General features: G+C 53.4%; 214 protein-coding genes, 7 tRNA genes, 1 other RNA gene and 6 pseudogenes (2 of these 228 only partly in view). 153 read left to right on the plus strand and 75 right to left on the minus strand.

Features of this window, described 5'->3' with window-relative positions; translation table 11 throughout:
• Positions 1–16, minus strand: partial view of an inositol-1-monophosphatase gene (gene suhB, locus F4V72_RS15305; protein ID WP_023245992.1) — the 5' portion only. It extends 788 nt beyond the left edge of the window; 16 of the gene's 804 nt are visible here — the first part of the coding sequence; the start codon lies at positions 14–16; the stop codon falls past the left edge of the window.
• A 118-nt stretch (positions 17–134) separates the two neighbouring features.
• On the opposite strand from suhB, the gene trmJ reads away from it, so the two are divergent.
• From trmJ to sseB, 11 genes are all read left to right on the plus strand, one after another.
• Positions 135–866, plus strand: coding sequence for a tRNA (cytosine(32)/uridine(32)-2'-O)-methyltransferase TrmJ (gene trmJ, locus F4V72_RS15310; protein WP_023245991.1), 732 nt, complete (start codon positions 135–137; stop codon positions 864–866).
• A 215-nt stretch (positions 867–1081) separates the two neighbouring features.
• Positions 1082–1576 carry a Fe-S cluster assembly transcriptional regulator IscR gene (gene iscR / locus F4V72_RS15315; RefSeq protein ID WP_023179651.1) on the plus strand — a complete coding sequence of 165 codons (495 nt, stop codon included), beginning with the start codon at positions 1082–1084 and terminating at the stop codon, positions 1574–1576.
• Between the two features lie 179 nt (positions 1577–1755).
• Positions 1756–2970, plus strand: a complete 1215-nt coding sequence (gene iscS, locus F4V72_RS15320; protein ID WP_000775269.1) for a cysteine desulfurase — start codon at positions 1756–1758, stop codon at positions 2968–2970.
• A 27-nt stretch (positions 2971–2997) separates the two neighbouring features.
• A complete protein-coding gene (iscU, locus tag F4V72_RS15325; RefSeq protein WP_000331704.1) occupies positions 2998–3384 on the plus strand; it encodes a Fe-S cluster assembly scaffold IscU in 387 nt (128 codons plus the stop codon).
• 28 nt (positions 3385–3412) lie between these two features.
• Entirely contained in the window at positions 3413–3736 is a 324-nt protein-coding gene (gene iscA, locus F4V72_RS15330) for an iron-sulfur cluster assembly protein IscA (protein WP_000028952.1), read from the plus strand.
• A gap of 197 nt (positions 3737–3933) precedes the next feature.
• Positions 3934–4449 carry a co-chaperone HscB gene (hscB, locus tag F4V72_RS15335; protein ID WP_111764046.1) on the plus strand — a complete coding sequence of 172 codons (516 nt, stop codon included), beginning with the start codon at positions 3934–3936 and terminating at the stop codon, positions 4447–4449.
• 12 nt (positions 4450–4461) lie between these two features.
• Positions 4462–6312, plus strand: coding sequence for a Fe-S protein assembly chaperone HscA (gene hscA, locus F4V72_RS15340; protein WP_023245989.1), 1851 nt, complete (start codon positions 4462–4464; stop codon positions 6310–6312).
• Between the two features lies 1 nt (position 6313).
• Positions 6314–6649 (plus strand): ISC system 2Fe-2S type ferredoxin, encoded by a 336-nt coding sequence (gene fdx, locus F4V72_RS15345; protein WP_001124466.1) that lies wholly within the window; start codon positions 6314–6316, stop codon positions 6647–6649.
• 11 nt (positions 6650–6660) lie between these two features.
• Positions 6661–6861, plus strand: coding sequence for a Fe-S cluster assembly protein IscX (gene iscX, locus F4V72_RS15350; protein WP_000523621.1), 201 nt, complete (start codon positions 6661–6663; stop codon positions 6859–6861).
• Between the two features lie 136 nt (positions 6862–6997).
• Positions 6998–8281, plus strand: a complete 1284-nt coding sequence (gene pepB, locus F4V72_RS15355) for an aminopeptidase PepB (RefSeq protein WP_023245988.1) — start codon at positions 6998–7000, stop codon at positions 8279–8281.
• A gap of 107 nt (positions 8282–8388) precedes the next feature.
• The gene (gene sseB, locus F4V72_RS15360) at positions 8389–9165 is read left to right on the plus strand and encodes an enhanced serine sensitivity protein SseB (RefSeq protein WP_053510751.1); all 777 of its coding nucleotides are present in this window, start codon (positions 8389–8391) and stop codon (positions 9163–9165) included.
• A gap of 36 nt (positions 9166–9201) precedes the next feature.
• On the opposite strand, the gene timP is transcribed toward sseB, so the two are convergent.
• Both timP and sseA read right to left on the minus strand, forming a co-directional pair.
• Positions 9202–9318: a small toxic inner membrane protein TimP gene (gene timP / locus F4V72_RS24460; RefSeq protein ID WP_246849015.1), complete on the minus strand. Its 117-nt coding sequence runs from the start codon at positions 9316–9318 to the stop codon at positions 9202–9204.
• A 415-nt stretch (positions 9319–9733) separates the two neighbouring features.
• Positions 9734–10576 (minus strand): 3-mercaptopyruvate sulfurtransferase, encoded by an 843-nt coding sequence (gene sseA, locus F4V72_RS15365; RefSeq protein WP_053510749.1) that lies wholly within the window; start codon positions 10574–10576, stop codon positions 9734–9736.
• 208 nt (positions 10577–10784) lie between these two features.
• Here sseA and F4V72_RS15370 point away from each other — a divergent pair, with 208 nt between their 5' ends.
• The 15 genes from F4V72_RS15370 to F4V72_RS15440 all read left to right on the plus strand — a co-directional run bounded on the left by F4V72_RS15370 (position 10785) and on the right by F4V72_RS15440 (position 32286).
• On the plus strand, positions 10785–15719 hold the full coding sequence (locus tag F4V72_RS15370; protein WP_121768225.1) for an alpha-2-macroglobulin family protein: 4935 nt from the start codon (positions 10785–10787) through the stop codon (positions 15717–15719).
• On the plus strand, positions 15720–18035 hold the full coding sequence (pbpC, locus tag F4V72_RS15375; RefSeq protein ID WP_080070294.1) for a peptidoglycan glycosyltransferase PbpC: 2316 nt from the start codon (positions 15720–15722) through the stop codon (positions 18033–18035).
• Positions 18036–18197: 162 nt separating this feature from the next.
• On the plus strand, positions 18198–20576 hold the full coding sequence (locus tag F4V72_RS15380; protein WP_136058137.1) for a DMSO/selenate family reductase complex A subunit: 2379 nt from the start codon (positions 18198–18200) through the stop codon (positions 20574–20576).
• Positions 20573–21202 carry a DMSO/selenate family reductase complex B subunit gene (locus F4V72_RS15385; protein WP_023245981.1) on the plus strand — a complete coding sequence of 210 codons (630 nt, stop codon included), beginning with the start codon at positions 20573–20575 and terminating at the stop codon, positions 21200–21202. The genes F4V72_RS15380 and F4V72_RS15385 overlap by 4 nt, the downstream gene beginning before the upstream one ends.
• Positions 21195–22004, plus strand: coding sequence for a dimethyl sulfoxide reductase anchor subunit family protein (locus tag F4V72_RS15390; protein ID WP_023245980.1), 810 nt, complete (start codon positions 21195–21197; stop codon positions 22002–22004). The genes F4V72_RS15385 and F4V72_RS15390 overlap by 8 nt, the downstream gene beginning before the upstream one ends.
• On the plus strand, positions 22004–22867 hold the full coding sequence (locus F4V72_RS15395) for a 4Fe-4S dicluster domain-containing protein (RefSeq protein WP_136058138.1): 864 nt from the start codon (positions 22004–22006) through the stop codon (positions 22865–22867). Before F4V72_RS15390 ends, F4V72_RS15395 begins: the two co-directional genes overlap by 1 nt.
• A 120-nt stretch (positions 22868–22987) precedes the next feature.
• The gene (gene ndk, locus F4V72_RS15400; protein ID WP_000963847.1) at positions 22988–23419 is read left to right on the plus strand and encodes a nucleoside-diphosphate kinase; all 432 of its coding nucleotides are present in this window, start codon (positions 22988–22990) and stop codon (positions 23417–23419) included.
• Between the two features lie 169 nt (positions 23420–23588).
• Positions 23589–24755 carry a bifunctional tRNA (adenosine(37)-C2)-methyltransferase TrmG/ribosomal RNA large subunit methyltransferase RlmN gene (locus F4V72_RS15405; protein ID WP_000003212.1) on the plus strand — a complete coding sequence of 389 codons (1167 nt, stop codon included), beginning with the start codon at positions 23589–23591 and terminating at the stop codon, positions 24753–24755.
• 292 nt (positions 24756–25047) lie between these two features.
• Positions 25048–26034 (plus strand): cytoskeleton protein RodZ, encoded by a 987-nt coding sequence (gene rodZ / locus F4V72_RS15410; RefSeq protein WP_023245978.1) that lies wholly within the window; start codon positions 25048–25050, stop codon positions 26032–26034.
• Positions 26035–26060: 26 nt separating this feature from the next.
• Positions 26061–27179, plus strand: coding sequence for a flavodoxin-dependent (E)-4-hydroxy-3-methylbut-2-enyl-diphosphate synthase (gene ispG, locus F4V72_RS15415; RefSeq protein ID WP_002954226.1), 1119 nt, complete (start codon positions 26061–26063; stop codon positions 27177–27179).
• A 110-nt stretch (positions 27180–27289) separates the two neighbouring features.
• Positions 27290–28564 (plus strand): histidine--tRNA ligase, encoded by a 1275-nt coding sequence (gene hisS, locus F4V72_RS15420; RefSeq protein ID WP_023245977.1) that lies wholly within the window; start codon positions 27290–27292, stop codon positions 28562–28564.
• 13 nt (positions 28565–28577) lie between these two features.
• Positions 28578–29198, plus strand: coding sequence for a YfgM family protein (locus F4V72_RS15425; protein ID WP_023245976.1), 621 nt, complete (start codon positions 28578–28580; stop codon positions 29196–29198).
• A 10-nt stretch (positions 29199–29208) separates the two neighbouring features.
• Complete coding sequence (gene bamB, locus F4V72_RS15430) at positions 29209–30387, plus strand: outer membrane protein assembly factor BamB (RefSeq protein WP_023245975.1); 1179 nt, start codon at positions 29209–29211, stop codon at positions 30385–30387.
• Between the two features lie 116 nt (positions 30388–30503).
• Positions 30504–31976 (plus strand): ribosome biogenesis GTPase Der, encoded by a 1473-nt coding sequence (gene der, locus F4V72_RS15435; RefSeq protein WP_023245974.1) that lies wholly within the window; start codon positions 30504–30506, stop codon positions 31974–31976.
• An 88-nt stretch (positions 31977–32064) separates the two neighbouring features.
• A complete protein-coding gene (locus tag F4V72_RS15440; RefSeq protein WP_136058139.1) occupies positions 32065–32286 on the plus strand; it encodes a zinc ribbon domain-containing protein in 222 nt (73 codons plus the stop codon).
• Between the two features lie 273 nt (positions 32287–32559).
• On the opposite strand, the gene F4V72_RS15445 is transcribed toward F4V72_RS15440, so the two are convergent.
• The 3 genes from F4V72_RS15445 to xseA form a co-directional block, all read right to left on the minus strand.
• A complete protein-coding gene (locus F4V72_RS15445) occupies positions 32560–32910 on the minus strand; it encodes a protealysin inhibitor emfourin (RefSeq protein ID WP_023245972.1) in 351 nt (116 codons plus the stop codon).
• Entirely contained in the window at positions 32911–33936 is a 1026-nt protein-coding gene (locus F4V72_RS15450) for a M4 family metallopeptidase (RefSeq protein ID WP_136058140.1), read from the minus strand.
• Positions 33937–34013: 77 nt separating this feature from the next.
• Complete coding sequence (xseA, locus tag F4V72_RS15455) at positions 34014–35378, minus strand: exodeoxyribonuclease VII large subunit (protein WP_080070297.1); 1365 nt, start codon at positions 35376–35378, stop codon at positions 34014–34016.
• Positions 35379–35538: 160 nt separating this feature from the next.
• Here xseA and guaB point away from each other — a divergent pair, with 160 nt between their 5' ends.
• The gene (gene guaB / locus F4V72_RS15460; RefSeq protein WP_000944174.1) at positions 35539–37005 is read left to right on the plus strand and encodes an IMP dehydrogenase; all 1467 of its coding nucleotides are present in this window, start codon (positions 35539–35541) and stop codon (positions 37003–37005) included.
• Between the two features lie 69 nt (positions 37006–37074).
• On the plus strand, positions 37075–38652 hold the full coding sequence (gene guaA, locus F4V72_RS15465; RefSeq protein ID WP_053510729.1) for a glutamine-hydrolyzing GMP synthase: 1578 nt from the start codon (positions 37075–37077) through the stop codon (positions 38650–38652).
• 95 nt (positions 38653–38747) lie between these two features.
• Here guaA and F4V72_RS24835 read toward each other — a convergent pair whose 3' ends face one another.
• From F4V72_RS24835 to F4V72_RS24475, 8 genes and pseudogenes are all read right to left on the minus strand, one after another.
• A complete protein-coding gene (locus F4V72_RS24835) occupies positions 38748–39185 on the minus strand; it encodes a hypothetical protein (RefSeq protein ID WP_151324290.1) in 438 nt (145 codons plus the stop codon).
• Positions 39118–39612: pseudogene (locus F4V72_RS24840) on the minus strand (DUF2345 domain-containing protein); the annotation flags it as partial. The pseudogene F4V72_RS24840 and the gene F4V72_RS24835, both read right to left, overlap by 68 nt.
• 266 nt (positions 39613–39878) lie before the next feature.
• On the minus strand, positions 39879–40202 hold the full coding sequence (locus tag F4V72_RS15480; protein WP_070797672.1) for a DUF6201 family protein: 324 nt from the start codon (positions 40200–40202) through the stop codon (positions 39879–39881).
• 139 nt (positions 40203–40341) lie between these two features.
• Positions 40342–40536 (minus strand): annotated as a pseudogene (locus F4V72_RS15485) (type VI secretion system baseplate subunit TssE); the annotation flags it as partial.
• Positions 40537–40808: 272 nt separating this feature from the next.
• Positions 40809–41093, minus strand: a complete 285-nt coding sequence (locus tag F4V72_RS15490; protein WP_077950804.1) for a hypothetical protein — start codon at positions 41091–41093, stop codon at positions 40809–40811.
• A 93-nt stretch (positions 41094–41186) separates the two neighbouring features.
• Complete coding sequence (locus F4V72_RS15495; RefSeq protein ID WP_023245962.1) at positions 41187–41483, minus strand: bacteriocin immunity protein; 297 nt, start codon at positions 41481–41483, stop codon at positions 41187–41189.
• Positions 41484–41494: 11 nt separating this feature from the next.
• On the minus strand, positions 41495–41845 hold the full coding sequence (locus F4V72_RS24470; RefSeq protein ID WP_023245961.1) for an HNH endonuclease signature motif containing protein: 351 nt from the start codon (positions 41843–41845) through the stop codon (positions 41495–41497).
• A gap of 12 nt (positions 41846–41857) precedes the next feature.
• On the minus strand, positions 41858–42211 hold the full coding sequence (locus F4V72_RS24475; protein WP_063390692.1) for an S-type pyocin domain-containing protein: 354 nt from the start codon (positions 42209–42211) through the stop codon (positions 41858–41860).
• Between F4V72_RS24475 and F4V72_RS24480 the strand changes: the two are divergent.
• Positions 42206–42313, plus strand: a pseudogene (locus F4V72_RS24480) (hypothetical protein); the annotation flags it as partial. The gene F4V72_RS24475 and the pseudogene F4V72_RS24480 overlap by 6 nt on opposite strands.
• Positions 42314–42757: 444 nt before the next feature.
• Positions 42758–43137 (plus strand): annotated as a pseudogene (locus F4V72_RS24685) (tetratricopeptide repeat protein); the annotation flags it as partial.
• Positions 43138–43477: 340 nt separating this feature from the next.
• On the opposite strand, the gene F4V72_RS15515 reads toward F4V72_RS24685, so the two are convergent.
• Positions 43478–43669 (minus strand): YfgG family protein, encoded by a 192-nt coding sequence (locus F4V72_RS15515; protein WP_000075925.1) that lies wholly within the window; start codon positions 43667–43669, stop codon positions 43478–43480.
• 178 nt (positions 43670–43847) lie between these two features.
• On the opposite strand from F4V72_RS15515, the gene F4V72_RS15520 reads away from it, so the two are divergent.
• Together F4V72_RS15520 and F4V72_RS15525 are read left to right on the plus strand one after the other, a co-directional pair.
• Positions 43848–43985 (plus strand): hypothetical protein, encoded by a 138-nt coding sequence (locus F4V72_RS15520; protein ID WP_053529987.1) that lies wholly within the window; start codon positions 43848–43850, stop codon positions 43983–43985.
• Positions 43986–44084: 99 nt separating this feature from the next.
• Complete coding sequence (locus F4V72_RS15525) at positions 44085–46298, plus strand: bifunctional diguanylate cyclase/phosphodiesterase (RefSeq protein WP_053529988.1); 2214 nt, start codon at positions 44085–44087, stop codon at positions 46296–46298.
• Between the two features lie 35 nt (positions 46299–46333).
• Here F4V72_RS15525 and ppx read toward each other — a convergent pair whose 3' ends face one another.
• The 4 genes from ppx to purM all read right to left on the minus strand — a co-directional run bounded on the left by ppx (position 46334) and on the right by purM (position 51810).
• A complete protein-coding gene (gene ppx / locus F4V72_RS15530) occupies positions 46334–47875 on the minus strand; it encodes an exopolyphosphatase (RefSeq protein ID WP_053529989.1) in 1542 nt (513 codons plus the stop codon).
• Between the two features lie 4 nt (positions 47876–47879).
• Positions 47880–49946, minus strand: a complete 2067-nt coding sequence (gene ppk1 / locus F4V72_RS15535; RefSeq protein WP_000529555.1) for a polyphosphate kinase 1 — start codon at positions 49944–49946, stop codon at positions 47880–47882.
• 188 nt (positions 49947–50134) lie between these two features.
• Positions 50135–50773: a phosphoribosylglycinamide formyltransferase gene (gene purN / locus F4V72_RS15540; RefSeq protein WP_136058142.1), complete on the minus strand. Its 639-nt coding sequence runs from the start codon at positions 50771–50773 to the stop codon at positions 50135–50137.
• Positions 50773–51810, minus strand: coding sequence for a phosphoribosylformylglycinamidine cyclo-ligase (purM, locus tag F4V72_RS15545; RefSeq protein ID WP_136058143.1), 1038 nt, complete (start codon positions 51808–51810; stop codon positions 50773–50775). Before purM ends, purN begins: the two co-directional genes overlap by 1 nt.
• A 404-nt stretch (positions 51811–52214) precedes the next feature.
• Here purM and upp point away from each other — a divergent pair, with 404 nt between their 5' ends.
• From upp to F4V72_RS15560, 3 genes are all read left to right on the plus strand, one after another.
• Positions 52215–52841 (plus strand): uracil phosphoribosyltransferase, encoded by a 627-nt coding sequence (upp, locus tag F4V72_RS15550; protein ID WP_000706208.1) that lies wholly within the window; start codon positions 52215–52217, stop codon positions 52839–52841.
• Between the two features lie 87 nt (positions 52842–52928).
• Positions 52929–54218 (plus strand): uracil permease, encoded by a 1290-nt coding sequence (uraA, locus tag F4V72_RS15555; protein ID WP_023245954.1) that lies wholly within the window; start codon positions 52929–52931, stop codon positions 54216–54218.
• Between the two features lie 94 nt (positions 54219–54312).
• Positions 54313–55014 (plus strand): DnaA inactivator Hda, encoded by a 702-nt coding sequence (locus tag F4V72_RS15560; protein WP_061835882.1) that lies wholly within the window; start codon positions 54313–54315, stop codon positions 55012–55014.
• Between the two features lie 26 nt (positions 55015–55040).
• Here F4V72_RS15560 and arsC read toward each other — a convergent pair whose 3' ends face one another.
• Entirely contained in the window at positions 55041–55400 is a 360-nt protein-coding gene (gene arsC / locus F4V72_RS15565; RefSeq protein ID WP_023245953.1) for an arsenate reductase (glutaredoxin), read from the minus strand.
• A 39-nt stretch (positions 55401–55439) separates the two neighbouring features.
• Positions 55440–56903 (minus strand): beta-barrel assembly-enhancing protease, encoded by a 1464-nt coding sequence (gene bepA / locus F4V72_RS15570; RefSeq protein ID WP_023245952.1) that lies wholly within the window; start codon positions 56901–56903, stop codon positions 55440–55442.
• 207 nt (positions 56904–57110) lie between these two features.
• Here bepA and F4V72_RS15575 point away from each other — a divergent pair, with 207 nt between their 5' ends.
• From F4V72_RS15575 to F4V72_RS15590, 4 genes are all read left to right on the plus strand, one after another.
• The gene (locus tag F4V72_RS15575; RefSeq protein WP_000892060.1) at positions 57111–58178 is read left to right on the plus strand and encodes an AI-2E family transporter; all 1068 of its coding nucleotides are present in this window, start codon (positions 57111–57113) and stop codon (positions 58176–58178) included.
• Between the two features lie 275 nt (positions 58179–58453).
• The gene (locus F4V72_RS15580; RefSeq protein WP_136058144.1) at positions 58454–59641 is read left to right on the plus strand and encodes a sugar diacid recognition domain-containing protein; all 1188 of its coding nucleotides are present in this window, start codon (positions 58454–58456) and stop codon (positions 59639–59641) included.
• A gap of 67 nt (positions 59642–59708) precedes the next feature.
• Positions 59709–60977 carry a GntP family permease gene (locus tag F4V72_RS15585; protein WP_136058145.1) on the plus strand — a complete coding sequence of 423 codons (1269 nt, stop codon included), beginning with the start codon at positions 59709–59711 and terminating at the stop codon, positions 60975–60977.
• Between the two features lie 5 nt (positions 60978–60982).
• Positions 60983–62122, plus strand: a complete 1140-nt coding sequence (locus F4V72_RS15590) for a glycerate kinase (protein ID WP_150342471.1) — start codon at positions 60983–60985, stop codon at positions 62120–62122.
• Positions 62123–62168: 46 nt separating this feature from the next.
• On the opposite strand, the gene bcp is transcribed toward F4V72_RS15590, so the two are convergent.
• A complete protein-coding gene (bcp, locus tag F4V72_RS15595) occupies positions 62169–62639 on the minus strand; it encodes a thioredoxin-dependent thiol peroxidase (protein WP_001068686.1) in 471 nt (156 codons plus the stop codon).
• Positions 62639–63211 (minus strand): glycine cleavage system transcriptional repressor, encoded by a 573-nt coding sequence (locus F4V72_RS15600; protein WP_000189059.1) that lies wholly within the window; start codon positions 63209–63211, stop codon positions 62639–62641. Before F4V72_RS15600 ends, bcp begins: the two co-directional genes overlap by 1 nt.
• Before the next feature lie 145 nt (positions 63212–63356).
• On the opposite strand from F4V72_RS15600, the gene dapA reads away from it, so the two are divergent.
• The 5 genes from dapA (at position 63357) to tmcA (ending at position 69202) form a co-directional block, all read left to right on the plus strand.
• Positions 63357–64235, plus strand: coding sequence for a 4-hydroxy-tetrahydrodipicolinate synthase (gene dapA / locus F4V72_RS15605; protein ID WP_000494016.1), 879 nt, complete (start codon positions 63357–63359; stop codon positions 64233–64235).
• Positions 64236–64251: 16 nt separating this feature from the next.
• Complete coding sequence (gene bamC, locus F4V72_RS15610) at positions 64252–65286, plus strand: outer membrane protein assembly factor BamC (protein ID WP_053507827.1); 1035 nt, start codon at positions 64252–64254, stop codon at positions 65284–65286.
• 174 nt (positions 65287–65460) lie between these two features.
• Positions 65461–66174: a phosphoribosylaminoimidazolesuccinocarboxamide synthase gene (gene purC, locus F4V72_RS15615; RefSeq protein ID WP_023179582.1), complete on the plus strand. Its 714-nt coding sequence runs from the start codon at positions 65461–65463 to the stop codon at positions 66172–66174.
• 130 nt (positions 66175–66304) lie between these two features.
• Positions 66305–67168: a KPN_02809 family neutral zinc metallopeptidase gene (ypfJ, locus tag F4V72_RS15620; protein WP_023245947.1), complete on the plus strand. Its 864-nt coding sequence runs from the start codon at positions 66305–66307 to the stop codon at positions 67166–67168.
• 15 nt (positions 67169–67183) lie between these two features.
• Positions 67184–69202: a tRNA cytosine(34) acetyltransferase TmcA gene (gene tmcA, locus F4V72_RS15625; RefSeq protein ID WP_121768229.1), complete on the plus strand. Its 2019-nt coding sequence runs from the start codon at positions 67184–67186 to the stop codon at positions 69200–69202.
• 26 nt (positions 69203–69228) lie between these two features.
• On the opposite strand, the gene F4V72_RS15630 is transcribed toward tmcA, so the two are convergent.
• The 3 genes from F4V72_RS15630 to F4V72_RS15640 are packed head-to-tail and all read right to left on the minus strand — an operon-like array spanning position 69229 to position 70944.
• The gene (locus tag F4V72_RS15630) at positions 69229–69429 is read right to left on the minus strand and encodes a YpfN family protein (protein WP_000383839.1); all 201 of its coding nucleotides are present in this window, start codon (positions 69427–69429) and stop codon (positions 69229–69231) included.
• A gap of 27 nt (positions 69430–69456) precedes the next feature.
• Entirely contained in the window at positions 69457–70584 is a 1128-nt protein-coding gene (gene dapE / locus F4V72_RS15635; RefSeq protein ID WP_136058146.1) for a succinyl-diaminopimelate desuccinylase, read from the minus strand.
• A 3-nt stretch (positions 70585–70587) separates the two neighbouring features.
• A complete protein-coding gene (locus F4V72_RS15640) occupies positions 70588–70944 on the minus strand; it encodes an ArsC family reductase (protein WP_053529993.1) in 357 nt (118 codons plus the stop codon).
• A gap of 412 nt (positions 70945–71356) precedes the next feature.
• On the opposite strand from F4V72_RS15640, the gene ypfM reads away from it, so the two are divergent.
• A complete protein-coding gene (gene ypfM / locus F4V72_RS15645) occupies positions 71357–71416 on the plus strand; it encodes a protein YpfM (protein WP_001386977.1) in 60 nt (19 codons plus the stop codon).
• 101 nt (positions 71417–71517) lie between these two features.
• On the opposite strand, the gene acrD is transcribed toward ypfM, so the two are convergent.
• Both acrD and narQ read right to left on the minus strand, forming a co-directional pair.
• Complete coding sequence (gene acrD / locus F4V72_RS15650) at positions 71518–74631, minus strand: multidrug efflux RND transporter permease AcrD (RefSeq protein WP_136058147.1); 3114 nt, start codon at positions 74629–74631, stop codon at positions 71518–71520.
• Positions 74632–74816: 185 nt separating this feature from the next.
• Positions 74817–76517 carry a nitrate/nitrite two-component system sensor histidine kinase NarQ gene (narQ, locus tag F4V72_RS15655; RefSeq protein WP_063390688.1) on the minus strand — a complete coding sequence of 567 codons (1701 nt, stop codon included), beginning with the start codon at positions 76515–76517 and terminating at the stop codon, positions 74817–74819.
• A gap of 185 nt (positions 76518–76702) precedes the next feature.
• On the opposite strand from narQ, the gene aegA reads away from it, so the two are divergent.
• Positions 76703–78664, plus strand: a complete 1962-nt coding sequence (aegA, locus tag F4V72_RS15660) for a formate-dependent uric acid utilization protein AegA (protein ID WP_136058148.1) — start codon at positions 76703–76705, stop codon at positions 78662–78664.
• Positions 78665–78806: 142 nt separating this feature from the next.
• On the opposite strand, the gene pbp4b is transcribed toward aegA, so the two are convergent.
• On the minus strand, positions 78807–80105 hold the full coding sequence (gene pbp4b / locus F4V72_RS15665; protein ID WP_053529998.1) for a penicillin binding protein PBP4B: 1299 nt from the start codon (positions 80103–80105) through the stop codon (positions 78807–78809).
• 209 nt (positions 80106–80314) lie between these two features.
• On the opposite strand from pbp4b, the gene nudK reads away from it, so the two are divergent.
• The 3 genes from nudK to F4V72_RS15680 all read left to right on the plus strand — a co-directional run bounded on the left by nudK (position 80315) and on the right by F4V72_RS15680 (position 82417).
• Positions 80315–80890 carry a GDP-mannose pyrophosphatase NudK gene (gene nudK / locus F4V72_RS15670; protein ID WP_053507823.1) on the plus strand — a complete coding sequence of 192 codons (576 nt, stop codon included), beginning with the start codon at positions 80315–80317 and terminating at the stop codon, positions 80888–80890.
• Positions 80891–81014: 124 nt separating this feature from the next.
• Positions 81015–82058 (plus strand): DUF1176 domain-containing protein, encoded by a 1044-nt coding sequence (locus F4V72_RS15675; RefSeq protein WP_053529999.1) that lies wholly within the window; start codon positions 81015–81017, stop codon positions 82056–82058.
• A gap of 128 nt (positions 82059–82186) precedes the next feature.
• Positions 82187–82417 carry a hypothetical protein gene (locus F4V72_RS15680; RefSeq protein WP_023245936.1) on the plus strand — a complete coding sequence of 77 codons (231 nt, stop codon included), beginning with the start codon at positions 82187–82189 and terminating at the stop codon, positions 82415–82417.
• Between the two features lie 63 nt (positions 82418–82480).
• On the opposite strand, the gene tkt is transcribed toward F4V72_RS15680, so the two are convergent.
• A complete protein-coding gene (gene tkt / locus F4V72_RS15685) occupies positions 82481–84481 on the minus strand; it encodes a transketolase (RefSeq protein WP_150342472.1) in 2001 nt (666 codons plus the stop codon).
• Between the two features lie 20 nt (positions 84482–84501).
• Positions 84502–85452: a transaldolase gene (gene tal / locus F4V72_RS15690; RefSeq protein WP_070803950.1), complete on the minus strand. Its 951-nt coding sequence runs from the start codon at positions 85450–85452 to the stop codon at positions 84502–84504.
• Between the two features lie 271 nt (positions 85453–85723).
• On the opposite strand from tal, the gene maeB reads away from it, so the two are divergent.
• Positions 85724–88003: an NADP-dependent oxaloacetate-decarboxylating malate dehydrogenase gene (maeB, locus tag F4V72_RS15695; protein ID WP_070802028.1), complete on the plus strand. Its 2280-nt coding sequence runs from the start codon at positions 85724–85726 to the stop codon at positions 88001–88003.
• 270 nt (positions 88004–88273) lie between these two features.
• Positions 88274–88512, plus strand: a pseudogene (locus tag F4V72_RS24485) (arylsulfatase); the annotation flags it as partial.
• A gap of 43 nt (positions 88513–88555) precedes the next feature.
• Here the strand turns inward: F4V72_RS24485 and F4V72_RS15705 are convergent.
• On the minus strand, positions 88556–89797 hold the full coding sequence (locus tag F4V72_RS15705; protein WP_121768232.1) for an anaerobic sulfatase maturase: 1242 nt from the start codon (positions 89795–89797) through the stop codon (positions 88556–88558).
• Positions 89798–90110: 313 nt separating this feature from the next.
• On the opposite strand from F4V72_RS15705, the gene eutS reads away from it, so the two are divergent.
• The 17 genes from eutS (at position 90111) to eutR (ending at position 104848) form a co-directional block, all read left to right on the plus strand.
• Positions 90111–90446 (plus strand): ethanolamine utilization microcompartment protein EutS, encoded by a 336-nt coding sequence (eutS, locus tag F4V72_RS15710; protein WP_001031445.1) that lies wholly within the window; start codon positions 90111–90113, stop codon positions 90444–90446.
• Positions 90447–90458: 12 nt separating this feature from the next.
• Positions 90459–90938, plus strand: coding sequence for an ethanolamine utilization acetate kinase EutP (gene eutP / locus F4V72_RS15715; protein WP_000820754.1), 480 nt, complete (start codon positions 90459–90461; stop codon positions 90936–90938).
• On the plus strand, positions 90916–91605 hold the full coding sequence (gene eutQ, locus F4V72_RS15720; RefSeq protein ID WP_000733861.1) for an ethanolamine utilization acetate kinase EutQ: 690 nt from the start codon (positions 90916–90918) through the stop codon (positions 91603–91605). Before eutP ends, eutQ begins: the two co-directional genes overlap by 23 nt.
• Positions 91602–92405, plus strand: a complete 804-nt coding sequence (eutT, locus tag F4V72_RS15725) for an ethanolamine utilization cob(I)yrinic acid a,c-diamide adenosyltransferase EutT (RefSeq protein WP_136058149.1) — start codon at positions 91602–91604, stop codon at positions 92403–92405. The genes eutQ and eutT overlap by 4 nt, the downstream gene beginning before the upstream one ends.
• Positions 92402–93418: a phosphate acetyltransferase gene (gene pta / locus F4V72_RS15730; RefSeq protein ID WP_136058150.1), complete on the plus strand. Its 1017-nt coding sequence runs from the start codon at positions 92402–92404 to the stop codon at positions 93416–93418. The genes eutT and pta (F4V72_RS15730) overlap by 4 nt, the downstream gene beginning before the upstream one ends.
• 40 nt (positions 93419–93458) lie before the next feature.
• The gene (gene eutM, locus F4V72_RS15735) at positions 93459–93749 is read left to right on the plus strand and encodes an ethanolamine utilization microcompartment protein EutM (RefSeq protein ID WP_000387720.1); all 291 of its coding nucleotides are present in this window, start codon (positions 93459–93461) and stop codon (positions 93747–93749) included.
• Positions 93750–93860: 111 nt separating this feature from the next.
• Positions 93861–94148 carry an ethanolamine utilization microcompartment protein EutN gene (gene eutN / locus F4V72_RS15740; protein WP_023248155.1) on the plus strand — a complete coding sequence of 96 codons (288 nt, stop codon included), beginning with the start codon at positions 93861–93863 and terminating at the stop codon, positions 94146–94148.
• A gap of 11 nt (positions 94149–94159) precedes the next feature.
• Positions 94160–95563, plus strand: coding sequence for an aldehyde dehydrogenase family protein (locus F4V72_RS15745; RefSeq protein ID WP_136058151.1), 1404 nt, complete (start codon positions 94160–94162; stop codon positions 95561–95563).
• A 10-nt stretch (positions 95564–95573) separates the two neighbouring features.
• A complete protein-coding gene (gene eutJ, locus F4V72_RS15750) occupies positions 95574–96413 on the plus strand; it encodes an ethanolamine utilization protein EutJ (RefSeq protein WP_079817383.1) in 840 nt (279 codons plus the stop codon).
• Positions 96403–97590, plus strand: coding sequence for an ethanolamine utilization ethanol dehydrogenase EutG (gene eutG / locus F4V72_RS15755; RefSeq protein ID WP_053530007.1), 1188 nt, complete (start codon positions 96403–96405; stop codon positions 97588–97590). Before eutJ ends, eutG begins: the two co-directional genes overlap by 11 nt.
• Positions 97591–97657: 67 nt before the next feature.
• A complete protein-coding gene (gene eutH, locus F4V72_RS15760) occupies positions 97658–98884 on the plus strand; it encodes an ethanolamine utilization protein EutH (protein WP_000512410.1) in 1227 nt (408 codons plus the stop codon).
• Complete coding sequence (gene eutA / locus F4V72_RS15765; RefSeq protein WP_136058152.1) at positions 98881–100284, plus strand: ethanolamine ammonia-lyase reactivating factor EutA; 1404 nt, start codon at positions 98881–98883, stop codon at positions 100282–100284. The genes eutH and eutA overlap by 4 nt, the downstream gene beginning before the upstream one ends.
• 11 nt (positions 100285–100295) lie before the next feature.
• Positions 100296–101657, plus strand: a complete 1362-nt coding sequence (gene eutB, locus F4V72_RS15770) for an ethanolamine ammonia-lyase subunit alpha (RefSeq protein WP_000769996.1) — start codon at positions 100296–100298, stop codon at positions 101655–101657.
• Positions 101658–101675: 18 nt separating this feature from the next.
• On the plus strand, positions 101676–102572 hold the full coding sequence (eutC, locus tag F4V72_RS15775; RefSeq protein WP_136058153.1) for an ethanolamine ammonia-lyase subunit EutC: 897 nt from the start codon (positions 101676–101678) through the stop codon (positions 102570–102572).
• Between the two features lie 9 nt (positions 102573–102581).
• Entirely contained in the window at positions 102582–103241 is a 660-nt protein-coding gene (eutL, locus tag F4V72_RS15780; RefSeq protein WP_079817387.1) for an ethanolamine utilization microcompartment protein EutL, read from the plus strand.
• A gap of 12 nt (positions 103242–103253) precedes the next feature.
• Entirely contained in the window at positions 103254–103748 is a 495-nt protein-coding gene (eutK, locus tag F4V72_RS15785) for an ethanolamine utilization microcompartment protein EutK (RefSeq protein ID WP_079817388.1), read from the plus strand.
• 47 nt (positions 103749–103795) lie between these two features.
• Positions 103796–104848 carry an HTH-type transcriptional regulator EutR gene (eutR, locus tag F4V72_RS15790; RefSeq protein WP_000753666.1) on the plus strand — a complete coding sequence of 351 codons (1053 nt, stop codon included), beginning with the start codon at positions 103796–103798 and terminating at the stop codon, positions 104846–104848.
• Between the two features lie 98 nt (positions 104849–104946).
• Here eutR and hemF read toward each other — a convergent pair whose 3' ends face one another.
• Both hemF and amiA read right to left on the minus strand, forming a co-directional pair.
• Positions 104947–105873 (minus strand): oxygen-dependent coproporphyrinogen oxidase, encoded by a 927-nt coding sequence (gene hemF, locus F4V72_RS15795; protein ID WP_080070318.1) that lies wholly within the window; start codon positions 105871–105873, stop codon positions 104947–104949.
• A 2-nt stretch (positions 105874–105875) separates the two neighbouring features.
• Positions 105876–106745: an N-acetylmuramoyl-L-alanine amidase AmiA gene (amiA, locus tag F4V72_RS15800; protein WP_136058154.1), complete on the minus strand. Its 870-nt coding sequence runs from the start codon at positions 106743–106745 to the stop codon at positions 105876–105878.
• Between the two features lie 212 nt (positions 106746–106957).
• Between amiA and F4V72_RS15805 the strand changes: the two genes are divergently transcribed.
• The 10 genes and pseudogenes from F4V72_RS15805 (at position 106958) to cysM (ending at position 115348) form a co-directional block, all read left to right on the plus strand.
• Positions 106958–107383, plus strand: coding sequence for a GNAT family acetyltransferase (locus F4V72_RS15805; protein ID WP_023248145.1), 426 nt, complete (start codon positions 106958–106960; stop codon positions 107381–107383).
• Positions 107370–107818: pseudogene (locus F4V72_RS15810) on the plus strand (DUF2919 domain-containing protein). The gene F4V72_RS15805 and the pseudogene F4V72_RS15810 overlap by 14 nt, the downstream one beginning before the upstream one ends.
• A gap of 61 nt (positions 107819–107879) precedes the next feature.
• Entirely contained in the window at positions 107880–108455 is a 576-nt protein-coding gene (locus F4V72_RS15815) for an RpoE-regulated lipoprotein (RefSeq protein WP_053507807.1), read from the plus strand.
• Between the two features lie 94 nt (positions 108456–108549).
• The gene (locus F4V72_RS15820; RefSeq protein ID WP_070802075.1) at positions 108550–109449 is read left to right on the plus strand and encodes a Dyp-type peroxidase; all 900 of its coding nucleotides are present in this window, start codon (positions 108550–108552) and stop codon (positions 109447–109449) included.
• 159 nt (positions 109450–109608) lie between these two features.
• Positions 109609–110400 carry an SDR family oxidoreductase UcpA gene (gene ucpA, locus F4V72_RS15825; RefSeq protein WP_150342473.1) on the plus strand — a complete coding sequence of 264 codons (792 nt, stop codon included), beginning with the start codon at positions 109609–109611 and terminating at the stop codon, positions 110398–110400.
• A gap of 157 nt (positions 110401–110557) precedes the next feature.
• Positions 110558–111574, plus strand: a complete 1017-nt coding sequence (cysP, locus tag F4V72_RS15830) for a thiosulfate/sulfate ABC transporter substrate-binding protein CysP (protein WP_023248140.1) — start codon at positions 110558–110560, stop codon at positions 111572–111574.
• Entirely contained in the window at positions 111574–112407 is an 834-nt protein-coding gene (cysT, locus tag F4V72_RS15835) for a sulfate/thiosulfate ABC transporter permease CysT (protein WP_000881745.1), read from the plus strand. The genes cysP and cysT overlap by 1 nt, the downstream gene beginning before the upstream one ends.
• A complete protein-coding gene (gene cysW / locus F4V72_RS15840) occupies positions 112407–113282 on the plus strand; it encodes a sulfate/thiosulfate ABC transporter permease CysW (protein WP_023248138.1) in 876 nt (291 codons plus the stop codon). The genes cysT and cysW overlap by 1 nt, the downstream gene beginning before the upstream one ends.
• Complete coding sequence (gene cysA / locus F4V72_RS15845; protein ID WP_023248137.1) at positions 113272–114369, plus strand: sulfate/thiosulfate ABC transporter ATP-binding protein CysA; 1098 nt, start codon at positions 113272–113274, stop codon at positions 114367–114369. The genes cysW and cysA overlap by 11 nt, the downstream gene beginning before the upstream one ends.
• Before the next feature lie 67 nt (positions 114370–114436).
• The gene (gene cysM, locus F4V72_RS15850; RefSeq protein ID WP_023248136.1) at positions 114437–115348 is read left to right on the plus strand and encodes a cysteine synthase CysM; all 912 of its coding nucleotides are present in this window, start codon (positions 114437–114439) and stop codon (positions 115346–115348) included.
• Between the two features lie 90 nt (positions 115349–115438).
• Here cysM and F4V72_RS15855 read toward each other — a convergent pair whose 3' ends face one another.
• Together F4V72_RS15855 and ptsJ are read right to left on the minus strand one after the other, a co-directional pair.
• Complete coding sequence (locus tag F4V72_RS15855; protein WP_023248135.1) at positions 115439–116155, minus strand: type 1 glutamine amidotransferase; 717 nt, start codon at positions 116153–116155, stop codon at positions 115439–115441.
• 14 nt (positions 116156–116169) lie between these two features.
• A complete protein-coding gene (ptsJ, locus tag F4V72_RS15860) occupies positions 116170–117462 on the minus strand; it encodes a transcriptional regulator PtsJ (protein ID WP_023248134.1) in 1293 nt (430 codons plus the stop codon).
• 82 nt (positions 117463–117544) lie between these two features.
• Here ptsJ and pdxK point away from each other — a divergent pair, with 82 nt between their 5' ends.
• Complete coding sequence (gene pdxK, locus F4V72_RS15865) at positions 117545–118411, plus strand: pyridoxine/pyridoxal/pyridoxamine kinase (protein WP_063390675.1); 867 nt, start codon at positions 117545–117547, stop codon at positions 118409–118411.
• The gene (locus F4V72_RS15870; protein WP_000844545.1) at positions 118408–118647 is read left to right on the plus strand and encodes a hypothetical protein; all 240 of its coding nucleotides are present in this window, start codon (positions 118408–118410) and stop codon (positions 118645–118647) included. Before pdxK ends, F4V72_RS15870 begins: the two co-directional genes overlap by 4 nt.
• A 95-nt stretch (positions 118648–118742) precedes the next feature.
• Here the strand turns inward: F4V72_RS15870 and crr are convergent, their stop codons facing one another.
• From crr to cysZ, 5 genes are all read right to left on the minus strand, one after another.
• Positions 118743–119252 (minus strand): PTS glucose transporter subunit IIA, encoded by a 510-nt coding sequence (gene crr, locus F4V72_RS15875; protein ID WP_000522253.1) that lies wholly within the window; start codon positions 119250–119252, stop codon positions 118743–118745.
• A 40-nt stretch (positions 119253–119292) separates the two neighbouring features.
• A complete protein-coding gene (gene ptsI, locus F4V72_RS15880; RefSeq protein ID WP_136058155.1) occupies positions 119293–121020 on the minus strand; it encodes a phosphoenolpyruvate-protein phosphotransferase PtsI in 1728 nt (575 codons plus the stop codon).
• A 47-nt stretch (positions 121021–121067) separates the two neighbouring features.
• Complete coding sequence (gene ptsH, locus F4V72_RS15885) at positions 121068–121325, minus strand: phosphocarrier protein Hpr (RefSeq protein WP_023248132.1); 258 nt, start codon at positions 121323–121325, stop codon at positions 121068–121070.
• 383 nt (positions 121326–121708) lie between these two features.
• Positions 121709–122680, minus strand: a complete 972-nt coding sequence (gene cysK, locus F4V72_RS15890; RefSeq protein WP_023248131.1) for a cysteine synthase A — start codon at positions 122678–122680, stop codon at positions 121709–121711.
• Between the two features lie 163 nt (positions 122681–122843).
• Positions 122844–123605 (minus strand): sulfate transporter CysZ, encoded by a 762-nt coding sequence (cysZ, locus tag F4V72_RS15895; protein WP_000255009.1) that lies wholly within the window; start codon positions 123603–123605, stop codon positions 122844–122846.
• Between the two features lie 229 nt (positions 123606–123834).
• Here cysZ and zipA point away from each other — a divergent pair, with 229 nt between their 5' ends.
• The 3 genes from zipA (at position 123835) to F4V72_RS15910 (ending at position 127116) form a co-directional block, all read left to right on the plus strand.
• Positions 123835–124809: a cell division protein ZipA gene (gene zipA / locus F4V72_RS15900; protein ID WP_023248130.1), complete on the plus strand. Its 975-nt coding sequence runs from the start codon at positions 123835–123837 to the stop codon at positions 124807–124809.
• Positions 124810–124880: 71 nt separating this feature from the next.
• Positions 124881–126896: an NAD-dependent DNA ligase LigA gene (ligA, locus tag F4V72_RS15905; protein ID WP_053507801.1), complete on the plus strand. Its 2016-nt coding sequence runs from the start codon at positions 124881–124883 to the stop codon at positions 126894–126896.
• A gap of 1 nt (position 126897) precedes the next feature.
• Positions 126898–127116 (plus strand): DUF3820 family protein, encoded by a 219-nt coding sequence (locus tag F4V72_RS15910; protein ID WP_063390672.1) that lies wholly within the window; start codon positions 126898–126900, stop codon positions 127114–127116.
• Here the strand turns inward: F4V72_RS15910 and F4V72_RS15915 are convergent.
• Positions 127113–128111, minus strand: a complete 999-nt coding sequence (locus F4V72_RS15915; protein ID WP_046094370.1) for a bile acid:sodium symporter family protein — start codon at positions 128109–128111, stop codon at positions 127113–127115. The genes F4V72_RS15910 and F4V72_RS15915 overlap by 4 nt on opposite strands.
• Positions 128112–128200: 89 nt before the next feature.
• On the opposite strand from F4V72_RS15915, the gene F4V72_RS15920 reads away from it, so the two are divergent.
• Positions 128201–129127: a LysR family transcriptional regulator gene (locus F4V72_RS15920; protein WP_136058156.1), complete on the plus strand. Its 927-nt coding sequence runs from the start codon at positions 128201–128203 to the stop codon at positions 129125–129127.
• 157 nt (positions 129128–129284) lie between these two features.
• Here F4V72_RS15920 and F4V72_RS15925 read toward each other — a convergent pair.
• From F4V72_RS15925 to F4V72_RS15950, 5 genes are all read right to left on the minus strand, one after another.
• Positions 129285–129410, minus strand: a non-coding RNA gene (locus tag F4V72_RS15925) — RtT sRNA.
• A 184-nt stretch (positions 129411–129594) separates the two neighbouring features.
• A tRNA-Lys gene (locus F4V72_RS15935) sits at positions 129595–129670 on the minus strand.
• 4 nt (positions 129671–129674) lie between these two features.
• Positions 129675–129750, minus strand: a tRNA-Val gene (locus tag F4V72_RS15940).
• A 41-nt stretch (positions 129751–129791) separates the two neighbouring features.
• Positions 129792–129867 (minus strand) — tRNA-Val (locus F4V72_RS15945).
• Between the two features lie 45 nt (positions 129868–129912).
• A tRNA-Val gene (locus F4V72_RS15950) sits at positions 129913–129988 on the minus strand.
• Between the two features lie 258 nt (positions 129989–130246).
• Here F4V72_RS15950 and gltX point away from each other — a divergent pair.
• The gene (gene gltX, locus F4V72_RS15955) at positions 130247–131662 is read left to right on the plus strand and encodes a glutamate--tRNA ligase (RefSeq protein WP_053507798.1); all 1416 of its coding nucleotides are present in this window, start codon (positions 130247–130249) and stop codon (positions 131660–131662) included.
• Between the two features lie 53 nt (positions 131663–131715).
• On the opposite strand, the gene F4V72_RS15960 is transcribed toward gltX, so the two are convergent.
• Both F4V72_RS15960 and F4V72_RS15965 read right to left on the minus strand, forming a co-directional pair.
• The gene (locus tag F4V72_RS15960) at positions 131716–132108 is read right to left on the minus strand and encodes a MerR family transcriptional regulator (protein ID WP_053507797.1); all 393 of its coding nucleotides are present in this window, start codon (positions 132106–132108) and stop codon (positions 131716–131718) included.
• A 1-nt stretch (position 132109) separates the two neighbouring features.
• The gene (locus F4V72_RS15965) at positions 132110–132472 is read right to left on the minus strand and encodes a MerR family transcriptional regulator (RefSeq protein WP_023183053.1); all 363 of its coding nucleotides are present in this window, start codon (positions 132470–132472) and stop codon (positions 132110–132112) included.
• A 221-nt stretch (positions 132473–132693) separates the two neighbouring features.
• Here F4V72_RS15965 and F4V72_RS15970 point away from each other — a divergent pair.
• From F4V72_RS15970 to F4V72_RS15980, 3 genes are all read left to right on the plus strand, one after another.
• A tRNA-Ala gene (locus F4V72_RS15970) sits at positions 132694–132769 on the plus strand.
• Positions 132770–132811: 42 nt separating this feature from the next.
• Positions 132812–132887: transfer RNA gene (locus F4V72_RS15975), tRNA-Ala, on the plus strand.
• Positions 132888–133077: 190 nt separating this feature from the next.
• Positions 133078–135267 carry an EAL domain-containing protein gene (locus F4V72_RS15980; protein ID WP_136058157.1) on the plus strand — a complete coding sequence of 730 codons (2190 nt, stop codon included), beginning with the start codon at positions 133078–133080 and terminating at the stop codon, positions 135265–135267.
• A gap of 55 nt (positions 135268–135322) precedes the next feature.
• On the opposite strand, the gene nupC is transcribed toward F4V72_RS15980, so the two are convergent.
• Positions 135323–136525 carry a nucleoside permease NupC gene (gene nupC / locus F4V72_RS15985; protein ID WP_136058158.1) on the minus strand — a complete coding sequence of 401 codons (1203 nt, stop codon included), beginning with the start codon at positions 136523–136525 and terminating at the stop codon, positions 135323–135325.
• Positions 136526–136830: 305 nt separating this feature from the next.
• On the opposite strand from nupC, the gene F4V72_RS24845 reads away from it, so the two are divergent.
• Together F4V72_RS24845 and F4V72_RS15990 are read left to right on the plus strand one after the other, a co-directional pair.
• Positions 136831–136875, plus strand: a complete 45-nt coding sequence (locus tag F4V72_RS24845) for a hypothetical protein (protein ID WP_418338175.1) — start codon at positions 136831–136833, stop codon at positions 136873–136875.
• The gene (locus tag F4V72_RS15990) at positions 136868–138109 is read left to right on the plus strand and encodes an Nramp family divalent metal transporter (RefSeq protein ID WP_063390669.1); all 1242 of its coding nucleotides are present in this window, start codon (positions 136868–136870) and stop codon (positions 138107–138109) included. The genes F4V72_RS24845 and F4V72_RS15990 overlap by 8 nt, the downstream gene beginning before the upstream one ends.
• Before the next feature lie 61 nt (positions 138110–138170).
• Here the strand turns inward: F4V72_RS15990 and ypeC are convergent, their stop codons facing one another.
• Both ypeC and mgrA read right to left on the minus strand, forming a co-directional pair.
• Positions 138171–138497 (minus strand): DUF2502 domain-containing protein YpeC, encoded by a 327-nt coding sequence (gene ypeC / locus F4V72_RS15995; protein ID WP_000490091.1) that lies wholly within the window; start codon positions 138495–138497, stop codon positions 138171–138173.
• Positions 138498–138610: 113 nt separating this feature from the next.
• The gene (gene mgrA, locus F4V72_RS16000; protein ID WP_023247443.1) at positions 138611–139609 is read right to left on the minus strand and encodes an L-glyceraldehyde 3-phosphate reductase; all 999 of its coding nucleotides are present in this window, start codon (positions 139607–139609) and stop codon (positions 138611–138613) included.
• Between the two features lie 179 nt (positions 139610–139788).
• Between mgrA and F4V72_RS16005 the strand changes: the two genes are divergently transcribed.
• On the plus strand, positions 139789–141441 hold the full coding sequence (locus F4V72_RS16005; RefSeq protein ID WP_150342474.1) for an alpha-keto acid decarboxylase family protein: 1653 nt from the start codon (positions 139789–139791) through the stop codon (positions 141439–141441).
• A gap of 19 nt (positions 141442–141460) precedes the next feature.
• On the opposite strand, the gene F4V72_RS16010 is transcribed toward F4V72_RS16005, so the two are convergent.
• Complete coding sequence (locus tag F4V72_RS16010; protein WP_080070327.1) at positions 141461–142696, minus strand: ion channel protein; 1236 nt, start codon at positions 142694–142696, stop codon at positions 141461–141463.
• A gap of 203 nt (positions 142697–142899) precedes the next feature.
• Between F4V72_RS16010 and glk the strand changes: the two genes are divergently transcribed.
• The 6 genes from glk to ptsP all read left to right on the plus strand — a co-directional run bounded on the left by glk (position 142900) and on the right by ptsP (position 150406).
• Positions 142900–143865, plus strand: coding sequence for a glucokinase (gene glk, locus F4V72_RS16015; protein ID WP_023247446.1), 966 nt, complete (start codon positions 142900–142902; stop codon positions 143863–143865).
• A 290-nt stretch (positions 143866–144155) separates the two neighbouring features.
• Positions 144156–144482, plus strand: a complete 327-nt coding sequence (locus F4V72_RS16020; protein ID WP_023247447.1) for a PTS fructose transporter subunit IIB — start codon at positions 144156–144158, stop codon at positions 144480–144482.
• A gap of 20 nt (positions 144483–144502) precedes the next feature.
• Positions 144503–145750, plus strand: a complete 1248-nt coding sequence (locus F4V72_RS16025; protein ID WP_053507791.1) for a PTS fructose transporter subunit IIC — start codon at positions 144503–144505, stop codon at positions 145748–145750.
• A 16-nt stretch (positions 145751–145766) separates the two neighbouring features.
• Entirely contained in the window at positions 145767–146849 is a 1083-nt protein-coding gene (gene ypdF, locus F4V72_RS16030) for an aminopeptidase (protein WP_023247449.1), read from the plus strand.
• On the plus strand, positions 146849–147889 hold the full coding sequence (ypdE, locus tag F4V72_RS16035) for an aminopeptidase (protein WP_023247450.1): 1041 nt from the start codon (positions 146849–146851) through the stop codon (positions 147887–147889). The genes ypdF and ypdE overlap by 1 nt, the downstream gene beginning before the upstream one ends.
• Positions 147890–147910: 21 nt before the next feature.
• Positions 147911–150406, plus strand: a complete 2496-nt coding sequence (ptsP, locus tag F4V72_RS16040) for a phosphoenolpyruvate--protein phosphotransferase (RefSeq protein ID WP_136058160.1) — start codon at positions 147911–147913, stop codon at positions 150404–150406.
• A 107-nt stretch (positions 150407–150513) separates the two neighbouring features.
• Here ptsP and F4V72_RS16045 read toward each other — a convergent pair whose 3' ends face one another.
• Positions 150514–151368: an AraC family transcriptional regulator gene (locus F4V72_RS16045; protein WP_023247452.1), complete on the minus strand. Its 855-nt coding sequence runs from the start codon at positions 151366–151368 to the stop codon at positions 150514–150516.
• Positions 151369–151954: 586 nt separating this feature from the next.
• Between F4V72_RS16045 and alaC the strand changes: the two genes are divergently transcribed.
• The gene (gene alaC / locus F4V72_RS16050; protein ID WP_023247454.1) at positions 151955–153193 is read left to right on the plus strand and encodes an alanine transaminase; all 1239 of its coding nucleotides are present in this window, start codon (positions 151955–151957) and stop codon (positions 153191–153193) included.
• A 49-nt stretch (positions 153194–153242) separates the two neighbouring features.
• On the opposite strand, the gene ypdK is transcribed toward alaC, so the two are convergent.
• Both ypdK and lpxP read right to left on the minus strand, forming a co-directional pair.
• A complete protein-coding gene (gene ypdK, locus F4V72_RS16055; protein ID WP_010723117.1) occupies positions 153243–153314 on the minus strand; it encodes a membrane protein YpdK in 72 nt (23 codons plus the stop codon).
• 402 nt (positions 153315–153716) lie between these two features.
• Positions 153717–154637, minus strand: coding sequence for a kdo(2)-lipid IV(A) palmitoleoyltransferase (gene lpxP, locus F4V72_RS16060; RefSeq protein WP_023247455.1), 921 nt, complete (start codon positions 154635–154637; stop codon positions 153717–153719).
• Between the two features lie 626 nt (positions 154638–155263).
• Here lpxP and F4V72_RS16065 point away from each other — a divergent pair.
• A complete protein-coding gene (locus F4V72_RS16065) occupies positions 155264–155506 on the plus strand; it encodes a YfdY family protein (protein WP_000639887.1) in 243 nt (80 codons plus the stop codon).
• Positions 155507–155575: 69 nt separating this feature from the next.
• On the opposite strand, the gene pgtP is transcribed toward F4V72_RS16065, so the two are convergent.
• On the minus strand, positions 155576–156967 hold the full coding sequence (gene pgtP, locus F4V72_RS16070) for a phosphoglycerate transporter PgtP (protein ID WP_023247457.1): 1392 nt from the start codon (positions 156965–156967) through the stop codon (positions 155576–155578).
• A gap of 436 nt (positions 156968–157403) precedes the next feature.
• On the opposite strand from pgtP, the gene pgtC reads away from it, so the two are divergent.
• The 4 genes from pgtC (at position 157404) to pgtE (ending at position 163043) form a co-directional block, all read left to right on the plus strand.
• Positions 157404–158597, plus strand: coding sequence for a phosphoglycerate transport regulator PgtC (pgtC, locus tag F4V72_RS16075; RefSeq protein ID WP_023247458.1), 1194 nt, complete (start codon positions 157404–157406; stop codon positions 158595–158597).
• Positions 158594–160600: a two-component system sensor histidine kinase PgtB gene (pgtB, locus tag F4V72_RS16080; RefSeq protein ID WP_023247459.1), complete on the plus strand. Its 2007-nt coding sequence runs from the start codon at positions 158594–158596 to the stop codon at positions 160598–160600. The genes pgtC and pgtB overlap by 4 nt, the downstream gene beginning before the upstream one ends.
• Positions 160590–161837, plus strand: a complete 1248-nt coding sequence (pgtA, locus tag F4V72_RS16085) for a two-component system response regulator PgtA (protein WP_053530024.1) — start codon at positions 160590–160592, stop codon at positions 161835–161837. Before pgtB ends, pgtA begins: the two co-directional genes overlap by 11 nt.
• A 267-nt stretch (positions 161838–162104) precedes the next feature.
• Positions 162105–163043 (plus strand): omptin family outer membrane protease PgtE, encoded by a 939-nt coding sequence (gene pgtE, locus F4V72_RS16090; protein ID WP_136058161.1) that lies wholly within the window; start codon positions 162105–162107, stop codon positions 163041–163043.
• Positions 163044–163198: 155 nt separating this feature from the next.
• Here pgtE and F4V72_RS16095 read toward each other — a convergent pair.
• Both F4V72_RS16095 and F4V72_RS16100 read right to left on the minus strand, forming a co-directional pair.
• A tRNA-Arg gene (locus tag F4V72_RS16095) sits at positions 163199–163273 on the minus strand.
• 81 nt (positions 163274–163354) lie between these two features.
• A complete protein-coding gene (locus tag F4V72_RS16100) occupies positions 163355–164290 on the minus strand; it encodes a formate/nitrite transporter family protein (protein ID WP_023247462.1) in 936 nt (311 codons plus the stop codon).
• A gap of 289 nt (positions 164291–164579) precedes the next feature.
• Here F4V72_RS16100 and mlaA point away from each other — a divergent pair, with 289 nt between their 5' ends.
• Positions 164580–165335 carry a phospholipid-binding lipoprotein MlaA gene (mlaA, locus tag F4V72_RS16105; RefSeq protein WP_023247463.1) on the plus strand — a complete coding sequence of 252 codons (756 nt, stop codon included), beginning with the start codon at positions 164580–164582 and terminating at the stop codon, positions 165333–165335.
• Between the two features lie 60 nt (positions 165336–165395).
• On the opposite strand, the gene fadL is transcribed toward mlaA, so the two are convergent.
• Positions 165396–166703: a long-chain fatty acid transporter FadL gene (gene fadL / locus F4V72_RS16110; protein WP_023247464.1), complete on the minus strand. Its 1308-nt coding sequence runs from the start codon at positions 166701–166703 to the stop codon at positions 165396–165398.
• Between the two features lie 370 nt (positions 166704–167073).
• Between fadL and F4V72_RS16115 the strand changes: the two genes are divergently transcribed.
• The 4 genes from F4V72_RS16115 to sixA all read left to right on the plus strand — a co-directional run bounded on the left by F4V72_RS16115 (position 167074) and on the right by sixA (position 171687).
• The gene (locus F4V72_RS16115; protein ID WP_000030903.1) at positions 167074–167358 is read left to right on the plus strand and encodes a YfcZ/YiiS family protein; all 285 of its coding nucleotides are present in this window, start codon (positions 167074–167076) and stop codon (positions 167356–167358) included.
• A gap of 177 nt (positions 167359–167535) precedes the next feature.
• Positions 167536–168846, plus strand: coding sequence for an acetyl-CoA C-acyltransferase FadI (fadI, locus tag F4V72_RS16120; RefSeq protein ID WP_053507781.1), 1311 nt, complete (start codon positions 167536–167538; stop codon positions 168844–168846).
• Positions 168846–170993 (plus strand): fatty acid oxidation complex subunit alpha FadJ, encoded by a 2148-nt coding sequence (gene fadJ, locus F4V72_RS16125; RefSeq protein WP_121768247.1) that lies wholly within the window; start codon positions 168846–168848, stop codon positions 170991–170993. The genes fadI and fadJ overlap by 1 nt, the downstream gene beginning before the upstream one ends.
• A gap of 208 nt (positions 170994–171201) precedes the next feature.
• Complete coding sequence (gene sixA, locus F4V72_RS16130; RefSeq protein ID WP_001195805.1) at positions 171202–171687, plus strand: phosphohistidine phosphatase SixA; 486 nt, start codon at positions 171202–171204, stop codon at positions 171685–171687.
• A 99-nt stretch (positions 171688–171786) separates the two neighbouring features.
• Here the strand turns inward: sixA and smrB are convergent, their stop codons facing one another.
• Entirely contained in the window at positions 171787–172338 is a 552-nt protein-coding gene (smrB, locus tag F4V72_RS16135) for an endonuclease SmrB (protein ID WP_053507779.1), read from the minus strand.
• A gap of 165 nt (positions 172339–172503) precedes the next feature.
• On the opposite strand from smrB, the gene prmB reads away from it, so the two are divergent.
• From prmB to F4V72_RS16165, 6 genes are read left to right on the plus strand one after another with little or no spacing between them, the layout of a single operon-like run.
• Positions 172504–173436: a 50S ribosomal protein L3 N(5)-glutamine methyltransferase gene (prmB, locus tag F4V72_RS16140; RefSeq protein ID WP_023247467.1), complete on the plus strand. Its 933-nt coding sequence runs from the start codon at positions 172504–172506 to the stop codon at positions 173434–173436.
• A 35-nt stretch (positions 173437–173471) separates the two neighbouring features.
• The gene (gene aroC, locus F4V72_RS16145; RefSeq protein WP_023247468.1) at positions 173472–174557 is read left to right on the plus strand and encodes a chorismate synthase; all 1086 of its coding nucleotides are present in this window, start codon (positions 173472–173474) and stop codon (positions 174555–174557) included.
• A gap of 3 nt (positions 174558–174560) precedes the next feature.
• Complete coding sequence (mepA, locus tag F4V72_RS16150) at positions 174561–175385, plus strand: penicillin-insensitive murein endopeptidase (protein ID WP_053530029.1); 825 nt, start codon at positions 174561–174563, stop codon at positions 175383–175385.
• The gene (locus tag F4V72_RS16155; RefSeq protein ID WP_023247470.1) at positions 175385–176194 is read left to right on the plus strand and encodes a sulfite exporter TauE/SafE family protein; all 810 of its coding nucleotides are present in this window, start codon (positions 175385–175387) and stop codon (positions 176192–176194) included. The genes mepA and F4V72_RS16155 overlap by 1 nt, the downstream gene beginning before the upstream one ends.
• Positions 176194–176742, plus strand: a complete 549-nt coding sequence (locus F4V72_RS16160) for an elongation factor P hydroxylase (RefSeq protein WP_023248529.1) — start codon at positions 176194–176196, stop codon at positions 176740–176742. Before F4V72_RS16155 ends, F4V72_RS16160 begins: the two co-directional genes overlap by 1 nt.
• Before the next feature lie 32 nt (positions 176743–176774).
• A complete protein-coding gene (locus F4V72_RS16165) occupies positions 176775–177050 on the plus strand; it encodes a YfcL family protein (RefSeq protein ID WP_000559749.1) in 276 nt (91 codons plus the stop codon).
• A gap of 47 nt (positions 177051–177097) precedes the next feature.
• On the opposite strand, the gene mnmC is transcribed toward F4V72_RS16165, so the two are convergent.
• Positions 177098–179098 (minus strand): bifunctional tRNA (5-methylaminomethyl-2-thiouridine)(34)-methyltransferase MnmD/FAD-dependent 5-carboxymethylaminomethyl-2-thiouridine(34) oxidoreductase MnmC, encoded by a 2001-nt coding sequence (gene mnmC, locus F4V72_RS16170; RefSeq protein ID WP_170245766.1) that lies wholly within the window; start codon positions 179096–179098, stop codon positions 177098–177100.
• Between the two features lie 159 nt (positions 179099–179257).
• Here mnmC and fabB point away from each other — a divergent pair, with 159 nt between their 5' ends.
• On the plus strand, positions 179258–180478 hold the full coding sequence (gene fabB / locus F4V72_RS16175; protein ID WP_023247473.1) for a beta-ketoacyl-ACP synthase I: 1221 nt from the start codon (positions 179258–179260) through the stop codon (positions 180476–180478).
• Positions 180479–180548: 70 nt separating this feature from the next.
• Here fabB and F4V72_RS16180 read toward each other — a convergent pair whose 3' ends face one another.
• The 3 genes from F4V72_RS16180 to F4V72_RS16190 all read right to left on the minus strand — a co-directional run bounded on the left by F4V72_RS16180 (position 180549) and on the right by F4V72_RS16190 (position 181852).
• Positions 180549–181067 carry a YbjP/YqhG family protein gene (locus tag F4V72_RS16180; protein WP_079836719.1) on the minus strand — a complete coding sequence of 173 codons (519 nt, stop codon included), beginning with the start codon at positions 181065–181067 and terminating at the stop codon, positions 180549–180551.
• Positions 181067–181435 (minus strand): NlpC/P60 family protein, encoded by a 369-nt coding sequence (locus F4V72_RS16185; RefSeq protein ID WP_136058163.1) that lies wholly within the window; start codon positions 181433–181435, stop codon positions 181067–181069. Before F4V72_RS16185 ends, F4V72_RS16180 begins: the two co-directional genes overlap by 1 nt.
• Positions 181436–181603: 168 nt before the next feature.
• Positions 181604–181852, minus strand: a complete 249-nt coding sequence (locus tag F4V72_RS16190) for a helix-turn-helix domain-containing protein (protein WP_023247476.1) — start codon at positions 181850–181852, stop codon at positions 181604–181606.
• Between the two features lie 172 nt (positions 181853–182024).
• Here F4V72_RS16190 and F4V72_RS16195 point away from each other — a divergent pair, with 172 nt between their 5' ends.
• A complete protein-coding gene (locus F4V72_RS16195) occupies positions 182025–182399 on the plus strand; it encodes a hypothetical protein (protein WP_053530031.1) in 375 nt (124 codons plus the stop codon).
• 178 nt (positions 182400–182577) lie between these two features.
• Positions 182578–183756: an MFS transporter gene (locus F4V72_RS16200; RefSeq protein WP_053530032.1), complete on the plus strand. Its 1179-nt coding sequence runs from the start codon at positions 182578–182580 to the stop codon at positions 183754–183756.
• Here the strand turns inward: F4V72_RS16200 and flk are convergent.
• Positions 183753–184754, minus strand: a complete 1002-nt coding sequence (gene flk, locus F4V72_RS16205) for a flagella biosynthesis regulator Flk (protein ID WP_023247479.1) — start codon at positions 184752–184754, stop codon at positions 183753–183755. The genes F4V72_RS16200 and flk overlap by 4 nt on opposite strands.
• A gap of 103 nt (positions 184755–184857) precedes the next feature.
• Between flk and pdxB the strand changes: the two genes are divergently transcribed.
• From pdxB to purF, 9 genes are all read left to right on the plus strand, one after another.
• Positions 184858–185994 carry a 4-phosphoerythronate dehydrogenase PdxB gene (gene pdxB / locus F4V72_RS16210; RefSeq protein WP_136058164.1) on the plus strand — a complete coding sequence of 379 codons (1137 nt, stop codon included), beginning with the start codon at positions 184858–184860 and terminating at the stop codon, positions 185992–185994.
• 60 nt (positions 185995–186054) lie between these two features.
• A complete protein-coding gene (locus F4V72_RS16215; protein ID WP_136058165.1) occupies positions 186055–187068 on the plus strand; it encodes an aspartate-semialdehyde dehydrogenase in 1014 nt (337 codons plus the stop codon).
• Complete coding sequence (gene truA, locus F4V72_RS16220) at positions 187068–187880, plus strand: tRNA pseudouridine(38-40) synthase TruA (protein WP_023247482.1); 813 nt, start codon at positions 187068–187070, stop codon at positions 187878–187880. Before F4V72_RS16215 ends, truA begins: the two co-directional genes overlap by 1 nt.
• A gap of 48 nt (positions 187881–187928) precedes the next feature.
• A complete protein-coding gene (locus tag F4V72_RS16225; RefSeq protein ID WP_000364312.1) occupies positions 187929–188588 on the plus strand; it encodes a DedA family protein in 660 nt (219 codons plus the stop codon).
• Between the two features lie 149 nt (positions 188589–188737).
• The gene (gene accD / locus F4V72_RS16230; protein ID WP_053530034.1) at positions 188738–189652 is read left to right on the plus strand and encodes an acetyl-CoA carboxylase, carboxyltransferase subunit beta; all 915 of its coding nucleotides are present in this window, start codon (positions 188738–188740) and stop codon (positions 189650–189652) included.
• Between the two features lie 67 nt (positions 189653–189719).
• On the plus strand, positions 189720–190988 hold the full coding sequence (gene folC / locus F4V72_RS16235; RefSeq protein WP_053507772.1) for a bifunctional tetrahydrofolate synthase/dihydrofolate synthase: 1269 nt from the start codon (positions 189720–189722) through the stop codon (positions 190986–190988).
• On the plus strand, positions 190978–191646 hold the full coding sequence (gene dedD, locus F4V72_RS16240; protein WP_053507771.1) for a cell division protein DedD: 669 nt from the start codon (positions 190978–190980) through the stop codon (positions 191644–191646). Before folC ends, dedD begins: the two co-directional genes overlap by 11 nt.
• A 313-nt stretch (positions 191647–191959) precedes the next feature.
• Positions 191960–192448 (plus strand): colicin V production protein, encoded by a 489-nt coding sequence (gene cvpA, locus F4V72_RS16245; protein ID WP_000262102.1) that lies wholly within the window; start codon positions 191960–191962, stop codon positions 192446–192448.
• 37 nt (positions 192449–192485) lie between these two features.
• The gene (purF, locus tag F4V72_RS16250; RefSeq protein WP_023178212.1) at positions 192486–194003 is read left to right on the plus strand and encodes an amidophosphoribosyltransferase; all 1518 of its coding nucleotides are present in this window, start codon (positions 192486–192488) and stop codon (positions 194001–194003) included.
• A gap of 34 nt (positions 194004–194037) precedes the next feature.
• Here purF and F4V72_RS16255 read toward each other — a convergent pair whose 3' ends face one another.
• Positions 194038–195465: a sigma-54 interaction domain-containing protein gene (locus F4V72_RS16255; RefSeq protein WP_023247486.1), complete on the minus strand. Its 1428-nt coding sequence runs from the start codon at positions 195463–195465 to the stop codon at positions 194038–194040.
• A gap of 210 nt (positions 195466–195675) precedes the next feature.
• Between F4V72_RS16255 and F4V72_RS16260 the strand changes: the two genes are divergently transcribed.
• The 10 genes from F4V72_RS16260 (at position 195676) to hisP (ending at position 206205) form a co-directional block, all read left to right on the plus strand.
• The gene (locus F4V72_RS16260) at positions 195676–197073 is read left to right on the plus strand and encodes a diaminopimelate decarboxylase family protein (RefSeq protein ID WP_000132306.1); all 1398 of its coding nucleotides are present in this window, start codon (positions 195676–195678) and stop codon (positions 197071–197073) included.
• Positions 197074–197163: 90 nt separating this feature from the next.
• The gene (locus tag F4V72_RS16265; RefSeq protein ID WP_023178218.1) at positions 197164–198585 is read left to right on the plus strand and encodes an APC family permease; all 1422 of its coding nucleotides are present in this window, start codon (positions 197164–197166) and stop codon (positions 198583–198585) included.
• A 1-nt stretch (position 198586) separates the two neighbouring features.
• Complete coding sequence (locus F4V72_RS16270; protein ID WP_079813208.1) at positions 198587–199690, plus strand: alanine/ornithine racemase family PLP-dependent enzyme; 1104 nt, start codon at positions 198587–198589, stop codon at positions 199688–199690.
• Between the two features lie 63 nt (positions 199691–199753).
• On the plus strand, positions 199754–201160 hold the full coding sequence (locus tag F4V72_RS16275) for an amino acid permease (protein ID WP_053507769.1): 1407 nt from the start codon (positions 199754–199756) through the stop codon (positions 201158–201160).
• 26 nt (positions 201161–201186) lie between these two features.
• Positions 201187–201756 (plus strand): UbiX family flavin prenyltransferase, encoded by a 570-nt coding sequence (locus F4V72_RS16280; protein ID WP_053530037.1) that lies wholly within the window; start codon positions 201187–201189, stop codon positions 201754–201756.
• Positions 201757–202044: 288 nt separating this feature from the next.
• Positions 202045–202827 carry a lysine/arginine/ornithine ABC transporter substrate-binding protein ArgT gene (argT, locus tag F4V72_RS16285; RefSeq protein ID WP_023248524.1) on the plus strand — a complete coding sequence of 261 codons (783 nt, stop codon included), beginning with the start codon at positions 202045–202047 and terminating at the stop codon, positions 202825–202827.
• Positions 202828–203063: 236 nt separating this feature from the next.
• Positions 203064–203846 (plus strand): histidine ABC transporter substrate-binding protein HisJ, encoded by a 783-nt coding sequence (gene hisJ / locus F4V72_RS16290; RefSeq protein ID WP_053507768.1) that lies wholly within the window; start codon positions 203064–203066, stop codon positions 203844–203846.
• A 181-nt stretch (positions 203847–204027) separates the two neighbouring features.
• Positions 204028–204714: a histidine ABC transporter permease HisQ gene (locus F4V72_RS16295; protein ID WP_023248522.1), complete on the plus strand. Its 687-nt coding sequence runs from the start codon at positions 204028–204030 to the stop codon at positions 204712–204714.
• Positions 204711–205418, plus strand: coding sequence for a histidine ABC transporter permease HisM (gene hisM / locus F4V72_RS16300; RefSeq protein ID WP_079817405.1), 708 nt, complete (start codon positions 204711–204713; stop codon positions 205416–205418). The genes F4V72_RS16295 and hisM overlap by 4 nt, the downstream gene beginning before the upstream one ends.
• 13 nt (positions 205419–205431) lie before the next feature.
• Positions 205432–206205 carry a histidine ABC transporter ATP-binding protein HisP gene (gene hisP / locus F4V72_RS16305; protein ID WP_002954133.1) on the plus strand — a complete coding sequence of 258 codons (774 nt, stop codon included), beginning with the start codon at positions 205432–205434 and terminating at the stop codon, positions 206203–206205.
• Positions 206206–206256: 51 nt separating this feature from the next.
• Here hisP and F4V72_RS16310 read toward each other — a convergent pair whose 3' ends face one another.
• Entirely contained in the window at positions 206257–207150 is an 894-nt protein-coding gene (locus tag F4V72_RS16310; protein ID WP_023248520.1) for a TIGR01777 family oxidoreductase, read from the minus strand.
• A 133-nt stretch (positions 207151–207283) separates the two neighbouring features.
• Positions 207284–207931, minus strand: a complete 648-nt coding sequence (yfcG, locus tag F4V72_RS16320; RefSeq protein ID WP_023248519.1) for a GSH-dependent disulfide bond oxidoreductase — start codon at positions 207929–207931, stop codon at positions 207284–207286.
• Between the two features lie 142 nt (positions 207932–208073).
• On the opposite strand from yfcG, the gene yfcF reads away from it, so the two are divergent.
• Genes yfcF through yfcD form a run of 3 tightly spaced genes read left to right on the plus strand, consistent with a single transcriptional unit; the run spans position 208074 to position 209936 of the window.
• Positions 208074–208718: a glutathione transferase gene (gene yfcF / locus F4V72_RS16325; RefSeq protein ID WP_023248518.1), complete on the plus strand. Its 645-nt coding sequence runs from the start codon at positions 208074–208076 to the stop codon at positions 208716–208718.
• Between the two features lie 55 nt (positions 208719–208773).
• A complete protein-coding gene (gene yfcE, locus F4V72_RS16330; RefSeq protein ID WP_023248517.1) occupies positions 208774–209325 on the plus strand; it encodes a phosphodiesterase in 552 nt (183 codons plus the stop codon).
• Positions 209326–209381: 56 nt separating this feature from the next.
• Entirely contained in the window at positions 209382–209936 is a 555-nt protein-coding gene (yfcD, locus tag F4V72_RS16335; protein ID WP_000230215.1) for an NUDIX hydrolase YfcD, read from the plus strand.
• A gap of 5 nt (positions 209937–209941) precedes the next feature.
• On the opposite strand, the gene F4V72_RS16340 is transcribed toward yfcD, so the two are convergent.
• A complete protein-coding gene (locus F4V72_RS16340) occupies positions 209942–210961 on the minus strand; it encodes a LacI family DNA-binding transcriptional regulator (protein ID WP_000026946.1) in 1020 nt (339 codons plus the stop codon).
• Between the two features lie 252 nt (positions 210962–211213).
• Here F4V72_RS16340 and F4V72_RS16345 point away from each other — a divergent pair, with 252 nt between their 5' ends.
• The 5 genes from F4V72_RS16345 (at position 211214) to F4V72_RS16365 (ending at position 215196) form a co-directional block, all read left to right on the plus strand.
• On the plus strand, positions 211214–211657 hold the full coding sequence (locus tag F4V72_RS16345; RefSeq protein ID WP_000901809.1) for a PTS sugar transporter subunit IIA: 444 nt from the start codon (positions 211214–211216) through the stop codon (positions 211655–211657).
• A gap of 81 nt (positions 211658–211738) precedes the next feature.
• Entirely contained in the window at positions 211739–212011 is a 273-nt protein-coding gene (locus F4V72_RS16350) for a PTS sugar transporter subunit IIB (RefSeq protein WP_000699818.1), read from the plus strand.
• A gap of 20 nt (positions 212012–212031) precedes the next feature.
• Positions 212032–213423, plus strand: coding sequence for a PTS ascorbate transporter subunit IIC (locus F4V72_RS16355; RefSeq protein WP_001804488.1), 1392 nt, complete (start codon positions 212032–212034; stop codon positions 213421–213423).
• On the plus strand, positions 213420–214250 hold the full coding sequence (locus tag F4V72_RS16360; protein WP_001103274.1) for a transketolase: 831 nt from the start codon (positions 213420–213422) through the stop codon (positions 214248–214250). The genes F4V72_RS16355 and F4V72_RS16360 overlap by 4 nt, the downstream gene beginning before the upstream one ends.
• Positions 214243–215196: a transketolase family protein gene (locus F4V72_RS16365; protein ID WP_053530040.1), complete on the plus strand. Its 954-nt coding sequence runs from the start codon at positions 214243–214245 to the stop codon at positions 215194–215196. Before F4V72_RS16360 ends, F4V72_RS16365 begins: the two co-directional genes overlap by 8 nt.
• Positions 215197–215244: 48 nt before the next feature.
• Here F4V72_RS16365 and yfcC read toward each other — a convergent pair whose 3' ends face one another.
• The 3 genes from yfcC to ackA all read right to left on the minus strand — a co-directional run bounded on the left by yfcC (position 215245) and on the right by ackA (position 220407).
• On the minus strand, positions 215245–216765 hold the full coding sequence (yfcC, locus tag F4V72_RS16370; RefSeq protein WP_023248514.1) for a putative basic amino acid antiporter YfcC: 1521 nt from the start codon (positions 216763–216765) through the stop codon (positions 215245–215247).
• Positions 216766–216983: 218 nt separating this feature from the next.
• Positions 216984–219128, minus strand: coding sequence for a phosphate acetyltransferase (gene pta / locus F4V72_RS16375; protein ID WP_000086695.1), 2145 nt, complete (start codon positions 219126–219128; stop codon positions 216984–216986).
• 76 nt (positions 219129–219204) lie between these two features.
• Positions 219205–220407: an acetate kinase gene (gene ackA, locus F4V72_RS16380; protein WP_023248513.1), complete on the minus strand. Its 1203-nt coding sequence runs from the start codon at positions 220405–220407 to the stop codon at positions 219205–219207.
• A gap of 339 nt (positions 220408–220746) precedes the next feature.
• On the opposite strand from ackA, the gene yfbV reads away from it, so the two are divergent.
• The 4 genes from yfbV (at position 220747) to F4V72_RS16400 (ending at position 224352) form a co-directional block, all read left to right on the plus strand.
• The gene (gene yfbV / locus F4V72_RS16385) at positions 220747–221202 is read left to right on the plus strand and encodes a terminus macrodomain insulation protein YfbV (RefSeq protein WP_000106617.1); all 456 of its coding nucleotides are present in this window, start codon (positions 220747–220749) and stop codon (positions 221200–221202) included.
• An 82-nt stretch (positions 221203–221284) separates the two neighbouring features.
• Positions 221285–221779, plus strand: coding sequence for a YfbU family protein (locus F4V72_RS16390; RefSeq protein ID WP_000426135.1), 495 nt, complete (start codon positions 221285–221287; stop codon positions 221777–221779).
• Complete coding sequence (locus tag F4V72_RS16395) at positions 221772–222449, plus strand: sugar phosphatase (RefSeq protein ID WP_077944395.1); 678 nt, start codon at positions 221772–221774, stop codon at positions 222447–222449. The genes F4V72_RS16390 and F4V72_RS16395 overlap by 8 nt, the downstream gene beginning before the upstream one ends.
• A 76-nt stretch (positions 222450–222525) precedes the next feature.
• Entirely contained in the window at positions 222526–224352 is a 1827-nt protein-coding gene (locus F4V72_RS16400; protein WP_136058167.1) for an SLC13 family permease, read from the plus strand.
• Positions 224353–224448: 96 nt separating this feature from the next.
• On the opposite strand, the gene yfbR is transcribed toward F4V72_RS16400, so the two are convergent.
• On the minus strand, positions 224449–225048 hold the full coding sequence (gene yfbR, locus F4V72_RS16405; RefSeq protein ID WP_053507762.1) for a 5'-deoxynucleotidase: 600 nt from the start codon (positions 225046–225048) through the stop codon (positions 224449–224451).
• A 93-nt stretch (positions 225049–225141) separates the two neighbouring features.
• The gene (gene alaA / locus F4V72_RS16410; RefSeq protein WP_000074543.1) at positions 225142–226356 is read right to left on the minus strand and encodes an alanine transaminase AlaA; all 1215 of its coding nucleotides are present in this window, start codon (positions 226354–226356) and stop codon (positions 225142–225144) included.
• Positions 226357–227288: 932 nt separating this feature from the next.
• Between alaA and lrhA the strand changes: the two genes are divergently transcribed.
• The 5 genes from lrhA to nuoC all read left to right on the plus strand — a co-directional run.
• Complete coding sequence (lrhA, locus tag F4V72_RS16415; protein ID WP_023248510.1) at positions 227289–228227, plus strand: transcriptional regulator LrhA; 939 nt, start codon at positions 227289–227291, stop codon at positions 228225–228227.
• Positions 228228–228312: 85 nt separating this feature from the next.
• Positions 228313–228471, plus strand: coding sequence for a hypothetical protein (locus tag F4V72_RS16420; protein ID WP_044136415.1), 159 nt, complete (start codon positions 228313–228315; stop codon positions 228469–228471).
• A 381-nt stretch (positions 228472–228852) separates the two neighbouring features.
• Positions 228853–229296, plus strand: coding sequence for an NADH-quinone oxidoreductase subunit NuoA (nuoA, locus tag F4V72_RS16425; RefSeq protein ID WP_023248509.1), 444 nt, complete (start codon positions 228853–228855; stop codon positions 229294–229296).
• A 15-nt stretch (positions 229297–229311) separates the two neighbouring features.
• Positions 229312–229974 (plus strand): NADH-quinone oxidoreductase subunit NuoB, encoded by a 663-nt coding sequence (nuoB, locus tag F4V72_RS16430; protein WP_000386728.1) that lies wholly within the window; start codon positions 229312–229314, stop codon positions 229972–229974.
• 86 nt (positions 229975–230060) lie between these two features.
• Positions 230061–230686, plus strand: partial view of an NADH-quinone oxidoreductase subunit C/D gene (gene nuoC, locus F4V72_RS16435; RefSeq protein ID WP_000247861.1) — the start only. The gene runs 1177 nt beyond the window's last position; 626 of the gene's 1803 nt are visible here — the first part of the coding sequence; its start codon is at positions 230061–230063; its stop codon lies off the right edge, out of view.

Genomic DNA, 230686 nt, shown 5'->3' on the forward strand with positions numbered 1-230686 from the left:
TCAGCATCGGATGCATCGGTCTCTCTCACTGGATGTTAAAGAACGGGAAAACGGCGCAGAGTATAGCAGTGAGATCGGAATCTGTCTTGGTTTTATGGTAAGATGGCGGAATAATCTTTAGCTGAAGAAAGACAATGCTGCAAAACATTCGAATTGTGCTGGTGGAAACCTCCCACACCGGCAATATGGGCTCTGTGGCTCGCGCTATGAAAACCATGGGCTTAACCAACCTGTGGCTGGTAAACCCGCTGGTAAAACCGGACTCCCAGGCCATCGCTTTGGCGGCAGGCGCCAGCGATGTGATCGGTAATGCGCAGATCGTCGATACGCTTGATGAAGCGCTGGCAGGTTGTAGTCTGGTGGTTGGAACCAGCGCTCGTTCCCGCACTCTGCCGTGGCCGATGCTTGATCCGCGCGAGTGTGGCTTAAAAAGCATTGCAGAAGCGGAAAACACGCCGGTTGCCTTAGTTTTCGGTCGTGAGCGTGTCGGGCTGACTAACGATGAGTTGCAAAAATGCCATTATCACGTTGCCATTGCCGCTAACCCGGAGTACAGCTCGTTGAATCTGGCGATGGCGGTACAGGTCATCGCGTATGAAGTCCGTATGGCCTGGCTGGCAACGCAGGAAGACGGCGACGCGGTAGAGCATGAAGAGACGCCGTATCCGCTGGTGGACGATCTTGAACGCTTCTACGGCCATCTGGAGCAAACGTTGCTCTCCACCGGCTTTATTCGCGAAAACCATCCGGGGCAGGTGATGAATAAGCTGCGCCGTTTGTTTACCCGCGCGCGCCCGGAAAGCCAGGAGTTGAATATTCTGCGTGGAATGCTGGCGTCGATTGAGCAGCAGAATAAAGGAAAGTAGGCAATTTGATGCCTGATGGCGCTAATCGTAGGCCGGATAAGCGAAGCGTCATTCGGTAAATCGAAAACAGCACTGAACGTCAAATACCTGACTAAAACAGTCAAGTAAATAGTTGACCAAATTACTCGGGAATGTCAGACTTATCCCTGCTATGCAATACCCCCATTTTACAATAAAAAACCCCGGGCAGGGGCGAGTTTGAGGTTAAGTAAGACATGAGACTGACATCTAAAGGGCGTTATGCCGTGACCGCAATGTTAGACGTTGCGCTCAACTCCGAAGCGGGCCCGGTACCGTTGGCTGATATTTCTGAACGTCAGGGTATTTCCCTTTCTTATCTGGAACAGCTATTTTCCCGCTTACGTAAAAACGGTCTGGTTTCCAGCGTACGCGGGCCAGGCGGCGGTTATCTGCTGGGGAAAGATGCCGGCAGTATCGCGGTCGGTGAAGTGATCAGCGCGGTTGATGAGTCCGTTGATGCAACCCGTTGCCAGGGGAAAGGCGGCTGTCAGGGCGGCGATAAATGCCTGACCCACGCGCTGTGGCGTGATTTAAGCGATCGCCTGACCGGTTTTCTCAACAATATTACGTTAGGCGAGCTGGTGAATAACCAGGAAGTTTTGGATGTGTCTGGTCGTCAGCACACGCATGACGCGCCGCGCGCCAATGGTCGTGCGCAGGACGCCATCGACGTTAAATTACGTGCTTAATTAAAATATTACGCCATCTCTTCTGGCGGCCTCAAGCGGTTAATGCCGCAGTCGCCTGAAGGACGAAGCGTAAAAAGAATTCAGAATCAGGCCGGGACGTGGACGTCCCGTCAACACGGTCGTACATCCAGCCGGTTGCCTGATTCCTTGCATTGAGTGATGTACGGAGTTTAAGAGCAATGAAATTACCGATTTATCTCGACTACTCCGCAACCACGCCGGTGGACCCGCGTGTTGCCGAGAAAATGATGCAGTTTCTGACCCTGGACGGAACCTTTGGGAACCCGGCGTCTCGTTCACACCGTTTTGGCTGGCAGGCAGAAGAAGCGGTCGATATCGCCCGTAACCAGATTGCTGAGCTGGTGGGTGCCGACCCGCGTGAAATCGTTTTTACGTCCGGCGCGACGGAGTCCGACAACCTGGCGATCAAAGGCGCAGCCAACTTTTATCAGAAAAAAGGCAAGCACATTATCACCAGCAAGACCGAGCACAAAGCGGTGCTGGACACCTGCCGTCAGCTAGAGCGCGAAGGGTTTGAAGTGACCTACCTCGCGCCGCAGAGCAACGGGATTATCGATCTTAAAGCACTCGAAGCAGCGATGCGTGACGACACCATTCTGGTTTCAATCATGCACGTGAACAACGAAATCGGCGTGGTGCAGGATATCGCGACCATCGGCGAAATGTGCCGCGCGCGCGGTATTATCTACCATGTTGACGCTACCCAGAGCGTGGGCAAACTGCCTATCGACCTGAGCCAACTGAAAGTGGACCTGATGTCCTTCTCCGGTCATAAAATTTATGGTCCGAAAGGCATTGGCGCGCTGTATGTGCGTCGTAAGCCGCGTATTCGTATTGAAGCGCAGATGCATGGCGGCGGTCACGAACGCGGTATGCGCTCTGGAACGCTGCCCGTCCACCAGATCGTCGGCATGGGCGAAGCTTACCGTATCGCGAAAGAAGAGATGGAGACCGAAATGGCACGTCTGCGCGGTCTGCGTAACCGTCTGTGGAACGGCATCAAAGATATTGAAGAAGTTTACCTGAACGGCGACCTTGAACAGGGCGCGCCAAACATTCTCAACGTGAGCTTTAACTACGTTGAAGGCGAGTCGCTGATCATGGCACTGAAAGACCTGGCGGTCTCTTCCGGTTCCGCCTGCACCTCCGCCAGTCTGGAACCGTCCTACGTGCTGCGCGCGTTGGGCATGAATGACGAGCTGGCGCATAGCTCTATCCGTTTCTCTTTAGGTCGTTTTACCACTGAAGAAGAGATCGACTACACCATTGATCTGGTCCGTAAATCCATTGGCCGTCTGCGTGACCTTTCTCCACTGTGGGAAATGTACAAGCAGGGCGTGGATCTAAATAGCATCGAATGGGCTCATCATTAATCGGTATCGGAATCAGGAGAATTTATAATGGCTTACAGCGAAAAAGTAATCGATCACTATGAGAACCCGCGTAACGTAGGGTCGTTTGACAACAACGACGATAACGTGGGAAGCGGCATGGTTGGCGCTCCGGCCTGCGGCGACGTTATGAAGTTGCAGATTAAAGTTAACGATGAAGGTATTATTGAAGACGCGCGCTTCAAGACTTACGGCTGCGGTTCCGCTATCGCCTCCAGTTCTCTGGTAACGGAGTGGGTGAAAGGGAAATCCCTGGACGAAGCGCAGGCGATTAAAAACACCGATATTGCAGACGAACTGGAGCTGCCGCCGGTGAAAATCCACTGCTCTATTCTGGCGGAAGACGCGATTAAAGCCGCTATTGCAGATTACAAAAGCAAACGCGAAGCGAAATAAAATAGAACGTTAACATTGAGGTTTTGTTATGTCGATTACACTTAGCGACAGTGCAGCAGCGCGAGTTAATACCTTCCTGGCCAACCGTGGTAAAGGGTTTGGCCTGCGTCTGGGCGTGAGAACCTCCGGCTGTTCAGGTATGGCTTATGTACTGGAATTTGTTGACGAACCGACGGCGGAAGACACCGTATTTGAAGACAAAGGCGTTAAGGTAGTGGTTGATGGCAAGAGCCTGCAATTTCTGGACGGTACACAGTTGGACTTCGTAAAAGAAGGCCTGAACGAAGGGTTTAAATTCTCCAACCCAAATGTGAAAGATGAGTGTGGTTGCGGCGAAAGCTTCCACGTGTAACTGTGTTCCGCTGTTATACCGAGTCATTCGTGTTGCAGAAAGGCGACAAGCGAGTGAATCCCCAGGTGCTTACTTGAATTAGTGACTGGGGTGAACCCGCGCAGACAATGCATCTGCGGCGCGAAGTAAGAAGGTATAACCCCACCGTAGTCGCCTGCGGGTGGGGTTTGTTCTGACAGGCTATCCCTGAGAATGTTATGGATTACTTCACCCTCTTTGGCTTACCAGCCCGTTATCAGATTGACACCCAGGCGCTGAGCCTTCGTTTTCAGGATCTGCAACGCCAGTATCACCCTGACAAATTTGCCAACGGCACCCAGGCGCAGCAGCTTGCCGCCGTCCAGCAATCCGCCACGATCAACCAGGCCTGGCAAACGCTGCGTCATCCTTTGACGCGCGCGGAGTATCTGCTTTCCTTACACGGGTTCGATCTGGCCAGCGAGCAGCACACCGTACGCGACACCGCGTTTCTGATGGAGCAACTGACGCTTCGTGAAGAGCTGGACGACATCGAACAGACAAAAGACGACGCGCGGCTGGAAAGCTTTATCAAGCGTGTACAAAAGATGTTTGATGCTCGCCTCCAGCAAATGGTGGAACAGATGGATAACGCGGCATGGGATGTGGCGGCGGATACGGTGCGCAAACTGCGGTTTCTCGATAAACTGCGAAGCAGCGCAGAACAACTCGAAGAAAAGCTGCTCGATTTTTAACTGGAATCTAACATGGCCTTATTACAAATTAGTGAGCCTGGTCTGAGCGCCGCGCCGCATCAGCGCCGTCTGGCGGCGGGTATCGACTTAGGCACTACCAACTCTCTGGTGGCGACGGTTCGCAGCGGCCAGGCGGAAACTCTGCCTGACCACGAAGGGCGCCACCTGTTGCCTTCAGTGGTTCACTATCAGCCGCAGGGCCACACGGTCGGTTACGCTGCGCGTGACAATGCCGCGCAGGATACGGCCAACACTATCAGCTCTGTGAAACGTATGATGGGACGCTCGCTGGCGGATATCCAGGCGCGCTATCCGCATCTGCCTTACCGGTTTAAGGCTAGCGTTAATGGGCTGCCGATGATTGAAACAGCGGCAGGGTTGCTAAACCCGGTACGCGTATCTGCTGATATTCTCAAAGCGCTGGCCGCGCGGGCTAGCGAATCGCTTTCCGGAGAGCTGGATGGCGTGGTGATTACCGTTCCCGCCTATTTCGATGATGCCCAGCGTCAGGGGACGAAAGACGCCGCGCGGCTGGCGGGCCTGCATGTGCTGCGCTTACTCAACGAACCGACGGCGGCGGCGATCGCCTACGGTCTGGACTCGGGCAAAGAAGGCGTTATCGCTGTTTACGATCTCGGCGGCGGCACCTTTGATATCTCTATTTTACGTCTGAGCCGCGGGGTGTTTGAAGTGCTGGCGACGGGCGGTGATTCTGCGCTCGGCGGCGACGACTTTGACCATCTGCTGGCGGACTATATTCGCGAGCAGGCGGGGATTGCCGATCGTAGTGACAATCGCGTTCAGCGCGAACTGCTGGATGCCGCTATTGCAGCGAAAATCGCCTTAAGTGATGCCGATGCCGTTCGCGTTAACGTTGCGGGCTGGCAGGGGGAGATCACTCGCGAGCAGTTTAACGATCTCATTTCTGCGCTGGTTAAGCGCACGCTATTGGCCTGCCGTCGCGCATTGAAAGATGCCGGTGTTGACTCCCGGCAGGTTCTGGAAGTGGTCATGGTCGGCGGTTCGACCCGTGTACCGCTGGTGCGTGAGCGGGTGGGCGAATTTTTTGGCCGCACGCCGTTAACCACTATCGACCCGGATAAAGTAGTCGCTATCGGCGCAGCGATTCAGGCTGATATTTTGGTCGGCAACAAGCCGGACAGCGAAATGCTACTGCTGGATGTGATTCCACTCTCTCTTGGACTGGAAACGATGGGGGGCCTGGTGGAAAAAGTTATTCCGCGCAACACCACCATCCCGGTGGCGCGCGCGCAGGATTTCACCACCTTCAAAGACGGTCAGACCGCGATGTCTATCCATGTGATGCAGGGCGAACGCGAACTGGTGCAGGACTGCCGTTCGCTGGCGCGCTTTGCGCTGCGCGGTATTCCGCCGTTGCCGGCTGGCGGGGCGCATATTCGCGTGACTTTCCAGGTAGATGCCGATGGCCTGTTGAGCGTTACCGCAATGGAAAAATCCACCGGCGTCGAGGCCTCCATTCAGGTCAAACCTTCCTACGGCCTGACCGATAGCGAAATTGCTTCAATGATCAAAGACTCCATGAGTTTTGCCGAGCAGGACGTGAAAGCGCGTATGCTGGCGGAGCAAAAAGTCGAAGCCGCGCGCGTGCTGGAAAGCTTGACCGGCGCGCTGACTGCCGACGCCGCGCTGTTAAGCGCCGCAGAACGTCAATGCATTGATGATGCCGCCGCACATTTGAGCGCGGTCGCACAAGGCGATGATGTTGACGCCATAGAACAAGCCATTAAAAACGTAGATAAACAAACCCAGGAATTTGCCGCTCGCCGTATGGACCAGTCGGTTCGTCGCGCGCTGAAAGGCCATTCCGTAGACGAGGTTTAACATGCCGAAGATTGTTATTCTGCCTCATCAGGATCTTTGTCCGGATGGCGCAGTTCTGGAAGCTGAGACCGGTGAAACCATTCTTGACGTTGCGCTGCGCAACGGCATCGAGATTGAACACGCCTGTGAGAAATCGTGCGCCTGCACCACCTGTCACTGTATTGTACGTGAAGGCTTCGACTCCTTGCCGGAAAGCTCGGAAGAAGAAGACGATATGCTGGATAAAGCGTGGGGGCTGGAGCCGGAAAGCCGACTGAGCTGCCAGGCCCGCGTTACCGACGACGATCTGGTTATCGAAATTCCACGTTACACAATCAACCATGCGCGTGAGCATTAACAGAGGGTAGTATGGGACTCAAGTGGACCGATAGCCGTGAGATCGGCGAAGCGTTATACGACGCATATCCTGATGTCGATCCTAAAACCGTTCGTTTCACCGATCTGCATCAGTGGATCTGCGAACTGGACGATTTTGACGACGACCCTAACGCATCCAATGAAAAAATTCTGGAGGCGATTCTGCTAGTCTGGTTGGATGAAGCAGAGTAATTTTTGCGTCATGATCCGCGCCGCAGGTGCGTTGGCTGCGTTCGCTCACTTGCCGCCTTCCTGCAACGCGAATCATTTAGCAAAAGATCTAACGGGCTGCCATACGGCGGCCCGTTTGCTAATAAGGAAAATAACAATGACAGAAGCCATGAAAATTACGCTTTCCACGCAGCCTGCCGATGCGCGTTGGGGCGACAAAGCCACTTACAGTATTAATAACGACGGTATTACCTTGCACCTTAACGGTAAAGACGATCTGGGGTTGATCCAGCGTGCGGCGCGTAAAATCGATGGCCTGGGAATAAAACAGGTCGCGCTGACAGGCGAAGGATGGGATATCGAGCGTTGTTGGGCATTCTGGGCGGGTTACAAAGGACCAAAAGGCGTCCGTACCGTGATGTGGCCGGATTTAGACGATGCCCAACGTCAGGAACTGGATAACCGCCTGACCATTATTGACTGGGTGCGCGACACCATTAATGCCCCGGCGGAAGAGCTTGGGCCGGAGCAACTGGCGCAGCGCGCGGTGGATCTGCTGTGCAGCGTCGCGTGCGATCGTGTCACTTACCGTATCACCAAAGGTGAAGATCTGCGCGAGCAGAACTATATGGGGCTGCATACCGTAGGTCGTGGTTCTGAGCGTTCGCCGGTACTGTTGGCGCTGGATTACAACCCGACGGGAGACAAAGACGCGCCAGTTTACGCCTGTCTGGTCGGTAAAGGCATTACCTTTGACTCCGGCGGCTACAGCATCAAACAAAGCGCCTTTATGGACTCAATGAAATCCGATATGGGCGGCGCGGCGACGGTAACGGGCGCGCTGGCGTTCGCCATTACTCGTGGGTTGAATAAACGCGTAAAATTGTTCCTGTGTTGCGCCGATAATCTGATCAGCGGCAATGCTTTTAAACTGGGCGATATTATTCGCTACCGTAATGGCAAGAATGTCGAAGTCATGAATACCGATGCGGAAGGGCGACTGGTGCTGGCAGATGGCCTGATTGATGCCAGTGCGCAACACCCGCAGTTGATCATTGATATGGCGACGTTAACCGGCGCGGCGAAAACGGCGCTGGGTAACGACTACCATGCGCTATTCAGTTTTGACGATACGCTGGCGGGGCGCTTGCTGACCAGCGCGGCGCAAGAAAATGAACCGTTCTGGCGTTTGCCGCTGGCGGAGTTCCACCGTAATCAACTGCCGTCTAACTTTGCGGAACTGAACAACACCGGCAGCGCGGCTTATCCCGCTGGGGCAAGCACCGCCGCGGGTTTTCTGTCGCACTTTGTTGAAAATTACCGCGAAGGCTGGCTGCACATTGACTGTTCCGCTACTTATCGCAAAGCGCCAGTTGAGCAGTGGGCTGCCGGGGCAACCGGTTTAGGCGTCCGCACCATTGCTAATCTGCTGACCGCCTGAATGGCGTTTTTTGTAGGCCGGGTAAGCGAAGCGCCACCCGGCATTTTGCCTGATGACACTGCGCTTATCAGGCCTACACGGTACACGTATATCAATTTGTGATTCCTATGTCCGAAACTAAAAATGAATTAGAAATCTTGCTGGAGAAAGCGGCGACTGAGCCCGCGCATCGTCCGGCATTTTTCCGTACCTTACTGGAGTCCACCGTCTGGGTGCCGGGCAGCGCTGCCGAAGGCGAGGCGATTGTGGAAGACAGCGCTCTGGATTTGCAGCACTGGGAAAAAGAAGACGGCACGACCGTCATTCCCTTCTTTACTTCTTTGGAGGCGCTGCAGCAGGCCGTGGCAGACGAACAGGCGTTTGTGGTGATGCCGGTGCGCACGCTGTTTGAAATGACGCTTGGCGAAACGTTATTCCTCAACGCTAAATTGCCGGTCGGTAAAGAGTTTATGCCGCGTGAAATCAGCCTGCTTCTCGGTGAGGAAGGTAGTCCGTTAAGTACCCAGGAAGTGCTGGAAGGCGGCGAGTCGCTTATTTTATCCGAAGTGGCCGAGCCGCCGTCGCAGATGATTGATTCCCTCACCACGCTGTTTAAAACCATCAAACCGGTGAAACGCGCGTTTCTCTGCGCTATTAAAGAACATGCGGACGCCCAACCCAATCTACTGATTGGCATTGAGGCTGACGGCGATATTGAAGAGATCATTCACGCTGCGGGCAATGTGGCGACTGACACATTACCGGGTGACGAACCGATCGATATTTGTCAGGTGAGGAAGGGTGAGCAGGGGATCAGCCATTTTATCACCGAGCATATCGCGCCGTTCTACGAGCGCCGCTGGGGCGGGTTTCTGCGCGATTTTAAACAGAACCGCATCATCTGAAGAAAAGAAAGCCGCCCAACAGGGCGGCCTCCTGGCTTACCTGCTCTGGACGTTGAGCGTTACGGGAACAGAATTACCTGGATAACTTCTGTCTGCGTGAAGACACAACGTGCCAGAAACAAGAAGCACGACACAAAAGCATCGTATCTTCATGTTGCGGTCCTTGCGAAGACCGCATCACGGCAGCACCGCTGGCGATAATGCCGTGATAGCAAGCACTGTGGTGTGCCTGCGCTTACGGCCATGGAACATCCTCTCCTGAAGCCAGCGCCCGTTTGCGAGACGGCGGAGGTGGCCGGGAAAGATAATACCTCAAATGTTGAATAGTTTCTTAGTTAATTAACTTGACTTCGCTCTCCTTAAAAGAGAGTATTTACCTACTGTGGTGTGCCTGCGTTGCTATGGCAACAAAGCCTGCTGGGAAGGCCGCGAACTGGACCAGCACAAAAAAACCGCTCAATTGAGCGGTTTTTTTGTGGCCTGCTTAAACAGAATTTATGTGGATTCGTTTTAAATCAGCCTGAATTGTAGGCCGGATAAGCGTGAGCGCCATCCGGCATGGCAGATATTAAGCGGGTTCAACCGGTAAATCAGTACGCGCGCCCCATTCGCTCCACGCGCCGTCGTAAAGTGTGACGTCAGGCACATCCAGCGTGGCGAGCGCCAGCACCACGACCGCGGCCGTCACGCCGGAACCGCAGCTGGCGATAATCGGTCTGTCGAAACTAACGCCGTGGCTGAAAAAAACCTCATTCAGTTCGTCAGTGGTCTTTAATTCGCCCTCATACACCAGTTCCGTCCACGGGACGTTTAGCGCGCCGGGAATGTGTCCGCGCCTCAGCCCCGGACGCGGTTCATCAGCCTGAGCGTTAAAACGCGCCGCCGGGCGCGCGTCGACGATTTGCGCGGTTTTTTCATGACTTGCCAGCAATACGTCGGTTAGCCGCACCACAGCTTGTGGCGCGAGTTTCGCTTCAAACTCGCCTTCTTCATGCGCTTCATCACCTTCGCGCAATAGCCATTCGTCGCGCTGCCAGCCTGCCAGTCCGCCCGCCAGAATGGAAATTTTCTCGGCGCCGAACGTGCGTAGCATCCACCATGCCCGGGGAGCGGAGAACAAATTGCCTTCATCGTATATGACCAGGTGTTTATCCTGGCGAACGCCCAGTTCACGCATGGCCACCGCAAAAGCTTCCGGGCGCGGCATCATATGCGGCAGCGGCGATGCGCGATCGGAAAGCGCTTCAATATCAAAAAACAGAGCGCCGGGAATATGTCCGGCGCGATATTCGCCCGCCATATCACGATGTTCCTGTCCTGGGGGCGCCATACGGGCGTCAAGAATTTGTATTTCCGGATCATCAATATGTTCGGCAAGCCAGTCGGCGGCGACAAAAAAGGCGGTGGTCATGGGCATCTCCATTGTTACCTGATTATGGTCAAATTGTCGGACGTTTCCCGGAAAGGGACAAGTAGAAGAGGCTGTTTTGGCTGGCGAAACCACATTTCTGCGTAAAAATCTCGTTTCATTGTTGTAATACGGACTTACACAATAAAATTTCTCGCGCATAATATCTCATCAACCGTTGCTGACAGGCCATTAAGGCCAGGGATGAAAAATGAAACATTTACGCGTGGTAGCTTGCATTATCATGCTGGCGCTGGCGGGATGCGATAACAACGATAAAACCGCCCCGACGACAAAAAACGAGGCGTCAGCCGCGGCGCAACCCTCGCCCGCGAAAGACCCGGCACAGTTACAAAAGCTGGCGCAGCAAAGCCAGGGGAAAACGCTCACGCTATTAGACGCCTCCGAAGCGCAGCTCGACGGCGCGGCGACGCTGGTGCTGACGTTTTCAATTCCTTTAGATCCCGAACAAGATTTCTCCCGTGTGGTTCACGTGGTTGATAAAAAAAGCGGCAGCGTTGACGGCGCATGGGAGCTGGCGCCAAATTTAAAAGAGCTTAGGTTACGTCATCTGGAACCTGAGCGCGTACTGGTGGTCACGGTTGATCCCGCCGTTAAGGCGCTGAATAACGCCACCTTCGGCAAGCCTTATGAAAAAACGATTACCACGCGTGATGTCCAGCCAAGCGTTGGCTTTGCCAGTCGGGGATCGCTGTTGCCGGGAAAAATAGCGGAAGGACTGCCGGTCATGGCGCTTAACGTCAACCATGTCGATGTGAACTTTTTCCGCGTTAAGCCTGAATCGCTGGCGTCATTTGTCAGCCAGTGGGAGTACCGTAGTTCGCTCTCTAACTGGGAGTCCGACAATCTGCTGAAAATGGCGGATCTGGTTTATACCGGCCGTTTTGATCTTAATCCGGCGCGCAATACGCGTGAGAAACTGCTGTTGCCATTAAGCGATATTAAGCCGCTGCAACAGGCGGGCGTATATGTAGCAGTAATGAATCAGGCTGGACACTACAACTATAGTAATGCCGCCACGTTGTTTACCCTTAGCGATATCGGCGTGTCTGCGCACCGTTACCATAATCGGCTGGATGTCTTTACGCAAAGCCTGGAAAACGGCGCGGCGCAGTCGGGAATTGAGATCGTTCTTCTGAATGATAAAGGTCAGACGCTGGCGCAGGCGACGAGCGATGCGCAGGGACATGTGCAGTTGGAGGCTGATAAAGCGGCAGCGCTATTACTGGCGCGTAAAGAGGGGCAGACCACGCTGCTCGATCTCAAACTTCCGGCGCTGGATCTGTCGGAATTTAATGTTGCTGGCGCGCCCGGCTACAGCAAGCAGTTCTTTATGTTTGGCCCGCGCGATCTCTACCGACCGGGCGAAACGGTTATCCTTAACGGATTACTGCGCGATAGCGACGGTAAAATGCTGCCCGATCAACCCGTTAAGCTGGAAGTGGTAAAACCAGACGGACAGGTGATGCGTACCGTCGTCAGCCAGCCGGAAAACGGACTATATCGTTTGAATTATCCACTGGATAGCAGCGCGCCGACCGGCTTGTGGCATGTCCGCGCCAATACTGGCGATAACGTGCTGCGGACGTGGGATTTCCACGTTGAAGACTTTATGCCGGAGCGGATGGCGCTCAACCTGACGGCGCAAAAAACGCCGCTGGCACCTGCGGATGAGGTGAAATTCTCCGTTGTCGGCTATTACCTGTATGGCGCTCCAGCTAGCGGCAATACCCTGCAAGGGCAGCTTTTCCTGCGTCCGCAGCGCGACGCCGTCGCGGCGTTGCCTGGCTTCCAGTTCGGCAATATTGCTGAAGAGAATCTTTCGCGCAGCCTGGACGAAGTTCAGGTTACGTTGGATAAAAGCGGACGCGGTGAAGTGAGCGCCGCAAGTCAATGGCAAGAAGCGCATTCGCCGTTGCAGGTGATTTTACAGGCCAGCTTGCTGGAATCTGGTGGTCGTCCGGTCACTCGTCGCGTAGAGCAGGCGATTTGGCCCGCCGATACGTTACCGGGGATTCGTCCACAGTTTGCCGCCAAAGCGGTATACGACTACCGTACGAATACCACCGTTAATCAACCGATTGTCGACGAAAATAGCAACGCCGCATTCGATATTGTTTACGCCAACGCGCAGGGTGAGAAAAAAGCCGTGTCCGGTTTGCAGGTGCGGCTCATCCGCGAGCGTCGCGACTATTACTGGAACTGGTCGGAAAGCGAAGGCTGGCAGTCGCAGTTTGATCAAAAAGATCTGCTGGAGGGCGAACAGACGCTGGATCTGAACGCGGATGAGACCGGAAAAGTAAGCTTTCCGGTGGAATGGGGCGCGTACCGTCTGGAGGTCAAAGCGCCGAATGAGACGGTCAGCAGCGTTCGTTTCTGGGCAGGCTATAGCTGGCAGGATAACAGCGACGGCAGCGGCGCGGCGCGTCCGGATCGCGTCACCCTCAAACTGGATAAAGCGAATTATCGTCCAGGCGATACCATGAAATTGCATATCGCCGCGCCGGTCGCCGGTAAAGGCTATGCGATGGTGGAGTCCAGCGACGGCCCGCTGTGGTGGCAGGCGATCGATGTGCCGGCGCAAGGGCTGGATCTCACGATTCCGGTGGATAAAACCTGGAATCGCCACGACCTCTATCTCAGTACGCTGGTGGTGCGTCCCGGCGATAAATCTCGCTCCGCGACGCCAAAACGTGCCGTGGGGTTACTACACCTACCGCTGGGGGATGAAAACCGTCGCCTTGATCTGGCGCTGGAAAGCCCGGCCAAAATGCGTCCAAATCAGCCGCTTACCGTCAGGGTGAAAGCCAGTGTTAAACACGGCGAAATGCCTAAACAGATTAACGTGCTAGTCTCCGCGGTCGATAGCGGCGTATTGAATATCACCGATTACGCGACGCCGGACCCCTGGCAGGCGTTCTTTGGTCAAAAACGCTACGGTGCGGATATCTACGATATTTACGGCCAGGTCATTGAAGGGCAGGGGCGGCTGGCGGCGCTGCGTTTTGGCGGCGATGGCGACGACCTTAAGCGTGGCGGAAAACCGCCGGTAAACCATGTCAATATCATCGCGCAGCAGGCGCAGCCGATCACGCTCAATGAGCAGGGCGAAGGCGTCGTAACGCTGCCGATTGGCGACTTTAACGGCGAACTGCGGGTTATGGCGCAGGCATGGACAGCAGGAGATTTTGGTCGCGGCGAAAGCAAAGTCGTTGTCGCCGCGCCAGTGATTGCCGAGCTGAATATGCCGCGTTTTCTGGCGGGGGGCGATGTTTCGCGACTGGTGCTGGACGTCACCAACCTGACCGACCGTCCGCAGACGCTTAATATTTCTCTCGCCGCCAATGGGCTACTGGAACTGCTTAGCCAGCAGCCGCAACCGGTCAACCTGGCGCCGGGCGTGCGCACCACCTTATTCGTTCCGGTACGCGCGCTGGACGGTTTTGGCGAAGGCGAAATCCAGGCGACCATTAGCGGTCTGAATCTGCCGGGAGAAACCCTCGGCGCGCAGCATAAACAGTGGAAAATAGGCGTGCGTCCGGCCTGGCCTGCCCAAACGGTAAATAGCGGTATTGCGCTGGCACCGGGAGAGAGTTGGCACGTGCCAGCGCAGCATCTGGCAAACGTTTCGCCAGCCACGTTACAGGGACAACTGCTGCTAAGCGGAAAACCGCCGCTCAATCTGGCGCGCTACATTCGTGAGCTGAAAGCGTATCCGTACGGGTGTCTGGAACAAACCGCCAGCGGGTTATTCCCGGCGCTGTATACCAATGCCGCTCAATTGCAGATGCTCGGTATTGTCGGCGATAGCGATGAAAAACGTCGCGCAGCAGTGGATATCGGCATCTCCCGGGTACTGCAGATGCAGCGTGATAACGGCGGTTTTGCGCTATGGGATAAAAATGGGGCGGAAGAGTACTGGCTAACGGCTTACGCGATGGATTTCCTCGTTCGCGCGGGCGAGCAGGGGTACAGCGTCCCGCCGGAAGCGATTAATCAGGGCAATGAGCGACTGCTGCGCTATCTGCAAGATCCTGGCATGATGCTGATTCGTTATAGCGATAATACACAGGCCAGTACTTTTGCCGCTCAGGCCTACGCCGCGCTGGTGCTGGCGCGCCAGCAGAAAGCGCCGCTCGGGGCGCTGCGCGAAATCTGGGAGCGCCGTAGTCAGGCGGCTTCAGGGCTGCCGCTGATGCAATTGGGCATCGCGTTAAAAACGATGGGCGATGCCAGACGCGGCGAAGAGGCCGTTACGCTGGCTCTGAATACGCCGCGTCAGGACGAACGTCAATGGATAGCGGATTACGGCAGTTCTCTGCGCGATAACGCTCTGATGTTGTCGCTACTGGAAGAGAACAACCTCAAACCGGACGCGCAAAACGCGCTATTAAGCTCGCTTTCTGAGCAGGCCTTCGGTCAGCGCTGGCTCTCTACCCAGGAGAACAATGCCTTGTTCCTCGCCGCGCATTCGCGACAGGCCAGCGCGGGCGCCTGGCAGGCGCAGACATCGCTTGAGGCGCAGCCACTGTCGGGCGACAAGGCGCTGACCCGTAATCTGGATGCTGACCAACTGTCCGCCCTTGAGGTGACGAACGCCGGCAGCCAGCCGCTATGGCTGCGTCTGGATAGCAGCGGTTATCCCTCATCTGCGCCTGAGCCTGCCAGCAACGTTTTGCAGATTGAACGACAAATACTGGGGACTGATGGTCAGCGCAAATCGCTTTCCACGTTGCGTAGTGGCGAACTGGTGCTGGTTTGGTTAACGGTGGTGGCCGATCGCAATGTGCCGGATGCGCTGGTGGTAGACCTGCTTCCGGCCGGGCTGGAGCTGGAAAACCAGAATCTGGCTGACAGCAGCGCCAGCCTGCCGGAGAGCGGTAGCGAGGTGCAAAATCTGCTTAATCAGATGCAACAGGCGGATATTCAGCATATGGAGTTCCGCGACGATCGGTTCGTGGCTGCCGTCGCCGTTAACGAAGGTCAACCCGTGACGCTGGTCTACCTGGCGCGCGCGGTAACGCCGGGGACGTACCAGCTTCCACAACCGCAGGTGGAATCGATGTATGTTCCTCAGTGGCGGGCGACCGGCGCGAGCGAGGGGCTGCTGATTGTGACGCCTTAAATGAGCGGTTGGCGTGGTAAACGTGGCCGCTGGCTGTGGCTGGCGGTCGCGCCCTTTTTCATTCTCCTGGCGTTATGGGCGGCGGATAACCTCTGGCCGTTGCCCCTCAATGAAGTCCATCCTGCGCGGGTTGTGGTAGCCCATGACGGTACGCCGCTGTGGCGTTTTGCCGACGCCGGGGGGATCTGGCGTTATCCGGTAACCATTGAAGAGGTCTCCCCCCGTTACCTGGAGGCCTTAATCAATTACGAAGATCGCTGGTTCTGGCAGCACCCTGGCGTTAACCCTTTCTCCGTCGCGCGCGCGGCATGGCAGGATCTTACCGCCGGACGCGTTATTTCCGGTGGTAGTACGCTGACCATGCAGGTGGCGAGACTGCTGGACCCGCATCCGCGCACGTTCGGCGGTAAAATCCGCCAACTTTGGCGCGCTCTCCAGCTTGAATGGCATCTTTCCAAGCGCGACATCCTGACGCTGTATCTGAACCGCGCGCCGTTCGGCGGTACGCTACAGGGTATTGGCGCCGCAAGCTGGGCCTACTTTGGCAAGTCGCCCGCGCGTCTGAGCTACGCTGACGCGGCGCTGCTGGCCGTGTTGCCGCAGGCGCCGAGCCGGTTACGCCCCGACCGCTGGCCAGCGAGAGCCGAAGCGGCGCGGAATAAAGTGCTGGATCGGATGGCGGCGCAGGGCGTCTGGCCTGCCGAAACGGTACGCGAGTCGCGTGAAGAGCCGGTCTGGCTGGCGCCGCGTCAAATGCCGCAACTGGCACCGCTTTTTGCCCGAATGATGTTGAGCAAAAGCCAGAACGACAAAATTGTGACCACGCTGGACGCCGGGTTGCAGCGGCAACTGGAAGATCTGGCGCGGGTATGGAAAGGGCGGCTGCCTGCACGCAGTTCGCTGGCGATGATCGTCGTCGATCATACCGATATGAGCGTGCGCGGCTGGGTAGGGTCGGTAGACCTGAATGACGACAGCCGTTTTGGCCATGTCGACATGGTAACGGCGATCCGATCGCCGGGATCGGTACTCAAACCCTTTGTGTATGGTCTGGCGCTGGATGACGCTTTGATCCATCCCGCGTCATTATTACAGGACGTTCCGCGCCGCACCGGAGATTACCGTCCGGGAAACTTCGACAGCGGATTTCACGGGCCGGTCAGCATGAGTGACGCGCTGGTACGTTCGCTGAATTTGCCTGCTGTTCAGGTGCTTGAAGCCTATGGGCCGAAACGATTTGCGGCAAAACTGCGTAACGTCGGCCTGCCGCTATATTTGCCTGCCGGCGCGGCGCCGAATCTTTCGCTGATTCTGGGCGGCGCGGGCGCGCGTCTTGACGAGATGGCGGCGGCGTACAGCGCGTTCGCCCGCCATGGGAAAGCGGCGAAACTACGGTTACAGCCGGACGATCCGTTGTGGGAAAGACCATTAATGTCGCCGGGAGCGGCTTGGATCATTCGACGGATTATGGCGGATGAAGCACAACCCTTGCCGGATAACGCGCTGCCGCGCATTGTGCCGTTGGCGTGGAAAACCGGCACCAGCTACGGTTATCGCGATGCGTGGGCTATTGGCGTTAACGCGCGCTATATCATCGGCATCTGGACAGGCAGACCCGACGGCACGCCTGTGGTGGGACAATTTGGTTTTGCCAGCGCGGTGCCATTGCTTAACCAGGTCAATAATCTGTTACTGGCGCATGCAGGACGCCTGCCGGAAGATCCGCGTCCGCAGACGGTAAGCCGCGGCGTCATTTGCTGGCCGGGCGGACAGTCTCTGCCTCCCGGAGACAGCAACTGTCGCCGCCGACTGGCGACCTGGCTGCTTGACGATAGCCAGCCGCCCACACTGCTGTTACCGGAACAGGAAGGCATAAACGGTATTCGTTTCCCGGTCTGGCTGGATGATACGGGACGGCGTGTCGCTGCCGACTGCCCGCAGGCGCGTGAGCACACTTTTATTGTCTGGCCGCGTCCACTGGAGCCGTGGCTGCCGTCGACGGAAAGACGTAGCGCCCGCTTGCCCGTGGCATCCGCCCTCTGCCCGCCGCTACAGGGCAGTAATGCTGCGCCGTTAATGCTGTCAGGGATAAGGGAAGGCGCAGTGATCAGGCAATTGCCCGGTCAGGAAAATGTCACGCTGCCCGTCTCGACTACCGGTGGTAAAGGGCATCGCTGGTGGTTTTTAAACGGCGAACCTGTTAATAGCGCAAACAATCGCCTTTCTTTATTATTAAATATCGCTGGACGTTATCAACTTGTCGTAATAGATGAGTCAGGTCAGGTTGCGGCGGTTAATTTTGAATTAATGCGTTAACAATTATTCTGAATACATTATGAATTTCTTTTATTTTAAGGTTAATGATAATTAATAATTATTAATTATTCCTTGATTACCCTTAAAGAGGGAGATTGATAAATATCAAAAGATCCAACGCGCAAAACCGCGAGAATACGTTTTTATTTAACGAGTTGAATCATGAAAGAAATAAAAAGCCAGGGAAATGGCGAACAGCCCGCTATTTCCCGACGCAATTTTATCCAGGCCAGCTCCGCGCTTATTGCGCTACCGTTTGTCTCTTCGACAGCTACGGCTCAGGAGCGCGTGGCAACGGTGACTGAAAATAGGCCTGCGGAAAAAGTCGTCCAGACATGCAGCACATTTGACTGCGGGGGCAAATGCGATATTCGGGCGCATGTCAGTGACGGTATCGTGACGCGAATTTCAACGCGGCCTGATAATGCTTTGGATGCGCAAATGCCGGTGATGCGTGCCTGCGTTCGTGGACGCGCATACCGTAAATTTGTTTATCATCCTGACAGACTTAAATATCCCATGAAGCGCGTAGGAAAACGCGGTGAAGGAAAATTCGAGCGAATTTCCTGGGATGAAGCGACAACCTTAATCGCCGATAATTTAAAATCGATTACCGAAAAATATGGCCCGGCTTCGCGCTATGTTCATGTTGGCACCGCTGTTTCCGGCGGTACCTTTTCCGGCGATAAAATGGCGCGTCGCCTGCTGAATCTGACCGGTGGTTATCTCGAAAGCTACCATTCTGTGAGTATGGGTAACACGGCGGCTGCGACGCCCTATACTTACGGCACTGCCGCCAGCGGCAGTTCGCTGGATACGCTTTTAGAGACCAAACTGGTGATTCTGTGGGGCCATAACCCGACGGAGACCATTTTTGGCCATACCAACTATTTCTTGCAGAAAATGAAGCAGAACGGTACGCGGTTTATCGTGGTCGATCCGCGCTATTCCGACACCGTTGCGTCTCTGGCCGATCAGTGGATTCCGCTGCTGCCTACTACCGACAATGCGTTGATGGACGCGATGATGTACGTCATCATCAGCGAGAATCTGCACGATCGCGCGTTTATTGAGCGCTACGCTATCGGTTTTGACGAAGCCTCAATGCCGGAAGGCGTACCGGCTAACGAATCGCTGGTGGCGTATCTAATCGGCGCCAAAGACGGTGTTGTTAAGTCACCCGAGTGGGCGGAAAAGATCACCCATGTGCCGGCGCAAACCATTCGCCAGTTGGCGCGTGATTACGCGAATACCAAATCCGCCGCGTTGATTCAGGGGTGGGGACCACAGCGCCACAACTGCGGCGAGCGCACCGCACGCGGCTCGACCCTGCTGGCGACCATTACCGGTAATGTGGGCATCAAAGGTGGTTGGGCAGCGGGCTACGGTGGCTGCGCTAACCGTAAATTCGCCGCGGGTCCGGAGATGCCGGATAACCCGGTAAAAGCCAAAATTTCGGTAATGAACTGGGTGCAGGCCGCAGACGATGCCAGCAAAGTGACGCCGGATGTTGGGCTGAAAGATGCCGATGAGCTGGATGGTAACATCCGTATTCTGTTCTCGCTGGCCGGGAATTATCTGGCGAATCAGAACCCCGACCTGCATCAGGCGGTACGCGTACTGGAGGATGAGTCAAAGATCCAGTTTATTATTGCCAGCGATCTGTTTATGACACCGAGCGCGAAATACGCCGATCTACTGCTGCCGGAAACCAGTTTCATGGAGCGCTGGAACATCGGGGAAACCTGGGGCACGGCAAGCTACCTGATTCTCTCTGAAAAACTGATCGAGCCTGAATTTGAGCGTCGCTCCGACTACGACTGGCTGCATGAGGTGGCAGCGAAATTAGGCATTGAGAACGAATTTAGCCAGGGACGCGATGAGAAAGCGTGGATTGAACACATCTGGGAACAGACGCGCCTGGCGATGCCGGACGAAAATCTGCCGGATTTTGCCACGCTGCAAAAGACCCGTCAGCATCTGTTCAAAAGCGCGCCGTTTGTCGCCTTTGAAGACAATATTCGCGATCCGGACAATCATCCGTTCCCGACGCCGTCAGGGAAAATAGAGATCTTCTCGAAGCGCCTGTACGACATGCAGCATCCGGAAATCCCGGCGTTGTCGCACTACGTTCCCGCGCATGAAGGCCCGGAGGATGCGCTGGCGAAAGATTTTCCGCTTCAGTTAATTACGTGGAAAGGGAAAAACCGCGCCAACTCAACGCAATACGCTAACCCGTGGCTGATTGAAGTTCAGCAGCAGAAATTGTGGATCAACCCGCAGGATGCGCAAAAGCGCGGCATTACGCATGGCGACATGGTACGCATTCATAATCCACGCGGGATTTGCGAAATTCCGGCGGAAGTGACGCCGCGCATTATTCCCGGCGTTGTTGCGATGCAGGCTGGTGCCTGGTGGCAGCCGGATAAGAACGGTATTGATAAAGGCGGCTGCGCGAACGTCCTCAGTTCGGCCCGTATTACCGCTCTGGCGAAGGGAAATTCACATCAAACCATGCTGGTGGAGGTGGTTAAAGCATGAGTCAGTTTACACATTTTCCGCCGGTGAGCGATAAACAGTTGGGATTTTTTATCGACTCCTCACGCTGCTCCGGCTGTAAAGCCTGCCAGGTGGCCTGCAAAGACAAACATAATCTGGAAGTAGGTCGTCGTTTCCGCCGCGTCTATGAAGTCAAGGGCGGGAGTTTCATCCCGACCGGGCAGGGCGGGGTCAGCAACAACGTATTTGCTTATACGCTTTCTATTTCCTGCAACCACTGCGCGGACCCGATCTGCACCAAAAATTGCCCGACCACCGCCATGCATAAACGTCCGGGCGACGGCATCGTGCGCGTTGATACCGACAAATGTGTCGGCTGTGGCTATTGCGCCTGGTCCTGCCCTTATGGCGCACCGCAACTTAACGAGCAGACTGGTCAAATGTCCAAGTGTGATATGTGCATTGATTTACAGGCGAAAGGTGAACAGCCCGTCTGTGTCGCGACCTGTCCGCTGGAGGCCATCAAGTTTGGCCCTATTGATGAACTGCGCGCGAAGTACGGCAGCGTATGTGACGTGAACGGGCTGCCAGATTCATCAATCACCAAACCTAATCTGGTTGTCAAAGCGCATCAGGGCGCAGAAAAAGAGGGTAAACGCCATGCATGAGTTACCGCTGCTGATTTTTACGCTCTGTTTGCAAGGGTCTGTGGGTGTGACTCTGTGGCTGGCGTTGGGCCGCCAGTACGCCGTAGATGGACGAGTGCCTGCACGCGGCGCGCTTCCCGCAATGGCGGGAGCGTTTGTACTGGCCTGCGTGGGGCTGCTCGCTTCAGCGCTGCACATGGGCTATCCCCTGAATGCGCTAAACGCGTTACGTCATGTCGCCAGTTCGTGGCTGAGTCGCGAAATCGTCTTTGCCAGCCTTTATCTGGCGGCGCTGGGACTGGGCGTTGTGCTGCTGTTTTTCCGTAAACCAGGCTGGCAACCGCTGCTGGCGCTGGCGGCAGCGCTCGGATTGGTGGATGTATTCTGCATGGCACAGATTTATATCCATGCCTCGGTGGCGACCTGGCAGCATAGCAACACGCTGGCGCTGTTCTTTGGTACGTCAGGCATTATCGGCTCGTTAGTCATTGCGCTGGCTTATCTGCGCAACGCTGGCGCCGCAATGCGCTGCGCCGTGGTGGTGGTCGCACTGATGGTGCTGATTCGCCTGATCATGCAGCCGCTATGGCTGGCGGATATCCATGCGGTGGATACGACGGTCGTAACTTTCCCGCATCGTCCGCTACAGGCGTTGGCGCAGTTGCGTGACGTCTATATTCTCGGTTGGTGTGTCTCAGCGGTGGGAATGCTCTGCTTTGCCGCTGGCGGTCTGCGAAATGCCAGAGGGACTCTGGTGGTGGGCAGCGTATTGTTGCTTATCGGCGAGATTGTGCTGCGCTACGTCTTCTTTAGTATTGGCTGATGGTTAATCTGACGATCGATCCGGCGGTAGACGTGACGCAGGCCTGCGTTCGGCGTCGTTTTCGTTTTTCTTCCTGCCGCGCTTGCACCGATGTTTGCCCGGCGCAGGTGTTTTCGCTGGCGCAGGGGCAGGTCAGCATAGATACGACGCGCTGCATAGCATGTGGCGACTGTCTGTTTGTCTGTCCTGTTGACGCCATTACCGGTGTCAAACCGGTTAAACGCTTTGTGCAGGGGAATACGTTGGTGGGGCCGTTTTCGTTACAGGCGTCAACGGTCGATGAGCTGCTTCTCTGGCACAGCCAGTATGGTATTCGCTTTATTGATATTATAGTAGAGCGGTCGGCGCAGTGGTTGATGGCGATGGCGGGGCTAAATTTAGCGCTACGCCGCTACGGTGAGCCATGTTGGTCTTTTAAACACGTTGTCGGCGCAGAGATTAACGCTTCGCGGCGCACGCTGTTTCATGTTCCGCGCGACACCATTACTCCATGCGCCGTCGAGCCGGGGAAACGGCGTCTCAGGCAGGCGTTTTCCGCCCTCAGCGAATGCGTGCCCGAAATCAGCCTGGAAGTATGCAGGATGTGCGGAGCCTGTTGGCGAAGCTGTCCGGAAAACGTTATCCAGTTTGCCGACGATACCCTAACGATAGCGGCGGCGCGCTGTACGGGATGCGGTGGCTGTGTGGCGGTATGTCCTCATAAGGCGCTGCGGCTGCGGTTTGACGTGGAACCCGCGCAAACGCGGCATGTTGCGGCGCATACGCTCACCTGCGAAAGCTGCGAACGGACTTTCCATGCTCTCACGCCTGAACACACGCGCTGCTTGCTGTGTCAGCACCATGAGTTTGCTATGCGTCTTTGACTTTTGTTGCTAATGCTCATTTTATTTTAAAAAAATGTTACCTGCATCCATAGGCAATTGATGGGATGCTCTTTATAATCCGCGCCTGACATAACAACAGAACATTTTTCAGAGGTAAACATGGCTATTGAACGGACTTTTTCCATCATTAAACCCAACGCGGTGGCAAAAAACGTTATTGGCAGCATCTTTGCGCGCTTTGAAGCAGCAGGGTTCAGGATTGTTGGTACCAAAATGTTGCACCTGACCGTTGAGCAGGCGCGCGGCTTCTATGCTGAGCACGACGGCAAGCCGTTCTTTGACGGTCTGGTGGAGTTCATGACCTCTGGTCCTATCGTGGTATCCGTGCTGGAAAGTGAAAATGCGGTACAGCGTCACCGCGATCTGCTTGGCGCCACCAATCCGGCGAACGCGCTGGCTGGTACGCTACGTGCCGACTACGCTGACAGCTTTACTGAAAACGGCACCCACGGTTCGGATTCGCTGGAATCCGCGCAGCGCGAAATCGCCTTTTTCTTCGGTGAAGGCGAAGTGTGCCCGCGCACCCGTTAATCGGGGCATCTTTACACATTATTTTCGCTAATGCCGCGTGCAGACGTGGCATCCTTGCGGCAAAATTTGTACAATGCAGCGCCCCCGGACGAGCAGCAAGTTCACCGGGGCGTTTCTTTTTTCAACCCTCCAGGGGCCATAACGTGTAATAACGAGGCCGGAATAGCATATGTCTGAACAAATTGTCACACCTGAAAGCAGCACCCCGGTAGTTCCCAACAACGAAGCAAAAATCAACCTGCTGGATCTAAACCGTCAGCAGATGCGCGAGTTTTTTAAAAACTTAGGTGAAAAACCTTTCCGCGCCGATCAGGTGATGAAATGGATGTATCACTATTGCTGCGATAATTTTGATGAGATGACCGACATCAATAAAGTGTTGCGCGGCAAATTAAAAGAGGTCGCGGAAATCCGCGCGCCGGAGGTGGTGGAAGAGCAGCGTTCCTCAGACGGTACCATTAAGTGGGCGATTGCTGTCGGCGATCAGCGCGTTGAAACGGTCTACATCCCGGAGGACGACCGCGCTACGCTGTGCGTCTCTTCACAGGTAGGATGCGCGCTGGAGTGCAAATTTTGTTCAACTGCGCAGCAGGGCTTTAACCGCAACCTGCGCGTATCGGAAATTATCGGTCAGGTCTGGCGTGCGGCGAAAATTGTCGGCGCGGCCAAAGTCACTGGCCAGCGTCCGATCACCAACGTGGTCATGATGGGGATGGGCGAGCCGTTGCTTAACCTGACCAACGTCGTACCGGCGATGGAAATTATGCTCGATGACTTTGGTTTCGGCCTGTCCAAACGCCGTGTAACGCTCTCAACGTCCGGCGTGGTGCCTGCGCTGGATAAACTGGGCGATATGATAGACGTTGCGCTGGCTATCTCCTTGCATGCGCCGAATGACGCCATTCGCGACGAAATCGTCCCGATCAACAAAAAATACAATATCGAAACGTTCCTGGGCGCGGTTCGCCGCTACCTGGAAAAATCCAACGCCAATCAGGGGCGCGTGACGATTGAATACGTGATGCTTGACCACGTCAACGACGGCACTGAACACGCGCATCAACTGGCGGAACTATTAAAAGAGACGCCTTGTAAGATTAATCTGATTCCGTGGAACCCGTTCCCTGGCGCGCCGTATGGCCGCAGCTCCAACAGCCGTATCGATCGCTTTTCTAAAGTTTTGATGAGTTATGGTTTCACGACCATCGTACGCAAGACGCGTGGCGATGACATTGATGCGGCGTGCGGACAGTTGGCAGGCGACGTGATTGACCGTACTAAACGTACCCTGCGTAAGCGTATGCAGGGAGAGGCGATTGATATCAAGGCTATTTGATAGCAGTTGCGCCACGGTGCATTCATTATACCGTGGTGCAATGTCAGTTGAATAATGCTTTACGTTGTACTTGTCTGGTCAATAATAACGGTGCGTTTTTGTCGACTTTAAGGCAGTATGTAACGGTACAACAAGAGTTTAGCCTTGTGTCTTAAGCGGTTTTGTCATCTGCGGCCTGACAGGCTTATACTGTCTGACTAAGGTTAACTCACCTGATGTTTCGCGGTGTGGGCGGGCATTACGGCTCGTCGGCACCTGAATCCTAATTTACACGTACCTGTAGCTGTAGCGAATGAATACTGAAGCCACGCACGACCAAAATGAAGCACAAACCACCGGCGTTCGTCTGCGCAATGCCCGTGAACAACTCGGACTCAGCCAGCAGGCTGTCGCTGAGCGACTTTGCCTGAAGGTTTCTACGGTACGCGATATTGAAGAAGATAAGGCGCCGTCCGATCTTGCTTCAACCTTTCTGCGCGGATATATCCGCTCATATGCGCGTCTGGTACATGTTCCAGAAGAGGAACTGCTGCCGGGGCTGGAAAAGCAGGCCCCGCTGCGCTCCGCCAAAGTCGCCCCAATGCAGAGTTTCTCATTAGGAAAGCGTCGTAAAAAACGCGACGGCTGGTTAATGTCTTTTACCTGGCTGGTACTGTTTGTGGTCGTGGGGCTGACCGGCGCCTGGTGGTGGCAGAACCATAAGGCGCAGCAGGAAGAGATCACGACGATGGCCGATCAAAGCACGGCTGAACTGAGCGCAGATAAAGACAGCGGCCAAAGCGTACCACTGGACACCCGTGCCGCGACAAGCCAGGATACGACGCCAGCGCAAACGGCTCCTGCGACGCCGGTTGATTCGACGGCGGCGACGCAAACGCCAGCGCCAATGCAAAATACGATAGTCGCGCCTTCGCAGGCGAATGTCGATACGGCTGCCACATCTGCCGCGCCAGCGGCAACGGAGACGCCGTCCGCGTTGCCGACCGATCAGGCTGGCGTAGCGGCGCCTGCTGCCGATCCGAACGCGCTGGTGATGAATTTTACCGCTGACTGCTGGCTCGAAGTAACTGACGCCACGGGTAAGAAACTGTTTAGCGGTATGCAGCGTAAAGATGGCAATTTAAACCTAACCGGTCAGGCGCCTTATAAGCTTAAAATTGGCGCGCCGGCCGCGGTGCAGATCCAGTATCAAGGAAAACCTGTCGATCTGAGCCGCTTTATCAGAACTAATCAGGTTGCGCGTCTGACCCTTAATGCCGAACCAACACCGGCGCAGTAACAGACGGGTAACGCGGGAGATTTCTCATGCATAACCAGGCTCCGATTCAACGTAGAAAATCGACACGTATTTACGTTGGGAATGTGCCGATTGGCGATGGCGCCCCCATTACCGTCCAGTCGATGACCAACACGCGCACCACGGATGTGGCGGCGACGGTGAGTCAAATTAAAGCGCTTGAGCGCGTGGGCGCGGATATTGTGCGTGTTTCCGTGCCAACCATGGACGCTGCCGAAGCGTTTAAGCTCATCAAACAGCAGGTTAGCGTCCCTCTGGTCGCCGATATTCACTTCGACTACCGCATTGCGCTGAAAGTAGCGGAATATGGCGTCGATTGCCTGCGCATCAATCCCGGCAATATCGGTAACGAAGAACGCATTCGTATGGTGGTGGACTGCGCACGCGACAAAAACATCCCTATCCGTATCGGCGTAAATGCCGGATCGCTGGAAAAAGATCTGCAGGAAAAGTACGGCGAGCCGACCCCGCAGGCATTGCTGGAATCGGCAATGCGCCATGTCGATCATCTCGATCGTCTCAACTTCGATCAGTTCAAAGTGAGCGTAAAAGCTTCCGATGTATTCCTTGCCGTTGAGTCTTATCGTCTGTTGGCTAAACAGATCGATCAGCCGCTGCATTTGGGGATCACCGAAGCGGGCGGCGCGCGTAGCGGGGCGGTCAAGTCGGCGATCGGTTTGGGTCTGTTGTTATCGGAAGGCATCGGCGACACGCTGCGCGTATCGTTGGCGGCCGACCCGGTGGAAGAGATTAAAGTAGGGTTTGATATACTGAAGTCGCTGCGCATTCGCGCGCGCGGCATCAATTTCATCGCCTGCCCGACCTGTTCTCGCCAGGAGTTTGACGTTATCGGCACGGTGAACGCGCTGGAGCAACGTCTGGAAGATATCATCACCCCGATGGATGTCTCGATCATCGGCTGCGTGGTGAATGGGCCGGGCGAAGCGCTGGTATCGACGCTGGGTGTGACGGGCGGCAATAAGAAAAGCGGCCTGTATGAAGACGGCGTGCGTAAAGATCGTCTCGATAACGACGATATGATCGCGCAGCTTGAATCCCGTATTCGCGCGAAAGCAAGTCAACTTGATGAAGCGCGTCGGATTGACGTGCTGCAGGTTGAAAAATAAGAACGTGATGGGAAGCGGCGTGCTTCCCGTGTATGATTGAACCCGCATGGCTCCCGGTTCGTTCGGGGAAGCGCTGAGGGTTCATTTTTATATTCAGAAAGAGAATAAACGTGGCAAAAAACATTCAAGCCATTCGCGGCATGAACGATTATCTGCCTGGCGAAACCGCCATCTGGCAGCGCATTGAAGGCACACTCAAAAACGTGCTCGGCAGCTACGGTTACAGTGAAATCCGCTTGCCGATTGTAGAGCAGACCCCGTTATTCAAACGCGCGATCGGTGAAGTTACTGACGTGGTTGAAAAAGAGATGTATACCTTTGAGGATCGCAACGGCGATAGCCTGACATTGCGCCCTGAAGGTACGGCGGGCTGTGTACGCGCCGGCATCGAACATGGTCTCCTGTACAATCAGGAACAGCGTTTGTGGTATATCGGGCCGATGTTCCGTCACGAGCGTCCGCAAAAAGGTCGCTACCGTCAGTTCCATCAGCTAGGCGCCGAAGTCTTTGGCTTACAAGGCCCGGATATCGACGCGGAGCTGATTATGCTGACCGCACGCTGGTGGCGCGCGCTGGGCATCGCTGAACACGTTAGTCTGGAGCTGAACTCTATTGGTTCGTTAGAAGCGCGTGCGAACTATCGCGATGCGCTGGTCGCGTTCCTCGAACAGCATCAAGAGACGCTGGACGAAGACTGCAAACGCCGTATGTATACCAATCCGCTACGTGTGCTGGATTCAAAAAACCCGGACGTGCAGGCGCTGCTCAACGACGCGCCTGCTTTGGGCGACTATCTCGATGACGATTCACGCGAGCACTTTGCCGGTCTGTGCAAATTGCTGGACGCGGCGGGGATTGCCTACACCGTCAACCAGCGTCTGGTGCGCGGTCTTGACTACTACAACCGCACTGTATTTGAATGGGTAACAAGCAGTCTGGGGTCACAAGGCACCGTCTGTGCAGGTGGTCGTTACGACGGTCTGGTAGAACAACTGGGCGGTCGCACTACCCCGGCAGTGGGCTTTGCGATGGGCCTGGAACGACTTGTTTTGTTAGTTCAGGCAGTTAATCCGGAATTTATTGCCTCTCCTGTTGTCGATATATACCTGGTGGCTGCCGGCGCGGAAACGCAGTCTGCGGCAATGACGCTGGCGGAGCGGCTGCGCGATGAAATGCCAGGCGTGAAGCTAATGACAAACCACGGCGGCGGCAACTTTAAGAAACAGTTTGCCCGCGCCGATAAGTGGGGCGCCCGTATTGCACTGGTTCTTGGCGAATCTGAAGTCGCCAATGGGACTGTTGTAGTGAAGGATTTGCGCTCCGGTGAGCAAACGGCAGTGGCGCAGGACAGCGTCGCCGCGCATTTGCGCACTTTATTGGGCTAAGGAGAAGGACAGCGTGGAAATTTACGAGAACGAACACGACCAGGTGGATGCGATTAAACGCTTCTTTGCCGAAAACGGCAAAGCGCTGGCTGTCGGAGTGATTTTAGGGGTTGGCGCGCTGGTTGGCTGGCGTTACTGGGGCAGCCATCAGACGGAGTCCGCGCGTGCTGCTTCTCTGGCGTATCAAAATGCGGTGACGGCAGTAAGCGCCGATAAGCCGGATAGCATTCCTGCCGCTGAAAAATTCGCGGCTGAGAATAAAAATACCTATGGTGCGCTGGCGTCTATGGAACTGGCGCAGCAGTTTGTGGATAAGAATGAACTTAAAAAAGCCGAAGCCCAGTTGCAGCAGGGGTTGGCGGCCACCAGCGATGAAAATCTCAAAGCGGTAATTAATCTGCGTCTCGCTCGCGTTCAGTTGCAGCTCAAGCAAGCTGACGCCGCGCTGAAAACTCTGGATGCCATTAAAGGCGAAGGATGGACAGCCATTGTCGCTGATTTGCGTGGCGAAGCGTTGCTGAGTAAGGGTGATAAAAAAGGCGCGCGCAGCGCATGGGAAGCGGGCGTCAATAGCGATGCTTCTCCGGCGTTGAGCGAAATGATGCAGATGAAAATCAATAATTTGTCCATCTGAGAGGGACCCGATGCAATTGCGTAAATTACTTCTGCCAGGGTTGCTTTCCGTTACCCTGCTCAGCGGCTGTTCACTGTTTAGCGGCGAAGAAGATGTCGTTAAGATGTCTCCATTACCGCAAGTTGAAAACCAGTTTACCCCGACCACTGCCTGGAGCACCTCTGTTGGGAACGGAATTGGCGACTTTTATTCTAACCTTCATCCGGTAATGGCAGATAACGTGGTCTATGCAGCCGATCGCGCGGGCGTGGTAAAAGCGCTCAATGCGGATGATGGCAAAGAGATCTGGTCTGTGAATCTGGGCGAGAAAGACGGCTGGTTCTCCCGTTCGTCCGCGCTATTGTCCGGCGGCGTCACGGTCGCGGGCGGTCACGTCTATATCGGCAGTGAAAAGGCCGAGGTTTATGCGCTGAATACCAGCGACGGCACCACGGCATGGCAGACGAAGGTCGCAGGCGAAGCGTTGTCTCGTCCGGTTGTCAGTGATGGAATCGTCCTTATCCATACCAGCAACGGTCAGTTGCAGGCGCTAAATCAGGCGGATGGCGCAATTAAATGGACGGTGAACCTGGATATGCCTTCGCTGTCGCTGCGCGGCGAATCTGCGCCGGCAACCGCGTTCGGCGCGGCTATCGTCGGTGGTGATAATGGCCGCGTCAGCGCCGTGTTGATGCAACAAGGGCAGATGATTTGGCAACAGCGTATCTCCCAGGCCACCGGCCCAACGGAAATTGACCGTCTGAGCGATGTCGATACCACGCCGGTTGTGGTAAACGGCGTCGTTTACGCGTTGGCATATAATGGTAACTTAACGGCGCTGGATCTGCGCAGTGGTCAGATTATGTGGAAACGCGAGCTGGGCTCGGTCAATGACTTTATCGTCGACGGCGACCGTATCTACCTGGTCGATCAGAACGATCGCGTGCTGGCGCTGACCACTGACGGTGGCGTAACGCTGTGGACGCAAAGCGATCTGCTGCACCGTTTGCTGACCTCCCCGGTGCTGTATAATGGTGATTTAGTCGTCGGCGATAGCGAAGGTTATCTGCACTGGATTAATGTTGATGATGGGCGTTTTGTGGCCCAACAGAAAGTAGACAGCTCCGGTTTCCTGACCGAACCGACGGTGGCGGAGGGTAAACTGCTCATCCAGGCTAAAGACGGTACGGTCTACGCGATTACGCGTTAATCGTCACGGTTGTGCGTTTTAAAAAACGGCTCCTGGTGTAGGGGCCGTTTTCCTGTTTTTAACAACGGCGCAAAATGTGCGCGTTGTCTGATGATTTTTTAAATGAGGCTTTAAACATGGTACCTGTGGTCGCGCTTGTCGGGCGCCCTAACGTCGGAAAATCCACGCTATTTAACCGTCTGACCCGCACCCGAGATGCGCTGGTTGCGGATTTCCCGGGTCTGACTCGTGACCGTAAGTACGGTCGTGCGGAGGTTGAAGGCCGCGAGTTTATCTGTATCGACACCGGCGGTATTGACGGCACCGAAGACGGTGTCGAAACGCGGATGGCGGAACAGTCGCTGCTGGCGATTGAAGAAGCGGATGTGGTGTTATTCATGGTAGATGCGCGCGCTGGCCTGATGCCGGCGGATGAAGCGATTGCCAAACATCTACGTTCCCGTGAAAAACCGACCTTCCTGGTGGCGAATAAAACTGATGGTCTCGATCCCGATCAGGCGGTTGTCGATTTTTACTCGCTGGGATTAGGCGAAATATACCCTATCGCCGCATCGCATGGTCGCGGCGTATTGAGCCTGCTGGAACATGTGCTTTTGCCGTGGATGGATGATGTCGCGCCGCAGGAAGAGGTGGATGAAGACGCAGAATACTGGGCGCAATTCGAGGCGGAAGAAAATGGCGAAGAAGCGCCGGAAGATGACTTTAATCCGCAGGATCTGCCGATTAAGTTAGCGATTGTGGGTCGCCCGAACGTAGGTAAGTCCACGCTCACTAACCGTATTCTCGGCGAAGAGCGCGTGGTGGTATACGACATGCCGGGCACTACTCGCGACAGCATTTATATCCCGATGGAACGCGACGAACGGGAATATGTGCTGATTGACACGGCGGGGGTGCGTAAGCGCGGGAAAATCACCGATGCGGTAGAAAAGTTCTCGGTGATTAAAACGTTGCAGGCGATTGAAGACGCTAACGTCGTACTGTTGGTTATCGATGCGCGCGAGGGGATCTCTGACCAGGATTTGTCTCTGCTGGGCTTTATCCTCAATAGTGGGCGCTCACTCGTTATCGTAGTCAACAAATGGGATGGCCTGAGCCAGGAAGTCAAAGAGCAGGTGAAAGAGACGCTGGATTTCCGTCTGGGCTTTATTGATTTTGCCCGCGTTCATTTTATCTCTGCGTTGCACGGTAGCGGCGTCGGTAACCTGTTTGAGTCCGTACGTGAGGCTTACGACAGTTCCACTCGCCGGGTGAGCACTGCGATGCTGACCCGTATCATGACGATGGCGGTTGAAGATCATCAGCCACCGCTGGTACGCGGTCGCCGCGTGAAGCTGAAATATGCCCACGCTGGCGGCTATAACCCGCCGATTGTGGTTATTCACGGCAACCAGGTAAAAGATCTGCCGGATTCCTATAAGCGCTATCTGATGAACTACTTCCGCAAGTCGTTGGAAGTGATGGGAACGCCCATTCGCATTCAGTTTAAAGAAGGGGAGAACCCGTATGCGAACAAGCGTAACACGCTGACGCCAACGCAAATGCGCAAACGTAAGCGTTTGATGAAGCATATCAAGAAAAGCAAGTAACGCTTTTTCAGTAATGTTCCAGGCCTGACAAGCGTAGCGCTATCAGGCCTTTCGAGTAAAAGTGAATTACGCGCCTGAGGAGAATGTTATGGAAATAACCTGCCCCGTTTGTCATCACGCGCTGGAGCGCGATGGCGATACTGCGCATTGCGCGACATGCGCTAAAGATTTTGCGTTGCAGGCGATTTGCCCCGACTGCCGCCAGCCGTTACAGGTTTTGAAAGCCTGCGGCGCGATGGACTATTTTTGCCAGAACGGTCATGGTTTAATTTCAAAAAAACGGGTTAATTTCGTCATTCTCGATCAATAAAACCGCTGGCGACGTTACGCCGCAGAAGGGCCAACGTCTTATTCGGCTAAGGGCAAAATAGCTATTCAATATCCCCGTAACATTAGCAGAGTCATCCTGCCCGGCGGCTATTTTATCCTTTTATTTACCCACTTATTTATAGTAAATATTATTCCTCGGAATTTATATTAAATTTACCGTAATCTTCGCGGCGGACGAATTAGCCATAAAACAGGTATATAAAAAGGCGCGGCTAACACGCTAAACACGTGTCGAATTTGTGCGATTTCCATATTAATCACAAATGCACGCTTCACCTTTTTGCCACAGTTCGACCAGAGAGGCTGGCGCATCGTTTTCGGGAACCAGAATAACGATGTCTGTATATTGCGCCTGTTGGTGCTGCGTCCAGATTATCTGGATTCGGAAATAGCGCTGGTCACCTTTGCCGGGTGAGTTCACCTGGCCCGGCGGCGAACCCACGGGTAACGTCTGCTTCAGAATATCGGTGATCCGCTGGCGTTGGGGAGCCGTCAACGTTGCTAACGCAATCTTGCGCTGCTTATTTAGCTTAGGGATAAATGCCACCCCGCCTTCACGCGCCAGTTCCACAATGGCGTCATCGGTAAGCTCAGGGATATCCATCTATAGCACTCCTACGGTTTTCCATGCCTGCTCAATGGCGGAAGCCGTTGTTTGCCCGGAACGTTTTTCTCCGTGGGCAATGGTGAGTCTGGCAAAGTCCGCAAAACTGGCATTTTGGGCGAGATTGCGATCGCACAGCGTATCATACCAGGCATAACCGGCTTTTTCCCAGGCATAACCGCCGATTTGGCGGGCGGCCAGGTAAAATGCCCGGTTCGGGATGCCGGAATTAAGATGCACACCGCCATTGTCTTCACGGGTTTTAATAAAATCCTGCATATGAGCAGGCTGAGGGTCTTTTCCAAGTAGCGGATCGTCATACGCGGTGCCCGGCGAGGCCATAGAGCGTAACCCTTTGCCATTAATACCTTTAGCCAGTAGCCCTTCGCCAATAATCCAGTCAGCCTGCCCGGCAGTTTGCTGGAGATGAAACTGTTTTACCAGTGAACCAAAAACGTCGGAAAGCGATTCATTCAGCGCGCCAGCTTGCTCAAAATAAATTAACCCGGCTTCTGTTTCTGTAACGCCGTGAGTCAACTCATGCGCGACGATATCAATCGCAATCGTAAAACGGTTAAATATTTCTCCATCGCCGTCGCCAAATACCATCTGCTGCCCATTCCAGAACGCGTTCTGGTAGTCGCGACCGTAGTGTACTGTACCGATCAGCGCCAGACCTTTATTATCCAGCGAGTCGCGATGATACTTTTGCCAGAAAAATTCGTGGGTAATGCCGAGATAATCATAAGCTTCATCAACGGCGATATCGCCGTTGGACGGTTGTCCCTCATGGCGAACCTGTAATCCAGGTAATTCCTGAGCTTGTCTGGCGTCGTAGATATCGCGTTCAAGCTGGCCTGGATGGGCGGGATGGGACACAGGTGATTTGACAGGATTATGCGCCATCAGAGTTTGCACATGCGTTAACGTCAGACGAGCGCATCGCTGTTGGGGCGCCGAGCCGTTCGCGATAATACGGCGCAAAATATAAGGTGGGATCACAGTGTGGCAAGAAACAGTATTCATACCGATCTCCTTATGGCGGACAATGCCGAAAAGAACATCAGTAGTATAGATTGTGAGCATCAAAGCATTATATGCTTTTATCCTAAACGGATCTTTTTTACAGGTTTGATGGCGGTCACTTCACTGGTCACCCAACCGTCTTTCAGGCGCGTGGTCATTATATCGCCCACGTTAAGCTGTTTCACTTTTTTCAGCACGTGACCGTCGGTTGCGGTTGAGACACTGTAGCCTCGCGCCATCGTCGCCAGCGGGCTAACGGCTTCCAGGTGCGTTACCGCATTACCGAAACGCTCGCGCTGTTCGCTTAACCGTGCGCGGAGGTTTTCCGCCAGACGATATTCCAGTTGCTGAACGCGCGACTGCGCACGGTGAATACGCGGTTGCGGGTTTTGTTGATTCAGACGCTGCGTTAGGCGCTGCTGCTGCTGGGCTGCGCGTTTTAGTTGGGCTTCAAGCGCGATGCTAATGCGTTGGCGTAGCCGTTCCAGAGCAGTCTGTTGACGCGCCAGTCGCAGTTGCGGATGCTGTTGTTGCAGACGGTGGTACAGTTGGGTAAACCGCCGCTGGCGGTTAGCCAGATAATAATCCATCGCCATTTCCAGCCGCTGGCGCGCGGTCTGTATCTGGCGCAGCAGCTCCTGCTGGTTACGGCTGACGATTTCCGCCGCTGCGGACGGCGTGGGCGCGCGCAGGTCGGCGACAAAATCGGCTATCGTGACGTCCGTTTCGTGGCCGACGGCGCTCACCACCGGAATGGTGCTGGCAAAAATTGCTCGTGCGACGCGCTCGTCGTTAAAGCTCCATAAATCTTCCAGCGACCCGCCGCCGCGCCCGACGATCAGCACGTCGCACTCTTTGCGGATGTTAGCAAGCTCAATGGCACGCACGATCTGCCCTGGCGCGTCGTCGCCCTGAACTGCTGTTGGGTAGATAATGACCGGCAACGACGGATCGCGGCGTTTCAGCACGTGAAGAATATCGTGCAGCGCCGCGCCGGTTTTCGAGGTGATAACCCCTACGCAGTGGGCTGGGGAGGGCAACGGTTGTTTATGTTGCTGATCGAACAACCCTTCGGCCTGCAATTTGGCTTTTAGCTGCTCATACTTCTGCTGCAAAAGCCCTTCGCCCGCGGGCTGCATACTTTCGGCGATAATCTGATAGTCGCCGCGCGGCTCGTACAGCGTAATATTGGCGCGTACCAGTACTTGCTGCCCGTGCTGCGGGCGGAACGTGACCCGACGATTGCTGTTACGGAACATCGCACAGCGTACCTGAGCGGTATCGTCTTTGAGCGTAAAGTACCAGTGACCCGAAGCAGGCTGCGTGAAATTAGAAATCTCGCCGCTGATCCATACTTGTCCCATCTCCTGTTCTAACAGCAGACGAACCGTCTGGTTGAGGCGGCTTACGGTAAAAATTGAGGAAGTCTGAGAGGATAACATGTGAGCGGGATCAAATTCTAAATCAGCAGGTTATTCAATCGATAGTAACCTGCTCACAGGGGATCGCAAGCACTATTTGCAAAAAAGTGTAGATGCAACCGATTACGTTCTGTATAATGCCGCGGCAATATTTATTAACCTCCCAGGTGAGATATTGCCCATGCTACGTATCGCTAAAGAAGCCCTGACGTTTGACGACGTCCTCCTTGTTCCCGCTCACTCTACCGTTCTGCCGAATACTGCCGATCTCAGCACGCAGTTGACGAAAACCATTCGTCTGAATATTCCTATGCTTTCTGCGGCGATGGACACCGTGACTGAAGCGCGCCTGGCAATTGCCCTGGCACAGGAAGGCGGCATTGGTTTTATCCACAAAAACATGTCTATTGAGCGCCAGGCGGAAGAAGTTCGCCGCGTGAAGAAACACGAGTCCGGCGTAGTGACCGACCCGCAGACCGTCCTGCCAACCACCACGTTGCATGAAGTGAAAGCCCTGACCGAGCGTAACGGCTTCGCGGGCTATCCGGTGGTGACTGAAGACAACGAGCTGGTAGGTATTATCACCGGTCGTGACGTGCGTTTCGTCACCGATCTGAACCAGCCGGTCAGCGTTTATATGACGCCGAAAGAGCGTCTGGTGACCGTTCGCGAAGGCGAAGCCCGTGAAGTCGTACTGGCAAAAATGCACGAAAAACGCGTAGAAAAAGCGCTGGTCGTTGATGATAACTTCCATCTGCTTGGCATGATTACCGTAAAAGATTTCCAGAAAGCGGAACGTAAACCAAACTCCTGTAAAGATGAGCAGGGCCGTTTACGTGTCGGCGCCGCGGTCGGCGCAGGCGCGGGCAACGAAGAGCGCGTTGACGCGCTGGTGGCGGCAGGCGTTGACGTACTGCTGATCGACTCTTCTCACGGTCATTCAGAAGGTGTGTTGCAACGTATTCGTGAGACGCGCGCTAAATATCCGGATCTGCAAATCATCGGCGGCAACGTCGCGACGGGCGCAGGCGCTCGCGCGCTGGCGGAAGCGGGTTGCAGCGCGGTGAAAGTGGGTATCGGTCCGGGCTCTATCTGTACCACCCGTATCGTTACTGGTGTGGGCGTGCCGCAAATTACCGCGGTGTCCGACGCGGTGGAAGCGCTGGAAGGCACCGGGATTCCGGTTATCGCTGACGGCGGTATTCGCTTCTCCGGCGACATCGCTAAAGCCATCGCCGCTGGCGCGAGCGCCGTCATGGTCGGCTCTATGCTGGCCGGTACGGAAGAGTCTCCGGGCGAAATCGAACTCTACCAGGGCCGTTCTTACAAATCTTACCGCGGCATGGGCTCGCTGGGCGCGATGTCCAAAGGTTCCTCCGACCGTTACTTCCAGAGCGACAACGCCGCCGACAAACTGGTGCCGGAAGGTATCGAAGGCCGCGTAGCCTATAAAGGCCGCCTGAAAGAGATCATTCACCAGCAGATGGGCGGCCTGCGTTCCTGTATGGGGCTGACCGGTTGTGCTACCATCGACGAACTACGTACTAAAGCGGAGTTTGTGCGTATCAGCGGTGCGGGTATCCAGGAAAGCCACGTTCACGACGTGACCATCACCAAAGAGTCCCCGAACTACCGTCTGGGCTCCTGATTTTCTTCGCCCGACCTTCGCGTCGGGCGATTTATTTAATCTGTTTCACTTGCCTCGGAATTAGCGTCAATGACAGACAATATTCATAAACATCGCATTCTCATCCTGGATTTCGGATCGCAATACACTCAGTTGGTCGCACGTCGCGTGCGTGAACTGGGCGTTTATTGCGAACTGTGGGCATGGGATGTAACTGAAGCACAAATCCGTGAGTTCAATCCAAGCGGCATTATCCTTTCCGGCGGCCCGGAAAGTACCACCGAAGAAAACAGCCCGCGCGCGCCGCAGTATGTCTTTGAAGCAGGCGTGCCGGTATTTGGCGTCTGCTACGGGATGCAGACCATGGCGATGCAGCTTGGCGGTCATGTAGAAGGTTCTAATGAACGTGAATTTGGTTACGCGCAGGTCGAAGTGCTGACCGACAGCGCATTGGTTCGCGGTATTGAAGACTCCCTGACCGCTGACGGCAAGCCGTTGCTGGATGTCTGGATGAGCCATGGTGATAAAGTGACGGCGATTCCGTCCGACTTCGTCACCGTCGCCAGCACCGAAACCTGTCCGTTCGCGATTATGGCGAACGAAGAAAAACGCTTCTACGGTGTGCAGTTCCACCCGGAAGTGACCCATACCCGCCAGGGGATGCGGATGCTGGAGCGTTTTGTACGCGATATCTGCCAGTGTGAAGCGTTGTGGACTCCGGCGAAGATCATCGACGATGCCGTAGCCCGCATTCGCGAGCAGGTAGGCGATGATAAAGTCATTCTCGGTCTCTCCGGGGGGGTCGACTCCTCCGTGACCGCGATGCTGCTGCACCGTGCGATCGGTAAAAATCTGACTTGTGTTTTCGTTGATAATGGTCTGCTGCGCTTGAATGAAGCCGAGCAGGTGATGGACATGTTTGGCGATCATTTCGGTCTGAATATCGTTCACGTTCCGGCAGAAGAGCGCTTCCTGTCCGCGTTGGCTGGCGAGAATGATCCGGAAGCCAAGCGTAAGATCATTGGCCGTGTTTTCGTGGAAGTGTTCGACGAAGAAGCGCTCAAGCTGGAAGACGTGAAATGGCTGGCGCAGGGGACTATCTATCCTGATGTGATCGAATCTGCCGCCTCCGCAACCGGTAAAGCGCATGTCATCAAATCTCACCACAATGTCGGCGGCCTGCCGAAAGAGATGAAGATGGGGCTGGTTGAACCGCTGAAAGAGTTGTTCAAAGATGAAGTACGTAAGATTGGTCTGGAGCTGGGCCTGCCGTATGACATGCTGTATCGCCATCCGTTCCCGGGGCCGGGCCTCGGCGTGCGCGTACTGGGCGAAGTGAAGAAAGAGTACTGTGACCTGCTGCGTCGCGCAGACGCTATCTTCATTGAAGAGCTGCGCAAAGCGGATCTGTACGACAAAGTGAGTCAGGCGTTCACTGTCTTCCTGCCGGTCCGTTCCGTGGGCGTCATGGGTGATGGGCGTAAGTACGATTGGGTGGTCTCCCTGCGTGCCGTCGAAACTATCGACTTTATGACCGCGCACTGGGCGCATCTGCCGTATGACTTCCTGGGGCGCGTTTCCAACCGCATCATCAATGAAGTCAACGGGATTTCCCGTGTGGTGTATGACATCAGTGGTAAACCGCCGGCAACAATTGAGTGGGAATAAGCCGATAACCCTTCCTGTGTTTTCATGAACAGGTAAAAGTGAACTTAACCCTCTGTTCTTGCAGAGGGTTTTTCTTTATGTGCATTCATGTTTTCTCACCTCTTCTGATATTGGGGTTTTTCCATCATTTTCTGCTTTTTTAATCCGATGTAATTCACCCGGGTCGTGGCTTTTGCCCCGGTCAGCGCTTTCTGCCGCAGCTCTTCCTCGTACCAGAATTCATCTCGTTCGGGGGCATTGCCGCTGCCTTCACCCGCAGACGGGACATACAGCACGGATATTATCGCACCCACATACGGAATCCCCCGGGTGGCTCCCAGTACACCGGTCAGGGACCATTCCCCCCGGACCTGAGTCATTACGCCAGTAGCGGTCCCCGGAGCAAGCGGTGCAGCCGTTGCCTGAGCAGGTGCATTTGCGCCTCCGTCGTCAGGCTGGGCAAAAATTGTCATCTGTCCAAAGTTATCAACGGGCTCTTCGGCAGTACCGGCATCCGTGCAGCCTTTCGCCTTCAGGCAGGATTTTGCATACACCGGCGTTACCCAGGGGGGGTGGGGTTAAGTTCCCGCATCGTTGCCGGAGGAGGGCGCGGGGGGTATCCAGAGGTAAAGCGCTTCGTGTCGCAGCCATCGTCCTTTTCGTCCGGCGCAGGTGCATCGTCGTTGTCCCGTACTCTATTTTCCCCGCCTCCAGTCGCAGGTAACTCCCGTCGCCAATCAGCGTGATGCGCTTCTTCCCGGCAAAAGAGATGTCACTCGCTGAGCTCAGCGTCAGCTTCTTCTCTGCAAACAACCGCAGGCTGGCGTTTTGCGCCTGGACATCTATTGCCCCTTCTCCGGATTTCAGGCTCAGTTGTCCGGTGTGGGCAGAGAGCCCCAGCTTCTCCCCGGCCAGTTGCATATCTTCACCGCTGGTCAGCGCCATCCCTTCCGGGGCGGTCATCAGCAGCACCTCGTTTATTCATTTTCCCCTGAGCAAGTATCTGCTCTTTCGTCATATCGGCATACCGCATATCATCAGCAGTGAAGTCAATGAAAAACATCTACCAGACAACTTTGATAATTGAATTAGACATTGATAATAAAATCCTTATGAGTCTTTAAAATGTGGAAGACTCAATGGTTTCCTCCATTTTATTAGTTAGTGAAATATTGAGATGAACTGACTCCATCATCTTTTGTGATCAACTGGAATTGTGTATCCTTCAACATAGTCGTTAACACCATTTATTGAAAAAGAGTTATCTCCAAGAATATCCCCTGGAAAAAAACAGCATCAGCAAATACACCATCAAATTCTGAAAAATGAAATGGAGAACTTTGCCCTAAATATTTTCCCTTTTTATCATATAAAACAAGAAATATGTCATTACATATGAAGTTTTGATACGCCGCATAGGGTGTAGTGGGTAATATGTCGTAAGCGACTATTTTAAATTGACCATCTTGGCTTACTTTTTCATAAATATAGTTAAACTTGCCAAAAAATGCTACGGGTGAAAAAACAAACCATATGAATAATAGTATTACAAAAATAACAATTTTACTCACAGAGCATATTCTCATAACTCAATCACCCTATCTTTATCAAGTGGAGGAGTCCATAATACATCAGAAAAAACGATGTAATCTCCACCAGTGTTGTGTTTTTTTGCCATTCTCTAAAATCTGAATTAAATACAGGCACAAAAAGAATTTTGGTCATATCGGGTAAGCCACAATCTGGTAAATGGGATATGGTCCCGGCCCGGGCGTTCAAAATACGCTGGATGTTATCCAATACAGATAAAATGACCTGGTCTTCTTCGTTAATAACTTCAAGGGGAAGATCCCCTGTAAAGTTGCAAGTAAGAATTTCATACAATGAAGGTGTTTTTCGGTCCATAATTGATTTTTTCCCACACTCTATGCTGGTAATGGATAAGGCAAATCAATTTCTGGTGCGTCTGGTAACCAACGGCCTGATTTTTTCATTAAATACCCCAAAATCTCATCATAAGTTAAATTGACGTCAGACATTGAATCATTTTTAAACCAGTATTCAGGATAGTAGAATAGATCTGAGACACATGGCTCAGAGAAATTCAACTCTATCAGGCTAAGAGCATAACCTTGTAAGGCCTCATTACCTTCAGCGGTGCTTATAAATTCTATTATTTATTTCGCCTCATGGAAAGACAAGTCCGCTTGATATTTAGCTTGATAAAGGGCCGTCTTTACAAAATTTTCTGTAGAAATCCATGAGTGGTAGTCACGAAAATCGCTAAATTCAAACTTAGTAACAGCAAAGATATTCCACTTTTCTATCAATGCATTCACTTTGCTAGATATTTCGTCGGACCCAGTATCTATGAGATTCGTTAATTCTTCTGCAATTGCTGTCATAGATTGCATTTTATCATGATGAATTTCAGAGGGATTTAATCTAACTGGCAATGGCATAATAACCTCATGGACATTACTATCATGTTAATTTATAACTTAAGGCTGCTATGCGGCAGTCATATTATTTTTCTGTTCATGATTTTGTTTGACCTATGAGTCTTTGAATAAAGGAAGCCCTTGAGATTTCCTCCATTTAATTACTTCATTCAATGCACCTTCAGGTGAATCATTTTCAGGTGTATCTGGATAGTATATAAAGTCACTAACTTCTCCGGTTCCAACCAGTACAGTCAGAAAATCAAGGAGATTATCCAAATAAATTTCTAGCTCGTCACCCTTGAGTGATGGCGATGATCTATGATTTGCATAAAATTCATCCAATATTTTCTTAAATTCACTTTCGGTATAACTTTCCAATTTCTCTTTAACATTATTAATATCAATCATAATAGGCTCCCTCATTCCCCGTAATGAATGAATTTATGAAGTTTTGGCGTTGTAATTCGCAAATTATCGATATCATACACTCCACCACCTTCTTCAATAGGTTTTATGTGATGTATTTCAAACTTCTTAATTACTTGTTTTGGTCCTACATAATGTCCAGCAAATGGGGCTGTTGGTGCTTTCCCCTCTTGCATCGCCTCTATATTACCGTTACTAAACTGTTTTGATAGCTCTGGATCTTTGCTTATTTCTAACCATAAATCCTCCCGAGACTTACGGAAACTATCATAGTGTCTTCCACGTAATTTATCTGCAATATTTGAAGGGATTTTAGCACCCTCTCCATTGTTTGTTACAGACAAATCAAGCCACTTCTATCCTGTTTCAATTTGAGAACCGTTTCCTGAAGCTGTACCAGCCTGATCCCGCGGATCATCCTTCAGATAAACATAAATCGGCTTACTGCCTGAATCCGCAGGGAACACCAGAATGTAATCGTTAAGATCGCGTTCTTCCGGCACCGGGAATGGTGGTGTCGTGTATTCATCTTTGCCGTCAGGAATTGGCGTGACGAGTATTGTAGCCTGGTCTATTGACTTGATGTCGCTGCCGGTATGTGAGGGAAGGTCACTTCCTTCAGGTCTCTCAGGCGTCCAGGTAATCAGCGGACCATCGGCACCGTGAGCTGGAGTGAACTCATACCGATTATGTTCACTATTCCACACCATGTTTTGTATTCGGTCGAGGAAATCTTAGTGACCGCGCATGTGATCTGGTCACCCAGGCAGGATATCCAGCAGTTGCTCTTTAAGCGTCTGATAGTGGCCTGATAACCCTAAATACGTGTTGTATGGCAATAATACGGCCCTAAAGGGCGTGTTTGTAATACTATCATAACAACGTGATTTACATCATAAATTTCATTATTTTGACGATGTTTTTTGCGGTATTGTCTGGAAATGGTTGTCGTAAAACTCAGTGATAACAAGATGTTGGATGGTTTCTAAACCATTGAGTGGGAATGGTTTCCCCGTATTGAGCTGAAAAGTTGAAGAGAAACCGCTTAACGGCGGGGTTTTTACTTCAATAATAAGCAGGCCCGAATAAATCGGGATCAAAAAGATATCGGGTTGCTATAAATATGCGTTAATATTCTGGAGGTAATTATAATAAGAATGTTGTATGCGTATTTCATTCATCTTAAAAATAAAATTCACTAGAGTTAGTGTCGATTTTAATATTTCTTGAAGCGAGTCACAGCTTCACGCAGTCAGGATAGATACCCCCTGGGGTCAGAGATGTGTCAGTACATCCAGATAACTGAATGCAAAGCGAAAAAAGGGATGGGCTTGCTCAATTTAGTCTGGGTGGAATGTATGCGGATGGCGACTATGTTATCCCGGATTATAAGCTGGCGATAAAATGGCTGGAAAAAAGCAGGTAAGCAGGGATCTTATTTTTCCTGTTTCGTTATTGGTTATCATTATAATTACGGTAAAAACTTTCCTCGTAATAAAAAGAAGCGTTGAAATGGTATCGTAAGGCAGCAGGGCTGGGGGGCTTTATGCAAGAAATACTCAGTAATGCCTGTATGTACGGTAATGGGGTTCCCCAACATACCCAGATGACGCTGGCGTGGTATCGTAAAGCGGCTGAACGTGGCTGGTTGAAGCGCAAAAAGCTGTTGCTGGTATACCAGAGTCGCGCAAACCGAGCTGTCGCAACGATTAACGCTAATTCGAGGCTATAGAGATAACGATATTTTGTTTTGGATGCCGAAACATCTTTAATGCTGAGTGGAAGTTATTAAGAGAAAATGTAGCAATCCTGAGCGGTATCTGCTTCTCATTTGTCACGGCGGACTTTCGTTCAGCCTCTATCGCTTAAAAAAACAAACTATCGGTTCATGCTAATCCTGGGAAGGGAGCAGCAGAGTCTGGATAACACCGCAAGCCTGTGACGATAGTATCGCTATTTCAACGGATAACGGCTAGTTAACGCTGTCCCGGCGTGTTGACCGAAAGCGTTGACTGTTGCGCTTCTTTTTTATCCTGATGGTGCTGCCAGGCGCCGATAGAAGAGTAGACGAAACGTCCAAAGAAGAAGAGAAAACTGATAAGCAGTACGATACGGGTCATGCGAGTGTTAAATCGATGTCGTTTTCGCATACTGTTGGCCTGACTCACAAAGGGTTCCTTAACGTTGGCCCAGCGGTATGGGCGGGATCAGGCCGGGTTCTTCAAGGGTATTATCAGGGCGAAGAACGTAACAAGCCTGCATTCACTCTACATTAAGGCATACTGTGAACCGATGGTCAATTCCTCTTAATGTAAAATTGCGTCAGTTGATTTATCTTATATTGTTATGGAAGATAATTTTAGTATTTACATTAATAATAAATTAATGATAACGAAGAATAAAAAAGTGAATAAAGGCTCCCGGAGGAAGGTAATAATTGACTTAAATCAAATATTACTTTTGTTTAATAATTACAATCGATGACTATCGTATGATGTGTATCGCATCATCCATTTAAAGTCAGGTGGGATGCCTGTCTGTTAACGCCCCTTTGGGATTGGGGGGGGGGGCTGCTGAGCATCTATGAAGCTAAATAAATCTTATATAAATATCAGAGATAAATGGTGGGGACTACCGCTTATCCTCCCTTCGATTTTATTACCTGTTTTAAGTAGCGCAAACACTTATGCACATACCAGCACTGGAAATGTGGTTCTGTTTTACCTGCCGTTAGCTTTTATGCTTAGCCTGATGTTATTTTTCGGCTGGGCAGCACTGCCGGGCATTGTGATTGCTATCTTCTGGCGCAGATACCCGCAGACGGGGCTATATGAAACCCTTTCCGTGACGATGCACTTTATCATTACCATCGTGCTAAGCTGGGGCGGTTACCATGTTTTTTCCCCCCGGCGAAACAATGTTTCTCACGGTGATGCCCACTTGATGTTCCAACGAATGTTCTGGCAGGTATTTTGTTCGGCGACATTATTTCTGGTTATCTATCAGTTTGCCGCTTTTGTTGGCATGTACGAAAGCAAAGCCAGCCTGATGGGAGTAATGCCCTTTAACATCAACACGCTGATTAATTATCAGGCGTTATTGGTCGGCAATCTTATCGGCGTGCCGTTGTGTTATTTTATTATTCGTACTCTCCGTAATCCGCTGCACCTGCGGGGGTATTATCAGCAATTAAAACTACAAGTTGATAGCAAAGCCACTAAAAAAGAGATTGTTATTTGGCTGGCGGTACTGATTACACTGATGTTTATACTGTGTATGCCATTGACTGATAATAGCTCAATATTTAGTACCAACTATACGCTTTCGTTATTATTGCCGGTCATGCTATGGGGAGCGATGCGCTATGGCTATAAATTTATTTCAATCATCTGGGCCGTCGTGCTGATTACGTCGATTCATTATTACCAGCGTTATATGCCCTGGTATTCAGGTTATGATACGCAATTAGCCATTACCTCTTCGAGCTATCTGGTTTTTTCTTTCATTGTTAATTATATGGCTGTACTGGCCACACGCCAGCGCGTGGTGAGCGGTCGCGCGCGTCGGCTGGCCTATCTTGACCCGGTTGTCCATCTTCCCAATTTACGTGCGCTAAACCGTGCGCTCAAAAACGCGCCCTGGTCTACAATCTGTTTTTTACACGTGCCGGGCCTGGAGTTATTGGGTAAAAATTATGGCGTCATGCTGCGCATCCAGTATAAGCAAAAGCTTTCTCACTGGATTACGCCGATGCTGGCCTCAAATGAGTGTGTGTACCAGATGTCAGGGCACGACCTGGTGCTACGTCTTAATACAGCGTCGCATCAGCAGCGTATTGAAGCGTTGGATAAACATATAAAGCAGTTTCGGTTTATCTGGGACGGGCTGCCGCTACAGCCGCCCGTCGGCGTGAGCTACTGCTGCGTGCGTTCCCCGGTTAGCCATCTTTATCTTCTGTTAGGCGAGTTAAGCACCAGCTCCGATCTTTCGTTGACGACTAACGCGCCGGAAGATTTACAGCGGCGCGGCGCGGTGCATCTGCAGCGCGATTTGAAGGGAAGAATTGCGATGATGAACCGCCTGCAACAGGCGCTGGAGCACGATCATTTTTTCCTGATGGCGCAGCCTATTTCTGGTGTTCGTGGGGACCTTTACCATGAAATTTTACTGCGGCTCAGGGATGACAACGGCGACGTTATCAACCCGGACAATTTTTTACCCGTAGCGCATGAGTTTGGTTTGTCTTCCGCTATCGATCTCTGGGTGATTGAAAACACGCTGCGGTTTATGGCAGCCAGCCGGGAATATATGCCCGCACATCGCTTTGCCATTAACCTGTCGCCAATATCGGTATGTCGCGCCCGTTTTCCTTCAGAAGTTAATCAGTTGCTTACTCAATATCAGGTTGAGCCCTGGCAACTGGTGTTTGAGGTGACGGAAAGTAACTCCCTCACCAATGCCGAGCAGGCGCAGCTGACGCTGGGACAGTTACAGCAGTTTGGCTGTCAGATAGCGATTGATGATTTTGGTACCGGCTACGCCAGCTATGCCCGGCTGAAAAACGTGAACGCTGATATTCTTAAAATTGATGGTAGTTTTATCCGCAACATCGTGTCAAACAGTCTCGATTATCAGATTGTGGCTTCTATTTGTCATTTAGCGCGAATGAAAAAAATGCAGGTCGTCGCGGAGTACGTCGAGAGCGAAGAAATACGCAGCGCGGTACTCTCATTGGGGATCGACTATCTTCAGGGATATTTAATTGGCGAGCCGCAGCGATTATCTGAGATTCAGTAACGTCAGACGCCGCGCCGCGGCGTCTGACCTACAATTTACGCGGCGATCTCCGGCGAGCTTTCTTCCTCAATATTGAGACGCCAGCCAGTTACCGCTTCCCAGTACTGCTGTTCTTTTTCCAGATCAAGCAGTACCAGCGCATTCTGGCTGAACCAGTCATGCGGAAAACGTAACGTCCAGTGGCTGTTATCGGTCGTTAGCCGCAGCGTCGGCGGCGTGGTTGTCGCCTGCCGCTGGTTGTTCAATAATACGCCCAGCCGTAATAGCTGAATTAGCGGCAGATACTGTTTTTTCTTAAACAGCGTAAAGCGGGGCATATCATCCAGTTTTACGGCCTTACGATGATAACGTACCAGAGTCGCCATCATCATTTGCTGTTCCTGATTAAAGCCAGGCAAATCGCTGTGTTGCAGAATATAAGCCGAATGGCGATGTAAACCGCTGTGATTAATATTCAGTCCAACTTCATGTAGCATTGCCGCCCAGCGGAGCAACGCTTCGAGCTGCGGATGCGCCAGTTTTGGCTGCTGGGCCTGCCACTGCTCATACATCTGCATAGTGGTTTCCAGCACGCGTCTGGCTTGTTCTCTGTCAATGTTGTATTGATTGGCCAGACTTTTTGCGGTACGGCTGCGAACATCCTGATGGCGGAAGCGACCTTCCATTTCATACAGGACGCCTTCGCGCAATGCGCCGTCGGAAAGGCGAAGCTCGCGGATAGCCAACGCATCAAAAACGCCGCACAGAATCGCCAGACCCGGCACAAAGACCGCTTTTCGTTCTTCAGACAGACCCGGCAGGCTGAGCGCATTAAAGGAGCGGTGCTTCAACACTTCTGACTTCAGTTTGTCGAGACGCTCCGGCGTAATGAAGCCATCTTTCTCACCCAGCGCCAGGAGAACTTCATGAGCGGCTTTAATGGTACCGGAAGCGCCCATCGCCACGTTCCATCCTTGAATACGATACTGCCAGGTTAAGGTTTCCAGTTTTTGCGCTGCCGCCATCCGGGCGCGCTGGAAATTTTCTTTATTGATAACACCGCCGGGAAAGTAGAGCTGCGCGAAGCTCACGCAGCCCATACGACGGCTTTCAACCAGCCTGGGTTCGAAGTTTTCGCCGATGACGAGCTCTGTTGACCCGCCGCCGATATCGATCACCAGCTTGCGGCCTTTTTCCGGTTGCGTATGTTCTACGCCCATAAAGATCAGGCGCGCTTCTTCGTTACCGGAAATAATCTCTATTGGGTAGGGAATAACCTTTTCCGCGCGTTTGAGAAAATCAGCGGCATTTTGCGCCTGACGTAACGTGTGGGTGCCCACGATACAGACGCTGGAAGGGGAGAATCCTTGTAAGCGCTCAGCAAACAGCGACAGACAGCTAAGCCCCCGTTCCATAGCTTCTTCGCTGAGTTTGTTATCTGCGCCCAGCCCGTCCGCCAGATGGACGCGCTGTTTTAAGCGCCCGATGATCTGCATTGCGCCGTCAACCACGCGGGCAATGACCATATGAAAGCTGTTTGAGCCGAGATCGACCGCAGCGAACTCCTGCGGGCGAGGGGATTTATCGTAAATTGGCATAGCGTTAGTCTGGTTGCTCGAGTGATTTGATGTAGTCATAAATCGCCAGCTGTGCCTGAACTTTGCGGCGATTGCCGCGCGGTACGTAGCGGTTGCTGAGTTCTTTATCGATAAAGCGCGCTTTTACCGTGTCGCTAAACAGAATGTCAATGATATCCAGTACGCGTTGTTTAAGCCGCGGGTCGAGGATAGGCGTAGCGACTTCGATACGGTAGTCAATATTACGCGTCATCCAGTCAGCTGAAGAGAGCCACACTTGCTTATCGCCGCCGTTTTCGAAAATATAAACCCGATCGTGTTCAAGATAGCGATCCACGATGCTAATCGCGCGAATATTATCGCTAATTCCTTCCAGTTGCGGAATAAGAGAACACATGCCGCGCACCAAAAGATTGACCTGGACACCCGAACCCGACGCGGCGTATAGCCTGTCGACTAACCCTTTATCGACCAGGTTGTTAAGCTTTAACGTAATCCCTGACGGTAAGCCTTGCTGGGCATTGGCGATTTCACGATCGATCATCTCATACAGCAGACGCCGTGAGTTTTGTGGAGAAACCATCAAATAATCGAAAGTGACCGGACGATAGGGGTTTTCAATAAAGTTAAAGACCCGGCGTACTTCATTGGTAATGCGCGCATCGGCGGTCAGCAGCGAATAATCGGTATACAGCCGCGCCGTTTTTTCGTTGAAGTTACCGGTGCCGATATGCGCATAACGCACCACGTCATCGCCCTCTTTTCGTGAGATGAGAAAGAGTTTGGCGTGAATTTTCAGCCCTGGCGCAGAGAAAATAACATGGACACCCGCTTCGGTTAACCGCTTGGCCCAGTGAATATTCGCCTCTTCATCGAAGCGCGCCTGCAACTCCACCACCACGGTGACTTTTTTGCCGTTATGGGCGGCATGGATCATCGAGTCAATAATGCGCGAGTCTTTCGCTACGCGATAAATATTGATTTTGATCGCCAGCACGCTTGGGTCAAACGACGCCTGGCGTAACAGTTCCAGTACATGCTCGAAGGTATGGTACGGATAATAGAGCAGCACATCACGTTCGCGAATTGCGTCGAAACCGTTACGAAACTTCTCTTTATCAAACCAAAGATGGCGTAACCGCGGTAACGGTTTATTGACCAGGTTGGCTTTACCGACATTCGGAAAATTAATAAAGTCTTTAAAATTGTGGTAGCGTCCGCCGGGTACGATTGAGTCATACCGGGAGATTGTCAGTTTTTCTCGCAACACGTCGACCAGAGCGGCGGGCATATCGCGTTGATAGACAAAGCGCACCGGTTCAGCGGTCAGGCGCTGCTTCAGGCTGGAAGACATCAGCTCCATTAGACTGGATTCCATCTCATGCACCAGATCATATTCAGCATCGCGGGTCATTTTCATCGAATAGGCGTTAAGCGCATCATAATCGAAGAACCCTTTAAAAATGTCATCCAGGCAGTAGCGCAGAATATTATCCAGAAGGATCATCGGCTTGCGTCTGCGCGGTGTCTCCGGCGGCAGATTAACGAAGCGTGGGACTTTGTCGGACGGTATCTCCAGCAGCGCATAGTTGATGGTGTCGCCGCGGATAATCTCCACCGCCAGATAGGTGTAATCATCTTTTAAAAACTGAACAAGGTCCGTCTCCCGGTTAATAAGAATCGGGGTAATGTGCTGGCGCAAATAGTGCTTAAAATAGTGGCGCAACCAGCTCTGTTGGTTCACCGAGAGCTGACGCTCGTTGATCAGAAAGATTTGATTACGCGCCATCTCCAGCAGTAATTCGTTGTACAGGCCGTCGAACTCCTGGTCTGCTTTCAACACGCGGGACTGAATTTTGCCTAACAAATGGCGTGAATGAGAATTTGAGCCCTGTTCTTCGCTGATAATAATGCGTCGTTTCAGTTCGGCGAAACGCACTTTGTAGAACTCGTCGAGGTTATTAGAATAGATACCCAGGAACCGCATCCGCTCAATCAGCGGGTTGGATTTATCCGCTGCTTCCTGTAATACGCGTTCGTTAAATGCTAACCAGCTCAGTTCTTTCTCGATATATAACTTTTCCTGACCCATTACTACTTATACTCCGTTTTATTCACGGGACACTGCCTGATGATTATGGCGAGCATTACGCGTTAATGTCCAACTGCGTCAGAAAAGTATGACAATAAACTGATAGCATAAAGGAAGGAAAAAGAGTAGGCCGGATAGGCATTTATGCCGCCATCCGGCAAGCAGACGCAGCCACATCAGATGGCGTATTATTCGTCAGACGCATAACCTTGCGGCGGCAGACGACGCCCGTCCAGCCAGGCGGCGTTATCGCGCATCTTTAAACGCCCCTCCGCAAACCAGCCGATCACCAGCGGATAAATCGCGTGTTCCTGAGTTTGTACGCGTGCGATGATATCATTTTCGTTGTCGTCGGCAAAAATCGGCACCTTCGCCTGGAGAATGACCGGACCGCCGTCGAGTTCGTCTGTCACGAAATGCACCGAGGTACCATGCTCCTCATCGCCGTTTTCCAGCGCCTGGCGATGGGTATGCAACCCCGGATATTTTGGCAGCAGGGAAGGGTGAATGTTCAGCAGACGCCCGTGGTAATGCGCGACAAACGCCGGACTCAGAATACGCATAAAACCGGCCAGCACGACCACATCAGGCGAATACGCGTCTATCTCGCGAATCAGCTCGCGATCGAAGGCGTCGCGGCTGCCAAACCGATCGGCAGTCAGCGCTTGTGCCGGAATACCGGCTTCTCTGGCGCGTTCAAGGCCGAACGCGTCAGCCTTATTGCTGAATACTGCCCTGAGGGTGCCTTTAATTTTCTTTGCTTTGCAGGCATCGATAATCGCCTGTAAATTGCTTCCGTTGCCGGAAATCAGCACCACAATATTCATTATTCAATAACCACACGCTGTTCGGAATCAGAGGCTTTGATGATACCGATTTTCCATGCGTTTTCACCTTTCTCGTTTAGCAGAGCAAGCGCTTTGTCCGCTTCCGGAGAGGATAGCGCAATCACCATGCCGACGCCGCAGTTAAAGGTACGGTACATTTCATGTCGACTGACGTTACCGGCGGTTTGCAGCCAGGTAAAGATGGCGGGCCACTGCCAGGACGACTCATTAATTACCGCCTGAGTATTCTCCGGAAGAACGCGCGGAATATTTTCCCAAAAGCCGCCGCCGGTGAGGTGTGCGATAGCGTGTACATCGATATTTTCAATCAGTTCCAGAACCGATTTTACGTAGATACGGGTCGGTTCAAGCAGATGATCGGCAAGTGGCTTCCCTTCCAGCAGAGTGGTTTGTGGATCGCAGCCGCTAACGTCAATAATTTTACGCACCAGCGAATATCCATTCGAGTGCGGGCCGCTGGAGCCGAGCGCAATCAGCACGTCGCCTTCGGCAACCCGGGAGCCGTCGATGATTTCTGATTTTTCGACTACGCCAACGCAGAAACCCGCCACGTCGTAATCTTCGCCGTGATACATGCCCGGCATTTCCGCCGTCTCGCCGCCGACCAGCGCGCAACCAGATTGCAGGCAGCCTTCGGCAATACCGTTGATCACACTGGCGGCGGTATCGACATCCAGTTTACCGGTGGCATAGTAATCGAGGAAAAACAGCGGTTCCGCGCCCTGAACGACCAGATCGTTTACGCACATCGCCACCAGATCAATACCGATAGCGTCGTGACGTTTTAAATCCATCGCCAGGCGAAGTTTGGTGCCTACGCCGTCAGTGCCGGAAACCAGTACCGGTTCACGATATTTTTGCGGCAACGCGCACAGCGCACCGAAACCGCCCAGACCGCCCATAACCTCCGGGCGGCGAGTTTTCTTCACTACGCCTTTGATTCGATTAACCAGAGCGTTACCCGCATCAATATCGACGCCGGCATCTTTATAGCTAAGAGAGGTTTTATCGGTCACTGCCTGGTTCCCCACGTTTTTTCTTGCGGTAAAAGTTAAATTCGGCGCAATTCTAACAGGGAAAGCAAACGTTTGCGAGCGTGGTCTGCGCCCTGCATGTCCGGGCGATTTTTTGGTATGGTTTCGGCCGCTGCTTGAAAATTTTCCCTGTTGGTAAAAAAGAAAAGGATATCCGGCACTTGGTTTACGATATATGGACGAGAAAGATTATCACCTGTTAAAATTCAATAGGTTGATGGCGGTAGGCGCTGGTTTCAACGTGAGTGATTTATACTCGCTTTTCCGCGATCAGCGCTTTTGGTTGATCCAGGTCAAGCATACATTGTGTTGCGCCAGAGAGGAAAAGCGGTATAATCCGGCGATTTTTTTTGTGGTTGCCAGTCATCTGAGGATAGGAGAAGAGTATGAAGATCGTGGAAGTCAAACACCCACTCGTCAAACACAAGCTGGGTCTGATGCGTGAAAACGACATTAGCACTAAACGCTTTCGTGAACTCGCCTCAGAAGTAGGCAGCCTGCTGACGTATGAAGCGACAGCCGACCTGGAAACGGAAAAAGTCACCATCGAAGGCTGGAATGGCCCGGTGGAAATTGACCAGATCAAAGGTAAAAAAATTACCGTTGTGCCGATTCTACGTGCGGGTCTGGGCATGATGGAAGGCGTTCTGGAAAACGTACCGAGCGCGCGTATCAGCGTAGTCGGGATGTACCGTAACGAAGAGACGCTTGAGCCAGTACCTTATTTCCAGAAACTGGTATCGAACATTGATGAGCGCATGGCGCTGATCGTCGACCCGATGCTGGCGACTGGCGGTTCTGTCATCGCGACCATCGACCTGCTGAAAAAAGCAGGCTGTAGCAGCATTAAGGTGCTGGTGCTGGTCGCCGCGCCGGAAGGCATTGCGGCGCTGGAAAAAGCGCACCCGGACGTTGAACTGTACACCGCTTCTATCGATCAGGGGCTTAACGAGCACGGATACATTATTCCAGGGCTTGGCGATGCCGGCGATAAGATTTTTGGTACTAAATAAGTGAATAAATGATGAAAAGCCGACTTTAAGAGTCGGCTTTTTTTTGAATAAAACAACTCATAACAAACACACTCAGAGGAAAACACTATGACGCGCCGTGCTATCGGGGTGAGTGAAAGACCGCCGCTTTTACAAACAATCCCGCTTAGTTTGCAGCACCTTTTCGCCATGTTTGGCGCGACCGTGCTGGTGCCAGTTCTGTTTCATATCAACCCCGCGACGGTTCTGCTGTTTAACGGTATCGGAACGTTGCTGTATCTCTTTATCTGCAAAGGTAAAATCCCTGCCTACCTGGGATCGAGCTTTGCCTTTATTTCGCCGGTATTACTGCTGTTGCCGCTGGGTTATGAAGTGGCGCTGGGCGGTTTTATTATGTGCGGCGTATTATTCTGCCTGGTCTCTTTCATCGTTAAAAAAGCGGGCACAGGCTGGCTGGATGTGATGTTCCCGCCTGCGGCAATGGGCGCAATCGTTGCTGTTATCGGTCTGGAGCTGGCAGGCGTCGCGGCGGGGATGGCCGGATTGCTCCCTGCGCAAGGGCAATCGCCGGACACAAAAACGATTATTATCTCCATGGTCACGCTGGCGGTGACGGTGTTCGGCTCCGTACTGTTTCGTGGTTTCCTGGCGATCATTCCTATTTTGATTGGCGTGCTGGTGGGCTATGCGCTGTCGTTCGCGCTGGGGGTGGTCGATACCACGCCGATTGCCCAGGCGCACTGGTTTGCGCTGCCGACCTTCTATACGCCGCGTTTTGAATGGTTCGCGATCCTGACGATTCTGCCTGCGGCGTTGGTAGTGATTGCCGAGCATGTCGGTCATCTGGTGGTAACGGCGAATATCGTCAAAAAAGATCTGGTACGCGATCCCGGTTTGCACCGCTCGATGTTCGCCAATGGACTGTCGACGATCGTCTCCGGCTTCTTCGGCTCCACGCCGAATACCACCTATGGTGAAAATATTGGCGTCATGGCGATAACTCGCGTTTACAGTACCTGGGTTATTGGCGGCGCGGCGATTTTCGCCATTCTGCTTTCCTGCGTCGGCAAACTGGCGGCGGCGATTCAGATTATCCCGTTACCAGTGATGGGCGGCGTCTCGCTGCTGCTGTACGGCGTTATCGGCGCGTCGGGGATTCGCGTATTGATCGAATCGAAAGTCGATTATAACAAAGCGCAAAACCTGATCCTCACCTCGGTAATTTTGATCATCGGCGTGAGCGGCGCGAAAGTGGCTATCGGCGCGGCAGAATTGAAAGGGATGGCGCTGGCGACCATCGTCGGGATTGGCCTTAGCCTGATTTTTAAACTGATTAGCCTGTTGCGTCCGGAAGAAGTGGTGCTGGAGGCAAATGATGTGGAGCCGCCGCATCGGTAACGGGTTGCCGGGCAGCGATGCTGCCTGGTTCTATCTCAAGAGAATTATGTGGTAAACTCAGCACGATTTTATGCAATCCTGGGTTGAGGTATCTCTGAACACACCGGCACAGCTCTCTTTGCCACTTTATCTTCCTGACGACGAAACTTTCGCAAGTTTCTGGCCGGGGGATAACGCCTCTCTACTGGCCGCGTTACAAAACGTGTTGCGTCAGGAACATAGTGGATATATCTACCTTTGGGCGCGTGAAGGTGCGGGCCGCAGCCATTTGTTGCATGCCGCCTGCGCGGAATTGTCGCAGCGTGGAGATGCGGTAGGCTACGTCCCGCTCGATAAACGCACCTGGTTCGTGCCGGAAGTGCTCGACGGTATGGAACACCTCTCGCTGGTGTGTATTGATAACATTGAGTGCGTCGCTGGCGATGAACTGTGGGAGATGGCGATCTTTGATCTCTATAACCGTATTCTGGAGTCCGGTAAGACGCGGTTATTGATCACCGGCGATCGTCCGCCAAGACAGTTAAATCTGGGCTTGCCCGATCTCGCTTCCCGCCTGGACTGGGGGCAAATCTATAAACTCCAGCCTCTTTCGGATGAAGATAAACTTCAGGCGCTACAGTTGCGCGCCCGGCTACGGGGGTTTGAACTGCCGGAAGATGTCGGACGGTTTTTGCTTAAACGGCTCGATCGCGAAATGCGCACGCTGTTTATGACGCTGGATCAGCTCGATCATGCGTCGATCACTGCCCAGCGAAAACTGACGATCCCGTTTGTCAAAGAGATTCTGAAACTGTAATACGCCGCGACGGCGGCGTTCAGCGGTTAACCGAGGATGTCCAGTACCTGCTCAGGCGGCCGACCAATACGCGCCTGACCATTCGCCACCACAATGGGGCGCTCCATCAGTATAGGGTGTTCAACCAGCGCCTGAATTAACGCCTCTTCGCTAAGCTGGCTATCCGCCAGGTGAAGCGTTTTATAAAGGTCTTCTTTCTGGCGCATCAGTTCGCGCGCGCTGGACATGCCCAACATACGCAGCAGTTCACGCACGGTGGCGGCATCGGCGGGCGTATCCAGATAAAGCACCACTTCCGGTTCCACGCCGTTAGATTTCAGCAGATTCAGCGTGTCGCGGCTCTTCGAGCAGCGCGGGTTATGGTAGATTTTAATCGTGTCGGTCATGAGTTCTCCTTGTGACGCCATCCGGCTAATAAATGGCGATTACATTTTCGTGTATGGCTTGAAGCGTTCCTGTAACTGGCGCAACTGGTCGATACGCGCATCGTAACGCGCCTGTTGCTGGCTACCCAGTTTCGCCTGGGAGCTGGCGCTACTGAGCAGTGAAATTGCCTGATCCAGTTGTCCCGCCAGCGCATAACCTTCGGCGCGCGCCGCCAGCTCCTGATCGCGGTTGTTCAGCGCGGCTTCGGCCTGAGCAAGCAGATCCCAGCCGTTGCCATCATCTTTATGGCTAAAGGTATAGCGATTCAGAATGGTTTCCGCCGCTTTCGGCTGGCCTCCCTGGAGGTATGCATTGGCGAGGTTTAACTGCAGCACCGGATTAACGCGCAGATCGCGGGCATTTTTCAGGCGATTAATCGCGTCGCTGGCTCTTTTCTGCCCCAGGTCAATATCGGTGGCGAGGTCAAGATACCAGGCATTGTTCGGTTCCGCGCTTAATAGCGGCTGTAACGTTTTGCGCGCTTCATCGTACTTGCTCGCCTCCATCGCCTGCAACGCCCGGCCATATTGTGCCGCATGTTGCTGACGCACGTTGCCTTTAGACCACTGATCCAACAGGTCGCTGGTGAGCTGGTTACGTCCGGAATTATACATTCCCAGGGTACGCGCTTTGGCGAGATAGAAGTCGGCGGAAGATTGTACCACGACCGGGCGCATCTGGTTTGCGCGGTTGCGGGCATCCGCAAGGCGGCTTTCCGGTAAGGGGTGAGTGAGCAAAATTTCAGGCGGGCGCGTGGAGTAACGCGCCTGGTCGAGCAGTTTTTCGAGGAAAGAGGGCATCGCCTGTGGGTCAAATCCGGCGCGTTGCAGTACCTGAATACCAATACGGTCGGCTTCTTGCTCATTTTGCTGGGTGAAGCTTATCATCCCCTGGCGCGTTCCCGCCAGAGTACCGGTTAGTGCCGCCATACCGGCTTGTGGGCTGGCCATTGCCAGCAAAATAGAACCGAGCGCGCCCACCCAGGTGAGCGGCGCGCTGCGCTTTTGATCTTCCATCGCGCGCGCCAGGTGGCGCTGCGTAACGTGGGAGATTTCATGCGCCATGACTGAGGCTAGCTGGCTTTCGTTATCCGCATAGCGAAAAAGCGCCGAGTGCAGCACCACATTGCCGCCAAAGAACGCGAAGGCGTTGATTTCGTCATTATTGATCAAGAAAAAATGGAAGGGCGTTTTGACGGAGTCGGCGTGTGAGACCAGGCGCATTCCGAGAGCGTTAATGTATTGCACCAGCAGCGGATCGTTGATTAACGGCGCGCTGCCGCGTAGCTGGCGCACATAAAAGTCGCCCATTTGCATCTCTTGTCCAATAGAAAGCGTGCTTCCTGCCGAGGTTCCCATATCGGGCAGCGTGTCGGCAGGGTCGGCAAATGCGGGCGCGACCTGACCGAGAGCCAATGCTGCAATGAGGGTTGCCACCAGGTTTTTTTTCAACTGCCTGAACATAACCTCTATCCTGTTATTTTGAGATAGCCCTTTGACCAACTTCGTGAAATATCGTTCCACGCTCCGACACTTCATAAGTGTAACTGTGATGAGCACAGACGCACTGTTTTAGTTTCCTGAATCAACGATAAAAAGCGAAGTCTTTTTTGTGACATTTCGATACAATTCGGCATCACAATCCCGCAGTTGAGTTCTGGGAAGGGTTTTATGCTCGAAATGTTAATGCAATGGTATCGCCGTCGCTTCAGCGACCCGGAGGCGATTGCCTTGCTGGTCATTCTGGTGGCTGGTTTTAGCATCCTCTTTTTCTTTAGTGGCCTGTTAGCGCCGCTGTTGGTCGCTATCGTACTGGCCTACCTGCTGGAGTGGCCAACGGCACGCCTACAGGCGATTGGCTGTTCCCGACGCTGGGCAACCTCCATTGTCCTTATCCTCTTTGTCGGCATTCTGTTATTAATGGCGTTTGTGGTGATGCCGATTGCCTGGCAGCAGGGTATTTACCTGATTCGTGATATGCCCGGTATGCTGAATAAACTGTCCGATTTTGCCGCGACCTTGCCGCGACGTTATCCGGCGCTGATGGATGCGGGCATTATTGATGCGATGGCGGAAAACATGCGCACCCGGATGCTTAACATGGGCGATTCGGTGGTGAAGTATTCGTTGGCTTCGTTGGTCGGGCTACTGACGCTGGCGGTATATCTGGTTCTGGTGCCGCTGATGGTCTTTTTCCTGGTAAAAGATAAAGAGCAGATGCTGAATGCTGTGCGCCGCGTGCTGCCGCGTAATCGCGGGCTGGCGGGGCAGGTGTGGAATGAGATGAATCAGCAGATCACCAACTATATCCGCGGAAAAGTGCTGGAGATGGTGGTGGTGGGCGTGGCGACCTGGCTGGGCTTTTTGCTGTTTGGCCTCAACTATTCGCTACTGCTGGCGGTACTGGTGGGCTTTTCGGTCCTGATCCCCTATATCGGCGCCTTTGTGGTGACAATTCCGGTGGTGGGCGTCGCGCTGTTTCAGTTTGGCCTGGGGACGGAATTCTGGAGCTGCTTTGCCGTTTATCTGATTATTCAGGCGCTGGATGGCAATCTGTTGGTACCGGTACTTTTCTCCGAAGCGGTGAATTTGCATCCGCTGGTGATTATTCTGTCGGTGGTGATTTTCGGCGGTCTGTGGGGATTCTGGGGGGTATTTTTCGCCATTCCATTGGCGACGCTGATTAAAGCAGTCGTCCATGCCTGGCCGGATGGTCAGGTGACGGATACCTCATCCTAAGCGGTCTGTACGAAAGCCGTAAAGCGTGAACGACATCATAGTGCCCTGTCGCCATTTTGCGCATTCCCGATGGGGGACAAGCGCTTAGAAAGCCGATCTTTTTTTAATGCCGCACCGTGTTGCGGCATTTCTATTGTTGGAACCTACAAAATTCTCGCTGTAAAGCCGCCAAAATTTGGTGACTTAGCCTAAGCATTCTTCGGAGAAATTCGTTAATAAGTGACATCATTGATGCGAAATGGCTTTTTTAATGTAAAGCGATAACGAAACAGGGAATGAGTGTGTTGAGAAAACATTACTTGAAAGGGTATACCGCGCGGCAAATTGTACAGCGAGCCATGAAAATTATTCCTTACTCGGTAAACGTCATGGATGAACATGGCGTCATTATCGCGTCTGGCGAACCTTCGCGCCTTCACCAGCGTCACGAAGGGGCCATTCTGGCGCTGAAGGAAAACCGTATTGTAGAAATTGATTCCGCTACCGCCAATCAGCTCAAAGGCGTGCGATCCGGCATTAATCTCCCCATCTCTTTTCATGAACAGCTTATTGGCGTGGTAGGCATTACCGGTGAGCCGGAGCAGGTTCGCGCTTATGCCGAGCTGGTTAAAATGGCGGCGGAGCTGGTGATCGAGCATATGGTGCTGATCGAACAGCGCCAGTGGGATAAACGCTATCGCGAAGAGCTAATCAACCAATTGATTTTTCGAGAAAATTCGACGGAATCGTTGCGTTCCATGGCGGCCTATCTGGGCATTGATCTGGCGGTTCCCAGAGTGGTGCTGATTATTGAACTTTCCCAGCCGGATCGCGAAGCGCTGCGCAATGTAATGGATTATTTCGAGAATCACGCGCGCAACCATTTGGTGACGTTTACCGAATTTAATGAATTAATCATTATTAAGCCTATCACGTTAAAAGAGGGAAAGTGGAATACCCGCCAGGAAATGGGCGAATTGCAGATTTTTAAATCATGGGCTGCATCATCGGGCTTTAGCCGTATTTTGGTTGGGGGCTATTTTGCCGGCGAGACGGGATTGCACCGATCTTTGCTCACTGCCAGAGCCACGCAGGTGATGGCGAAAAGACAAAAGCTGCGCAGCCAGTACATTTTTTATCATGACCATGCGCTTCCCGCGCTGCTAAGCGGGCTGTCTGAAAGTTGGCAAGTGCAGGAGTTATCGCGTTTGTGGCTGCAACTGGTACAACATGATGCGAAAGGCGTATTGCAACAGACGCTGCGGACCTGGTTTGAACATAATTGTGACCTGACGCAAACGGCCAAAGCATTGCATATTCATGTGAATACATTGCGCTATCGCTTACAGCGTTGTGAAGATATTACGCACATAAAAATCAATGAGTTAAAAAGTACGCTTTGGCTTTATATCGGTATGGAACTCCAGGCCGAATCTGTATCGACCGACAAGTTACCGCCGCCTGGTCGGATCGAAATCTGTTGAAAGCTCCAGCGGATTTTTAGGCGGGCTTTTCCATACTGCGCGCTCTATGTTAAAGGAGGCGCAGTATATGACGTCGATATCCACCCTGGGAGCCATTGCTGCATTGGTCGTGGCCATCGTATTAATTTTAAGGAAAGTGTCGCCAGCCTACGGCATGATGGCGGGAGCGCTGGTCGGCGGTTTGATTGGCGGTGCCGATCTTCTGCAAACCGTTTCGCTGATGGTGTCAGGCGCGCAGGGCATCGTTAATGCCGTATTACGTATTCTGGCCGCAGGCGTACTGGCTGGCGTATTAATTGAGTCCGGGGCGGCGAATACGATTGCTGAGACGGTTGTGCGCAAGGTGGGGGAAACCCGGGCATTATTGGCATTAGCCATTGCCACGCTATGTTTGACCGCCGTCGGCGTATTTATTGATGTGGCGGTGATTACCGTCGCGCCGATTGCGCTGTCGATTGCGCGTAATGCGGGCCTGTCAAAAAGCGCTATTCTGCTGGCGATGGTCGGCGGTGGCAAAGCGGGTAACGTGATGTCTCCTAACCCGAACGCCATTGCCGCCTCCGATGCGTTTCATGTTCCTCTTACCTCTATTATGCTGGCGGGCGTGGTTCCGGGCATCGTTGGGCTTATTATCGCCTATCTGTTAGCGAAACGGCTGAATAATAAAGGCGTGGGCGTCGCCGATCATGAAGTGACTGACCATGATGACTCCGTCGCCAGACCCGGTTTTCTGGTGGCGATTAGCGCGCCGCTGGTCGCGATTTTCCTGCTTTCTCTCCGTCCGTTTGCCGGCATTTCCATTGACCCGTTAATTGCCCTGCCCGTAGGGGGATTGGTCGGTCTGCTGTTAATGGGACGTGCGCGCCACTGTAACCAGTACATGGTCGCCGGTCTGATGCGTATGGCACCTGTCGCTATTATGTTGCTGGGAACCGGCACGCTGGCCGGAATTATCGCTAATTCCGAACTTAAAGATGTCCTGATTCATGGCCTCACCGCTTCTGGATTGCCGTCCTGGCTGCTGGCGCCCGTGTCTGGCACCATGATGTCAATGGCAACGGCTTCAACCACAGCGGGAACGGCGGTGGCGTCCGGCGTTTTCTCTCCCACGTTACTTGAACTTGGCGTTTCCGCCCTGGCGGGAGCCGCTATGATCCATGCAGGTGCCACAGTGCTGGACCATCTGCCGCACGGTAGTTTTTTCCACGCGACGGGCGGTAGCGTCAATATGCAAATTCATGAACGTTTAAAGCTAATGCCGTATGAAACGCTGGTGGGTTTAACCATTACCTTTATTTCTACTCTGATGTTCGGCTTCTTCGGTTTTGCAGGATAATCCCTATGAAAATTGTTATTGCTCCTGATTCATTTAAAGAAAGTTTGTCCGCAATGGCGGTTGCCGAGGCGATAGAAAAGGGGTTCCGCGAAATTTATCCTGACGCCGACTACATTAAAGTGCCCATGGCGGATGGCGGGGAAGGAACCGTACAATCGATGGTGGAAGCCAGCGGCGGGCGTTATGTCGACCAGTGGGTACAGGGCCCGCTTGGGCAACCGGTGACCGCGCGTTGGGGAATGTTGGGCGATAGCGATACCGCCGTGATTGAAATGGCGGCGGCATCCGGGCTGCATCACGTTTCGCCTGAATTGCGCAACCCGCTTAATACCACCAGCTATGGCACCGGTGAATTAATCGTCGCGGCGCTGGAGCGTGGCGTAAAGCGTATTATTCTGGGGATTGGCGGCAGCGCGACGAATGACGGCGGCGCGGGGATGATGCAGGCGCTTGGCGTTATATTACGTGATAAACAGGGACGCTCGCTGCCCCCGGGCGGCGAGGCGCTGGCGGCGCTGGCCTCTATCGATCTGTCCGGTTGTCACCCATTGCTGCGTAAGGTATCGATAACCGTGGCGTGCGATGTCAACAATCCGCTGTGTGGTCCCCAGGGCGCATCGGCCATCTTTGGCCCACAAAAAGGGGCGACAGCGGAAATGGTGGACACTCTGGACGCGGCGCTGGAAAACTGGGGCCGACATATTTATCAGGCGACGGGACGTGAGGTGATTAACGCTCCCGGCGCGGGTGCGGCAGGCGGAATGGGCGCCGCGCTTTTAGGATTGCTCAATGCGGAATTACGCGCCGGCGTAGAGATTGTCGTGGAAACGCTACAGCTTGAGCAGGCGGTTAAAGATGCCGATCTGGTGATTACCGGAGAAGGGCGGCTGGACAGCCAAAGTATTTGCGGCAAGACGCCGATTGGCGTCGCCAGAGTGGCTAAGCGGTATTATAAACCGGTTATCGCGCTCGCCGGTGGGCTGCAACACGATCATCACGTTGTGTATCAACAGGGTATCGATGCGGCACTATCGATTTTGTCACATATCGTTACGCTGCCGGAAGCCTTACACGAGGCAGAATATAACCTGAGCCTGTCGGCGCGCAATGTGGCGGCGATATGGCGTCTGGCGCGGCAAGCCTGACGGCGCATTCCCTTTCCAGGCCGCACATCAGCGCGGCCTGAGGCTTTTACGCGTTTTCTTTCAGCCAGTTCAGCACCACATCATGGTGATTGCTGGTTTTAAAATCATTAAAGACGTGCTCAATCTTACCGTCAGCGTCAATCAAAAAGCTGATGCGGTGAATGCCGTCATACGTTTTGCCCATAAACGACTTTTCGCCCCAGACGCCGAATTGTTCACACACCTGATGGTTTTCATCGGACAAAAGGGTAAAGTTCAGCAGCTCTTTTTCAGCGAAACGGGAGAGTTTTTCAGGTTTATCGGTGCTGATGCCCAGCACGTCCACGCCTGCTTTTTTGAGCTCGTCCATGTTATCGCGTAAGCCGCAGGCCTGCACGGTACAGCCGGGTGTCATGGCTTTTGGGTAGAAATAAACCAGAACGCGCTGTCCCTGGAAGTCGGTCAAATTTACTTGTTCCCCGTCTTGATCCGGCAAGCTAAATTTCGGTGCGATATCACCGGCTTTCAGTGGATTCATTACTTAACTCCATCCTGTTCATCATGTTGTGAGTAATTGACGACGTTTATACTGCCTTGCGCATTGAGTTCTGTACATAGTGCCTTAAAGGCTTGCTCAATATTTGCGGAATTTTGCGACGCCGGACTATGTGCAGTGATTTGAATAAATAATTGCGCGGCTTTATCGCCTTCGGCTGGCTGTGTGCGGGAGACCAGCTCCGCAATATTCATTTCATGACTATCAAACAGCGCGGTGAATCGCTCAATTAAATGCGGGGAGTCGGCGACCTCAACCTGAACCCATACCGTCGCGGGCATTGCCGGGCGGGGGCGGTCGGATGTCCGTTTCATCACAATCAGCAGATCCAGTTCTGCGCCTTTTAACGGCAATGTCGATTCAATCAGGGTAATCGCATTCCACGTGCCGGACAACAGCATAATAAACGTGAATTCATCGCCCAGCATCGCCAGTCGGCTGTCTTCAATATTACAGCCGCAACTACTGACATGGCGAGTAATGGTATTCACAATGCCGGGCCTGTCGGCGCCCAGCGCAGTGATAACCAAATAGTGTTGTGATGACGGTGTCAAACCAGTTATTCCTTTGAGCGGTGAGGTAATCTTAAGGAAAGCATAAAAAAAACCTGCATACAACAATCAGAACGGCTCTGGTCGCTTGCTTTTATTGCCATACCAAACGTACCATTGGGGCACTTGTTTGCACAGAGGATGGCCCATGTTCACGGGAAGTATTGTCGCGCTTGTTACGCCGATGGATGAGAAAGGTAACGTCAGTAGGCCTTGCCTGAAAAAACTCATTGATTATCATGTCGCCAACGGTACCTCGGCGATTGTTTCGGTTGGCACCACCGGCGAGTCCGCCACGCTAAGCCATGATGAACATGGCGATGTCGTGATGATGACGCTGGAACTGGCTGACGGACGTATTCCGGTTATCGCCGGCACGGGCGCAAACGCGACCGCGGAAGCGATTAGCCTGACGCAGCGTTTTAACGACAGCGGCGTTGTTGGCTGCCTGACGGTGACGCCGTACTACAATCGCCCCACGCAGGAAGGTTTGTTCCAGCATTTCAAAGCCATCGCGGAACACACTGACTTGCCGCAAATTTTGTATAATGTGCCGTCCCGTACCGGCTGCGATATGCTGCCGGAAACCGTGGGTCGTCTGGCGGAAATAAAAAATATTATCGCTATCAAAGAGGCGACAGGGAACTTAACCCGCGTTCATCAGATCAAAGAGCTGGTTTCAGACGATTTTATTCTGCTTAGCGGCGATGACGCGTCTGCGCTGGATTTTATGCAATTGGGTGGTCATGGCGTGATTTCCGTTACGGCTAACGTAGCCGCGCGCGATATGGCTGACATGTGCAAACTGGCGGCGGAAGGGCAATTTGCCGAGGCGCGCGCTATCAATCAGCGTCTGATGCCGTTACACAACAAACTATTTGTCGAACCCAATCCTATCCCGGTGAAATGGGCATGTAAGGCATTGGGTCTTGTGGCGACCGACACGCTGCGCCTGCCAATGACGCCTATCACGGACAATGGTCGTGATATCGTCAAAGCAGCGCTTCAGCATGCTGGCCTGCTGTAAAGTTTAGGGAGATTTGATGGCTTACTCAGTACAAAAGTCGCGCCTGGCGAAGGTTGCGGGTGTTTCGCTTGTTTTGCTGCTCGCTGCCTGTAGTTCCGATTCGCGCTACAAGCGCCAGGTAAGCGGCGATGAATCCTATCTGGATGCCGCGCCGCTTGCTGAACTTCACGCCCCGGCAGGAATGATTCTGCCGATAACGACCGGCGACTATGTTATTCCGGTCACAAAGGGGAGCGGCGCGGTTGGTAAGGCGTTGGATATCCGTCCGCCGGCGCAGCCGTTAGCGTTGGTGAGTGGCGCGCGTACCCAGTTCTCTGGCGATACCGCTACGCTATTGGTGGAGAATGGTCGTAGCAGCACGCTGTGGCCGCAAGTCGTCAGCGTGATTCAAGCGAAAAATTATCCGATTGAAAAACGTGACGATGCCAGCCAGACCCTGACGACCGATTGGGTGAACTGGAACCGCCTGGATGAAGACGAACAGTATCGCGGACGTTATCAAATCTCGGTGAAGCCGCAGGGCTATCAGCAGGCGGTAACGGTAAAACTGGTTAATCTGGAACAGGCTGGCAAGCCGGTCGCCGATGCGGCGTCGCTGCAGCGCTACAGCACTGAAATGATGAACGTCATTTCCGCCGGTCTGGATAAGACCGCTACGGATGCGGCAAATTCCGCGCAGAGCCGTTCCGCCGCAACGATGGATGTGCAGAGCGCCGCTGATGATACCGGTTTACCTATGTTGGTCGTTCGCGGTCCATTCAACGTGGTATGGCAGCGTCTTCCGGCCGCGCTGGAAAAAGCGGGTATGAAAGTCACCGACAGTACTCGCTCACAGGGCAGTATGGCGGTAACATACAAACCGTTGTCTGACAGCGAGTGGCGGGATCTGGGCGCAAGCGATCCGGGCCTGGTGTCCGGAGACTATAAATTGCAGGTCGGCGATTTAGATAACCGCAGCAGCTTGCAGTTTATCGATCCTAAGGGGCATACCCTGACGCAAAGCCAGAATGATGCGTTGGTTGCCGTCTTCCAGGCGGCATTCAACAAGTAATTTAACAGGGCTGGAGCAATCCGGCCCTTTTTTCTGATAAGATACGCAAACGTGTGCGTCGGTACAAAAACGCGATTTAACCGCTATTTCGCACCACAATTACAGGCCGGCTCCTCCGGCAGGCGTAGCAGGAAATGAATACTTATCGTTAATTCACACCCAGGAGTGTTAAAGATGCAAAAGCAAGCTGAGTTGTATCGTGGTAAAGCGAAAACCGTATACAGCACGGAAAACCCGGACCTGTTGGTGCTCGAATTCCGCAATGATACGTCAGCAGGGGATGGCGCGCGCATTGAACAGTTTGATCGCAAGGGCATGGTAAATAACAAATTCAACCATTTCATTATGACCAAACTAGCCGAGGCGGGCATCCCGACCCAGATGGAACGTTTGCTGTCTGATACAGAGTGTCTGGTGAAGAAGCTGGAGATGGTGCCGGTTGAATGTGTGGTGCGCAACCGTGCGGCAGGGTCGCTGGTCAAGCGTCTGGGCGTGGAAGAAGGCATGGAGCTTAACCCGCCGATATTCGATCTGTTCCTGAAAAACGACGCGCTGCACGACCCGATGGTGAATGGTTCCTATTGTGAAACTTTCGGTTGGGTCAGTCAGGAAAATCTGGCGCGTATGAAAGAATTAACCTACAAAGCCAACGACGTACTGAAAAAACTGTTTGATGACGCGGGTCTTATCCTGGTGGATTTCAAACTGGAGTTTGGCCTGTATAAAGGCGAAGTGGTGCTGGGCGATGAGTTTTCACCGGACGGCAGCCGCCTGTGGGATAAAGAGACGCTGGACAAAATGGACAAAGACCGCTTCCGCCAGAGTCTGGGCGGCTTGATTGAAGCCTATGAAGCCGTCGCGCATCGCCTGGGCGTGAAATTAGATTAATTCCGCTTCTGACCGGGGGGCAACCGCTCTCCGGTATCATCCTTTCCTCATTCTGATAGTGTTTACCTGTGGTAATCCTGCGCCTGACCGCCTACGATCATCTGTATAACAAAGAGAGAATGAGGTGATTATGCGCTGGCAAGGGCGTCGTGAAAGCAACAATGTAGAAGACAGACGTAATCGGCCAGGCGGCCCCTCGCTGGGTGGCCCTGGCTTTCGTCTTCCGCGCGGGAAAGGCGGCATCATTCTGTTGGTGGTGGTGTTGGTCGCAGGGTACTATGGGGTGGATTTAACTGGTCTGTTGACCGGTCAGCCGGTTTCGCAGCAGCAGTCGACGCGTTCGATAAGCCCCAATGATGATGAAGCGGCAAAATTTACCTCGGTGATCCTGGCGACGACCGAAGATACCTGGGGGCAACTCTTTCAAAAAATGGGGCGCGGCTATCAGCAGCCAAAACTGGTGATGTACCGTGGTATGACGCGCACCGGCTGTGGTGCGGGTCAGTCCGTGATGGGGCCGTTTTACTGCCCGGCGGACGGCACCGTATATATTGATCTCTCATTTTACGATGATATGAAAAATAAGCTGGGCGCGGACGGCGATTTTGCCCAGGGTTATGTCATCGCCCACGAAGTCGGCCACCATGTACAAAAACTGTTAGGTATTGAGCCGAAGGTACGCCAGTTGCAGCAAAACGCGTCGCAAACGGAGGTGAATCGCCTTTCGGTGCGCATGGAGCTACAGGCGGATTGCTTTGCCGGCGTGTGGGGACACAGTATGCAGCAGCAAGGCGTACTGGAGGCGGGCGATCTGGAAGAGGCGCTCAATGCCGCACAGGCTATCGGCGACGATCGCTTACAGCAACAGGGGCAGGGGCGCGTAATACCGGATAGTTTTACCCACGGCACCTCAGAACAGCGCTACAGTTGGTTTAAGCGTGGATTTGACAGCGGCGACCCGGCGCAATGTAATACGTTTGGCAAAAACTTTTGATAAACCGGGGCAGGGATGTCTGATATCGATGCGCTACAGGCGTTAACGTCGCAAATGACACAGGAAGGCATTCGCCGTTTACTGGTCATCAGCGGCGACACGGCGTGGTGCCGGGAACGGGCCGAGGCGATACGTGCTGCACTGCCCGGTGACTGGCTGTGGGTCGCGCCTGACGCGCCCGCAGAGCCGCGCTGTACGCCACAGGCGTTACAAACGCTGCTGGGCCGTGAATTCCGTCATGCGATATTTGATGCCTGGCAGGGCTTTGACGCCGCAGCGTTTGCCGCTCTGAGCGGGACCTTGCAGGCCGGAAGCTGGCTGCTTCTGCTGATGCCGCCGTATGAGGCATGGGAATGCAGGCCCGATACCGATTCACTGCGCTGGAGCGACTGCGCGCAGCCTATCCCCACACCGCAGTTTGCACAGCATCTTAAACGGACTCTCTCCCGCGATCCGCAAACGCTGCTTTGGCGACAGCACCAGCCGTTTTGCTGGCCATCTTATCCTTCCCGTGAACGCTGGCGAGCGGCCACCGGCGAGCCGCAGCCGGAGCAGGCGGCTATCTTATCGCGTTTACTTGAAATGCCGCCCGGCGTGGCGACGGTGATTGCCGCTCGCGGGCGCGGCAAATCGGCGCTGGCCGGGCAATTCATCTCACAGATGACGGGCACGGCTATCGTGACCGCGCCGGCGAAAGCGGCAACGGACATCCTGGCAACGTTTGCCGGCGGGAGGTTCTGTTTTATGGCACCTGATGCCCTGCTGGAGAGCGGGGCAAGAGCCGACTGGCTGGTGGTTGACGAGGCGGCGGCAATACCCGCGCCGCTGCTGCTGCAACTGGTTTCGCGCTTTCCTCGTACGCTACTGACCACCACCGTTCAGGGCTACGAAGGCACCGGACGCGGTTTTTTACTTAAGTTTTGCGCCCGTTTTCCGCAGCTTCACCGTTTTGCGCTTCGTCAGCCTGTCCGCTGGGCGCCTGGGTGCCCGCTGGAAAATATCGTCAGCGAGGCGCTGATATTCGACGATGAATCGTTTGCGCAGGCGCCGCATGGCACGATAGCAATCTCGGTGTTTTACCCGCAGGCCTGGGGGGAGACGCCCGCGTTGCCGCGGGCTGTGTATCAGTTACTGTCGGGGGCGCACTATCGTACTTCGCCGCTGGATCTGCGCCGAATGATGGATGCGCCAGGGCAGCATTTCTTGCAGGCCACGGCGAATAACCGTGTGGCGGGCGCCCTCTGGCTGGTCGAAGAGGGCGGATTATCCGCAGAACTCAGTCGGGCGGTATGGTGCGGTTTCCGGCGTCCGCGTGGAAATCTGGTGGCGCAGTCGCTGGCGGCGCACGGTAGCGACCCTTTAGCCGCGACGCTAGTCGGGCGTCGCGTAAGCCGTATCGCGGTGCACCCCGCCCGCCAGCGTGAAGGCATCGGTCAGCAGTTGATTGCCTGTGCGTGCGTGCAGTCGGCGCAGTGTGATTATCTTTCCGTCAGCTTCGGCTATACGCCGGAGCTGTGGCGTTTCTGGCAACGCTGCGGCTTTGTGCTGGTACGGATGGGCAACCATCGGGAGGCGAGCAGCGGTTGCTATACGGCGATGGCGTTATTGCCGCTGAGCGACGCGGGAAAACGGCTGGCGCAGCAGGAACACCGGCGTTTGCGACGCGATGCGGATATCCTGACGCAGTGGAACGGCGAGGCGATACCGCTGGCGGCGTTACGCGACGGGGCGCTTAATGATGAAGACTGGCGTGAGCTGGTTGGTTTTGCTTTCGCGCACCGCCCGCTACTGACGTCGTTAGGTTGCCTGCATCGTTTACTGCAATACAGCGCATTGCCATTGCCGGCGCTGAGAGGGCGGCTGGAAGAAAAAGCCAGCGATGCCGAACTGTGCGTCCGGCTGCACATTTCAGGTCGTAAAGCTCTACTGGCGTTGCAGCGTGCGCAGGCGGCGCAAGCGTTGATTGCGCTGGATGCCGAACGAACGCAGCGTTTGCGCTACGTTATGCCCGGCGGTGGGGACCATGCCGGATAGCGGTGCCTTTCCGGCATGATATCCGGTTACTTTTTCGGCTGATCTTTCTTCGGCCAGTCGTCTTCATCGTCCCACTTATCGTTAAAATCGCGATGTGGGGGCAGCTCAGGTTTGTTGGCAAGGAATTTCTTATGGTCGATGCGTTTGAGATCTTTGATCACATTCAGCAGTACGCCTACCAGAAATACCAATACCAGAATCCACCAATATTTTGCCAGCCAGTCCATGCTTATTTCCTCTTACAGGAACGCTCATCAGGCGACGAGCTGTTCCATAATGCGTTGATACATACGGGCCAGTAGCTGGAGATCGGCGGCATTCACACATTCATTAATTTTATGAATTGTGGCGTTTACCGGCCCCAGTTCTACCACCTGCGCTCCCATCCGGGCGATAAAACGTCCGTCGGACGTACCGCCCGTCGTCAGTAATTGCGGTTTAATTTCATTATAGTGCTCAATGGCGTTTACCACCGCGTCCACCAGCCTGCCGCGTGCGGTCAGGAACGGCTGACCGGAAAGCCACCAGTCTACGGTATAGCGTAGCTGATGCTTCTCAAGCAGCGCATGTACCCGTTCTTTGATCATCTCATCGGTCAGTTCCGTGCTGAAACGGAAGTTAAACTGCACGAACAGTTCGCCGGGAATGACATTATTGCTGCCGGTGCCTGCCTGGATATTGGCTACCTGCATACTGGTGGCCGGGAAAAAGTCATTGCCCCGATCCCACTCGATAGCGACCAGTTCATTGAGAAAAGGCGCGGCGCGATGAACAGGGTTATCCGCCAGATGCGGATAGGCGACGTGCCCCTGAACGCCATGAATAGTGAGGTTACAGGTGAGAGAACCGCGACGCCCGTTTTTGACGACATCGCCCACAATTTCAGTACTGGAAGGTTCGCCGACCAGACAGTAATCCAGCCTCTCGTTACGGGCCATCAGCCCTTCAACCACCTTTACGGTGCCATTTTTCGCGCTGGCTTCTTCGTCAGAGGTAATCAGAAACGCCAGACGGCCCCGGTGATGAGGATGCTGCGCAACAAAACGTTCAGCAGCCACCACCATGGCCGCCAGTGATCCTTTCATATCCGCCGCGCCGCGACCGAACAACATTCCGTCGCGAATCGTAGGCTCAAACGGCGGATTGATCCAGCGATCGACATCGCCTGCCGGCACGACGTCAGTATGCCCGGCGAACGCCAGCGTTTCGCCACGCCCACGCCATGCCCAAAAATTTTGCGTGTCGCCAAAATCCATATGCTCAATGGTAAAACCGATTTTACGCAGGCGTTCAATCATTAATGCCTGACAGCCTGCGTCATCCGGACTCAGGGAGGGGCGACGAATAAGTTGCTGTGTCAGCTCAATAACCGGGCACGACATAGACTACACCTCATCAAAAAACTGCTGATAACGGGATTCACTGAAACCAAGCAGCATAGGCTTCCCGGGCGCGCAGAGCAATGGGCGTTTAATTATTGCCGGCTGCTCAACCATGAGGGCGGCGGCGGAGTCGGCATCGGTAATCCTGCTGCGGTCGGCTTCATCCAGTTTGCGCCATGTTGTGCCGCGCGTATTCAGTAAAGGCTGCCAGTCGAGTTCGGCAATAAAGGTATTAAGAAGAGGGAGGTCTATTCCATCCACCCGGTAATCGTGAAAACGATAATCAATGCCATGCTCCTCCAGCCAACGGCGCGCTTTTTTGATAGTGTCGCAATTCTTAATGCCATAGAGGGTAATCATATTGAATCCTTTAACGCGAAATTCGAATAAATAATCAATAGTATCGTCTGCGGGATAATAAGTGTGGCCGTTAATGGTTATTTATCCAGCACTGATCGGCAATCAATATAACATTGTTGAGTGAATGTGAATAATGATTCCAAAACGTTCCAGAAGTGGCGTGCTTATGGTTCGCTGGACAAATCGTATTTTGCGCGCATGCAATAGTTTGTTTTTTAACCCTATTCGGTAAAGTAGTAGAAAAGGTATTGATATTGCAAAATATTGCAGTAAGTCACATAAAATTTATGGCTACAGCGCCATAGTAATATCATAGACAGCATAACCGGAGGGTATCGCAACAATCGGTTAAATGATCTTCTCTCTATACCGCTAACTACGTAGAATACCCATAATAATAAGAGAGGCTATTATGATTGAACGTGAACTGGGGAACTGGAAAGATTTTATCGAAGTTATGCTTCGTAAATAAATTACTGGAAGGCACCGCGCTCCCATAGGGGATAAAAAAAGGCGACTCAACGAAAGTCGCCTTTTTTGTGCCCGACACCTCGTATCAGGCTGCCCGATACCTTATTCCGGGCGCGGCTTCAGCGGGAAGCGGCGCCGTACCAGCACGAAGAACAGTGGTACAAAGAAGATAGCCAGAATGGTTGCTGAGATCATTCCCCCCATCACGCCGGTCCCGACAGCATGTTGGCTACCCGAGCCAGCCCCGTTGCTGGTCGCCATCGGCAATACGCCAAAGATAAACGCCAGCGAGGTCATCAGTATCGGACGCAGGCGCTGGCGGCTGGCGTGCAGCGTGGCGTCTAACAACGGGTGCCCCTTCTGGTTCATTTCGTTGGCGAATTCCACAATCAGAATCGCGTTTTTTGCCGAGAGGCCGATAACGGTCAACAGCCCCACCTGGAAGTAAACATCGTTTTCCAGCCCACGCATCCAGGTGGCGAGCAACGCGCCAATGACGCCGAGCGGCACAACCAGCATCACTGAGAAGGGCACTGACCAGCTTTCATATAATGCCGCCAGACACAGGAAGACGACTAATAGCGAAATGGCGTACAGCGCGGGCGCCTGCGCGCCCGAGAGCCGTTCCTGGTAAGACATGGCTGTCCATTCCAGGCCAAAACCGCCCGGTAGCTGATGCACCAATGACTCCATGATGTCCATAGCTGTCCCGGTACTGACGCCCGGCGCGGCCTCTCCGACAATTTCTACCGCCGAATAGCCGTTATAGCGTTCCAGACGCGGCGATCCGGTTTCCCAGCGCGAGGTGGCGAAGGCGGAGAAGGGGACCATGCCGCCGTCTTTGTTACGGACATACCAAAGATTAATATCATCCGGCAACATACGATATTTCGCCGCCGCCTGGACATAGACCTTCTTCACGCGGCCCCGGTCCATAAAGTCGTTGACGTAGCTCGACCCCCAGGCCGTTTGCAGGGTATCGTTGATATCGTCAATCGACACGCCCAGCGCCTGCGCTTTCCGTTGGTCAATATCAATTTGCAGTTGCGGACTGTCGTCCAGGCCGTTGTGGCGCACGCGGGTCAGGGAACTGTTTTTCCCTGCCAGCTCAATGAGTTGATCTCGTGCGGCCATCAGCGCGTCATGGCCTGCTCCGGCGTGATCCTGTAATTCCATATCAAAACCGGCGGAGCTGCCCAGACCGCTAATTGCCGGCGGGCTGCTGGCGAAGACGCGAGCTTCTTTAATCTGGTTAAATGCTTTTGTCGCCCGTTCAATAATGGCGAACGAGGTGCCGGTGGTGGGATCGCGCGCGTCCCAGTCTTTCAAGCGGACAAACATGCGCGCAACGTTTTGCCCATTCCCGCCAGGGCCGGAACCTACCGTCGAGAAGACCGACATAATGTTGTCTTTCTCATGGGTGAAGTAATAGTTTTCAACCTTTTCAACGACTTTCAAGGTCTGCTGTTGCGTAGAACCGCTCGGTAGCTGGATAGATGTGGTGAACATGCCCCGATCTTCTTGCGGCAGAAAGGAGGTGGGGAGGCGCAAAAACAGGAACACCATGCCGCCAAGCAACAGAACATAAATCAGAATCCAGCGCAGGCTGCGATGCAAAATTTTCGCTACGCCTTTTTCATAACGTTCGGCATTACGATTGAAGGTACGGTTAAACCAGCCGAAAAATCCGCTTTGCCCGTGCTGCTCGCCTTTGCGCAACGGTTTTAACAAGGTCGCGCACAGCGCCGGCGTCAGGATCATGGCGACCAGCACCGACAGCACCATTGCCGAGACAATGGTAATAGAAAATTGACGATAAATAGCCCCGGTGGTGCCGCCAAAGAACGCCATCGGCACGAATACCGCAGACAGCACCATCGCGATACCGACCAGCGCGCCCTGGATTTGCCCCATGGATTTGCGCGTCGCTTCACGCGGGGTGAGGCCTTCTTCGCTCATGATGCGTTCGACGTTTTCCACCACCACGATGGCATCGTCGACCAGTAGCCCGATCGCCAGCACCATCGCGAACATGGTTAATGTGTTAATACTGTAGCCGAACGCGTAAAGCACGGAGAAGGTGCCCATCAATACTATCGGCACGGCGATCGTCGGAATCAGCGTGGCGCGGAAGTTTTGCAGGAACAGATACATCACCAGGAAAACCAGCGCGATAGCCTCCAGCAACGTTTTGACTACATCGATAATCGATGCTTTGACAAAGGAGGTGGTTTCATACGCGATCTTGTATTCCAGGCCGTGGGGGAAGTACTGCGCCAGCTCGTTGAGGCGATCCAGCACCAGCTTCGCGGTCGCCATTTCGTTCGCACCGGAGGCCAGCTTAACGCCGAGACCGGAAGCCGGATTGCCGTTAAAACGGCTGAGGTAGTCATACTTTTCCGCCCCCAGTTCCACGGTGGCGACATCGCCCAGTTTGACCTCGGAACCGTCCTGATTAACGCGCAGGGTGATATCGCGAAATTGTTGCGGCGTTTGCAGCAGCGACTGCGCATTGATGGTGGCGTTCAGCGCCTGCTTGTCGACTGAAGGCGTACCGCCAAGCTGCCCGACGGCGATTTGCGCATTCTGCGACTCAATCGCATTGGTCACGTCTTTCGCGGTCATCTGAAAACTATTCAATTTGGCCGGGTCGAGCCAGATACGCATAGAGTACTGTGAGCCATAAGCGTCAATATCGCCTACGCCGTTAACGCGGCTGAGCGGGTCCTGAATATTACTGGCGACGTAGTCGGCGATATCCTGCTTGTCCATAGAACCGTCGGTAGAGACGAAGGCGATGGTCAAAATATTGGTATCGCCCGTTTTGCGTACCGTGACGCCTTGATCCTGTACCGCCTGCGGCAGTTTACGCATCGCGGACTGTAACTGGTTTTGCACCTGCTGAACCGCCTCATCAGGATCGGTTCCCGCAATAAAGCTCAGCGTGATGGTCGCCTGTCCGGTTCCGCTGCTTTGTGATGACATGTACATCAGATTATCGAGACCCGTCATATTCTGCTCAATAACCTGGGTTACGGTATTTTCCAGCGTTTGCGCCGACGCTCCCGGATAATTCGCGGTAATACGCACGTTGGGCGGCGCCAGATCGGGATATTGTTCAACGGGTAAAGAAAAAATGGCTAACGCCCCTGTCAGACACAACAGGATAGCCAGCACCCAGGCAAAAATGGGGCGATCGATAAAAAAATTCGCCATTAAAGGAGAACCTCGTGTTTCTACATATCGTTATTAGGTATGAACTGCTTCACTGTAGCGGCAAGCTACGAGCCAAACGTGGAGAAATAAAGGAGATAATGTAAATTATCATGCGCTTTTACAGCATACTTTTTGTGCCAACGCCGGAAAGCCTGACATCTGGCCTTCCGGCGCTTTGCCGTTCTTTACGTTAACTGACTCTCTTCCTTGCTGGAGGAGCGAAAACTGATGCTGACCAGCGTGCCGCCGCCGGAGGGTTGCGAAAAATTCAGCGTGCCGCCAAGCCGTTCCGCGCGCTCGCGCATTATATTCAGGCCATAATGTCCGGCAGGCTCATGCGGTTCACCGATACCAATGCCATTATCGTGAATATAAACGGTATGATCGCCATCAGGCGCGGTGACGCAACTCACGGCGATTTCGCTCGCATTGGCGTGTTTAATGGCGTTCAGGACCGCTTCACGCACAATTTGCAACAAATGCACTTGCATTTGCGCATCCAGAGCCAGCGTGGGTAAACGGCAATCCAGCGTGAGTTTGGCCGGGGTCTGACTCTGTAAATCTTCCAGCATCTCGTGTAATGCGCAGGGTAAATCGGCCTGCTGTAACGTCAGACGGAACGTGGTGAGTAGTTCGCGAAGCTGACGGTAGGCGTCGTTCAGCGCTCTGGAAAAATCCGCCATGATGCTTTGCGCGCCGGCGTTATCTTCTGGAATGGCGCGCTTCAAAAGCGTTAATTGAATACGTAAATAAGAAAGTACCTGCGCCAGCGAATCGTGTAGCTCACGGGCAATCGTTGCGCGCTCTTCCATTAACAAAAGTTGCTGGAAGTGTTTTTGCGCCTGATTAAAGTACAAACCACGCCCCAGCATCGTGGAGACGCTGTTCAGCAGCGGCGTGGAGGCATTAACGTTGGGGCTTTGCCAGTGAAGTTCGCCATAGACCGTGTCCTGCATCGTAACCGGCAGCATTTGCATTGGCAAATCGGGGCTTTGCGCGCCTTCGCTAATCCGCCAGTTATCGCCCACGGTTAACTCCAGATACCAGGCGGCGTCATGTTCACGGACAATTTGCAAAATATGGCGAAAACAGTGGACATCGATTTGACTGGTATTCAGCGCCTGGGAGCACTGGTATAACACCTCCAGGCGACGGTGCGCTTCATGCAGATCGTGCGTTTTTTCTTCCACCGAGGCTTCCAGCGAACGGTAAAGTTTATGCAGCTCGCTCGACATTTGACCAAACGTTTTCGCCAATAATCCCAGTTCATTGGGTAAGCTGGTATCCAGCGGCAGCGGGGCGAACTGACCGTGTTCAATACGTTGACTGGCGGTGACCAGTTGATTAAGCGGTCGAACCACCTGTTGGCGAATACGCCGTAGAGTAAAAAAGACCAGCGTAAATATGCCGATACCGCCCGCCAGCGATATGGCGACGACCAGCATGACTTTACGCTCGGCGTAATGCTGTAACGCCAGAACGAAGAGATCAATTTGATCGACGTAATTGTTGATATTGGTCTGATACCAGGCAATGTCGCCGTCTTGTAAGTGGCTATTCATCTCCAGCCAGTTGGCGTGCAGGCGCGCGTAGCGATTTTTCACCGCCTGCGGCACATACCAGGCGTTGAGATTTTGCAGTACCGGCGAGTTGAGCGCGTGCTGGAAAAGTTGACGATGCGCATTAATCTGCGGGCTACGGCTTTGTAGATCGTAACCCAGCCGATAGCTCTGCATCCGTAGCGAACCGGCGATATTGATCGCTTCGGCATCCCGTAAACTGCTGGTCAGCGTCAGTAATGCGCTGCCGGTGGACAGAATAGACAACAGCACAATATAGAAAAAAGCCTTAGCCAGACTGGCCGAGACCGGGCGTTTAACCGTCACACTGGTACTCCCCGCATTTAGCTGAACCGCAATTTCATTTGCTATGAAATAAATTGATCTGCCACAGGTTCTGGACAGATAGTTGTGCTTCCTGGGCAGATGAACATTGCCGACCCCGCCTTCGTCAGTTAATAACAATGCTCATATAAAGAATAAGGTTTTTGCAACCAAAACAGAAGGACGCCATGAATCGTTTTATTATGGCCAATAGCCAGCAGTGTCTGGGATGCCATGCCTGCGAGGTCGCCTGCGTAATGGCTCACAATGATGAGCGACATGTCCTGACGCCACAGCGCTATCAGCCCCGAATTACTGTCATCAAACATCAGCACCAGCGCAGCGCGGTCACATGTCACCATTGCGAGGATGCGCCCTGTGCCCGTAGCTGCCCGAACGGCGCGATCGCGCATATTAACGACAGCGTGCAGGTCAATGCGCAGAAGTGTATTGGCTGTAAATCCTGCGTCGTCGCCTGCCCGTTCGGCACCATGCAGATGGTATTGACGCCCGTCGCGCCAAACCAGTTCAAAGCCAGCGCGCATAAATGCGATCTGTGTCAGGGGCGTGAACATGGCCCGGCCTGTGTGGAAAATTGCCCGGCGGATGCGCTGCAACTGGTCACCGAAGCGTCGTTGACCCATCTGGCTAAAACACGACGGCTGCGTACCGCCCGGCAGGAGATTCGCCCCTGGCATACCGTTGATACACAACACAGTGGGACAACGAGCAGCAAAGCCGAGCGTATGCAGGCGACGCCGCCGCGCGGCGAACCGGATAAACTGGCGATTGAAGCGCGTAAAACGACCTTTGAGGAAATTTATCTGCCGTTTCGCGCCGCGCAGGCGGAGCGTGAGGCGGCCCGCTGCCTCACATGCGGTGAACACAGTATTTGCGAATGGACCTGTCCGTTGCATAACCTCATTCCCCAGTGGATCGAACTGGTGAAAGCCGGCGATATTGATGCGGCGGTAGAGCTTTCTCACCAGACCAACTGCCTGCCGGAAATTACCGGGCGCGTCTGTCCGCAGGACAGGCTATGCGAAGGCGCGTGTACGCTCCGCGATGAGTATGGGGCTGTTACCATCGGCAATATTGAGCGCTATATCTCCGATCGCGCTCTGAGCAAAGGCTGGCATCCCGACTTGTCGGACGTACAGAAACTTGACAAGCGCGTGGCGATTATCGGCGCGGGGCCGGCAGGCCTTGCCTGCGCGGACGTGCTGGCGCGCCATGGCGTAAGCGCCACCGTCTACGATCGCCATCCGGAAATCGGCGGTTTGCTCACGTTTGGTATTCCGGCTTTCAAACTGGATAAATCTCTGCTGGCGCGACGCCGGGAGATCTTTAGCGCGATGGGGATTCGTTTCGAGCTTAATTGCGAAGTGGGGAAAGATATTTCTCTGGAGACACTGCTGGAGAGCTATGACGCCGTGTTTGTCGGAGTGGGGACCTATCGTTCCATGAAGGCTGATTTGCCGAATGAAGACGCGCCGGGTGTGTACGATGCGTTGCCATTCCTGATCGCCAATACCAAACAGGTGATGGGGCTTCCGGCGTCGCCTGATGCGCCGTTTATTGATACGGCGGGCCTTAACGTGATTGTGCTGGGCGGCGGTGACACCGCAATGGACTGCGTACGTACGGCGCTGCGTCATGGCGCTGCCAACGTCACCTGCGCTTATCGCCGCGATGAAGCCAATATGCCGGGGTCGAAAAAAGAGGTGAAAAACGCGCGGGAAGAGGGGGCTAACTTTGAGTTTAACGTTCAGCCGGTTGAGCTGGTGCTCGATACGCAAGGGCGCGTCAGCGGTATTCGTTTTTTGCGTACGCGGCTTGGCGAACCGGATGGTCAGGGGCGACGCCGCCCAGTTCCGGTACCGGGCAGCGAGTTCGTGATGCCGGCGGATGCGGTCATTATGGCGTTTGGTTTTCATCCGCACGGTATGCCGTGGCTGGAATCGCATGGTGTGAAGGTGGATAACTGGGGACGTATTGCCGCCAGCGTCGAGAGCGTGTTTCGTTACCAGACGTCCAACCCGAAAATTTTCGCCGGCGGCGATGCGGTGCGCGGCGCCGATCTGGTGGTGACGGCGATGGCAGAAGGCCGACATGCCGCGCAGGGGATACTTGACTGGCTCGGTAAATAATCGTATTTGTAGCTACCGTCCTGAACGTCAAGTAGCTACACGACCTTTAATATCAATGACTTGTGATAACCTGATGCAGGCCTGATAAGCGAAGCGCCATCAGGCACCGGCTTTGTCATCAGTCTCAGCCCTTTTTAAATTTTTATTTCAAAGCCCCATATACCTGGTCAACAATCCAGCCATACGTTGCCGCGGGTAATAACCCACTGACAAAAACGTTTGGATTCACTTTAGGATCTGCTACTGGCGAGTGCGGCCTGTTACCTAAAATCACAATCGCCATATGGTTAACCGGATCGATAGACGTCAGCGTTCCGGTCCATCCGGTATGCCCATACGTTTGCGGAGTGGCTAACACCCCGAACGTTGGGGTCATTGAGGCGTTGCCGTTAACGCGCCACCCCAGACCAAAGGTAGCGTCTTCTGGCGAATGGCGAGTAAACTGTTCAACCGTTTTCTTATCGAATAGCTTCACGTTACCGTAGCCGCCCCCATTGAGCATCACTTGCATTAACACGGCCATATCATGGGTGTTAGAAAAGAGTCCGGCGTGTCCTGATACGCCGCCCATTGAATACCAGGCTTTTTCGTCATGCACCTGACCCCATATAGTATTGGTGCGAATATTAGGGAAATGAATCACGCCGTCACGCGTGTTGCCATGTAGTTCCGTTGCGGCGATTTGCGGCGGCGTGAAGCCTTTCATCAGCGGGTTAAAGACGGTATGTTTTAATCCGAGCGGTTTATAAATGGTTGTTTCGACGTAGCGATCTAATGGCATTGCTGTTACCGATTCAATGATAAAACCAAGTATCATATAATCCACGTCGCTGTAGATATGCTTCGACCCGGGTTGATATTCCAGCGGAGTCTTTTTAATCATCTCCAGAGTAGTGCTTTTATTCTGTGAGAATAATTTACCCGCTACTTTTTTATTGGGATATTGTGGGTCGGCAGGAAAGCCCGCGACGTGATGAAGAATGTCAATGATACGGAGTTTATCTTTCCCTTTAATTTTATCACCAGGCATATCCTTAAAACCGGGGATGTATTTTGATACTAAATCATTGACATTTATTTTCCCTTCATACACCAGTTTTTGTAATGCAAAATTAGTGGCATACATTTTTGTGTTTGAAGCCAGGTCATACATCGTGTTAGTGGTCGCCAGAATGGGATTGGCTAACAGAGTGGAACCGTCATATTTTTTGGCATAGCCCCAGGCTTTTTGTAGAACAATATGATTATCTTTTATTACCAGAAGATTAATACTGGGGTATCCGGCATCAATTTGATTTTGAATCCAGCCATCAAGTCGGTTAAGTTTTTTGCTATCAAAGCCCACTTGCTCAGGGCTGGTGTTGGTCAATACCGGATACTCAACGGCAAAAGCTGAAATAGAAAAAGTAAGAAAAACTGCTGCAACGATAGTAAGTTTCATGATTATTTCCTCAGTTTCAGTCCTGCAGTCAAATCATATCGCGATCATGGACTCTGCAGCCTATAGAAGCAGAATATCCTCATAAAGGACAATGACAGGAAGAATGTGGCTATACGTCCGTTCAGTCGGCATTGAGGTTCTATCCCTTCAGCAGACAAAACCGACTTCACGGCGTAATATTAATGCTCTTTTTACACTCTGGAGTCAGCATGTCGCAAACCATTACGCTTATTAAGGATAAAATTCTTTCTGATAATTATTTCACTCTGCGCAACATTACCTATGACCTGACCCGTCGTAATGGCGAGGTTATCCGTCACAAGCGTGAGGTTTACGATCGCGGGAATGGCGCAACCATTCTGCTATACAATTCAACCAAAAAAACTGTGGTTCTGGTTCGCCAGTTTCGCGTGGCGACATGGGTCAATAGTAATCAAGACGGTATGTTAATTGAAACCTGTGCTGGCTTGCTTGATAACGACGAGCCGGAGGTCTGTATCCGTAAAGAGGCCATTGAAGAGACAGGGTATGACGTTGGTGAGGTACGCAAGATATTTGAGCTTTATATGTCGCCAGGCGGCGTTACGGAGCTGATTCATTTCTTCATTGCCGAATATCATGATAGCGAGCGCGCCAGTATCGGCGGCGGCGTGGAGGACGAAGATATTGAGGTGCTTGAACTGCCGTTTTCCCGGGCTCTGGAAATGGTACGCTCGGGTGAGATTCGGGACGGTAAGGCCGTGTTATTGCTTAACTATTTACAGATGTCTAATCTAATGGACTGAAAAAAAAGAAATATATTTCTTTACACAGAAAAGACCAATCCGATAAATCTGATTGAGAACCCTGAGGCGCGAAAGGAAGATACCGCCTTAGCTGTGTTGTTCTGAATCTGGGGTTGTACCGTTCATGCGCTACCGCGTTATTTTTTTTTGTCTGCCTGTCCTGTTGTCGGCCCAGCTACTGTGGGCTGCGCCAGCGCAACGGACTTTTTCCGACTGGCAGGTCACCTGCAATAACCAAAATTTTTGCGTAGCGCGCAATACCGGCGAACATCATGGACTGGTGATGACATTAAGCCGCAGCGCCGGGGCGCGTACCGATGCGGTACTGCGTATCGACCGCGGCGGTCTGGTGCCGCCCGACGCTAAAGAAGCCGCTATTGCGCCTCGCTTATTGCTGGATGGCAAACCGCTTTCGTTCAACAGTCCACACTGGCGCGTGTCGCCCTGGCATCTCATGACGGGCGATCCTGCCACTATCGCCGCGTTTTTACAGACTATTCAGGATGCGCAGGCCATCACCTTAAAAAACGGTGTCCAGACGCTTTCGCTGGCGGGATTAAAAGCGGCGTTACTGTTTATTGACGCACAGCAAAAACGCGTGGGTAGCGAAACCGCCTGGATTGAAAAAGGAAACGAACCGCCGCTCAGCGTTCCCCCGGCGCCGGCATTAAAGGGGATCGCCGTTATTAATCCAACGCCCGTACCGTTGAGTGAGGAAGAACGCAACGATCTGCTGGACTACGCAGCATGGCGGGTAAACGGCATTCGTTGTTCGCTCGATCCGCTGCGGCGCGAGGCGCAGGTCAGCGCGCTGACGGATGATAACGCATTATTGATTGTTAACTGCGAGGCCGGCGCCTATAACACTATCGATCTCGCCTGGATAGTTTCGCGGAAAAAAACGCTCGTCTCGCGCGCCGTACGTTTGCGGCTGCCGTTTAATCGCGGCGTCGAAAGTAATGACATGGAGTTGATGAACGCCTTCTTTGACGAGAAAACGCGCGAGCTGGTGACGTTGGCGAAAGGACGGGGGCTAGCCGACTGCGGTATCCAGACGCGCTGGCGTTATGATGGCGATCGTTTTCGTCTGGTGCGTTATGCCGAAGAACCGAGCTGTGATAACTGGCACGGACCGGATGCCTGGCCCACGCTGTGGATCACGCGTTGAATCTTGGTCGTGATCGCCATTTTCAGAATAGAGATACACCTGTTTAGGCCTCATTTATGGTATAGAGATTGCTACGTTATAGTAAGATTGTTACTTTACCCGAGAGCCTCACCACAGCAGGAAATAGTATGAAAATAAATAATGGCCCCGTATTATGCCCCCATTGTGGCTGCCTGAGCGCTTATTATGAAATAGATCGGCTGGCAGCGATAAGAGAAAAAGTAAATAAAGAAGGAGGCTCAAAGGCATGGGATTCAACATTGCAGGAGCATAAAAAAAAGGCCTTTTGCCTGATGTGCCATAAATCCATTGATGAGGCCGTCATCGGGCAATCTGATGCGCCTGAGTCTACGAAGTAATTTTGCACAGCCTACAGAACAGCTCTGCAGACTGCGCAAAATCTGCGTTTCTAACGCTCACCCTTAGTCTTTTATGTTCAGCACCCGGCGGGCTTTTTCTACAATATTTTCCACGGTAAAGCCAAAGTACGGAAACAGTTTGTCAGCCGGGGCGGATTCGCCGTATCCCGTCATGCCAATAATTGCGCCTTTTAGGCCAACATATTTATACCAGTAGTCAGCTATACCGGCTTCCACCGCGACGCGGGCGGTCACGTGCGACGGTAGCACCGACTCGCGATATGCCGCATCCTGCGCATCGAAAATATCCGTTGAAGGTAACGACACAACGCGAACGTTATGGCCCTCGCCAGTCAATTTTTCCGCCGCCTGGAGGGTAATTTCCATTTCCGAACCGGTGGCGATCAGAATGATATCCGGCTTGCCGCCGCTATCTTTCAGAATATAACCGCCGCGGGCTATCGCTTTCACCTGTTCCGGCGTGCGTTCTACCTGCGCCAGATTCTGCCGTGAGAGAATCAGCGCCGTCGGCCCGTGGTGACGTTCGATGGCGAGCTTCCAGCCGACCGCCGCCTCAACCTGATCGCAGGGACGCCAGGTGCTGAAGTTTGGCGTTAAGCGCAGGCTCGCCAGTTGTTCCACGGCCTGGTGCGTCGGGCCATCTTCGCCCAGACCGATGGAGTCGTGGGTATAGACCATAATCTGCCGGGCTTTCATTAAGGCCGCCATACGCGCCGCGTTACGCGCATATTCGACAAACATCAGAAACGTGGCGGTATAGGGTACGAAGCCGCCGTGGTGGGCGATGCCGTTGGCAATGGCGGTCATGCCGAATTCGCGCACGCCATAGTGGATATAATTACCTGCCGGTTCCTCTTTCAACGAGGTCGAACCTTTCCAGATAGTCAGGTTGCTCGGTGCCAGATCCGCCGATCCGCCCAACAGTTCCGGCAACAGGGGACCATAGGCATTGAGCGTATTTTGCGATGCTTTACGGGTGGCGATTTTGGCTGGATTAGCCTGCAAGTCGTTAATGAATTTTTGCGTGGCGGATTCCCATGCCTCCGGCAGTCCGCCGCTCATCCTGCGGGTAAACTCCGCTGCCAGCTCAGGCCAGGCTTTCTCATAAGCTGCAAACTTTTCTTTCCACCGCTGCTGCGCTTTCTCACCTTTTTCGCGACCATCCCATGCGCGATAAATCTCTTTTGGGATCTCGAACGCCGGATGATGCCACCCCAGCTTCTGGCGGGTCAGCGCCACCTCTTCTTCGCCCAGCGCCGCACCATGTGACTCCTCCTTACCCGCTTTATTCGGCGAACCAAAGCCTATCACCGTCCGACAGATAATTAGCGAAGGTTTATCTTTTACGCTCTGGGCTTGCAGAATGGCTTTTTTCACCGCTTCCGGATCGTGCCCGTCAATGTCATGCACGACATGCCAGTGGTAGGCTTCAAAGCGTTTGGCGGTATCGTCGGTAAACCAGCCTTCGGTTTCGCCATCAATGGAGATGCCGTTGTGATCGTAGAAGCCGATCAGTTTGCCCAGTCCCAGCGTACCTGCCAGCGAACACACCTCATGTGAGATCCCCTCCATCAGACAGCCATCGCCCATAAAGACATAAGTGTAGTGATCGACAATCTCATGGTCCGGGCGGTTGAACTGTGCGCCTAACGTGCGCTCGGCAATCGCCAGCCCGATGGCATTCGCCAGCCCCTGGCCCAGCGGTCCGGTGGTGGTTTCAACGCCGGGTGTATAGCCAATCTCCGGGTGGCCTGGCGTTTTAGAATGCAGTTGACGGAAGTTTTTCAGCTCCTCCAGCGGCAGGTCATAACCGGTTAAATGCAGCAGACTATAGAGCAGCATGGAGGCGTGACCGTTGGAAAGAATAAAACGGTCACGGTCATACCAGGTCGGATCGGTTGGGTTATGTTTAAGAAAATCGTTCCATAGCACTTCAGCGATATCCGCCATCCCCATCGGCGCGCCGGGGTGCCCGGAATTGGCTTTTTGAACGGCATCCATGCTCAGCGCACGAATCGCATTGGCAAGGTCTTTACGGGACATAAATCACTCCGTGGCAAGGTTTATAGTTTGGCGGCAAGCAGGTCTTCCAGTTTGCGCTGGTCAACGGCAAAAAGGCGGATACCTTCCGACAGCTTCTCTACGGCCATCGCGTCCTGATTATGTTCCCAGCGGAACTCTGCTTCCGTCATTGGTGTAGGACGGTGGAACATCTGCGAGGAAGGCACCAGTTTACGGATCACCGGTTCTTCTTTTTCTTTCAACTCTTTAAGCAGGTTAGGGGAGATAGTCAGTCGATCGCAGCCGGTTAGCGCGAGGATTTGCTCAGTACGGCGGAAACTTGCGCCCATCACGATAGTTTCATAGCGATGCTGTTTAAAGTAATCGTAGATATTGCGTACCGATTTCACGCCGGGATCTTCCTCCACGACATACGGCTCCAGCGGACTACGCGCCTGATACCAGTCGTAAATTCGGCCCACGAACGGAGAGATCAAATAGACGCCCGCTTCGGCGCAGGCGCGCGCCTGGGCAAAAGAGAACAGCAACGTCAGGTTGCAATTAATGCCCTCTTTTTCGAGCTGCTCGGCGGCGCGGATACCTTCCCAGGTCGCGGCGAGTTTGATCAGAATGCGTGATTTATCAACATCCTGCTGCTGGTAGAGATCCACCAGATGGCGCGCTTTCTCGATACTTTTTTCTTTATCGAACGATAACCGCGCGTCGACTTCAGTGGAGACGCGACCGGGAATGCTTTTCAGTATTTCCGCGCCAAAATTGACCGCCAGTTTATCGCTGGCTGCCGCAACCTGCTGTTCCTGCGTACCGCCATGTTTTTTCCCCCAGGTAATCGCATCCTCAATCAAATGACCATACTGCTCAAGGCCGGCAGCTTTCAACAGTAAAGATGGATTCGTCGTGGCGTCCTGTGGCTGGTAGTGGCGGATGGACTCGATGTCGCCGCTGTCGGCGACGACGGTAGTGAATTGTTTGATGCCGTCTAGCTGGTTCATAGGAAATACTCCTTGAAAAGTAAAGTGTTAGATGAGTGTGTTGATTCACACTTCTGAAAAATTCATACACTACATAACCAAAAAGCATAGCAGACAGGCATGGTATTGCTGGCATAAGCAGGTAACATGGCTGTTATAAGTTGATAACAAACTCTTGCGCCGCGTCGTGATAGTTTGCAGACCTTCAAAGTTTGTGTTGCGCAGTACGGTGATAATGTGCGGCGCACCAGGCCGCGTCACTTTTTGAACGATACGTGAAAGGAACAACAAGATGGATGAGCAGTTAAAACAAAGCGCCCTTGATTTCCACGAATTTCCGGTCCCAGGTAAAATTCAGGTTTCTCCGACTAAGCCCCTCGCCACCCAGCGCGATCTGGCGTTAGCTTACTCTCCAGGCGTGGCGGCGCCCTGCCTGGAAATTGAAAAAGATCCGCTGGCAGCCTATAAATACACCGCGCGCGGCAACCTTGTCGCGGTCATTTCCAACGGTACAGCGGTGCTGGGGTTAGGCAATATCGGCGCACTGGCCGGTAAGCCGGTCATGGAAGGCAAAGGCGTTCTGTTTAAAAAATTCGCCGGCATCGATGTGTTTGACATAGAAGTCGATGAGCTTGACCCGGATAAATTTATCAATGTGGTCGCGGCGCTGGAGCCGACCTTTGGCGGCATTAACCTCGAAGATATTAAAGCGCCGGAATGTTTCTATATTGAGCAGAAACTGCGCGAGCGAATGAACATCCCGGTCTTCCATGACGACCAGCACGGAACGGCGATCATCAGTACTGCCGCGATTCTTAATGGCCTGCGAGTAGTAGAGAAAAATATTTCCGACGTGCGGATGGTCGTCTCCGGCGCAGGAGCGGCGGCAATCGCTTGTATGAACCTACTGGTCGCGTTGGGGATGCAAAAGCACAACATCGTGGTTTGCGACTCTAAAGGCGTTATTTACAAAGGCCGTGAGCCGAATATGGCGGAGACCAAAGCGGCCTATGCGGTAGACGACAGCGGCAAGCGCACGCTGGATGATGTCATTGACGGCGCGGATATTTTCCTCGGCTGTTCAGGCCCGAAAGTGCTGACTCAGGAGATGGTGAAGAAAATGGCCCGCGCGCCAATGATTCTGGCGCTGGCCAACCCGGAGCCGGAAATTCTGCCGCCGCTGGCGAAAGAAGTGCGTCCGGACGCCATTATCTGTACCGGTCGTTCCGACTATCCTAATCAGGTTAACAACGTATTGTGTTTCCCGTTTATCTTCCGCGGCGCTCTGGACGTCGGCGCGACGGCGATCAACGAAGAGATGAAACTGGCGGCGGTACATGCGATTGCCGAGCTGGCACATGCCGAACAGAGCGAGGTGGTGGCCTCGGCCTATGGCGATCAGGATCTGAGCTTTGGCCCGGAATACATTATTCCGAAACCGTTCGACCCGCGTCTGATTGTCAAAATCGCTCCAGCGGTCGCGAAAGCGGCAATGGATTCCGGCGTGGCGACGCGCCCGATTGCTGACTTTGATGCCTATATTGATAAGCTGACCGAGTTTGTCTACAAAACCAACCTGTTCATGAAGCCGATCTTCTCGCAGGCACGTAAAGATCCGAAGCGCGTAGTTCTGCCGGAAGGGGAAGAGGCGCGCGTGCTGCACGCGACCCAGGAGTTGATAACCCTGGGGCTGGCGAAGCCTATCCTGATCGGGCGCCCGAGCGTGATCGAAATGCGTATCCAGAAGCTGGGGTTGCAGATCAAAGCGGGCGTTGATTTCGAGATCGTGAATAATGAATCCGATCCGCGCTTCAAAGAGTACTGGAGCGAGTATTACCAGATCATGAAGCGTCGCGGGGTAACTCAGGAACAGGCGCAGCGTGCGATGATCGGCAACCATACGGCCATTGGCGCGATCATGGTGCAGCGTGGGGAAGCGGATGCGATGATCTGCGGCACCATCGGCGACTACCATGAGCATTTCAGCGTGGTGAAAGCAGTCTTTGGCTACCGTGACGGCGTGCATACGGCAGGGGCGATGAACGCCTTACTGCTGCCAAGCGGCAACACTTTTATTGCCGATACTTATGTTAACGAAGATCCCACGCCGGAACAGTTGGCGGAGATCACCGTGATGGCGGCGGAAACCGTTCGCCGCTTTGGTATTGAGCCTAAAGTTGCGCTGCTGTCGCACTCTAACTTTGGTTCCTCAAATTCGCTGTCCGCCAGCAAAATGCGCGAAACCCTTGAGCGGGTGCGCGAACGAGCGCCTGATCTGATGATTGACGGTGAGATGCACGGCGATGCGGCGTTGGTAGAAAGTATTCGTAATGACCGGATGCCGGATAGCCCGCTGAAGGGGTCCGCCAATATTCTGGTGATGCCGAATATGGAAGCCGCCCGCATTAGTTACAACTTACTACGTGTCTCCAGTTCCGAAGGCGTCACGGTCGGCCCGGTACTGATGGGCGTGTCTAAACCAGTACATGTATTAACGCCGATCGCCTCTGTACGCCGTATCGTGAATATGGTGGCGTTAGCGGTGGTTGAAGCGCAAACCACGCCGCTTTAATAACGCATTACTCTCTTCTGGCGCAGGTTCTCCTGCGCTTTTTTATGCGCCGTAGCGATAATAATCATTTATATAATTTATTATAATGATATTTGCCTTATTAAAGTTAATAAAATGATATTAATAAAAAGGTTTGGCATAAATAGGTCTTGAGTTATATCCATGAGCTAATCAATAACAATGTTATATTTATTTTAATGATGTTTATAATATGATTTTACATTTATTCATTCGAGGCGGGTATCGTTAATGAAAGCCGACTGTTTACAACAATATCATTTGCTTATCCAGCAGCCTTTCGTTTTCACGCAAACCGGTTATCAGACGGATTCACTGGCGCCATTACAAAAACAGCAGGTACGACAGTCTTTAACCTTTATCCTAATCCTCAGGAAGACGATAGCGTAGGCGTAAGACATATCCCTATGGGCGTCCCTTTACAGGCTAAAGTCCATAATTACATGGAAATTCTGAAAAAACATCCGCCGAAAGTACACATTAAATTGTAATACGCGATATATGAATAACCCGCCTTTACGAGGCAGGTTAATTTTACTTATCGCTTCTGGCGTAATGTAAATGAGCATGCATAATATCGCTGGCCGGACGTCCCATTGCCATCAAATCAGCCATTGCTTTCAGATAGGGAGGTAAATGCTGGAAATAGGCGCGAAACCCTGCGCATAAATAATTGAGTCCGGGCTTACCCTCTTTTGTTAATGCAAAACGGTGTTTAGAGCAACCACCCCAGCAAGCGCGTAGTACCGGGCATTGCCGACATTGCTCGGGTAGCGTTGCATATTTATCTTTGCCAAACGCCTTCTGCCGTGGGGAATCCAACATAGCAGCGAACGTTTGTTCGTTAAGATTGCCTAAATGGAACTGTGGATAAACGTAATGATCGCAGGCATAGACATCGCCATTATGCTCGACCACCACCGAACGTCCGCAGGTCGGTTGATGGTGGCAGACCGTTCCCGGCGCGCCGACGAAATTCGCGAATGCCCATTCGATATTCATGACGAACACCTTACCGACATCGCGCGTGATCCACCTGTCAAAAACGGCGCACAGAAACCGTCCATAGTCTTCGGGAATAACAGACCAGTCGGTTAATGTACCGCAGGCGTCGCCCGGCGCGTGTAGCGTCAGCCCCGATTGCTGTGCAGATTCATCAGCCAGACGCTCGACGACGGGGATAAACTGAATAAACTCCACGCCGCTGGCGACGAGAAAATCATAAATTTTTTCCGCCGAGCGAGCGCTGCGTCGGTTAACGCAGGCCAGTACGTTGTACTCTACGCCATGTTGCTGGAGCAGGGCCAACGCCCGCATGACCAGTTTATGCGTTGGACGTCCGCCTTTCGTCAACCGGTATTCATTATGAATCTCTTCAGGACCATCGAGCGACAGGCCGATCAGGAAATGGTGGCGAACAAAGAACTCGCACCACGCATCGTCCAGCAGGACGCCATTGGTTTGAAAACTATTGGAGATCTGCCGCCCTGCGCCGTATTTGGCCTGCAACGCGACGGCGCGACGATAAAACTCCAGCCCCAACAGTGTAGGCTCGCCGCCTTGCCAGATAAAGGCGACTTCCGCTTCCGGCGCGACAGATACAATGTAATCACGTACATAGCGCTCCAGCATGGCGTCAGTCATTCTTGGTTGTGGCGTATGGTTATACAGAGCGTGCTTTTCAAGATAAAAGCAGTAGGCGCAGTTGAGATTACAGTCTGAACCGCTGGGCTTCGCCATAGCATGAAAGGCTCGGGTGGGGATATTCTGGAACATATTGCGCTTACCCTTATTTATTTCATTGAATCTGTACTATGCGGAAATCGAGTGATACGAATTATTTTTATCGATGGTAGTAATACAAAGAATATCCGGTGAGACATTTATTGCGGAAAAGGCTTAAATTCAGAATTACGCCTGAAAATGTGATGTGCCACGATATTTATTGTTAACACCTTCGATAGAAGTAATTTTTATTTTCTTTCTCTTAGTGATCTACCTCACCTTTTACATCACCTTGCCGAATTTTGTTATTTACTCTGACAAAAAATTGCCACGATGACGGCAGTTTCAGTGGAGACGGTGAGCAATGAATAAAGAACGCATTATTCAGGAATTTGTGCCGGGCAAACAGGTCACGCTGGCGCATCTCATTGCGCACCCTGGTGAAGAACTGGCGAAAAAGATCGGCGTTCCCGATGCCGGCGCGATTGGCATTATGACCTTAACGCCGGGGGAAACGGCCATGATCGCTGGCGATTTAGCGATGAAGGCTGCGGATGTACACATCGGTTTTCTCGACAGATTTAGCGGCGCGCTGGTGATTTATGGCACCGTCGGCGCAGTAGAAGAAGCGCTATTACAGACGGTCAGCGGACTGGGGCGATTATTAAACTTTACCCTGTGTGAGTTAACAAAAAGTTAATTGGTGGCGGTAATGAAACGTATTGCTTTTGTCGGCGCGGTCGGTGCCGGAAAGACAACGCTTTTTAACGCGTTACGGGGAAATTATTCCCTCGCCAGAAAAACGCAGGCCGTGGAATTTAATGATCATGGCGATATCGATACGCCGGGTGAATATTTTAGCCATCCTCGTTGGTATCACGCCCTAATTACAACATTGCAGGATGTGGACACGCTGATTTACGTCCACGCGGCAAACGATAAAGAAAGTCGCTTACCTGCCGGGTTATTGGATGTTGGAACCCGTAAACGACATATCGCCGTCATCAGCAAAACGGACATGCCGGATGCCGACGTCGCCGCTACGCGGCAGTTGCTTTGCGAGACTGGATTCCGGGAGCCGATTTTCGAGCTCAACGGCCACGACCCGCAAAGCGTGCGGCAGTTGGTGGATTATCTGGCGGCTCTCAGTGAACAGGAGGAAGAGGCAGGTGAAAAAACTTATCACAGCTAACGATATTCGTGCGGCCCACGCCCGCGGCGAACAGGCGATGTCGGTAGTGCTGCGCGCCAGCATTATTACCCCGGAGGCTCGCGAAGTGGCGGAACTACTGGGCTTCACGATTACCGAATGCGACGAGCCCGTTCCGGCATCCACATCGGCGCAAGCGTGTAAAAGCGAAAGCCAGCGCATTCGGGAAGCCATCATCGCGCAGCTCCCGGAAGGGCAGTTTACTGAAAGCCTGGTAGCGCAGTTGATGGAAAAAGTGCTGAAGGAAAAGCAATCGCTGGAACTGGGGACGATGCAGCCGAGCTTTACCTCCGTCACGGGTAAAGGCGGCGTGAAAGTCATTGATGGCAGCAGCGTGAAATTTGGCCGCTTCGACGGCGCCGAACCGCACTGCGTCGGCTTAACCGATCTGGTTACAGAGCAGGACGGCAGCAGCATGGCCGCCGGGTTTATGCAGTGGGACAACGCCTTTTTCCCGTGGACGCTGAACTACGACGAAATCGACATGGTGCTGGAGGGCGAACTGCACGTACGCCATGAAGGCGAAACCATGATTGCCAAAGCCGGAGATGTCATGTTCATCCCCAAAGGCTCCAGCATTGAATTTGGCACGCCAACGTCCGTGCGCTTTCTGTACGTCGCCTGGCCTGCAAACTGGCAATCCGTATGAACGATTTCATCACCGAAACGTGGCTCAGAGCGAATCATACGCTCAGCGAAGGATCGGAGATCCATCTGCCCGCTGATGCACGACTGACGCCCTCGGCCCGGGAACTGCTGGAAAGCCGCCGCCTGCGCATTAAGTTTCTGGATCAGCAAGGCCGGCTGTTTGTCAATGATGACGAACAGCAGCCGCAGCCGGTACATGGCTTAACCAGTAGCGATACGCACCCACAGGCCTGCTGTGAACTGTGCCGCCAGCCGGTGGTGAAAAAGCCCGATACGCTGACCCATCTGACGACGGACAAAATGGTCGCCAAAAGCGACCCGCGCCTCGGCTTTCGCGCCGCGCTCGACAGCGCCATCGCGCTGACCGTGTGGCTACAAATCGAACTGGCGGAACCCTGGCAGCCGTGGCTTTTCGATATCCGCTCGCGACTGGGCAACATTATGCGCGCCGACGCTATAGATGAACCGCTGGCGGCGCAGTCTATCGTCGGGCTGAACGAGGATGAGCTGCATCGGCTTTCCCACCAGCCGCTGCGCTATCTCGACCACGATCACCTGGTGCCGGAGGCCAGCCACGGTCGCGATGCGGCGCTGCTTAATCTCCTGCGAACCAAAGTCCGCGAAACGGAAACCCTCGCCGCACAAGTGTTTATTACCCGTAGTTTTGAGGTCTTGCGCCCGGACATTTTACAGGCGCTGAACCGTCTCTCCAGCACGGTTTACGTGATGATGATTTTGAGCGTGGCGAAACATCCGCTGACGGTCGCCCAAATTCAACAACGGTTGGGAGAGAAGCCATGATCATTGAACGCGCCCGCGAACTGGCGGTACGCGCCCCCGCCAGAGTCGTCTTTCCCGATGCGCTGGACGAACGCGTGCTGAAAGCGGCGCATTATCTGCAACAGTACGGTCTGGCTCACCCCGTTCTGGTCGCCAGCCCGTTTGCGCTGCGTCAGTTTGCCCTGAGTCATCGTATGGCGATGGATGGCATTCAGGTCATCGACCCACACAGCAACCTGAGTATGCGCCAGCGTTTTGCGCAACGCTGGCTTGCCCGTGCCGGAGAAAAAACGCCGCCGGACGCAGTGGAAAAGCTTAGCGACCCGCTAATGTTCGCTGCCGCCATGGTGAGCGCCGGTGAGGCTGATGTGTGTATCGCAGGCAACCTGTCGTCAACGGCGAATGTGCTGCGCGCAGGACTGCGGGTGATTGGCCTGCAACCCGGGTGCAAAACATTGTCGTCTATTTTCCTGATGCTGCCGCAGTATGCCGGTCCGGCATTAGGGTTCGCCGATTGCAGCGTAGTGCCGCAGCCGACGGCGGCGCAGCTGGCGGATATCGCTATCGCCAGTGCCGACACCTGGCGAGCCATTACCGGCGAAGAACCGCGCGTGGCGATGCTGTCATTTTCAAGCAACGGCAGCGCCCGTCACCCCAATGTTGCCAACGTGCAACAGGCGACAGAGATCGTTCGCGAACGCGCGCCGCAACTGCTTGTGGACGGTGAATTGCAGTTTGACGCCGCTTTCGTACCGGAGGTCGCCGCGCAAAAAGCGCCTGAAAGCCCGCTGCAAGGCCGCGCCAACGTGATGATTTTCCCGTCGCTGGAGGCGGGCAATATTGGCTACAAAATCGCTCAGCGTCTGGGAGGCTATCGCGCTGTTGGGCCGCTAATTCAGGGGCTTGCCGCGCCGCTTCACGACCTCTCCCGAGGCTGTAGCGTGCAGGAAATTATCGAACTGGCGTTGGTGGCAGCCGTGCCGCGCCAGGCTGACGTGAGCCGCGAACGCAGCTTACACACACTGGTTGAATGAACGGTCCCGTTCTGGACCCCCTTAATGAGAGGAAAACACGATGGAAGCATTAGGAATGATTGAAACCCGGGGCCTGGTTGCGCTGATTGAGGCCTCAGATGCGATGGTAAAAGCCGCACGCGTGAAGCTGGTCGGCGTGAAGCAGATTGGCGGTGGCCTGGTTACGGCGATGGTGCGTGGCGATGTGGCGGCGTGTAAAGCCGCAACCGATGCTGGCGCCGCTGCGGCGCAGCGCATTGGCGAGCTGGTCTCCGTACACGTTATTCCACGCCCGCACGGCGATTTGGAAGAAGTGTTCCCGATCAGCTTCAAAGGCGACAGCAACATTTGATGGTAGGCCGGATAAGACGCGTAGCGTCGCCATCCGGCATTAATGCGCGCCATTCCTGATGGTGCGCAGATTCAAGGCCTACGACCCAACGGGCCATCCATGGAGGCGGATATGAAACTGGCAGTCGTCACAGGACAAATCGTATGTACCGTCCGCCATCAGGGACTGGCGCATGACAAATTGTTGATGGTGGAAATGATCGATGCCCAGGGCAACCCCGACGGGCAGTGTGCCGTCGCTATCGACAGTATCGGGGCGGGAACCGGAGAGTGGGTACTGCTGGTCAGCGGCAGTTCCGCACGCCAGGCGCATTGCAGCGAATTATCACCGGTCGATCTGTGCGTCATTGGCATCGTCGATGAAGTGGTGGCTGGCGGGAAAGTGGTTTTCCATAAATAGGACTGAACATCATGAATCAACAGGATATTGAACAGGTGGTGAAAGCGGTGCTGCTGAAAATGCAGGATAGCAGCAAGCCCACCGGCACCGTTCATGAGATGGGCGTTTTTGCCTCCCTGGATGACGCAGTGGCGGCAGCAAAACTGGCCCAGCAGGGGCTGAAGAGCGTGGCGATGCGTCAGCTTGCCATTCATGCCATTCGCGAGGCGGGCGAAAAACACGCCCGAGAATTAGCGGAACTTGCCGTCAGCGAAACCGGCATGGGACGCGTTGACGATAAATTTGCCAAAAACGTGGCGCAGGCGCGCGGCACGCCGGGCGTCGAGTGCCTCTCGCCGCAGGTGCTGACCGGCGATAACGGCCTGACGCTGATTGAAAATGCGCCGTGGGGCGTGGTGGCCTCGGTCACGCCGTCCACCAACCCGGCGGCAACGGTCATTAATAACGCTATTAGCCTGATTGCCGCAGGCAGCAGCGTGGTGTTTGCCCCGCATCCGGCAGCGAAAAAGGTCTCTCAGCGGGCAATCACCCTGCTTAATCAGGCGGTAGTCGCCGCCGGCGGCCCGGAAAATCTGCTGGTCACCGTGGCGAACCCGGATATCGAAACCGCCCAGCGGTTGTTCAAGTACCCCGGTATTGGTCTGCTGGTGGTGACTGGCGGCGAAGCGGTGGTGGACGCGGCGCGCAAACATACTAATAAACGCCTGATTGCCGCCGGTGCCGGTAATCCCCCGGTGGTGGTGGATGAGACCGCCGACCTGCCGCGTGCCGCGCAGTCCATCGTCAAAGGCGCGTCGTTTGACAACAACATCATCTGCGCCGACGAAAAAGTGCTGATTGTGGTCGATAGCGTCGCCGACGAGCTAATGCGCCTGATGGAAGGTCAGCACGCGGTGAAACTGACCGCAGCCCAGGCCGAACAGCTCCAGCCGGTGCTGCTGAAGAATATCGATGAACGCGGTAAAGGTACCGTCAGCCGTGACTGGGTCGGTCGTGACGCGGGCAAGATCGCGGCCGCCATCGGCCTGAACGTGCCGCAGCAAACGCGGCTGTTGTTTGTGGAAACGCCAGCTAACCATCCGTTTGCCGTCACCGAAATGATGATGCCGGTACTGCCGGTGGTGCGGGTCGCCAACGTCGAAGACGCCATCGCTCTGGCGGTTCAATTGGAAGGCGGCTGCCACCATACGGCGGCGATGCACTCGCGCAACATTGACAACATGAACCTGATGGCGAACGCCATCGACACCAGTATTTTCGTCAAAAACGGGCCGTGCATTGCCGGGCTTGGGCTGGGTGGCGAAGGCTGGACCACTATGACCATCACCACGCCAACCGGTGAAGGCGTGACCAGCGCGCGTACCTTTGTTCGCCTGCGTCGCTGCGTACTAGTGGATGCGTTTCGCATTGTATAAGGGATGACTCATGGCGCACGACGAACAACTCTGGCTCACCGCAAGACTGCAAAAAGCGGCGGCCCTGTGTCATCAGACGCCCGCTGCCAGCGACACACCGCTGTGGCTGGGTGTGGATTTGGGTACCTGTGACGTGGTGTCGATAGTAGTTGACTCTGACGCGCAGCCGGTGGCGGTGTGTCTTGACTGGGCGGACGTCGTGCGTGACGGCATCGTCTGGGATTTCTTCGGCGCGGTGACCATTGTGCGCCGCCATCTCGACACGCTCGAACAGCAGCTCGGCTGTCGCTTTACTCATGCGGCGACCTCGTTCCCGCCGGGCACTGACCCGCGTATTTCGATCAACGTGCTGGAGTCTGCCGGGTTAGAGGTCAGCCACGTACTGGATGAACCGACGGCGGTGGCGGATCTGCTGCAACTGGATAATGCGGGGGTGGTGGATATTGGCGGCGGTACTACCGGCATTGCCATCGTCAAACAGGGCAAGGTGACCTGGTCCGCCGATGAAGCCACTGGCGGACATCATATCTCCCTGACGCTGGCGGGCAACCGCCGTATTCCACTGGAAGAGGCGGAACAGTACAAGCGCAGTAACGCGCAGGAGATTTGGCCGGTCGTGAAGCCGGTGTACGAAAAGATGGCGGAGATCGTCGCTCGGCATATTGCCGGGCAGGGAGTGACAGATTTATGGCTGGCGGGCGGTTCCTGTATGCAGCCGGGCGTGGAGGCGTTATTTCGCCAGCGTTTCCCGGAGTTACAGGTGCATTTACCGCAGCACAGCCTGTTTATGACCCCGCTGGCGATAGCCAGCAGCGGGAGAGCGAAAGCGGAGGGACTCTATGCAAGCTGAACTGCAGACGGCGCTCTTTCAGGCATTCGACACCCTGAACCTGCAACGCGTGAAAACGTTCAGCGTACCGCCGGTCACGCTGTGCGGACTTGGGGCGCTCAGCGCCTGTGGACAGGAGGCGCAATCGCGGGGCTTAGGCCATCTGTTTGTGATGGTCGACAGTTTTCTGCATCAGGCGGGAATGACCGCGCCGCTGGCACGCAGCCTGGCGATGAAGGGCGTCGCGATGACGGTCTGGCCGTGCCCGCCGGGTGAACCGTGCATTACCGATGTCTGCGCGGCGGTGGCGCAACTGCGTGAGGCGGCGTGCGACGGCGTGGTGGCCTTTGGTGGCGGTTCGGTGCTGGACGCGGCGAAAGCGGTCGCCCTGCTGGTGACTAACCCTGACCAGACGCTGAGCGCCATGACCGAGCGCAGTACATTACGCCCGCGTCTGCCGCTGATTGCGGTGCCGACCACCGCCGGAACCGGTTCAGAAACCACCAACGTGACGGTGATTATCGATGCGGTCAGCGGGCGCAAGCAGGTGCTGGCACACGCGTCGCTAATGCCGGATGTGGCGATTCTTGATGCTGCCGTGACTGAAGGCGTTCCGCCAAACGTGACGGCGATGACCGGTATTGATGCGTTGACTCATGCGATTGAGGCCTACAGCGCGCTCAACGCTACGCCGTTTACCGACAGCCTGGCGATTGGCGCGATAGCGATGATTGGTAAATCGCTACCGAAAGCCGTGGGTTACGGCCACGATCTGGCGGCGCGTGAAAATATGTTGCTGGCCTCCTGTATGGCGGGAATGGCCTTTTCCAGCGCCGGTCTGGGGTTGTGTCATGCGATGGCGCACCAGCCAGGGGCGGCACTGCATATTCCGCACGGCCAGGCTAACGCCATGCTGCTGCCAACGGTCATGGGCTTTAACCGGATGGTATGCCGCGAACGCTTCAGTCAAATCGGTCGGGCGTTAACCCATAAGAAATCGGACGATCGCGATGCGATTGCGGCGGTGAGCGAGCTGATTACCGAAGTGGGGCAGAGCAAACGGCTGGCTGACGCTGGCGCTAAACCCGAACACTACAGCGCCTGGGCGCAAGCCGCGCTGGAGGATATTTGTCTGCGCAGCAACCCGCGAACCGCTACCCAGGCCGACATTATCGAGCTGTATACGGCGGCGCAATAAACGCCGGATGGTGACGCTGGCGCGTCTTATCCGGCCTACAAATCATAAATGGCAGGGAGTAAGGGCTATGGGAATTAACGAAATCATCATGTACATCATGATGTTCTTTATGCTGATTGCCGCCGTGGACAGAGTCCTGTCGCAGTTCGGCGGGTCGGCGCGCTTCCTCGGTAAATTCGGCAAGAGTATCGAAGGGTCTGGCGGCCAGTTTGAAGAGGGCTTTATGGCGATGGGCGCGCTGGGACTGGCGATGGTCGGTATGACCGCGCTGGCGCCGGTGCTGGCGCATGTACTGGGGCCGGTTATTATCCCGGTATACGAAATGCTGGGCGCAAACCCATCCATGTTCGCCGGTACGCTGCTGGCCTGTGATATGGGCGGCTTCTTCCTCGCCAAAGAGCTGGCCGGTGGTGATGTCGCGGCGTGGCTATACTCAGGGTTAATACTTGGGTCGATGATGGGGCCGACCATTGTGTTCTCCATTCCGGTGGCGCTCGGCATTATCGAACCGTCTGACCGCCGCTACCTGGCGCTTGGCGTACTGGCGGGTATCGTCACCATTCCCATTGGCTGCATTGCGGGGGGGTTGATCGCCATGTACTCAGGCGTGCAGATCAATGGTCAGCCAGTGGAGTTTACCTTCGCGCTGATCCTGATGAACATGATCCCGGTATTGATCGTCGCGGTGCTGGTAGCGCTGGGGCTGAAGTTCATCCCGGAAAAAATGATCAACGGTTTCCAGATTTTCGCCAAATTTCTGGTGGCGCTGATCACCATCGGTCTGGCGGCTGCGGTGGTTAAATTCCTGTTGGGTTGGGAGTTGATTCCGGGACTCGACCCGATTTTTATGGCACCAGGCGACAAACCCGGCGAAGTGATGCGCGCCATTGAAGTGATCGGCTCTATCTCCTGCGTGCTGCTCGGCGCGTATCCGATGGTGCTGTTACTGACCCGCTGGTTTGAAAAACCGTTGATGAATGTCGGTAAACTGCTGAACGTAAATAATATTGCGGCGGCAGGCATGGTGGCGACCCTGGCGAACAATATCCCTATGTTCGGCATGATGAAGCAGATGGATACCCGCGGCAAAGTGATTAACTGCGCATTTGCCGTCTCTGCGGCGTTCGCGCTGGGCGACCATTTAGGCTTCGCCGCCGCGAATATGAACGCCATGATCTTCCCGATGATTGTCGGCAAGCTGATCGGCGGTGTGACGGCAATTGGCGTGGCGATGATGCTGGTGCCGAAAGATGACGCCGCACAGGTGAAAACCGAAGCGGAGGCGCAATCGTGAATACTCGCCAGCTACTGAGCGTCGGTATCGATATCGGCACCACCACCACGCAGGTGATCTTCTCGCGCCTGGAGTTGGTTAACCGTGCGGCGGTGTCGCAGGTGCCGCGCTACGAATTCATCAAACGCGACATTAGCTGGCAAAGCCCGGTCTTCTTTACGCCCGTGGATAAGCAGGGCGGTCTGAAAGAGGCAGAACTTAAAACGCTGATTCTGGCCCAGTATCAGGCCGCAGGCATCGCGCCTGAATCGGTGGACTCCGGGGCGATCATTATCACCGGCGAAAGCGCCAAAACCCGCAACGCCCGTCCGGCGGTCATGGCGCTCTCGCAATCGTTGGGCGACTTTGTGGTCGCCAGCGCCGGGCCGCATCTGGAATCGGTCATTGCCGGTCACGGCGCCGGGGCGCAAAGCTTGTCTGAGCAGCGGATGTGTCGGGTGCTGAATATTGATATCGGCGGCGGCACGTCTAACTACGCGCTGTTTGACGCGGGAAAAGTCAGCGGCACCGCCTGCCTTAACGTCGGTGGTCGCCTGCTGGAAACCGACGCTCAGGGGCGCGTGGTTTATGCCCATCAGCCGGGGCAGATGATTATCGATGAGGTGTTCGGTTCGGGTACTGATGCTCGCGCCTTAGCTGCCGCACAGTTAGGGCAGGTGGCGCGGCGGATGGCGGATCTCATCGTCGAGGTTATCGCCGGTACGCTCTCGCCGCTGGCGCAATCGCTGATGCAAACCGGGCTGCTGCCCGCCGATATTACGCCGGAGGTGATCACCCTTTCCGGCGGGGTGGGCGAGTGCTATCGCCATCAGCCTGCCGACCCGTTCTGCTTTTCTGATATCGGACCGCTGCTGGCGACCTCGCTGCATGAACACCCGCGTCTGCGCGAGATGAACGTGCGGTTTCCGGTGCAAACCGTGCGCGCTACGGTGATTGGCGCAGGGGCGCATACGCTCTCGCTTTCCGGCAGTACTATCTGGCTGGAAGACGTTCAACTGCCGCTGCGCAACCTGCCGGTGGCGATCCCGCAGGATGACGCCGATCTGGTGAACGCCTGGCGGCAGGTGCTTCTCCAGCTCGATCTCGACCCGCAAACCGACGCTTACGTGCTGGCGCTTCCCGCCACGCTCCCGGTGCGTTACGCCACATTACTCACGGTCATCGACGCGCTGACGGCTTTTGTCGCACGTTATCCCAATCCACATCCCCTGCTGGTGGTGGCCGAGCAGGATTTTGGTAAAGCGCTGGGCATGTTATTGCGCCCACAGTTACCGCAACTTCCGCTGGCGGTCATCGATGAGGTGGTCGTGCGGGCGGGAGACTATATCGACATTGGTACGCCTCTTTTTGGCGGATCGGTTGTGCCGGTGACGGTGAAATCACTCGCATTTCCTTCCTGAGGGAACGACTTATGAAACTAAAGACCACATTGTTCGGCAATGTTTATCAGTTTAAGGATGTAAAAGAGGTACTGGCTAAAGCCAACGAACTGCGTTCGGGGGATGTGCTGGCCGGGGTTGCCGCGGCAAGTTCTCAGGAGCGCGTGGCGGCAAAACAGGTACTGTCGGAAATGACGGTGGCGGATATCCGCAACAACCCGGTGATTGCCTATGAAGAGGACTGCGTGACGCGCCTGATTCAGGACGACGTCAACGAAACGGCCTATAACCGGATTAAAAACTGGAGCATCAGCGAACTGCGCGAATACGTGCTGAGCGATGAAACCTCCGTGGACGACATCGCGTTTACCCGCAAAGGCCTGACCTCCGAAGTGGTGGCGGCAGTGGCGAAAATCTGCTCCAACGCCGACCTGATCTACGGCGGCAAGAAAATGCCGGTGATCAAAAAAGCCAATACCACCATCGGTATTCCGGGCACCTTTAGCTGCCGTTTGCAGCCGAACGATACCCGTGACGATGTACAGAGTATCGCCGCGCAAATCTACGAAGGGCTTTCTTTCGGCGCAGGTGATGCGGTGATCGGCGTTAACCCGGTGACCGATGACGTGGAGAACCTGACTCGCGTGCTCGATACCGTTTACGGCGTTATCGATAAATTCACTATCCCGACGCAGGGCTGCGTGCTGGCGCACGTCACCACCCAGATTGAAGCGATACGCCGGGGCGCGCCGGGCGGACTGATTTTCCAGAGCATTTGCGGCAGCGAGAAGGGCTTAAAAGAGTTCGGCGTGGAGCTGGCTATGCTCGATGAAGCACGGGCAGTGGGGGCAGAGTTCAACCGCATCGCCGGGGAAAACTGCCTGTACTTTGAAACCGGACAGGGTTCAGCGCTGTCGGCTGGTGCGAACTTTGGTGCCGACCAGGTGACGATGGAAGCGCGTAATTATGGCCTGGCGCGGCACTACGATCCGTTCCTGGTTAACACCGTGGTGGGCTTTATCGGGCCGGAATATCTCTACAACGATCGGCAGATTATCCGCGCCGGTCTCGAAGATCACTTTATGGGCAAGCTGAGCGGCATCTCCATGGGCTGCGACTGCTGCTACACCAACCATGCCGACGCCGACCAGAATCTCAACGAAAACCTGATGATTCTGCTCGCCACCGCTGGCTGTAACTACATCATGGGGATGCCGCTCGGCGACGACATCATGCTCAACTACCAGACCACCGCCTTCCACGATACCGCCACCGTCCGTCAGTTGCTGAATTTACGACCGTCGCCGGAGTTTGAACGCTGGCTGGAAACGATGGGCATTATGGCAAATGGTCGTCTGACCAAACGGGCGGGCGATCCGTCACTGTTCTTCTGATGACGCGGGGATAACACCATGGATCAAAAACAGATTGAAGAAATTGTACGTAGCGTGATGGCGTCAATGGGACAGGACGTACCGCTACCCGTCGCGCCGTCAACGCAGGAAGGCGCAAAGCCGCAGTGCGCCGCGCCGACGGCGACCGAAAGCTGCGCGCTGGATTTGGGTTCCGCAGAGGCAAAAGCCTGGATTGGCGTTGAGAACCCGCATCGTGCGGACGTGCTGACCGAACTGCGTCGCAGTACTGCGGCACGCGTCTGTACTGGTCGTGCCGGGCCGCGTCCACGTACCCAGGCGCTGTTGCGCTTCCTGGCCGATCACTCCCGTTCGAAAGACACGGTGCTCAAAGAGGTGCCGGAAGAATGGGTGAAAGCCCAGGGGCTGCTGGAAGTGCGTTCGGAAATCAGCGACAAAAACCTGTATCTGACGCGCCCGGATATGGGGCGTCGCCTGAGCCCGGAAGCCATTGACGCGCTGAAGTCGCAGTGCGTGATGAACCCGGATGTGCAGGTGGTGGTCTCCGATGGCCTCTCTACGGATGCGATCACCGCCAACTATGAAGAGATCCTGCCGCCGCTGCTTGCCGGTCTGAAACAGGCCGGGCTGAACGTCGGCACGCCGTTCTTTGTGCGCTATGGCCGCGTGAAGATTGAAGATCAGATTGGCGAGCTTCTTGGCGCGAAGGTGGTGATTTTGCTGGTGGGCGAACGCCCGGGCTTAGGCCAGTCGGAAAGCCTCTCCTGCTACGCCGTCTATTCCCCGCGCGTGGCAACCACCGTCGAGGCCGACAGAACCTGTATTTCAAACATTCATCAGGGGGGGACGCCGCCAGTAGAAGCCGCCGCCGTGATTGTGGATTTGGCCAAACGGATGCTGGCGCAGAAAGCGTCCGGTATCAACATGACCCGTTAAGGAGACATCATGCCAGCATTAGATTTGATTCGACCTTCCGTCACTGCCATGCGCGTGATTGCCTCCGTGAATGACGGCTTTGCGCGGGAACTTAAATTACCGTCGCATATCCGTAGCCTCGGACTCATCACGGCAGATTCTGACGACGTGACGTATATTGCCGCTGACGAAGCGACCAAACAGGCGATGGTTGAAGTGGTGTATGGCCGTTCGCTATACGCCGGGGCGGCTCACGGGCCATCGCCTACCGCGGGTGAGGTGTTGATTATGCTGGGCGGACCGAACCCGGCGGAAGTGCGCGCTGGTCTGGATGCGATGGTCGCCAGCATTGAAAACGGCGCGGCGTTCCAGTGGGCGAACGATGCGGAAAATACGGCGTTCCTGGCGCATGTGGTTTCGCGTACCGGCTCGTATCTCTCGTCTACCGCAGGTATCGCGCTGGGCGATCCAATGGCCTATCTGGTGGCACCGCCGCTGGAAGCGACATTCGGCATTGACGCGGCGATGAAGTCCGCTGACATTCAACTGGTGACTTACGTGCCGCCGCCGTCGGAAACCAACTATTCGGCTGCGTTCTTAACGGGAAGCCAGGCCGCGTGTAAAGCCGCCTGCAACGCCTTTACCGACGCCGTGCTGGATATCGCTCGTAACCCTGTACAGCGTGCGTAACGGAGGTTGCCAATGATCAATGCCCTGGGATTACTGGAAGTGGACGGGATGGTCGCCGCCGTCGATGCGGCGGATGCCATGCTGAAAGCGGCCAACGTGCGCTTGCTCAGTCATCAAGTGCTCGACCCTGGCAGGCTAGCGCTGGTGGTGGAGGGCGATCTGGCGGCGTGTCGTGCGGCGCTGGATGCCGGAAGCGCCGCCGCGCAGCGCACAGGCCGTGTGATTAGCCGCAAAGAAATTGGTCGCCCGGAAGAGGACACCCAGTGGCTGATTGGCGGGTTTGCGCGTGCACCGACGCCGACTGAGAAAGCGCCCGAGGTACCCGCAACGCCTGAGTTCGCTGAAGCGTTGCTGGCGCTGTTGGCATCAGTCCGTCAGGGAATGACGGCGGGAGAGGTTGCCGCGCATTTTGGCTGGCCGCTGGAGCAGGCCAGAAACGTGCTGGAGCAACTCTTTTCTGACGGAGCGTTGCGTAAACGCAGTAGTCGCTATCGCATCAAAAATTAATCTGTCGGAGGGCCGGGCGTCCTGGCGGGCGTCCGGCATAGAAGATCATGAAAAAGACCCGTACAGCGAATTTGCACCATCTTTATCATGAAGCGTTACCCGAAGACGTTAAACTTACGCCCAGAGTCGAGGTGGACAATGTTCATCAGCGACGGACGACGGATGTCTATGAACATGCCCTGACCATTACCGCCTGGCAGCAGATCTACGATCAGCTACACCCGGGCAAATTTCATGGCGAGTTCACGGAAATCCTGCTTGATGAAATTCAGGTGTTCCGTGAATACACCGGCCTGGCGCTGCGTCAGTCGTGTCTGGTTTGGCCAAACTCTTTCTGGTTTGGTATTCCGGCGACGCGCGGCGAACAGGGATTTATCGGCGCGCAGGGGCTCGGCAGCGCTGAGATTGCCACCCGACCGGGAGGCACCGAATTTGAACTGAGTACGCCGGATGATTACACCATTCTGGGCGTCGTTATCTCGGAAGATGTTATTTCCCGTCAGGCCACGTTTTTGCATAATCCGGAAAGGGTGCTGCATATGTTGCGTAACCAGTTAGCGCTGGAGGTAAAAGAGCAGCATAAAGCGGCGCTGTGGGGCTTTGTGCAGCAGGCGCTGGCCACCTTCAGCGAGAGTCCTGAAACCCTTCATCAACCTGCGGTGCGAAAGGTATTAAGTGATAATTTGTTGCTGGCGATGGGCACGATGCTGGAAGAGGCGAAGCCGATTCATAGCGCCGAAAGTATCAGCCATCAGGGATACCGCAGGCTACTGTCGCGGGCGCGGGAATATGTGCTGGAAAATATGTCGGAGCCGCTGACGGTGCTCGATTTATGTAATCAACTGCACGTGAGTCGTCGCACGCTGCAAAATGCGTTTCACGCGATTTTGGGCATTGGTCCCAATGCGTGGCTGAAACGTATTCGCTTAAACGCGGTACGCCGGGAACTGATAAGCCCCTGGTCGCAAAGCACGACGGTGAAAGATGCCGCTATGCAGTGGGGATTCTGGCATTTGGGGCAATTTGCCACCGATTATCAGCAATTATTTGCCGAAAAACCGTCGTTGACGCTGCATCAGCGGATGCGGCAATGGGCATGATGTATAGCTGGTGTCGGTAGGCCTGATAAGGCGCAAGCCGCCATCAGGCAATGAGATGATACCCATGCCGGATGACGACGCGTTGCGTCTTATCCGGACTACGAAACGGAATTATTATCAGGTAACGACACCCAGTCGCGTACCTGTATAAACTCGCGCAATGCCGCTTCCGGACTGCCTTCCTCGGGCTGATAGTCGTATTCCCAGCGCACTAACGGCGGCATCGACATCAGAATGGATTCGGTGCGCCCGCCAGTTTGCAGACCAAACAGGGTGCCTCTGTCCCATACCAGATTGAACTCCACGTAGCGACCGCGGCGATAAAGCTGAAAATTACGCTCCCGCTCTCCCCAGACCATCGCTTTGCGTCGTTCGACAATCGGTAAATATGCCCCGATGTAGCCATTACCTACTGCCTGCATAAAAGCAAAACAGTGGTCGAAATCCGGCGTATTCAAATCGTCAAAAAACAGTCCGCCAACGCCGCGCTGTTCGTTGCGGTGTTTGAGGTAGAAATAGTCGTCGCACCACTTTTTATAACGCGGATACACATCGTCGCCAAACGGCTGACACAGGTCGCGGGCGGTAAGGTGCCAGTGAATGGCATCCTCTTCAAAGCCGTAGTAGGGCGTTAAATCGAACCCGCCGCCAAACCACCACACCGGATCGGCGCCCGGTTTTTCGGCAATAAAAAAGCGCACGTTAGCGTGGCTGGTGGGAATATACGGATTGTGCGGATGCACCACCAGCGACACGCCCATCGCTTCAAAGCTACGCCCGGCCAGCTCCGGCCGATGCGCGGTGGCGGACGCGGGCATCGCATCACCGTGAATGTGAGAGAAGTTAACGCCCGCCTGTTCGAAAATGCCGCCGTTGCGTAATACCCGGCTGCGTCCGCCGCCGCCCGCTTCGCGTCGCCAGCTATCTTCGATAAAGTTTGCGCCATCCACAGCGGATAACGTTTGGCAAATATCATCCTGCAGGCGTAGCAGAAACTGTTTTACGTGATGTGCATCGGGTTTCATGATTACCGTTTCTTCGTGTGTGCTTTCTGGTTATCAAACCAGTGAAAATAACTGATGATGCCGTTGGCGATCGCCGTAGCGATTTTCTGGCGAAACGCCGTCGTGCCCAGCAGGCGTTCTTCTTCCGGATTGGTAATAAACGAGGTTTCGACCAGCACCGATGGAATTGACGGTGATTTTAGCACTACGAAAGCCGCTTGTTCGGTAGTGCGACTGTGTAATTTGTGTATGGGTTTGATTTTCTTGAGAATATGCGAACCCAGCGTCAGACTGTTTTTAATCGTATCGGTTTGTACCAGATCAAACAAAACTTGTTGTAATAGATGATCCCGGTCAGTGGCTTTTTTACCCGCTACTTCGTCCGCGCGGTTTTCGCGCTCGGAGAGATACTTCGCCATGGCGCTACTGGCCCCGCGGTTGGAAAGCGCAAAAACGGAAGCGCCCGCCGCTTTCGGGTTGGTAAAACCATCGGCATGAATAGACATAAACAGATCCGCGCCGTGCTTATGGGCGATTTCTACCCGATCGTACAGCGGAATAAAGGTATCCCCTGTCCGGGTTAAACGCGCATCGATTCCGTGATTTCGCAAAATAGCGCGTACGTTTTTGGCAATGGCCAGCACGACGTGTTTTTCCTGAGAACCGTTGCGGCCAATCGCGCCGGTATCGATGCCGCCGTGTCCGGGATCGAGCATCACCAGCCGTTTACTGCCGGTTTTTTTGGTTTTGGGTTTGCTGTGCCCATTACTGGTTTTTAGCGTGTCTTCTTTGGCTAATGCAGGTGATATACCTGACAGCGTCAGGACCGCCAGACCTGTTTTGAGTACCTGGCGGCGCGATGTGAGAGTTTTTAGGAGGTTAAAAGTGCTCATACGGCCTGAGTTGTGAAAATTAAGTTCAAGATGTTATATCGTATCGCGTAATCCGTTACGACGGTTGGTGATGAGAATTGTTTTACTTTTCATTTCAATACGTGACACATTGCCATTATGCCATTTTTTCCGCAACACCGCGTCAGATATTGGCTGAATCAGATGTTTGCGCCATAATCTTGGTTTTTCCACCCGAAAAGGCAACGAATACCATGGAAATACGCGTTTTTCGCCAGGAAGATTTCGAAGAGGTGATCACCCTCTGGGAGCGTTGCGACCTGCTGCGTCCATGGAACGATCCTGAAATGGATATTGAACGCAAGGTAACTCACGATGTCAGTTTGTTCCTCGTTGCCGAAGTTAGCGGCGAAGTGGTCGGTACGGTAATGGGCGGTTATGACGGGCATCGCGGCTCGGCGTATTATCTGGGCGTTCACCCGGAGTTCCGCGGGCGCGGTATTGCGAATGCGCTGCTTAACCGACTGGAAAAAAAACTCATCGCCCGTGGTTGTCCAAAAATCCAAATTATGGTGCGTGATGATAACGACGTTGTGCTGGGCATGTATGAACGTCTGGGGTATGAGCATTCTGACGCCCTGAGTTTGGGTAAACGCCTGATTGAAGATGAAGAGTACTGAGTTTCATCCAGCCGATTATGATGTACACGGACGTTTACGCCTGCCGTTTCTCTTCTGGTGCGTACTGTTACTTCAGGCGCGCGCCTGGATACTCTTTGTAATTGCCGGTTCATCCCGTGAACAGGGTAATACTTTGTTAAACTTTTTTATCCCGACCATAATAATTTTTGGCTGGGGCTGTTGCCCGGCGTTCCGGCGGTAGTGGCGTTTTTGCTTAGCGGGCGGCGTGAAGCGTTTCCTGGTGTGTGGCGCTGGCTACGCGGATTCCTGATCCTCGCTCAACTGGTGTTGCTGTGCTGGCAGCCGATTATGTGGCTGGGAGGCGACCCGGTCGACGGCGTCGGGCTGGCGCTGCTGCTGGCGGACATCGTCGCGCTGATCTGGCTGTTAACCAATCAACGTTTGCGTGCCTGTTTTCCCTTTGAGAAAGAATAACGGCACTTTTTGGCGAGCCCGCACTCCAACCAACGTTAATTAATAAAAGAAAGGAAGTGAGATGAAATCGCTGCGTTTGACTTTACTCGCCCTGCCGCTGGCGCTGACCGGCTGTTCGACGCTCTCATCGGTCAACTGGTCTGCCGCAAATCCGTGGAACTGGTTTGGTTCATCGACAGAAGTCACTGAGCAAGGCGTGGGAGAACTGACCGCCACCACGCCGCTGGAAGAGCAGGCTATTGCAAAGGCATTAGATGGCGATTATCGCCTGCGTAGCGGTATGAAAACCGATAACGGCAATGTGGTGCGCTTTTTCGAAGCGATGAAGGGCGACAACGTCGCGATGGTGATCAACGGCGAGCAGGGAACCGTGAGCCGTATTGAGGTGCTGGACAGCGATATCCCATCCGCCGCGGGTGTCAAAATCGGTACACCGTTTAGCGACCTTTACAGCAAAGCCTTTGGTCACTGCGAGCCGGTTTCCAGCGATAACCATACCAGCGTCGAATGTAAAGCCGAGGGAAGTCAGCATATTAGCTATGTTTTCTCCGGTGAGTGGAGCGGACCGGAAGGTTTAATGCCTCCTGATGACGCCTTAAAAAACTGGGGCGTGCGTAAAATTATCTGGCGTCGTTAATTTGCGTCTGAACAAACCGCTTCGCTTAAAAACAAGGTAAAATAGCCGCCATTAATGCCACGACTGCGTGGCATTCTCATTTTCAGGAGGAATCATGTCTCAGGTTCAAAGCGGCATTTTGCCGGAACATTGCCGTGCGGCAATTTGGATTGAAGCCAATGTGAAAGGCAACCTGGACGCCCTGCGCGCGGCCAGCAGAACATTTGCCGATAAACTGGCGACCTTCGAAGTCAAATTTCCGGACGCCCATCTTGGGGCCGTTGTGGCGTTTGGCAACAACACCTGGCGCGCCCTGAGCGGCGGTGTCGGGGCGGAAGAACTGAAAGATTTTATTCCTTATGGTAAAGGGCTGGCGCCGGCCACGCAGTATGACGTGCTGATCCACATCCTTTCCCTGCGCCACGATGTGAATTTTTCTGTTGCCCAGGCGGCGATGGAAGCCTTCGGCGATTGTATCGACGTGAAAGAAGAAGTTCACGGCTTCCGTTGGGTGGAAGAACGCGATCTGAGCGGCTTTGTCGACGGGACAGAAAATCCGGCGGGCGAAGAGACGCGCCGTGAAGTGGCGGTGATCAAAGATGGTGTGGATGCTGGTGGCAGTTATGTTTTCGTGCAGCGTTGGGAACACAATCTCAAGCAACTTAACCGGATGAGTATTCAGGATCAGGAGATGATGATCGGTCGTACCAAAGAGGCTAATGAAGAGATTGACGGCGATGCGCGTCCGGCAACGTCTCACCTGAGCCGCGTGGATCTGAAAGAAGATGGCAAAGGGCTGAAGATTGTGCGCCAGAGCCTGCCATACGGTACCGCCAGCGGTACTCATGGTCTCTATTTCTGCGCTTACTGTGCACGTCTGCATAATATCGAACAGCAGCTTCTGAGTATGTTCGGCGATACCGACGGTAAACGCGACGCGATGCTGCGCTTCACCAAACCGGTGACCGGCGGCTACTATTTTGCGCCGTCGCTGGATCGGCTGCTGACGCTGTAAGGCGAAGTAGCATAAAAATGCTCATCCCCGCCTCCGCGGGGATTTTTTTACCTAAGATTTACCTGAATTAGTGAGCTATTCCTCAGTACTTATTTGTTATTACTGTATTTTCAGTGTTAATGGAGTGTAAGGCTCCATATTCAAAAGGAGACATTGAAAATGGGTAAACTCACGGGCAAGACAGCATTGATTACGGGCGCATCGCAGGGCATCGGCGAAGGGATTGCCCGCGTATTCGCACGCCACGGCGCGAACTTAATCTTGCTGGATATCTCCGATGAGATTGAAAAGCTGGCGGATGAACTGGGCGGGCGCGGGCATCGTTGTACTACCGTTAAGGCTGACGTCAGAGATTTTGCTTCGGTGCAGGCGGCAGTTGCGCGCGCTAAAGAGACTGAAGGTAGAATTGATATTTTGGTGAATAACGCTGGCGTGTGCCGTCTGGGCAACTTCCTTGATATGAGTGAAGAAGATCGCGATTTTCACATTGATATTAATATTAAAGGTGTCTGGAACGTGACCAAAGCCGTTCTGCCAGAGATGATCAAACGTAAAGATGGCCGCATTGTGATGATGTCTTCCGTCACGGGGGATATGGTGGCAGACCCGGGTGAAACGGCCTATGCGCTGTCAAAAGCCGCCATTGTCGGTTTAACCAAATCGCTGGCGGTAGAGTATGCGCAGTCCGGTATTCGCGTGAATGCCATCTGCCCCGGTTATGTAAGAACGCCAATGGCGGAAAGCATTGCCCGTCAGTCTAACCCTGACGATCCGGAATTGGTATTAACTGAAATGGCAAAAGCCATTCCGCTACGCCGTCTTGCCGATCCGCTGGAAGTAGGGGAACTGGCGGCATTTCTGGCTTCCGATGAGTCCAGTTATCTTACCGGAACGCAAAACGTCATTGATGGCGGTAGTACCCTGCCTGAAAGCGTGAGCGTAGGCGTCTGATTGATGCCGGTCTCCTCCTCACGCCGCGTGGGGAGGGATTCTCTTATTCCCTTTTCGACTTTCAAATCAACAAACGGTATATAAAACCGTTACTCCTTTTGTACTCGTTATAAATATGATGACTAATAGAAAGTCATTAAATTTATAAGGGTGTGTAATGGCCGTTAACTTCCTGAAAAAAAATGCTCTGACGCTGGCGGCGTCTCTGTTACTGGTCGGTCAGGTACAGGCGACGGAACTGCTGAACAGCTCTTACGACGTCTCCCGCGAGCTGTTTGCCGCCCTCAATCCACCTTTTGAGCAGCAATGGGCGAAAGATAACGGCGGTGATAAGCTGACGATTAAGCAGTCTCATGCCGGGTCATCAAAACAGGCGCTGGCGATTTTGCAGGGACTGAAGGCAGACGTTGTGACCTACAATCAGGTGACCGACGTACAAATTCTCCATGATAAAGGCAAACTGATCCCTGCCGACTGGCAAAGCCGTCTGCCGAACAATAGTTCGCCGTTCTACTCCACGATGGGCTTCCTGGTGCGCAAGGGGAACCCGAAAAATATTCACGACTGGAGCGACCTTGTACGTTCAGACGTGAAGCTGATTTTCCCGAACCCGAAAACCTCCGGCAACGCCCGTTACACGTATCTGGCGGCGTGGGGAGCGGCGGATAACGCGGACGGCGGCGATAAAGCCAAAACCGAACAGTTTATGACCCAGTTCCTGAAAAACGTCGAAGTGTTTGATACCGGCGGGCGCGGCGCTACGACCACCTTTGCGGAGCGTGGTCTTGGCGATGTGCTGATTAGTTTTGAATCGGAAGTGAACAATATCCGCAAACAATATGAAGCCCAGGGATTTGAAGTGGTGATCCCGAAAACTAATATTCTTGCTGAATTCCCGGTCGCCTGGGTGGATAAAAACGTGAAGGCCAACGGCACAGAAAAAGCCGCCAAAGCTTACCTGAACTGGCTGTATAGCCCGCAGGCGCAGACCATCATCACCCATTACTACTACCGCGTGAATAACCCGGAAATCATGGGCAAGCAGACAGATAAATTCCCGCAGACCGAACTGTTCCGCGTGGAAGAAAAATTTGGTTCCTGGCCGGAAGTGATGAAAACGCACTTTGCCAGCGGCGGCGAGCTGGACAAACTGTTGGCGGCGGGGCGTAAGTAATGCTTGCCGTTTCTTCCCGACGCGTGCTGCCCGGCTTTACGTTAAGCCTCGGCACCAGTTTGCTGTTTGTCTGCCTGATCCTGCTGTTGCCGTTGAGCGCGCTGGTGATGCAGCTCTCACAGATGAGCTGGGCGCAATACTGGGATGTCGTGACCAACCCACAGGTGGTGGCTGCCTATAAAGTGACGCTACTGGCGGCATTTGTGGCGTCGATTTTTAACGGTGTGTTTGGTCTGCTGATGGCGTGGATTTTAACCCGCTACCGTTTTCCAGGGCGCACGTTGCTGGATGCGCTGATGGATCTGCCGTTTGCGCTGCCGACGGCGGTTGCGGGGTTAACGCTGGCCTCGCTGTTCTCAGTGAACGGTTTCTACGGTCAGTTTCTTGCGCAGTTTGATATCAAAGTGACCTATACCTGGCTCGGTATTGCGGTGGCGATGGCCTTTACCAGCATTCCATTTGTGGTGCGCACCGTCCAGCCGGTACTGGAAGAGCTGGGGCCGGAATATGAAGAAGCGGCACAAACACTGGGGGCTACCCGCCTGCAAAGTTTTCGCAAAGTGGTGCTGCCTGAGCTGTCGCCTGCGCTGATTGCCGGCGTGGCGCTCTCTTTTACCCGTAGCCTGGGCGAGTTTGGAGCGGTAATTTTTATCGCCGGGAATATTGCCTGGAAAACAGAAGTGACCTCGCTGATGATTTTTGTGCGTTTGCAGGAGTTTGATTACCCGGCCGCCAGCGCCATTGCTTCGGTGATCCTTGCGGCATCCTTGCTGCTGCTGTTCTCTATCAATACTTTGCAAAGTCGCTTTGGTCGACGTGTGGTAGGTCATTAATGGCGATCGTTGCTCAATTGAAGCGATACAACGTCCCCCGCATTAACTGGGGAAAATGGTTTCTGATTGGCGTCGGGATGCTGGTCTCGGCGTTTATCCTGCTGGTGCCGATGATTTACATCTTCGTGCAGGCGTTCAGCAAAGGGTTAATGCCGGTACTGCAAAATCTGGCCGATCCGGACATGCTGCACGCCATCTGGCTGACGGTGTTGATCGCCTTGATCGCAGTACCGGTGAATCTGGTGTTCGGCATTCTGCTGGCGTGGCTGGTGACGCGCTTTAACTTTCCCGGACGTCAGCTACTGCTGACCCTGCTGGATATTCCTTTCGCCGTCTCGCCGGTGGTGGCCGGTCTGGTCTATCTGCTGTTTTATGGCTCCAACGGCCCGTTGGGCGGCTGGCTGGATGAGCATAATCTGCAAATTATGTTCTCCTGGCCGGGGATGGTGCTGGTCACTATTTTCGTCACCTGTCCGTTTGTGGTGCGCGAACTGGTGCCGGTGATGCTCAGTCAGGGCAGCCAGGAAGATGAGGCGGCGATTTTACTGGGCGCGTCCGGCTGGCAAATGTTCCGCCGCGTGACGTTGCCGAATATTCGCTGGGCGCTACTCTACGGCGTGGTATTAACCAATGCCCGTGCGATTGGCGAGTTTGGCGCGGTGTCGGTGGTGTCCGGCTCGATTCGCGGCGAAACGTTATCGCTACCGTTACAGATTGAATTACTGGAGCAGGACTACAATACCGTCGGCTCCTTTACCGCCGCCGCATTGTTGACGCTAATGGCGATTATTACCCTGTTTTTGAAGAGCATGTTGCAATGGCGTCTGGAGAATCAGGAAAAACGCGCGCAACAGGAGAAAAATCATGAGCATTGAGATCGCCAGAATTAAGAAATCGTTTGGTCGTACTCTGGTACTGAATGATATCTCGCTGGATATTCCTTCCGGCCAGATGGTTGCCTTGTTGGGGCCGTCTGGTTCCGGCAAAACGACGTTGCTGCGCATTATTGCCGGGCTGGAACATCAGTCCAGCGGCCATATTCGTTTCCACGGTACGGACGTTAGTCGCCTGCACGCGCGTGAGCGTAAAGTCGGTTTTGTGTTTCAGCACTATGCGCTGTTTCGCCATATGACGGTGTTTGACAACATCGCTTTTGGCCTGACGGTGCTGCCGCGACGCGACCGCCCAACTGCGGCGGCGATTAAAACGAAAGTGACGCAATTGCTGGAGATGGTGCAACTGGCGCACCTCGCGGATCGCTTTCCCGCCCAGCTTTCCGGCGGACAAAAACAGCGCGTGGCGCTGGCGCGCGCGCTTGCCGTGGAACCACAAATTCTACTGCTGGATGAACCGTTTGGCGCGCTGGATGCCCAGGTACGTAAAGAATTACGTCGCTGGTTGCGGCAGCTACATGAAGAACTGAAATTCACCAGCGTCTTTGTCACCCACGATCAGGAAGAAGCGACGGAAGTGGCGGATCGGGTGGTGGTGATGAGTCAGGGCAATATCGAACAGGCTGATGCGCCGGATCGGGTGTGGCGTGAACCGGCTACCCGCTTCGTACTGGAGTTTATGGGCGAGGTGAACCGCCTGAAAGGCACCGTACGCGGAGGGCAGTTTCACGTTGGCGCACATCGCTGGCCGCTGGGTTATACGCCCGCGTACCAGGGGCCGGTCGATCTGTTCCTACGGCCATGGGAAGTGGACGTGAGCCGCCGTACCAGCCTGGATTCGCCGTTGCCAGTGCAGGTGCTGGAAGCCAGTCCGAAAGGACACTACACCCAATTAGTTGTACAACCCCTCGGGTGGTATAACGAACCGCTGACGGTCATCATGCAGGGCGATGAGTCCCCGAGTCGCGGTGAGCGGCTGTTTGTTGGACTGCAAAAAGCGCGTCTGTATAACGGCGACCAGCGTATTGAAACGCGTGAAGAGGAACTTGCACTGGCGCAATCGGCCTGATAGGTTAATTTGTATAGTTATCGCCCGGTGGCGCTACGCATACCGGGCTTTTTTACGAGCTGAAAACGTGAACACATTAGAACACACAATCGGTAATACGCCGTTGATAAAATTACAGCGGATGACGCCGGATAATGGCAGTGAAATTTGGCTCAAGCTGGAAGGCAATAATCCGGCAGGGTCGGTTAAGGATCGCGCGGCGCTGTCGATGATCGTCGAGGCGGAAAAGCGCGGGGAAATTAAACCGGGCGATGTCCTGATTGAAGCGACCAGCGGCAACACCGGGATTGCGCTGGCGATGATCGCCGCGCTGAAAGGTTACCGCATGAAGCTGTTGATGCCAGACAACATGAGTCAGGAGCGTCGGGCGGCAATGCGGGCGTATGGCGCGGAACTGATCCTGGTCACCAAAGAACAGGGAATGGAGGGCGCGCGCGATCTGGCGCTGTCCCTGGCTGAACGCGGCGAGGGCAAACTGCTCGATCAGTTTAATAATCCTGATAATCCATACGCCCACTACACGACCACCGGCCCGGAAATCTGGCGTCAAACCGCAGGGCGGATCACCCATTTTGTTTCCAGCATGGGCACTACCGGTACGATTACCGGCGTTTCGCGTTTTCTGCGTGAGCAGGAAAAGCCAGTGACGATTGTCGGTTTGCAGCCACAAGAGGGGAGCAGTATTCCGGGGATTCGGCGCTGGCCCGCGGAATATATGCCCGGTATTTTCAGTGCGTCGCTGGTAGATGAGGTACTGGATATTCATCAGCAGGAGGCGGAAAACACCATGCGTGAGCTGGCGGTGCGTGAAGGTATTTTTTGCGGCGTGAGTTCCGGCGGCGCGGTAGCCGGTGCGATTCGAATGGCGAAGGCTAACCCTGGCGCGCTAGTGGTGGCGATTATCTGCGATCGCGGCGACCGTTACTTGTCTACTGGTGTGTTTGGCGAAGAGCATTTCAGCCAGGGGGCAGGGATTTAGCGTGTAGGCCTGATAAGCATAGCGCCATCAGGCAAATTACGGCACGATCGCCGGATGACGACGCAAAGCGTCTTATCCGGCCTACGATGTTTAATCGTTACGTTTTTCCACCAGCTTATCAAGGAATAGCCACAGTTTTTCATGCATCCGCTGGTAATCCCATGCGCGCATCTCGGCGACTGAGCGGATAAAACGCTTCCCTTGCGCGTCGGCCAGCTCCTGCTGCGAATGTTGGATTAATTCTTCAACCGCCTCGACGGTAAATTCCATATGACACTGGAAGCCATAGACAAAATTGCCATACTGCACTATCTGACGTGGACAGCCTTCGCTTTCCGCCAGCACAATCGCCTGATCGGTGAGTCCCGGCATATCGTTGTGCCAGTGGCCGACGGTTAACGGAGAGCCAAAATGGGCGATAAGCGGATGCCGCAGACCGGCTTCAGTGAGCGTAATAGGGTAGTGACCAATCTCTTTTTCCGGGCTTTGACACACAGCGGCGCCCAGCGCCTCGCCAATGAGCTGCGAACCAAGACAGATGCCGATAACTATTCGCCGGGCCGTAATCGCCTGATTAATTAAGTGCTGCTCGGCGCAAGAGTCAAAGTACGGGCACGCTTCGCGGGTGGTGCGCGGCGACTGCGGACCGCCAAATACAACGAGCATATCGAACTCATCGGCATTGCGCGGTAGCGCTTCTCCGGCATAGACGCGCGACCATGAAATGGCATAACTGCGATCTTCAGCCCATTTCAAATAAGCGCCAGCGGATTCAAACGACTCATGGACAACAAAATGAACTCGCACGTTATTTTCTCCTGTTAGCGATTTAGCGCCTGATGGATATCAGCCGCCAGCGTGTTGATCTCGCTGTCATTTAATGTTGACAACGTGATACGTAGACCGTGAGATGGCGCGCTTACGCCAAAGGCTTCTCCCTCACGTACCAGCCAGCCGGATTTTGCCAGCGTAAACGCGGTGGCCTGGCTATGGGTTTCCAGCGGGAGCCAGGTATTCAGGCCGTCACCGGGAGAAATGGCGATGCGATGCTGCTGTAGGGCGCGGGCCAGTTTTTGTTGCCGGTCGGCGTAAAACAGCCGCGTTTGCGCCAGCTTGTGCTGATACTCAGGGTCGGTCAGGCAGGCGCAGACCAGATCCTGTAACAGATGGCTGACCCACTGGCTACCGGCATTTAGCCGCAGCCGAAGTTTTGCCGAGGTCGCGCTGTCGCTGGCGACAATAGCGAGACGTAAATCGGGGCCGAGGGTTTTGGAAACGGAGCGTATCACCGCCCAGTGTTGCGTTGTCTGCGCAATAACCGGCTGCCAGGGCGACGAAGAAAGAAGAGCGAAGTGATCGTCGATAATGACCAGTACCTGAGGGTAACGCGCCAGCATATTTTGCAGCGCGGCGGCGCGGCGAGCGCTCAGGCTACAGCCAGTAGGGTTGTGCGCACGCGGCGTTAAGATCACCGCCCGCGCGCCCTGGTTTAGCGCTTGCTCCAGCTTTTCAGGCTGCATTCCTTCGCTATCCACGCTGACCGGACTGGCGCTAAAACCGGCATAGCGCAGCATATTGATACTGCTTAAAAAACAGGGATCTTCCACCGCGACGCTGTCGCCCGGCAACAGATGCGCGCTAAGCAGCCTTTCGATGGCGTCGATAGCTCCGCTGGTGATATCAATTTCGCCTGCGACGGGTGTGGCATCCCGTAGCCAGCGCACCGCCCAGGCATGTAGTTCAGGCGAAACGGGCGCATCGCCGTAGAGATGCGGCGTGCGGTTGAGGCGGGCAAAATAACGGCTGAGGTCGGGCAGACGCTGCGGATCAGGATTGCCGCCGGAAAGGTCGTGCAGAGGTGTATGCGGATCGCCGCCTTCCAGCGCTACCGGAGACGGACTGCCTTTAATCACCGTTCCATTACGGCCTAAACTTTGCGCCAGTCCCGCCGTTATCAGCCGTTTATACGCTGCTGCGACGGTATTGCGGTTCACCTTTAATGCGCTTGCCAGCTCCCGTACCGGCGGGAGCGAGTCCTCCGCCCGTAACGTGCCAGCGGAAATGTGCTGACGAATACTGTTAAAAATTTCGCTGGCGGTTTTTCCGTCGATCATTATTGACCTATGACAAAATGAATTTTAGCATATGACGATAATAATGAGGCGATAGTCTGCTGTCCAGCGAGAGGAAAATTTTATGGGGCAAGAGAGTGATATCCAGTCAGTACTCTTCGACGACAACCATCGGGCGTTACAGACCGACATTGTCGCCGTTCAGTCACAGGTCGTGTACGGCAGCGTCGGCAACAGTATTGCCGTACCGGCGATAAAAGCGCAGGGTTTACAGGTGACGGCGGTCCCGACGGTGCTGTTCAGCAATACGCCGCACTATAAAACGTTTTATGGCGGCATTATTCCCGCCGAGTGGTTTGCAGGCTACCTTACGGCGTTGAATGAGCGTGATGCGTTACGCGAATTAAAAGCGATTACCACCGGTTACATGGGCAGCGCAGACCAAATTGTATTGCTTTCGAAGTGGCTAATGGCAATTCGGGCTTCGCATCCGGAGGTCTGTATTCTTGTCGATCCGGTCATTGGCGATACCGACAGTGGAATGTATGTGCAGGCGGAAATTCCGCAGGCCTATCGCACGCATTTACTGCCGCAGGCGCAGGGGCTAACGCCGAACGTATTTGAGCTGGAGATGCTGAGCGGTAAACCGTGCCGCACGCTGGAAGAGGCGGTGGCGGCGGCGCAATCGCTGCTTTCCGATACGCTGAAATGGGTGGTTATCACCAGCGCGCCGGGCGAATCTCTGGAGACCATAACGGTTGCCGTTGTTACCGCGCAGGTCGTGGAGGTCTTTGCCCATCCGCGGGTGGCGACGGAGTTAAAAGGGACGGGAGATCTCTTCTGCGCCGAGCTGGTTAGCGGTATTGTGCAGGGAAAAAAACTGACGACCGCGGCAAAAGATGCAGCGCAGCGCGTGCTGGAGGTGATGACCTGGACACAGCAGTGTGGCTGTGATGAGTTAATTCTGCCGCCGGCAGGGGAGGCGCGATGAAGAGTTATCGGCTGGTGGTTCGCCAGCAGGGACGTATCGTGGGGCATTTTGAAACGAGCGGGCTGGACGCGCTGGAAGATATCTGTGTGGCGCGAGCGATGTTTAGTATGGCTGGCGGGTATCAGTGCGAACTACTGGTATCCGACTCAGAGCGGCGGATGTTGGAGAGCGGGCCGGAGGGGATGAAAATCCTGATGCGCGAGAAATGTTACCGACCGGTGACCTCGGCGCTGTGATGCCAGATGACAACGTAAACGCCTGTATCCTGACCTACACTGTATGCAGACAAAAAAATGGCGCCCAAAGGCGCCATTCTTCACTGCGGTAAGAATTACTTCTTAATGCGGATAACCGGAGTTTCACCCACGGTCACGCTACCGGACAGTTTGATCAGTTCTTTGATTTCATCCATGTTGGAGATAACAACCGGAGTCAGGGTAGACTTGGCTTTTTCTTCCAGCAACGGCAGATCGAACTCAATGACCGGATCGCCAACTTTCACGCGCTGACCTTCTTCAGCAATACGCTTGAAGCCTTCGCCTTTCAGCTCAACGGTGTCGATACCGAAGTGAACGAACAGCTCAATGCCGCTATCGGATTCGATAGAGAACGCATGGTTGGTTTCAAAGATTTTGCCGATGGTACCGTCAACAGGGGCGACCATTTTGTTACCAGTTGGTTTGATAGCGATGCCATCACCAACGATTTTTTCAGCAAAAACTACATCCGGCACGTCTTCGATGTTGACGATCTCGCCAGAGAGCGGGGCAACAATCTCAATAGTTCCGGTGTCTTTCTTATCATCAGAAACCAGAGATTTTAGTTTATCGAACAAACCCATGATCTTCTCCTAAGCAGTAAATTGGGCCGCATCTCGTGGATTAGCAGATTGTTTTTTCTTCAATGAACTTGTTAACCAGCGTCATTAACTCGTCCGTTGTCGGTTGAGCAAGAGCCTGCTCTGCTAACACCTTCGCATCTTCGAAGTTCGTGTTACGGATAATCTTCTTAATGCGCGGGATAGAAATGGCGCTCATAGAGAATTCGTCCAGACCCATCCCCAGCAACAGAAGTGTAGCACGTTCATCGCCTGCAAGCTCACCACACATGCCAGTCCATTTACCTTCTGCATGAGAAGCATCAATAACTTGCTTGATCAAGTTCAGTACGGACGGTGACATTGGCTGGTAAAGGTGTGAAATCATATCATTACCACGGTCAACTGCCAGGGTGTACTGTGTTAAATCATTGGTGCCGATACTAAAGAAATCAACTTCTTTGGCTAAATGACGTGCAATTGTCGCCGCAGCCGGTGTTTCCACCATCACGCCAATCTCAATGCTTTCGTCAAATGCTTTACCTTCGTCACGCAGTTCCTGTTTGTAGATTTCAATCTCTTTGCGCAGCGCGCGAACTTCTTCAACTGAGATGATCATCGGGAACATAATGCGCAATTTACCGAAAGCGGAAGCGCGCAGAATCGCACGAACCTGGTCACGCAGGATCTCTTTGCGATCCATGGCGATACGCACGGCGCGCCAGCCCAGGAATGGGTTTTCTTCTTTCGGGAAGTTCATGTACGGCAGCTCTTTGTCGCCGCCAATGTCCATGGTACGGACGATAACCGCCTGCGAGCCGCACGCTTCAGCGACCGCTTTATATGCGGCAAACTGCTCTTCTTCCGTCGGCAGCGCGTCGCGATCCATGAACAGGAATTCAGTACGATACAGACCAACGCCTTCCGCGCCGTTACGCTCAGCGCCTTCAACGTCACGAACGGTACCGATGTTGGCGCAAACTTCAACCTGATGTCCATCCAGCGTGATTGCCGGCAGATCTTTCAGTTTTGCGAGTTCCGCTTTCTCGGTCGCAACCTGCTCCTGAACGGCGCGCAGTTGCTCAATAACATCGTTGGTCGGGTTGACGTAAACCTGGTTGTTTACGGCATCCAGAATCAGATAGTCGCCGTTTTTCACCTGAGAGGTGACGCTACCGGTACCTACGAGCGCCGGCAGTTCCAGAGAACGTGCCATGATGGAGGTATGAGACGTGCGTCCGCCCGCATCGGTGATGAAACCCAGCACTTTCTGCAGGTTCAACTGCGCGGTTTCTGACGGCGTAAGATCGGCGGCTACCAGGATAACTTCTTCCTGAATTGCGCTCAGATCGATAATGGCCAGACCCAGGATGTTGCGCAGCAGGCGCTTACCGATATCACGTACGTCAGCCGCACGCTCTTTCAGGTATTCGTCATCCAGTTCTTCCAGGGCAGTGGCCTGACCTTCGATAACTTCATGTGCGGCTGCGTCAGCCGTCATGTGCTTATCTTTAATCAGGGCTATGATTTCCTGCTCCAGCTCCTCATCTTCGAGCAGCATAATATGCCCTTCAAAGATGGCTTCTTTTTCTTCACCGAACGTTTCACCAGCTTTTGTCTTGATCGCTTCCAGTTGCGCAGATGCCTTGGCACGACCGCTCAGAAAACGTTCAACTTCCTGATCAACCTTGTCGGCAGAAATTTTTTTCCGGTCAATGACGATTTCGTCTTCTTTCAGCAGCAGTGCTTTGCCGAAAGCGATACCCGGGGATGCTAAAATGCCTGAAATCATAACCCTACCTTACTTGTGACTGATTTTTAAAAGAACCCGGAAAAAACTTACTCGAGTTCCGCCATCAGTTTGACCAGATGTTCAACCGCTTTCTGCTCATCTTCACCTTCTGCGGAGATGGTGACGATGGTGCCTTGAGTCAGGCCCAGAGTCTGCAGTTTAAACAGGCTTTTCGCGCTGGCGCTTTTGCCGTTGGAAGTCACAGTAATCTCAGAAGTAAAGCCTTTTGCTTCTTTAACAAACTGAGCAGCAGGGCGGGTGTGCAGACCGTTCGGAGCGGTAATGGTAACTTCTTGCTGGAACATTGTATTTCCCCAACTTATAGGTTTAGTGTTGTGGAACTAAAGTCTAGCCTGGCGGCTCAACTTTAGCCTGTATTGTTAGCGCTGGCGTAAACGGGACGCGACACAAAAGGTGTTCTACGCAATCCGTTGCTGGCAACTTATGGCCGCTGACGTTTCGCTCGTCATTAAACATTATGCCGCGAAAGGAAGATTTGAACCAAATCATAAAATCGATTCAGCTAACGCTTTTCCTGTAACGATTAATTTCGCGCATCAAAATAATTAGTCTGGTTAAATACCAGTTCCGGCAGGGTGAATCAATGCCAGGTGAGGTGAAAGTTTGAAGCAGGCCACAAAAAAGCACCCAAAAAGGTGCTTTTTTACGCGTTTTTAACATGCTGGCATCACTGTTGCAGTTCTTTCTCGGTAAAGAGATCGGCAAACAGCGCAGTGCTCAGATAACGCTCACCTGATGAGGGTAGGATAACCACAATATTCTTATTGGTAAAGCTTTCATCTTCTTGTAGCTTAAGCGCTGCAGCGACCGCCGCGCCGGAAGAAATTCCCGCCAGAATACCTTCCTCTTCCATCAGACGGCGCGCGGTAGAAATGGCCTCTTCATTGGTGATACCAACCACTTTATCAATCAGCTTCAGATCCAGGTTGCCTGGGATAAAGCCTGCGCCGATGCCCTGAATTTTATGCGGACCCGGCTTCAATTCTTCGCCTGCCAGCGCCTGGGCGATAACCGGGGAGTCGGTGGGTTCTACCGCGACGGTGATAAGATCGGTTTTACCCTTCGTCCCTTTGATATAACGCGTGACGCCGGTCAACGTACCGCCGGTGCCGACGCCGGAGATAAACACATCTACCTGACCATCGGTGTCCTCCCAGATTTCCGGGCCGGTGGTTTTTTCATGGATTTCCGGGTTGGCAGGGTTGCTGAACTGTTGAAGCAGGAGATATTTTTGCGGATCGCTGGCGACAATCTCTTCAGCTTTCTGAATAGCGCCTTTCATCCCTTTCGCTCCTTCGGTCAGCACCAGATTCGCGCCTAATGCTTTGAGTAGCTTGCGGCGTTCGATGCTCATGGTCTCCGGCATGGTCAGGGTGAGTTTGTAACCGCGTGCGGCGGCGACATACGCCAGCGCAATACCGGTATTGCCGCTGGTAGGCTCCACCAGTTCCACGCCAGGTTTCAGTACGCCGCGCTTTTCGGCATCCCAAATCATATTGGCGCCGATACGGCACTTGACGCTGAAGCTCGGGTTGCGTGACTCCACCTTCGCCAGAATGCGTCCGTTACCGATACGGTTCAGTCGAACCAGCGGCGTATGACCGATAGTCAGCGAGTTATCTTCATAAATCTTACTCATGGCCTGTCCTTAACTGTATGAAATTGGGATACCTTCCCAGCATACCTTCCAGCCAGATATGGGGAAGTAAGGATTTCGCATATCTATATGCTGATGGGAAATAATGGTTATCAGTATGGAATAAGAGACAGCATAAGCCATCCCTTATTTATACATTTTTACTTTATTTCCATAACGCGTGCTTAGCACGCCAGCAATCAACCCACATTGCCGTCGCGCCACAGACAGCGACAGGCATAATGAAAAGGTTAAGCACCGGAATCATCGTAAAGAGGCTGGTGAGCGCGCCAAATTGCATATTCGCGACCTTCTGTGTACGCAACGCGGCGCGCATCGTTTTAAACGGCACTTTGTGGTTGTCAAACGGGTAGTCGCAATACTGAATCGCCAACATCCAGGCGCTGAACAAAAACCACAGCACCGGCGCGATGGTTTGGCCAATGCCAGGAATAAAATAGAGAACCAGCAGTACAATAGCGCGCGGCAGATACCACGCCAGCTTTTGCCATTCGCGTTTCATAATGCGCGGTACATCTTTCATGATGCCGAGTACGCCGGTATCTGGCGGCGTGGCGCCGGTTAACCGCGCCTCAAGCTGTTCGGCTAAAAGACCGTTAAACGGCGCGGCGATCCAGTTGGCGAGGGTAGAGAAAAAATAGCCAAAGACCAGCAGAACAGAGATAACCGCAATTGGCCACAGCAGATAGCTCAGCCATTGCAGCCAGTCCGGTACATGACTCATCAACGAAGGTATCCAGGCGTCAAGCTGCGTAAACAGCCACCAAAATGCGCCGCCCATCAGCACAATGTTGACCAGCAAAGGTAAAATAACAAAGCGGCGGATTCCCGGTAGGGTAACTAATTTCCATCCTTGCGAGAAATAATAGACGCCGCTACGTGGTACGGTTGTGGATGATGAAACCATATTCAGGACATACTCCTTTTCTTAAAGCCCTGGGTAAACGTGGATATCTTACCCGGTTATCAGACGGTGGATAGTTCGGAAATGTTCGAAAAAACAGCAAAAAACACATTTTCCTTCATCTTTATGCTGCGAAAGCCAACAGTACACTTGCACTTGACGTAATCGGCAAATACTCTTAGTGAGTAAATGTTTGCCGTGGTGGCAAGGTGTTAGAACAACAGAGAATATAATGATGCAGGATTTGCGTCTGATATTAATCATTGTTGGCGCGATCGCCATAATCGCTTTACTGGTACATGGTTTCTGGACCAGCCGTAAAGAACGATCTTCTATGTTCCGCGATCGTCCACTAAAACGCATGAAATCAAAACGCGACGACGACTCGTATGACGACGATGTCGAAGAAGACGAAGGCGTGGGTGAAGTTCGTGTTCACCGCGTGAATCATGCCCCCGGCCAGCCGCAGGAGCATGATGCCCCTCGCCAGTCGCCGCAACACCAGTACCAGCCGCCTTATGCGTCTGCGCAACCGCGTCCAGCGGCACCACCGCAGCCGCAAGCGCCGATGCAACCGCCGGTTCAGCAACCGCCCCAACCTGTGCCGCAGCCTCAGCAGGCTCAGCCATCTGCGCCGCCGGTACAGCCGTCGCAACAGCAGCCTGCACCGCCGTCGCAAGCGCCGCAGCCTGTTGCGCAGCCCGCACCGCAAACCTTCCAGCCTGCGGAACCTGTGGTTGAGGCGGAACCGGTGGTGGAAGAAGCGCCGGTTGTGGAAAAACCGCAGCGTAAAGAGGCGGTCATCATTATGAACGTCGCGGCCCATCATGGCAGCGAGCTTAATGGTGAAGTGTTACTGAACAGTATTCAGCAGTCAGGCTTTAAATTTGGCGATATGAATATTTTCCATCGTCATTTGAGCCCGGATGGCAGCGGCCCGGCCTTGTTCAGTCTCGCGAATATGGTCAATCCGGGAACGTTCGATCCTGAAATGACGGACTTCACTACGCCTGGCGTCACTATCTTTATGCAGGTGCCGTCTTATGGCGATGCGCTGCAGAACTTTAAGCTGATGCTGCAATCCGCGCAGCATATCGCTGATGAGGTCGGCGGCGTCGTGCTGGATGACCAGCGTCGGATGATGACGCCGCAAAAACTGCGCGAATATCAGGACCGCATCCGCGAGGTGATGGACGCTAACGCCTGAGGTTAACGCAGGTGTGACATTTTTAACGTAACCCCCGCCTGTCGGGGGTTTTTTATCATTGATGGTGTGATATGGAACCAATCGAACAACAACTGACAGAACTGCGAACCACGCTTCGCCATCATGAATATCTGTATCATGTGATGGATGCGCCGGAGATTCCTGACGCCGAATATGACCGCCTGATGCGGGAATTGCGGAAACTGGAGGCGCAACGCCCGGATCTCATCACGCCGGATTCGCCCACGCAGCGCGTTGGCGCGGCGCCGCTGACGGCATTTAACCAGATTCGCCATGAAGTGCCGATGCTGTCGCTCGATAACGTATTTGATGAAGAAAGCTTCCTGGCGTTTAACAAGCGGGTGCAGGATCGTCTAAAAAGCACGGAAAATGTCACCTGGTGCTGCGAGCTAAAGCTGGATGGTTTGGCGGTCAGCATTCTGTATGAAAACGGCGTGCTGGTAAGCGCCGCGACGCGTGGCGACGGCACCACCGGTGAAGATATCACTTCTAACGTGCGCACGATTCGCGCCATTCCGTTAAAGCTGCACGGCGATAACATTCCGGCGCGTCTTGAAGTTCGCGGAGAGGTATTTTTACCGCAGGCCGGGTTTGAAAAGATCAATGAAGAAGCGCGCCGCACTGGCGGCAAAGTGTTTGCTAACCCGCGTAACGCGGCGGCAGGCTCGCTGCGTCAGCTCGATCCGCGTATTACGGCGAAGCGACCGCTAACATTCTTCTGCTACGGCGTCGGTATTCTGGAAGGTGGTGAGTTGCCGGATACGCATCTGGGACGTTTGCTGCAATTTAAAGCATGGGGGCTACCGGTCAGCGATCGCGTGACGCTGTGCGATTCTCCCCAGGCGGTACTGGATTTTTATCACAACGTCGAAGAAGATCGTCCCACGCTCGGTTTTGATATCGACGGCGTGGTGATTAAGGTCAACTCGCTGGTTTTGCAGGAACAGCTAGGCTTTGTGGCTCGCGCGCCGCGCTGGGCGGTGGCGTTTAAATTTCCTGCTCAGGAGCAGATGACTTTTGTGCGCGATGTTGAATTTCAGGTAGGGCGCACCGGGGCAATTACGCCGGTGGCGCGTCTGGAACCGGTTCAGGTGGCTGGTGTACTGGTCAGCAATGCCACGTTGCATAATGCCGATGAAATTGAGCGTCTTGGCTTGCGCATTGGCGATAAGGTGGTTATCCGTCGGGCAGGCGATGTGATCCCTCAGGTGGTAAATGTGGTACTGTCCGAACGCCCTGAAGAGACGTGTCCGATTGTGTTTCCAACGCACTGTCCGGTGTGCGGATCGGACGTAGAGCGAGTCGAAGGCGAAGCCGTTACCCGTTGTACCGGTGGATTGATTTGTGGCGCGCAGCGTAAAGAGTCGCTCAAACATTTTGTGTCGCGCCGGGCGATGGATGTGGACGGGATGGGCGATAAGATCATCGACCAACTGGTGGAAAGGGAGTATGTCCATACGCCAGCGGATCTGTTCCGTCTGACGGCGGGTAAACTGACCGGCCTGGACCGAATGGGACCAAAATCCGCACAAAATGTCGTTAACGCGCTGGAAAAAGCCAAAGCGACGACCTTTGCGCGTTTTCTCTATGCGCTGGGTATTCGTGAAGTCGGTGAAGCGACGGCGGCGGGGCTGGCGGCTTATTTCGGTACGCTGGAGGCACTGCAGGCCGCCTCCACTGACGAGTTGCAAAAAGTGCCTGACGTGGGGATTGTGGTCGCTACGCACGTCTTTAACTTTTTTGCCGAAGAGAGCAATCGTGACGTGATCGGACAGCTACTGGCGGAAGGGGTTCACTGGCCCGCGCCGGTTGTCATTAATGCGCAAGAGATCGACAGCCCGTTTGCCGGTAAAACCGTGGTACTAACCGGTAGCCTGAGCCAGATGTCCCGCGATGACGCTAAAGCGCGTTTAGTGGAGCTGGGCGCGAAAGTGGCAGGCAGCGTATCGAAGAAAACCGATCTGGTGATTGCGGGTGAAGCGGCGGGTTCCAAACTTGCCAAAGCGCAGGAACTGGGCATCAATGTCATTGATGAAGCGGAAATGCTTCGTTTGCTGGGTATCTGATATGGAGAAAGAGCAGTTGATCGCCATCGCTAATACGCTGATGCCGTTCGGCAAATATCAGGGGCGTCGATTGATCGACCTTCCGGAAGAGTATTTGCTGTGGTTTGCCCGTAAAGATCAATTTCCGACGGGTAAGCTGGGGGAGCTGATGCAAATCACGCTGCTGATTAAAACCGAGGGGCTGACGCAACTGGTGCAGCCCCTGAAACGCCCGCTTTAAGCTTTCGCGGCGTGGCTTTCCTGCTGCGCCTGTAACTTCTCGGTCTGGCGTTTGTAGCGCCGCGCCAGCCCTGCGCAGACCATCAGTTGGATCTGGTGGAAGATCATCAGCGGTAATACCATCATACCCAGCACTGACGTCGGAAACAGAATATTGGCCATCGGAATCCCGTTGGCCAGACTTTTTTTCGAACCGCAGAAGACGATAGTGATTTCGTCGGCTTTATTGAAGCCGCATTTACGGGCGACAAAGACGTTAACGGCTATGACGATCGCCAGCAGTACGAGGCTGACCACGACGATAAACAGCAGCGATCCCCAGCCGACTTTGTGCCAGATGCCGTTGACTACCGCTTCGCTGAACGCCGAGTAGACCACCAGCAAAATAGAGGTCTGGTCTGTCTTCGCGATCCACTTTTTGTTGCGCGCGACCCAGTTGCCAATCCACGGGCGAGACAGGTGTCCCAGCACGAAAGGCAGTAGCAGTTGCAGCATAATTTTGCCCACCTCTTCCAGACTGCCCTGCGCGCCATGAATATTCATTACCAGACCGACCAGCAGCGGCGACAGGAAAATGCCCAGCAGGCTGGACGCAGACGCTGAGCACACCGCAGCCGCGACGTTACCGCCCGCGAGTGAAGTAAACGCAATCGCAGACTGCACGGTGGCGGGCAAAATACACAGATATAGAAAACCGCTGTAGAGCATAGGGTCGACATTGACAGGCGCCCACCAGGCAAACAGTACGCCGAGGACAGGAAAGAGCACAAAAGTGCTGCACATGACCCACAGATGCAACCGCCAGTGGCTGCCGCCAGCGATGATCGCTTCACGCGAAAGCTTCGCGCCATGCATAAAAAACAGCAGAGCGATGGCCGCTGTCGTGATGCCTTCAACGACAGGCACAAAGCCGCCTTCCGCCGGGAAAAAAGAGGCCAGTAGTACCACGGTGATAAGCGTCAGCGTGAAAGGGTCAAGGATACGAAAAAGTTTCATAAAAACTCCTGAAAGTCGGTGCAGCCATTTTGCGTTTTTCGCTTTGAGAAATAAAATTGATTTATTGCATTTATATATGAATTTAGTCGATGAATTATTCACTGCGTCAACTGCGTATTTTTATTACCGTCGCCCAGGCAAAAAGTTTTAGTCGGGCAGGGGATATGATTGGACTAAGCCAGTCTGCAGTCAGTCATAGCGTAAAAGAGCTGGAGCGGCAAATCGGCGCCAGACTGCTGGATCGCACTACGCGTGAGGTGGTGCTGACCGAGGCGGGGCAACAACTGGCGACGCGTCTGGAGCGGGTGCTTGATGAACTGAACAGTATACTGCGCGATGCAGGCAGAGTAGGGACACAATTAACTGGCACCGTGCGCGTTGCTGCCAGCCAGACCATTTCTGCGCATCTTATTCCGCAATGTATTGCCCAAAGTAATTCACTTTATCCCGCTATTGATTTTGTACTGCACGATCGTCCGCAGCAGTGGGTGCTGGAGAGCATTCGTCAGGGGGAAGTGGATTTTGGGATCGTTATCGATCCCGGCGCAGTGGTGGATTTACAGTGTGAAGCTATCTTATCAGAGCCTTTTTTACTGTTGTGTCGCCAGGATCATCCGCTGGCGCATCAGGAATGGGTGAGCTGGCAGGATCTTAAACAGGCGCCGCTGGTCTTACAGGATTATGCTTCCGGTAGCCGACCGCTGATTGATGCGGCGCTTGCCCATTTTGCTATTGAGGCGGATATCGTGCAGGAGATTGGCCATCCCGCCACGCTCTTTCCAATGGTGGAAGCGGGAATCGGCATCAGCGTACTGCCTGCGCTGGCGTTACCGCTCCCGCAGGACAGCCACTTGCTGGTTAAACGGCTGACGCCCGTAGTTGAAAGACAGCTCATGCTGGCGCGGCGAAAAAACCGATCGCTCTCCACGGCGGCGCAGGCATTATGGGATGTAGTACGCACCCAGGCCAGCGAATTAACCGCAGCGAGGGCGAAAGATCCGCTGTATCAGATATAGACGGTAAGCGAGCCGGTAGCGTTGCTGCGGTATTTATGCCGGGTGGCGGCTTCGCCTTACCCGGCCTACATTCGCCGCGTAGGCCCGATAAACGTAACGCCTGGCGCAGGTTATATCGCAGATAGCAAAAAAGCGCCTTTAGGGCGCCTTTTTACATTGGTGGGTCGTGCAGGATGACTCGCTTCGCTCGCCCTTAGGGCCGTCGCCGCAAGCGGCTCCGTTGTCTCACTGCGTTCGACACGAACCTGCCGCAGGTTCGAATCGTTTATATCGCAGATAGCAAAAAGGCACCTTTAGGGCGCCTTTTTACATTGGTGGGTCGTGCAGGATGACTCGCTTCGCTCGCCTTTCGGGCCCTCGCCGCAAGCGGCTCCGTTGTCTCACTGCGTTCGACACGAACCTGCCGCAGGTTCGAATCGTTTATATCGCAGATAGCAAAAAAGCACCTTTAGGGCGCCTTTTTACATTGGTGGGTCGTGCAGGATTCGAACCTGCGACCAATTGATTAAAAGTCAACTGCTCTACCAACTGAGCTAACGACCCGAAGTGGTGGGTGATGACGGGATCGAACCGCCGACCCCCTCCTTGTAAGGGAGGTGCTCTCCCGGCTGAGCTAATCACCCACTTCGGTACTTCACAATAAGAAATTTAGCTGGCGAGAAAGTGGTGGGTGATGACGGGATCGAACCGCCGACCCCCTCCTTGTAAGGGAGGTGCTCTCCCAGCTGAGCTAATCACCCATTTCTTAATTTCTTATCTACACGGCGGAGACTACATAAAGTAGTTGGTGGGTGATGACGGGATCGAACCGCCGACCCCCTCCTTGTAAGGGAGGTGCTCTCCCAGCTGAGCTAATCACCCCCGCTGTGTGGAGTCGCATTATAGGGAGAGTTGAAAATGAGTCAACGCATTTTCTAAAGTTTTTGTTTGTTCGTCGTAAAATTAAACAAAACGATCGTGAATCACCCCACGCTGCATGATTTCTATACGGAAATAGTAAAGCGCAGCGTTCTGACCGGATCAACATTGAGGAATCAAGCCACAGTGATAGAATACAAGGCTATTCATCTTTCCAGGATTTGCCGGTTGTCGGCATCTTTATAAACGTAAGGCCATTTCATGAAAATCAAAACTCGCTTCGCGCCTAGCCCGACAGGTTATCTGCATGTCGGCGGCGCGCGTACTGCTCTTTATTCCTGGCTTTTCGCACGTCACCACGGCGGTGAGTTTGTGCTGCGTATTGAAGACACCGATCTTGAGCGTTCCACGCCGGAAGCCATCGAAGCCATCATGGATGGTATGAACTGGCTGAACCTGGAATGGGACGAAGGCCCGTATTTCCAGACCAAACGTTTTGATCGCTATAACGCGGTTATTGACGAGATGCTGGAGGCGGGAACGGCCTATAAATGCTACTGCTCCAAAGAGCGTCTGGATCAGCTTCGTGAAGATCAGATGGCGAAAGGCGAGAAGCCGCGTTATGACGGGCATTGCCGTCATAGCCACGAGCATCATGCCGACGATGAGCCATGCGTGGTGCGCTTTGCCAACCCGCAGGACGGTTCCGTTATTTTTGATGACCAGATCCGTGGGCCGATCGAATTCAGCAACCAGGAGCTGGACGATTTGATCATTCGCCGTACCGACGGTTCGCCGACCTACAACTTCTGTGTGGTGGTTGACGACTGGGATATGGAAATTACCCATGTGATTCGTGGCGAAGACCATATCAACAATACTCCGCGCCAGATCAACATCCTGAAAGCGTTAAACGCGCCGGTGCCGATGTACGCGCACGTGTCGATGATTAACGGCGACGACGGTAAAAAACTGTCTAAACGTCATGGCGCGGTTAGCGTCATGCAGTATCGCGACGATGGCTACCTGCCGGAGGCGCTACTGAACTACCTGGTGCGTCTGGGCTGGTCCAGCGGCGATCAGGAGATCTTCACCCGTGAAGAGATGATCAAACTGTTCTCCCTGAATGCAGTCAGTAAATCGGCTAGTGCATTCAACACTGATAAACTGCTATGGCTGAACCACCACTACATCAATACGCTGGCGCCGGAATATGTGGCGACGCATTTGCAATGGCATATCGAGCAGGAAAATATCGATACCCGTAACGGCCCGCAGCTTGCTGAATTGGTGAAGTTGTTGGGAGAACGCTGCAAAACTCTGAAAGAAATGGCGCAGAGCTGCCGCTATTTCTATGAAGACTTCAGCGAGTTTGACGCCGATGCGGCGAAAAAACACCTTCGCCCGGTGGCGCGTCAGCCGCTGGAAGTGGTACGCGACAAGCTGTCGGCGATTACGGACTGGTCAGCAGAAAACATCCACCACGCGATTCAGGCCACGGCGGATGAGCTGGAAGTGGGGATGGGTAAAGTGGGGATGCCGCTGCGTGTGGCCGTGACCGGCGCCGGGCAGTCTCCTGCGCTGGATGTTACCGTACACGCGATTGGCAAAACCCGCAGCATTGAGCGTATCAACAAAGCGCTGGGCTTTATCGCCGAGCGTGAAAGCCAGCAGTAACGCGAGCTGAAACAGAATGAACGGCAGGGAAGACGCCTGCCGTTTTTTATTTGTTAGTCCGCCTCATTGATACCTAAACGCGTCAGAAATCCGCGAATACCTTCCCGCGATAAAAACAGCGCCAGTTTTTCCTGTTCCTGAGCAGACATATTTTCAACTGCATCAATAATTTGTCGATAAGCGTGACTGTGCGCCGCGTTCGCATATTCTGCGAAAGCCTCTTCCGCCTGATAAAACGCAGGCAGTTTGCGAAAAGCCGGAATATTGAGAATAAATTCCCGCACGCTGGCATCAATATGGATGAGTCTTGCGCGTCCGCCTTTGACGCCGGGAAATTTTTCGGTTTTCCAGTTTTGTTCTCTGATCCAGCGATTGACGGTTTGTCTGGCCACGCCGAGGCATTCAGCCAGCTCTTCAGTGGTCATTTTACTGCGTAATCTTTTCATATTATTTGCTATCGCGTATCCCTAAGCGTTGTAACAAACCGGTAATCCCTTCGCGAACGAGGAGAGAGGTAAACTGTTTCTGCTCGGATGAGGTCATCTCTTTAGCGAGCGTCATGAGCAGCGCTTCAAGCGATGCGTCGCTGGCAGGCGTGAATGTGTCTGCGTGGTGGTCAACCGAACGCTCAGCGCTGCGGATATATTCACGAACCTGTTCGTTTACATGAACCAGACGGGCTTTACCGCCCTGGACGCCGGGTTTGGGCGATGTCGCCCAGCCTTCTTTCCGTACCCATTTATTGATGGTTTGTCGGCTGTAACCGGTGAGATTAGCGAGTTCTTCTGGCGTCATCCGTTCCTTGAACATAACGATTCCCTGAATAGTCGTGGGGTTAATTAGTGGTTCATTTTATAGCACCATTTTAGTCGAAACCGTGACGCGTTTAACTACTGAATGCGAGTTGTGCCGCAATGTCTTTTATTTGAATGCTTTTTCAGCGATTGAATTCGGCAAGTTCATTTTGCCGTTGACACATGCGAAGGGAATTCATATGATGCCGCCCGTCAACTCGACAAGCTTTACGTAGTGGGGCTATAGCTCAGCTGGGAGAGCGCTTGCATGGCATGCAAGAGGTCAGCGGTTCGATCCCGCTTAGCTCCACCAAATTTACTCCCAATAAATTTGGCGTATACGTAAAAGCACTACGGGGCTATAGCTCAGCTGGGAGAGCGCTTGCATGGCATGCAAGAGGTCAGCGGTTCGATCCCGCTTAGCTCCACCAACATTCAAACCCTCGCTGCAAAGCGGGGGTTTTTGTTTTTTGTCACAGAATTTATGGTGCCTGATCTGTTCTTCACGTGCGTTTGTTTGCCACTGCTTTTGCTGTCAATATGAGCTTTTGTTAGATTGCTTCACGATACGAATATACTTATTATTCATGCGCCTTATATAATGATGTGAGCATTAAACCAATGCCGGATAAGTATAATGTACTAAAAAATATAAAAATATTTTTACTGGCTCTCTGCCTGACCGTTCCGGCTATTCTGGTATCCCGTCTCATTTCTCCCCGCGCCATAATTGATTCCAACTATATTTTTCTGGCCTGGCTACCGCTCTGCGTCATGTTTGCCGTTCTGTTCTTATTTGGCCGCCGCGGCGTCGCGCCGATAGTAGGCGGAATGATGTTGACCAATGAATGGAATTTTCATTTACCTCTGCCACAGGCGCTGGTGCTGCTATTTTGCCAAACGTTTCCCGTGTTGCTGTTTTGCGCTATCGTACGCTGGCAGTTGGGCGCACGCTGGCGCTACGGAATACCCAACAAAGGCATCTGGCTACGCGTTTTCTGGTTAGGGCTAATGACGCCGCTCGGCATAAAAATCAGTATGTATCTGGCGGGGCACTACCTGGCTTTCCCGGTGACCATATCTACCTTCTTTGGCATCGGCACCGCTATTTTCTCGATTGTCGATTTATTGAGTCTGATTTCTGCCGCGCTTATTTTTACCCTCTTTTTCTATTATCCGCTGCGGATGATAGTCAGTCCGCACTATATTCGTATTTTCTGGCGGAGGGATGTCGCTCCTTATCTCGCCAAAGAAAAACGCTTGTTTACGCTTCTCTGGTTTGCAACTCTGGCGACGCTATTAGCGGTGCTGTGTACGCCTTTCGAGACAAAGTATATTGCTGGCTATCTGGTGCCAGTCCTGTCCATTGGATTTACCCTCGGCGTGGGGAAAATCAGTTATGCGCTATTGAATTTTAGCTGGGCTATCACTGCGCTATTCCTGCTTAGCTACAACCGCAATTTTCTGCAGGGCGTAGGATCAGAATATTCGCTGGCATTTATTCTTTCGGTTCTCATTTCTTTTAGTATTTGTTTGTTATACATGGCGCGGATTAACCAGCGCAGCGAATGGTTGAATCGACAATGGCACTCGCAGGCATTGACCGATCCGTTGACGCAACTGCCTAACCTGCGCGCGCTGGAGCAGTTTCTTTTACAGGATGCCGGGCAAAGCGTGTGTTATTTACGCATGGAAAACCTGGAATTTCTGAGCCGTCATTACGGTATGCTGATGCGCGTTCATTGCGAACGCGAGGTGTTTCGCGCGTTGCAGCCGCTGCTGCTGGAAAAGGAGAAAATTTTCCATCTGCCGGGCAGTGAGTTATTGCTGGTACTGACGGGACCGGAGACTGAAGCCCGCCTGCAATATATGCTCAATGTGCTTAATAATCGCAAAATTTACTGGAACAATACCGGCCTGGAAATGGAATACGGCGCATCGTGGGGAACATTCGATGGTCGCCAGGAAACCTTACAACCGTTGTTAGGACAGCTAAGCTGGCTGGCGGAGCAATCCTGTTCGCATCGTCGGGTGCTTGCACTGACCCATAGTATTGAAGCCGCTTCCGGTCAGACGACCGAACGGGTGCTGCGGTTGCAGAAAATCCGTCAGGCGCTGGAGCGCGGCGCGCTTGTTTTGTATGCTCAGCCTATCCGCGACGCGCAGGGAAAAGGGTATGACGAGATTCTGACGCGGCTCAGATGCGACGACGGTATCATGATGCCGAATCAGTTTATTCCGCTTATCGCCCAGTTTAACCTGAGCGTGCGGTTTGATATGCAGGTGATGGAAGCGCTTCTGCAATGGCTGTCCACGCATCCGTCGGCGGAGCAGGGAGCGCGTTTCTCAGTTAATCTGATGCCGCTGACGCTGCTGCAAAAAGAGACGGCGCCGCGCATTATTCAGTGCTTTAAACGCTATGGCGTCCCGCCTGCTTCGGTCATCATCGAAATTACTGAAGAACAGGCCTTCTCTCATTCCGAAATCAGTATGCACAATATCAACCAACTGCGTAAATTTGGCCTAAAAATCGCAATTGATGATTTCGGCACCGGTTATGCAAACTATGAACGGCTAAAACGCCTCAAGGCGGACATCATTAAAATCGACGGTTGTTTCGTAAAAGATATTCTGACGGACTCCCTGGATGCGATGATCGTGAAATCAATTACTGATTTAGCGAAAGCGAAATCGTTGAGCGTCGTGGCTGAGTTTGTTGAAACGCCTGCGCAGCGCGATCTGCTATTGCGGCTTGGTGTACACAGTTTGCAGGGATATCTGATTGGCCGCCCGCGCCCGTTAGGCAAATAAGCGGCATAAAAAAACCGGGGATAGCTCCCCGGTTTCTGAATTAAAAAGCTAAAGCTTACAGTACCAGCGCCGCGATAGAGGCGGACAGTACGCTCACCAGCGTAGAACCGTAAACCAGTTTCAGACCAAAACGGGAAACCACGTTGCCTTGCTCTTCGTTCAGGCCTTTAATCGCGCCCGCGATAATACCGATGGAAGAGAAGTTCGCGAAGGATACCAGGAAGACAGAGATAATGCCTTCAGCGCGCGGAGAGAGGGTGGAGGCGATTTTTTGCAGATCCATCATCGCCACGAATTCGTTGGAAACCAGTTTGGTCGCCATGATACTTCCTACCTGCAGCGCTTCACTGGAAGGTACGCCCATCACCCACGCGACCGGGTAGAAGATGTAGCCCAGAATGCCCTGGAAGGAGATGCTATAGCCGAACCAACCGGTAACCGTTGCGAACAGCGCGTTCAGCGCCGCGATCAGCGCGATAAAGCCGATCAGCATCGCTGCGACGATAATCGCCACTTTAAAACCTGCCAGAATGTACTCGCCCAGCATTTCGAAGAAACTTTGGCCTTCATGCAGGTTCGACATCTGAATATTTTCTTCGCTGGCATCCACGCGGTACGGGTTGATCAGCGACAGAACGATAAAGGTGCTGAACATGTTCAGAACCAGCGCAGCGACCACATATTTAGGGGCCAGCATCGTCATGTACGCGCCCACAATAGACATGGAAACGGTAGACATTGCGGTCGCCGCCATGGTGTACATGCGGTTACGGGACATTTTGCTGAGGATATCTTTATAAGCGATAAAGTTCTCGGACTGGCCCAGGATCAGCGAGCTGACGGCGTTAAAAGACTCCAGTTTGCCCATACCGTTTACTTTGGACAACAGGAAACCAATAGCGCGGATGACTACTGGCAGAACGCGGATATGCTGGAGAATACCGATCAACGCGGAAATAAAGACGATCGGGCACAATACTTTCAGGAAGAAAAACGCCAAACCTTGATCGTTCATACTGCCGAAGACGAAGTTTGTCCCTTCGTTGGCAAATCCGAGCAGTTTTTCAAACATCTCGGAGAAACCTTTTACGAAGCCAAGGCCAACATCAGAGTTCAGGAAGAACCAGGCCAGTAACACTTCGATAACGAGTAACTGAATGACGTAACGAATGCGAATCTTTTTACGGTCGCAGCTAACCAGCAGTGCGAGTACCGCAACAACGGCAAGCGCCAGGACAAAATGAAGGACGCGGTCCATATTTGCTCCAAATATGAGGCAGGTTTAATTTTCGTGCACATTCTATGCAACAGCCGTAAAGAAAACGAGATCCAACACACACTATAATAAGGACCTGTGACGAGATTCAAAATTAGTGATCTGTAATACACTTTTACTGTGCTGAATATGAAAATGAAAAGTTATATCAGTGTGCTAATCTTGTAATGTTAAGCCAAAGTGTTCTGATACAGGTCGTCATCGTATCGGTCTATCGTTTCACACTATCAAAGTAATCACCCGTACCCATTGAAATGCACTTGATAATCATTATCAATAAACATAGCATGAAACATAGCAAAGGCTATGTTTTTGAGGCAAAAGATGACTGACAATCGCGTAGAGAATAGCAGCGGACGGGCGGCGCGCAAGCTAAGGCTCGCATTAATGGGACCTGCGTTCATTGCCGCGATTGGTTATATCGATCCCGGTAACTTCGCGACCAATATTCAGGCTGGCGCCAGCTTTGGCTATCAGCTACTCTGGGTGGTGGTTTGGGCGAACCTGATGGCAATGCTGATTCAAATCCTCTCGGCAAAGCTCGGGATCGCCACGGGCAAGAATCTGGCGGAGCAAATTCGCGACCATTATCCGCGCCCGGTGGTCTGGTTTTACTGGGTGCAGGCGGAAATCATCGCGATGGCCACCGATTTAGCTGAGTTTATCGGCGCGGCAATTGGTTTTAAGCTGATCCTGGGCGTCTCTTTATTACAGGGCGCGGTATTGACGGGTATCGCGACGTTTCTGATTTTAATGTTACAGCGCCGCGGTCAAAAACCGCTTGAAAAAGTCATCGGCGGTTTACTGCTTTTTGTCGCCGCCGCTTACATAGTGGAGCTGTTTTTCTCTCAGCCTGATATGGCGCAGCTCGGCAAAGGAATGGTTATCCCGGCGCTACCGAATTCGGAAGCCGTATTCTTAGCCGCCGGCGTGCTTGGCGCGACGATTATGCCGCACGTGATTTATTTGCACTCTTCATTAACGCAGCATCTGCATGGCGGAACGCGGCAACAGCGATATTCAGCAACGAAATGGGATGTTGCTATAGCCATGACGATTGCCGGTTTTGTCAATCTGGCAATGATGGCAACCGCCGCTGCGGCGTTTCATTTTAGCGGGCACACCGGCATCGCCGATCTCGATCAGGCATACCTGACGCTGGAACCGTTGCTTAGCCATGCGGCGGCAACGGTGTTTGGTCTTAGTCTGGTAGCGGCAGGGCTTTCCTCCACCGTGGTAGGAACTCTGGCGGGGCAGGTGGTGATGCAAGGGTTTGTCCGTTTTCACATTCCGCTGTGGGTACGGCGTTTTATTACCATGCTGCCCTCATTTATTGTGATTTTGATGGGGCTTGACCCTACCCGAATTCTGGTGATGAGCCAGGTGCTGCTGAGTTTTGGTATTGCGCTGGCGCTGGTGCCGCTACTGATTTTCACCAGTAACCCCACGCTAATGGGCGAGCTGGTGAATACGCGGCGGGTAAAACAGATTGGCTGGATGATTGTCGTGCTGGTCGTCGCCCTGAATATCTGGTTGCTGGTTGGAACGGTGATGGGGTTGTCATAGGAGATCAAAAGATAGCAGGCCCGATGCGTTGGCGTCATCGGGCTGTCATTCAGCAGGAGGCTTAGTGGTGATGCTTGTGACCCCTGCCTCGCCCGCGATGATCGTCGCGATCGCGCCAGCCTTCCCGATAACCGCGTTCATACGCTTTACGCTTATCCCAGCCGCGATGATAGCCGTTGTCATGGCGCCACCAGCGATTTTTACGCCATTCATAATGGTTGTGCCAGTAATCCCGGTCGCGCCAGCGACCGCCGTCCCAGTAGTTACCGTAATCATCGCGATCGCCAATTTGTAATTTTATTGAGGGCAACAGGGTGATTTCGCCCGCATTCGCGGCAAGCGGTGTAAAAGCCAACAAGGCTGCCGCCAGAATCAGTGACCTGAACATACTTTCTCTCCTTCACGATCGAGCCGTAGCCGGCCTGTTAATGCAATATTACGAAGCAGTAAAGCTTTGTTTCATCGCCTTAACTCTTAAATCATGAAGGAGAGCATTTTTTGCTAAAGTCGCGTGTTCAGGATAGCGTCAATTTCTGCACATTCCGTTGCTGAAAAACGGCGATTTGCCAGCATTCCTACGGCATCTTCGATTTGTGACGGTTTGCTGGCGCCAATCAGCACCGAGGTAACGTTATCGTTACGCAGTACCCAGGCGAGCGCCATCTGAGACAATTTTTGGCCCCGTCGCGCAGCCAGTTCATTCAACTGGCGAACTTTTTCCAGCTTGTCGGCGGTAATCTGTTCTGGTTTAAGGAAACGGCTTCCGCTCGCCGCGCGGGAATCTTCCGGAATGCCATTCAGATAACGGTCAGTGAGCTGTCCGCCCGCCAGCGGCGAGAACGCAATACTGCCGACGCCCTTTTCCTGTAACAGCGCCAGTAATCCGTCCTCCACCCAACGCTCAAAAAGCGAATATTTAGGTTGATGAATCAGGCAAGGCGTGCCGAGATCCTCGAGAATATCGATAGCTTGTCTCGCCAGATCGGCAGGATAGTTAGAGATCCCCACGTACAACGCTTTGCCCTGGCGGACAAGGTGATCCAACGCTTTCATCGTCTCTTTAAGCGGCGTTTCGGGATCGGGGCGATGGTGATAAAAGATATCGACATACTCCAGCCCCATACGTTTCAGGCTTTGATCGAGGCTGGCGATAAGATACTTCCGTGAGCCCCAGTCACCATAAGGGCCATCCCACATGGTGTAGCCCGCTTTGGTGGAGATGACCAATTCATCGCGCCACGGTAAAAAATCTTCCTGCAGAATGCGGCCAAAATTACATTCTGCGGAGCCCGGCGGCGGGCCATAATTATTGGCGAGATCAAAATGGGTAATGCCCAGATCGAACGCACGTTGCAGCAGCGCCCGGCTGTTTTCTACCCGTGTCGCATCGCCGAAGTTGTGCCATAACCCCAGCGAAATGGCGGGAAGTTTGACGCCACTGCGTCCGCAGCGACGATATTCCATTGTGTGATAACGATTCTCATCGGGCTGATAAACCATGACCTTTCCCCCTGTGACGTGAATAAATAGTGTATACGGTTACACTCGCCAGGAGGTATTCGGATTTTACTGTTCGCTACTGTAAACATTGTTTTCCAGACTTTCATGCCCGTCGTGCTGGACAGCCATCAGCGTTCCTTAATACTCAACATAATGTTAACGTCAAAAGGAACGCTGTCATGCAAAACCCCTACACCGTGGCCGACTATTTGCTGGACAGACTGGCAGGATGCGGCATTGGCCATCTTTTTGGCGTACCGGGCGATTATAACTTGCAGTTTCTTGACCATGTGATTGACCACCCGACCCTGCGTTGGGTGGGATGCGCCAATGAGCTGAACGCCGCTTATGCTGCGGACGGTTATGCGCGCATGTCGGGCGCTGGAGCGCTACTCACTACCTTTGGCGTGGGAGAGCTTAGCGCTATGAACGGTATCGCGGGCAGTTACGCGGAATATGTACCGGTCTTGCATATTGTCGGCGCGCCCTGTAGCGCTGCGCAGCAGCGTGGCGAATTGATGCACCACACCCTCGGTGACGGCGATTTTCGTCATTTTTATCGCATGAGTCAGGCGATATCTGCCGCCAGCGCAATATTGGATGAGCAGAATGCCTGTTTCGAGATTGACCGCGTATTGGGTGAAATGCTTGCCGCACGCAGGCCTGGATACATCATGTTGCCCGCCGACGTGGCGAAAAAAACGGCCATCCCGCCTACGGAGGCGCTGACGTTGCCCGCGCATGAAACGCAAAGTGGCGTGGAGACGGCATTTCGTTACTACGCCCGTCAGTGCCTGATGAACAGTCGGCGCATTGCGCTATTGGCCGACTTTCTTGCCGGGCGCTTTGGTTTACGGCCTCTGTTGCAGCGCTGGATGGCGGAAACGCCCATCGCCCATGCGACACTACTGATGGGGAAAGGGCTTTTTGATGAACAGCACCCGAACTTCGTTGGCACCTACAGCGCTGGCGCCAGCAGCAAAGAGGTGCGTCAGGCCATAGAGGACGCCGACAGGGTCATCTGCGTCGGCACCCGTTTTGTCGATACCCTTACTGCCGGATTTACCCAACAATTGCCGGCGGAACGCACGCTGGAGATTCAGCCTTACGCGTCGCGCATCGGCGAAACCTGGTTCAACCTCCCGATGGCGCAGGCGGTGTCTACGCTGCGCGAACTGTGCCTTGAATGCGCTTTTGCACCGCCGACGCCGCGTTCCGCCGGACAGCCTGTGCGGATTGATAAGGGAGAACTGACCCAGGAAAACTTCTGGCAAACCTTACAGCAGTATCTCAAACCTGGCGATATTCTCCTTGTCGACCAGGGCACCGCTGCCTTTGGCGCTGCCGCGCTGTCGCTTCCGGATGGTGCGGAAGTTGTGGTACAGCCGCTGTGGGGATCTATCGGCTATTCCTTGCCCGCCGCGTTTGGCGCACAAACCGCCTGCCCCGATCGGCGGGTGATTCTGATTATCGGCGATGGCGCGGCGCAGCTCACGATTCAGGAGATGGGCTCGATGTTACGTGACGGGCAGGCGCCACTCATCCTGCTGCTCAACAATGACGGCTATACCGTAGAGCGCGCCATTCACGGCGCGGCCCAGCGGTATAATGACATCGCGAGCTGGAACTGGACGCAGATACCACAGGCGCTAAACGCGGCGCAACAGGCGGAGTGCTGGCGGGTGACGCAGGCTATTCAACTGGCAGAGGTCCTCGAACGGCTGGTGCGCCCACAACGTTTGTCATTTATTGAAGTGATGTTGCCAAAAGCCGATCTGCCGGAATTACTGCGTACCGTGACCCGGGCGCTGGAAGCCCGCAACGGGGGATAATGGCCCCCGCTGCGCCGGATTAGGGTTCGTGACGGTTGGCGGCCAGCAACGGTTTTCCCGCCAGCAATAGCCAGGCGGGGAGCATCACAATGCAGAGCAGCGGCAGTAGATTGGTATCTGGTACGACGACAGCAGCCATAAACAGACTGAGCCAGCCGTCGCGCGTCACCACCAGCACTAAGCCAAGAATCGCACAGGAGACGGTAATCGCCGCGGGCACGGTCTCAACATGGGCATGGAGCATGAGTCCTAGCGCCGCGCCGATAAACACGGCCGGAAAAATGCGCCCGCCGCGAAAACCGCTCGCCGCCGCGATGACCAGCGCGGCGAGTTTGACAATGGCTAAGGTAAAATAATCTCCCGTGCCCAGCGTCTGGCTAAACGCCATTTGTTGCATTTCGTCCAGTCCTTTAAACAGGGTAAGCGGCCCGCCAATGACGCCCAGGATACCCAGTATAAAACCGCCAATACCGAGAATCAGGACCGGATTTTTCAGCCGGTGCAGTAACTCATGCAGACGCGGAAGGCACCAGACGGCGACCATCCCTGCGGCAATGGCGATCGCCGCGACGATCGCTCCGCTGGCAATGTCCATCAGTCGCATCTGCGTGTAATGGGCGATGGGTAACGAAAAATGCGGATGAAAGAACAGGCTGGTAGTGAGTGACCCCGCCGCTGCCGCCATTAACGGCGCAAACAGGCGATCCCACATGGGAACATCGTTAGAGCCGCTAAGCGTTTGCGAAAAAATCAGCGCCGCGGCGACGGGCGTGCCGAACAGCGCGCCGATGGTACCGGCCGAGGCCAGAATCGTCCAGTCTAACGCCGTGATACGCGGAAACAGGCGGGAGCCGAAAGCCACCGCCAGCGCGATATTTATTGTCATTATCGGATGCTCCGGCCCCAGGCTTACGCCACCGGCAAGGCCGATGATTAAGGCGAGAAGCAATCCGGGCAGCGCAGATGGCGAGATCGGCATACTGATTAACGGCTCAATGGCCGGATCGGGGCCAGCGTGTCCTGGACTATAACGGATAATCAAACCCACCACGATCCCGGTTAGCGTGAGCATACCCACTATCCAGAACGGCGAATCATAAGCGATTCCGATGCTGGCGGGCAGCCGTTGCCAAAGAAATTGCTGAAAAACTGACGCGACTTTCATCGCGGCGATTAAAACCAGGCTTGACGCTACGCCAATAATCAGTGCAGGGAGCGACAGCAGCAGCATCGTTCGGGCACGCGGGTGGAACATAATCTCTTCCTTACACGGGGTCGTATACCTATTTTGCACAGCCTGCCCGACGGCATTGCTGCAATTGGTGCTGAAACAAGAAAGTAATTCTGTGATGAAGATCTATATTTATAGGCAGTCAGCCTGATGGCCGTTGTTGTTATGCCCCCATGAATTTACAGTGTGACAAAGACTTATTTTGACTTTAGCGGAGCAGTAGAAGAATGACAAAGTATGCTTTAGTAGGAGATGTAGGCGGCACGAATGCGCGTCTTGCCCTGTGTGATATCGCCAGTGGAGAAATCTCGCAGGCCAAAACGTATTCCGGTCTGGACTATCCCAGCCTTGAGGTTGTGGTGCGCGTTTACCTCGATGAGCATAGCGTCAGCGTGGAAGATGGTTGTATCGCCATAGCCTGTCCGATTACCGGCGACTGGGTGGCGATGACAAACCATACCTGGGCTTTTTCTATTGCGGAAATGAAAAAAAATCTCGGCTTTAGTCATCTGGAAATCATCAACGATTTCACCGCCGTGTCGATGGCGATCCCGATGCTGAAAAAAGAGCATTTAATTCAGTTCGGCGGCGGCGAACCGATAGACGGCAAACCCATTGCGGTGTATGGCGCGGGAACCGGGCTGGGCGTGGCGCATCTGGTACATGTGGATAAGCGCTGGATTAGCCTTCCGGGCGAAGGCGGGCATGTCGATTTTGCGCCTAACAGCGAAGAAGAAGCCATGATTCTGGAAATACTGCGCGCCGAAATTGGTCACGTTTCCGCCGAGCGCGTGTTGTCTGGCCCGGGGCTGGTGAATCTTTACCGGGCGATTGTTAAGTCCGATAACCGTCTGCCGGAAAATTTGCGCCCGAAAGATATTACCGCGCGCGCCCTGGCGGATAGTTGTATCGATTGTCGCCGCGCGTTGTCGCTCTTTTGCGTCATTATGGGACGATTTGGCGGCGATCTGGCGTTAACCATGGGGACATTTGGCGGCGTTTATATCGCTGGCGGCATTGTCCCGCGTTTCCTGGAGTTTTTTAAAGCGTCTGGCTTCCGTGGTGGTTTTGAAGATAAAGGCCGCTTTAAAGATTATGTACACGGTATTCCGGTCTATCTGATTGTCCATGATAATCCCGGCTTGTTAGGCTCCGGCGCGCATCTGCGTCAGACACTAGGCCATATTCTATAAGCCTGATGGGTCTCGCCGGATGGCGGCGTAACCGCCTTATCTGGCCTACAAAAGCGTGTCATCTGTAGGCCTGATAAGCGCAGCGCCATCAAGCAATTAAGAATTCTATTATCAGTCTCCAAACCGCGTTTCTCACGCGGTTTTTTTTCGCCTGTTACATGCCATGCCGACACGCGTCACATTTCTGCTTAGCGGAATTATTTATCCAGTAAAAGCATTATTCATCTGGTAACAATCGTAGGCTTCTCACCGTCATAATTTCACTCGTTAACTATTACGAGGAAAACGTTATGACTAAAAAACTGATTGCCGTTTGCGCGTGTCCGATGGGGCTGGCTCACACCTTTATGGCGGCGCAGGCGCTGGAAGAGGCCGCGGTAGAAGCGGGATACGAAGTCAAAATCGAAACCCAGGGCGCTGATGGTATTCAAAACCGTCTCACGGCGCAGGACATTGCCGAAGCGACGTTAATTATCCATTCCGTAGCAATAACGCCGGAAGATAACGAGCGTTTTGAATCTCGCGACGTATACGAGATAACGCTTCAGGATGCCATTAAAAATGCCGCGGGCATTATCAAAGAAATTGAAGCGATGATTGCCGCCGATCAACGGTAATGCTCGATAGGGATACTGATATGGCCATTAAAAAACGCAGTGCGACTGTTGTGCCCGGCGCATCCGGTGCGGCAGCGACAATTAAAAAAACCGAGGCCTCCCGCAACAGTTTTTGGGGCGAGTTACCGCAGCACATCATGTCCGGTATTTCGCGTATGGTGCCGACGTTAATTATGGGCGGGGTGATCCTCGCTTTCTCGCAGTTGATTGCCTATAGCTGGCTGGAAATTCCCGCCGATACCGGCATCCTGGACGCGTTGAACAGCGGTAAATTCGCTGGTTTTAACCTCTCCTTATTGAAGTTTGCCTGGCTATCGCAATCTTTCGGCGGCGTGTTGTTTGGTTTCGCCATCCCCATGTTCGCCGCTTTTGTGGCGAACTCTATCGGCGGCAAACTGGCGTTTCCGGCCGGTTTTATCGGCGGTTTGATGTCCACTCAGCCAACGCAGGTGCTGAATTTTGATCCGGCCAGCCTGCATTGGGTGACTGCCGCGCCAGTCCCGTCAACCTTTATCGGCGCGCTGATTATTTCTATCGTCGCGGGATATCTGGTGAAGTGGATGAACCAAAAAATCCAGTTGCCTGACTTTCTGCTGGCCTTTAAGACCACCTTTTTGCTGCCGATTCTCTCCGCCATTTTTGTGATGCTGGCGATGTACTACGTGATTACGCCCTTTGGCGGCTGGATCAATGGCGGAATTCGCACGTTACTCACCGCGGCGGGTGAAAAGGGGGCATTAATGTACGCGATGGGAATCGCCGCCGCGACTGCCATCGACCTCGGCGGCCCTATTAACAAAGCCGCAGGATTTGTTGCCTTCAGTTTTACCACTGACCATGTGTTGCCGGTGACGGCGCGTTCCATCGCGATTGTCATCCCGCCGATTGGTCTGGGGCTGGCGACACTGCTCGACCGTCGTCTGACCGGTAAACGTCTGTTCAGCGCGCAGCTTTATCCGCAGGGTAAAACGGCGATGTTCCTGGCATTTATGGGGATCAGCGAAGGGGCGATTCCATTTGCGCTGGAAAGCCCGATCACCGCCATCCCGTCTTACATGGTCGGCGCCATCGTGGGTTCGACGTTCGCCGTCTGGCTGGGCGCGGTGCAATGGTTCCCTGAGTCGGCAATCTGGGCGTGGCCGCTGGTAAGCCATCTCGGCGTCTATATCGCGGGCATTTTACTGGGCGCGGTCATTACGGCGCTGATGGTGGTCTTCTTGCGCCATATGATGTACCGCCGGGGTAAATTGCTGATTGAAAGCCTGTGAAATAAGGACCGATAACATGACGCGACTGACATCGCTTCGCCAATGGCTCACCGAGCGCCAATTAGATGCGGTACTGATCTCCTCACGCCCGAACAAGCAGCCGTATCTGGGCATTTCCAGCAGCTCAGGATTTGTCCTGATCAGCCGCCAACATGCGCATATTATGGTTGATGCCCGTTATTACGCCGATGTGAAAGCGCGTGCAAACGGATATTGCATACATCTGCTCGGCGGGCAACAGACGCTGACGTCACTGGTGAATCAGATTATCGCTGCGGAAAATCTGCAAACGGTCGGCTTTGAAGGCGCGCAGGTCAGTTGGCAGACGGCGCGTCGCTGGCAGACGGAACTGCGGGCAACCATGATCAGCGTCTCCATTGACGTGCTGCGGCGTATTAAAACGGCGATGGAAATCGACCGTATTCGTGAAGCGTGTCGCATTGCTGATGCGGGGGCGGAACACATTCGCCGCTTTATCGCGCCAGGCCAGAGCGAGCGGGAAATCGCCGCTGAACTGGAGTGGTTTATGCGCCAGCGCGGCGCGGAGAAAGCCTCCTTCGATACGATTATTGCCAGCGGCTGGCGCGGCGCGCTGCCGCACGGTAAAGCCAGCGATAAAATCGTGGCGGCGGGGGAATGGATAACTCTCGATTTCGGCGCGCTGTATCAGGGATATTGTTCCGATATGACCCGAACTTTTCTGGTGCCCGGCGCGGGCGCGCCGCAGGAGCATCCGCTGTTTCCCGTCTATCACATTGTCCTTGAGGCGCAGCTTGCCGCCATTGCGGCTATTCGTCCTGGCGCGCGCTGTCTGACGGTGGATGCCGCCGCGCGCGACGTTATCGACCGGGCGGGATATGGCGAGTTTTTCGTCCATAACACCGGCCATTCTATCGGCATTGAGGTACATGAAGATCCACGCTTTTCGCCTGATGACCACACAGTACTCGCACCGGGAATGTTACTGACCGTGGAGCCGGGCATTTATCTGCCGGAGCAGGGCGGGGTACGCATCGAAGATGTTGTACTGGTCACGCCGGAAGGCGCGGAAGTGCTCTATTCCATGCCGAAAACCGTATTACTGACAGGAGCCGCATGATGGATTTATCGCTACTGAAAGCGCTGTGCGAGGCGGATGCGATCGCCGCGTCAGAACAGGAGGTTCGCCAGATCTTACTCGACGAAGCGGATCGCCTGCATAAAGAGGTGCGCTTCGATGGCTTAGGATCGGTACTGATCCGGCTTAATGCCTCGGATGGCCCGAAAGTCATGATCTGCGCGCACATGGATGAAGTGGGATTTATGGTGCGCAGTATCTCCGGCGAGGGGGCGATTGATGTGTTGCCGGTGGGCAATGTGCGGATGGCGGCGCGTCAGCTCCAGCCGGTCCGCATCACCACGCGGGAGGAATGCAAAATTCCCGGCCTGCTTGATGGCGAGCGCAGCGGTAATGAGGTGAGCGGACTGCGGGTCGATATTGGCGCGCGTTCTTATGACGAGGTGATACAGGCGGGGATTCGTCCCGGCGATCGTGTGACCTTTGATAGTGCGTTTCAGGTGTTGCCGCATCAGCGGGTGATGGGTAAAGCCTTTGATGATCGGCTCGGTTGCTATCTGTTGATAGCGTTGCTGCGTGAATGGCACGATGTGGAATTACCGACGGAAATCTGGCTGGCGGCCAGCTCCAGCGAAGAGGTGGGATTACGCGGAGGTCAAACGGCGGCCCGCGTCGTTGCGCCGGATTTAGCCATCGTACTGGATACCGCCTGTTGGGCGAAAAATTTTGATTATGGCGCGGCAAATCATCGGCAAATCGGTAAGGGACCGATGCTGGTGCTGAGCGATAAATCGCTGATTGCGCCGTCAAAACTAACCGCCTGGATTGAGAGCATCGCAGCGCAAGCGGGAATACCGCTACAGTTGGATATGTTCAGCAACGGCGGAACAGACGGCGGGGCGGTGCATCTTAGCGGAACGGGCATCCCGACGGTGGTGCTTGGTCCGGCAACCCGCCACGGACATTGCGCCGCCTCGATTGCCGACTGTCGCGACATTCTGCAAACGCAGCAGTTGCTGTCGGCGCTGATTACCGGTTTTACGCGCGATACTGTGGCTCACCTGATGGATTTCAGGTGCTGATTTCGCGCTAAAGGAGTAGTTATGTTAACGATTGAATTTCTCTGCCCGCTACCTAACGGTATTCATGCGCGTCCCGCGTGGGAGCTGAAAGAACAGTGCAGCCAGTGGCAAAGTGACATCACTTTTATTAATCATCGCCAGAATACGCGGGCGGATGCGAAAAGTTCGCTGGCGCTTATTGGCACCAGTACGCTGTTCAATGATAGCTGCGTTCTGAATATTAGCGGGCGTGACGAAGAACAGGCTAAGCGATCGCTGGAGGCCTGGCTTGCGCACCATTTTATCGACAGCGATAGCGTTCAGCCGGGGCCTGCTGAACTGGCGACGCATCCGCTGCCGCGATCTCTGCTTCGCCTGAACCCGGATTTGCTGTACGGCGATGTGCTGGCAAGCGGCGTGGGCGAGGGGATTCTGACGCCGTGGCAGAGCGATAATCTGGAGGGCTACCGTACTATTCCTGCGAGCGCTGAAGATCTTACCCGTCTTGAAAATAGCCTGGCGACGCTGGCGGAACAGCTTAATCAACAGCTTCGCGAGCGTGACGGCGAGAGTAAGACCATTTTAAGCGCTCATCTGTCGCTGATTCAGGATGATGAGTTTGTGGGTAACATTCGCCGCTTAATGGTTGAACGCCATCTGGCGCTGGGAGCGGCGATTATTGCTAATATGGAGCAGGTTTGTAGCCAGCTTTCGGCCTCGGCAAGCGATTATCTGCGCGAGCGGGTGAGCGATATTCGCGATATCACCGAGCGGTTGTTGCACATTACCTGGCCTGAAAAACAGCCGCGTAATGCGCTGGTGCTAACGCGTCCTACCATTCTGGTGGCGGAAGACTTAACGCCCAGCCAGTTTTTAAGCCTCGATTTACAGTATCTGTCCGGCATGATCCTGGAAAAGACCGGGCGGACGTCACATACTTTGATTCTGGCGCGCGCCTCCGCGATCCCGGCGCTTAGCGGGCTCTCTGCCGAGGCCATTGGTCGTTATGCGACCCGGCCTGCGGTGCTGGACGCGCAGTGCGGCGTACTGGCGATTAGTCCGGATACCTCGGTGCGCGGCTATTATGCCGTGGCGCAGAAGCTGGCAGATAAACGGCAACAGCGGCAGGCGTGCGATGCGGCGTTGCTTGCCTGTACACAGGACAACCAGCGTATCGATATTGCGGCGAATATTGGCACCGCGCTGGAGGCCCCAGGCGCGTTTTCCAACGGCGCGGAAGGCATTGGCCTGTTTCGTACCGAAATGCTGTTTATGGATCGCGACAGCGCACCGGATGAGCAGGAGCAGTTTGAAGCCTACCAACAGGTTTTGCTGGCGGCGGACGAAAAGCCTGTGATTTTCCGCACCATGGATATTGGCGGCGATAAAAATATCCGCTACCTCAATATTCCGCAGGAAGAGAACCCTTTTCTTGGCTACCGTGCGGTGCGCATCTACCCTGAGTTTGCCGGACTTTTTCGCACCCAGCTTCGCGCAATTTTGCGGGCCGCTGTTTTCGGTCATGCGCAGTTGATGATTCCGATGGTGCATAGTCTTGACCAGATTTTATGGGTAAAAAGTGAGCTGAAAAAGGCGATTGCGGAGCTGAAAGGGGAAAGGCTACGTCACGCGCAGGATATTCCGTTGGGGATTATGGTTGAGGTGCCATCGGTCTGTTACATCATCGATCATTTCTGCGATGAGGTGGATTTCTTTAGCATCGGTTCGAACGATATGACGCAATATCTGTACGCGGTCGATCGTAATAATCCGCGCGTCTCGCCGCTGTATAACCCCATTACGCCATCGTTTTTACGCATGCTGCGGCAGATTATCCATGTTGCCCATGAGCGAGGTAAATGGGTCGGCATTTGCGGCGAACTGGGCGGAGAAAGCCGCTATTTACCACTACTTTTGGGACTGGGGCTGGATGAGCTAAGTATGAGCAGTCCACGTATCCCGGCGGTGAAAAGTCAGCTACGTCATCTGGACAGCCTGGCGTGTCAGGCGCTGGCAAGTCAGGCTTGCGAGTGCCGCAGCGCCCAGGAGATAGAAGCGCTACTGAATCAGTTCGCGCCGGAAAAAGAGGTGCGTCCGCTGTTGGCGCTGGAAAATATCTTTGTCGGCGAGCCGCTCAGTAATAAGGAACAGGTTATCCAGTTTCTGTGCGGTAATATTGGCGTTAACGGGCGTACCGAACATCCGTTTGAACTGGAAGAGGATGTCTGGCAGCGTGAAGAGATTGTAACCACCGCCGTCGGTTTTGGCGTGGCGATCCCCCATACCAAATCGCAATGGATTCGCCACTCGTCGATCAGTATTGCGCGTCTCGCACAGCCCGTAGACTGGCAGTCGGAGATGGGTGACGTAGAGTTGGTGATTATGCTGACGCTTGGGGCGGATGAAGGGATAAATCATGTGAAGGTTTTTTCACAGCTCGCCCGTAAGCTGGTGAATAAAAACTTCCGTCAGTCGCTGTTTGCCGCCAATGATGCCGACAGTATTCTGGCGTTGCTGGAGGCGGAGTTAACGTTTTAGCATGGGCATGGGGTAACCGCCTGATGGCGCTGCGCTTATCAGGCCTACGCCGCGGGTGATGGTAGGCCGGATAAGGCGTTTACGCTCGCCATCGGGCGAGCGGTTTGTTACTGAAACCGCGCGCTGTAATCCCCTGGTGTCAGGCCAAACTGACGTCGGAACAGACGGCAAAAATAATCGCTATCCTGATACCCGCAACGCAGCGCGACTTCGTTAATTGGCAAGTGGTATTTCTGCAACATAATACGCGCTTTCGCCATTCGCACCCAGCGAACATACTCCACAAAACTCATTGTGCCATGTTGAGTAAATAGCCTGGACAGGTGGTTGGCGGTGATATTAAAGAACTGTGCAACGCTTTCTCTACTTAACGGCTGGGCGTAGTTATCCTGTACCCAATTACAGATACTGTGATAGAGAAACTCAGTGCGTGGACGGCAGATATCGGGGCGCGTATTCACCACGTTCCGGCACAAATGCAGGAGGCTGAGCACCAGCGGCTGAATAATATTTTGCTCCTGAGGCGAACGGCTTAAATGGGTAAGCGCGGTCAGCATTGCCTCGCCTTCGCCGCGTTGCAGGTGCGGCAATTCGATACGGCGCGTCGGACGTAAAAGCGATGCTGTACGATTTTCATAAAACGATAAACCCAGCCAGGAGGGCGCGAATACCAGACTAAGCAGCATTACCGGTTTGTCGCTAACCGCCAGGTTCGCCGCACGGGCAGGGATAAACAACATTTCGCCTTCCGTCAGCCAACGCTGCGTTTTTTCCAGTTGATTGCCATATTCTCCGCGCAGCACGATATCCAGCCGGGGCAGGTCGATACATAAGCTGCCGGAGGGCAAGGAGGGTGGTTGGCTGGCAAACCATACGCGTCCTAATCGGTGTGGGTTAAGTACCAGACCGCTAAACAGATCGGCAAAAAACTGTTGGTCTGCCGGTAAGTCTGTTTTTTTCATTGCCGTTCCTGTGCATGAATACTTCAACTGTCTGAATTATTTCACTTTACGCTTGCTGAGCGAAAGAGCAAACACCAGCGCGTTGAGTCATAACGTCATGGCGATCATCGAGGCGAAAACAGGGATTTATTTTACTGTACGTACCCGGTTCGCTGCCTTATTTACGGTTTCACCGCGTCAGATTGCCGGAAATGCTCCCTATTTTCCGGTAAATGTACCTGAAAAACGCTGCAATACGGCATGATTGAATAACATTATTGTTAATAAGAGATGTGATTAAAGAGGAAAAACCATAAAATCAAAAGGGGATTATTGAAGATAAGGTTTATTAACGGGAAATTCTCGTCGGCTACATCGCATCAGGTAACTCCTGTGATATCAGTTTGTTAATAAAATGGTTTGTTGAGTGCTATAACTGACAAGCTAAAAAGATGAATTTTTATTGTTGTTCCTCTTTTGCGCCGCTAAAAAATATTTTCATTATCCTCTCGACAGGAAGAAAATTTTCAGGCTATTTTCTAAAGGAGCCACCATCGTGGCCGCGTCGCTCGGACGGTCCGGGCGCTAACGTTAATCTGAGGATATTATGGCTGACTTCCGCCCTGAACGTCGCTTTACGCGTATCGATCGCCTTCCGCCCTATGTTTTTAACATCACCGCTGAACTCAAAATGGCTGCGCGTCGGCGCGGCGAAGATATTATTGATTTCAGTATGGGCAATCCTGATGGCGCAACCCCTCCCCATATTGTCGAAAAACTTTGCACCGTCGCGCAGCGTCCGGATACGCACGGTTATTCAACGTCTCGCGGCATACCGCGTTTACGCCGCGCGATTTCTCACTGGTATCAGGAACGTTATGATGTCGATATCGATCCGGAAACTGAAGCGATTGTGACCATTGGTTCCAAAGAGGGACTGGCGCATTTAATGCTGGCGACGCTGGATCATGGCGATACGGTACTGGTGCCGAACCCCAGTTATCCGATTCATATTTATGGCGCCGTTATCGCCGGGGCGCAGGTGCGTTCGGTTCCGTTGGTAGAGGGAGTGGATTTCTTCAACGAGCTGGAGCGCGCTATCCGCGAAAGTTATCCGAAACCGAAAATGATGATTTTGGGTTTTCCGTCTAACCCTACGGCCCAGTGCGTCGAACTAGAATTTTTTGAAAAAGTAGTTGCTCTGGCCAAACGTTATGATGTGCTGGTAGTGCACGATCTGGCGTATGCCGATATCGTATACGACGGCTGGAAAGCGCCATCGATTATGCAGGTGCCCGGCGCGCGCGACGTGGCGGTCGAATTTTTCACTCTGTCGAAAAGCTATAATATGGCGGGCTGGCGTATTGGGTTTATGGTGGGCAATAAAACCCTGGTCAGCGCGCTGGCGCGCATAAAAAGTTATCACGATTATGGTACCTTTACCCCGCTTCAGGTAGCGGCTATCGCCGCTCTGGAAGGCGATCAGCAGTGCGTGCGCGATATCGCCGAGCAGTATAAACGTCGTCGCGATGTGCTGGTGAAGGGACTGCATGAAGCGGGCTGGATGGTTGAAATGCCGAAAGCCTCAATGTACGTCTGGGCGAAAATCCCGGAGCAATATGCGGCGATGGGGTCGCTTGAATTTGCCAAGAAGCTGCTGAATGAGGCGAAGGTTTGCGTTTCTCCAGGGATAGGCTTTGGTGATTATGGCGACACCCATGTACGCTTCGCATTAATAGAGAATCGCGATCGTATTCGCCAGGCCGTCAGAGGGATTAAAGCGATGTTCCGCGCCGATAGTGTGCTGTCGGTACATCCGAAGCCTGTTGAAGCGCGTACGGAGTAGAAACGCAAACAGGAGCCTCATGGCTCCTGTTTTTCTCTGCATTGTACTTTTAAATCATCAGGGCGAAAGTACCGGCCCAAACGATGACCATAAATGAAATGCCCATAAAGAAATATTTCACGTTTCATCTCTCCGCGTACCTGTCGTACGCCTAAATGAACTTACACTTACCTGATTATAGAGAGTTGACACCGGACAATACGAAATTGAGAATTATTCGTGTTTCGACTGCCTGCATCACCTCAGAATTCTGCGCGCCATCGCTCCAGACGGCGCTAATGTACGCCTAAAAATGAGGTGAGACAAGAGGCATTTTCTTATTTACTTTTAGTAACTTACAGGTGTCGTGAATCGGCGACAGTTTGATTTCTGACAGTGATAAATCGCTATTGAGCGAAGCTGCCAACACATTAAAAAACCTCCTGTAAACAGGAGGCTTATCGCTAAAAGCAGGAATGAATAATTTACGGAATGAATATTATGGCAATGCGAAATGACAAAATAAAAGGCCTTGCGGCCTTTTTCAGATATAGAGTGACGCTTCTCCTCGCGGGCGAGTCTTGAAACGGCGATGAATCCAGAGATATTGCTCCGGGGCGCGCATGATCTCTTTCTCAATAATTTTATTCATATAGGCAGCGGCCTGGTTTTCATCTGCCGGGTAACCTTCCATTTCAGGGGTAATATACAGACGATAACCCGAGTTATCGGTTTTTCTCACCATTGTAACGGTCAACATGGCGGCGCCAGACAACCTTGACAGTACATAGGTGCCGTTGGTGGTGGCGACGTTTTCAACCGCGAAAAACGGCGCAAAGGAGCTACCTTTAGGACCGTAGTCCTGGTCGGGAGCAAACCAAACGGCTTCCCCTTTTTTCAGCGCGCCCACAATGCCGCGTAGGTTGTTTCTGCCGATCATCGCTTTATTTGAGCGCATACGACCGCGCGTCTGCACCCACTCCATGAGCGGATTGTTATGCGGACGATAGGTGGCCATCATCGGTTGACAGAGACCCATCACCCGGCCTCCCAACTCCAGCGACATAAAATGCACGCCAACGACCATTACGCCGCGATTTTGCGCCTGCGCGCGGGTAAGGTTGTCCAGCCCGTCCACGTCAAACCATTTTCGAACCCGGCTGTCAGGCCAGAACCAGGCCATGCCCGTTTCAAGCAACGCCATGCCAAGCGAGTGGAAATTCTCGGCGATCAGTTTTTCCCTTTCTTCCCGGGAGAGTGTCGGAAAACAGAGTTCAATATTTTTCTGGGCGATCGACTCACGCCGCTTCAGGAAGGGGCGCGCCAGCTTACCGGTGCGGGTGCCCAGAAAACGCAAAACCGGGTAGGGAAGTTGCACCAGTAACCAGAGGACAGCGAGGCCAAACCACGTCAGCCAGTAGCGCGGATGCAAAAACGCGCGTGAAAATTTGCTTTGAGGAAACATAAAATACCTTCTGTAGATACGAAAACAATGTATCGCAGAAGAGTCATTATCCACAGCGGTACACTCTGAAATACACGTCATCTTTCAAGCTGCCACTGTGTTGGCTGCTGAGTCACTCGTCTCATCCATGAGACTCGCCTTTAAGGGCCGTCGCTGTGTGACGTTCAAATCTGTTCCGATAGATTTGTCGCCCACCTGAATCACTTACTTGAGTAAGCTCATCGGGATGGGTTCGCTTGCCGCAACTTGAATGATTTTGTGTATAGTTAGGCCATCATGTACGACAATGGTTCCCGTAAGGAGTGTAAAACTAAGTCAGTACTAAACCACGAGGGCATGAACGCCAGGCTGGTTAATGTACCATCAGATATTTGCTGTCGCCCAGCAATTCTTTATCAAGAAGCGTAAATATTTCTCCGGTAACAAAAAAAAGCGGATAACCATTTTTAATTATTTGTTTTTAAAGTACTAATTTTATTTCGGACGAAGGTTATTGAAAATGATTAGAAAAATAAAATGTGAGATAAATGTTATGGAAATGACTTGCTAATAAGGTTTATCTTAGGAGGAATGATAGGGACCGTAAGGCTATAGGGAAGCCTTGCCACAGACAGGAGGTATTATAGATGATCTATTTATGGACATTTCTTGCTATAAGTATACTTGCCGTGAGTTGCTATATTGGTCAGGTGATGGGGGCTTTTTCTGCGGTTTCTTCTTTTACTGGAATGGTTATCCTTGCCGCACTGATTTATTTACTCAATGTATGGCTGCAAGATGGCGATGAAATCGTTAGCGGACTATTGCTCTTTCTCGCACCGGCATGTGGGTTAATCATTCGCTTTATGGTGGGATACGGCAAGCGTTAGCATACATAGTGTCAGTGAATAGATAGCGCCGATAACGTCGGCGCCTCTTTCCCCGGGAAGGCTAATCGTTTATTGTGCGTCCGCAAGCTGCAGCGAGTCCTGATTATGTAACGCATTCTGGCGCTGCCGTTCCAGTTCCAGCGCACCGCGATGGGAAAGATAACAGAATAGAATGCAGCATACGATACCGCCCATCAGAAGGTAAAATCCGCCGTACCAGCCAAGCCTGTCCACCATCACGCCAAACAGGCTGGTGCCCAACGAGGCGCCGAAAATATAGCTCATGAACCCACGTAATCCGACGGCGGAACCTACGGCAAAGCTGGGGACTATCTCCATCGTCTGTACGGACGCGAGGAACTGCGGGACGTAAATCAGGCAACCTACAATGGCGGCGAAAATCGTTACCATCAGCAAAGATTCACTTTTCCAGTATCCGATCAGACAGACAAAAATCAGCGCCATGCAAATCATGGCTAATGGCATTCTGCGGCCTTTAAACAGTTTATCTGACAGCCAACCCGCCAGTAGCGTGGAGGGAATCGCCGCCCACTCGAAAAAGAGAAACGCGACGCTCATCTGTTCTTTCGAAAAATGTTTTACCGTTAACAGATAGATAGGCAGCCAGCTAATCATGCCAAACCGCACCATATAGACGAAGACATCCACTAGCGAAATATACCAGGCATTTTTATTGCGCAGTACATAAGTACAGAAGATTTGCCATGCGCTCATATTTTCCGGCGCTTTCGTCGTATTCTTCGTTTTCAGTACGACTTTTTCTTCCGGCATCATCTGTTCCAGTGAGGGAAGACCTTCTTCGCGCGGCGAACCTTTTCCCAATACCAGAACAATTAAGGCAAAAACGACGGCGACGCAGGCCGGAACGATATAACTGGCGCTTTGCCAGTGTTCGTTGCCCAATATCGCAAAAGCCGCACCGACGATAGGCGCGACGATCCCGCCGCCAACGTTATGCGAGATATTCCAGAAGGCGCCTACGCGTCCGCGCTCCCGACGAGGGAACCAGTTTGCAATGGTAATAAAAGAGGGGCCGACGCCCATGCCCTGAAAAAGGCCATTGAAGACCACCAGAGCGGCAAATATCCAGAATGCGCTACTGAACCCCAGTCCGACGTTAACAATCGCGCAGAGTACCAGACCGCACGCCATGAAGACTTTCGGGCTGGCTTTATCCGCCAGACTGCTCATCACGCCTTTACTGATTCCGTAAGCAATAAGCATACAGCTACTTAGCAGGCCAATTTGCGTAGCGCTAAGATCCAGTTGCTCTTTTAAATAAGGCGTCGATAATGTGAAATTGTTTCTGACTATATAGTAAGCAAGATATCCCAGAAATACGCTTAACAATGCCTGCATACGATATCGACCATACGTAGCCTGGACTTTTTCCGGTGGGACTTTATGCGCCGATTGTCCTGTTTTTAATATTGTTAACATGGAGTCACCTGTATTTTATAGTGAGATGAACATCAGGAGGTTTTGTCGGTAGAGTGAAAGGAATGACAATAAAATTCAAGTCGAGAAAATGTGTCAAAATTGACTCAATTAAGTGAATTTAAAGGTTATTTTTGACCCATCTTAAAGAGTGAGGTGATACTTTAATTATCGGCATAACCGCTTTAATCGTTATCCTGTGCGGATATTAACAAATTTGCTGCCAGTGATCTGATACGCTTTATTGATGTTTTCGGGTAACGGCCCCGTTATTATTCAAATAACGCTGTTCTGAATGCCAACAGAAATAAAAGGGTAAGTTTTGTCTCAACGTTTTCTTTATGTGATATCGATATTTATGAACGGGATCACAAATCGACTTTTCTCATGCTGTGGTCGTTTCGCCAGAGTGGGTGGTTTTACGCTGTGGCTGGCGGCGATGTTCGGTTCTTGCCAGGCGCACAGCCGCGAGCTGGTGATGGCAACGACCTTTTCACCCAGTGCGACCGCCTGGATTATCCAGCGTTGGCAGACGGAGCCGGGTTCCGTCATGATTCGTACGCTCAACCGCACCAGCGGTTCTTTAGAACAATTACTTGATACGGCGAATGCGGAAAATGTCGATCTGATCCTGACGTCATCCCCCATGCTGTTGCAACACCTTCAGGAGCACCAAAAGCTGGCGCTATTTGATAGCGCTCCTGCCGCCAGCCAGAAGCTGGTGCCGCGTTCTATCCGCTCAACTTCAGTGGCGGTAGCGGTGTCCGGTTTTGGACTATTGCTCAACCGTTCAGCGCTCGCTGCGCGCCATCTTCCGCCGCCTGCTGACTGGCAGGATATGAGCCTGCCCAGTTACCAGGGCGCTCTATTAATGAGCAGTCCGTCGCGCTCAGACACAAATCATTTGATGGTAGAGTCGCTGTTGCAGCAAAAAGGTTGGACGGTAGGATGGGCGACGCTGCTGGCAATCTCGGGCAATCTGGTCACGATTTCCTCCCGCAGTTTCGGCGTAGCGGATAAAATCAAAAGCGGGCTTGGCGTTGCCGGGCCGGTCATTGATAACTATGCTAATTTGCTACTCAACGACCCTAATCTCGCTTTTACCTATTTCCCGCATTCTGCGGTGTCGCCCACTTACGTCGCGGTGCTGAAAAACAGCCGTCACGCAGACGAAGCGCGTGCTTTTATTCATTACTTATTAAGCCCAAAAGGGCAAAGGATACTGGCTGACGCGAATACCGGTAAGTATCCAGTCACACCGCTTAGCGCCGAGAATCCTCGCGCCGCGCAACAACAGCGTTTGATGGCCCAGCCGCCGCTGAACTACCGTCTGATCCTGAAGCGTCAGCAACTGGTACAACGCATGTTTGATACAGCGATCAGTTTTCGTCTTGCGCAGCTTAAAGATGCATGGCGAGCGTTGCACAGCGCAGAAACGCGGCTTAAACGCCCCTTACCTGAAATCAGAGCCTTATTGACCAGCATCCCGGTAGATGCGGCAAGCAGTGAAGATGAAATCTGGCTGGCGCAGTTCGATAATAAAAGCTTTGCCGAACAACAGATGATGGAATGGCAGATCTGGTTTCTGAACAATCAGCGGCTGGCGATTCACAAACTGGAAGAGCTGAAATGAAGGGGAGATTGTTCCAACGGCTTCGTCAGCTCAGTATCAGCAACAGTTTACGGGGCGCGTTTTTAATTGGCGCATTACTAACGCTGATTGTCAGTATGGTCAGCCTTTACTCCTGGCATGAGCAAAGTTCGCAGGTTCGTTATTCGCTTGATGAATATTTTCCTCGCATCCATTCCGCGTTTTTAATTGAGGGGAACCTGAATCTGGCCGTGGATCAACTCAATGAATTTTTGTTGGCGCCGAACACGACGGTACGTTTGCAGTTGCGTACTCAGATTATTCAGCATCTGGACAAGATTGACCGTCTCAGTCAGGGGCTTCAGCCCGCTGAGCGTCGGCAACTGGCCGTCATTTTACAGGATAGCCGGACCTTGCTGGCGGAGCTGGACAACGCTCTCTACAACATGTTTTTGGTGCGGGAGAAAGTCAGTGAGCTTTCCGCTCGCATTGACTGGCTCCATGATGATTTCACCACGGAGCTAAATTCGCTGGTGCAGGATTTTACCTGGCAGCAAGGGACGCTGCTCGATCAAATTGAAGCGAATCAGGGCGACGCAGCGCAGTACTTGCAACGTTCGCGCGAGGTGCAGAACGAGCAGCAGCAGGTATATACCCTGGCGCGAATTGAAAATCAGATTGTTGATGACCTACGCGACAGATTGAATGAGCTCAAGTCCGGCAATAATGACGGGGTGCTGGTGGAGACCCATATTCGCTATCTGGAAAATCTAAAAAAAACGGCGGATGAGAATATTCGCGCGCTGGATGACTGGCCCAGTACGATCACGCTGCGGCAAACCATCGACGAACTATTGGAAATCGGGATGGTAAAAAATAAGATGCCCGATACCATGCGCGATTATGTTGCGGCGCAAAAAGCATTACTGGACGCCAGCCGCGCCAGAGAGGCTACGCTAGGGCGCTTTCGCACGCTGCTTGAGGCGCAGTTGGGCAGTAGTCACCAGCAAATGCAGACGTTCAATCAACGCCTGGAGCAGATTGTCCGCGTTAGCGGCGGGCTTATTTTAGTAGCGACGCTCCTGGCGTTGCTACTGGCCTGGGGACTGAACCACTATTTTATCCGTTCCCGGCTGGTAAAGCGTTTTACCGCGCTTAACCAGGCTGTGGTACAGATAGGGCTGGGGAGAATCGACTCGACTATCCCGGTTTACGGGCGCGATGAGTTAGGGCGGATAGCTCGTCTGCTACGCCATACGCTGGGCCAGCTCAATGCGCAACGCAGGCAGCTTGAACAAGAGGTCGCCGAGCGCAAAGAGATAGAAGCCGACCTACGCGCCATGCAGGATGAATTGATTCAGACGGCGAAACTGGCGGTAGTCGGCCAGACCATGACCACGCTGGCGCATGAAATTAACCAGCCGCTGAATGCGCTTTCAATGTATTTATTTACGGCGGGACGCGCGATTGAACAAGGTCAGAGCGGACAGGCGAGAAATACGCTCACCAAAGCGGAAGGGCTAATTAACCGGATTGACGCCATTATCCGTTCGTTGCGGCAGTTTAGCCGCCGGGCGGAGCTGGAGACGCCGTTGTATCCGGTTGAGCTGCGCCAAACCTTTGCGGCGGCATGGGAGTTATTAGCCATGCGCCACCAGTCCCGGCAGGGAGCGCTTTCGCTGCCAACAGATACCGTATGGGTTAGCGGCGATGAAGTGCGTATTCAGCAGGTTCTGGTGAATGTGCTGGCGAATGCGCTTGATGCCTGTCCGCATGATGCGGCGATCGCGGTGACGTGGCAAACGCAGGAAGATGCGCTGGAGGTTTATATTGCAGATAATGGCCCAGGCTGGCCTGTGGCGCTGTTGCCCTCTTTACTCAAGCCATTTACCACCAGTAAAGATGTCGGGTTGGGTATTGGACTGTCGATTAGCGTGTCGCTGATGGCGCAAATGAAGGGCGACCTGCGTCTGGCGTCGACGCTGACGCGTAACGCTTGCGTGGTGCTGCAATTCTCAGTAACGGATGTCGATGATGTTGAATGATGAATGTTCTATTTTGCTGATTGATGATGACGTTGATGTGCTTGACGCCTATACCCAAATGCTTGAACAGGCAGGCTACCGCGTGCGTGGCTTTACCCATCCTTTCGAGGCCAAAGAGTGGGTAAAAGCAGATTGGGAGGGGATCGTTTTGAGCGATGTGTGTATGCCGGGTTGTTCCGGTATCGATCTTATGACGCTGTTTCATCAGGATGACGATCAACTGCCAATCTTATTGATTACCGGGCATGGCGATGTACCGATGGCGGTTGATGCGGTGAAAAAGGGCGCCTGGGATTTTCTGCAAAAACCCGTCGATCCGGGCAAGCTGTTGATATTAATTGAAGACGCGCTACGCCAGCGTCGGTCAGTCATTGCACGGCGGCAATATTGCCAGCAGACGTTACAGGTTGAACTGATTGGGCGCAGCGAGTGGATGAATCAGTTTCGACAACGGTTACAACAGTTGGCGGAAACAGACATTGCCGTATGGTTTTACGGTGAGCATGGTACTGGACGTATGACTGGCGCCCGTTATCTCCATCAACTGGGGCGTAACGCGGAAGGTCCGTTTGTGCGCTATGAACTCACGCCGGAGAATGCCGCGCAGTTGGAGACATTCATTGACCAGGCGCAAGGAGGTACGCTGGTGTTGAGTCATCCTGAATATCTGACGCGAGAACAGCAGCACCATCTGGCGCGTTTACAAAGCCTGGAACATCGGCCTTTTCGTCTGGTGGGCGTTGGCAGCGCTTCGCTGGTGGAGCAGGCGGCAGCTAACCAGATTGCGGCCGAGCTTTATTACTGTTTCGCCATGACCCAAATCGCTTGCCAGTCTCTTTCTCAGCGACCGGATGATATCGAGCCGTTATTTCGCCATTATCTTCGAAAAGCCTGTCTGCGACTCAATCATCCAGTGCCGGAAATCGCGGGGGAATTACTGAAAGGAATAATGCGACGCGCCTGGCCAAGCAATGTGCGCGAACTGGCCAATGCGGCGGAGCTTTTTGCTGTCGGCGTGCTGCCACTGGCGGAAACGATCAATCCGAAGTTGCTTCTTCAGGAGCCGACCCCGCTTGACCGGCGCGTTGAAGAGTATGAGCGACAAATTATTACCGAAGCGTTAAATATTCATCAGGGACGAATTAATGAAGTAGCTGAATACCTGCAAATTCCCCGTAAAAAACTTTATCTGCGCATGAAAAAATATGGTCTAAGTAAAGAACATTATAAATTCTGACAACACAGTTGCGTTTAATCTGACTGGCAACATCAGCAGCGATGTCGTTAGCCAGATAACGCTGCATCACCGTACTGCTAAGTCATCCCATCGTTATTATAGATTCCTTATTATTCACCTGAGCATCGAATTCTATTTCTTAACTTCAATATAAGGTAAAAATGCGTCAAGTTCTCTGGCGGAACAAATGTACTCTTGTCCAACGATTTGACAAGATGAAAACTTCATCACCTCTCCAGATTACATCTGAATATGAGGACAAGAGAAATGAAAAAACATGTTATTGCAGTAATGATGATCGCCATATTTTCTGAGTCGGCTTATGCGGAGTCTACTTTATTTATTCCGGACTTCTCTCCTGATAGCGTCACGACATCCCTTTCCGCGGGAGTGTTAAATGGTAAATCCAGGGAGCTGGTTTATGATACCGACACCGGGCGGAAGCTAAGTCAACTGGACTGGAAAATAAAAAATGTCGCCATTCTACAGGGGGATTTATCATGGGAACCCTATTCGTTCATGACGCTGGACGCCCGCGGCTGGACGTCTTTGGCATCGGGGGCAGGTCATATGGTTGACCATGACTGGATGAGCAGCGAGCAGTCAGGCTGGACCGATCGTTCAATTCATCCGGACACCAGCGTCAACCATGCCAATGAATACGATTTGAACGCGAAAGGTTGGTTATTGCAGGGCGATAACTATAAGGCGGGTGTAACAGCGGGCTATCAGGAAACCCGTTTTAGCTGGACGGCAAGAGGCGGGTCTTATATTTATGATAATGGTCGATATATTGGTAACTTTCCTCGTGGCGAGCGCGGAATAGGTTATAGCCAGCGTTTCGAAATGCCCTATATCGGGCTGGCGGGTAATTATCGTATTAATGAATTCGAGTGTAATGTACTGTTTAAATACAGCGACTGGGTACATGCGCATGATAATGATGAACACTACATGCGCAAACTTACTTTCCGTGAAAAAACGGAGAATTCACGATATTATGGCGCCTCTATAAACGCCGGATATTATATTACCAGTAATGCAAAAATCTTTGCCGAGTTCGCTTATAGTAAATATGAAGTAGGCAAGGGCGGTACACAAATCATAGATAAAACTAGCGGTGATACGGCGTATTTTGGTGGCGATGCCGCAGGTATCGCTAATAATAACTATACGGTTACCGCGGGGCTGCAGTACCGCTTCTAGACCACATCGGGAGGTCATCGGTCAAAACAGGCCGATGACGACTTTTTGCTGAATATATGGCATGTCCGGTGACATTACATGGGGCAATAAAAGTAACATGAGAGGAGAACTGCTCGAAACGTTATGCAGCAATAAGAAAATCCCCTGGACATCAATGGCGTCCCCTGCAGGAATCGAACCTGCAACTAGCCCTTAGGAGGGGCTCGTTATATCCATTTAACTAAGGGGACAACGCGGCGCCAGTATAGCGTTTTTTATTCGCCGGAGTAAGTGTAGCGCCGCCTGACTGGTTAAACCGTCGCCACTCAGCGCTATTTTTCCGCTTTTTTCCGCTCCCGCTCCAGGCGTTCACCGCGCAGCCTCGCTTCTTCCTTACGCTTATTGCTCATATCGTTGCGAATCTGCGCGTGGCTCATCAATGCGAAAATAAAGGTGCCACCGCAGATATTTCCGGCAAGTGTGGGGAGGGCGAAGGGCCAGAGAAAGTCGCTCCAGGGCAGCGTGCCGTTGAAAACTAAATACAAAATTTCAACGGAACCGACGACAATATGGGTGGTATCGCCCAGCGCGATAAGCCAGGTCATCAAAATAATGACCACAATCTTTGCCCCGCCTGCAGCAGGAAACATCCATACCATTGTGGCGATGATCCAGCCAGAGATAATTGCGTTGGCAAACATCTCCGTTGGGCTATTTTTCATGACCTCCATTCCAATTTTGACAAAGGCGTCGCGGGTCTCTTCATCAAATATAGGCATATATTCAAAAGCCCACGCCGCAACCCCGGTGCCTATAAGGTTGCCCAATAAGACTACGCCCCATAAGCGCATCAGCAGGCCAACGTTACTCAGGGTGGGATTTTGCATTACCGGCAATACGGCGGTAACGGTATTTTCAGTGAATAATTGCTGGCGGGCCATGATGACAATGATAAAACCAAAAGTGTAGCCGAGATTTTCCAGTAAAAAACCGCCGGGAACGCCTTCAAGCTGCACGTGGAAAATTCCTTTCGCCAGTAGTGATGCCCCCATAGAAAGTCCTGCGGCAATGGCTGACCACAGCAAAGCCATCGCATCTCGTTCCATCTCTTTTTCACCATCCTGGCGAATATGTTCATGAATCGCCATGGCGCGGGAAGGAAGACGATCTTCATCCACTTCAATCTCTTTACCGCTTTGTTTTTCTTCGCTTTCAACTTCCAAATCACTGCTGTGCTGGTTAATTTTATCGTCGTTAAGGCTATCCATGATGATCCCTGATGATTAACACGTATTAATAAAGCGTAGCGGTTTTTCATTTACCCAAGCCGGGACATTCTCCGAAAAAATAAAAATGATCACGCCCGTTTTTATCTGTTTCGTTAGAATGGGACCGTCACGTTGTTGACGTTACCAGGCTATGCTCAGAGCAATGAGATCGCGCATATAGACATCGTTTGACGTGCTGTTAAAATCGCTCACACCTAAACAGGCGGATACGGTAGCGTTCCGTCATGGATGGCAATCAGCGATAGCCATAATTCACAGGGAGACATCTATGAAGCTTCGCCTGTCGGCGCTGGCGCTGGGAACCACACTGCTGATCGGGTGTGCGAGTTCCGGTACAGAACAGCAGGGGCGTTCAGACCCATTTGAAGGGTTTAACCGCACCATGTACAACTTCAACTTTAATGTGCTGGACCCGTATGTTGTTCGGCCGGTCGCGGTTGCCTGGCGTGATTATGTTCCACAGCCTGCGCGTAACGGTTTAAGTAATTTCACCGGCAACCTCGAAGAACCGGCGATCATGGTGAACTATTTCCTGCAGGGCGATCCTTATCAGGGTATGGTGCATTTCACCCGTTTCTTCCTGAACACCTTATTAGGGATGGGCGGCTTTATTGACGTCGCGGGAATGGCGAATCCTAAACTGCAGCGCGTTGAACCGCATCGTTTTGGCAGTACGCTGGGCCATTATGGCGTGGGGTATGGGCCTTATGTGCAACTTCCGTTCTACGGTAGCTTTACGCTGCGTGAAGATGGCGGGGATATGGCGGATACCTTGTATCCGGTGCTCTCGTGGTTGACCTGGCCAATGTCCATAGGAAAATGGACTATCGAAGGGATAGAAACCCGCGCGCAGTTGCTGGATTCCGATGGTTTGCTGCGCCAGTCTTCCGATCCTTATATTATGGTGCGCGAGGCGTACTTCCAGCGTCATGACTTTATCGCCAATGGCGGGAAACTCAAGCCGCAGGAAAACCCGAACGCGCAGGCGATTCAGGACGAACTCAAAGAGATCGACTCGGAATAAACGGCTGCAAATAAAAAGGTGAGCGCAATGCTCACCTTTTTGATCCGTTTCAGGAAGAGATTAGAACGCGTAGTTAAAGTTAGTACCGAATAGCCAGGCTTTCCCTTCAGATTCAAACTGATAAGGGCCTTCATTAATTTTCACACTCTGACCATGCATATAAGAGACGCCAACGTCGACAGACGCATCTTTATTAAAGGCGTAAGTCGTACCGGCGCTCAGCCAGAAACGGTCCTGGTCCGGAATAGAGATAGAACGGTTTTGCGCTGGTACCGGGCTGTCATCGAAGGCGATACCGGTACGGAACGTCCAGTTGTCGTCGTAGTAATAGGTGGTGCCCAAAGCGATACGGTAAGCATCCTTGAAGCCTTCATGCTTCTCGAATAACGTCTGGCCGCTGGTTGACTTGGCCTTCAGTTCCTGGAACTGACTCCAGCTGGTATAGGCGAGGCTGTAGTGAATCGCCCATTGCGGCGCCACGCGGTTATAACCGGAGACTTCCCACATTTCCGGTAGATTGAGCGTCAGGTAGCCTGACTGCGTCGCGCCGCCGGTTGCCGTTGGGATGGGCAGGTTATATCGGTTAATACCAATGGGAAGATCGCTGCTGTAGTTGCCTTTAAAGTCAATTTTGACTTCCGAGCGGTAGGTCAGAGCGTAGCGGTTATTTTTATCCAGTTCATAAAGGATACCGGCATTCCAGCCAAAGCCCCACTGATTACCGTTCAGGTGGGCAATCTTGGTGTCGCTGGTAATCTGACTTGCGACCGGCGCCAGCGCCGGATTCTGCGCCGCGACCAACTGGCCTAAATCGCCTGCATAACGTTCGATTTTCGCGCGCGCGTATACCGCATCAAAACCGAGACCGAAGCTCCAGGCCTCATTTAAGCGATAAGCGCCGCTTAAATTCAGGTTCATGGTTTGAAGATCTGTCGTACCGCCAACCGAGCCGCCGGCATATGTATCGTTAAACTCTGTCGCCAGACCATAGTTAGAGGTAATAGAAGCCCCCCAGCCAAACTGATCGTTAATCGGGGCGACAAAATGGACATTTGGCACCCAAGCCGTCGGCGCGATGTTATCTGCATCTAACGTCCGACGAGATGGTGACGTCCCGCTAATATTAACATCGGGATCAATATAAACCGCGCCCGCTGAAAATGTTGGGCGGTCAAACATGGTAATTAACGCCGGATTGCGGCTAACGTTACCCGCATCATCTGCGATTGCGCCTTCTCCCGAATAGGCCCGGCCAAGGCCAGAGGAAGAAAATTCGTTTAACTGAAAGCCTGCAGACCAGGCCTGGGTGGAGATGATTGCCACTGCGACTGCGATAGCAGACTTTGTAAACAGGGTTTTCTGGCTCATGACCATAACCTCATTGATTATTTTTATACAAACTATGTTACATGCTGTAACAGGAGCGCGAAGTGTAGGGTCTGCGGTACGACTTAGAAATCAGACCAGTGGCGAGAGTATAGGTCTGACCAGCTAGAATGTTGCAAGTATGTTTATAAGTTTTTTCAATTGTGATCTTAGAAACGAGATCTGGTTGGCAAAATCGGCGGGCTTAACGGTCACCCGATCGCGCGATTTTTGTTTTAGATCATTTTTAAGTGTGATTTCGGTCACTTAACGCGTTTCCCTCCATTAACGACTGGAGAGGCGAATGCCGGGAGCGTAAAATATCCCCATCGTTTATCTGGCACCCTGGGTGCAAATACAGAGGAAATCTACAATGAGTAAATGCAGTGCTGATGAAACCCCGGTTTGCTGCTGTATGGACGTTGGAACCATCATGGATAACTCCGATTGCACCGCGTCATACAGCCGCGTATTCGCTACCCGCGCAGAGGCTGAAGAGACGCTGGCAGCGTTAACCGAAAAAGCGCGTAGCGTGGAGTCTGAGCCTTGCCAAATTACGCCAACCTTTACCGAGGAATCTGACGGCGTTCGGCTGGATATTGATTTTGTTTTCGCTTGTGAAGCAGAAACGCTTATCTTCCAGCTCGGCCTGCGTTAATCCGTTCATTAACGACGCCTCCGTCATCATCTGGCGGAGGCGTTTTCTTTTTTTATCACTTCCCTTCACTGTGCCATAGCTCCCACTTTCTTTTCTCTCTGCTTGGCTAAATGTAAAAAATTGGTTAAGACTGTGATCAGGTCAGACCACTAATTTATTTTTTTACAGGGGAGTATTATGCGTCAGGCTTTACCGTTGGTCACCCGTCAGGGCGATCGCATTGCTATTGTCAGTGGGTTGCGAACCCCCTTTGCTCGTCAGGCCACTGCATTTCATGGTATTCCCGCTGTTGATCTCGGCAAGATGGTGGTAGGCGAGCTGCTGGCCCGCAGTGAAATCCCTGCCGATGCCATTGAGCAACTGGTTTTTGGTCAGGTAGTACAAATGCCGGAAGCGCCCAACATTGCGCGCGAAATTGTGCTGGGTACGGGGATGAATGTTCATACCGATGCCTATAGCGTAAGCCGCGCCTGCGCCACCAGTTTTCAGGCGGTAGCGAATGTGGCGGAAAGCCTGATGGCCGGCACGATACGCGCGGGTATTGCGGGCGGCGCAGATTCGTCGTCGGTACTGCCAATAGGCGTGAGTAAAGCCCTGGCGCGGGTACTGGTTGATGTCAATAAAGCCCGGACGACCCGCCAACGGCTGACGCTTTTTTCTCGTCTGCGCTTACGCGACCTGCTGCCCGTTCCTCCCGCTGTTGCTGAGTATTCCACCGGTCTGCGCATGGGCGATACCGCCGAACAGATGGCGAAAACGTATGGTATTACGCGTGAACAGCAGGACGCGCTGGCGCATCGTTCACATCAGCGCGCCGCGCAGGCATGGGCTGAGGGTAAACTGGCGGAAGAAGTGATGACGACCTATGTGCCGCCGTATAAAAACCCCTTTGCAGAAGACAACAACATTCGCGGCACCTCCACGCTGGCAGACTACGCCAGACTGCGTCCCGCTTTTGACAGAAAACATGGCTCCGTGACCGCCGCCAATAGTACGCCGCTGACCGACGGCGCTGCCGCCGTTATCCTGATGACCGAATCCCGCGCTAAAGAGCTGGGGCTGCACCCGCTTGGTTATCTGCGCAGCTACGCGTTTACCGCCATTGATGTCTGGCAGGACATGCTATTGGGGCCGGCCTGGTCAACGCCGCTGGCGCTGGAGCGGGCCGGGTTGACGATGGCCGATCTGACACTTTTTGACATGCATGAAGCGTTTGCCGCTCAGACTCTGGCGAATTTACAACTGCTGGGCAGCGAACGATTTGCCCGTGAGGTGCTTGGTCGTGCGCAGGCGACAGGGGAGGTGGATGACGATAAATTCAACGTGCTCGGCGGCTCAATCGCCTACGGGCATCCTTTTGCCGCAACGGGCGCGCGGATGATAACCCAAACGTTGCATGAATTACGGCGTCGGGGCGGAGGTTTTGGCCTGGTCACGGCCTGCGCGGCTGGCGGCCTTGGCGCGGCTATGGTTCTGGAGGCGGAATAATGGCTACCACATCAGCTTTTATGCTTAACGTGCGTCTGGATAATGTCGCGGTTGTCGCTATTGATGTCCCTGGTGAAAAGGTGAACACCCTGAAAGCGGAGTTTGCCGCGCAGGTACGCGCCATCCTGAATCAGATCCGGGAAAATAAAGCGTTGCAGGGCGTTGTTTTTATCTCAGCCAAAGCAGATAACTTTATTGCTGGCGCTGATATCAACATGATAGGCCACTGCCAAAACGCGCAGGAAGCGGAAACGTTGGCGCGTCAGGGGCAGCAACTGATGGCGGAGATCCAGGCGCTGCCTGTTCCGGTCATCGCCGCCATTCATGGCGCCTGCCTGGGCGGCGGTCTTGAAATGGCGCTGGCCTGCCATCGGCGTATCTGTACCGATGACGTTAAAACCGTTCTCGGACTGCCGGAGGTACAGTTAGGGCTTTTACCGGGATCGGGCGGAACGCAGCGTCTTCCGCGGCTGGTGGGGATCAGTACCGCGCTGGATATGATCCTGACAGGTAAACAGCTTCGCGCCAGACAGGCGCTTAAAGCCGGGCTGGTTGATGACGTGGTGCCGCAAACTATTTTACTGGAAGCGGCTGTCGAGCTGGCTAAAAAAGAACGCCTGGCGCAGCGGACATTACCGGTCCGTGAACGTATCCTGGCGGGGCCGCTGGGGCGCGCGCTGTTATTTCGCCTGGTGCGTAAAAAGACGGCGCAAAAAACGCAGGGCAATTATCCGGCGACGGAGCGGATCATTGATGTGATTGAAACCGGGCTGGCGCAGGGCAGCAGTAGTGGCTATGACGCGGAAGCGCGCGCTTTCGGCGAGCTGGCGATGACGCCTCAATCGCAGGCGCTGCGCGCTATTTTCTTTGCCAGTACCGAGGTGAAAAAAGATCCCGGTAGCGATGCGCCGCCCGGCCCGCTGAACAGCGTGGGCATCTTAGGCGGCGGGTTAATGGGCGGCGGTATCGCCTGGGCTACGGTCTGTAAAGGCGGCTTGCCAGTACGAATTAAGGATATAAATACTCAGGGAATCAATCATGCTCTGAAGTACAGCTGGGACCAGCTTGAAACAAAAGTACGCCGCCGCCATATCAAAGCCAGCGAACGCGATAAACAGTTGGCGTTGATATCAGGTTCGACTGATTACCGTGGTTTCAGTCATCGTGATCTGGTCATTGAAGCGGTGTTTGAAGATCTGTCGTTAAAACAACAGATGGTGGCGGAAGTGGAGCAAAATTGCGCCGCCCACACCATTTTCGCGTCCAATACTTCTTCCCTGCCGATTGGCGATATTGCGGCGAATGCGGCCAGACCGGAACTGGTGATTGGATTGCACTTTTTTAGCCCGGTCGAAAAAATGCCGCTGGTTGAGGTTATTCCTCATGCGTCTACTTCCGCGCAGACCATCGCCACGACCGTTAAACTGGCGAAAAAACAGGGTAAAACCCCGATAGTCGTCAGCGATAAAGCCGGGTTTTATGTTAACCGAATTCTCGCGCCGTATATTAATGAGGCGATTCGGATGCTGACTGAAGGCGAACGCGTCGAACATATTGATGCTGCCCTGGTAAAATTTGGTTTTCCGGTGGGACCAATCCAACTTTTGGATGAGGTAGGAATCGACACGGGTACTAAAATTATCCCTGTGCTTGAGGCGGCGTATGGAGAACGTTTTAGCGCGCCTGCAAATGTTGTTGCTTCAATTTTGAATGACGATCGCAAAGGTAGAAAAAATGGTCGCGGTTTCTATCTTTATGGCGAAAAAGGGCGTAAAAGCAAAAAACAGGTTGACCCTGCTATTTATAAGCTTATTGGCGTGCAAGGGCAGAGTCGACTGTCTGCGCAGCAGGTGGCAGAGCGCTGTGTCATGTTAATGCTTAACGAAGCGGCGCGCTGTTTCGACGAAAAAGTGATTCGCAGCGCGCGCGATGGCGATATTGGCGCCGTGTTTGGTATCGGTTTTCCGCCGTTTCTCGGCGGCCCGTTCCGCTATATGGATGCTCTCGGGCCGGGTGAAATGGTGGCGACATTACAGCGCCTGGCCGCACTTTACGGTCCTCGTTACGCGCCTTGTGAACAATTAGTGCGCATGGCGGAGCGCAGAGAGTATTTCTGGACGAATGGGGAAACTGACCAGGGAAATTGAGGTCAAAGAGAATATGAATCCGCACTGAATGCCTCCTTGTTGGCGAAATAATAATCAAGGATTGACTATACTTACGCCATTGAGGTAAAAAACAGCGTTTCATTCGGTGAATGGATAAGGCACAATGCCGGCCACCGCATTTTTGCCACAGCCAATAGGGGCATGTGGTAAGCGTGCTGGTGAAACTGGTTAACAAAAGCGGTGCAATATGCAAGTTTTTATCATGCGTCACGGCGACGCAGCCCTCGATGCCGCCAGTGATTCGGTTCGTCCCTTGACCTCTTGTGGGTGTGACGAGTCTCGCCTGATGGCGAACTGGCTGAAAGGTCAAAAAGTGGATATCGAACGTGTTCTGGTGAGTCCGTTTCTTCGGGCCGAACAAACGTTAGATGTGGTCGGCGATTGTATGAATCTGCCGGCTCAGGTGGATGTCCTGCCGGAGCTAACGCCCTGCGGCGATGTCGGTCTGGTCAGCGCCTACCTTCAGGCGCTGGCCAATGAAGAGATCGGATCGGTGCTGGTGATCTCTCACTTACCTCTGGTCGGATACCTGGTATCTGAGCTTTGTCCTGGCGAAACGCCGCCGATGTTCACGACGTCCGCAATTGCCAACGTTACGCTTGATGAAAGCGGCAAGGGGACATTCAACTGGCAAATGAGTCCCTGCAATCTGAAAATGGCGAAAGCGATTTAATCTTTGCTGCCTGATGGCGCTTCGCTTCTCAGGCCTACGACAGCGCTGACTGTTCGTAGGCTGGATAAGGCGCTTGCGCCGCCATCCAGCAATTTCGCATCAGGGTAATTCGGGCGGTTGCCACTCTTCCACTTCAATCAACACCAGCACCGCGGCGTCGCCGCCGTACTCTTTCGGCGCCTGATGAAAGGCCATTACATGCGGATGCTGCGCCAGCCATAATGGCGTTTGCTGTTTCAGAATATGTTTACCGTGTCCATGCATGACGCAGGCGCAAAAAATATGTTCCCGGCGGCAGGCGGCAATCAGCGCCCCCAGTTCCTGCTTGGCCTGAAGCTGCGTTAAACCGTGTAAATCCAGAAACAGTTCCGGCGAATAGTCGCCGCGGCGCATTTTTTTTAGCTCGAAATGGCTGACATCTTCACGGACATACTTTACCGGCCCTTCCGTATTGAGCAGCGGCTGGAACTCATCAGAAAAATAGTGGCTGGCGTCCGCCTGTTCCTGAATTAACCTTCGGGTAGGGACTTCCGTGATTTTTTTGCGTAGTGGCCGATGGACGATAGTATCCTGTTTAATCTGTCGGGTGCCGACCATCAGCTGACGGAACAGCGCCTGGTCCTCCTCGCTGAGCGATGCTTTCTTTTTCATTCGTGGGCCTCGTCTGATCTTTTGCCTTAGTTTACCCGACCCGGAGGATATCCGAACGGTCAAAACGGATTTTTCGTATTCTCCCGCCGCGTCAATGCTGATTTATCCCTGTCTTCGTGGCAAACTAGCCGCCGAATTTAATGCGAGCATGCCCTGGAGGAATACGTGGATAAAATTTTCGTCGATGAAGCAGTGAGTGAACTGCATACTATTCAGGACATGTTGCGCTGGGCGGTAAGCCGTTTTAGCGCGGCGAATATCTGGTATGGACACGGCACCGATAACCCGTGGGATGAAGCGGTGCAACTGGTGTTGCCGTCTCTTTATCTGCCGCTGGATATTCCGGAAGATATGCGGACCGCGCGGCTGACGTCCAGCGAAAAACACCGCATTGTCGAGCGGGTGATTCGTCGCGTTAACGAGCGTATCCCGGTAGCCTATCTGACCAATAAAGCCTGGTTCTGCGGCCACGAATTTTATGTCGATGAGCGCGTGCTGGTGCCGCGTTCGCCCATTGGCGAGCTGATTAATAACCACTTTGCCGGCCTTATTAGCCAACAGCCGAAATATATTCTGGATATGTGTACCGGTAGCGGCTGTATCGCCATCGCCTGTGCTTACGCTTTCCCGGAAGCGGAGGTTGATGCGGTCGATATTTCGCCGGATGCGCTGGCTGTCGCCGAGCATAACATTGAAGAACACGGTCTTATCCATCACGTGACGCCAATCCGTTCCGATCTGTTCCGCGATCTGCCGAAAGTTCAGTACGATCTGATTGTCACTAACCCGCCCTATGTCGATGCGGAAGATATGTCCGATCTGCCGAACGAATATCGCCACGAACCTGAGTTGGGGCTGGCGTCTGGCACTGACGGCCTCAAATTGACCCGCCGTATCCTGGGGAACGCGCCGGATTATCTGTCCGATGACGGCGTTCTGATTTGTGAAGTCGGAAACAGCATGGTACATCTGATGGAGCAATACCCGGATGTGCCGTTCACCTGGCTGGAGTTTGACAACGGCGGCGATGGCGTCTTTATGTTGACCAAAGCGCAGTTGCTCGCGGCCCGTGAACATTTCAGCATTTATAAAGATTAAAACACGCAAATGACAACAACGATAACGGAGTCGTGATGGCAGGAAACACAATTGGACAACTCTTTCGCGTAACCACTTTCGGCGAATCGCACGGGCTGGCGCTTGGGTGTATCGTCGATGGCGTGCCGCCTGGCATCCCGTTGACGGAGGCCGATCTGCAGCACGATCTCGACAGACGCCGCCCCGGCACCTCGCGCTATACTACTCAGCGCCGCGAACCGGACCAGGTAAAAATTCTCTCCGGCGTGTTTGACGGCGTGACGACCGGCACCAGCATTGGCCTGCTGATTGAAAATACCGATCAGCGCTCGCAGGATTACAGCGCGATTAAGGATGTTTTTCGTCCGGGACACGCGGATTACACCTATGAGCAGAAATACGGCCTGCGCGATTACCGTGGCGGTGGACGTTCTTCCGCGCGTGAAACCGCGATGCGCGTAGCGGCAGGGGCGATCGCCAAGAAATACCTGGCGAAAAAGTTCGGTATCGAAATCCGTGGCTGCCTGACCCAGATGGGCGACATTCCGCTGGAGATTAAAGACTGGCGTCAGGTTGAACTTAATCCGTTCTTTTGCCCCGATGCGGACAAACTTGACGCGCTGGACGAACTGATGCGCGCGCTGAAAAAAGAGGGTGACTCCATCGGTGCGAAAGTGACGGTGATGGCAAGCGGCGTGCCGGCAGGTCTTGGCGAACCAGTATTTGACCGACTGGACGCGGACATCGCCCATGCGCTGATGAGCATCAATGCGGTGAAAGGCGTGGAGATCGGCGAAGGATTTAACGTGGTGGCGCTGCGCGGCAGCCAGAATCGCGATGAAATCACGGCACAGGGTTTTCAGAGCAACCACGCGGGCGGCATCCTCGGTGGTATCAGTAGCGGGCAACACATTGTGGCGCATATGGCGCTGAAACCTACGTCCAGCATTACCGTGCCGGGACGTACGATTAACCGGATGGGTGAAGAAGTGGAGATGATCACCAAAGGACGTCACGATCCGTGTGTGGGGATTCGTGCAGTGCCGATCGCAGAAGCCATGCTGGCGATCGTGCTGATGGATCACCTGCTACGTCATCGGGCACAGAATGCGGACGTAAAGTCAGAGATTCCACGCTGGTAAGAAATGAAAAAAACCGCGATTGCGTTGCTGGCATGGTTTGTCAGTAGCGCCAGCCTGGCAGCGACGCCGTGGCAGAAAATAACCCATCCTGTCCCCGGCTCCGCGCAGTCTGTTGGTAGTTTTGCCAACGGATGCATCATCGGTGCCGACACATTGCCGGTACAGTCCGACAATTATCAGGTGATGCGCACCGATCAGCGCCGTTATTTCGGCCACCCGGATCTGGTCATGTTTATCCAGCGGTTGAGTCATCAGGCGCATCAACGGGGGCTTGGAACCGTCCTGATAGGCGACATGGGGATGCCTGCCGGGGGCCGCTTTAACGGCGGACACGCCAGTCATCAGACCGGGCTTGATGTGGATATTTTCTTGCAGTTGCCGAAAACGCGCTGGAGCCAGGCGCAGCTATTGCGCCCGCAGGCGTTGGATCTGGTGTCCCGCGACGGTAAACATGTCGTGCCGTCGCGCTGGTCGTCGGATATCGCCAGTCTGATCAAATTGGCGGCACAAGACAATGACGTCACCCGTATTTTCGTCAATCCGGCTATTAAACAACAGCTTTGTCTCGATGCCGGAAGCGATCGTGACTGGCTACGTAAAGTGCGCCCCTGGTTCCAGCATCGCGCGCATATGCACGTGCGTTTACGCTGCCCTGCCGACAGCCTGGAGTGCGAAGATCAACCGTTACCCCCGCCGGGCGATGGATGCGGCGCTGAACTGCAAAGCTGGTTCGAACCGCCAAAACCTGGCACCACAAAGCCTGAGAAGAAGACACCGCCGCCGTTGCCGCCTTCCTGCCAGGCGCTACTGGATGAGCATGTACTCTGATGGACAATTTTTATGATCTGTTTATGGTCTCCCCGCTGCTGCTGGTGGTGCTGTTTTTTGTCGCCGTACTGGCGGGATTTATCGACTCTATTGCCGGGGGCGGAGGGCTGCTCACTATTCCTGCGCTGATGGCCGCCGGGATGTCGCCGGCAAACGCGCTGGCGACTAATAAATTACAGGCGTGCGGCGGCTCCCTCTCATCTTCGCTCTATTTTATTCGCCGTAAAGTGGTAAACCTGGCCGAGCAAAAGCTCAATATTCTGATGACGTTCATTGGCTCTATGAGCGGCGCTCTGCTGGTGCAGCACGTGCAGGCGGATATTTTGCGCCAGATCTTGCCCATCCTGGTGATTTTCATCGGCCTCTATTTTTTATTGATGCCGAAGCTGGGCGAGGAAGATCGCCAGCGCCGCCTGTATGGATTACCGTTCGCGTTGATAGCCGGGGGATGCGTCGGGTTTTACGATGGCTTTTTCGGGCCTGCCGCCGGGTCGTTTTACGCTCTGGCGTTTGTCACCTTATGTGGCTACAACCTGGCGAAATCCACAGCGCATGCCAAAGTGCTTAACGCTACCTCCAACGTTGGCGGCCTGCTGTTATTTATCATCGGCGGCAAAGTGATCTGGGCGACGGGCTTTGTGATGCTGGTTGGTCAGTTTTTAGGGGCGCGAATGGGGTCGCGTCTGGTGTTGAGTAAAGGCCAAAAACTTATCAGACCGATGATCGTTATTGTCTCGGCGGTGATGAGCGCCAAGTTACTTTATGATAGCCACGGACAGGAGATCCTCCACTGGTTGGGGATGAATTAATGAACAGTACGCATCATTACGAACAGTTAATTGAGATTTTTAACGGCTGCTTTGCCGAAGAGTTTAATACCCGTCTGATTAAAGGCGACGACGAGCCGATCTATCTTCCTGCTGACGCGCAGGTACCGTACCACCGCATCGTCTTTGCGCATGGGTTTTACGCTAGCGCGCTGCATGAGATTTCACACTGGTGCATCGCCGGTAAGGCGCGCCGCGAACTGGTCGACTTTGGTTACTGGTACTGCCCGGATGGACGCGACGCGCAGACCCAAAGTCAATTTGAAGACGTTGAGGTAAAGCCACAGGCTTTCGACTGGTTGTTTTGCGTGGCCGCGGGGTATCCCTTTAACGTCAGTTGCGACAATCTGGAAGGCGACATTGAGCCGGATCGCGTGGCGTTTCAGCGCCGGGTTCATGCGCAAGTAATAGCGTATCTGGAGCAGGGCATTCCTGAACGTCCGGCCCGCTTTATCAAAGCGCTACAGAATTATTATCACACGCCCGAACTTAAGGCGGAACAGTTCCCGTGGCCGGAAGCGCTCAACTAAAGCCAGCGCCACGTTTACAATGAGGAAAGAAGATGATCGCGGAGTTTGAATCACGCATTCTGGCATTAATTGACGATATGGTAGAGCACGCCAGCGACGATGAGCTTTTTGCCAGTGGATACCTGCGTGGCCACCTGACGTTAGCCATTGCCGAGCTGGAGAGCGGTGATGACCACTCTGTCGAGGCGGTCTATGCCAACGTTAGCCAAAGTCTGGAAAAAGCGATCGGCGCCGGCGAACTGTCGCCGCGCGATCAGGCGTTAGTCAAAGCGATGTGGGACAATTTGTTCGACAAGGCAAAACAATAACGCCGTGGGCCGGAAGGCGACGCTCGCCGCCTTCCGCTATTGTCCCATTACTTCACCGCTTTTCCCTTCAATAACTTTCTCACCCATAACCGATTCGGATTTAACGCTGCCAGTGTACTGGAATCCAGTGGAATAGGTTCGTTACTCATCTGCGCCGCCAGAATTTCTGCGCATAATGGCGCTGAGCACAAACCGCGCGATCCCAGCGCCCCGAGCATAAATAACCCCGGATATACAGGCGCAGGCGCCGCCGACGTTTTATTATCGGCTAGATCGGCATAGCGCGTCAGCGTAGCGTGGTAATCCGGGACATTGCCCACCATAGGCAGATGGTCGCGGGTGGCGCAACGCACGCCACAACGAGCGCTGTTGCCGCTGACGTCAACCTCTGTGGCCCAGTCCGCATTCGGAAAACAGTCAAGCAGACGCTGTCGGTTCTGACGCTGATCTTCTTTGCGCCAGACGGTGCTTTCGTCGCCCCGGCGATAGCTGGCGCCAATACAGTGCTGCCGATTATGCGGGTTCTGCGGCGTCAGATAGCCGTCGTAACATAACACCTGACGCAACGCGGAGAGGGCGGGGGTAGTGGGAATATGACTGACCTGCCCCCCGACGGCATAAACCGGCAGCGGCTGGGTCTGATCAAAACGGTTAATCTGATGGCCGTTCGCCAGGACGACGGTCTCATGGCTGGCGGTTTCACCTGACGTAAAGCGCAGTTGCCAGAGCGACTCCTGCGCAACGAGCGACGTGAGCGTATGGCGAAAGCGCGTTTGTAAACCCTGTTCGGTCGCCAGTGCGATGACTGCGCGGGTTAATTGTTCCGGGCACAGCCAGCCGCCTGCCGGATAGGTAATCCCCCCGCAGCGTGTCGTGACGCCAACCGCCTGTTCCGCCTCTTCGGCATTAAGCGCCGAGGCCAGTCCGGCGGGGAGCGCCAGGGACAGCATCTGGGCAATTTTTTGCTGGCTTTTCTCATTCCATCCGAGCTGCGTCACGCCGCACCAGTCATGATCAAAAGAGGCGGGCAGGGCGTCATACAGGCGACGCGCAAAGGTGAATGCGGTCGGGAAAAAGCGATTAATGGCGGCGTCATGTTTACTAAGGAGCGGATAAAGCGCGCCCTGTCGATTACCGGAAGCGCCCTGGGCGGGTTGGTCGTCCGCGCAATAGAGTGTAACCTGCCAGCCGCGACGCAGTAACGCCAGTGATAACAGCGCACTGGCGATGCCGCCGCCAATGATCGCCGTTTCACGTTTTTCACTTCCGCTGCGGTAAAACCAGGGAGCGGAAAGGGTTGGCATGAGGTGTTGTTCCATCACTCCGCAAAGCATCTCGCGTTTACGTCCGAAGCCTTTGCGTTTTTGCATGGTAAAACCGGCTTCCTGTAATCCCCGACGGACGAAACCTGCCGAGGTAAATGTCGCCAGCGTTGCGCCGGGCCGCGCCAGCCGCGCCATCGCGTTAAACAGGTTTGGCGTCCACATATCCGGATTTTTCGCCGGAGCAAAACCGTCGAGGAACCAGGCGTCTACTGTTTGATTTAGCGTGGCGTCCAGTTGGTCGGTCAATTCATTAATATCGCCAAACCACAAATCCAGCGTCACCCGGCCCCGATCCAGCAATAGGCGGTGGCATCCCGTGAGCGGCAGCGGCCATTGCGCCTGAAGCTGCTCTGCCCAGGGCGCGAGCTCCGGCCAGTGTTGGTGCGCCAGCGCCAGATCGTCGCGCGTTAACGGGAATTTCTCAAAGCTGATGAAATGTAACCTTTGCAGCGTCGCCTGCGGATGATCAGAACGAAAGCCGTCAAACGCCTGCCACAGCGTCAGGAAGTTGAGTCCGGTGCCAAAACCGCTTTCCGCGACTATAAATAATGGATGTGAATGTACGGGAAATCGCTCCGCAAAACGATTGCCGCCAAGAAAAACGTAGCGTGTCTCTTCGAGTCCATTGTCATTAGAAAAATAGACATCATCAAAATCTCGGGAAACAGGTGTACCCTCAGCGTTAAATTCGAGTGTGGCGGGTTGTATGGCGTATTGTTTCACGTAAGTTACTCGTCTGACGGGCGGTGTCGCGATCTTAACGATGTGTGCCTGACGGCGCAAATTTCCGTACTAAATGGCTGATCGGACTTGTTCGGCGTACAAGTGTACGCTATTGTGCCAATCGAAACTTAAAAATAGTGCGAATTACAGAGGTATTGAATGAAACGTGCAGTGATTACTGGCCTGGGCATCGTTTCCAGCATCGGTAATAACCAGCAGGAAGTCCTGGCATCTCTGCGTGAAGGACGTTCAGGGATCACTTTCTCTCAGGAGCTGAAGGACGCCGGCATGCGTAGCCAGGTATGGGGCAACGTAAAACTGGATACCACTGGCCTCATTGACCGCAAAGTCGTGCGCTTCATGAGCGACGCCTCCATCTATGCTTATCTGTCTATGGAGCAGGCAGTGGCCGACGCCGGTCTGGCGCCGGAAGTCTATCAGAATAACCCGCGTGTCGGCCTGATTGCAGGCTCCGGCGGCGGCTCCCCGAAATTTCAGGTCTTTGGCGCGGACGCCATGCGTAGCCAGCGTGGTCTGAAAGCGGTAGGACCTTATGTGGTTACGAAAGCAATGGCATCCGGCGTTTCCGCCTGCCTCGCTACGCCGTTTAAAATTTATGGCGTGAACTACTCCATTAGCTCCGCTTGTGCGACCTCCGCACACTGTATCGGCAATGCGGTTGAGCAGATCCAACTGGGCAAGCAGGACATCGTTTTTGCTGGCGGCGGCGAAGAGCTATGCTGGGAAATGGCCTGTGAGTTCGACGCGATGGGCGCACTGTCCACCAAATATAACGATACGCCTGAAAAAGCGTCCCGTACCTATGACGCGCACCGTGATGGGTTTGTCATCGCGGGCGGCGGCGGTATGGTCGTTGTTGAAGAGCTGGAACACGCTCTGGCGCGCGGTGCGCATATCTATGCGGAAATCGTCGGCTATGGCGCGACCTCTGATGGCGCCGATATGGTTGCCCCGTCAGGCGAAGGCGCGGTTCGCTGTATGCAAATGGCAATGCATGGCGTTAACACGCCGATCGATTACCTGAACTCCCACGGTACGTCCACGCCGGTAGGCGATGTGAAAGAACTGGGCGCTATTCGCGAAGTGTTTGGTAATAAGAGCCCGGCCATCTCCGCGACTAAAGCGATGACCGGTCACTCGCTGGGCGCGGCGGGCGTGCAAGAAGCTATCTACTCACTGCTGATGCTGGAGCACGGTTTTATCGCGCCGAGTATCAACATTGAAGAGATGGACGAACAGGCCGCGGGTTTGAATATTGTGACCGAAATGACCGAGCGTAAGCTGACCACCGTCATGTCTAACAGCTTCGGTTTCGGCGGTACTAACGCCACACTGGTCATGCGTAAACTGAAAGCATAACGCTTGTATATCGCCGGATGGCGGCGTAAGTACCTGATTAATCTACGAGGGAGCCTGTCGGTTCCCTTTTTTAATGCTTCTTATATGCCGGCGCGATTTTTGCTGACCAGGCTTCTGCCCGGGTAATGACGCCTGCGTCATAAATCGGTTGCTCATAGCCATTGTCTGCATCCCGAACGCGGTAAATTTTCCAGCGTCCCTCCTCCCAACGGGTATAAACTTCCAGATGGATGGGGGTTGACTCTGTACCCAACTGAACATCCACTTTTTCGCCGCCGAGGAAAGGGTGCGGCTGCCCAACCCGTAACTGTGGAATCCACTCAGGCGCATAGTCCTGCGCATACATAAAATAATCTGCCTCCACAATCTCCTGCTCATAAAGAGACTGAATCAGCGTCAGGCGATGAATAACTTCTTTAGCAACGTAATGTTGCATTAAGGCGTTCGAGTCGTCACGGGTATCCAGATCGTTCGTAAATGTCGTCATCCATGAGGTGTAGAACTGCTTCACGGTCTGCTTGCTGTCGCGATGAGGCGTAGAGCAACTGCAAAGCAAGAGAATTAGCGCAACAAGGGAGAACGTTTTCATTAATTCTTCCTGTAGATGGTATATGAGGGCCTGGCTGCCCGGTAGCCCGGGCCGGCCCACATATCGCGTTGTTTAAAATCCGAATACCACTCTGCACCATCGTATATCGCCATGTGACCGCTCGGGTTTCCGCCAGCATAAGGTTGAATAATGATGACATCACCCTCGCGCGGCGTTTCATAGGTACCAATAGTGGTAAATCCGGCGCTTCTTAACATTGGGCCATAATCTTTCGCATGATAGGTATGCCCCAGCGTGATACCGCCTGCCTGAATTGCCTTTCGGGTAAATTCCGCACACCGATCTTGAGAATGAGAGCCTGCATGCGCTTTGGCATAATTAACCGCCATCCTTTTATCCCAGCTCATAATGATTCCTGTTAATAAAATACGTAATAGCAATTACGTAATGCTTTAACAGTATTTGATTTGGGAAGCATGACAGATAGTGCTATTACTATTTTCAATATAATAAATTTAAATATTTATTAATTAGTGAGATTGATAAATCAAGACCAATTCATTCAACATTAAATATCATTCTGCGGTATCAGCATTATTTTTTATCGGCATATCGCCATAGCGCGACGGCCAGATCTCCTGCGGCGTGACGCCAAGCGCGTCCGCAATAATTCGTTCGGCTCTCGGCCATGAGCGGGTAAAGACATTGCGCAGTGAATCAGGTGATAAACCGGCCTGACGGGAAAGATCTCTGAGCGTAATACCTCTTTTTTCCAGTGCGCTTTTAATATCTGCACGATGCCAGTCTTGGCTTTTTGGTTCCATTCTGTAATCCTAAGAAGATGTGTTATCGGCGCCGATATTTTTAAGATGAAAATTAGCGTGTGAAAAAGAAAGTTACTTTCTTTTTCACCCTAAGAATAGTGCCAGAAAGAAAGCGAAATTTCGCGCAAAAGAAGAAATATTTTTATTTTATCAGGGGAAAGGAAAGAAACCGATGGCAAAGGAATGGTTCACGGTTAAGGAATGTCTTGGCTTACCGGGATTCCCGGGAAGCGAGCCTGCGGTTCGCGAACGTTTGTATAAGTACAGCGAAGGGAAAGAGGGCGTCAGGCGTAAGCGTGTTAAATCAAAGGCCGAGGAGTTCCATATCTCTGTTCTCCCTCTCTATGTTCATCGTTATCTGGACGACAGCGGAGAGGAACCGACGCCAGAGCCCATTTCCTTACAGGAGGCGGAGCCTAAAGATATCTGGGAGATGATGTTCAGGTTACTGACGCCAGAACAGCGCAAGCAGGTGACCGGACGGTTTAGGGTGAAAGGGATGAAAGCCGTCTTTCCCTTTCTGTTTGATGATACGCCGCTACGTTGATACCCTGGCTGCAATTTCAAGGTTGACAAGTTTCGCGTCTCACAGGCAGACTTCACGCTCTACATTATCCTTCTGATAATGCGTAAGCGTTTAACGTTATCCAACGCACCTTAATCCTGACGCTCAGGTAGAGGGGGCGTGGCATTTCCCCGCCTTACTCTGCATTCTGGAGTAATGCATGACAGCAGTAAGCCAAAAAACAACGACCCCGTCTGCGAATTTTTCGCTGTTTCGCATCGCCTTTGCGGTTTTTCTGACCTATATGACGGTCGGCCTGCCGTTACCGGTCATTCCGCTTTTTGTCCATCACGAACTGGGTTATAGCAACACGATGGTTGGGATCGCCGTGGGCATTCAGTTTTTGGCGACGGTATTGACGCGCGGCTATGCCGGACGGCTGGCGGATCAATATGGCGCTAAACGATCGGCGCTACAGGGGATGCTTGCCTGCGGGCTGGCGGGCGCCGCCTGGCTGCTGGCCGCGCTGTTGCCGGTTTCCGCGCCGATAAAATTCACGCTGCTTATTGTCGGGCGCTTAATTCTCGGTTTCGGTGAGAGTCAGTTACTGACTGGCTCATTAACCTGGGGGATGGGGCTGGTGGGACCGGCACGTTCCGGGAAAGTGATGTCATGGAACGGAATGGCGATTTACGGCGCGCTGGCTGCCGGTGCGCCGCTGGGATTATTGATTCATAGCCATTTCGGTTTTGCCGCTTTGGCGGGGACGACCATGGCGTTGCCGCTACTGGCGTGGGCATTCAACGGCACCGTGCGTAAAGTGCCTGCTCATGCGGGTGAGCGCCCGTCGCTGTGGAGCGTCGTCGGGCTTATCTGGAAACCGGGGCTTGGCCTGGCGTTACAGGGGGTAGGGTTTGCCGTTATCGGCACTTTTATTTCACTTTACTTCGCCAGTAACGGTTGGGCGATGGCAGGGTTTACGTTAACCGCCTTTGGCGGTGCGTTTGTACTGATGCGTGTGCTGTTCGGTTGGATGCCGGACCGCTTTGGCGGCGTTAACGTGGCGCTTGTCTCTTTACTGGTTGAGACGGCAGGACTGCTGCTCTTGTGGCTGGCGCCGACGGCCTGGATAGCGCTGGTAGGCGCGGCGCTCACCGGGGCTGGGTGCTCATTGATTTTCCCGGCGCTGGGCGTGGAGGTCGTGAAACGCGTACCTTCCCAGGTTCGCGGTACGGCGCTCGGCGGCTACGCCGCGTTTCAGGATATCTCCTACGGCGTTACCGGCCCGCTGGCGGGCGTGCTGGCCACGTCATGCGGCTATCCTTCCGTATTCCTGGCGGGAGCGATCTCCGCGGTGGTTGGTATTCTGGTGACGATTTTATCGTTCCGGCGCGGCTAAGAAACCAGCCAGAAAAGCGCCAGTACAATCAACAGCGCAATAAACAACAGGCCTGGTCGCGCTGACAGATTTTTCACGGTTTCAATCATCGGCGCGAACGGGCGGTAGATGGGTTGAATGGAGAGCGGTTCCAGCTCATCAGCCTCCCGCTCTACGCGACGCAGGAAAATATGGTTAAGTAAATCCTGCACCTGGGCGGTTGTCAGCACCGTTTGCGGCTGAATTTGATAAGTGTGCTGCGCATACTCTTTGATCGCCGTGAGCTCGTCCGGCTCCAGAGGTTGTTTTAACGCTGCCTGAAGCGTATGCAGCGTAGGCGCGTGTTGTAGCGACAGCGTTTGCCGCGCCTGTAGCCACGTCGCCAGATGGGTAAACTGCTTTGCCGGAATGAGTTCGCCGCTTTTCACGCCGGAGAGTTCCAGCATCGATTGCCAGATAAGTTTACTTGACTCGCCGGTCGCGGCCGCCAGCTTCGTCACCAACTGATTCAACGTATTATGTTCAGCAGGCAATAATGGCCGATCCGTTGCCGGACGTTGCTGCGGCTGCGGAATGGAAAGCTGCCCCTGTTGCAGGAGCGTCAGCACGTTTTTGAGTTGATCGGGCGTAAGCTGGCTAAGCGCGGTTTGGCCGTATTGCTGACGGATAAAATCGCTGACGGCCTGACGATTATTCCCGACGCCAAGCAGCTCCGTTAGCTGTGAAAGCACCTGACGATTGGCGTGATTTTGCTGCGCTACGCCCAGACGCTGGGTGAGATTCTGTTCAGCGGCGGGGAAGTGGCGCGACAGTAGCGGCGCGTCATTTTTTATCCCCAGATCGTGTTTCATTCCGGCCCATACCTCCGCGCTTTGCTGCTGGGTCAGTGAAATCAGGCGCGTTATCAGCCTTTCCAGCACCGTACGCTGTTGCATGGAAAGCGGCTGCTCGCCCGCAGCGGAAAGAGGACTCTGCCCTTCGCCTGGAGGCTGAGCGGGGGCACCGGAGATGGGATGCATAATTAATTATCCTTTAACCATAAATCTGAGCAATATATTCCTGGCGGCCAGATTATGGCACACTTGTCCGGTTAACTCTCGTTCTCAAACAGGTACGACAGTCGTGAAAATTCTCGTTGATGAAAATATGCCTTACGCCCGCGAATTATTTAGCCGCCTGGGTGAGGTAAACGCGGTGCCGGGTCGCCCGATCCCCGTTGAAGAATTAAACCATGCCGATGCGTTAATGGTGCGTTCGGTCACGAAAGTGAATGAATCGCTGCTGAGTGGTACGTCGATTAACTTCGTCGGTACTGCTACGGCAGGCACCGATCATGTAGATGAGGCATGGCTGAAGCAGGCGGGCATCGGTTTTACAGCCGCGCCCGGCTGTAATGCTATCGCGGTGGTGGAGTATGTGTTTTCAGCGCTGTTGATGCTGGCCGAACGTGACGGCTTTTCATTACGCGATCGCACAGTAGGGATTGTCGGCGTGGGTAACGTCGGAAGCCGGCTACAGACAAGGCTTGAAGCGTTGGGTATCCGCACGTTGCTGTGCGATCCGCCACGCGCCGCACGCGGGGACGAGGGGGATTTTCGTACGCTGGATGAGGTGGTGCGGGAAGCGGATGTCCTGACTTTCCATACGCCACTCTATAAAGACGGTCCGTACAAAACGCTGCATCTGGCCGATGAGGCGTTGATCCGCCGACTGAAACCCGGCGCTATTCTCATTAACGCCTGCCGCGGCCCGGTGGTGGATAACGCCGCGCTACTGGCAAGACTCAATGTCGGGCAGCCGCTCAGTGTGGTGCTTGATGTGTGGGAAGGTGAACCGGATCTTAACGTCGCGCTACTGGAAGCCGTGGATATCGGCACGTCGCATATAGCCGGCTATACGCTGGAAGGCAAAGCGCGCGGCACCACCCAGGTCTTTGAGGCGTACAGCGCATTTATCGGTCGCGAGCAGCATGTCGCGCTGGAGACATTACTGCCTGCGCCTGAGTTTGGGCGTATTACGCTTCACGGTCCGCTGGATCAACCGACGCTGAAAAAACTGGCGCATTTGGTGTATGATGTGCGCCGCGATGATGCGCCGCTGCGTAAGGTCGCCGGAATACCGGGCGAGTTCGATAAGCTGCGTAAAAACTACCTTGAGCGCCGCGAATGGTCGTCGTTGTATGTCATGTGTGATGACGCCAGCGCCGCCGCTTTATTGCAAAAGCTTGGTTTTAACGCGGTCCATCACCCGGCTCGTTAATCTCTTTTTTATCGCTCCCTGCCTGAGCGGGGAGCTTACGCTTTTCTGGAGTAAACCACCATGTCTGAAGGCTGGAATATTGCCGTTCTGGGCGCGACGGGCGCCGTAGGCGAAGCCCTGCTTGAAACACTGGCTGAACGCCAGTTCCCGGTCGGTGAAATTTATGCGTTGGCGCGTCATGAAAGCGCGGGCGAGCACCTCCGTTTTGGTGGCAAGTCGGTCATTGTTCAGGATGCGGCGGACTTTGACTGGACGCAGGCGCAGTTGGCGTTTTTCGTTGCTGGCGCAGAGGCATCGGCTGCCTGGGTAGACGACGCGACCAACGCAGGTTGCCTGGTCATAGATTCAAGCGGTCTGTTCGCGCTTGAGCCTGATGTGCCGCTGGTCGTGCCGGAAGTAAACCCGCATGTACTGGCAGATTACCGTAACCGTAACGTGATTGCGGTCGCCGATAGCCTGACCAGCCAACTGCTGGCGGCGCTCAAGCCGTTAATCGATCAGGGGGGACTGTCGCGCATCGCCGTCACCAGTATGTTATCAGCGTCCGCGCAGGGGAAAAAAGCGGTCGATGCGCTGGCCGGACAGAGTGCGAAGCTGCTTAACGGCATGCCGATTGATGAGGATGATTTCTTTGGTCGCCAGTTGGCGTTCAATATGTTGCCGCAGCTGCCGGATCGTGAAGGAAGCGTGCGCCAGGAACGTCGTATCGTCGATGAAGTGCGTAAAATTTTGCAGGATGATGGCGTGATGATCTCCGCCAGTGTCGTGCAGTCACCGGTGTTCTATGGCCATGCGCAGATGGTGAGCTTTGAAGCGCTTCGTCCGCTGGCGGCGGAAGAGGCGCGCGAGGCATTTTCCCGCGGCGAAGATATCGTACTGTCAGAAGAAACGGATTACCCGACGCAGGTGGGCGACGCTTCCGGCAATCCACAGCTTTCTATTGGCTGTGTGCATAATGATTACGGTATGCCGGAACAAATTCAGTTCTGGTCAGTGGCGGACAACGTGCGTTTCGGCGGCGCGCTGATGGCCGTTAAAATTGCGGAGAAGCTGGTGCAGGAGTATCTGTACTGATGTCCGGACAGCAATCATCGCCGGTCTATAAAATTGCGCTGGGCATTGAGTACGATGGCAGTAAGTATTATGGCTGGCAGCGTCAGAATGAAGTGCGCAGCGTGCAGGAAAAGCTGGAAAAAGCGCTCTCGCAGGTGGCGAATGAACCTATTAACGTGTTCTGCGCCGGGCGTACCGATGCCGGCGTTCACGGCACCGGGCAGGTTGTCCATTTCGAAACGACTGCATTGCGCAAAGATGCGGCGTGGACGCTGGGGGTAAATGCGAATTTGCCTGGTGACATTGCCGTGCGCTGGGTGAAAACTGTTCCGGATGATTTTCACGCGCGTTTTAGCGCTACGGCTCGCCGTTATCGCTATATCATCTACAATCATCGACTGCGTCCTGCGGTGTTAGCAAAAGGCGTGACGCATTACTATGAGCCGCTGGATGCAGCGCGGATGCATCGCGCGGCGCAGTGTCTGCTTGGCGAAAATGATTTTACCTCGTTTCGCGCGGTGCAGTGCCAGTCGCGCACGCCGTGGCGTAATGTGATGCACATTAACGTTACCCGCCACGGCCCTTATGTGGTGGTCGATATCAAAGCGAATGCCTTTGTCCATCATATGGTCAGGAATATTGTCGGCAGCCTGCTGGAAGTAGGCGCTCACAACCAGCCGGAGAGCTGGATCGCAGAGCTGTTAGCAGCGAAGGACAGAACGCTGGCGGCGGCAACGGCGAAGGCGGAAGGGCTATATTTGGTTGCGGTGGATTACCCTGACCGGTTTGACCTTCCAAAACCGCCAATGGGCCCGCTATTTCTGGCGGACTAATTCGAATCGCATACCCGAAACGTGTTGGGTAGAAAGGCAAAGGCAAATATGGACCTGATCTACTTTATTATTGATTTTATCCTGCACATCGATGTGCATCTGGCGGAACTGGTCGCGGAGTACGGCGTCTGGGTGTACGCCATTTTGTTTTTGATTTTGTTCTGTGAAACCGGCCTGGTCGTCACGCCGTTCCTGCCGGGCGACTCGCTGCTGTTTGTCGCCGGGGCGCTGGCTTCGCTGGAAACCAACGATCTCAATGTGCATATCATGGTGGCGTTAATGCTGATCGCCGCGATTGTTGGCGATGCGGTGAATTACACCATTGGTCGACTGTTCGGCGAAAAACTGTTCAGTAATCCGAATTCAAAAATTTTCCGCCGCAGCTACCTGGATAAAACCCATCAGTTTTATGAAAAACACGGCGGTAAAACGATCATTCTCGCTCGCTTTGTGCCGATCGTCAGAACCTTTGCGCCGTTTGTGGCAGGGATGGGGCACATGTCCTATCGGCATTTTGCCGCCTATAACGTCATCGGCGCGCTGCTGTGGGTGCTGCTCTTTACCTACGCTGGTTATTTCTTCGGTACGATACCGTTGATTCAGGATAACCTTAAGCTGCTGATTGTCGGGATTATCGTGGTTTCGATATTACCAGGCGTCATTGAGATTGTTCGGCATAAGCGCGCTGCGTCGCGTGCCGCAAAATAGAAAGTAACTCAGCGGTTCGACCACTTTTTTATCCAAAGTTTCGGGCTGTTATGTTTTAATGTGCAACATTCATGGTCTGTTGGGGGCAAAAATGGCATTATGCGCCCCTTATAATAAAGCTGACTAAGGTTCAGGCAGAAAGGTCACCAATGAGCTGGATTGAACGAATTAAAAGCAACATTACTCCCACCCGCAAGGCAAGCATTCCTGAAGGGGTGTGGACCAAGTGTGATAGCTGCGGTCAGGTTTTATACCGCGCTGAGCTGGAACGTAATCTTGAGGTCTGTCCTAAGTGTGACCATCATATGCGCATGTCGGCGCGCAATCGCCTGCATAGCCTGTTAGATGAAGGTACCCTTGTGGAGTTGGGTAGCGAGCTGGAGCCTAAAGACGTGCTCAAGTTCCGCGATTCCAAAAAATATAAAGACAGACTGGCGTCCGCGCAGAAAGAAACCGGCGAGAAAGACGCGCTGGTGGTCATGAAAGGGACGCTTCACGGTATGCCGATTGTCGCCGCCGCGTTTGAATTCGCGTTCATGGGCGGATCAATGGGGTCTGTCGTTGGCGCACGCTTCGTTCGCGCTGTTGAACAGGCGCTGGAAGACAACTGTCCGTTAGTGTGTTTCTCTGCTTCCGGCGGCGCGCGTATGCAAGAAGCGCTGATGTCTCTGATGCAGATGGCGAAAACCTCGGCGGCGCTGGCTAAAATGCAGGAACGTGGTCTGCCCTACATCTCGGTGTTGACCGATCCGACAATGGGCGGCGTTTCCGCCAGTTTTGCAATGCTGGGCGATCTCAACATCGCCGAGCCAAAAGCCCTCATTGGCTTCGCCGGTCCGCGTGTTATCGAACAAACCGTCCGTGAAAAGCTCCCGCCGGGATTCCAGCGCAGTGAGTTCCTGATCGAAAAAGGCGCGATCGATATGATCGTCCGCCGTCCGGAAATGCGCCTGAAGCTGGCGAGCATTCTGGCGAAGCTGATGAATCTGCCCGCGCCGAACCCGGACGCCCCGCGTGAAGGCGTGGTGGTGCCTCCGGCGCCGGATCAGGAGTCTGAGGCCTGATAACTGAAAAGGGCAGGGCCGCAGGCTCTGCCCTTTTGCTTTTCACCGTAAAGAAGCAGCGGAATCAATGAAAAACAAATCTATACCTCAAGCTGCGTCGCCCCTGGCCTCGTGGCTTTCTTATCTGGAAAACCTGCACAGCAAGAGTATCGATTTAGGCCTTGAACGCGTAAGCCAGGTGGCAGCGCGTCTGGACATCCTCAAACCTGCGCCATTCGTTTTTACCGTTGCGGGAACCAACGGCAAAGGTACGACCTGTCGAACGCTGGAGTCAGTGTTAATAGCGGCGGGATATCGTGTGGGCGTCTATAGTTCGCCTCATCTGGTACGTTACACCGAGCGCGTGCGCGTGCAGGGGAAAGAATTAGCGGAATCCGCGCATACCGCGTCCTTTGCGGAAATAGAAGCGGCGCGCGGCGATATTTCATTGACCTATTTTGAATATGGTACGTTGTCGGCATTGTGGCTGTTTAAACAGGCTAACCTTGACGTGGTGATCCTGGAGGTGGGGTTGGGCGGGCGCCTGGACGCCACGAACATTGTGGATGCCGATGTGGCGGTAATTACCAGCATCGCGCTTGACCACACTGACTGGCTGGGGCCGGATCGCGAAAGTATCGGCCGCGAGAAGGCCGGGATTTTTCGTGCGGAAAAACCCGCTATTGTCGGCGAACCGGAAATGCCGGCAACCATCGCGGATGTTGCGCAGGAGACCGACGCGCTGCTGCGGCGTCGCGGCGTTGACTGGTGTTATGAGGCGACAGCGACCCACTGGGCGTTTACCGATGGCGACGGCACGCTTGCCGGATTGCCGTTGCCGCAGGTTCCCCAGCCGAATGCCGCCACCGCTCTGGCCGCGCTGCGCGCCAGCGGGTTGAACATTGACGAACAGGCGATTCGCGACGGTATTGCACAGGCTACCTTGCCGGGACGTTTTCAAATTGTGAGTGAGTCGCCACGCGTTATCTTTGATGTCGCCCATAATCCCCACGCGGCGGAATACCTGACGGGTCGTCTGAAAACGTTGCCGAAACGCGGGCGCGTGCTTGCGGTGATTGGTATGCTGCATGATAAAGATATCGCCGGAACGTTAGCCTGGTTGAAAAGCGTGGTTGACGACTGGTATTGTGCTCCGTTAGAGGGGCCGCGCGGCGCGACGGCGGAACAACTTCTGGAACATCTGGGGAAAGGGAATGTCTATGATAGCGTCGCGCAGGCATGGCAGGCCGCCATCGACGCGGCGCAGCCAGAAGATACCGTGCTGGTGTGCGGATCATTCCACACCGTCGCACATGTTATGCAAGTGATAGACGCGGGGAGAATCGGTGGCGAGTAAGTTTCAGAATCGTTTAGTCGGCACGATTGTGTTAGTCGCGCTGGGGGTTATTGTGCTTCCCGGTCTGCTGGACGGACAGAAAAAGCATTATCAGGATGAATTTGCTGCGATTCCACTGGTACCGAAGCCTGGCGACCGTGATGAGCCGGATATGATGCCTGCCGCAACGCAGGCGCTGCCGACACAGCCGCCGGAAGGGGCGGCTGAAGAGGTGCGGGCGGGAGATGCGGCAGCGCCGTCGCTGGACCCGTCGCGCATGGCGTCTAACAATGTCGAGCTTGATCCGATACCGGTGGAGACGCCTAAACCGAAGTCGGTTGAAAAGCCGAAGCCTAAACCGCAACAGCCGGTTGTCGCCGCTTCCACGCCGACGCCCGCGCCGAAACCGGCCGCCGACGATAAACCTGCGCCGACCGGCAAAGCCTATGTCGTACAGTTGGGCGCGCTGAAAAATGCGGATAAAGTCAACGAGATAGTCGGCAAGCTTCGTTCCGCCGGGTTCCGGGTTTATACTTCCCCCTCAACGCCGGTACAGGGTAAAATAACCCGTATTCTCGTCGGGCCGGATGCATCGAAAGATAAGATGAAAGGATCGCTTGGCGAGCTCAAGCAGATTTCCGGGTTAAGCGGCGTGGTGATGGGGTATAGCCCGAACTAAGCCGCGTTTTGCCTGATGGCGTGCAGCGTTAAGGCCTACGATGATTCATCCGGTAATGCCTGAAGTTCTGTAGGCCGGATAAGGCGTTTACGCCGTCATCCGGCAGAAGGAATGAACCTGATGCCCTGCGCTTATCAGGCCGATGGCGGCTCTTCTGGTCGTGCCCGAAGAGATAAAAAGTGTGATGGCGTTGAATATTTTTTCAGCGCCATTTTTATTTACGCGCGGGAAGGAAATCCCTACGCAAACGTTTTCTTTTTCTGTTAGAATGCGCCCCGAACAGGACGACAGGGCGTAAAATCGTGGGACATCTATGGTCTGGATTGATTACGCCATTATCGCGGTGATTGCTTTTTCCTGTCTGGTTAGCCTGATCCGCGGCTTTGTTCGTGAAGCGTTATCGCTGGTGACGTGGGGTTGTGCTTTCTTTGTCGCCAGTCACTACTACACTTACCTGTCTGTCTGGTTTACGGGCTTTGAAGACGAACTGGTTCGTAATGGGATTGCTATCGCGGTACTGTTTATCGCGACGCTTATCGTCGGCGCTATCGTGAATTTTGTGATAGGTCAGCTAGTAGAAAAGACCGGCCTGTCGGGGACTGACCGGGTGTTGGGGATCTGTTTCGGCGCATTGCGAGGCGCGCTGATTGTCGCCGCCATTCTGTTCTTCCTCGATACCTTTACCGGCTTGTCGAAAAGCGAAGACTGGAGCAAATCGCAGCTCATCCCGCAGTTCAGCTTCATCATCAGATGGTTCTTTGACTATCTGCAAAGCTCGTCGAGTTTCTTGCCCAGGACGTAATAGGTTCTGAGATGTGGCTTAACGAGGAAAATGACGTATGTGCGGTATTGTCGGTATCGCCGGTGTTATGCCGGTCAACCAGTCGATTTATGACGCGTTAACAGTGCTCCAGCATCGTGGTCAGGATGCTGCCGGCATCATCACCATTGATGCGAATAACTGCTTCCGCTTGCGTAAGGCAAACGGGCTGGTGAACGATATTTTTGAAGCTCGCCACATGCAGCGTTTGCAGGGCAACATGGGGATCGGCCATGTGCGTTACCCTACCGCAGGCAGCTCCAGCGCTTCCGAAGCGCAACCTTTTTACGTCAACTCGCCGTATGGCATCACGTTGGCCCATAATGGCAATCTGACTAATGCGCACGAGCTACGTAAAAAGCTGTTTGAAGAAAAGCGCCGTCATATCAACACCACCTCCGATTCCGAAATCCTGCTCAATATTTTCGCCAGCGAGCTCGACAACTTCCGTCACTACCCGCTGGAAGCCGACAATATTTTTGCCGCGATTGCCGCGACTAACCGTCAAATCCGCGGCGCCTATGCATGCGTGGCGATGATTATCGGCCACGGCATGGTGGCTTTTCGCGATCCGCACGGCATTCGCCCGTTGGTGCTGGGTAAGCGTGACGTTGGCGATGGTCGTACGGAGTATATGGTCGCTTCTGAAAGCGTGGCGCTGGATACGCTGGGCTTTGAATTTCTGCGCGATGTCGCGCCGGGCGAAGCTATCTATATTACCGAAAAGGGGCAACTGTTCACGCGCCAGTGCGCGGATAATCCGGTCAGTAACCCCTGTCTGTTCGAGTACGTTTACTTTGCTCGTCCGGACTCCTTTATCGACAAAATCTCCGTCTACAGCGCTCGTGTGAATATGGGTACCAAACTTGGCGAAAAAATCGCTCGTGAATGGGAAGAGCTGGACATCGACGTTGTGATCCCTATCCCGGAAACCTCCTGCGATATCGCGCTGGAAATTGCCCGTATTCTCGGCAAGCCGTACCGCCAGGGATTTGTCAAAAATCGCTACGTGGGACGTACCTTTATCATGCCAGGCCAACAGCTACGCCGTAAATCCGTGCGCCGTAAGCTCAATGCTAATCGCGCGGAATTCCGCGATAAGAACGTCCTGCTGGTGGATGATTCCATCGTGCGTGGCACCACATCAGAGCAGATCATCGAAATGGCCCGGGAAGCAGGCGCGAAGAAGGTGTACCTGGCGTCTGCCGCGCCGGAAATTCGTTTCCCCAACGTTTATGGCATTGATATGCCGACGGCCAATGAGCTGATCGCGCATGGCCGCGAGGTGGATGAGATTCGTCAGATCATCGGCGCAGACGGGCTTATCTTCCAGGATCTGAACGATCTGATCGAAGCCGTACGCGCGGAAAATCCGGATATCCAGCAGTTTGAATGTTCGGTATTTAACGGGGTATATGTCACCAAAGACGTAGACCAGCAATACCTCGACTTCCTGGATTCATTACGTAATGACGACGCCAAAGCGGTGCTGTTCCAGAACGAAATGGAAAACCTGGAAATGCATAACGAAGGCTAATGGCTTTGCCAGCGGCGCGATGCCGCTGGCCATTTCAATTACGTACTACGCCGAAGCGGATACCGTATTTTTGTACTTTGTACTGTAACGTGGTGCGGGATACGTTAAGACTGCGGGCCGCGGCGGCAATGTTTCCCTGATGCGTATCCAGCGCGGTTTCTATTAAATGCCTTTCGTAGTTGGCAACCCGCACCTCCAGCGACCCCTCATACTGCGGATCGGGCAACGGGGGAAGGGGATTTCCCGTTGCGGCTTCCGCTACACCTAAATTTAACTCATCCTGCTCAAAAATGATGTGTTTAAGCAGCCCGTCTTTTTCCTGCATGATCATGCTGCGTACAATCGCATTTTCCAGCATCCTGACATTACCCGGCCAGGCGTGGTTGAGCAGGTCATTACGCGCCGTCTCGCTTAATCCGTGAATATCTTGCGGTACGTCATTACGGTATTTATCAATGAAATAATTCGCCAGTAAGGGAATATCTTCCGGGCGGGCGCGCAACGGCGGTAGCGTCAACATTCCGACGCTCAACCGATAAAAAAGATCTGCCCGCAGGCGTTCTTGTTGAATCAATTTGACGGGCGCTTCGTTCATGGCGGCAACGATCCTGACGTCAGAGTGGAGTTGTTGTTGTCCGCCGAGCCGCCAGAAGGTTTTATCCTGTAAGAATCGTAGCAACTTACTTTGCATCTCTATCGGCATGGCGTTCAGCTCATCCAGAAAGAGCGTTCCCCCGTTTGCCAGCTCCAGATAACCCTGGCTATTTTCCGCGCCGGTATAGGCGCCGCGCACGGTGCCAAAAAGCGTGCTTTCTATAAGCGTAGGCGGTAGAGCGCCGCAGTTCAGGGCGATGAACGGTTTATTCGCCCGCTTGCTGCATTGATGTATCAGGCGGGAAAATAGCTCCTTACCCGTTCCCGTCTCCCCGACAATCGTCACCGGAATATTACTGGCGGCCAGCCGTTTGGCTTTGGCGATATGACTGAGCATTTCCGGGTTTTCGGTAATAATGGCGTGGTGCTTCTCATGGTGATCGGCATACAGCAGTTGGTTCAGTTCTACCACCTGCTCCTGGAGTCGCCTGACGCCGGACATATTCCTGCCGATTTCGATAACGCCGACCATGCCGCCATCGCTTGCATAGAGCGGCGCGGTGGTGTGCTGATAGTCAACGGCCTGGCCTCGCGCATTGTAATAAATTTGATAATGACCAATGTATTCCACGCCTTTTTTTAACGATGAAAGCATCGTACTTTGGGTCTCTTTCATGCCCGGATAGACATCCAGCATATGTTTTCCCATTGCCCGTTCAATGCTGTAGCCGTCCAGATCCGCGCTTTCCTGATTGTAGTAAACGTATTCACCACGCTCATTAATAACGGCCAACGGCTGATGAATCAAATCGAAAAAGCGGGAAAACATCCTGAGCGCCGAGGCCAGTTCCTGATTGGTGGATGCCATACACGCATTCCTCACATCTATTTCTCATGTTGCCATTATAAAAGTGACGAATTTTCGTCGTTGTGATGAATAGCAAACTCAATGACGAAAATGAGAAAAAATTTATTTTTATAACCATTTGATTATTTTGATAAAAAATAGTGGCATGCCCTTTGCTTTATCCCTGTAAAGCACGCGGATTTTTACCATAAACATTAAGCAGAGGGCGTTATGACTGACTCGATTATGCAGAATTACAACCAGCTACGTGAGCAGGTAATCAACGGCGATCGCCGTTTCCAGCACAAAGACGGTCATTTGTGTTTTGAAGGGGTCGATCTGGACGCTCTGGCGCGCCAGTATCCCACGCCATTTTATGTGTTTTCTGAGCCGGAGATTATTCGTAACATTCATGAAATCCAGCAGGCATTTGCGGCGCATAAGAATACCAAAACTTTCTTTGCGTCAAAAACCTGCTCGGTCATGGGGGTGTTGAAAGCCATTCGTGACGCCGGAATTTGCGCGGAGGCAAACTCACAATATGAGGTTCGCAAGTGTCTGGAGATAGGCTTTCGCGGCGATCAGATCGTCTTCAACGGCGTGGTGAAAAAGCCTGCCGATCTGGAATATGCCATCGCTAACGATCTGTATCTTATTAATGTTGATAGCCTGTATGAGCTGGAACATATTGATGCCATCTCTCGCAAGCTGAAGAAAGTCGCCAATGTTTGCGTCCGCGTAGAGCCGAATGTTCCCTCGGCGACGCATGCGGAATTGGTTACCGCTTTCCATGCGAAGTCGGGTCTCGACCTGGAACAGGCGGAAGAAACCTGCCGCCGCATTCTGGCAATGCCTTATGTACATTTACGCGGTTTGCATATGCATGTGGGCGATCAGGTGCCGGAGTCAGAGCCTTTCGCAAAAGCGACCAAAGTGCTGGTGGATGAATCCCGTCGCCTGGAAGAAGTGCTCGGTATTAAATTTGATTTGATCAACGTGGGCGGCGGAATTCCGGTTCCCTATAAATATGACGACGAGAATGGCGACCCGTTAAAAGATAATATGTATGCCGGTATTACCGCTCAGGATTTTGCCGATGCGGTCATTCGCGAAGTGCATAAATGGCGTACCGATGTGGAAATATGTATTGAACCGGGACGTAAAGTGACCGGGTCGGCGGCGGTTTTACTGACGGAAGTCTCCTGCGAAAAACGTAAAACAAATTACGATCTTAACGGCAATGTGGAATGCCACGTTGAATGGAAATTTGTCGACGCTGGTTACAGCGTACTCTCTGACAGCCAGCATTTTGACTGGTTCTTTTATGTCTATAACGCCTCTCGCATGACGGCAGCGCACGACGCCTGGATAAAATTAGCCGGGCCGCTGTGTGATGGCGGAGATTATTTCCACATGGGAGTGAAAGGCGAAGAGTTTTTACTGCCGAAGGAGACTCATGTTGGCGATATTGTCGCGTTTCTTGACGCCGGGGCATACACCATTGAAAGTCAAACTGTTTATAACAACCGTCCGCGCACGGGCGTGGTGATGATCGATAAAAATGGTGAGACGCGTCTGATTCGTCGGGAAGACAGTTACGAAGATATGGTCAAGTACGACATTTATTAATACTGTTTTGGGCTTCAGTTTCATGCTGAAGCCCGTCGTCAGATGATAAGAAGAGGGCAGTGATGCCTGAATGCATAACAGGAGATGGCCATGAGTAACACGAATTCTGGCTTACTTGGCATCAAAGACATTGTCTTTATGAATGTCATCGCTATTCTGAGTTTGCGGCAAATCCCTAACGTGGCGCCTTACGGGGCATCGGCCATGTTGTTATGGGTGATAGCCGCATTCTGTTTGTTTTTTCCTTTAGCGATGGTATGCGGCGAGCTGTCAACCGGCTGGCCGAAAGATGGCGGGATATTTGTCTGGATTAAAGAGGCATTTGGTAAACGTATTGCATGGATTGTAGTGGTTTGTTTTCTCTTTTCCTGCGTACTGTTTTTCCCATTAATGTTGCAATTCGGCTTTACCGCGCTGGGCTATATGATCGGCGGCGGCCTGGCGGAAAATAAAGCGTTTATCGGTATTGGTTCCGCGGTGATTTTCTGGCTATTAACGCTGATGAATATCCGCGGGATGGAATGGACAAAAATTATTAATAGCATCAGCGCCTGGTGCGGCGTATTTATTCCCTCCGCCATCCTCATTTTGCTGGCGGTGGTATGGCTATGTACCGGACACCAGATGCAGACAGACTACGCTACAGCGAAAAACTGGATTCCGGATCTCGGACACTGGGATACGATCGTTTTCTTATCCAGCATGATGTTTGCGTTTGCCGGACTGGAGGTCGCCCCGATGATTGCCGGGCGTACCCGTAATCCACAGCGTGATTTTCCGCGAGCGATGGCCGTCTCCGCCGCCGTTATCGTTGGGATCTATATGGTCGGCACCTGGGCGCTAAATACGCTTTTACCCGCCGGGAAAACCGACATCGTGGCAGGCGTCATGCAGGCTATGCATGCTGCTGCGGACACGCTGCATATGCCGTGGTTAATTCCTGTTATGGCCATCTGTATGTTTTTTGGCGCTCTCGGGCAGATTAACTCCTGGCTGGTGGGGCCGATTTATATGCTCCAGGAAGCCTCGCGTGAAGATAATCTGCTGGGGGACCGAATCGGCAAATTACATCCGGTGTGGAAAACTCCCGCCTTTGCCTTGACTGTACAGGCGATTATTGTCACGGTCCTGTGTTTTTCGACTTTTATTTCGCCAAGCGTTGCGGCGGCTTACTGGATGTTAACGGCGCTAACGACCATCACCTATTTTATTCCTTATCTGGTGATGTTCCCGGCGTTCTGGCGTTTACGTAAGACTCAGCCGGATACGCCAAGAAGTTTTAAAATTCCGGGCAAGGTTTTACCGGCTATTTTACCCGCGCTGGGCTTTCTTTCTATCGCCTTTGCCGTTGCGCTGTTATTTATTCCGCCTTCTCAAATTGATATGGGCGGATATTTCCAGTACGCCGGGAAAATTATTGGCGGAGCCGTGCTGGCGGTTGTCGTCGCGGAGTACATTTACCATCGGGCGCAGAAACGTAATGCCCGTTTAAGCATGGCGGGAGGAAAATAAAATGTATATGCCAGTTCTGGAAATAAATCTACGCAAGCTGGAAGAAAACGCCCGCACGGAAAAAGCTCTGCTGGCAAGCAGCGGTATTGACGTGATGGCTGTCAATAAAGTTTTTGACGGCTGCGTGGAAACCGCGCAGGCGGTGTTCAACGGCGGAATTACCGTTATTGCTGAATCACGAACCTATAATTTGAAAAAAATACGCGAGACAGGATGTACGACCTGCCTGTTACGCAGCCCGTGTCTGAGTGAAATCGAAGATGTGGTGCGCTACGCGGATATTAGTTTAAATAGCGAGCCGGTGGTATTACGGGCATTATCGCAAGAAGCCCAACGCCAGGGGAAAACGCATCAGGTATTACTGATGGTGGATATGGGCGATTTACGCGAGGGTATCTGGTTTGGTGAATATCAACGCATTCTTGAGACCGTGACTCTGATTACTGGTCTGCCCGGTCTGGAATTATATGGACTGGGCACCAACTTTAATTGTTACGGCACCGTGTTGCCAACGGTAAAAAATGGCGAGGATTTTCTGGCGCTGGCCGCCCGGCTGGAAGCCGACAGCGGTATTCCTGTCCGGCGGCTTTCTGCGGGAAACTGCACCAGCTATCACCTGCTGGATAAAGGTATCTGGCCGCAGGGGCTGAATCATCTGCGCATCGGCGGAATGCATGAATTCGGTATTGAATATGTGGACATGAAATACCTGAATGAATTTCACCACTCCGCAAAACCGGTCGATAAAGCCTGTTCCGATATGTATATCCTGGAAGCGGAAATCATCGAACTGAACCGTAAACCGACCGTCCCGGTCGGGGAGCTGGGCGTCGATGCCTTTTTGCAAAGTAAAACCTTTGTCGATCGTGGCATACGCCGACGCGCATTGCTGGCGTTTGGTCGTCAGGATGTGCCGTCGGATAACTGTGTGCCATGCGACGACGCTATCACTATCTTAGGACAAACCAGCGATCATACGCTGGTGGATATTGAAGATTGTCGTCAGTCGCTAAAAGTAGGCGATGTGGTTCGCTTTGAGCTGGATTATACGGGCCTGTTAATGGCCTGCCAGACCAAAGGCGTCGCCTGGAGGTTTACGCGTTAACGCATAACCGCCGCGGCTATGTCGCGGCGGCATCTTTGACCTCACGAAAGACAGGGAGTAACGATGGATACCCTGCAACAATCACCGCCAGCAGAGCCTGAAGGCGGTCTGCGGCGTAACCTGAAAAAGCGGCATCTGCTGATGATGTCGTTGGGCGGCACGATTGGCACCGGCTTATTTATCGGCATTGCCGAACCGTTAAGCAGTGTCGGGCCGGCGGGAACCTTACTGGCCTATCTGTTTGCCGGAACCATTATGCTGGCGACGATGATGTGTCTTGGCGAATTATCATGCGCCTTTCCTCACTCTGGCTCATTTCAACATTACGCGCTGATGTTTATGCCGTCACCTGGCTGGAGCTATACCATTGGCTGGCTTTACTGGTTTAGCTGGGTATTTTCCCTTGCGGCCGACCTCACTGCCGCAGGGTTTATTGCTCACCAGTTTTTCCCCGCGGTTCCGGTATATATGTTCTGCCTGGCGATTCTGCTCATCCTGACGGCCATCAATCTCACCTCCGCAAAAAGTTTTGGCGAATGCGAATACTGGCTTTCGGCCATTAAGGTCTTCGCGATCGTGCTGTTTATCTGCGCGGGCGGGGTCATGATCTACTCGCTAATGGGCCATAGCGACTGGCACCCGACGTTAAAAACAGACGGAATGTGGTTTCCCCACGGTTGGGAGCAAATTGTGGTCTGTATGACGATCGTGATTTACTCCTTCCAGGGGGTGGAACTGGTAGGAAATGCGGCAGGGGAGACCGAATCGCCGCACATTATTTTACCGAAAGTGATCCTGGGGATTGGTCTCAGAATCATTTTGTTTTACGGCCTGGCGATTGCGGTGCTGGCGCTGGTCTATCCGCATGAACTGACGCCAAATGGACAAAGTCCCTTTGTATGGGTATTCTCCCACGCGGGCATTCCGGGGGCGGATACGCTGATGACGCTGGTGATCTTTTCCGCCGCGGTTTCTGCCGCCAACTCGGCCATTTACGCCAGTTCGCGTATGTTATGGTCTATGGCGGGCGATCGCTTTGCGCCAGCCTGCTTTGGTAAAACGAACGGCGGCGGCGTGCCGGTGTATGCTATTTTAATCACGGCTTTGCTGGCGCTGGTGTCGTTGCTGACCCGCTATATTCCCGCGCAGCAATTTTATTTATATCTGATCGCCAGTACCGGGCAGGTGGGTTGCCTTGCATGGATAACCATCGGATGGTGCCAGTATCGCTTCCGGCAATCGGTGCGTAATGGAACGTACGCCAGCGATTTGCTACGCTATCGATCGCCGCTTTTCCCCTGGACGGCCCGATTTGTCATTATCACCAATTTTGCCATTATGGTCGGCACCTGGTTTAGTGAGCAGGGGGTAGTGATAATGTTGGTTGAGCTGGCTTTTATGATAGGGATTCTTTTGTCATGGTATCTCTTCAAACCCACTTTGAACCGATTACGTAACACAGTGGGATGAACGGCGCTCGTAAACGGTAAGAGAACATGAAACGACTCATTGTAGGAATTAGCGGCGCCAGCGGAGCGATTTATGGCGTGCGCTTATTACAAATTTTGCGCGATGTCGATAGCGTGGAAACGCATCTGGTGATGAGCCAGGCGGCCCGGCAAACGCTGGCGCTGGAGACCCATTTTTCGCTGCGCGAGGTGCAGGCGCTGGCCGATGTGACGCACGATGCGCGCGACATTGCCGCCAGTATTTCCTCGGGCTCTTACCCGACGGCGGGAATGGTTATCTTGCCCTGTTCGATTAAAACGCTGTCGGGGATTGTCCACAGTTATACTGACGGACTGCTTACCCGCGCGGCGGATGTGATATTGAAAGAGCGGCGACCTCTGGTGTTGTGCGTGCGCGAAACACCGCTGCATATCGGGCATTTGCGTTTAATGACCCAGGCCGCTGAGATAGGCGCGGTGATTATGCCGCCAGTTCCGGCTTTTTATCATCTTCCACAGACGTTAGATGATGTTATAAATCAAACGGTTAACCGAGTTCTGGATCAGTTTGACATCCCCCTTCCGCACGATCTTTTTGTTCGCTGGCAGGGCGTATAGCGTTGTCTGTTTAGCGTGCATTATTGTCCCTGTTGCCCTGTTTCAGGGCAATTTTGTAACCGCGATCATATCCTCAACATTTAATTCGTTAAAAGCCGCCGAAACGCTGCGGTTCAACCGCCATACCTGCTATCTTCAACATCAGGACAATATTGCAACGTTTTATTAACAAATTTAACGTCAAATAGTTTTGCTGACGTGAAAATGGCATAAGACCTGCATGAAAAAGTCTGCAAACACACAACACCACGTAAAACATAAGAAAATGACGCCACTTGAGGGGTATGTATGAAGAAGACCGTTCTCGCTTTGTCTTTGCTGATAGGTCTGGGCGCGGCGGCGGCCAGCTACGCCGCGCTCCCGCAAACGGTTCGTATTGGAACGGATACCACCTACGCGCCTTTCTCATCGAAAGATGCTAAAGGCGACTTTATTGGCTTTGATATCGATCTCGGTAATGAAATGTGCAAGCGTATGCAGGTGAAATGTATCTGGGTTGCCAGCGATTTTGATGCGCTTATTCCCTCACTAAAAGCGAAAAAAATCGATGCCATTATTTCATCGCTCTCTATCACCGATAAACGTCAGCAAGAAATCGCGTTTTCCGACAAACTTTACGCGGCGGATTCACGCCTGATTGCGGCAAAAGGTTCCCCCATTCAGCCGACGCTGGAAGCACTGAAAGGCAAGCATGTCGGCGTGCTGCAAGGGTCCACGCAAGAGGCTTACGCCAATGATAACTGGCGAACTAAAGGCGTGGATGTGGTGGCTTATGCCAACCAGGATCTTATCTATTCCGATTTGACCGCGGGTCGTCTGGATGCCGCATTGCAGGATGAAGTCGCCGCCAGCGAAGGATTTCTGAAGCAGGCAGCGGGTAAAGAATATGCGTTTGCCGGCCCTTCCGTGAAGGATAAAAAATATTTTGGTGACGGGACGGGGGTTGGGCTGCGCAAAGACGATACCGAGCTAAAAGCTGCGTTTGATAAAGCGCTCGCGGAACTGCGCCAGGACGGAACTTACGACAAAATGGCCAAAAAGTACTTCGATTTTAATGTCTACGGCGATTGAGAGAAGGGATAGCGCACCGCGTTGGGGAACTATCACGGTGCAAAATAGATGCCTTGCACCATTTTGGTGCATAAGCCGTTGCGGAACAGGCGCATAAATGCATACTTAATCGATTTTTATGCAAAATAAACCGGCTGACAAGGTAGAATGCTTTGCCTTGTCGGCCTGATTAATGGCACGATAGCCGCATCGGATCTGTAAAGATCTCCTATAAAGACAGTCTGTTGAGGATAGTTATGAAAAAACTGGCGTTATCCCTTTCTCTGGTGTTGGCATTTTCCAGCGCTACCGCAGCATTTGCCGCTATTCCACAAAAGATTCGTATCGGTACCGATCCGACTTACGCGCCGTTTGAATCCAAAAATGCACAGGGTGAATTGGTCGGCTTTGATATCGATCTGGCCAAAGAACTGTGCAAACGTATCAACACACAGTGTACGTTCGTGGAAAACCCGCTGGATGCGCTGATTCCATCTTTAAAAGCGAAGAAAATTGATGCCATCATGTCCTCGCTGTCCATCACTGAAAAGCGCCAGCAGGAGATCGCGTTTACCGACAAGCTTTACGCCGCCGATTCCCGTTTGGTGGTGGCGAAGAGCTCGGATATCCAGCCGACCATCGCGTCGCTGAAAGGCAAGCGCGTCGGCGTGCTACAGGGGACAACGCAGGAGACCTTCGGCAACGAGCACTGGGCGCCGAAAGGGATTGAGATCGTCTCTTATCAGGGGCAGGACAACATTTATTCCGATTTGACGGCTGGTCGTATTGATGCGGCGTTCCAGGACGAGGTCGCCGCTAGCGAAGGTTTCCTTAAACAGCCCGTCGGAAAAGACTACAAATTCGGCGGTCCATCGGTGAAAGATGAGAAGTTGTTCGGCGTAGGAACCGGTATGGGGCTGCGCAAAGAGGATAACGAGCTGCGTGAAGCGCTGAACAACGCGTTTGCTGAAATGCGTGCTGACGGTACTTACGAAAAGCTGGCGAAAAAGTACTTTGATTTTGATGTTTATGGCGGTTAATCACCGTCGGTGCAGATAAAGCCCAGAGAATGTTGATCGTCTGCATTGCCTGATGGCGCTGTGCTTGTCAGGCCTACGGGGAGCGTCGTAGGCCTGACAAGCACAGCCGCCATCCGGCGTGATGTGAGGCAAAAATGCAAAAGAGGCTTCTTACTTCACCACACACAACAGGACAGGCTGCATGTTGTACGGGTTTTCAGGCGTAATTTTACAAGGCGCGATCGTCACGCTGGAACTGGCGCTCAGTTCCGTGGTGCTGGCCGTGCTTATCGGTCTCGTCGGCGCGGGGGCGAAGCTTTCGCAAAACCGGGTAACGGGGCTTATTTTTGAAGGGTACACCACCCTGATTCGCGGGGTGCCGGATCTGGTATTAATGCTGCTGATATTTTACGGATTGCAAATCGCGCTTAACGTGGTGACCGATTCGCTGGGTATCGACCAGATAGATATTGATCCGATGGTAGCCGGTATTATCACCCTCGGTTTTATCTACGGCGCCTATTTTACCGAAACCTTTCGCGGCGCATTTATGGCGGTGCCGAAAGGCCATATCGAAGCGGCGACGGCCTTTGGTTTTACCCACGGGAAAACCTTCCGGCGGATTATGTTCCCGGCGATGATGCGTTACGCCCTGCCGGGGATCGGCAATAACTGGCAGGTGATACTCAAAGCGACGGCGCTGGTGTCGCTGCTGGGCCTGGAAGATGTCGTCAAAGCCACGCAGCTTGCCGGTAAAAGTACCTGGGAGCCTTTCTATTTCGCCGTGGTCTGTGGACTTATCTACCTGGTATTTACCACCGTCTCCAATGGTGTGCTGCTCTTACTTGAGCGTCGCTATTCCGTGGGCGTGAAGAGGGCCGATCTGTGATTGAGATTATTCAGGAGTACTGGAAATCCCTGCTGTGGACGGATGGCTATCGTTTTACCGGTGTGGCGATTACGCTGTGGTTGTTAATTTCATCGGTGGTGATGGGCGGTCTTCTGGCGGTGATTCTGGCGGTGGGCCGCGTTTCCAGTAATAAATTCATCCGTTTTCCCATCTGGCTGTTTACGTATATTTTTCGCGGCACGCCGCTGTACGTACAGCTACTGGTGTTCTATTCGGGGATGTATACGCTGGAGATAGTTAAAGGCACTGACCTTCTTAATGCGTTTTTTCGCAGCGGACTGAACTGTACCGTACTGGCGCTGACACTGAATACCTGCGCGTACACCACGGAGATTTTCGCCGGGGCGATTCGCTCGGTGCCGCACGGTGAAATTGAAGCGGCACGGGCCTATGGCTTCTCGTCATTTAAAATGTATCGCTGCATTATTTTGCCGTCGGCATTACGTATCGCCTTGCCTGCCTATAGCAACGAAGTGATTTTAATGCTGCACTCTACGGCGCTGGCGTTTACCGCGACGGTGCCGGATTTGTTGAAAATCGCCCGCGATATTAACTCAGCGACTTACCAGCCGTTTACCGCGTTTGGCATTGCCGCCGTGTTGTATTTACTCATTTCGTATGTCCTGATAAGCCTGTTCCGCCGGGCGGAAAGACACTGGTTGCAGCACGTGTCCTCTAAATAATTCGAGTAACATGATGTCAGAAAATAAATTAAACGTTATCGATTTGCACAAACGCTACGGCGGTCATGAAGTGCTGAAAGGGGTATCGCTGCAGGCCAGCGCCGGAGATGTGATTAGCATCATCGGCTCGTCCGGCTCCGGTAAAAGCACTTTTTTGCGCTGCATTAACTTCCTCGAAAAACCGAGCGAAGGCGCGATTATCGTGAACGGTCAGAACATTAATCTGGTGCGTGACAAAGACGGACAGCTCAAAGTGGCGGATAAAAATCAGCTACGCTTGTTGCGTACCCGCCTGACGATGGTGTTTCAGCACTTTAACCTCTGGAGCCACATGACGGTGCTGGAAAATGTGATGGAAGCGCCGATTCAGGTACTGGGATTAAGCAAGCACGACGCGCGCGAGCGGGCGCTGAAATATCTGGCGAAGGTGGGGATTGATGAGCGCGCTCAGGGAAAATATCCTGTCCATCTTTCCGGCGGCCAACAGCAGCGCGTTTCTATTGCGCGCGCGCTGGCGATGGAACCTGACGTTTTACTGTTCGATGAACCTACTTCGGCGCTCGATCCTGAACTGGTCGGCGAAGTGTTGCGCATCATGCAACAACTGGCGGAAGAAGGCAAAACGATGGTGGTGGTCACGCATGAAATGGGCTTCGCCCGCCATGTCTCTTCGCACGTTATTTTTCTGCATCAGGGGAAAATTGAAGAAGAGGGCGATCCGGAGCAGGTGTTCGGCAATCCGCAAAGCCCGCGTTTACAGCAGTTCCTGAAAGGCTCGCTGAAATAAAAGAAACCCGGCGGCGCGTCGCTTACCGGGTAGGATAAGGCGCTTTGGGAACTAGCGAATCACATCCGCCAGCGCCTCTTCTAAATCATACCAGCGAAATGCGAATCCGGCGGCTTCAAGCCGTTTTGGCAGCGCCCGCTGTCCGCCCAGTACCAGCACTGACGACTCTCCCATCAATAAGCGAATTGCCGTCGCCGGAATGCGAATAATCGCCGGGCGGCGCAGCGCGCGACCCAGCGCATGAGCAAACTGCTCATTATGGACGGGATACGGCGAGACCATATTGAAGGGACCGCGAAGATCGTTATCCAGCAGCCACAGGATGCCGTTGACCATATCGTCAATGTGAATCCAGGCCAGGTATTGCCGACCATTACCCACCGGACCGCCGAGACCGAGGCGGAACGGCGGAACCATTTTCCCCAGAATCCCGCCTTGCGGCGCCAGGACGACGCCGGTACGCAGCAGACAGACGCGGGTCTGGTCGTTCTGCGCGCGACAGGCAATCTGTTCCCAGAGGGCGCAAAGTTTATGCGTAAATTCATTGTGCGGCGGTTCGTCTTCAGTGACGACAACGTCGCCCAGATCGCCGTAATAGCCCGTGGCGGAGCCGGATATCAACACCGCGGGCGGCGTTGCGCTGGCATGAATTAAATCCACCAACTTTTGCGTGATAGCCCAGCGGCTTTGGCACAACCGTTCTTTTTGTTGCGACGTCCAGCGCTTGTCGGCAATCGGTTCGCCCGCCAGATTGATGATGGCATCAATCTCATTGAGGTGCTCACGTTCCGCCAGCCCTTTCCATAATGTCACTCTGGAATCAAGAATCTGACGCGCGTTATCGGGATTGCGCGTAACGACCGTCACCTGATGCCCCAGTGTTAATAGCCGAGGAATAAGGTGACGCCCAATCAGGCCCGTACCGCCGGTAATCAGAATCTGCATATGACCTCCAGAGTAGGGAGGATTACCTCTTCCCTAATGTCAGGTTTTTAATACGAATAATGGCGTCAGGCTGTGCCATTGCAGGCTTGTTCCGTGTATCAACCTCCACATCATACATGAGAATAGTGCCGCGTTACTCTTTCGTACTGTTACAGTGCAGTTGCGCTTGTAACATAGCGCGCGCTGTCGCAGGACGCGTGCGAATGCGTTCAAACCAGTTATACACCGCCGGGTATGTATCAAGATCGATTCGCTGACGCTGATGCGCGTTAACCCACGGCCAACTGGCGATATCCGCAATACTGTAGTGGTCACCGCCCAACCATGGGGAGGCTTCCAGGCGTTTATTCAGAACGTTGTATAAGCGTTGCGTTTCAACCTGATAGCGTTCAATCGCATAGGGGATTGCCTGCGGCGCAAAGTGGTTAAAGTGATGGTTTTGGCCCAGCATTGGCCCCAACCCGCCGACCTGCCAGAACAACCATTGCAGCGTGGTATGGCGTTCACGCAGCTCCCCGCTAAGCAGTTTGCCGCTTTTTTCCGCCAGGTAGAGAAGAATTTCACCGGATTCAAAAAGACTAAGCGGTTGACCGCCGTCTGTCGGGGCGTGATCGACGATGGCAGGAATTTTATTATTGGGAGAGATAGCCAAAAAATCGGGGCGAAACTGATTGCCCTTGCTGATATCCACTTTTAGCAAACGATACGCCAGCTCCGCCTCTTCCAGAAACAGCGTTATTTTATGCCCGTTGGGCGTGGGGGCGTAGTAAAGGTCAATCATTTTGGCTCCTGCATGTGCGTAAATAGTCTGGGCTGAATTAAGTATAGAAAGCCTCCTGACGTGTGTGAGTTTTCATCAGGTGACAGCAGGCGAAAGACGCTATATTTTGGGGAGAAATCTAATACGCCCTCAAGAGGACATTATGAGTAAGCCTGTTATTGTGCTGTGGTCGGATGCGAACTTTTTCTCTCCCTACGTATTGTCCGCCTGGGTGGCGTTACAAGAAAAAGGGCTTTCCTTTACGCTGAAAACCCGCGATCTGGGCAAGGGAGAACATCTGCAACCTGGCTGGCGGGGATATGCGCTGACGCAGCGCGTACCAGTGCTTGAGACAGACGATTTTGAGCTCAGCGAGTCGTCCGCTATTGCGGAATACCTGGAGGAGCGTTTCGCGCCGCCGCAGTGGGAGCGTATCTACCCGCACGATTTACAAAAACGCGCCCGCGCGCGACAGATTCAGGCGTGGCTACGCAGCGATTTACTGCCGCTTCGCGAAGAACGGCCTACCGACGTGGTGTTTGCCGGGGCGAAAAAAGCGCCGCTAAGCGAGGCTGGAAAAGCCAGCGCGGCAAAACTGTTTGCGACGGCTGAAGCGCTATTGGGGCAGGGAACGCAAAATTTATTTGGCGAATGGTGCATTGCCGATACCGATCTGGCATTGATGATCAATCGTCTGGCGCTGCATGGCGATGACGTGCCGGCGTCGCTGGCGGCGTATGCGACGTTCCAGTGGCAACGTGCTTCCGTACAGCGTTTTATTGCGCTTTCCTCGAAGCGTTCAGGCTGAAAATCTGTTCATATTCCAGTATCATAACGCCGTTTTTCACAACGAGGAGTGAGCGATGAAACTGATGTTCGCATCGGACATTCATGGTTCTTTACCCGCCACGGAACGCGTGCTTGAGCGGTTCGCGCAAAGCGGCGCGCGTTGGCTGGTGATATTGGGCGACGTCCTTAACCACGGCCCGCGAAATGCGCTGCCTGAAGGCTATGCGCCCGCCGAGGTTGCCGAACGCCTGAATGCGGTGGCGACGCAGATTATTGCCGTGCGTGGCAACTGCGATAGCGAAGTGGATCAGATGCTACTGCATTTCCCGATAACTGCGCCGTGGCAGCAAATATTGACGCAAGAGAGGCGGCTATTTTTAACGCATGGGCATCTCTTCGGGCCGACGAATCTGCCCGCTCTGCATGCTGGCGATGTGTTGGTTTATGGTCATACGCATCTGCCGGTGGCGCAACAGCAGGAAGGGCTGTATCACTTTAATCCTGGGTCGGTGAGCATCCCGAAAGGCGGGTATGCGGCAAGCTACGGCATTCTGGATGATAATGTGTTGAGCGTAATCGCACTCAATGATCAAAGTATCATTGCGCAGGTCGCAATTAACTCGTAATTTACCTCACAAACGTAAATGCGCCGTAAGAGCGCCAGAAATAAGAAGGTTTCCTGATGGTGGAACAGCGTCGTTTGGCAAGTACGGAATGGGTGGATATTGTGAATGAAGATAATGAAGTCATTGCACAGTCCAGCCGGGAACAGATGCGTGCGCAACGCTTACGGCATCGTGCGACGTATATCGTCGTTCACGATGGTATGGGTAAAATTCTGGTGCAGCGTCGTACCGAAACAAAAGATTTTTTGCCCGGTATGTTAGATGCTACCGCAGGCGGCGTGGTCCAGGCTGATGAGCAGCTACTGGAATCTGCCCGCCGCGAAGCGGAAGAAGAGTTGGGTATTGCAGGCGTGCCGTTTGCCGAACACGGTCTGTTTTACTTTGAAGACCAACATTGTCGGGTCTGGGGCGCGCTGTTTAGCTGCGTTTCCCACGGGCCTTTTGCGCTTCAGGAAGATGAAGTCAGCGAAGTTTGTTGGCTGACCCCGGAGGAGATCACCGCGCGCTGTGATGAATTTACGCCGGACTCGCTGAAAGCGCTGGCGCTGTGGATGACCCGCAACGCCAAAAACGAAGCCGCGCTTCAGGAGAAACCGGAAGAGACGGAATAAGCATCTTAGCAGCTTTCCCGCATACATAAACTGGAGGCGATGGATTTTCGATCGCTCCAGTTTCCCTGATTTAACCTTTCCAGTAGCGCCCGCCCGGCTTCGCTGCCAATCTTACGATGCGGTACGGCCATTGTTGTTAACGGCGGCTGGCAGACCCGGCTGACATCGCTATCGCCAAACCCGACAACCGCTAAATCGTCCGGAACTTTGATACGCCGTCGTTGGCACTCGTATAACGCGCCGCAGGCCAGCTCATCCGATACGCATACCAGCGCGTCCAGCTCCGGCCACGCCAGTAAAAACTCCGGCAGTTGCGATGCGCCGGTAGAAAAATTGGGCGGCAAGGCGGCATTAATTACCCGGTTGGGCGACATATGGTGGCGCAGCATCGCTTTGTACCAGCCATGCAGATGTTGCTGAAAAATCCACTGCTCCTGATTGGCGCACAGCAGTCCGATATTCTGATAACCGCGCTGAATCAGCATTTCCGTCAGCTCATACATTGCCGCAACGTTATCAATGCCGATATTCATATCAATAGGATCGCTGCGAATCGCGCCCATCTCCATCACCGGGATAGAGGCATTTTTCAGCCACTGGCGCACGGTATCGCTATGTTCGACGCTAAGCAGAATCGCCGCGGCAATGTTGGAAGCCAGCAGCGTTTCGAGCAGCTTCTCCTCTTGCTCTACGCGATGCTGCGATTCCGCCAGCATAATCTGGTAGCCTGCGGGCTGTAAAATCTGTTGCAGCCCGGCAAACATTTCAGAACACCCCGCTTCCGCAAGGTTCGGTACGACCATCGCGATGGTGTGCGAGGAGGCAGACGCCAGCGCGCTGGCGGCGAGATTAGGCATATAGCCCAGCTCATGCACTGCCGCTTCGATTTTTTCCCGGAGTTTATCAGAGACCTGTTCCGGCGTACGTAAGGCTCGTGATACGGTCATCGTGCCTACACCGGCAAGTTGGGCTACATCGGCGATAGTCACTTTACCGGTACTACGCCGTTTACGGGGTATCGACATACAAATTCCTGCGTCATTACAACATGTTGAGATGCTTTTTTATTGTCGTTCTTTGCTTCGCATGACTGGCAGTATACGCCTTAAATCCGCTTTTTTGCTGTGATTTCACACGATGATTTTAATTTGATAGCGCTATCACAATTCTGAGTAATAGTCTCTGGTAGCGCTATCTTTGTGATAACGATCGCAGCTAATATCGAATGGCTTGAATAAAGTTTGTTCATAATTTGATACACCGTGGGGGCGAATAACATGCTGGGAACCTGGTTATCTGACGCAACCATCACGCTTCAGGAGAGCGTGGAAACGTGGCCGCAGGCGCTGGAAATTTGCGGCAAACCCCTGCTGGACGCAGGCGTTATCGCACCGGAATACATTACGGCGATTGTTCAGCAGCACCAAAAGCTTGGGCCGTATTATGTATTAGCGCCGGGGTTAGCGATGCCGCATGCGAGGCCGGAAGAGGGGGCGAAAGGGTTAGGTTTATCGTTACTGAAACTACAGCGCGGCGTTTCATTTGGCGCAGACGAGTTCGATCCGGTTGACATCATTATTATGCTGGCGGCGCCTGATAAGCACAGTCATATCGAAATGATATCGGCGCTGGCGGAATTATTTTCCAGTGATGTAGATATGGAAAAATTACATCAGGCAAAAAACCTGGAGGACATTAAAAAGATTATTGATCGTTTCTGATTTTATTACATTTCTTTTGCTGTAAATAACATTGCGCCCGTGCGTGATGCAGACCGACTCTACTTTTAAAAGGTGACAATAATGAAAATCATGGCAATTTGCGGTTCCGGCCTGGGTAGTAGTTTTATGGTAGAAATGAACATTAAAAAAGTATTAAAGAAACTCAATATTGACGCCGAGGTGGAACACTCCGATCTCTCATCGGCCACGCCCGGGGCCGCCGATCTTTTTGTAATGGCCAAAGATATCGCGGCCAGCGCCAGCGTACCGGAAAGCCAACTGGTGGTGATCAATAACATCATCGACATCAACGAACTGGAAACGCAACTGCGCGCATGGTTCGCTAAACAATAATTTTTGCTGGCGAGGTGGATATGTTTATCCTTGAAACGCTGAATTTTGTTGTTGATATTTTAAAAGTGCCATCGGTGCTTGTAGGGTTAATTGCTCTTATTGGTCTGGTGGCGCAAAAAAAAGCGTTTTCCGATGTGGTAAAAGGCACGATTAAAACTATTTTAGGTTTTATTGTGCTTGGCGGCGGCGCAACCGTACTGGTGGGTTCATTAAACCCGCTGGGTGGTATGTTTGAACACGCTTTTAATATTCAGGGCATAATTCCTAATAATGAAGCGATAGTCTCAATCGCGCTGGAGAAATATGGCGCGTCCACGGCGTTAATTATGGCATTTGGTATGGTGGCCAATATTGTCGTGGCGCGCTTTACGCGTCTTAAATATATCTTTTTGACCGGGCATCACACCTTTTACATGGCCTGTATGATTGGCGTAATCCTGACCGTGGCGGGTTTCGAGGGCGTAGGGCTGGTATTCACCGGATCGCTGATCCTGGGACTGGTGATGGCCTTCTTCCCGGCGTTGGCCCAGCGCTATATGAGGCGGATTACCGGCACCGATGACATTGCGTTTGGTCACTTTGGTACCCTGGGATATGTGCTTTCCGGCTGGATTGGCAGCCTGTGTGGTAAAGGCTCCCGCTCCACGGAAGAGATGAACCTGCCGAAAAACCTCAGTTTTTTGCGCGACAGTTCTATCTCAATTTCGCTGACCATGATGATTATCTATCTGATCATGGCAGTCAGCGCAGGGCGTGACTATGTCGAAGCGACGTTTAGCGGTGGGCAAAACTATCTGGTGTACGCCATCATCATGGCGATCACCTTCGCCGCCGGCGTGTTCATCATTCTACAAGGCGTTCGTCTGATTCTGGCGGAAATTGTTCCGGCCTTTACCGGTTTTTCAGAAAAACTGGTGCCAAACGCACGTCCGGCGTTGGACTGTCCGGTGGTGTATCCCTATGCCCCTAACGCGGTGCTGATTGGCTTCCTGTTCAGCTTCCTCGGTGGACTGGTGGGACTTTTCCTGCTCGGACAGATGAAGCTTGTGCTGATCCTGCCTGGCGTAGTGCCGCACTTCTTTACCGGCGCGACCGCAGGCGTCTTTGGCAATGCCACCGGCGGTCGTCGTGGCGCGATGATCGGCGCATTTGCTAATGGGTTATTAATCACTTTCCTGCCAGTGCTGTTACTGCCGGTTCTCGGCGCGATCGGCTTCGCCAATACCACGTTCTCGGATGCTGACTTTGGCGCAATCGGTATTTTGCTGGGCAACCTGGCGCGTTATCTGTCGCCGATGGCTATCACGGGGCTGGTGGTGGCGCTATTTGCGCTACTGGTGGCGTACAACGTGTTGGCCAAAAACAAAAAAGCGAATGCCGAAGTGCAGGAAAATAGCGGAGCGAAAGAATGAACGTAACCGAAATCACCCAACTGGCGCGCGAGATTCGCGTCGCTACGCTCAAATCCTTAACCCATCTTGGCTTTGGTCACTATGGCGGCAGCATGTCGGTAGTAGAAACTCTGGCGGTTCTGTACGGCGCGGTGATGAAAATCGATCCTGCCGACCCGGACTGGCCGGAGCGTGATTACTTCGTGCTGTCGAAAGGCCATGCGGGCCCCGCCTTGTACAGTACCCTGGCGATTAAAGGCTATTTCCCGCGCGAAGAGCTGAATACGCTTAACCAGAACGGCACCCGTCTGCCCAGCCATCCGGATCGGCTAAAAACGCGCGGCGTGGACGCCACGACCGGCTCACTGGGACAGGGTATCTCTATTGCGGGCGGTATGGCGCTGTCGCATAAACTGGCGCGGCGACCCAACCGGGTATTTTGCATTGTCGGCGATGGGGAGTTGAATGAAGGGCAGTGCTGGGAGGCGTTTCAGTTTATTGCCCACCACCGCCTGAATAATCTGACCGTTTTCATTGACTGGAACAAACAGCAGCTTGATGGCGAGCTGGAGGAGATTATCAATCCGTTCGATCTGGAAGGGAAATTCCGCGCGTTTGGTTTCGATGTCGTCACCGTCAAAGGCGATGATATCGCCGGACTACTGGCGGTCGTTCAGCCAGTGCCGCCCGCCGATGCCCAACCACGGGTAGTGATCCTTGACAGCATTAAAGGGCAGGGGGTGCCATGCCTGGAGCAGTTAACGAATTCTCACCATTTACGCCTGACGGATGATATGAAGCAGACGCTCAATGAGGCCATTCATCAACTGGAGGTCACGCATGATTAAGCTTGCGCCCGCAGGGCTTAAAGACGATATCGAAATGCGCAAAGTTTACGCCGGTTTTGTCGCCAGGCAGATTGAGGCCGGAAGCCCAATTATTGCGCTTGAGGCTGATTTAATGAGCTCGATGGCGATGGACAGCGTGGCGCGTGACTACCCGCAGCATGTCATTAACTGCGGTATTATGGAGGCGAATGTGATTGGCACGGCGGCGGGACTGGCGCTGACCGGTCGCAAACCGTTTGTGCATACCTTTACCGCTTTTGCCAGCCGTCGCTGTTTTGACCAGCTCTTTATGGCGCTGGATTATCAGCGTAACAACGTCAAAGTGATCGCCTCCGATGCCGGAGTGACGGCGTGCCATAACGGTGGCACCCATATGTCTTTTGAAGATATGGGGATTGTTCGCGGGCTGGCGCACTCCGTAGTACTGGAGGTGACGGATGCGGTGATGTTCGCGGATATTTTACGCCAGCTAATGGACCTGGACGGTTTTTACTGGCTGCGTACCATCCGTAAGCAGGCGCCGAGTATCTATGCGCCAGGCTCTACCTTTACCATTGGCAAGGGCAACGTACTGCGCGAAGGCGATGATATTACGCTTATCGCTAACGGCATTATGGTGGCTGAGGCGCTGGAGGCGGCGCGCCAACTGGAGCAGGAAGGCGTGAGCGCTGCGGTCATTGATATGTTCACCTTAAAGCCTATCGATCGCATGTTGGTGAAAAACTACGCGGAAAAAACGCGGCGTATCGTCACTTGTGAAAACCACAGCATCCATAATGGACTAGGGTCAGCGGTGGCGGAAGTACTGGTGGAAAATTGCCCGGTGCCGATGCGCCGTGTTGGCGTCAAAGAGCGTTATGGGCAGGTAGGAACGCAGGATTTCTTACAAAAAGAGTACGGACTCACCGCCGCCGCGATTGTAGAAGCAGCGAAATCAATGCTTTAATCATGGAGATATTGCCGGATGACGCTGATGCTCATCCGGCATTTTGGATCAATGATATCCCATCATCTGCGCGCCAATGACGACTACACTGGACATAATAAACAGCAGTCCCAGCAGCGACGCCCCCACTTTAAGCCAGTTGCGAAAATCGACCCGGCACACGCCCAGCGTGGCCATCAGCGAGGCCGATGTCGGATAGATAATATGGCTGAAGCCATCACCAAACTGGAAGGCCAGGACAGTCACCTGACGGTTAACGCCGACCAGATCACCGAGCGGCGCCAGCAATGGCATGGTTAACGCCGCCTGACCCGAACCGGACGTCACAAAGAAATTAAATACCGCCTGGAAGAGCAGCATAAACCAGGCGGCGATAGCATTATTAAGCCCGCTGATGCCATGCGCGATACTATTAAGCAGCGTATTAAGCACGCTGGGTTCCCCGGCTTCGCCATTGCCGACCAGCAGCAGAATGCCTTTGGCAAAACCCACCAGTAACGCGGGCGCGATCATCATTCTCGCCCCTTCGGTGAATGAGGACGCCATTACGTTGACCGTCATGCCGTTGAGGCGGAAGATAACGCCGATGAGGCCGATCACCACGCCCATGGTAAAAAACTGGCTGGCGATTTCCGGAATAAACCAGGCGTGGACAATCACGCCCCAGACGACCCAAATCATTACGCCGGTCAGGACCAGCAGTACCAGCCAGTCACCGAAGGTGAAAGGGCGCTGGACGACTTCATCCTGCTGTTCGCGGAAATAGCGATCGGATTCGTGGACGCGGGAAAGCTGCGGATTCTTTTTCACGCGTGAGGCGTAGACCAGGGTAAAAACCAGCCCAATCAGCGTGGCGACAACCCAGACCACAATACGCAGCCCGGAGCCGGAAAGTACCGGTACGCCGGCAATCCCCTGGGCGACGACCACGCAGAAGGGATTCATCCACGAACTGGCAAAGCCAATTTGGGTGGCGATATAGGTCACCAGGACAGTGGTAATGCTGTCATAGCCCAGCCTGACCATCAGCGGGGCAATGATAATCGCAAAGGCGACCGCTTCTTCGCCCATGCCAAATACGGCGCCCCCTAATGAAAAGAGGACAAATAGCACCGGAATAAACAGGACTTCGTTGCCCCGCGTGTGGCGAATCAGCGCCAGAATGCCGTTATCCACGGTGCCGGTACGCATCACGATGCCGAATGCGCCGCCAATCACCAACATAAACATAATGATGCCGACGGCAGTGCCAAATTTCGATCCGGATGTTAACCCTTCAAACGGAAAATTCATCAGCCCCGGTCTCTCATCGCCAGTGGTGAAAAATTGTACGCGATGATACTGCGCTTCCCCGGCCTCATTGGTCACAATGCGAAAAGAGTGCGGATCGACGACTTTGCGGGTTTTTGTCTGACCATCGACCTGATACTGCACTTCCTGGCTATCAAACATCCCAACGGGCACGACCCAAGTGGCGATACTGGTTAAAATGGCGACAAAAAAGATGATGACCAGCGTATCGGGCATCGCCCATTTTCTGGCTGGTTTTGATTCTGTAACGACAGACATGACGGACTATCCCTGTTGCAAAGCAAAGAGGCTAAGTATGAGAAGAAGGGAATAGTTATTCATTGATGCAGCGCAGTTAAGCAAAAAATTCCGGGTTTGCATGGTAAATAACAGAATGCCGAATGGCGATGCTAACGCGTCTTATCCGGCCTACAACGGTATCTCATCTGTAGGCCGGACAAGGCGTTCACGCCACCATCCGGCATTGGCTTTTACTGTTACTGCTGCTGTTGAGAAGCCTGGATCGCCGTCAGGGCGATGGTGTAGACGATATCGTCAACCAGCGCGCCACGGGACAGGTCGTTCACCGGCTTGCGCATACCCTGCAACATCGGCCCGATGGAGATCAGGTCGGCAGAACGCTGTACCGCTTTGTAGGTGGTATTACCGGTGTTCAGATCCGGGAAGATGAACACGGTAGCGCGACCAGCAACCGGCGAGTTCGGCGCTTTGGATTTCGCTACGTCAGCCATAACCGCGGCGTCGTACTGCAACGGACCGTCGATCATCAGGTCAGGACGTTTTTCCTGCGCCAGACGCGTCGCTTCGCGTACTTTCTCTACGTCGCTGCCCGCGCCAGAGGTGCCGGTGGAGTAGGAGAGCATCGCGACACGCGGTTCGATACCGAAGGCAATAGCGGAATCCGCAGACTGAATCGCGATTTCTGCCAGTTGTTCAGCAGTCGGGTCTGGGTTGATTGCGCAGTCGCCGTAAACGTAAACCTGTTCCGGCAGCAACATGAAGAACACAGAAGAGACCAGAGAACTGCCCGGCGCCGTTTTAATAAGCTGCAGCGGCGGACGGATGGTGTTGGCGGTGGTATGAACCGCGCCGGAAACCAGACCGTCGACTTCGTCCTGCTCCAGCATCAGCGTGCCGAGCACCACGTTGTCTTCCAGCTGCTCACGGGCAACCGGTTCGGTCATACCTTTGCTCTTACGCAGCTCAACCAGGCGGGCGACATAGCTTTCACGCACCACTTCCGGATCGACGATTTCAATGCCTGCGCCCAGCTCAACGCCCTGGGATGCCGCGACGCGGTTGATTTCATCCGGGTTGCCAAGCAGTACGCAAGTGGCGATGCCGCGTTCAGCGCAGATTGCCGCCGCTTTGACGGTACGCGGTTCGTCGCCTTCCGGCAGCACTACGCGTTTACCGGCTTTACGCGCCAGCTCAGTCAGTTGGTAGCGGAACGCTGGCGGAGAGAGACGACGGCTACGTTCGGAAGTGGCGGTCAGCGACTCGATCCAGTCAGCGTTAACGTAGTTCGCGACATATTCCTGAACTTTCTCGATGCGTTCGTGGTCATCAACCGGGACTTCCAGATTGAAGCTTTGCAGGCTCAGCGAGGTCTGCCAGGTGTTGGTGTTCACCATAAAGACCGGCAGGCCAGTGGCGAATGCGCGTTCGCACAGTTTAGAAATGCGCGCGTCCATTTCATAGCCGCCGGTCAGCAGCAGGGCGCCGATTTCTACGCCGTTCATCGCGGCCAGGCAAGCAGCGACCAGGACGTCCGGACGGTCAGCGGAGGTCACTAACAACGACCCTGCGCGGAAATGTTCCAGCATATGCGGAATACTACGCGCGCAGAACGTGACGGATTTAACGCGGCGGGTTTTGATATCGCCTTCGTTAATGATGGTTGCGTTCAGGTGACGCGCCATATCGATAGCGCGGGTCGCAATCAGGTCGAAGCTCCACGGCACCGCGCCCAGAACCGGCAGCGGGCTGGATTCCTGCAGTTTAGCAGGATCGATTTTGATCACCTGGGCTTTGGAAGAGTCGTCAAAGATCTCCGACAGATCCGGGCGAGTACGGCCTTGTTCATCAACCGGCGCATTCAGTTTGTTGACGATAACGCCGGTGATGTTGGTGTTTTTCGCGCCGCCGAAGCTGCTGCGCGTCAGTTCGATACGTTCGTTCAGCTGTTCTGGCGTGTCGGTACCCTGAGACATGACAAAAACGATTTCCGCATTCAGCGTTTTCGCGATTTCATAGTTCAGAGACTGAGCGAACTGATGTTTACGGGTCGGAACCAGACCTTCAACCAGCACCACTTCCGCGTCTTTGGTATTCGCGTGGTAGTTTGCGATGATCTCTTCCATCAGCACGTCTTTCTGGTTGCTGGAGAGCAGAGATTCAACGTGGCTCATCTTCAGCGGTTCAGCCGCGGGCAGGGTAGAGTTCGCGCGAACGATAGTGGTGGTCTGGTCAGGCGCATCGCCGCCAGCGCGAGGCTGGGCGATAGGCTTAAAGACGCTCAGACGAACGCCTTTGCGTTCCATAGCACGGATGACGCCGAGGCTGACGCTGGTCAGGCCGACGCTGGTTCCGGTAGGGATCAGCATAATAATACGGGACACGGTTTATCCTCTTTCGTTACCGCCAGGCTCAGGCGGGATACAAAACAGCACCGCCAGCTAGGCTGGCGGTGTAAAATCAGGCAGTCAGACGGCTCGCGTCTTGCGCGATGACCAGTTCTTCGTTGGTTGGGATCACCACCGCAGGGCGAGTGCCTTCTTTGTTGATGAAACCAGATTTGCCGAAGCGGGCTGCCAGGTTACGTTCGTGGTCGACTTCAAAGCCCAGCACGCCCAGTTTACCCAGAGACAGTTCACGCACCATCGCGGCGTTTTCACCGATACCGCCGGTGAACACGACTGCATCCAGACGACCGTCCATCAGAGCGGTGTAAGAACCGATGTATTTCGCCAGGCGGTGGCAGTAAACGTCCATCGCACGTTTTGCGTCTTCTTTGGTGGCGTAGTTGTCTTCAACATAACGGCAGTCGCTGGTCACTTCAGTCAGACCCAGCAGACCGGACTCTTTGGTCAGCATTTTGTTGATCTGATCCACGCTCATGCCCAGAGTGTCGTGCAGGTGGAAGATAATCGCAGGGTCGATATCGCCGGAACGGGTACCCATGACCAGGCCTTCCAGCGGGGTCAGACCCATAGAGGTATCCACGCATTTACCGTTACGGATAGCGGAAACAGAACCGCCGTTGCCCAGGTGGCAGGTGATAATGTTCAGTTCTTCTACCGGCTTGTTCAGAATTTTTGCCGCTTCCTGAGTCACATAGAAGTGGCTGGTGCCGTGTGCGCCATAGCGACGAACGCCGTGTTCTTTATACAGGCTGTACGGCAGGGCATACAGGTAAGACTCTTCTGGCATGGTCTGATGGAAGGCAGTGTCGAATACTGCAACGTTTTTATCTTTCAGCTGCGGGAAAGATTTCAGCGCTTCGGCGATACCAATCAGGTGAGCCGGGTTATGCAGCGGTGCGAAAGAGGCGGAATCTTTGATGCCCTGAATGACGGACTCATCAATGACGACGGAGCGGGTATACTTCTCGCCGCCGTGTACGATACGGTGACCAATTGCAGTTAACTGCGCAGACAGTTCTGGTTTTTGTGCCAGAATAGTGTTAACGATAAAGTTTAGCGCTTCACTGTGAGCGGCGCCTGCACCTAAAGCCGCTTCTTGTTTACTGCCGTCCATTTTCCATTTGATGCGTGCTTCTGGCAGATGGAAACATTCGGCTAAACCAGAAAGGTATTCATCACCGTTAACTGCATCAATAATTGCAAATTTCAGTGAAGAACTACCGCAGTTCAGAACCAGTACTAACTTACTCGACATGGAAGTACCTATTTATGATACGTGGCTAAAAAAACGTCAGTGAGCCATAGAGCGTAGCGCATGATAGCCCTGACATTTATGATTAACATCATGCGCAGGAGTTTTTTTGGGCATGATGGAAGAAATACCTTTGAGTCTATGCCATTTTGCGTATTTTTCAGCCAATGGCATACTATGTATAATATTGACGACTCAATGCTTTTAAACTACCGGCCTTTGACAGGCCGACACAGGATACCTGATAGTGGGTATCGAAGACAAAATGTTTTGAACGTTGTCCCTCGCAGTTGCTGTTTTGCACAAATTTTTTAAATTTTATATGTGAAGTTGAGGTAGGCCATGTCGACACCGGATAATCGCTCCGTAAATTTTTTTAGCTTATTCCGCCGGGGGCAGCACTACGCGAAGACGTGGCCGATGGAAAAGCGGCTGGCACCCGTTTTCGTCGAAAACCGCGTAATTCGTATGACGCGCTATGCCATACGATTTATGCCGCCTGTCGCGGTCTTTACGTTATGCTGGCAGATAGCGCTGGGCGGTCAGTTAGGTCCGGCCGTGGCGACCGCCCTGTTCGCCCTGAGCTTGCCCATGCAGGGATTATGGTGGTTAGGGAAACGTTCCGTGACGCCATTGCCGCCTTCAATCCTCAACTGGTTTTACGAAGTTCGCGGCAAATTGCAGGAAGCCGGACAAGCGCTGGCACCGGTAGAAGGAAAGCCGGATTACCAGGCATTAGCTGACACGCTTAAGCGCGCCTTCAAACAACTGGATAAAACTTTCCTGGATGATTTGTAATTGACCCCGGATTACGCATATAAAAGAAGGCATACCAATACCTTCTTTTTTTCATCGCCATAGCGTGATACAGGAGTTCAAAATGGAAATGACCAACGCGCAACGTCTGATTTTGTCTAACCAGTACAAAATGATGACGATGCTCGATCCCACCAACGCCGAGCGTTACCGTCGCTTACAAACAATTATTGAACGTGGCTACGGCCTGCAGATGCGCGAGCTGGATCGCGAGTTTGGCGAGCTGACGGAAGAGACCTGTCGTACCATCATCGATATTATGGAGATGTACCATGCGCTGCACGTCTCCTGGACCAACCTCAAAGATACGCAAGCCATCGACGAACGTCGCGTCACCTTCCTGGGGTTTGACGCCGCGACGGAAGCGCGCTACCTCGGCTATGTCCGTTTTATGGTGAATATAGAAGGGCGCTACACTCACTTTGACGCCGGGACGCACGGCTTTAATGCCCAGACGCCGATGTGGGAAAAATACCAGCGGATGTTGAATGTCTGGCACGCCTGTCCGCGTCAGTACCACCTGAGCGCGAATGAAATCAATCAAATCATTAATGCCTGAGGAGGTTCGCGTGCAGTGTAAAGGCTTTCTGTTTGATCTGGATGGAACGTTGGTTGACTCATTACCTGCCGTTGAACGCGCGTGGTGTAACTGGGCCGATCGCTTTAACCTTGCTCATGATGAGGTGCTGGGCTTTATTCATGGCAAACAGGCGATGACCTCGTTGCGGCATTTTATGGCGGGTAAATCGGAGGCGGAAATTGCCGCTGAGTTTACGCGCCTGGAGCAAATAGAAGCCACTGAAACTGCAGGGATCACCGCGTTGCCGGGGGCAGCCGATTTACTTAATCACCTGAATAAAGCGGGCATTCCGTGGGCTATCGTTACCTCCGGTTCAATGCCGGTCGCGCGTGCGCGCCATCAGGTCGCGGGCCTTCCCGCGCCAGAGGTGTTTGTCACCGCCGAACGAGTCAAACGCGGCAAACCGGAGCCGGATGCGTATTTGCTCGGCGCACAACTGCTTGGCCTGGCCCCTCAGGAGTGCGCCGTAGTGGAAGATGCCCCGGCTGGCGTGCTGTCCGGGCTGGCTGCGGGCTGCCATGTCATTGCGGTCAATGCGCCGGCCGACACGCCGCGTCTGGCGGATGTTGATTTTGTGTTGGATAGCCTGACGCAATTGTCGGTCGCTAAACAACCAAACGGTGATGTGGTGGTGTTAAGAAAGACCTGATCATGATATCGCCCCGCCCTGGCGGGGCATATTTATGGCAGAATCGCATTATCTTCTCATCTGACAAGGATATGTTGTGAACGGTGAATTGATTTGGGTTCTCTCTTTACTGGCGGTTGCCGTTGTGCTGTTTGCGACGGGCAAAGTACGTATGGATGCGGTGGCTTTATTCGTCATTGTTGCTTTTGTCCTTAGTGGTACCTTGACCCTTCCGGAAGCCTTTTCCGGCTTCAGCGATCCGAATGTCATTCTTATCGCCGCCTTATTTATTATTGGCGACGGTCTTGTGCGTACCGGCGTTGCTACGGTGGTCGGTACCTGGCTGGTTAAAATGGCGGGCAGCAGTGAAATCAAGATGCTGGTTTTACTGATGATCACTGTCGCCGGGCTTGGCGCTTTCATGAGTTCAACCGGCGTGGTGGCGATTTTTATCCCCGTTGTTCTTAGCGTTTCTATGCATATGCAGACCTCGCCTTCGCGCCTGATGATGCCGCTTAGCTTTGCCGGGCTTATCAGCGGAATGATGACGCTGGTGGCGACGCCGCCGAACCTGGTGGTTAACAGTGAACTGCTGCGTGAAGGCCTGCACGGGTTCAGCTTTTTTAGCGTGACGCCGCTGGGGGTAGTGGTGCTGGCGCTCGGCATTGTTTATATGCTGGTGATGCGCTTCATGCTAAAAGGCGATACGCCCGGACAACAGGCCGGTAAGCGGCGCACTTTCCGCGATCTTATCCGTGATTACCGCCTGACGGGACGCGCTCGCCGTCTGGCGATTCGCCCCGGTTCGCCGATGGTGGGACAGCGGCTGGACGACCTTAAACTGCGCGAACGTTACGGCGCCAATGTTATCGGCGTTGAACGCTGGCGGCGCTTTCGGCGGGTTATCGTCAATGTGAACGGCGTATCGGAGTTTCGTGCTCGCGACGTTCTGCTGATTGATATGTCGGCGGCGGAGGTTGACCTCAGAGAGTTTTGCGCCGAACAACTTCTGGAACCGATGGTATTGCGTGGAGAATATTTTTCCGATCAGGCGTTAGATGTCGGGATGGCGGAAATTTCGCTTATTCCGGAGTCTGAACTGATAGGCAAGTCGGTGCGGGAAATCGCCTTCCGTACACGTTACGGGCTGAATGTGGTCGGCCTGAAACGCGACGGCGTCGAGCTGGAAGGATCGCTGGCCGATGAGTCGTTATTGATGGGCGATATCATTCTGGTTGTGGGGAACTGGAAGTTAATCAGCCAGCTTGGGCAAAAAGGTCGCGACTTTGTGGTGCTGAATATGCCGGTCGAGGTCAGCGAAGCCTCTCCAGCGCACAGCCAGGCGCCGCACGCCATTTTCTGCCTGGTACTTATGGTGGCGCTGATGTTAACCGATGAAATTCCCAACCCGATCGCGGCGATTATCGCCTGCCTGCTGATGGGGAAATTTCGCTGTATTGATGCTGAAAGCGCCTATAAAGCGATCCACTGGCCGAGTATTATTTTGATTGTGGGTATGATGCCGTTTGCGCTGGCGTTGCAAAAAACCGGCGGCGTCTCTCTGGTGGTGAAAGGGTTAATGGATATCGGCGGCGGCTATGGGCCGTATATGATGCTGGGATGCCTGTTCGTGCTGTGTGCCGCCATAGGGTTGTTTATTTCTAACACGGCAACGGCGGTGCTGATGGCGCCGATTGCGCTGGCGGCGGCGAAGTCAATGGGCGTATCGCCCTATCCGTTTGCGATGGCGGTGGCGATGGCGGCATCCGCCGCCTTTATGACGCCGGTTTCATCGCCGGTCAATACGCTGGTTCTGGGGCCGGGAAACTATAGCTTTAGCGATTTTGTGAAGCTTGGCGTGCCGTTCACGCTTATTGTGATGGCGGTCTGTATTGTGATGATTCCGATGTTATTCCCGTTTTAACCATAGGCTGGAAAATGCCTGATGGCGCTACGCTTATCAGGCCTACGCTGGCGAACGTTGCGCCAGGCCGGATAAGGCACAGCCGCCATCCGGCAACTAAAGCGGTGAATCCTGGCTTATCTCGTCAAGAGAAAGATGGAAACTTGGCACGAACACCGCCATAAAATAGTCCATCTCCTGGCTGCGACGTAATTCCAGCGTTTTTTCCAGCCGCGTTTTCGCCAGCAAAAACTCATTATTCCCCGCCGATAACTCTTCCAGACATTTCAGGTAGGCGCAAAGCGCATCGGCCTGTTTCACGATTGCCTGTTCTTCTTCGCTCCAGGTATTCTCATCAATAAGCGGTGCGAAAATATCGCGTAATTCATCCGGTGCCATATCAACCAGCTTTTGCTGGGCGATTTTTTCGATCGCTTTATATTCCTGGGCTATCTGGGAATTAAAATATTTTACCGGCGTTGGCAGATCGCCGGTCAGTACTTCTGAGGCATCGTGATACATCGCCAGAAGCGCGATACGTTCAGCATTGAGCTGACCGCCAAATTTACGGTTTTTTATCGCCGCCAACGCATGGGCGACCATCGCCACCTGCAGGCTATGTTCGGAGACGTTTTCCGTACGCACGTTACGCATCAGCGGCCAGCGGTTAATCAACTTCATGCGGGAGAGATGGGCGAAAAAATGGCTCTGCTTCATAGATTACCTTATGTTTTCACTGCGGCAGACTTCATTGTGCGGGGAGGGAGATGAAGATGCAATTCAGGCTACCAAAGTAGCCTGAATTTAATATTATTGATGGTAGCCTGAGAGGAAGCGCCCAAAGCGGTTGATGGCCATCTCCAGGTCATCTTCACGTGGTAGCGTCACAATACGGAAGTGATCCGGCCACGGCCAGTTAAAGGCGGTTCCTTGCACCAGCAGCACCTTTTCCTGTAGCAGGAAGTCCAGCACCATCTTCTGGTCGTCGTGAATATTAAAACGTTTAGCGTCGATCCTGGGGAACATGTACAACGCGCCGCGCGGTTTCACGCAGGAAACGCCGGGGATATCGTTAATCAACTCCCAGGCGCGGTTACGTTGTTCATACAGACGACCGCCCGGCAGGATAAATTCGCTAATGCTTTGATAACCGCCGAGCGCGGTCTGAATGGCGTGTTGCGCCGGGACGTTGGCACACAACCGCATTGAGGCTAACATCTCCAGCCCTTCAATATAGCCCTTCGCATGTTTTTTCGGCCCGTTCAATACCATCCAGCCCTGACGGAATCCGGCGACGCGATAGGTTTTAGACAGACCGTTAAAGGTGATAGTTAGCAGGTCAGGCGCCAGTGCGGCGATAGAGTGATGTTCGGCATCGTCATAGAGAATCTTGTCATAAATTTCATCGGCGAAGATGATGAGATTATGCTCGCGCGCAATGGTGACAATTTCCATCAACAATTCTTTAGAATAGACGGCGCCAGTAGGGTTGTTTGGATTAATAATGACAATGCCGCGCGTACGTGGGGTGATTTTGGCGCGGATATCGTCAAGATCCGGGAACCAGTCGGAAGATTCATCGCAAAGATAATGTACCGCCTTGCCGCTGGAAAGCGATACTGCCGCCGTCCATAATGGATAGTCGGGCGCGGGAACCAGCATTTCATCGCCACTGTTAAGCAACGCCTGCATCGCCTGAACGATCAGTTCGGAAACGCCGTTACCGATATAGATATCTTCCACGGTCACATCGCGCATTCCACGGGCCTGATAATGCTGCATAATCGCTTTACGGGCGGAATAAAGCCCTTTCGAGTCGCAATATCCTTGCGCCGTCGGCAAATTACGAATGACATCGACCAGAATTTCGTCCGGCGCTTCGAATCCGAAGGGGGCGGGGTTGCCGATATTCAGTTTAAGAACTTTATTACCTTCTTCTTCAAGGCGTTTCGCTTCTTTCAGAACGGGACCACGAATGTCATAACAGACATTTTCGAGTTTGCTGGATTTTTCAATGGGGGACATGAATCTTGACCTTTTAGCTGTTATTGCCACTCCCTGCCGTGGAAGTCAGCACGAAACAATGTACTCCCACGACGGTGAGTTTTGAAGAGTTGGCAGAAGAAGATTTTGTTTATTTTTAACGCGCTTTCTCGTTGTTTAAAACTCTACAAAATCATTTTTATAGGTTTATTTTCTGTTTTTATTTATATATGTAGTTTTTTATTCTGCTTTATTGCTTGTGATGTGGTGTTTTATTTTGCTGAAAGTTGTCTGTTTTATGAGAGATAAGCATTCATCATTAGTGTAGCGTCGGCTATTTCGGAAATACTGAGCATTAACGGTGAAATGAGAAGGTTAGACCTTTCCGGCGCTAGGCGGTGTGAAACTATTGTTAAGTATAATTAATGAATGGTGGAAATCTTAATTAATTATTATTTAATATTTAAAAAGCATTTACTAAAGCCGTAATAATATCTTGCTGGTCCGATTAGTATAACATATCCCAGATTAAGATTATTCGTAATAATACTTATAAATATAGCGGTTTTAGGTTAAGATAATGATCCGAAACGGGGGCGTAGTCTGCGTTGTCTGCTAATTTTTATGACGCGAGTTTATACATAACCTATTGTTCAATATATTGTTTTTTGTATCATTGCATGTCAGTAAACTATTTGACGCTGTTACAAAATTTACACGTCCATCATTAGCAGAAATCTGTAGACGCCTAAAGGTATGACACATTCTCTTCGATATATCCCGATAGGTTGCATTCGGTATTATATCGGCAAGTAAGAGAAGTGTTTTGGTCGTATTTTCAATTACATTCTAACATTTACCTGGGTAACCAGGTGGTACTGCGAAGGATGCACATTACAAATGGAATTGCTTGTTTCTGAATGCACAGCATTAACCAGGTCAGCCCGATATGACCCGCCAGTAAGTGAAAAATTATGATAAATGCAAATCGTCCGATAATTAACCTCGATCTCGATCTGCTGAGAACGTTCGTGGCTGTTGCCGATCTGAACACCTTCGCCGCGGCGGCTGCTGCGGTATGTCGTACTCAGTCTGCGGTCAGTCAGCAAATGCAGCGTCTTGAGCAACTCGTGGGAAAGGAATTGTTCGCCCGCCATGGTCGTAACAAACTTTTGACCGAACACGGTATCCAGCTTCTGGGGTACGCCAGAAAAATCCTGCGTTTTAATGATGAAGCGTGTTCATCATTAATGTTTAGTAATCTTCAGGGGGTGTTAACAATCGGCGCTTCTGATGAATCAGCTGACACTATCCTGCCTTTTTTGCTTAGCCGAATTAGCTCGGTTTATCCGAAGCTCGCACTTGATGTACGGGTAAAACGCAACGCCTATATGGTGGACATGGTTAAATCGCAGGAAGTGGATTTGGTGGTGACGACTAACCAACCTCACTCGCTGGACTGTCTCAATCTGCGGACATCGCCTACCCATTGGTATTGTGCGGCTGAATATGTTTTGCAAAGGGGAGAACCTATACCATTAGTGCTGCTGGACGATCCCAGCCCATTCCGCGATATGGTGCTGGAGACGTTAAATGCAGCGGGTATTTCCTGGCGGCTGGCCTACGTGGCGTCGACATTACCGGCGGTACGTGCGGCCGTTAAAGCCGGTCTTGGCGTAACGGCTCGACCTGTCGAGATGATGAGTCCCGACCTACGCGTGTTGGGCGCCGCAGACGGATTACCGCCTTTGCCGGATACGGAATATCTATTGTGCCGCGATCCTGATAGTCAGAATGAGCTGGCGATGGTGATTTTCCATGCGATGGAAAGCTATCAAAACCCGTGGCATTATAATCAGTTTTCTGCAGAAGGCGGAGATGATTCGCTGATGGTTGAGGGCGGTTTTGAATAGATCGCAGGGAAATTGCGTTAAGCCGTAAATGTAAAAAAGAGCCGCTGGCGATGAAAAAACGCCCAGAGGCTCTTTTTTTGCGTCTATCTGTACTATCTTAATAGCACAAATTGTAAAAGACACGGTAAATCAGCCAGTAGCGATTCGCTGTTTACTGTGGGTAAATAATAACCGGAACAGCCATTTTATGAATTTGTATGTTAAAAAACTAGAGAAATTGTTGCTGTTTTACGGGGTGAATTAACAAAAGCGTGTCACAGATCAAGAAAATACTCCCATTTAGGGGGAGGCATCTTCACAAATTCCTGTCAAAATAGGTGGGTGTTATCTCTTTATCTTCACAACGGACACGATTCAACAACATAAAATCCCCGTGGTCGGGTAGGCATTTTCTCTAGGGTGGCATTTAATGTTAATGACAATGAATTGATGTAAACTAATGTGAAGGAACTTTTGTTAAAGTTGACAAAAGGTTATAGAAAGGAGTAAAAAACCACATCAATTAGCTGTTTTTACCATTTTCTACAGTAATTGTAGGGTTTTTTTTATTCCTCCCCATGAATCGATGTGGCGTCCATCTGCCGTAAAGAGCAGTGAAACTGGCGCTACTTTTGATGAGTAAGCAATGAGTATGTCAACATCCACTGAAGTCATCGCTCATCACTGGGCATTCGCTATCTTTCTTATCGTTGCCATTGGCCTGTGCTGCCTGATGCTGGTAGGCGGTTGGTTTTTAGGCGGTCGCGCACGCGCGAGGCACAAAAACATTCCGTTTGAATCAGGTATCGACTCGGTCGGCACCGCCCGCTTACGCCTGTCTGCCAAGTTTTACCTGGTAGCCATGTTCTTCGTTATCTTCGACGTTGAAGCGCTGTATCTGTTCGCATGGTCGACTTCTATCCGCGAAAGCGGCTGGGTTGGCTTTGTGGAAGCTGCAATTTTTATTTTTGTGTTACTGGCTGGTCTGGTTTATCTGGCGCGTATTGGCGCGTTGGACTGGACGCCCGCGCGTTCACGCCGCGAGCGTATGAACCCGGAAACGAACAGTATCGCTAATCGTCAACGCTAACCGCGAGGCATTAAGATGGATTATACGCTCACCCGCATAGATCCTAACGGTGAGAATGACCGTTACCCCCTGCAAAAACAGGAGATCGTAACTGACCCCCTGGAGCAGGAAGTTAACAAAAACGTGTTTATGGGCAAGCTGCATGACATGGTTAACTGGGGCCGTAAAAACTCAATTTGGCCCTACAACTTCGGCCTTTCTTGCTGCTATGTAGAGATGGTGACTTCTTTTACCGCAGTACATGACGTTGCCCGTTTCGGTGCGGAAGTGTTGCGTGCGTCGCCACGTCAGGCTGACCTGATGGTGGTGGCCGGTACCTGCTTTACCAAAATGGCCCCGGTTATTCAGCGTCTGTATGACCAAATGCTGGAGCCTAAATGGGTAATTTCTATGGGTGCCTGCGCTAACTCCGGCGGCATGTACGATATTTATTCGGTAGTGCAGGGCGTTGATAAATTTATCCCGGTGGATGTATATATCCCAGGCTGTCCGCCGCGTCCGGAAGCATATATGCAGGCGTTGATGCTGCTGCAAGAATCGATTGGCAAAGAGCGCCGTCCGCTCTCATGGGTGGTAGGCGATCAGGGCGTATATCGCGCCAATATGCAGCCAGAACGCGAACGTAAACGCGGCGAGCGTATTGCCGTCACGAACCTGCGTACCCCGGACGAGATTTAATTTGCGCCTGTCGGCAGCAGCACTTCACTTCGCTAACCACTATTTTAATAGCGCGAAGCACTGCCGACCACCACGGACCATTTGCAATGGTGAACAATATGACCGACTTAACCGCGCAAGACGCTGCATGGAGTACCCGCGATCATCTTGATGATCCGGTTATCGGCGAACTGCGCAACCGTTTTGGGCCGGATGCCTTTACCGTTCAGGCGACCCGCACCGGTGTCCCCGTTGTTTGGGTCAAGCGTGAACAATTACTGGAGGTTGGCGATTTCTTAAAGAAACTGCCGAAACCTTACGTCATGCTGTTTGACTTACACGGCATGGATGAACGCCTGCGTACGCACCGTGACGGGTTACCCGCCGCGGATTTTTCCGTTTTCTACCACCTGATTTCTATTGAGCGTAATCGCGATATCATGCTCAAGGTGGCGTTGTCTGAAAACGACCTGCGCGTGCCGACCTTCACCAAACTTTTCCCTAACGCCAACTGGTATGAGCGTGAGACCTGGGAGATGTTTGGTATTGATATCGAAGGTCACCCGCATCTGACGCGCATCATGATGCCGCAAACCTGGGAAGGCCATCCGCTGCGTAAAGATTATCCGGCGCGCGCGACCGAATTCGACCCGTTTGAGCTGACCAAAGCCAAGCAGGATCTGGAGATGGAAGCCCTGACCTTTAAGCCGGAAGACTGGGGGATGAAGCGCGG

The organism is Salmonella enterica subsp. diarizonae, assembly GCF_008692785.1.
GTDB lineage: Bacteria > Pseudomonadota > Gammaproteobacteria > Enterobacterales > Enterobacteriaceae > Salmonella > Salmonella diarizonae.

Bases quoted from the DNA above. Each gene is read 5' to 3' on its own strand.
- trmJ (WP_023245991.1), top strand. From the start codon at position 135: ATGCTGCAAAACATTCGAATTGTGCTGGTGGAAACCTCCCACACCGGC.
- iscR (WP_023179651.1), top strand. From the start codon at position 1,082: ATGAGACTGACATCTAAAGGGCGTTATGCCGTGACCGCAATGTTAGAC.
- iscS (WP_000775269.1), top strand. From the start codon at position 1,756: ATGAAATTACCGATTTATCTCGACTACTCCGCAACCACGCCGGTGGAC.
- iscU (WP_000331704.1), top strand. From the start codon at position 2,998: ATGGCTTACAGCGAAAAAGTAATCGATCACTATGAGAACCCGCGTAAC.
- iscA (WP_000028952.1), top strand. From the start codon at position 3,413: ATGTCGATTACACTTAGCGACAGTGCAGCAGCGCGAGTTAATACCTTC.
- hscB (WP_111764046.1), top strand. From the start codon at position 3,934: ATGGATTACTTCACCCTCTTTGGCTTACCAGCCCGTTATCAGATTGAC.
- hscA (WP_023245989.1), top strand. From the start codon at position 4,462: ATGGCCTTATTACAAATTAGTGAGCCTGGTCTGAGCGCCGCGCCGCAT.
- fdx (WP_001124466.1), top strand. From the start codon at position 6,314: ATGCCGAAGATTGTTATTCTGCCTCATCAGGATCTTTGTCCGGATGGC.
- iscX (WP_000523621.1), top strand. From the start codon at position 6,661: ATGGGACTCAAGTGGACCGATAGCCGTGAGATCGGCGAAGCGTTATAC.
- pepB (WP_023245988.1), top strand. From the start codon at position 6,998: ATGACAGAAGCCATGAAAATTACGCTTTCCACGCAGCCTGCCGATGCG.
- sseB (WP_053510751.1), top strand. From the start codon at position 8,389: ATGTCCGAAACTAAAAATGAATTAGAAATCTTGCTGGAGAAAGCGGCG.
- timP (WP_246849015.1), bottom strand. From the start codon at position 9,318: ATGAAGATACGATGCTTTTGTGTCGTGCTTCTTGTTTCTGGCACGTTG.
- sseA (WP_053510749.1), bottom strand. From the start codon at position 10,576: ATGACCACCGCCTTTTTTGTCGCCGCCGACTGGCTTGCCGAACATATT.
- F4V72_RS15370 (WP_121768225.1), top strand. From the start codon at position 10,785: ATGAAACATTTACGCGTGGTAGCTTGCATTATCATGCTGGCGCTGGCG.
- pbpC (WP_080070294.1), top strand. From the start codon at position 15,720: ATGAGCGGTTGGCGTGGTAAACGTGGCCGCTGGCTGTGGCTGGCGGTC.
- F4V72_RS15380 (WP_136058137.1), top strand. From the start codon at position 18,198: ATGAAAGAAATAAAAAGCCAGGGAAATGGCGAACAGCCCGCTATTTCC.
- F4V72_RS15385 (WP_023245981.1), top strand. From the start codon at position 20,573: ATGAGTCAGTTTACACATTTTCCGCCGGTGAGCGATAAACAGTTGGGA.
- F4V72_RS15390 (WP_023245980.1), top strand. From the start codon at position 21,195: ATGCATGAGTTACCGCTGCTGATTTTTACGCTCTGTTTGCAAGGGTCT.
- F4V72_RS15395 (WP_136058138.1), top strand. From the start codon at position 22,004: ATGGTTAATCTGACGATCGATCCGGCGGTAGACGTGACGCAGGCCTGC.
- ndk (WP_000963847.1), top strand. From the start codon at position 22,988: ATGGCTATTGAACGGACTTTTTCCATCATTAAACCCAACGCGGTGGCA.
- F4V72_RS15405 (WP_000003212.1), top strand. From the start codon at position 23,589: ATGTCTGAACAAATTGTCACACCTGAAAGCAGCACCCCGGTAGTTCCC.
- rodZ (WP_023245978.1), top strand. From the start codon at position 25,048: ATGAATACTGAAGCCACGCACGACCAAAATGAAGCACAAACCACCGGC.
- ispG (WP_002954226.1), top strand. From the start codon at position 26,061: ATGCATAACCAGGCTCCGATTCAACGTAGAAAATCGACACGTATTTAC.
- bamB (WP_023245975.1), top strand. From the start codon at position 29,209: ATGCAATTGCGTAAATTACTTCTGCCAGGGTTGCTTTCCGTTACCCTG.
- der (WP_023245974.1), top strand. From the start codon at position 30,504: ATGGTACCTGTGGTCGCGCTTGTCGGGCGCCCTAACGTCGGAAAATCC.
- F4V72_RS15440 (WP_136058139.1), top strand. From the start codon at position 32,065: ATGGAAATAACCTGCCCCGTTTGTCATCACGCGCTGGAGCGCGATGGC.
- F4V72_RS15445 (WP_023245972.1), bottom strand. From the start codon at position 32,910: ATGGATATCCCTGAGCTTACCGATGACGCCATTGTGGAACTGGCGCGT.
- F4V72_RS15450 (WP_136058140.1), bottom strand. From the start codon at position 33,936: ATGAATACTGTTTCTTGCCACACTGTGATCCCACCTTATATTTTGCGC.
- xseA (WP_080070297.1), bottom strand. From the start codon at position 35,378: ATGTTATCCTCTCAGACTTCCTCAATTTTTACCGTAAGCCGCCTCAAC.
- guaB (WP_000944174.1), top strand. From the start codon at position 35,539: ATGCTACGTATCGCTAAAGAAGCCCTGACGTTTGACGACGTCCTCCTT.
- guaA (WP_053510729.1), top strand. From the start codon at position 37,075: ATGACAGACAATATTCATAAACATCGCATTCTCATCCTGGATTTCGGA.
- F4V72_RS15490 (WP_077950804.1), bottom strand. From the start codon at position 41,093: ATGCCATTGCCAGTTAGATTAAATCCCTCTGAAATTCATCATGATAAA.
- F4V72_RS15495 (WP_023245962.1), bottom strand. From the start codon at position 41,483: ATGATTGATATTAATAATGTTAAAGAGAAATTGGAAAGTTATACCGAA.
- F4V72_RS24475 (WP_063390692.1), bottom strand. From the start codon at position 42,211: ATGGTGTGGAATAGTGAACATAATCGGTATGAGTTCACTCCAGCTCAC.
- F4V72_RS15520 (WP_053529987.1), top strand. From the start codon at position 43,848: ATGGAAGATAATTTTAGTATTTACATTAATAATAAATTAATGATAACG.
- F4V72_RS15525 (WP_053529988.1), top strand. From the start codon at position 44,085: ATGAAGCTAAATAAATCTTATATAAATATCAGAGATAAATGGTGGGGA.
- ppx (WP_053529989.1), bottom strand. From the start codon at position 47,875: ATGCCAATTTACGATAAATCCCCTCGCCCGCAGGAGTTCGCTGCGGTC.
- ppk1 (WP_000529555.1), bottom strand. From the start codon at position 49,946: ATGGGTCAGGAAAAGTTATATATCGAGAAAGAACTGAGCTGGTTAGCA.
- purN (WP_136058142.1), bottom strand. From the start codon at position 50,773: ATGAATATTGTGGTGCTGATTTCCGGCAACGGAAGCAATTTACAGGCG.
- upp (WP_000706208.1), top strand. From the start codon at position 52,215: ATGAAGATCGTGGAAGTCAAACACCCACTCGTCAAACACAAGCTGGGT.
- uraA (WP_023245954.1), top strand. From the start codon at position 52,929: ATGACGCGCCGTGCTATCGGGGTGAGTGAAAGACCGCCGCTTTTACAA.
- arsC (WP_023245953.1), bottom strand. From the start codon at position 55,400: ATGACCGACACGATTAAAATCTACCATAACCCGCGCTGCTCGAAGAGC.
- bepA (WP_023245952.1), bottom strand. From the start codon at position 56,903: ATGTTCAGGCAGTTGAAAAAAAACCTGGTGGCAACCCTCATTGCAGCA.
- F4V72_RS15575 (WP_000892060.1), top strand. From the start codon at position 57,111: ATGCTCGAAATGTTAATGCAATGGTATCGCCGTCGCTTCAGCGACCCG.
- F4V72_RS15580 (WP_136058144.1), top strand. From the start codon at position 58,454: ATGAGTGTGTTGAGAAAACATTACTTGAAAGGGTATACCGCGCGGCAA.
- F4V72_RS15585 (WP_136058145.1), top strand. From the start codon at position 59,709: ATGACGTCGATATCCACCCTGGGAGCCATTGCTGCATTGGTCGTGGCC.
- F4V72_RS15590 (WP_150342471.1), top strand. From the start codon at position 60,983: ATGAAAATTGTTATTGCTCCTGATTCATTTAAAGAAAGTTTGTCCGCA.
- bcp (WP_001068686.1), bottom strand. From the start codon at position 62,639: ATGAATCCACTGAAAGCCGGTGATATCGCACCGAAATTTAGCTTGCCG.
- dapA (WP_000494016.1), top strand. From the start codon at position 63,357: ATGTTCACGGGAAGTATTGTCGCGCTTGTTACGCCGATGGATGAGAAA.
- bamC (WP_053507827.1), top strand. From the start codon at position 64,252: ATGGCTTACTCAGTACAAAAGTCGCGCCTGGCGAAGGTTGCGGGTGTT.
- purC (WP_023179582.1), top strand. From the start codon at position 65,461: ATGCAAAAGCAAGCTGAGTTGTATCGTGGTAAAGCGAAAACCGTATAC.
- ypfJ (WP_023245947.1), top strand. From the start codon at position 66,305: ATGCGCTGGCAAGGGCGTCGTGAAAGCAACAATGTAGAAGACAGACGT.
- tmcA (WP_121768229.1), top strand. From the start codon at position 67,184: ATGTCTGATATCGATGCGCTACAGGCGTTAACGTCGCAAATGACACAG.
- F4V72_RS15630 (WP_000383839.1), bottom strand. From the start codon at position 69,429: ATGGACTGGCTGGCAAAATATTGGTGGATTCTGGTATTGGTATTTCTG.
- dapE (WP_136058146.1), bottom strand. From the start codon at position 70,584: ATGTCGTGCCCGGTTATTGAGCTGACACAGCAACTTATTCGTCGCCCC.
- F4V72_RS15640 (WP_053529993.1), bottom strand. From the start codon at position 70,944: ATGATTACCCTCTATGGCATTAAGAATTGCGACACTATCAAAAAAGCG.
- acrD (WP_136058147.1), bottom strand. From the start codon at position 74,631: ATGGCGAATTTTTTTATCGATCGCCCCATTTTTGCCTGGGTGCTGGCT.
- aegA (WP_136058148.1), top strand. From the start codon at position 76,703: ATGAATCGTTTTATTATGGCCAATAGCCAGCAGTGTCTGGGATGCCAT.
- pbp4b (WP_053529998.1), bottom strand. From the start codon at position 80,105: ATGAAACTTACTATCGTTGCAGCAGTTTTTCTTACTTTTTCTATTTCA.
- nudK (WP_053507823.1), top strand. From the start codon at position 80,315: ATGTCGCAAACCATTACGCTTATTAAGGATAAAATTCTTTCTGATAAT.
- F4V72_RS15675 (WP_053529999.1), top strand. From the start codon at position 81,015: ATGCGCTACCGCGTTATTTTTTTTTGTCTGCCTGTCCTGTTGTCGGCC.
- F4V72_RS15680 (WP_023245936.1), top strand. From the start codon at position 82,187: ATGAAAATAAATAATGGCCCCGTATTATGCCCCCATTGTGGCTGCCTG.
- tkt (WP_150342472.1), bottom strand. From the start codon at position 84,481: ATGTCCCGTAAAGACCTTGCCAATGCGATTCGTGCGCTGAGCATGGAT.
- tal (WP_070803950.1), bottom strand. From the start codon at position 85,452: ATGAACCAGCTAGACGGCATCAAACAATTCACTACCGTCGTCGCCGAC.
- maeB (WP_070802028.1), top strand. From the start codon at position 85,724: ATGGATGAGCAGTTAAAACAAAGCGCCCTTGATTTCCACGAATTTCCG.
- F4V72_RS15705 (WP_121768232.1), bottom strand. From the start codon at position 89,797: ATGTTCCAGAATATCCCCACCCGAGCCTTTCATGCTATGGCGAAGCCC.
- eutS (WP_001031445.1), top strand. From the start codon at position 90,111: ATGAATAAAGAACGCATTATTCAGGAATTTGTGCCGGGCAAACAGGTC.
- eutP (WP_000820754.1), top strand. From the start codon at position 90,459: ATGAAACGTATTGCTTTTGTCGGCGCGGTCGGTGCCGGAAAGACAACG.
- eutT (WP_136058149.1), top strand. From the start codon at position 91,602: ATGAACGATTTCATCACCGAAACGTGGCTCAGAGCGAATCATACGCTC.
- pta (WP_136058150.1), top strand. From the start codon at position 92,402: ATGATCATTGAACGCGCCCGCGAACTGGCGGTACGCGCCCCCGCCAGA.
- eutM (WP_000387720.1), top strand. From the start codon at position 93,459: ATGGAAGCATTAGGAATGATTGAAACCCGGGGCCTGGTTGCGCTGATT.
- eutN (WP_023248155.1), top strand. From the start codon at position 93,861: ATGAAACTGGCAGTCGTCACAGGACAAATCGTATGTACCGTCCGCCAT.
- F4V72_RS15745 (WP_136058151.1), top strand. From the start codon at position 94,160: ATGAATCAACAGGATATTGAACAGGTGGTGAAAGCGGTGCTGCTGAAA.
- eutJ (WP_079817383.1), top strand. From the start codon at position 95,574: ATGGCGCACGACGAACAACTCTGGCTCACCGCAAGACTGCAAAAAGCG.
- eutG (WP_053530007.1), top strand. From the start codon at position 96,403: ATGCAAGCTGAACTGCAGACGGCGCTCTTTCAGGCATTCGACACCCTG.
- eutH (WP_000512410.1), top strand. From the start codon at position 97,658: ATGGGAATTAACGAAATCATCATGTACATCATGATGTTCTTTATGCTG.
- eutB (WP_000769996.1), top strand. From the start codon at position 100,296: ATGAAACTAAAGACCACATTGTTCGGCAATGTTTATCAGTTTAAGGAT.
- eutC (WP_136058153.1), top strand. From the start codon at position 101,676: ATGGATCAAAAACAGATTGAAGAAATTGTACGTAGCGTGATGGCGTCA.
- eutL (WP_079817387.1), top strand. From the start codon at position 102,582: ATGCCAGCATTAGATTTGATTCGACCTTCCGTCACTGCCATGCGCGTG.
- eutK (WP_079817388.1), top strand. From the start codon at position 103,254: ATGATCAATGCCCTGGGATTACTGGAAGTGGACGGGATGGTCGCCGCC.
- eutR (WP_000753666.1), top strand. From the start codon at position 103,796: ATGAAAAAGACCCGTACAGCGAATTTGCACCATCTTTATCATGAAGCG.
- hemF (WP_080070318.1), bottom strand. From the start codon at position 105,873: ATGAAACCCGATGCACATCACGTAAAACAGTTTCTGCTACGCCTGCAG.
- amiA (WP_136058154.1), bottom strand. From the start codon at position 106,745: ATGAGCACTTTTAACCTCCTAAAAACTCTCACATCGCGCCGCCAGGTA.
- F4V72_RS15805 (WP_023248145.1), top strand. From the start codon at position 106,958: ATGGAAATACGCGTTTTTCGCCAGGAAGATTTCGAAGAGGTGATCACC.
- F4V72_RS15815 (WP_053507807.1), top strand. From the start codon at position 107,880: ATGAAATCGCTGCGTTTGACTTTACTCGCCCTGCCGCTGGCGCTGACC.
- F4V72_RS15820 (WP_070802075.1), top strand. From the start codon at position 108,550: ATGTCTCAGGTTCAAAGCGGCATTTTGCCGGAACATTGCCGTGCGGCA.
- ucpA (WP_150342473.1), top strand. From the start codon at position 109,609: ATGGGTAAACTCACGGGCAAGACAGCATTGATTACGGGCGCATCGCAG.
- cysP (WP_023248140.1), top strand. From the start codon at position 110,558: ATGGCCGTTAACTTCCTGAAAAAAAATGCTCTGACGCTGGCGGCGTCT.
- cysT (WP_000881745.1), top strand. From the start codon at position 111,574: ATGCTTGCCGTTTCTTCCCGACGCGTGCTGCCCGGCTTTACGTTAAGC.
- cysW (WP_023248138.1), top strand. From the start codon at position 112,407: ATGGCGATCGTTGCTCAATTGAAGCGATACAACGTCCCCCGCATTAAC.
- cysA (WP_023248137.1), top strand. From the start codon at position 113,272: ATGAGCATTGAGATCGCCAGAATTAAGAAATCGTTTGGTCGTACTCTG.
- ptsJ (WP_023248134.1), bottom strand. From the start codon at position 117,462: ATGATCGACGGAAAAACCGCCAGCGAAATTTTTAACAGTATTCGTCAG.
- pdxK (WP_063390675.1), top strand. From the start codon at position 117,545: ATGGGGCAAGAGAGTGATATCCAGTCAGTACTCTTCGACGACAACCAT.
- F4V72_RS15870 (WP_000844545.1), top strand. From the start codon at position 118,408: ATGAAGAGTTATCGGCTGGTGGTTCGCCAGCAGGGACGTATCGTGGGG.
- crr (WP_000522253.1), bottom strand. From the start codon at position 119,252: ATGGGTTTGTTCGATAAACTAAAATCTCTGGTTTCTGATGATAAGAAA.
- ptsI (WP_136058155.1), bottom strand. From the start codon at position 121,020: ATGATTTCAGGCATTTTAGCATCCCCGGGTATCGCTTTCGGCAAAGCA.
- ptsH (WP_023248132.1), bottom strand. From the start codon at position 121,325: ATGTTCCAGCAAGAAGTTACCATTACCGCTCCGAACGGTCTGCACACC.
- cysK (WP_023248131.1), bottom strand. From the start codon at position 122,680: ATGAGTAAGATTTATGAAGATAACTCGCTGACTATCGGTCATACGCCG.
- cysZ (WP_000255009.1), bottom strand. From the start codon at position 123,605: ATGGTTTCATCATCCACAACCGTACCACGTAGCGGCGTCTATTATTTC.
- zipA (WP_023248130.1), top strand. From the start codon at position 123,835: ATGATGCAGGATTTGCGTCTGATATTAATCATTGTTGGCGCGATCGCC.
- ligA (WP_053507801.1), top strand. From the start codon at position 124,881: ATGGAACCAATCGAACAACAACTGACAGAACTGCGAACCACGCTTCGC.
- F4V72_RS15910 (WP_063390672.1), top strand. From the start codon at position 126,898: ATGGAGAAAGAGCAGTTGATCGCCATCGCTAATACGCTGATGCCGTTC.
- F4V72_RS15915 (WP_046094370.1), bottom strand. From the start codon at position 128,111: ATGAAACTTTTTCGTATCCTTGACCCTTTCACGCTGACGCTTATCACC.
- F4V72_RS15920 (WP_136058156.1), top strand. From the start codon at position 128,201: ATGAATTATTCACTGCGTCAACTGCGTATTTTTATTACCGTCGCCCAG.
- gltX (WP_053507798.1), top strand. From the start codon at position 130,247: ATGAAAATCAAAACTCGCTTCGCGCCTAGCCCGACAGGTTATCTGCAT.
- F4V72_RS15960 (WP_053507797.1), bottom strand. From the start codon at position 132,108: ATGAAAAGATTACGCAGTAAAATGACCACTGAAGAGCTGGCTGAATGC.
- F4V72_RS15965 (WP_023183053.1), bottom strand. From the start codon at position 132,472: ATGTTCAAGGAACGGATGACGCCAGAAGAACTCGCTAATCTCACCGGT.
- F4V72_RS15980 (WP_136058157.1), top strand. From the start codon at position 133,078: ATGCCGGATAAGTATAATGTACTAAAAAATATAAAAATATTTTTACTG.
- nupC (WP_136058158.1), bottom strand. From the start codon at position 136,525: ATGGACCGCGTCCTTCATTTTGTCCTGGCGCTTGCCGTTGTTGCGGTA.
- F4V72_RS15990 (WP_063390669.1), top strand. From the start codon at position 136,868: ATGACTGACAATCGCGTAGAGAATAGCAGCGGACGGGCGGCGCGCAAG.
- ypeC (WP_000490091.1), bottom strand. From the start codon at position 138,497: ATGTTCAGGTCACTGATTCTGGCGGCAGCCTTGTTGGCTTTTACACCG.
- mgrA (WP_023247443.1), bottom strand. From the start codon at position 139,609: ATGGTTTATCAGCCCGATGAGAATCGTTATCACACAATGGAATATCGT.
- F4V72_RS16005 (WP_150342474.1), top strand. From the start codon at position 139,789: ATGCAAAACCCCTACACCGTGGCCGACTATTTGCTGGACAGACTGGCA.
- F4V72_RS16010 (WP_080070327.1), bottom strand. From the start codon at position 142,696: ATGTTCCACCCGCGTGCCCGAACGATGCTGCTGCTGTCGCTCCCTGCA.
- glk (WP_023247446.1), top strand. From the start codon at position 142,900: ATGACAAAGTATGCTTTAGTAGGAGATGTAGGCGGCACGAATGCGCGT.
- F4V72_RS16020 (WP_023247447.1), top strand. From the start codon at position 144,156: ATGACTAAAAAACTGATTGCCGTTTGCGCGTGTCCGATGGGGCTGGCT.
- F4V72_RS16025 (WP_053507791.1), top strand. From the start codon at position 144,503: ATGGCCATTAAAAAACGCAGTGCGACTGTTGTGCCCGGCGCATCCGGT.
- ypdF (WP_023247449.1), top strand. From the start codon at position 145,767: ATGACGCGACTGACATCGCTTCGCCAATGGCTCACCGAGCGCCAATTA.
- ypdE (WP_023247450.1), top strand. From the start codon at position 146,849: ATGGATTTATCGCTACTGAAAGCGCTGTGCGAGGCGGATGCGATCGCC.
- ptsP (WP_136058160.1), top strand. From the start codon at position 147,911: ATGTTAACGATTGAATTTCTCTGCCCGCTACCTAACGGTATTCATGCG.
- F4V72_RS16045 (WP_023247452.1), bottom strand. From the start codon at position 151,368: ATGAAAAAAACAGACTTACCGGCAGACCAACAGTTTTTTGCCGATCTG.
- alaC (WP_023247454.1), top strand. From the start codon at position 151,955: ATGGCTGACTTCCGCCCTGAACGTCGCTTTACGCGTATCGATCGCCTT.
- lpxP (WP_023247455.1), bottom strand. From the start codon at position 154,637: ATGTTTCCTCAAAGCAAATTTTCACGCGCGTTTTTGCATCCGCGCTAC.
- F4V72_RS16065 (WP_000639887.1), top strand. From the start codon at position 155,264: ATGATCTATTTATGGACATTTCTTGCTATAAGTATACTTGCCGTGAGT.
- pgtP (WP_023247457.1), bottom strand. From the start codon at position 156,967: ATGTTAACAATATTAAAAACAGGACAATCGGCGCATAAAGTCCCACCG.
- pgtC (WP_023247458.1), top strand. From the start codon at position 157,404: ATGTTCGGTTCTTGCCAGGCGCACAGCCGCGAGCTGGTGATGGCAACG.
- pgtB (WP_023247459.1), top strand. From the start codon at position 158,594: ATGAAGGGGAGATTGTTCCAACGGCTTCGTCAGCTCAGTATCAGCAAC.
- pgtA (WP_053530024.1), top strand. From the start codon at position 160,590: ATGTTGAATGATGAATGTTCTATTTTGCTGATTGATGATGACGTTGAT.
- pgtE (WP_136058161.1), top strand. From the start codon at position 162,105: ATGAAAAAACATGTTATTGCAGTAATGATGATCGCCATATTTTCTGAG.
- F4V72_RS16100 (WP_023247462.1), bottom strand. From the start codon at position 164,290: ATGGATAGCCTTAACGACGATAAAATTAACCAGCACAGCAGTGATTTG.
- mlaA (WP_023247463.1), top strand. From the start codon at position 164,580: ATGAAGCTTCGCCTGTCGGCGCTGGCGCTGGGAACCACACTGCTGATC.
- fadL (WP_023247464.1), bottom strand. From the start codon at position 166,703: ATGAGCCAGAAAACCCTGTTTACAAAGTCTGCTATCGCAGTCGCAGTG.
- F4V72_RS16115 (WP_000030903.1), top strand. From the start codon at position 167,074: ATGAGTAAATGCAGTGCTGATGAAACCCCGGTTTGCTGCTGTATGGAC.
- fadI (WP_053507781.1), top strand. From the start codon at position 167,536: ATGCGTCAGGCTTTACCGTTGGTCACCCGTCAGGGCGATCGCATTGCT.
- fadJ (WP_121768247.1), top strand. From the start codon at position 168,846: ATGGCTACCACATCAGCTTTTATGCTTAACGTGCGTCTGGATAATGTC.
- sixA (WP_001195805.1), top strand. From the start codon at position 171,202: ATGCAAGTTTTTATCATGCGTCACGGCGACGCAGCCCTCGATGCCGCC.
- smrB (WP_053507779.1), bottom strand. From the start codon at position 172,338: ATGAAAAAGAAAGCATCGCTCAGCGAGGAGGACCAGGCGCTGTTCCGT.
- aroC (WP_023247468.1), top strand. From the start codon at position 173,472: ATGGCAGGAAACACAATTGGACAACTCTTTCGCGTAACCACTTTCGGC.
- mepA (WP_053530029.1), top strand. From the start codon at position 174,561: ATGAAAAAAACCGCGATTGCGTTGCTGGCATGGTTTGTCAGTAGCGCC.
- F4V72_RS16155 (WP_023247470.1), top strand. From the start codon at position 175,385: ATGGACAATTTTTATGATCTGTTTATGGTCTCCCCGCTGCTGCTGGTG.
- F4V72_RS16160 (WP_023248529.1), top strand. From the start codon at position 176,194: ATGAACAGTACGCATCATTACGAACAGTTAATTGAGATTTTTAACGGC.
- F4V72_RS16165 (WP_000559749.1), top strand. From the start codon at position 176,775: ATGATCGCGGAGTTTGAATCACGCATTCTGGCATTAATTGACGATATG.
- fabB (WP_023247473.1), top strand. From the start codon at position 179,258: ATGAAACGTGCAGTGATTACTGGCCTGGGCATCGTTTCCAGCATCGGT.
- F4V72_RS16180 (WP_079836719.1), bottom strand. From the start codon at position 181,067: ATGAAAACGTTCTCCCTTGTTGCGCTAATTCTCTTGCTTTGCAGTTGC.
- F4V72_RS16185 (WP_136058163.1), bottom strand. From the start codon at position 181,435: ATGAGCTGGGATAAAAGGATGGCGGTTAATTATGCCAAAGCGCATGCA.
- F4V72_RS16190 (WP_023247476.1), bottom strand. From the start codon at position 181,852: ATGGAACCAAAAAGCCAAGACTGGCATCGTGCAGATATTAAAAGCGCA.
- F4V72_RS16195 (WP_053530031.1), top strand. From the start codon at position 182,025: ATGGCAAAGGAATGGTTCACGGTTAAGGAATGTCTTGGCTTACCGGGA.
- F4V72_RS16200 (WP_053530032.1), top strand. From the start codon at position 182,578: ATGACAGCAGTAAGCCAAAAAACAACGACCCCGTCTGCGAATTTTTCG.
- flk (WP_023247479.1), bottom strand. From the start codon at position 184,754: ATGCATCCCATCTCCGGTGCCCCCGCTCAGCCTCCAGGCGAAGGGCAG.
- F4V72_RS16215 (WP_136058165.1), top strand. From the start codon at position 186,055: ATGTCTGAAGGCTGGAATATTGCCGTTCTGGGCGCGACGGGCGCCGTA.
- truA (WP_023247482.1), top strand. From the start codon at position 187,068: ATGTCCGGACAGCAATCATCGCCGGTCTATAAAATTGCGCTGGGCATT.
- F4V72_RS16225 (WP_000364312.1), top strand. From the start codon at position 187,929: ATGGACCTGATCTACTTTATTATTGATTTTATCCTGCACATCGATGTG.
- accD (WP_053530034.1), top strand. From the start codon at position 188,738: ATGAGCTGGATTGAACGAATTAAAAGCAACATTACTCCCACCCGCAAG.
- folC (WP_053507772.1), top strand. From the start codon at position 189,720: ATGAAAAACAAATCTATACCTCAAGCTGCGTCGCCCCTGGCCTCGTGG.
- cvpA (WP_000262102.1), top strand. From the start codon at position 191,960: ATGGTCTGGATTGATTACGCCATTATCGCGGTGATTGCTTTTTCCTGT.
- purF (WP_023178212.1), top strand. From the start codon at position 192,486: ATGTGCGGTATTGTCGGTATCGCCGGTGTTATGCCGGTCAACCAGTCG.
- F4V72_RS16255 (WP_023247486.1), bottom strand. From the start codon at position 195,465: ATGGCATCCACCAATCAGGAACTGGCCTCGGCGCTCAGGATGTTTTCC.
- F4V72_RS16260 (WP_000132306.1), top strand. From the start codon at position 195,676: ATGACTGACTCGATTATGCAGAATTACAACCAGCTACGTGAGCAGGTA.
- F4V72_RS16265 (WP_023178218.1), top strand. From the start codon at position 197,164: ATGAGTAACACGAATTCTGGCTTACTTGGCATCAAAGACATTGTCTTT.
- F4V72_RS16270 (WP_079813208.1), top strand. From the start codon at position 198,587: ATGTATATGCCAGTTCTGGAAATAAATCTACGCAAGCTGGAAGAAAAC.
- F4V72_RS16275 (WP_053507769.1), top strand. From the start codon at position 199,754: ATGGATACCCTGCAACAATCACCGCCAGCAGAGCCTGAAGGCGGTCTG.
- F4V72_RS16280 (WP_053530037.1), top strand. From the start codon at position 201,187: ATGAAACGACTCATTGTAGGAATTAGCGGCGCCAGCGGAGCGATTTAT.
- argT (WP_023248524.1), top strand. From the start codon at position 202,045: ATGAAGAAGACCGTTCTCGCTTTGTCTTTGCTGATAGGTCTGGGCGCG.
- hisJ (WP_053507768.1), top strand. From the start codon at position 203,064: ATGAAAAAACTGGCGTTATCCCTTTCTCTGGTGTTGGCATTTTCCAGC.
- F4V72_RS16295 (WP_023248522.1), top strand. From the start codon at position 204,028: ATGTTGTACGGGTTTTCAGGCGTAATTTTACAAGGCGCGATCGTCACG.
- hisP (WP_002954133.1), top strand. From the start codon at position 205,432: ATGTCAGAAAATAAATTAAACGTTATCGATTTGCACAAACGCTACGGC.
- F4V72_RS16310 (WP_023248520.1), bottom strand. From the start codon at position 207,150: ATGCAGATTCTGATTACCGGCGGTACGGGCCTGATTGGGCGTCACCTT.
- yfcG (WP_023248519.1), bottom strand. From the start codon at position 207,931: ATGATTGACCTTTACTACGCCCCCACGCCCAACGGGCATAAAATAACG.
- yfcF (WP_023248518.1), top strand. From the start codon at position 208,074: ATGAGTAAGCCTGTTATTGTGCTGTGGTCGGATGCGAACTTTTTCTCT.
- yfcE (WP_023248517.1), top strand. From the start codon at position 208,774: ATGAAACTGATGTTCGCATCGGACATTCATGGTTCTTTACCCGCCACG.
- yfcD (WP_000230215.1), top strand. From the start codon at position 209,382: ATGGTGGAACAGCGTCGTTTGGCAAGTACGGAATGGGTGGATATTGTG.
- F4V72_RS16340 (WP_000026946.1), bottom strand. From the start codon at position 210,961: ATGTCGATACCCCGTAAACGGCGTAGTACCGGTAAAGTGACTATCGCC.
- F4V72_RS16345 (WP_000901809.1), top strand. From the start codon at position 211,214: ATGCTGGGAACCTGGTTATCTGACGCAACCATCACGCTTCAGGAGAGC.
- F4V72_RS16350 (WP_000699818.1), top strand. From the start codon at position 211,739: ATGAAAATCATGGCAATTTGCGGTTCCGGCCTGGGTAGTAGTTTTATG.
- F4V72_RS16355 (WP_001804488.1), top strand. From the start codon at position 212,032: ATGTTTATCCTTGAAACGCTGAATTTTGTTGTTGATATTTTAAAAGTG.
- F4V72_RS16360 (WP_001103274.1), top strand. From the start codon at position 213,420: ATGAACGTAACCGAAATCACCCAACTGGCGCGCGAGATTCGCGTCGCT.
- F4V72_RS16365 (WP_053530040.1), top strand. From the start codon at position 214,243: ATGATTAAGCTTGCGCCCGCAGGGCTTAAAGACGATATCGAAATGCGC.
- yfcC (WP_023248514.1), bottom strand. From the start codon at position 216,765: ATGTCTGTCGTTACAGAATCAAAACCAGCCAGAAAATGGGCGATGCCC.
- ackA (WP_023248513.1), bottom strand. From the start codon at position 220,407: ATGTCGAGTAAGTTAGTACTGGTTCTGAACTGCGGTAGTTCTTCACTG.
- yfbV (WP_000106617.1), top strand. From the start codon at position 220,747: ATGTCGACACCGGATAATCGCTCCGTAAATTTTTTTAGCTTATTCCGC.
- F4V72_RS16390 (WP_000426135.1), top strand. From the start codon at position 221,285: ATGGAAATGACCAACGCGCAACGTCTGATTTTGTCTAACCAGTACAAA.
- F4V72_RS16395 (WP_077944395.1), top strand. From the start codon at position 221,772: ATGCCTGAGGAGGTTCGCGTGCAGTGTAAAGGCTTTCTGTTTGATCTG.
- yfbR (WP_053507762.1), bottom strand. From the start codon at position 225,048: ATGAAGCAGAGCCATTTTTTCGCCCATCTCTCCCGCATGAAGTTGATT.
- alaA (WP_000074543.1), bottom strand. From the start codon at position 226,356: ATGTCCCCCATTGAAAAATCCAGCAAACTCGAAAATGTCTGTTATGAC.
- lrhA (WP_023248510.1), top strand. From the start codon at position 227,289: ATGATAAATGCAAATCGTCCGATAATTAACCTCGATCTCGATCTGCTG.
- nuoA (WP_023248509.1), top strand. From the start codon at position 228,853: ATGAGTATGTCAACATCCACTGAAGTCATCGCTCATCACTGGGCATTC.
- nuoB (WP_000386728.1), top strand. From the start codon at position 229,312: ATGGATTATACGCTCACCCGCATAGATCCTAACGGTGAGAATGACCGT.